Origin of the sequence: Mucilaginibacter sp. (assembly GCF_025359345.1) — a bacterium.
Classification (GTDB): Bacteria; Bacteroidota; Bacteroidia; order Sphingobacteriales; family Sphingobacteriaceae; genus Mucilaginibacter.
On the sequence record NZ_JANYGQ010000036.1, the window covers coordinates 1 to 230,686 of the forward strand.

Consider the following 230,686-nt stretch of genomic DNA (forward strand, 5'->3'; position numbering starts at 1 on the left):
GCAGTAGCAGGGCACGATAAAGATGCCGGCAAGGTAGATTCGCTGAATAAAGAAGGCGGCGACCTTAAGGTGAAAGGATTTTTAGACGTTAAAGAATTTATACAAAGCCTTACCACGCCACGCGCTATTATGATGCTGGTACCAGCCGGCAAACCGGTTGATAGTGTAATTGCAGAACTTTCTCCCCTTTTGGATAAGGGCGATATTTTAATAGATGGCGGTAACTCGCACTTTACAGATACCAACCGCCGTGTTGAAGAATTAGAGGCTAATGGCCTGCACTTTTTCGGAATGGGCGTTTCTGGAGGTGAAGAAGGCGCACGCCGCGGCCCAAGCATGATGCCGGGTGGCGATAAAGATGCCTACACGGTTATGAAGCCGATCTTTGAAGCTATTGCTGCTAAGGTTGATGGCGTGCCTTGTGTAACCTATATAGGCCCCGGTGCATCTGGCCACTTTGTGAAGATGGTGCATAATGGTATCGAGTACGGTATTATGCAATTAATTGCCGAGACCTACGAGATAATGAAGAAAGGCCTGAAGCTGGACAATGCCACCATGGGCGAAGTATTTTCTAAATGGAACGATGGGCGCTTAAAGTCTTTCCTGCTTGATATCACCAAGGATATTTTCAAATATAAAGCACCAGGCAGCGACCATTTGTTATTGGATGATATAAAGGACGAAGCCAAGGCAAAAGGCACCGGTAAATGGACATCGCAAGTGGCTATGGATTTGCAGGCGCCAATCCCAACTGTTGATACTGCTGTTGCCATGCGCGATTTATCAAAATATAAGGCTTTGCGCGTACAGGCCAGCGAGCTTTACAGCAAGGACGAGATTGTACTGGATGTAAATAAAGACGAGTTTTTAACTGCTTTGGAGCAGGCTTTTTATTTTAACATGATAATCAGCTACGCACAGGGCATGCACTTACTGTCATTAGCATCTGCGGAATATAAATACGATTTGCATTTAGGCGATATTGCCAAAATATGGCGCGGCGGCTGTATTATCCGTTCAGAGTTTTTGAACGATATTTTCAACGCCTATCAAAAGGATGCAAAATTGGCGCACCTTTTATTAGATGGCAGTGTTGAGGAACTGGTTAAGGCAGCCGTACCGGGTGCCCGTAAAGTGCTTTCGGCAACCATTGCGGCAGGTATTGCAGCACCGGCCTATGCATCGTCATTAAGTTATTTCGATGCTTTCCGCAGCGCAAGAATGCCATCAAACTTAACCCAGGCACAACGCGATTATTTTGGCGCGCATACCTACGAGCTTGTTGGCAAAGAGGGCGTGTTCCATACACAATGGACTGCAAATAGCGAAGGTTAATTATCATATTTTTTAGCTGATAATATCATTACAATGAGCACAACAAAATCAGAACCTACTATATTCATCATTTTTGGTGGTACCGGCGATTTGAACTCCCGGAAGATAGCCCCAGCGCTTTATAACTTATTTTTGGATGGCTGGCTACCCCACCAATTTTCGATAATCGGTACAGGCCGTACCAAGCTTACCGATGAGCAGTTCAGGGATAACCTGCATAACGATATCGACCAGTTTTCGCGCAGCGGAAAAACCGATGATAAGAAATGGGCCGAGTTTTCGGCCAATATTTATTACCAGGTATCTGACGCGACTGATGCTGAAACTTATAAAGAGTTCGGCAAACGTATTGACAAGCACAATGCCGAATGGAAAACCCAGGCGAACGTAATTTTCTATTTAGCGGTAGCGCCAAACTTCTTCCCAATCATCGCTTCAAACATATCGAAAGCCAAGCTGGCCGAAGATAAAAACAGGGTACGCATCATTATCGAAAAACCTTTCGGGCATGATTTGGAAACGGCAAAAGAGCTGAACCAATTGCTTTCAGGTATTTTTGACGAGTGCCAGATTTACCGCATTGACCATTACCTTGGCAAGGAAACGGTACAAAATATTATGGCTTTCCGTTTTGCCAACAGTATCCTGGAGCCGCTATGGAACCGTAATTATATTGAGCATGTGCAAATATCGGTTACCGAGCAATTGGGTGTTGAAGAGCGCGGCGATTACTACGACGGGGCCGGTGCGATGCGCGATATGATACAGAACCACCTGTTGCAATTACTTTGCCACGTGGCCATGGAACCGCCGGTAAGCTTTAATGCTGATGAGGTACGTGACCGCAAGGTTGACGTTTTGAAGGCTATGCGCCGCTTCACTCCGGATGATGTTCGTTTATCGGCCGTAAGGGGCCAATATGGCAGCGGCTGGATGAAGGGAAAGGAAGTGCCCGGATATCGCGAGGAGCCCAAAGTAGACCCGCAATCGAACACAGAAACATTTGCAGCCATTAAGTTTTTTGTAGATAACTGGCGCTGGCACGGTGTTCCGTTTTACCTGCGTACCGGCAAGCGGATGCACCAGTCGTCATCTGTAATTACCATCCAGTTTAAGGATGTTCCGCATTTAATATTCCCCGCCGAATCAAGCGAAAGCTGGCAGCAAAACAGGCTGATTATTAGTATTCAGCCCGAAATGAGCATCCGTTTACAGGTGCAGGCTAAACGCCCGGGACTTGACATGGTATTAAATACGGTAGATATGGTATTCGACTATAAGGGCACATACGCTGCACAGGCACCTGAGGCTTACGAAACACTGATACTGGATACCATGCTGGGCGACCAAACCCTGTTTATGCGTGGCGACCAGGTTGAAGCTGCGTGGGAGTTAGTAATGCCTATTTTAAGCACCTGGCAAAATAAGAAGAGTTTAAATTTCCCTAATTATTCCGCCGACTCATGGGGGCCAGAATCTGCAGAGGCTTTGATAGCCCGCGATGGATTTAACTGGTTTACATTGCCGGTGAATGGGAAGAAGTAGTGGTTAGTGATTGGAGGTTAGAGATTAGTTAAAGCGAGCAAACGGCGAAAGTATTGCAACTAATCTCTGATCTCCAACCTCTGATCTCCAACACCAACTAACCTCTAGTCTCCAGTCTCTAATCTCTAACCACCATGAGTTTAAATATTTATAACACAGCCGACGAAGTACTTACCGCATTAGCTGAGTATTTTGTAATAATTGGAAGCGAGGCCATTGGTAAAAATGGTAAATTCTCCGTAGCGTTATCGGGTGGGAGTTCACCCAAGAAGCTCTACGAACTGCTCGCAACTTCGTATCACGACCAGCTGGATTGGGAGAAAGTTTTCTTCTTTTTTGGCGATGAGCGCAATGTTCCACAGGACAGTCCCGACAGCAATTACCTGATGGCTAAAAAAGCCCTGTTTATTCCGCTGTTTATAGACCCGCACCAGATTTTCGCGGTTGATACCGCCCTTGAGCCTAAAGAAGCGGCCAAAAAATACCAGGAAGAGGTAGAGCAATTTTTTGACGAAACCGAACTCAGCTTTGATTTAATCCTGCTGGGTCTTGGTGATAATTCACACACAGCATCGTTATTCCCGCACACGCCGGTATTGCATGATCGTGTACCGGGCGTTAGCGAAGTGTTTTTGCCCGACCAGCAAGTTTATCGCATTACCATGAACGCCCCGTTAATCAACGAGGCCCAGAACATCGCCTTTTTAGTGTATGGCGAAGGAAAAGCGATAGCCGTGCATCACGTGTTAGAGGATGAGGAGGATATTGAAGAGTACCCCGCACAGCTTATTGAGCCTATTGTAGGGCAAATTCAATGGTTTTTGGATGAAGCGGCAGCTTCGATGCTGGAAGCGAAGTAAAAACACTTATTGTCATTGCGAGGAACGAAGCAATCGCATACTGTACAGGGCGAATGGCTCGGTGTAAAACCTGCAAAGCGGGACTGCAGAGTTCGCGGTTGCCACGCTGCGCTAGCAATGACAAGTTTTATTTGGTCGGTAGGACCTGCCCCATCAGCCACGCCACCAAATCATTCGCAGCCTTATCATTTTCGAACGACTTAGGTAACCGGCCATTAGTATATTCATCATACAACCATGGGTCGCCAACGGCGATAACAGTTCCTTTCCCATATTTTGCAGTGGCTATTATTACAGCGCCGCTGCTATTTTTTAATAACGGCTTAGCCTGGCCGCTTAGTTCTATAGAGCAGGCGTCTTTCATAAATACCTTACCGGCGGTTTTAAAAACCGGGTTGCCTGTGGTTACTATTGCACCATCTTCAAAATGGCTGTCATCAATTACATGGTTTTGTAAATCATCGTTAAAATGCATCCCGAATTTTGCGGCAAGGTTGTTGAAATGAGGCAATTCAACGTTCGCGCTGTCATTTGCCATCATTAACAGCACGCCGCCGCTTTTAACCCATGCAGCAATCGCTTTAATGTCTTTTGGTTCGATATAATTCGGATTGGGGCTCTCCTTTTTGGTATCCGGATCAACAATAATATAAATGGCTGTGCCTTTTAAGTTTTCAGTAGTCGGCGCGCTGTCCAACGTATCTAAAGCCGCGCCGGCTTTTTTAAAGGCGTCGGCAAAAATAGAAAAGCCGGAGTTAGCCTTCTCCGTCCACAAGTAATGGTAGCGCTCAACTTTGCCTGCCGGAGTTTTGTGTATCTCATGATTAAAGTAGTAATCAAGTGTCACTTTTTGTGCGTTTGCATTCACGTAAACAGAAGTGAGCAACATGGCAGCCATTAAAACTCTCAGTTTTTTCATTTTGCGGCAAATTGTGTGTATCGTTTCATCGCTTCTGCAAAATAATAATCGGCATAGCTGATAGCAACATCAACCTCGCTTTTTTGAGGAAAATGACCCACGCTGTGCTTTAAAATAAACCCACCATTGGTACCGGGCGTAGCCTTATATTCTGACGATGACAATGTTTTTATAATAGCTTGGGCTGTATTGAAATATTTAACCCCATCACTTTTGTCGGTATACCGGCAAAGCTCTAACAACGCCGATGCCATTATTGCCCCGGCGGATGCATCGCGCAAAGCGTTGGGAATATTAGGTGCGTTAAAATCCCAGTAAGGAATTTTATCAGCCGGCAGGTTAGGGTTGCTGAGGATGAATTCGGCTATATGTTTAGCCTGCTCCAGGTATTTTTTGTCTTTTGTTTCGCGGTACATTACGGTGAAGCCATAAAGCCCCCAAACCTGCCCCCGTGCCCATGCCGACTCGTCAGCGAAGCCCTGCGCAGTTTTTTTTTGCTGAACAGCACCCGTTTCGGGATTGTAATTTATCACGTGATAGGAGCTATAATCGGCCCTATAGTGGTTTTTTATAGTAGTGTTGGCATGAGTTACGGCAATTTTGTAAAAACTCGAGTCGCCGGTTTCTCTCGTGGCCCAAAACAGCAATTCAAGGTTCATCATGTTATCTATTATCACCAAAAAATCTGACGGCTTTGATTCCCATGATTTGATGCACCCAACTGTAGGATTAAACCTTGTGGATAGTGATTTAGCGCTGTTTATTAATATTTGGCGATATTCCGGGTTCGGGTTTAGCCTGTTGGCATTACCAAAACTGGTGTACATCATAAAGCCAAGGTCGTGCGTGTGGGTATTATATTGCTCTTTGGCAAGGCTATCCATTGATCGTTGTCCTTCGGTCAACAGTGCAGCATCATGGTTTTGCTCATATAGATTTAATAACATACCGGCATAAAAGCCACTACACCACCAGCCGGAATTACTTGTTTCGAGTTTATTGTTAACCGGATTAAAATTCTTTGGGAAACGCCCGGCCGTAAGCTGGCTTGTTAGAAACTTATATTGGCTGTCGGCATCAGTTATGTTTTGTTTGATAATATTAAGCAGCTCGGCCTGCGGCTTTAAATACGAAACGGCCTGGGCGAAACAAGCTTGACTAAAACCGGCAAGGCGTATTAATGCAGCAATAAACAGAACCCTGGTTTTCATAGACAGTTTTAGATTATTACAGAATAGTTAGTAAAGGTATGGCCTTTTTTATTTGGAAAAAGATTGAAATAAAAAGGATAATGGAACGCCATTATCCTTTTTAGCTTATCGCTTTATTTAACCTCAAATGTAAAATACTGGCTTGCGGCATCGCCATTGGCAGTTAACCCCTGTACAACCCCAACATATTTACCAGCCTGGTCTGATGTATAAAACGACACCTTGTCCTGGTTATTTACGTTCGGTCCCCAATATAACAGGTTCCTGAAATCGGGGATACGGCTTGTTACCTGGGCCTCGGTTTCGTAAACAGGCGAGTAAAATTGCCTGCGCAATTGTAATCCTTCGTAATCAATTACCACGGCCTTAGGGTCAAGCTCTACGCCCCCTAAGTCGCCTTTGTAGGTTGTAAAGCTAAAAACACCTTCCTGTTCGCTCGGGCCGTAAAAAAACCTTTCACGAATCACATCCAGCTTTCTCACTTTTAACGGATCGACAGAGAATATTTTATTTACATCAAAAACGGGCACACCGTCCAATATCACCAGCGGGTCGCCATCAAGAAAGCCCCGGTCATTAAGCACTTTGATATGAAACTTTCCTTTCGACCTTACAATATTATCTTCCGACACGTATTCACGTAAATCCTCTTCCATAGTAGTAAAGCGGGTAAAATCGTCGAGCTTATAGCTTTTGTAGGGCTTGCCGAAAAATGCAGTGCTGTCTGCTCCGGGATCAAATGTCTTTTTGATGTTGTTGGCCGAATAAATATTCAATATTTGAATACCCTGGCTGTGCGTCTGTAATGCAGTTTGCATGCCGTTAACAAATTCAAATTTTGGCAGGGCTGTTTTTGAATATTGTTCCGAGAAGGGGCTGGCTATATCTATCCGGTAAGTGCTGTCGACGGTTTCATTTGTTTGTGCAACTAACTCGCCGGGGCCATAAAAATCTTTCGTGTTAAACATTACATGTCCTGATGAGTCACTTTGCGCAGCATATACCTGCACGCGCTTGCCCGGAACGCCCATATACGCAAAGATGCCATTGGCTGATGTGTTGGTTAATGTGTTTACCAGTTTGGCGGTAACAATATGCCCCTTATACTCAGGTAAAAAGCTAAATGAAGGCGTTTTGTTTTCAAGCACCTGGTTCCATTGAAAGCGGCGCCAGCCCTGGGTAAGCATCAGGTTGTCTAGCGCTTCATCGGTTTCGGCGGTGGCATTTGCAAAATAGTAATCGGGCGATTCGATATTACCTTTCAGATCCGAACCCAGCCACAGGTAATCAAAAATATTGCTGTGGTCAACCTCCTGCAACGAATCAACGCGGTACACAGCCATTGACATGTTTGCCAGTACCGGCTTATTTGCCATGTCTTTTGCCGCCAGGCTGATATTAACTTTTTTGCGCAACGCATATTGTTGCTGATCGGCACTTGCTGCAATTGACAGTTTTTGGCCAGGCCGTTTAAAATAAAGCCGTTCGCAAACAGGCTGCTTCGAGTTGTTAAAAATGGTGATGCTTGATATGCCATCGCCAAGCGAGTTTTTATTTATAGTAAAATGGGCAACACCAGCGCTTACCGATAGCCCTTCGGCAGCCTTAATCATTTGGCGGGTATGGGCAAACAGGAAAATATTGCCGTCGGGTCCTTTTACCTCCACATCAAGCTGAGGGCCTTTGTCAGTAAGTTTCATTACATAGCCCTGGGCGTTTATTTCAGGTAATTCTTTGGTTAGTGCTGCGCCGTTGGACTTCGCTATGGCCTTATAGGTATTTCCGGCAACGGGGGTAAAAGAAAAGTTGCCCATCCCAAACTTTAGCGATTGAAACCGGGCTACCGTATCATTGTGTTGATCTATTACCGCGCCCCTTGCAGCAGCGCCCTTGCCATTTTTGTCGACGGCTTTAAAGGCAACTTTGCTTTGCTGGCCGCTAACTAAATTACCACCCTCCGGGAAAAATTGCATATCAAAGGCCGCAGCAGTTTCCTTTGCAGGGCTGCCATCGGGCGATCGCAGCGGGTTTACAAGGGTAATCACTTTTTCGAAATAATAATCAGGGCTGAAATTTTTCATCCAGCTGGTGTAGGCTCTGAATTTGTATTTGCCATTAGCAATTGACACGGGTACATATAGCGAGCCGTCGCCGATGCCATTTTTTATGGAAATTTTAGCCTGCGTTACCGGGCTTTGGTTATTATCCAAAATCTCAACGTAAACTACTTTGCTTAAGTTTAATGGCTTATGGTCGTTACCATCCACACAAAAAACCTTAAACCACACTATCTCGCCCGGCAAGTATGTGTTCTTATCTGTATGAACAAATACCTTCTCCTGTAAAGCGCTTTGCTTGTACAAGTTGAAGCTGTTTTGCACTTCCTGTATAACCTGGGCTTTGCCGCTTAAAAAAGGAAGTAACAGAGCCGGCGTCAGCAGCATTACCTTAATGGATAGTTTAATATTTCTCATGATCAGTGCTATTTATATTGAGCTAAATTCTTTTTATTCAGTTAATTATTTCCAAAAATCCGGTTGTTGTTTGCTTCCCCTCAAAGTACAATCGATACAATATATGTCGGACGCCGTAAATCCTATCGGATTAGGGCCCGCACTACTAAATATTGCGTTTACAGGTATTTCTGCTCCAGCCAAAATTCTTTGAAGCACGGTGTTTGAATGACTATGAGGGTCGTTATAGAATGTTGAATCTATCTGGCAATCATATGGATATTTTGGTAAATAGGTATTTGGCAACTGCTCGCTCGCTATAAATATCCGTTTTTTTGCCACTGTGCCAGCACTGATAAATCCCACTACAATGTCGGTGGCATCGTGCGTGTTGTGTATATTGCCCGCTAATGTTGTAGGTTCAGCATCAAAAATACTTCCCAGTTGTTCGGTATTCTTTTTTAGGGTTTCCCAAAACTTGTACGCATCGGCTGTAAGCGCATACTCGCGCAGCAGAATGCTATACTTTAACTCAATTTTTTCGGACGTTGATTCAATTGCAGTAATTGGAGCCTGGAACAAAAAATCCTGTTTTAACTTGGCTGAAGAGCCTAAAATAATGCTTGTAGAAGCATTGCTTGCAAAACAATAATAAACCAACTGCTCCTGGCTGCGTGGCACTACTGCGGTCCCGTTTGATACATATGACGAATTAAACATTGAGTGAAACCGCCATGTTTCCACATAGTCGAAGCGGTAATAGTGTGTAGCGTTTTTGGGGTCGTGCGTGTTCGCATAAAGCTGGATGCCCTTCCCCGTAACGCTGAAGCCAATGCTGTCAATAGGGGGTGCTGCTTTCGCTTGTTCGTAGTCTGAAAGATATTCGTTTCCATCACCTGGCGTATTTATCCTTAGCCGGAATTTCCGGGTACTGTCAAGGGTTATGCCCGCAAGTTTATAAATGCCGGGCGCTGCCTCAAATAAGCCGAATTTATCCCCGTTATCGCACTCAACCTGTATGGTGCCTTCTACCGGATTTAACGTTGTGCTGGCGTTAAGATTAACGGTTCGGCTTAATTTAATTGTGGTGGTATCATTCGTATTAATTGTGCCTTCCACAATAAGGTAACTCCGTGGCGAATTGATCACCTTAGGGTTATAAGGTTTTTTGCACCCTATAGATAATGTTAAAATAAATAACCAAATTCTCCAGTTTTTCATAGTTTCTCTTATTTCCAAAAATTGGGTTGTTTGTTCGTCCCATGTTGTAATCTACAGTCAACACACTCTGGGTAGGATGCCGTAAACCCTAAACGTTCGTGGGTTTGCCTGTCATATATACCTTCAATTGGTATCTCGGTAGCCGAGGGCGATTTTTTATAATTCAGATATGCGTCCACCTGGTTAAATAGCAGGCCCGATACCGGGTCGATGTATTTATAAAAATAGCCATGTGCCGGGCAGCCCGTGGGTGCCGAAGGGACATCAATCCAGTTCGGCAAATTATGTTCATCAATAAAAAACCGTTTTGTGGTATAAGTGCCTACGCTTACATAGCCTATTACAGGTTCATCGGTATTGCTTGTTGAGTGTATATTGCCATTTATTTGTGACGGCTGTGCATCAAAAATACTGCCCAGCTGCTGGGTGTTTTTTTGCAGGTTCTGCCAAAAATCATAGGCATCTTTTGACAGGCCATATTGCCTTACCAGTATGCTTACTTTGCTTCGAATTTTATCGGAATGTCGGGATATAAATGTTATTGGCATATCACTTATAACATCCAGCGATAGTTTTGCCGACGAGGCCAGAACAATAGTTGTTGCCAGTTCTGTACGCCAGCAGGTGTATATATCATCATTAATTAAATCGCGGTATAATACGGTATCGCCGTTCGATTTAAAAAGCGATTGGTACCTGGAGGTATAAATCCATGTTTCATCATATTCCCAGCGGTAATACCGTGTAGCATTTTTAGGGTCGTGTGTATTTACATTAACGCTTACGCCGTCGCTTTGAATATGGTATGCCAGGCTGTCGACCACCGGGGTATTTAAAACTGCCTCAAAACCCGAAAGGTATTCTTTGCCGTTTGTTGTTCTTATTCTTAAGCGATATTTGTGCGCTGTACCCAGGTTTAGCCCCGGGAAAATATAAACGCCATTGGGCTTTTCAACCAAAGGATAATTGCTGTTATCGTCGCCCTCAACTGTCAATACTGCTTTTAATTCGGGGTTTATATTGGTTGCACCTGATAGTTTTACGGTACGATTAAGTTTAATAATGGTTGAATCGGAGCCGCTATTAATCATACCCTCAACAACAAGGTAACTATTGGGCGCGGCAATAACATCCGGGTAGTATGGCTTTTTACAGCCAACCATTACCATCAATGCCAATATGCAAAACGCCCGGTTCTTCATCCTGTTATTAATATGATTGCCAAAAATCCGGCTTTTTATTACTACCAGTTAACGTACAGTCAACACACGACGGCGGCGCACCCGTATACCCTAATATTGGGGAACCAGGGAGCTTAACTGCGTCGATTGGTATTTGCAGTTCGCCGGTTGCTTTGTAAAAATTAATATATTGGTCAACCTGGTTAAATGGCCCCTGCCCGTCTTTATCAAAAAAACGATATAAAAACGGTTTTGCCACGCAGCCGTCGCCAAGCGGATCAAGCCAGGGGGGCAGTGTTGATTCATCTATATAAATTCTTTTAGTTGCATAGTTTCCCGCGCTGATATAGCCAATTACCGGCTCATTCGAGTCCGTTAACGAATGGATATTGCCATTTATCTGTGAGGGTTGTGCATCAAAAATACTACCCAGTTGCTCTGTGTTCTTTTTAAGGTTTAGCCAAAAATCGTAAGCCTCTTTGGTAAGCGCGTATTGCCTCACCAATATGCTATACCGGTGCCTTAGCTTGTCATCGTGGCGCGATATAAAAGTTATCGGGAAATCGCTGATTACATCCTGCGCCAGTTTTGCCGACGAACCCAGCGTTATCGTACTTGATGCATTGTTTCTCCAGCAAACATATATCCCGTCGTTCACGCGGTCGCGTTGTAACACCGTATCACCATTTGATTTATAGTTCGATTCAAAGTCTGATTCATGAACCCATGTTTCGTTATATTCCCACCTGTAATACCTTAGGTTATTGGAGCTGTGGGTGTTTAAATTAATGTCGATACCATCACTTTTAACTTTATATGTTACGCTGTCAATGGCCGGGCTGTTTATTACCGGTATAAAATCCGATGCATATTCTTTATTATCAGCGGTTTTTATTTTGAGCCGGTATTTATGGTTAACATCGAGATTTAAACCCGGGAAAAAGTAAATACCCTTACCGGTAGTGGCTAAGGGGCGGCTGCTATTATCATCGCCCTCAACACTTACTATGGCGTCTAATTCAGGGTTGACGCTGGTTGAGGCGGAAAGTTTTACTGTATGGTTTAGTTTAATTATAGTCGAGTCGGCCCCGCTGTTAATTACACCTTCAACCACAAGGTAAGTACCCGGCGCCGATATTGCAGGCGGATCATACGGTTTCTTACAAGCAGTTATAGTTACAGCAAGTGCAAAAAACAATATCATATAACCAGTTCTGTGCCTCATCATCAAAACCTGATATTATAATTAATAAACGGAATAGGCGCAGCAAATATCGATAGCTTATAGCCGCTTATTACACCGCTTTGCTCACTGAAGAAGGTAGAGTAGGCATTTTGCCGCCCGGTAATATTGTACACACCAATAGTCCACGAGTTGTGTGTCAGCTGGTGTACCCTATGATTGCCTTCTATAATAATTGAAAAGTCGGACCTGAAATAATCAGGTATCCGGTATGCATTTCTATCTGAGTAAAATACGCGCTCAGAGCCTGCATATTCGTATTTGGCAATAGGCAATGTTATTGGCCGCCCTGTACTGTACGAAATATCAAACGATACACTGTAACGGTGTGTAAAGCGGTAGTTACCATTAAAATTAACCGAGTGTGGTTTGTCGTAATTTGCCGGGTAATACCTGCCACTGTTTATAAACTCGCCCGCATAAGGATCGTTTTGGCGTAAATATGTACGCGAGTAGGTGTAGCTCATCCAGCCGTTTAACTTCCCTGCGGTTTTTTTGAGCAAAAACTCGGCGCCATAAGCTTTGCCCTCTGTGTTTATTACGTCCTGCTCAATATGGTGGTTTAGCAGCAGTACCGCGCCACTTTTATAGTCGAGGTAATTCCTGAGCCTTTTGTAATAAACCTCAACCGACATTTCGATGGTATTGGCCTGGGCGTTTTTGAAAATACCTAACGATACCTGGTCGCCGTTCTCTGGCTTAATATTAGGATCGCTGAGTTTGTAAACATCTGTTGGGGATATTGACGTTGAGTTCGACAGCAGGTGTATATATTGATGTAATGTGTTATAGCCAGCCTTTATCGATAAATTGTCGCCAAGCAAATAGCGTGCGGATAGCCTGATATCGGGGCCCAGGTATGTTTTTATAAATTTACCACTTCCATAGGTGGTGCTATCCAGTACGTTGTTTGGCTCCCTCGGTAAATTTGGGGCGTAATTATTAACTGTTTGCGGGCCAAGGTAGCTGTAAGCGTTAAACCTTACCCCTGCGCTAATGGTTAAATTATCGGTAACATCAAATTTGTCACCCAGGTAAACGGCACTTTCCAGTGCTTTTTCCGATGGGATGATGTCTGGTGCAATTAATGATTTATCACTATTTGGTTCAAAGGTTCCCGGGTTAATCTTATATAGAATCGAACTCAGGCCGAAGTTAAGCGTGTGCTTATTGCTTAAATAGTAGGTAAAGTCGGTTTTAAAATTCGATTGCATCACCTTAAAACCAAGGTTGTACGCGTTTACCGGGTTGGCACTGCTCGATACGTTGTACTTGTAATTGTCAACGCCTGCCGAAATTAAACTGTATAGTTTATTATTATAATTATGCTTCCATTTAACATTCAGGTTTTTATTACTGTATGAGTAGCTCGTATCGCTATTTAGTTTAAACTTATCCTGGCTAAGGTAGCCGCTAAGGTACAGGTTGTTTTTTTCGTTTATCTGGTGACTTATACCCAAATTAAAATCGTAAAAAGACGCCTGGCTATGTTTGTACGATTCGGGCAGCAACTTCAATAACCAATCGGAATAAGTGGTGCGGCCGCCAAATATAAACGAGGTTTTATCACTTCCCAACGGGCCCTCAACGTTCAGCCTGCTTGTCAGCAAGCCTATCCCTGCCGAACCGGTAAATTTCTTTTTGTTGCCTTCGCGGTTGGTAATATCCAAAACGGATGATAAACGCCCGCCAAATTTTTCAGGAATACTGCTTTTGTAAAGCTCTATATCCTTTACAATGTCGGGGTTAAAGGCTGCGAAAAACCCAAAAAAGTGCGCCGGGTTATAAATGGTATTGCCATCAAGCAAAATCAGGTTTTCATCCGCCGCACCACCGCGTACGTTAAAGCCGGTTGTAGCTTCGCCTACCGACGTAACCCCAGGGAGGGTCAAAACAACTTTTAGAACATCGGCCTCGCCAAATGCCGTCGGAATTTGTTTAATGTTTTTGATATCCAGCTTTGCTACGCCAAGGTCGGTACTCCTTACGTTGGCCACTTTCTCTGCCGAAATTTTAACCTCCTTAAGGCTGTTAATTTGTTCCTGCATTTCAATGTTCAGCTTGCCATCGGTATACAGTATTATCTGGCGGCGGGTGTCGCGCATGCCCAGGCCCCGTACCAGCAAAGTTTGCCGGCCGCGCGGTAAAGTAATTGAGAAGAAACCAAATTGGTCGGAAGCCGCGCCGGTTTTAGTATTTGCCACGTAAATGGTGGCGCCCGTAACGGCCTCGCCCGATTTAATGTCACGTATATATCCACTCAATATGGCCTTCCCCGGCTTTATGGTATTGGTTTTTACCCCAATTTCGTAAAGTTTGTTTTCCGTTGTAGCATCGGGCACCTTTTTTTCAGCTTCTTGTGTATAGTCTGCAACGGGCGCCTGGCTAACCGGTGTATTTGTACGTACCTGCGAATAGCCCAGCGCTAGCTCCGTGCGTATTTGCCGGCCTTTGGTAATAAACACCTGCTGCTGCTGGTTAATGGCATACACAAATGCTGTTTTCTTAAAGGCGAGGTCTAAAACAGCATTCAGCGGTTGCTGCGTTACCTGCAGGGTAACCCTTAAACTATCAAACTGAGCAGGGTCATAATAAAAATGATAGCTGCTTTTTGATTCAAGCTCGTTTACAAGTTGTGATATGGTGGCTTGCTGAAAGTTCACAGTAAACAGCTTTGTGCTATTTTGCTGGGCCGAAACAGCTTGTAAAAAAACCAGGAAGCAAAAACTTGCGAGGTATATTTTTCTCATGTTAGTTTGATAAGTGGTCGTAATAGGTTGCAACTTTAACCAGGGATTCTTCGGGGTTGGCGCGGAAATCCAAATCATTTGCACTGATGAATTTTCGTATTTCCTTCTTTCTGTCTTTAAAAATATCGAGAACCGCCCCCTTGCTGCCTGCGCTATGGTAAACGTTATTTTTCTTGATATAAAAATCCTTCGAGAAGCTGAAATAATTCTCCACCCCGTTTGTATTACTGGTGGTAGTTTGCATGGTTTTTGAATATTTTCCCAGTACTTCAGATTTACCGTTGTAAAGCTGCCTGTAATAGCCTGATTTTACGTCGCCGCCAGTAGCCAGTGTATCTGCATTTAAGTTGATAAAATGCCCGCCCAAAAAGTCAAAGCTTTTTACCCGTTCTTTAATCGCTATAAACTTTGATACCCTGCTCGGGTACAACACTACCAAATCGTCGTTATTAATATCGTACAACATTGACATGTTATTGTACAAAGTGCCGTCATAGTAAACCGAGCCTTTGGTAAAGCCATTTATATCCATGTAATAGGCGTTGCCTTTAATATGCGGATCGTAAAAATAATATTCGGGCCCTGTGTAAATCGGTGCTTGTATGCCTATGCTGGTGTTGTATAGTGTTACGGCGTTATTCAGGGCATTTTGCTGCGAACTGCTGTCGCCTGGTGCAGTTTGTGCCCGTGCATTTCGCGCGAAAAAAGCGCAAAGCAACAGCACTGCTGAGAACAGGTAAATAGGTTTATTCATGAATTTGGGTTAGTTGGCGCTAAAGGTTAAAAATGGAATTTACGCCAGTTTGTGCTAAAAAACAAGCATTTACGGCGTTTTTTTGAAAAAAACTGTATTTTTAGTTTAAATCCTTACCTTAGTGTACTCAAAACAATATAACTGCTACAATATTGTTACAAATCCTCAACTCAATTTATCGACACGATATGTAATATTGGAGGAATATTTAACCCCTCCCCTATATGAAATCATTGAAAGTTTTAACGATTGTTTTACTAGCTACGTTTAGCTTCAGCGCAGTAAATGCCCAGGTTACTCATCATAAAAAAGCCCGCCATAAAATGCATCACAAAAGGCATCATCACGGCAAAAGGCATGCACATCGCCCTGTCCCCAAAAGGTAAAGGCACAAAAAAGGCCCGGTAATATCTTACCGGGCCTTTTGCTTTTTGTATGTGGTTATTAGAGCTTGCGTTTCACCTCAACATTTTCATACGCTTCAACTATATCGCCAACTTCAATATTATTAAAGTTCTGGATGTTTAAGCCGCACTCATAGCCGGTGGCAACTTCTTTAACATCGTCTTTAAAGCGTTTCAATGATGCCAGCTCGCCGGTGTAAATTACCACACCCTCGCGGATTATCCGTATTTTGCTGTTACGGGTAATCTTACCATCAAGCACCATACAGCCGGCAATGGTACCAACTTTGCTGATTTTAAAGGTTTCGCGTATTTCAACATTCGCAACAATCTTCTCTTCGAAGGTTGGTGCAAGCATGCCTTCCATAGCGGCTTTTATCTCATTTATCGCATCGTAGATGATCGAGTAAAGCCTGATATCAATCTGCTCGGCCTCGGCGAGTTTACGTGCACTTCCTGAAGGACGCACCTGGAAGCCGATGATTATTGCATCAGAAGCTGATGCTAACAATACGTCTGATTCCGAAATCTGCCCTACGGCTTTCGATATGATATTTACCTGTATCTGTTCGGTTGATAGTTTCAGTAACGAATCTGATAAAGCTTCGATTGAACCATCCACGTCGCCCTTAACAATAATGTTAAGCTCCTTAAAGTTACCAACTGCCAAACGGCGGCCAATTTCATCAAGCGTGATATGTTTCTGCGTACGTAAACCTTGTTCGCGCTGTAATTGTAAGCGTTTGTTGGCAATTTCGCGGGCCTCAACTTCGCTTTCCAGCACGTTAAACTTATCGCCCGCAGTTGGTGCACCCTGCATACCCAGCACCTGTACCGGTGTCGACGGGCCGGCAGATTCAACACGCTGGCCACGCTCGTTGGTCAATGCCTTAACACGACCGCTGTAACAGCCTGCCAGTATCGGGTCGCCTACTTTTAAGCGACCGGCCTGTACTAATATGGTGGTAACAATACCACGGCCTTTATCAAGGGCTGCTTCTATAACGGTACCAACGGCACGTTTATTAGGATTGGCTTTCAATTCGAGCAATTCTGCTTCCAGTAAAACCTTCTCCAGCAATAAGTCGACATTTAAGCCGGTTTTGGCTGATATTTCCTGCGACTGGTATTTACCGCCCCACTCTTCAACCAAAATATTCATGGCTGATAGCTGCTCACGTACCTTGTCGGCATTTGCGCCTGGTTTATCAATTTTATTGAATGCGAAGATGATTGGTGCGCCGGCAGCCTGTGCGTGGTTTATAGCCTCGCGGGTTTGCGGCATCACGCTGTCATCAGCAGCAATTACTATAATTACAATATCGGTTACCTGGGCACCCCTGGCACGCATAGCGGTAAACGCTTCGTGGCCCGGCGTATCGAGGAAGGTTATTTTTCCTTTATCATCAGGTAAGGTAACTTCATAAGCGCCAATGTGCTGGGTAATACCCCCGGCTTCGCCGCCTATAACGTTGGTTTTGCGTATAAAATCGAGCAACGATGTTTTACCGTGGTCAACGTGACCCATTATGGTTACAATTGGTGCACGCGGAACCAAATCTTCCGGATCATCCGGCTGATCAAGACTGCTTTCTTCGTCCTGTGGTTTTACAAACTCAATCTGGTAACCAAATTCATCGGCAACAATGCTCAATGTTTCGGCATCAAGCCTTTGGTTAATGGATACGAACATACCAAGGCTCATACAGGTAGATATAATCTGCGTTACAGATACATCCATCATACTTGCCAGTTCGTTCGCCGTTACAAACTCGGTTACTTTTAAAACCTTCGATTGTAACTCGTTTTCCATTGCCAGCTCTTCGGCAGTTGCTGCTACATCATCACGCTTTTGACGGCGGAACTTGGCACGTTGCGCAAACTTGCCCGATTTACCGGCGCCACTAAGGCGGGCCAGTGTAGCCTTAATCTGGTCTTGTATATCTTTTTCTGAAGGTTCTTCCTTCGGTCCGCTGCTTTGAGGAGCGGTATTCCTGTTGCCTCTGAAATCGGGACGATTGCCGCCACCGCCCTGCTGGTTATTACCGGCACCAGGATTAGGGCCTGTGCCCCTGTTCCTGAAATCGGGTCGGTTGCCACCATGCGCCTGTTGCGACCCCGGAGGGTTTGGCGCAAAGTTTTGCGGATTTTGGCCACCACCACCCTGGTTGTTACCCGGGCCCTGGTTGTCTTTACGTTTACGCTTGCGCTTATGGTCGGCTGCGCTATTGGTGTTTGACGACGAAGCAACCGGGTTACGCTTTGGCGCATTAACCGGCAACTGTATCTTCCCAATAATATTCGGGCCACTCAAACGCTCGGCTTTTGCACGAATTACTTCGGGCTCCTGTGGCTCATCAACAGCAGGTGCCTCTGGCTCAACAGCCGCGGCAACCGGCGGTGCAGGCGCAGCAGGTACTACTTCTTTTTTAACTTCTTCAACCTTAGGGGCTTCAACAACCACTTCCTTCGGTGCTTCTTTTATAGGCTCGGGAGTGGGTGCAGGTGCCACCACTTCTGGTTTTACTGCTACCGGCTCTTCCTTTACAACAGGCTTTTCGGCCGGTGGCTGAGGTTTTGCGTTCAGATTATTCAGGTCAATTTTGCCTACCACGGTTACACCAGGCAATACCGCGTTGTGCTCCTCGGCCTTTACAGGCGCAGGTACTTCAACGGGTTTTGGAGGTTCAACAGGTTTTGGCTTTTCAACCGGCGGCGGGCTATAGTGGTTGCCAATTCCTTTAATAAGGATTTCCTCGTTCTCGAAATCTCTCGAACGGCGGTGTTCAACCGGCTTTTCGGGAAAAGCTGCAGGTTCTTCCTTCCTTATCTTTCCTATGCTTATCTGCTTAGCTTCCTCCTTAATAATTTTATCTACAGCAAATTCTTTCAAAAGCGCGCTGTACATATCGCCATCAAGCAAGGTAGTAGGGTGTTTTTGTACCTTATACCCTTTTGTTGCCAAAAAGTCAACAATAGTACCTGTACCGATATTCAGCTCTTTTGCTGCTGTAAATAATTTTATGGATTTGTCTTCTGACATTTATTATATTCTTTCTCTGCTATTTTGGTGCAAAAATACGATTTTAATTTTGGTTATTACGTTTATTCGAACTCAGCTTGCAGAATTGATAATACTTCTTTTACAGTTTCTTCTTCTAAATCGGTACGTTTTACCAATTCGCCCACTGTTAAAGCCAGTACCGACTTTGCCGTATCTAAACCAATACGTTTAAATTCGTCGATAATCCAGCTCTCAATTTCGTCCGAAAATTCTTCAATGTCCACATCTTCGTCGGTTTCATCCGCTTCACGGTAAACATCAATTTCGTAACCTGTTAGTTTACCAGCCAACTTAATGTTGTGCCCGCCACGACCGATTGCTAACGAAACCTGGTCGGGTTTTAGGTAAACGGCAGCGGTTTTTTTCTCATCATCCAACTTAATCGAAGTGATTTTAGCCGGAGATAAAGCACGCTGTATATAAAGCTGCAGGTTATTGGTATAGTTTATTACGTCGATATTTTCGTTTTTCAACTCACGAACGATACCATGTATACGCGATCCTTTCATACCTACGCAGGCACCAACCGGATCGATACGGTCATCATACGATTCAACAGCTACCTTAGCACGTTCGCCCGGCTCGCGTACAATTTTTTTAATGGTGATTAAGCCATCAAAAATTTCAGGTACTTCCTGCTCAAATAAACGCTGTAAAAATTCAGGCGCTGTACGCGATATGATGATCTTAGGATTGCTGTTCAGCATATCTACCTTATCAACCACCGCTTTTACGCTGTCGCCCTTTTTAAAGTAATCAGCAGGTATTTGTTCCGATTTTGGCAGCAATAGTTCGTTGCCCTCGTCATCAAGTACCAAAGTTTCTTTTTTCCAAACCTGGTAAACTTCGCCGGTAACAATTTCGCCAACGCGGTCTTTATATTTTTTAAATATTTCGTCTTTCTCCAGTTCCAGGATCTTAGATACCAGCGTTTGGCGGGCAGCTAATATAGCGCGGCGGCCAAAGCTCTCTAAGGTGATTTGCTCAATATGCTCATCGCCAACTTCCAGCGTTGGGTCTAACAACTTCGCCTCGGCCAGTTCAATTTCCAGGTCATCATCCTCACTAAAGCCATCTTCCATAACCTTACGCGTCCGCCAGATTTCCAAGTCACCGTTGTCTGTATTGACAATTACGTCGCAATTTTCGTCGGTGCCATATTTTTTCCTGATCATGCTCCTGAAAACGTCTTCCAGCACGCTCATCATTGTTGGGCGATCGATGTTTTTGAAGTCCTTGAATTCCTGAAAAGAATCAATTAAATTAATATTGCTCATTGTCTACTTGAATGATATTAAAACTTTTGTTTCTGTTATTGTATTTATTGGGATAATGCTCTCAACAGTTTCGGCCTTTTTCCCTTTGTTTTTTATTGTTTCTTCAATTACTACGGCATCTTCTGTAATGCCTGATAGTTTACCTTCCCGCTTAGTGCCATCCGCCATTTTGATAGCTAAGTTACGGCCTATATTTTTAGTATACTGCCTGGTTAACGTAAGCGGCGTATCAATACCCGGCGATGAAACCTCGAGGTTATAAGCAGATTCAATCACGTTTTCCTCTTCCAAATGGAAGCCAACATGCCTGCTTATGGCCACACACTCATCAATGCCTATGCCGTTATCACCATCAACCAAAATCATCAACTTACCGTTGCTGTGGAATTTTACATCCACTAAAAACAGGTTTGGCTTATCGGCAATCTTTTCTTCAACCAGTTCTTTTACTCTTTTCTCGATATTCATTATCCCTCAAAAATAATTGATTGATAAAATAAAAGAGGGGACAATCGCCCCCTCTTTTTTAATTCAACTGCAAATGTAGTAATTTTTATTTAATTTTTCAAGTGTAATTTGGTTTTAAGGGTTGTAAATGTTGTAGTTGTTGTAAATGCTGCAGGCGGAACCTGGTTGGTTCTACTTTTACAACCCTTACAACCTAGTCAACTTTCACAACCAAATCAATATGTTCCACATTTCCCAGCCTCTTTCGTCCTTGTATGTAATCCCACATGTTCTCGCCTTTAAACCGGTAGTACCTCATAAAGTAAGCGTGGCCTTTTACAAAGGGTGTGTCGGGCGTAAATACTACGGCGCTATCTTTTACCATGTAAGCACCAGGCTGAACAGGCTGATAGTTTTTTAAATCGGAATCGGCCGGCATTTTGTAGACAGGCAACAGCGTTTGCCAAACTTCGCGCACCGAATCGCGGTTTATTTCGTTTACGATGGCATTGTCGAGCCCGGTAAATTTAACCGACTGCTTATTATTTATCAGGCTGATTTGCACCGAAGGCGCTTTTGGTTTTTGGTTACAGGCGAAGCAAAGTAGTATTAAAAGCCAGGCGGATTTTTTCATGGTTAAATATCATCAATAATTTTCTGAACCGGAATTTTTAGAATTGAAGAATTTATCGAATGCTTAGCGTTTTCAAACGCTAAGAGAAAATGGTTAATTCTAAAACATGAAACATGTTGATAATCAGAATGTTTCATAGCGTTCCGGGTGTTCCGCGTGTAAAAATGGAACGCTTTGCGGTTTATTCTTCCCCGTACGGCAAACATGTATTGCTATAGTTGCGCAGGAAGGATCACTCCGAACGAAGGCTTTTCACCGGGTTTGCCATGGCTGCTTTTATTGCCTGGAAGCTTATAGTTGTAAGCGCAATAATTATGGCAACAAGTCCGCCGGCGGCAATTAACCACCAACTGATGCTGATGCGGTAAGCATAAGCTTGCAGCCATTGATGCATGTAAAACCATGCAATGGGGGTAGCAATGGTAAAGGCAATTGCAATGAGTATGATAAATTCTTTCGAAAACAGATAAACAATGCTGCCTGCAGATGCGCCAAGTACTTTGCGGATACCGACTTCTTTTATTCGCTGCACAGCCATGAATGAGGCTAAACCATACAACCCAAGGCAGCTAAGAAATATAGCGATCGCAGCGAAAATTTTATACAATGCCGATAGCTGATTTTCCTGTTTGTAAAAACTTGCAATTTTTTCATCCAGAAACTTGTATTCATAAACAAAATCAGGAAATGTTTTATCGAATATTTGTTTAACAGCCTGCATTGTAGCAGAAATGTTTTTAGTTGCCAATTTTATCCCGGCCTGGTTGTACATGGTGTTGTTTGTGGAAATAAGCAATGGCGCCAGATTATTGCGAAAAGACCTGTCGTTAAAATCCTTCACCACACCAACAACCGGGCATTTTATCAGGTCGTTCCATATACTTATTTCTTTATTCAATATATCTTCCGGTTTTTTAAGCCCCAAACTTTTCACAAGTGATTCGTTCACCAAAAACTCCCTGGTGTATCCGGATGGTTGCAAATTTCTACCGGCTACCAATTGTAATTTATAAGCCGGTACGTAACCCTCGTCGGCGAATTTGGTAATGGCTTTAAAATCTGTTTCTTTTGTGGCGTGGTTAAATTTTAATGCGCTCCACGTGTCATTAGCATCTTCAACCGGAGTGTTCGAACTATAGCTTACTGCCTGCACGCCGTTTACCGATAATAACTGGTTCTTTAAATATTCCAGCCTTGCAATGCGAAGACTATCTACCCTGAACGGAACATTTACAATTGCATCTTTATCAAAGCCCAGGGGTTGATCCATAAAATAATCCATCTGCTTTACAATGATGAGTGTACCGATGATGAGCGCTTGTGCAATTATGAATTGAAAAACAACCAACCCTCTTCGTAATGAAATTCCCTTGGCGGGGCTGGTTACGAGTTTACTTTTTAAGGCATTAACAGGGTTAAAACGCGATAAAACAATGGCTGGATAAAACCCAGCAAGAGCTGTCACCCCAATTGTCACTGTTAATAGAAATAAAATAATTGCGGGATTATTCAATATGTCGAATGAAAGTGAAAGTTCTAATAATTTACCTACATAAGGTAATGCCAAAACGGTAATAACTGCCGCAAGTACTACCGCGCCTGTAACTATCAAAAATGCTTCAACAATGAATTGAATTTGCAGTTGAGATTTATTACTCCCCAAAACTTTCCTCACACCAACCTCTTTAGCGCGATTAACAGCTTGTGCCGTAGAGAGGTTAACAAAGTTTACACAGGCAATTAACAGGATGAATGCCGCGATCAGCCATAATACATTGAGCAGTTGGTGACTGATTGTTTTATTGCTGTAATTACCGGCCCCTGCATCATAATGTACCGCATTTAGTGATTGGATGATATGACTATTGTTATTGCCGGGAGATTGCGCCTTGCGTGAGTACGCTCTCAATTGCTGATTAAAATTATCGGCAGTAACATTGGGCGGCAACAAAATATAGCAACCAAAGTCGGGTATAGTTTGAGCCCAATCCGCAGATTTTGTGAGGAAATCCCCGGTAAAGCCTGTTCCGTAGGCCACAACAAGTTTTAGCTGAAAATCTGTATTTGAAGGCATGGTGGCAAGGATGCCCGAAACTTTCAATACGTCGGTACCGTGCTCGAATATGAACCCGCCTGCTTGCAGTTTAATCGTTTTGCCCATCGCTGTTTTCCAGTCGCCGAAATATTTTTCTGCTATCTCTTTTGTAAGGAATACATTGTTAGGGTCCTTTAACGAGGCGTACGAACCTGTAAGCAGGGGGAAATCAAATATTTTAAAAAATGAAGGCCCTGTATAGAATACCCCGCGCGGCTCTTTAAATACTTTTGCGGCGGTTCCATTCTCGTCGGGTATCAGCAACTGATCATCGTGGCTTGCAAAAATCGGGGCTGCTTCTGTTTGGGGGAAAGCCGTTTTCAATCCTAAGGGCATCGGAAAAGGGAGGTCTTTCCCATAAGAGATACTTCCTGATTCAGCGTGGTGATATTCGGTTAAAACACGATAGATCCGGTCTTTCTTTGCGTGGAAATTATCAAAGCTGGTTTGATATTGTATAATAATAAAGATCACCATGCAAACGGCAATACCAACGGCCAGGCCGGTAACATTAATAGCGGCATAGCTTTTATTGCGCGTTAGGTTGCGCCTTGCTATTTTGAAATAATTTTTAAACATATAGTTGCGGGTTAATTTCTTCAGAGACCACATCGGGGTGGCTTCATGGTTCGAAATTACTGCAGTAAAACCTGGCCGGCTGCCCAACTTATAAGATGGCTGCTCTTTTTCCAGGTTGTTTTTATAATCGAGCGGGCTTTTCCCGGTTATTTGTTTAAAAATGCGGTTAAAGCTGCTTTGAGAGTTGAAACCCGATTCATACCCAATGCCCAGCAGGGTAATATGATCATTAGCCGGATCCTGCATTTTACGGATCGCCTCTTGTACGCGATATTCATTAATGAAATCGTTGAAGCTTTTTTTGAGCACCGTATTCAATATCCGCGACAACTCATGCGTATGCAGCCCGAGTTGCTCAGCAAGCGAACCCAGGCTTAATTCAGGCTCCTGGTAATAGCGCTTTTCTTTTACAGCCCTCTTCAGCCAGGCGCCTTTTTGTTTTAGCTCCGCCGGAAGCAATGGTTTCAAAATGGATGACGTATCTGCCGGCGCGCCGATTTCCGGCCTTAAAAACGCCCTCGCCGCCATCCAGGTGAGCATTGATACCAAAAGCAGATACAGGGGGTAGTATGCTTGTGCACTTAATTGGTAGTGGTAAAAAAAATAGTCGGCTGCTGTAAAATGTATCCATAGTAACCATAACAAGGCAAAGGCTTTTAGTAAGTTGCGTAGCCAGCGCAATTCGTGCCGGTACCGGTCGCTGCCGTTGTTAAATTTTAGCTGCTGGTAAAAGCGTTCTATCAGCCGGTGTGATAAATAAAGGTAAACTATCACCGAAACAAACGCCAGTAAATGCAATACCGGGTTCAGTTGCCCAAAGTCCGGGGTATCATAAGTAGCTGCACCGGTTTTTATACTATCCCCAACCTCCAATGCCTGGGCACCCAATTCCAGCAGCAGGGGACTAAAATGCAACAGATCCTTTGCCTGGAATTTATATTCCGGCCGGGTTATTTTAAGCACATAAAAATAGAGCAGGGGGCCCAGTGCCAGCGAAAATTGCAGCGGCAGCCGGCTCCAGTTCGGAAAGTAGGCCGACAGCCCAATGTCGATGCCCAATATCCTGGCTATCCACAAAACGGCCGTAACCATTGCCAGGGCTAAAAACCGGTTCGCGGCCCGGTTTGGCTTTTTGGTGAACCCTAAAAAAACAGCAATAGTGAGCCCGATAAAGATCATTCCGAAGAAAGCCAGGTCGTAGGTGTTGATATGGAGCGTGTACGTGTTCAATCGAAATAGTTAAGCGCAATCGTTGTTCCAAACTTATAACTAATTGATAGTTAAAAAAGTATGTAAAATGAAATATGTGCGCTGTAACGAAAGCGGGCGTTAGGGCGTGCGGTTTTGGGTTAAAAGCATTCGATCCTGAAGGACTGCAAAGCGTTCCAGCGTTCCATTTTTTCACGCGGAACACCCGGAACGCTGTGAAACATGCTCATTATCAGGTTGTTTAATTTTTGCAAATTGGTAAGTAGTTGATAATGGAACGGTAAAATGTAAGAGATGTGGGGTACGAAACAGAGCTGGCACATTTAACCACAAAGACACGGAGAAAAACACACAAAGGCCACTGAGCCTTTACAATTCATTTTCTTACCGCCTGCTATTCAATCTCTGTGCTCTCTGTGTATCCTCTGTATCTCTGTGGTTAAATTTCACTTAATACAAATCCCCACCTACTGACAAAACACTGTCAGCACTTTAACCAAATCAACCATGTAAATTTGTGATAATCACTACAATCATGCAAACCAACCCACTATTCCTGCAAGCATTGTCTCTCCCCGCCGGTTCAAGCGAAGCCACCAAACTTTAACTTATTTTAACCATAATCCACTTGCCGTTCTGCGTTTGCTTTCTTTAATTTATAAACTTAATGTCAGCAGTACTACCATCAAACCAGGTTTGCGGGCTATGGCTCGCCATCCTGTTTATTTTCTGTTTACCTGCGGGGCTTTCAGCACAAAATCTTTTCCTCGAAAAAGTAGAGGCCTGTAATACTTCAAACTATTGTATGGACTGCGGAGACCCAAAAGCGACTTGCGACCAGGTTATCCTGGATAATATCTGCGGACAAATAGTCCGTAAATACTTATTGGGGAATTCCAAAGGATCAATAACCTTCCAGGTTGTGGTCGACCCTACCGGTTTTGGTTGCGTATTGAGCCATACCGACATCGCAAACCTCCCGATCACCGCCGATTTGATCAGGTACCTGAATGGTTTTTTGTGGAAACCGGCTAAAGTAAATGGCAAAGCCGTAAGCGCATCTGTGAATGTGATTTTCCGTATTGCCGATGGCAAATTGTCAAGCCAGATCCAACGGATGGACCTGGCCGAATTAAAGCCCCCCGGCGATCCCGTCATCTATAATAAACAAACTACTTATAGCAACCCATCGCTAAAAACCTATGATTTCGCCGTTTGGACCAAATATAACTCTCCTCTTCCCGATAATATAAGCCGGTCGTGCACCATGGATAAGTCTGATATTTTGTGGTATGCCACCGCCGGCGGGCTAACCCGGTTCGACGGGGAGTTTTTCAATCCTGTTAATGAATATAACTCGCCGTTTACTGCCGACCAGGCTATAGGGAGTATAAACACCGATAAAGACAATAAGACATGGGTGTATGTTGATCATAACATCTACCAGGTTACCGCCGGCAGGTTCCGGGTGTACGACTTCAATAAGTATTTTACCTCGGCGGTTACCCATATCTTAAACAGCAGTAACGGAAAGCTCCTTTTTACTACAAACGAGGGCCTTGTGGCAGTCAGAAACGATAAAGTGGTGGTGTTTAATAAAAAGTCCTTACCACAGCTGCCGTCAAACGATATCAGCTATGCTTATGTTGATAGTCGCAAAAATTTATGGATAGGTACCGCTAAAGGCACTATCATGATTGATAAAAATTTCTTTGTTACCACATTTAATAAATCAAATACCCCATTAAAAAACATGAGCATCTCGGATGCGGTAGAGGATGAAAAAGGTAACCTCTACTTCTCGCTGGTTGATTACAATAAAGTTGTGGACGACGACGATAAGGAAGGCCTGGCAGTATTGAAAACGGACGGCAAATGGCTCCACTATAACGATAAAAATTCAGGAATGCCCTCAAACCGCGTCAATGATATTTTGTACGACAAGTTTGAACACGTTTTATGGTTAGGTACCGATCAGTCGGGTATTGTAAGGTTCAATTTGAAAGATGGCTGGGAAAACTATCACAATGGTAACTCCGCTGCACCCGGTCATACAATTTATCAATTAGTTCAGGACTCAAAAGGCGCTATTTATGCAACCACCGCCAACGGCCTGTTAAGGCTCAGGAAGAAACAAAAACCCTGATCGGCTTTTAACTTACCGCCCCATGCGCAGGCGGGTACCTCAACCGCTAACACTCGTTACCAAAATAGAGTGGAAAATGGTGCACCTGTAACTTCAAGGCTTACGCCCTTCAATAAACCTAATGCATCTTCAAGGCTTCTTTTTCTACAACCCCCTGCCGGTTCAAGCGTCCTGAAAGATTATCGACCAGGTGATATTTTTATTTGTCTCTTTTAACTGAAGATCGCCTGAAATCAGTAGATTTAAGATTATGAAAAATATTTTTGCAACGGTAATTCTGGCTCTTTTTGGCTTGCCAATTTTCGCCCAGGATAAAATAACAAGCGAGCTTAAAGTTTTGTACGAGGGCAAGCAGTACGACAATATAATTGGGCATTATACATCGAACCCTAAAGATTACGCAGCAAAATCTTTGTATTATATCGGGCTTGCTTATTACATGAAGGAAGATGATAATAATTGCCTGAAGTTTATGAATCTTTCCTTAGATAAGGATCCGAAGGAACCAGACCCATATTATATTAAAGCCTCAACTTTAAATTATATGCATAAATATCCGGAGGCTATTACAAATTTTAAATCGGCAATTAATTTAAAGGCAGACGATGCAGAATTTTATAGCGGACTTGGTGACTCATATTATAGCTCAGAAAAATTAGACTCGGCACTACTGGCATATAAAAAGGCTACCGAACTTATTCATTGCCCCGACCGGCCCTATTCCATGCTGGCCCAGATTTATTCCGATCAAAACAAAAATGATAAGGCTTTAGAAGCTTTTTACATCGCGAAGCAAAAAATAAATAAACAGGGCAATTCTTATATAAATGCATTGTTTAATATTGGGCTCCTAGAAGTACAAAACGGGAATTATGATAAAGCGGAGCCTGCTTTTCTCGAACTTATAGCATTAAGTCCGGGCGATTATCATTCATATGCCAAACTAATTCAAATTTACTATCACCAAAAAGACTATGCAAAGGCAAAACCATATAAGGACAAATTATACGACGCTCACAAAAACGGCCTTCTCAAAGGCAATCTGAGTGATATGTTTTGCTTCGACCAATTCAAATGGCATGATAAGTTAATTATGGCTTTTGAACGGTTTCAGGAAAGTGCAAAGGGTGTTTACAATAAGCACTTATTTTATGTGATGGGCCCGGGCGATAAGGTAGAGTATAGCATCCAAACGGAATTTTCGCCAATATCTGTTGAACAAGGTGGTTCAAAATATTTATTATGCCGGCAAAAAGGAGCCACTCACTCTACTTACAACATTGGCTTTAACGATGATTTTAAATACGATGATTTAAAGAAAAGTGTAATAGATATCCTTGACGAAAAAGTTACGCCGGGAGCAAGTTCGAGGGCAAATTAGAATAATTTATTGCTTCCGCTGCTGTTGGTGAGAGCCTCAATCAAGAAACTGTAATACCAACTGCTCCCATTCCTTTTCCAAAGACACGTTCGGGCGGGTTTGCCTTGCTTTGTTATACCAGTAGTCGGCATTCCAAATGTCGCCTTCTTTACGGTGCAGGTAGGCATGTACCAATGCCGAAGCCTGGTCTGTAAGCTGATCTACCTCCGCATGTGCTTTATGCCAGTCGCCTTTGCCATCATACAAAAGGCTTTTTAATTGAACGGAGAGTCCGGTACCCGGCTGGTCTGACTTTAAGGACGCTTTAAAATCTGCTAGCGTTTTCATAGCGTGTTATTTTTTTCGAAAATAAGGATTATAAGACATTTCGTGCCCGTTAGTCATAGGCTACCTGCCTGGTGCATTTGTAGACGAAGGCCCGCTGTTCGTAGACTGTGTCTGCAGACGACTATGCCCGTAGTCTTTGAAAACGGTGTCTCAAATCCAAACTTTTATAGACGCGAGCGATTATAAAATCTACGGACCGGTTTACGTTCATTTTGCAGCAGACAGCAACTCAAAAGATCGCTTTGGGTTAACAAGTTTGATCCGGCCGTCTGCCGAAACATCCGCTCCATTTTTGATAAGCGCGATCACTTCGGCCGGCTTGAGCGATGGCTTAACAGTGATTAGCTTCGCCGCTAAATTTGCGATATACGGCGTTGCCATCGACGTGCCCGACAATAAAATCTTTGTACCTCCGGGGGCAAGGCTTTCAACCAGGTAACCATTTGCGTGTATAGCAACCTTGTTCCCTGTAGCAGTAAAATCAGTTTCGAGGCCGGCGCTGTTTACCGACCCTACGCCTATCATATTGGGGATGTCGAGTGCTGCGGGATATCTCAGGTCGATATTGGAATTGGAGTTTTTGTTACCGTTTGATGCAACGAACAGGATACCGGGGGCCGAACTAAACGCATCATAAAGCGCATTTTTACGCATGGTCCATAACTTTACTGCCATGGTTTTCTGATCCTCCTCGGGCATTTTTGGATTGTATTTGGCTATATCGCTTTGATAATCGCTTACAAAATAACCCCAGCTCATGGTCACCACCCGCACGTTTGCGGCTTTCCAATATTGTACCAGGTCCTTCAGGTTTTTGGCCACTTTTTTTTCTGTTTCAACAGAAGGCGAGCCCCCATCCGGAGTAAATCCAACATCTTCGGTAAACCTAACGGTAAGCAAACGCGCATAAGGGTTGCCGCGCATGGCAATACCCGCTACGTGCGTCCCGTGGATGTAGTCGCCCACAAAATTTATCAGGCCATAAATCGAGTCGCGTTGTACCACATTTGCTTTTGCGAGGGCGTCTTTATAATAGCGGTAGTCAGCACTTTCCACACCTGCTTCGTCCTCGCCGTTACCTTTTAGCAACCGCACGGCACTTGGGTATAGTTTTTGTTTTTCTGCTGATAAGGGCATTAGCAGGTGCGTATCTTTATTTTCTTTACCGTCGTAAGCCACGCCATGAAGATCATCCACATAGCCATTACGGTCGTTATCCAATCCGTCAATTTTTTCTTTTGGGTTAGTGTATAACCTGTCTTTAAAAAGAGAAATGTCGGTGCCTAAATCAAATACCGATATTACAACGGGTTTATAGGGTTTTCCGGGTAACAGCTGCAAATCGCGCGCGGGCCATATGTTTACCTGGTTGCGTGCGTTTACATGCGTTACGCTGTCCATTACAGCGGTAACCACCGCACTCACTTTATCAAAATCATGCATTTCATAAAAAAGGAACAACACATAATCTATGTTTCTTATAGAAAGCGGCCCGTTGGCTATAGGTGGGTTCAGGTCGCTAGCGGCAATTTTAACGTATTCCGCAGCGGTCATGTTAGCGTATTGCTGCCTGATGCGCTGCAACGACGACGCGGCTGTAACATACGGTATGGTATTTACCGCACTTGTAAAAATGGTTCTGAAATTGGCTATGTAGGAAGGTGACGCCGGGTCGCCCGCTGCTATCAACGATCTTTTTACCAGGGCGCTGGTGGCTTTGGCTGCGGGTTTAACCTCCAGCATTCTTAAACTATCATAATACGTCAATGCCTTTTGCCGGTCGCCATCGTAAAAAGCCAAATCCCCTAATATCCTGTAATACGATTTTAAAACAGCAGTATCACGTATATCAAATTTAGCAATATCGGTAGCCAGGTCATTCCTCAGTTGTGAGGCAAACGTTTTGATCTGCTGCTCATTGGCAAGCAGTACGTTAAGACTGTCTTTAACAGCATAGTTATGTACAGGTAATTGGGCGCCTGAACTAACAATTTGCTTTTGAGCAAACGAATTTGTTGCAAAGAAAAATAACAACGACAGGAAAGTGCCAAACATTTTCGCTACGAATACCGGTTTCATATTAGTAATTTAGTTTTCTAAGATACAAAAATGACCGATCTTTCTCCTGCCGGTTCGTGCTGTGTATACGGACCACTATACCCGTAGTGTTTGACTACAATATCTCAATCCAAACTTTGAAGATGCGGGCGATTATAAAACGATATTATGATCAAAATCGCTACCAATCTCCCGCTCAAGCCGTCGAACAGCGCGTGCTATAACTCATTCATTCCTCAACCCCTTCACCGGATTCGCCGCAGCCGATCTCAACGTCCGGAAACTGATAGTTGCCAGTGCTATTAACATGGCTCCTGCACCTGCCGCTATAAATACCCATAAACTCAGGTTGGTATGATAAGCAAAGCTCTGCAGCCACTTATGTATAAAGATCCATGCGATAGGCGACGATATCAGCAACGAAATAGCTATCAGCACAACCACCTCTTTATTCAGCATCGTTAATATATTGGTAACGCTGGCGCCCAGCACTTTCCTGATGCTGATCTCTTTGGTTCTTCGCTCGGTGGTGAACATCGCCAGGCCGAACAAGCCCATACACGAAATAAAGATGGTGATAAGCGTTGCCGTCCGGATAAGCCATGCTGTTTGCCGCTCACTTTCGTAAAGCTTTGCAACCGAGTCGCCCAGGAAAGCGTAATCAAAGGGTTCACCGGGGTAAAGTTTCTTCCACTCCTTCGCGATGAGGTTTACCAACGCCGGTATATCGCCCTTTTGGTATTCGGCAGGAGTTAGTTTTAAAGCAATGGTCTTTTGTACGTCCGGATTATTGGATATTGAACATGGCAAAATTTGATGATAAAACGAGTCTTCGTAAAAATCGGCTACCACGCCCACTATGGGATAAGCTTTATCCCGTGCGGTATTCGCTAAAAGCCGGCCAATGGCCTGTTGCGGATCACTAAAGCCCATTGCCTTTGCCGCGGTTACGTTAATAAGGTACTCCGTTACACTGTCGGAATGAAACAAATTACGGCCGGCCACTATTTTTATTTGGTAAAAAGGCACAAAATCGGCATTGCCCGAATAGCCTATAGACTCCAAAGATTGCTTGTTAGTACCCTGTAACTGTATTGCATCCATCAGGTGGCCAATGTTTAACGGCGGGGTAACCTCTGTTAACACCTTTTGAATGCCGGGCAATCGCTTTATGTTTTCGGCGAGCAACTTTATTTTGCCTGGCTGCTCGCGAAACAGGGTTCTTAAAGTAATGATATTACCCGTTTCAAAGCCGAGGTCAATGTTTTGCATGTAGCTAACCTGCCGGTCAACCACTATAGTGCCGATAATAAAAACAAGGGATATGGTAAACTGGAAAACGATGAGGCTTTTACGCAGGTAGCCTTTATTGCCCGCCCGGCTACTTGTTTCGCCCTTCAGGCTGGCCACTGGCTTAAATGCCGATAACACCCTCGCGGGGTAAAAGCCTGCAACCAGGGTGGTGAAAATTGCGGCGCAGGCCAAAAATAGCCAGGTGGTATAATCTGTAAAGTGGAATTTAACGCCTGCCGGGATATAGCCGGCGAACAAATTCAACACAGGCTGCGTGGCAATTACGGCTATAGCCACCGCCAATAAGGCCAGGATAAATGTCTCGGTTAAAAATTGGATGAGAACACCGCCGCGCCCGCTGCCCAACACCTTAAGGATGCCAATATCTTTAGTGCGTTGTATGGATTGCGCCGTTGATAAATTGATGAAATTAACAGCTGCGATAAATAATATAAACAGCGCCACCGCCGAAAGAATATACAGCACCCTCAAATCGGCTTTGTTCCCACGTCCGCCATATTCTTTGTGAAAATGAATGCCGGTAAATGGTTGTAGCCGGCCGTGCGTTCTCGGATTAGGGAGGGTATTGATATACTTTTTTATAAATGCCGGAAACTGGGCATCTATTTGTGAGGGGTTCGCGCCTGCGGGCAACTTTACAAGCATTTGACTATCGCCATCAATCATGTGCGGGTTATCCAATGAGATCCGGTGTCGTAAAAAATTGGTTTTAATGGTGCTGTAGGAAATAAACTCAGAAAAATTAAAATCCGAATTTTTATTCCAGTCCTGAAGGATGCCGGTCACTGTTACCGTAAGCGAATCATCGTAAGTGATCGTTCTCCCTATCATCTCGTTGGGCGGCAGGTTGCCGAAATAGGTTTGCGCACGGCTTTGGGTAAGCACTACGGTCATTGGGTTATTCAACGATGTTTTCTTGCTGCCGCTTAACCAGGAATATGGCAATATGTCGAAATAATCAGGCTGGGCAATTACCGCCGTTGCCTTATCGAATTCCTTAACCGCTTTGTCGCCCGCTTTTATCGTTACCTTTGGCAAATAGGGGTGAAAAGCTGCCACCGTTTCCAGCCCGGAAATATCATTGCGCATCGCATCGGGCATCGTGCCCGGCACCGAGTTCCAATGCATAAGGGTGGCGTTAGGCCCCCAGTTAGAGCTTAGATCGACACAATAAATGCGTTCCTTGTCCGGATGAAAAGCATCAAAGCTGAACTCAAAGCTGGCTACCAGGTAAATAACAAGGCAGCCGCAAATACCCAGCGCCAACCCCATTACATTAATGGCCGAATAAGTTTTGTGGCGTGCAATGTGGCGCCAGGCGTTTCTTAAATAATTTTTAAACATATAACTGCGGTTTAATTTCTTAGCAGTCCACTTTGGGGCGATTTGCTGGTTCGAAATTACGTTCGCAAGCCGGGGCCTATGTGTCAAATTATAAAATGGCAGTTCTTTTTTATATTCCGCAGGGGTTTTGTCCGTTAACTCTTTAAATGCGCGGTGAAATGTGCGTTGAGAGTTGAAGCCCGAATCATAAGCGATACCGAGCAGGGTGATGTGATCATAAGCCGGGTCCTGCATTTTCCGCACTACGTCGGCAACACGGTACTCATTAATAAAATCGTTAAAGCTTTTTTTGAGGATCGTATTAATGATGCGGGATAATTCGTGAGTGGTAAGGCCAAGCTTTTCGGCAAGTGACACTAAACTCAACTCCGGGTCTTCATAATAGCAATTTGTTTTGACGACTTTTTTCAGCCAGGTACCTTTTTGCCTTAATTCAGCTGGCAACTGCGGCTTTAAAAATGAAGAGGCTGCGGCCGGCACACCGGCCTCCTGCCTTAAAAAAGCTGCGGCCCCAATCCAAATGGTGATCACTGCTAACAGCACATACAAAGGATAATAAGCATGGATGCTTAACTGGTTATGATAATAAAAATAATCTGCAGCTGTAACAGGTATCCACAATAGCCATAACAAAGCAAAACCTTTCAGTACGTTATGCAGCCATCGTAGTTCGTGCCGGTACCGGTCGCCACCGTTAAATTTAAGCTGATTATAAAAACGCCCTACCAGCCTATGCGACAGGTAAAGGTAGATACTTACTGAAATAAACGCCGCCAAGTGTAGTACCGGGCTTATTTGCCGAAAGGTTAACGTGTCGTAAGTAGCTGCCCCTGTCTTTACACTCTCGCTAACTTCCCATACGTGGACACCCAATTCCAGCAGTAACGGACTAAAATGCAGTATATCCTTATACCTGAATTTATATTCCGACCGGGTTAATTTAAGCACATAAAAATAGAGCAGCGGGCCAAGTGCCATCGAAAATTGCAGCGGCAGCCAACTCCAATTAGTGATGTAAGCTGACAGCCCGGTGTCGATGCCCAATATCCGGGTAATCCATAAAACAATGGTCGCCAGTGCCAAGGCTAAAAAACGGTTTGCTGCCTGTTTTATCCTTTTGGTGAGCCATAAAAGCAGGATAAAAGGGATCGCGGTAAAGATCGCCGCAAACAGTGCAAGGTCGTAGATATTGATATGGAGGGTGTACGTATTCAATTGAAATATTTTACGGCAATAGCTATTCCAAACTTATAACATATTGATATATAAAAAATTGCATTGCTGAAAATATTTGCGTTGTAGCGGAAGCGGGCAATGGGGCGTACGGTTTTGGATTAAATGGTAAGTAACAGGCTTTATTCATTCCTCAACCCCTTGTTCTTCTGGCGAGGAGGGAATTCAAAGCCTCTCAATGCAGAGACTCGCCCCACCCCCAGAATATCATTTCACTCCAGCTATCCCAGCTTTCACTCCATTTTATTGGGCAGACTGTTGCGCGCACGATATCTTTAGATAATAAAATCTGAACGATAATCATATGAAACTTAAAATCCTTGCTTTTTCAATTTTCAGCATTGCTTGCCTCACTGCAAATGCACAAATAAATCAGCGTTTTGATAATAGTAATTACAAAGCCATTTACTTTAAGGAAGCCTGCGACCTGATTGCTAAAAATCCGGATATCGTTTTGCTCGACGTGCGGTCGCCGGGTGAATATGCGGACACCAGCAAATATCCCAGCTCCAATATAGGCAGGTTCAAAGGGGCCATCAATATCTCTATTGACTCCATCGACAATCACGCGAAAGAACTGGAGACTTATAAAGATAAAACGATATTGGTCTATTGTTCGCACAGTCAGCGTAGCCGCGTAGTGAGTAAAGCGCTTGCCGATAACGGATTCACCAAAGTTTACAGCGTAAATGGCGGCATGACCGAAGTTGACAGGGCGCCGGATGTTGATTTCCCTTGCAAAGCATCATTATTTACCACCGCTATGCCCTATAAATTAATGGGGCCGAAAGATGCTTTCGCATTTGTAAGGGATAAAAATAATGTCGTGATCGATGTAAGGTCTGTGGCGGCATTTAATGGTACAGATAGCGCGGAATACGCCAATATAGGCCGCATCAAAGGCGCTATTAATGTACCTTTAAATACTTTTGATAAGGAAATATCAAATCTTGAAAAATATAAACAACACCCTGTTTTAGTATACGATCTTAATACCGACGCTGCGATGAAAGCCGCCTCGAAATTAATTAAAGCGGGGTTCCTGAACGTATCTGTACTTTTCGAAGGATATAATTCTTTTTTGACTAACACGGCGTCGACATCAGATTTGCGAAAGGACTTAACTATTGGCGCCCCGGCCTATAAAATAATCGGCGTAAGGGAGACCGTCGACCTGGTGAACAAAACACCCGGCTTAATAGTAGCAGACATCCGGCCGGCAATGGAGTTTAAAAATATGTCATCTAATAATTATTCCAATCTTGGGCACATTAAAAATGCCGTTAATTTTACTGAGGCCGGCCTGGAAACTTACCTTAAAGATAAACCCAAATCGACCCCTATTCTCCTTTACGGAGCCTTTACCGCGAGTATGAAAATGCGGGGTATGACAGGGGTTGATGTGAGCTCACTTTGTAAAAAACTAACAGATGAAGGCTACAGTCATGTTTACCTGCTGTACAATGGCCTGTATTCGGTGGTGTGGGCATCTGGCAATGTTGAAAGCTGCCGCGACGCAAAAACCATTTTAACCGACCATCAAAATCTTTACTAATTATATCATGATGAGCGGGTCGACGTTTTTAGTGCTTATTTTGATAGGCTTTGTCGCGGGTTTTCTTGGCGGCATGGTCGGCCTTGGCGGGGGCATTATCCTGATACCGGCCCTGGTGCTGTTTCTGTCTATGGATCAGCGTATGGCGCAGGGAACTACTGTCGCCATTATGCTGCCGCCTATCGGTTTTTTCGCCGCCTTTAATTATTGCAAGGCCGGTTATGTAAACATAAAATATGCTTTGATTATCGCAATCGTATTTATGTTGGGTGGCTACGTGGGTTCAAAGCTGGCGTTAAACCTGCCGGTGCCCGTATTAAAAAAAATGTTTGCGGTTCTGTTGGTAGTTATAGCTGCTAAAATGATCTTTACCGAATAAATGCCCCAATGACAAAAACTGCGCCATTATTTAAATTGAATTATGCATATTCCTTTTGAAACGGCCGTGGTGCTGAGCAATATTTTCATCTTCTCGAGTATTGGTATCTACCTGTATTACCGTTCCGAAATTCTGTTCAGCGGGTTTAACATTAATAGCTTTAACCGGCGCAGATTGGCGCTGTGCCTTGTATTCCTGTGCTTTTACATGGCTATTATGTCGTTTTATCCGTGTTATAACGGGTTCAATACGTTTGGGCAATTTTGTATGGTTTCCTTCTTTCATTTATTACGGTCGGCTTTTTTTGTTTTCCTGCCCGTATTGGTCATATCCTGGATACAACGATGGCTCGAAAACACAGGCATAACGCTCTTTAAGCGGAATTTGATTATCGTATCCTGTATATTTTTTTTCCTCACTTCAACCAATATATGGATGGCTATGCTTGTAGACCCCAGCCACCGCATCAACACCATTACTTATACCTTCCTGATGTCGCTGCTGTTTAGCGGCATTGTTTCGGCGCTATACCTTAACATCACTTATGCCAATCTCGCCGAAAAACGACTGCGTTTTGAAAGGGAGCTGGAAATATCAAAATTGAACGAACTAAAAACGAAAGCCGAACTGGATGCCCTGCAAGCCAAAGTAAACCCGCATTTTTTATACAACACGCTTAATTCTATTGCCGAATTATCTTTGCACCAGGGCGCAAAAGCAAGGCAAATGACAATTGCTCTTGCTGAATTGTTCCGGTATAGCCTGAACAAAAAGAACGAAACTATGATAGCTTTGGAGGATGAAGTTGAAATGGTTGAAAATTACCTGATGATAGAAAAGATCCGGTTTGAAGATAAACTGGAAATATCGATTGAGATGGATAACGCTGTAAAGCAGGTACAGGTTCCTAAGTTTATCCTGCAGCCGCTGGTTGAGAATGCGGTGAAACATGGATTGAAAGAGCCAGATAAAAAAGGCATCATCAAAATAACAATTACGGGCGCGGCGAATCATATTGACCTGGTAATATTTGACAATGGCGCACCTTTTCCGGAAGATATACAAATTGGTTATGGCTTAAAAAGCGTGATGGATAAGCTGAGCCTGTTTTATCCTGATAAACATACCATCTATTTTGAGAACGAACCGGTAAAACAAGTTACCATTGCTATTACTAACACTGTAAAAAATGCGCAACCCGTTTAAAGCCGTTATTGTTGACGATGAACCGCCGGCGAGGCGACTGCTGACAGAGCTTTTAAGCGAGCACAGGCAAACGATCCATATTTCGGGCGAAGCTGACAACGGAAGCGCCGCGATTACGTTGATAAATGAGGCGCAGCCTGATGTCGTCTTCCTGGACATTCAATTACCCGATATGCTCGGCTTCGATGTACTGAAGCAATTAAACTATCAGCCTTTTGTTATTTTCACTACCGCTTATGATGAATATGCCATTAAAGCATTTGACGCACTCTCGGTAGATTACCTGCTTAAACCCTTAAAGGAAGACCGGATAGCGCGATCGATTAATAAATTACAGCATTTTGCAGGCGGTAACGGCGCTAATCCGGTTTGGAATAATATCGAATCGCTGTTTAATGGGTTCAGGCCCCAAAAGGACATCAAAACGCTTTCGATAAAAAAAGGCACCAAATTCACCCTGGTTCAATTGTCAGATATCGTTTATTTTGAAGCCTACGATAAATACACCTACGTGCACACCCAGAACGGGCAAAAGCTTTTTTGCGATCACATGCTGGCTGTGCTGGAAGAAAAGCTGTCCGTCGATTTTATGCGTGTGCAGAAATCTTACATCGTTAACAAGCAAAAAGTAGTTGAAATACATAAATACTCCAACAACCGTTACACCCTGGTTTTAAACAACCAGGATTTTACCCGCATTGTTACCGGTCCATCGTATTTCGGAATTGTTAAAGAAGCGTTTGCGGTTTAAATTACGGTACAGCTTAACCATCCGCCGCCGGCTCGAACATCCGCCGGTTTAAGTGTGTTTGAACCGGCGGAAAAACAAAGGAAATTACGCTGGGATTTGCAAATAACAGCAGAAAAAAAGTAAATTTAAGGGGCCGGTCTTACTCCCCGGACCATCAAAAAATGAAGACTTTTTACGGGATATTTTTTATCCTGGCACTATTAAGCTGTAATAATAAACCTACATCCGCTGTAAAAATGGATGCGCCTAAAAAGGTTGATAAAAGACCGCCCCCTGCCGAAAAGGCAATCGTAAAATATACAGATAAACAACTTGAGGCATTTTTAGACAGTGTAGGGCATCTGCAGCAACAGCCACTTGCTGATAGGGTTGCTTTTGGGGTCGATTCGACGTTTAATAATTTCACCAAACCTATGAACAGGGTGGTGCCGGCCGCGGAATTTGATCAGCTTAAAAAGGCTATTAAAGCGCGGATGATAGCCCCCAAGTTAGCACGGGCTATCTTCGGCGAATTTAGCGGCGACAGCACCTGTAATGCTAACGGATTGCTCGACAGTGTAAAAAAAGGATATGTTCATTTATCGTATTTCCCGTTTGATAAATTAAGGCAATTTGCAGTACGAGTTAGTGACGCTGAACACTGTAATGGGTCCGACTTGTATTTTTTTAGGGATAACAAAATTATAGCCAAACAGGACGGCTATAACAGATACTTTGATGATGATATTAAATATTATCCCGCAGGCGATGGTAATACGATAGTGTACCGAATGATTGAATTTAACCGTGGCAGTGGCATCTGGTGGAACCAATACTTTTTTTATAAATATGACGGCGACCAGCTGATGCCCGTTTTAACTATTCCTGAAAACATCAACCTGCTGCAGCCATCGCCATGGGGCCTTCGGGAGCTATGGTTTGAAACGAAAATTAAACGGACAACACCGCTTACCATCAAAATGGTTTACCATCAAACATTACCTGATACACATGAACCGGGCGATTTCGATTCCGTGTCTAATAGTCACAGGCCAATGATTGTAAACGATTCAACTATTGTAAAATATAGTTGGAATGAACAAACCAAAACTTTGCAGCCCAGCTTTACCGGGACGAAAGTTAACCAGGCGCAAATACTTTCCTATTACCTTAATGATAACGAGTTGCTGACTATAAATGCCTTTTACAGTAAATATCAAAAAATGATGCTCAATAAAAAAAAGCGGCCTTATTTATTGAACTACCTTAATACGGTGAAAAACTATAGCCACTGATGGGCTTCACTCATTTCTCAACCCCTTCACCGGGTTAGCGATAGCCGCCCTTATGGATTGAAAACTAATGGTAACAAACGCGATGACTATGGCGGTTAGCCCTGCTACGGCTACTATCCACCAGGATACATCTATGCGGTAGGCAAAGCCCTGCAGCCATTTGCTCATGGCCCACCAGGCAACCGGCGACGCAATCAGGATGGAAATGAATACCAATTTTATAAAATTCATCGATAACATACTTACAATCCCCGATACGCTGGCACCCAACACTTTGCGGATGCCTATTTCCTTATTACGCTGTTCGGCAGCATATGCGGCCAAACCAAACAATCCCAGGCAGGCAATCAAAATCGCCAGCGTGCTAAAGGCTATAAAAAGCGTGCCGATGCGCTGTTCTGAGCGGTAAGTGGCATCAAAATCCTGGTCCATAAATGAGTAGTTAAAGGGCTGGTTGGGCGCCATACTTTTCCACTTGCTCGCTACCTGGGTCATCAGGGCAGGCAAATTGGCAGTATTCATTTTAATGCTTATCGCGCCCCTGTCCTCGGCGTCGTATAATACTGCGGGACCAATTTCATCGTGCAACGAGCTGAAATTAAAGTCTTTCATTACCCCTATTATGTGATAAGGCTGTACGCCGTAACTGTCCCTGAAAACGATTTTACCCAACGGATTTTTCACATTAAGGCGTTTCACAAAGGCCTCGTTAACAATAACGGCGGCTGTATCAGTTGCCATCTGGTTGGAAAAATTACGCCCGGCCACCAACTTAATGCCCATCGTGCCGATATAGTCCTCGTCTACCGGCCAAAATTGGGTCAGTATATCATCTTTCATATCAATAGGCAGCTTAGGGAATAAAGCGGTTGCAATCCTGTCTTGTCCGGTAGGAAGGTACCCGCTCATGGTGGTGCTGGTCACTCCCGGAAATTGTTTTAATTCCTGTTTCAGGAGTTTGGCGTTTTTGCCTAAATTATTTACGTTATTGATGACCAAAACCTGGTTGCGGTTAAAGCCCAGGCTCTTGCTATGAATGTAATTTAATTGGTTATAAATAACCAGTGTGCCGATGATGAGAAAGATGGAAATGGCGAACTGGAAAACCACCAAAAAACTGCGCAGAAAGCCCCCCTTAAAGCCAGCCGAGATTTTGCCCTTTAACACATCAATAGGCTGAAAGGCAGACAGGAAAAATGCCGGGTACGACCCTGCCAGGAAACTTATCACCAAAACAAGGCCAAGCAATGATGGCACTAACCAAACCATGGATTGAACGGTGAAGGATAGCTGCTTATCGGCCACGTGGTTAAATAATGGCAATAACAACCACACTAAAACAAGCGCTATTATCGTAGCGATTGAAGTAACCAGGAACGACTCCGTTAAAAACTGGGCAACCAGGTATTTACGGGCCGAGCCTAATACTTTGCGCACCCCAACTTCTTTTGCCCGGTTTGATGACCGCGCGGTGGACAGGTTCATGAAATTAACACAGGCAATCAGCAAAATAAATATAGCGATCACTGAAAATATATAAACGTATTGGATATTGCCGCTTTTACTCAGCTCATACTGGCTGCCCGGACGCAGGTGAATATCAAGCAATGGCGTTAAAACTACGCGGAAATAATTATCGCCGGTGCTCCATAATTTCGGCGAATAGGAGTTTGCTACCTCTATTTTGGTTATAGCGGCCTGGAGCGCCTTTACGTTGGTACCGGGCTTTAGCATAAGATAAGTGTGGAGTCCGCCAAAGCCCCACGAGTTCACCTTGCTTTCGGGCAGTGAGGAAAAGGAAACGAATACATTATAGTTAAAATGCGATTGGGCAGGAATATCTTTCAATACGCCGGTAACCTTGTAAAAGCCGGTGTCATTTAGTGTCAGCACCTGGCCTATAACGTCCGTTTTATTGAAGTATTTTTTTGCTGCGCTTTCAGTAAGTACAACGCTGTGGGGCTCGGTCAAAGCACTTGAAGGGCTACCCTTAATCATTGGCAGTGTAAAAACATCAAAAATATTCGGTTCGGCAAAAATTATATTGTTCTCCTGGATGTCATTAATGCCTTTTTTGATGAAATATTTACGGGGAGAAATGAAAAGCGATTCGGTCGGCAGCATCCGGGCGTATTTCGCTATGCCCTGTAAGCTCTTGATATTGGCCATCAATGGCGCTTCAGATGCCGCGTACGAGCCCTCGTTGCCATTAAACTTTACCTGTTCGGTAATGCGGTATATGTTGCCGGCGTTAACATTATAACGGTCGTAACTCAATTCATCAACCACATAAAATACAATGAGCAGGCAGGTGGCCAATCCCACCGATAAACCCAGAATATTAATGGCAGTAAAGCCTTTGTTTTTCTTAAGGCTGCGCCAGGCGGTTTTGAAGTAATTTTTAAACATAAAATTGCGTTTTAATTTTTCGTGTGACCACTTCGGAGTGGTTTTATGATACGAAATTACCGTCGCAATCCTAACGTCGCTGCCCAAATCATAAGATGGGCAATCTTTTTTAAGTCCATTTTTATATTCCATCGGGCTCTTCCCGGTAATGTGCTTGAAGATGCGGGTAAACGTGCTTTGAGAATTAAAACCCGAATCCAATGCAATGCCCAGCAGGGTAATATGATTAAAAGCCGGGTCCTGCATTTTTTTGATCACATCTGCAACGCGAAATTCATTAATGAAATCATTAAAACTTTTTTTGAGCGCTGTATTGATGATCCGTGATATTTCATGGCTGGTAAGGCCAAGCTTTTCAGCAAGTGAAATCAGGCTTAATTCCGGGTCCTCGTAATAGCAGTTTTCTTTAACAACTTTCTTCAGCCAGCTACCTTTTTGCTTCAATTCTGCCGGGGGTAATGGCTTAAACAATGGTGGCATGGCGGGCGGCGCCCCAGCCTCTATCCTTGAATGGGCTACGGCCGCCATCCAAATGCTCATCACTGCTAAAAGCAAGCACAAGGGGTAATAAGCATATAAACCTAAGTGATGATGATAATAAAAATAGCCCATGGCAGTATAAGGTATCCACGATAGCCATAACAGCCCGAAACCAGCCAGTAAGCGCCGCAGCCACCGCAGTTCGTACCGGTACCTGTCATTCATATTATTAAACTTCAACCGTTGGTAAAAGCTTTCTATCAGCCTGAAAGAATAATACAGGTAAGTGGCGACCGAAATAAACGCCAATAGCAGTAAAACAGGGTTTATTTCCCGAAAAGCCAACGTGTCGTATGTTGCCGCCCCCGTCCTTATACTCTCCTTAACCTGCAATGCCAGCGCGCCCTGCTCCAGCAGCAAGGGACTGAAATGCAGCAAGTCCTTCCAACGGAGTTTACGTTCCGGGCGGGTGGTTTTAAGTACATAAAAATAGATGAGCGGCCCAAGCGCCAGCGAAAATTGCAGCGGCAGCCGGCCCCAATGGGGAAAGACGGTGCCCAGCCCAATGTTAATACCGAGCATCCAAACCATCCATAAAACGATGATTATAAGCGCCAGGCTCAGAAACCGGTTTGCGGCACGGTTAGCCCTTTTGGTAAACCACAGCAGCAAGGCAAAATTTAGCCCGATAAATACCGTTCCCAGGAATGCCAGGTCGTAAGGGGTGATATGGAAAGTATATGGGTTCAACTAAAAGAATTGTGTCAATCGTTGTTCCAAAATTGTAACTTGTTGATATATAGTTCACTATGCGATGCCTGAAATCGGCAATGTAACAAAACCGAACATCAGGTCGTCCGGTTTTGGGCTGGAATGTGTTAATAGGGATTAGTTATGATGCCGGAGCTGCATTGCAAAAATGCAGGAGGGCCTGAACTTCCCTCCTGGCTTACTTATAAGGCATTTGCTAATTGCTAATCTCCAGCTTCTGATCTACTCCGACCGCAAACTCTTCACTGGGTTTGCCAGTGCGGCTTTTATGGCCTTATAGCCTACAGTGGCCCAGCCTATCAATAACGAGGTTGTAATAGCCGCCACAAAAACCCATACGCCCGGCGAAATACGATAGGCAAAGGTTTGCAGCCACCCATTCATCAGGTACCAGGCGGCGGGTGCGCCAATCGCGAATGCCACTGCAATTAGCGCAATAAATTCTTTCGAAAACAGGTATACAATGCTGCCGATTGATGCACCTAAAACTTTTCGTATACCCACTTCCCTGGTGCGCTGTACCGCCATAAACGAAACCAGGCCGTACAAGCCAAGGCACGAAATAAAAATGGCGATAAGGGCAAATACTTTGTAGATGAGCTCCAGCTGGTTTTCCTGCTTATAAAATTTGGCAATGCTGTCATCAACAAAAAAGCCGGTGTAGGCATACTCAGGATAACTTTTCTCCCAAAGCTTTTGTACCGATGCCACCGTTTTGGTTAGCTTTTGGCCTTCAATTCTTACCGCTATTTGCTGTTCCAATTGTTTAAAGGGGTACATCACCAGCGGTTTAATTTCCTCGCGCATCGAGTTGGTTTTAAAATCTGCAACCACGCCAACTATAGGCATGTTTGCGTAACTATCAAAGGTGATGGTTTTGCCCAAAGCATCGTCCGCACGTTTAAAGCCAAGTTTGCGTACAAAGGTTTCATTAACCACCATCTGGCGGGCGGTATCGCTGGGCTCGTAGCCTTTGCCCGCAATAAACCGGAGGCCGAAGGTTTTAAAGTAATCGGCATCGGCTACTTTCATGAAAATATCGAAGCCTGGATCTTTTACTGAATGATTGAAATAAAAGTTGGATGAATTGTTATGAGCTGACGACGGCACATCAGACGAAAAGCTGGCAGCTTTTACACCCGGCAATGTAAGTACCTGTTGTTTAAAGCTGTTTAGGCGCAATAGGCCCACGCTATCATTTGGACAGGGTATGGCCAGTACGGCTTCTTTATTAAAGCCAAGGTCGGCGTTGTTTACAAAATCCATTTGTTTAACGGCTATAGCCGTTCCAATAATCAGCAACTGCGAAATGGCAAACTGGGTAATTACCAGCACACGCCTGAGCGATATGCCGCCGGCAGCGGTGGAATTGATTTTATTCTTCAATGCCTGTATAGGTTTAAACCCTGCTACAATGAGTGCCGGGTACACCCCTGAAAGCAACACTACTGCACCTATCACGCAAGCCAGGCAAAGCAACACGCCGGCATTGAACAAGCCAATACTATCAGGCACGCTGGCGACGCTTTTGAGTAATGGCAAAGCCAGTTGAGCCAAACCAGCCGCAAGCCCGGCCGAAAACAGAACGATAATGGCTGTTTCGCACATTACCAGGCCTATCAATTGCCCGCGACTGCTGCCCAGTACCTTGCGGATGCCTACCTCTTTAGACCGGCCCACGGATTGCGCCGTTGAAAGGTTGATGAAATTGATGGACGCCATAATGATAATCAGTACAGCGATAAGCGACAGGGTGCGCAGGGTCGCCCTGCTGGTGATATGATCGCCCAGCGTATCGCCAAAACTGGTATCAAAATGAATCTCGGGTAAAGGTTGTGCTATCGCATATCTTTTTTTGGCAGCGCGTTTACTATTATCAAATTGTTTATCAGAAAAGCTACGCATTTGCCTGTTGATGGTGCTTTGCAATACCTTTTCAGGAAATTTGATATATACCTGGCAGTCGCTGCTGGTTTCGTCCCAGGTGTACGAATATCTGTAGCTTTTCGCATTTTTTTTCCAGGTGATGTATGAAATCAATACCTTTAAGGGCATGTCGGTATTTGCGGGTACGTCCTGTATCACACCTGCCACCTTTAATGTCAGGAGGTTGTCCATCCGGAGTGATTTTCCCATGGCGGCTTGCCAGTCGCCAAAATATTTAACAGCACTGCTTTTATCTATCACCACCATATTGGGGTTCTTTAAGGCCGATGGGCCGCCCGCGAGCCAGGTTGCCGAAAAAATATCAAAAAGCTGGGGTTCGGCAAACATGATGCCGGCGTTTTCCACAAATTTTTTGTCGCCCGCCGGGTTACCGTTTGCTGCCGCTGCTACAATCTGGCTGCCATAAATGGCATTAATGCCTGTAACCGTGGCCTCCGGGAAATAAAGACGAAACGCGTCGACAGCCGGTACTGATATTCCGGCACTGTACCTGATGTTCCCTTCCCTGTCTTTTTTTGTAACAATGCGGTAGGTGCTTTTATAGCCCGGCTGATAGGTATCAAAGCTCAGCTCATACTGAACTACTACAAATATAAGCAGGCAGGCTGCAATGCCTACAGCCAGCCCGGCCATATTAATGGCTGCATAGCTTTGGTGGCGAACGATATTGCGCCAGGCAATTTTTAAATAATTTCTGAACATATAACTGCGGTTTAATTTCGTACCCGTCCAATTCGGAGCGGTTTGCTGATACGAAATTACCGGCGCAATTCCTGAAAAATGTTCCATGTTATAAGATGGGATTCCTTTTTTCCGTTCGGCTTTATATTCAGCCGGGCTTTTCCCGGTCATTTGTTTAAAAATGCGATGAAAAGTAGTCCTTGAATTAAATCCCGATTCATACGCAATACCAAGCAGGGTGATATGGTCGTAAGCCGGGTCCTGCATTTTTCGGATTACATCCGCAACGCGGTATTCGTGAATGAAATCATTGAAGCTTTTTTTGAGCGCTGTATTGATGATTCGCGACAGTTCATGGGTAGTCAGCTCAAGCTTTGCGGCCAGCGAGTTTAAACTTAGTTCCGGGTCCTGGTAATAGTAGTTGGCTTTAACCACTTTCTTCAGCCAACTACCCCTTTCCTTCATTTCCGCCGGAGGCGGTGGCTTTGAAAACGGTGGGGTTCCGGCCAGCACGCCGGCCTCCTGTCTTAAAAAAGCAATGGCTCCCATCCAAATGGTCATTACCGCTAAAAGGAAACATAAAGGATAGTAAGCATGTATACTTAACTGGCGATGGTAATAAAAATAATCCACCGCCGTAAAAGGTATCCATAATAACCACAAAAGGCTAAAACCTGTCAGTGAGCGATGCAGCCACCGCAATTGGTACCGGTACCGGTCACTCACATTATTAAATTTCAGCCGCCGGTAAAAGCGTTCTATCAGCCTGAAAGACCAATACAAGTAGACGATGACCGAAATAAACGCTAACGCCTGCAATACCGGGATCAGCTGATGAGAGGTTAACGTATCAAAAGTAGCCGCACCGGTCCTTATACTCTCCTTAATCTCCAATACCAGGACACCCTGTTGCAACAACAAGGGGCTGAAATGCAGCAGATCCTTCCAACGGAAATTATATTCCGGCCGGGTTATTTTAAGCACATAAAAATAGAGTAGCGGGCCAAGTGCAAGCGAAAATTGCAGCGGCAGCCAGCTCCAGCGCGGAAAGTAGGTAGTCAGCCCGATGTCGACACCCAATATCCAGGTCATCCACAAAACAATAACGCCCAGCGCCAGGCTAAGAAAGCGGTTCGCCGGCCGGTTGATTCTTTTGGTGAACCACAATTGCAGGGCAAAAGTCAGCCCTATAGATATCATTCCCAGGAAGACCGGGTCATAAAGGTTAATATGGAGTGTATATGGATTCAAGTAATACAAGGGCGTCAAATGGCGTTCCAAATTTGTAAAGAATTGACAGGTAGAAAATTACAATAATTTCCGGACGTTATTGTAATAAAAGCGGACGACAGGGTGTGCGGTTGTGAGTCGCCTACCTTTATTGTACCGCTTTGGCGGGTATACAAAAATGCGCTCCGTATGTCACTACGGAACGCACTACATAGCTTTTCAAGCAGACCCCGGGCGCATGTTATTTTGCCTCAGGTGTTTTCAGTCACCACAGCTTACTCACTTCTCAAACTCTTGACAGGATTGGCCAACGCCGCCCTGACAGCTTTATAACCCACTGTCAGCCAAGCAATAATAACAGAAGAAATAATTGCCAAAATAAATATGCCGGGCCCGATGGTGATCCGGTAGGTAAAGTCCAGCAACCACTCATGCATAAAATAATAGCCAACCGGCCCTGCTATCGCGAATGCTATGACGATCAGGATTGTAAATTCTTTGGAGAACAAGTAAACGATATTTCCTGCAGACGCCCCCAGGGTTTTACGTATCCCCACTTCTTTAATGCGCTGTACCGCCATAAATGATACCAGGCCATACAAGCCGAGGCAGGAAATGAATATAGCTATGCCTGCGAATATTTTGTAAAGCGAGGATAATTCGTCTTCGGATTTATAAAAATCAGCGATCGTCTTGTCCAGGAATTGATATTCATATACGCCGTTCGGGAAAGTTTTGTTCCACAGGCTTTCAATACCCGCAAGCGTTTGGTGCACGTTCTGCGGTTGAATTTTGATATTGAACTTTGAGTAATTAGCTTTCAACGGGCCCATTAATACCGGCGGAATAGGATTTTTCAGTGAGCCCGGGTTAAAATCTTTCACCACGCCGGTTATTTGGGCATTAAGCTTTGGAGCCCCCCATAGCATAATGTATTTGCCAATGGCCTGTTTTGGGTCGGTAATTCCCAGCTTATGTATCAATGTTTCATTAACCACGTAACCTGAAATGGTATCTGTGTTCCGGTAGGGCCCGCCGGCCACAAACCGGATATCATATAACTTAAAATATTCGGCGTCGGCCCATTTTAGGCTTGCGTTAAAGTCGACCACCTTGGGCGCATTATTGAATTTAAAGTCGCTGAACCAACCGCTATTTTCAGCCGGGCCATAAAGACTGATGCTTACATCTTTAACCCCGGGCTGTTGTAGCAACTGGTTTTTCATGGCATTTAGCTTTGTCGCGCTTACGCTGTCCTTTGGAAATGGCACGGTAATTACCGCATCTTTATTAAATCCAAGCGACTTATTTTTAAAGTAATTCATCTGGTAAATTAATACAAATGTGCCAATCACCAGGAATTGCGCTATAGAAAATTGTATTACCACCAGTACGCTGCGCAACGATATTCCGCTGGAACGCCCGGCTTTGATCTTATTTTTCAATGCCTCGATGGGGTTAAACCCCGATAGTACCAAAGCAGGATAAAACCCGGCTAAAAACGTAACACCGACAATTACCGCTGCCAGGAACAAGATTACTATCGGATTCAAAAGGAAACTCCCGCTTAACCGTATTTCCAGCAAATCATTCAGCATCGGCAGGGTTATCAGCGAAATTACCGACGCGAGTACAACCGCAAAAAAGGTGATGATGAGCGTTTCGCTGATGAATTGCAGCACCAATTGGGAACGGTTGCTGCCCAGCACTTTGCGGATACCTACCTCTTTCGAGCGGTTTACAGCCTGTGCAGTAGCGAGGTTGATAAAATTAACGCATGCTATGATCAGCAAAAACAAGCCGATTGTACTGATAACCCTAATGAGTTGCTTGCTGAATGGATGCCCCCCATAAACATTGATAAGCGTATTATAATGCATATCTGTCAATGCCTGTAGTTGTAAGGAGTTCGTTTTATTGTACGGCGGCGGAATGCGTTTCTTTGCAAACGACACCAAGTCTGCGTTGAATTGTTTTTCTTTCATTCCCACCGGTAAAATAACATAAGTATGTCTATCGCTGAAGGTGCTTATCCAATCCTGTGAATTGCCGCCAAGGTCACCGTCCTTGCTAATGAGCGTGATCCATGACAATACCAATTTGATCGGAAAATCGGTATTGACGGGCGTGTTTTCAATAATACCGGTAACTTTGAAATTACGCGTATTTTCGTATCTTATTGTTTTACCCATCGCCGTATGCCAGTCGCCGAAGAATTTATCAGCTTCGTTGCGGGAAAGCACCACTGCGTTTGGCCCGGCTAAGGCCGTTTTCTTATCTCCGGCAAGCCATTTAAAATTGAATATTTTGAAAAATTCCGGATCGGCATAATAAGCCGAATCTTCCTTAAATTTCTTTATTGCACCTCCTTTACCTGCATCTTCTATCGAGTAATGAGAACCATCGTTCAGCATAATGGAAGCCACATTGGTTAACTGCGGAAATTCGGCCCTCAACCCATCTGCAAGGGGTATTTGTGTTCCGCTGCCCGGCTTTACGCCATCGGGACCGTTAAAAACATTCACCACACGGTATATACGGTCTTTATTAGCATGGAAATTGTCAAAGCTCGTTTCATACTGAACTACCAGGAATATCAACAGGCAGGCAGCGATCCCGATAGTGAGGCCTGTAACGTTGATAGCGGCATAGCTTTTATTGCGCGTTAAGTTGCGCCAGGCGGTTTTAAAGTAATTTTTAAACATAAAGTTGCGGTTTAATTTCTCGTTCGACCACATCGGAGTGGTTTCATGGTTCGAAATTACGGTCGCAAACCGGCTATTACTGCCCAAGTTATAAGTCGGGTAACCTTTGTTCGGGGCGTTTTTATATTCCAGCGGTGTTTTCCCGGTCACCTGTTTGAAAATGCGCGTAAACGTGCTTTGGGAATTAAAACCCGATTCGAGGGCAATACCAAGGAGCGTGATATGATCATAAGCCGGGTCTTGCATTTTCTGAACAACGTCCGCAACGCGATATTCATTAATGAAATCATTGAAGCTTTTTTTGAGGACGGTGTTGATGATCCGGGATAATTCATGGGTAGTCAGGTCAAGCTTTTCGGCAAGCGAAACCAAACTCAGTTCAGGGTCTTCGTAATAGCAATTTGCCCTGACGGTTCTTTTGAGCCAAATACCTTTTTGCTTTAACTCTGCCGGTAGCGGCTGCTTTAAAAACGGCCGCGCTTCAACCGGCATACCAGCCTCCTGTCTAAAAAAAGCCACGGCCGCCATCCAGATGCCGGTTACCGCCAAAAGGAGATATAAAGGATAATAAGCATGTACACTTAATTGATAATGATAATAAAAATAGTCTGCAGTTGTAAAGGGTATCCACAAAAGCCATAACAGGCCGAAAACCGTAAGCAAATTACGTAGCCACCGCAACTCGTACCGATACCGGTCGAGCACATCGTTAAATTTCAGCCGCTGATAAAAGCGTTCTATCAGCTTAAAAGAGAAATAGAGGTAAATGATGACGGACAAAAATGCCAACAGCTGCAAAACCGGGTTCAGTTGATGAAAGGTTAACGTATCATAAGTAGTCGCGCCTGTCCGTATACCCTCCTTAATCTCCAACGCAAAAACGCCTTGTTCCACCAGCAGCGGACTGAAATTCAGCATATCCTTCCAACGAAATTTATATTGCGGCCGGGTAATTTTAAGTACATAAAAATAGAGCAGCGGGCCCAGCGCCAGCGAAAATTGCAGCGGCAACCGGCTCCAATGAGCAATGTAAGCCGACAGCCCGATGTCGATGCCTAATATCCTTGCCAGCCACAGCACTATGGATGCCAGCGCAAGGCCAAGAAACCGGTTTGCGGCCTTGTTCGGTCTGCTGCTGAACCATAACAGCAACGTAAAAGTAAGCCCGATAAATATCGTTCCGAAGAACAGTGGGTCGTACCGGTTGATATGTAATGTGTATGGATTCAATATTGTTAAGAGCCTCAATTGCTGTTCCAGATTTGTAACGAACTGGCAGATAGAAAATTACGATTTTTTTTGAATTTTTACTGTAATAAAAGCGGACGGACGCGTGTGCGGTTGTGGATAACTTGCCTTTACCGTAGGTTCAAGCACCCTAAGCACGAATATAAAATGCGTTCCGTATCTCACCCCGGAACGCACCACATAGTGTTTCAGCTAAATCTCAGATCGCATGTTGATGTACCTAAGTTCTTTTTGGCAGGCTGCCCCTGATGCCTCAACTGCCAACTGCTACTCCGAACGCAAACTTTTGACAGGATTTGCCACCGCCGCTTTTATCGCCTGGAAACTAATGGTGACCAGGGTAATGACTATAGCCGCTACACCCGATACGATGAATACCCCAACACCAATACTTACGCGGTAGGGGTACTTTTGGAGCCAACTGTGCAGGTAATAGAACGCCACCGGCGAGGCAATGACGCAGCTGATGACCACCAGCACCACAAAATCGCGCGACAGCAGCAGCCAGACCTGCGCTATGGATGCGCCCATTACTTTGCGTATGCCGATCTCCTTGGTACGCTGTTCGGCAACGTAAGCGGCCAGCCCGAACAGCCCCAGGCAGGATATAAATATAGCCAGCCCGGCGAACACGCCCGCAAGTTTGCCCACAAGCATCTCCAGGTTAAACTTATGCTCATACTCCTCGTTCACAAACTTGTACTGGTAGGGGTAAGCCGGGTTGTATTTTCCAAATATCTTCCCGATCTTGTCTATCGCGGTATGCGTGCCGGCGTTTTTCGCAAGCCGGTACGTCACCACAAACCCGAATGGGTTATGCCCGAAAACGGCAGGTTCTACTGGCTTATAAGGCGACTCCATCAGCGCATCTTTTACCACGCCGATGATCCTTAGCGGTTTTTGGTTGATGTTTGTGGTTATTAGTTGATTAACAGGGTCTTTCAATCCAATGCGCCTAACCGTCGCTTCATTCACAATCACATTCAGCGTGTCGCTTTTCCAGTCGCCCGTAAAATTGTGCCCGGCAGCAAAAGTCATCCCTAAAGTCTTAAAATAGTCGCCCGACACCCATATCGCGCCGATGTTCACACTTTCGTCGCCCGCATTTTTGCCCGGCCATTTGTCCAGCGAAAAATGACTGTACACGCCTGTCGCCGGCGAGGTTGATGAGGCCACGCTCTCCACCACTCCCGAAGATAGCAGGTCGTTTTTCAGCGCTTCATAATGTTGCGAAAGGTCGCTGTTCATGTCGGTCATTATCAGCCTGTCGGCGCTGTAACCTGTCGGCCGGTCCTTCACATACTGTATCTGCTGGTAAACAATCACGGTGCTGATGATTAAAGCAATGGAGCAGGTAAACTGCACCACCACCAGCACCTTCCTTGGCACCGATGCCCACCGGCCCGTCTGTATGCTACCCTTCAGCACTTTAACCGGGTTGAACGCCGACAGGTAAAACGCCGGTCGGCTCCCGGCTGCCAAACCGGTAAACAGCACAAACACAATCATGATACCCCAGAAACCGATATTGCCATATGGAACATGGACATCAGAACCCGTGAGCGTATTGAATGCCGGCAAAGCCAGCTGAACCAGCAGCAAACACAACAGGAAGGATATAAAAGTGACCAGCACCGACTCCAGCAAAAACTGGTAAACCAAATCGATACGCGCCGAGCCGATGGCTTTGCGTACCCCAACTTCCCTTGCCCGCTTCTCCGACCTCGCTGTAGAAAGGTTCATGAAATTGATACAGGCGATGGCCAGTACCAGCATACCGATAATACTGAACAAACGCACATATTCTACAAAGCCGCCGGCGGGTTTGCCATTTTTAAAATCGTTATATAAATGCCAGTTTGTTAACGGATGCATAAACACTTCGGGTTTTGACGAACGCATCTCCGGGCTTCTTTTATTAACGATATCCCTTATCCTGGGAGCAATCTGCCCGTAAGTGACGCCCGGCTTAAGCGACACGTAGGCAGAAAATGAATTGTAAGTCCACTTGGTGCGTCCGTCTTTTATCCAGCCCTGGGTTGCTTCGGAGTACGCAAAAGGCACAATGTATTTGAATTGCTGCGTGGCATTAGCAGGGATATCGCGGATAACGCCTGTTACCGTCATGTTCTGCGAATTATCAAACCGGATTGATTTTCCCATCGGGTTAGCATCGCCAAACAGCGCTTTGCCGGTCGATTCGGTTATAACTATCGAATACATATCCTTCAGGGCCGAGTTGGCGTTGCCCTTTATAAAAGGGTATTGAAATATTTTAAAGAATTCCGGCCCTGCAGCACCTCCACCCAGGTATAGCTTTTTATCGCCCACCAAAAGGCCGTGGTTCATGAAGCCTATATAATCAGCTTCAGCAACGTACTGTATGCCGGGGATTTCTTTTTTTAAAACGTCGGTTAGTGGTAAAGCTATGGATGTTTGGGTAGTTGTGCCGTTATGCTGCGAGGTCAGGTTCATCTCAACCTGGTATACTTGCTTATAGCCTGGCAGAAAACGATCGTATGAATATTGGTTAATCACCCATAAACCGATCAGGAGTGCCACAGCCATGCCGGTTGCCAGGCCGGTGATGTTCAGCATGCTGTAAACTTTGTTATGCAGCGTATTGCGCCAGGCGATTTTTAAATAGTTTCTAAACATATAATTGCGATTTAATTTCTCAAAAGACCACCCGGGGGCGGCTTCGTTGTACGAAATTATCGCGGCAGAACGGGAATAAGGTCTCAAAGTGTAAGATGGGCGCTCTTTTTCCAGCCTGCTCTTATATTCCGCCGGGCTTTTCCCGGTCATCTGCCGGAAAGTGCGGTTAAAGGTAGATTTGGAATTGAAGCCGGCATCCATAGCGATGCCGATTAGCGTGATCCGGTCATAAGCAGGGTCCTGCATTTTCCGGGTCACCTCCCTGATGCGGTACTCATTTATAAAATCATTAAAGTTTTTTCCAAGGGCAGTATTAATGATCCGGGACAATTCATTGGGGTTCAGGTTCAGCGCTTCTGCCAGGGAACGTAAGCTTAATTCCGCATCCTGGTAAAACAGGTTGGCTTCCATGATTTTCTTCAACCAAATGCCTTTTTGCTTCAGTTCAGCCGGGGCCAATAGCTTTGACACCAGACGCGCTGGGGCCGGCATGCTAACGTCAGGCTTTAAAAAGGCTGCGGCCGCTATCCGTATCATCATTATAGCTAAAATCAGGTACAAGGCATAATAATCGTGTATGCCCGACTGATGATAATAAAAATAATTCACGGCAGTAAAAGGGATCCATAATAGCCATAGAAGCCCGAACCCTATCAATAAATCACGCAGCCACCGCAATTCGTACCGATACCGGTCGCTCACATCGTTAAATTTCAGCCGCCGGTAAAAGCGTTCTATCAGCTTAAAAGAGTAATACAGGTAGATTATGACTGAAAAAAATGCCAGCACCTGCAATACCGGGCTCACATAATGAAAGGTTAGTGTATCATAAGTAGCTGCACCCGTCTTTATGCTCTCCTTAATCTCCAATACCAGGGCGCCTTGCTCCACCAGCAGCGGGCTAAAATGAAGCAGGTCTTTCCACCTGAATTTATACTGCGGCCAGGTAAGTTTAAGCACATAATAATAGATGAGGGGGCCAAGCGCCAGCGAAAATTGCAGCGGAAGCCGGCTCCAATGTGGAAAGGCGGTCGTCAATCGTAGGTCGATACCCAATATCCACGCCACCCACAAAACTATAGTGGCTAACGCCAGGCTAAGGAACCGGTTAGCAGTTTGGTTGATTTTTTTGGTGAACCATAATTGCATAATAAAAGTCACGCCGATGAATATCGTTCCCAGGAGTGCAAGGTCGTATGGGGTGATATGGAAAGTATATGTATTCAATCAGTTTTATCGGTTCAATCGCTGTTCCAATTTGTCAACTAGTTGATTTATAGTTAAATATTACTTCAGCAACAAGGAGTGCTGTAACAAAACCGGACATCAGTCCGTTCGGTTTTGAATGGAAATGTATGTTGATTTTGAGATTAGTTGTGATGCTAAGCCGGATTGCAACAGTGCAGGAAGGCCAAAACTTCCTTCCTGACTTATTTGTAAATGCGCCGGTTTAAGCGTCCCCCTTAAACCGACGATGAGCATTTTACTAACCTCCAGTCTCTAATCTCCAATCACTCGGAACGCAGGCTCCTCACCGGATTCGTCAACGCAGCTTTTATAGCCTGGAAGCTTACGGTGGCAAAGGCTATCACGATAGCAGCTAATCCTGATAATAGAAACATCCACAAGCTAATATTAACCCGGTAAGCAAAATCCTGCAGCCAGTTGTACATTAAATAAAAAGCAATTGGCGATGCGATAAGCAACGCAATAATTACCAGCACTAAAAAATCTTTGCTCAACATGGATACTATGTTGGTAACACTGGCGCCCAAAACTTTACGGATGCCTATTTCTTTAACACGCTGCTGTGCGGTAAATGTCGCCAGGCCAAACAATCCCATACACGAAATAAATATTGCGATAAGCATTGCGGTATTCATTAGCTGCGCAGTTTTCTGCTCTTTATCATAAAAGCCGGCAATAGTTTGGTCTAAAAAAGCATATTCAAATTTTTCGTTAGGATATACCTTTTTCCACGCTTTTTCTACCTGCGTTATTGTTGCTTTAAAACCGTCGACGCCTTTGCCCGTGGCTAATTTTATGCTGACGGTCCGTTCCCGGCCTTTTAGCGTACCCATAAAAAATGGGGTTATAACTTCGTGTAACGATTTTGAATAGAAATCTTTTACAACACCAACTACCTGCCTTTTTGAATCCGACATTCCCATTTCAACCGTTTTGCCAATAGCATCCTGCGGTTTGCTGAACCCAAGCGCCTTGGCACATGTTTCATTTAGCAAGTACTCTTTTAAGGTATCAGAGTACGAAAGGTTACGCCCCGCTATAATTTTCAAACCAAATAGGGGTACGTAATTTTCGTCGCAAAAATCAAACGATGCGTCTATTTTATTCCCGCCCGCACCTTTGTATTCAATAAAGGTTCCCGAATGCCGTTGCGCTGCCGGTGTTGCATGGTGCCGGCTTACCATTTTTACATTTGATAATTCCCTTACCTTGTTACAAAAAACATCAAGCTGATCTTTAGCGTCATTCCAATTGGCGTGTACGGTAATGATAGCATCTTTATTAAACCCAAGGTCTTTATTTAAAACAAAACGTATCTGGTCCCCAACAACCAATGCGCCGATAATAAATACCAGCGACACGGTAAACTGGAACACGATCAATGTTTTCCGGAGGTAGCTTTTACGACTGCTCGGCGATGTGCCGTCCCCCTTTAAACTTAACGCCGGCAGGTACGACGATAACACCATTCCCGGATAAAAACCGGCAAGCAACGCTGTTATTATAAGTATGGCACCCAAAAACAAAAGCACTGGCGCACTAAATAAATTTAAGGCCACGCCCTGGGGTATAAAGGTGTGGAAGGCTGAAATGATGGGGCTAACGGCCGCCACCGCGATGACCAAAGCTATGGCAGTAACTATAAATGTTTCCACTAAAAACTGGATAGTTAAATTGCTTTTACTGCTGCCCAGTACTTTACGCACGCCAACCTCTTTTGCCCTGCGCAGCGACTGGGCGGTTGATAAATTGATAAAATTAATAGCTGCTATGAGTAATATAAAAACAGCGATAGCCATTAAGCCGTAAAGCGTGGGTAAATGCGCCTGTCGCGAATACGAATCCGGGTAATGGTTATTGAAGTGGATGTCGGACAAAGGTTGCAGCAACATTTGTACTTTTGACCCTGCCTCCACCCTGATATGTGCTTTAACAAATTGCTGAAACTGTTTCTCAACCTGGGCCTGCGTTACCCCTTTCGCCAATTTTACATACCCTTGCGAGTCAGAATCCCACATGCGCCAGCTTTGCAAATCGATATCGTTTTTCAGAAAACTATGCTGAACGGTTGCAAATGATATAAAGTCCTTAAAGCAAAAGTCGGTATGCTTATCCCAGTCTTCCACAACGCCGGACACCGTAAGCCGCAACGAATCATTGTAAATAACTTCTTTGCCGACAACCTCCTGCAATGGTGTTGTACCAAAATATTTGTGCACTTCCTGTTGTGATAGCACTACTTTAAAGGGCTCACTTAAAGCTGTAGAGGGGTCGCCCCGCAGCCACTTGTATTGGAATATTTTGAAATATTGTGGTTCCGCTACAATAACCGGCGAGGTTTCTTCACCCTCTTTTGGCGCGAAAAACTTTTTAGCGGCACCATTGATGCCAGGTACAGTAACCTTTGCAAAATAATTGTAAAACCCGGTTGCATCTTCAAAGCCGCTCAACTCCTTTCGTGCGGTCATGGGTAACGCCATTATACCACTACTCCCCTCAGACTTATTTCCCTGGGGATCCTGCATCAACGTTACGAGCCGGTATATCCTGTCCTTATCAGGGTGAAAAGTATCGTAACTTAATTCAAAACTGGTTATCAAATAAATAATCAAACAGGCGCATACGCCGAGTGATAATCCAAGCACATTGATGGAGGTATATACCTTATTGCGGCTGATGCTGCGCCACGCGATTTTTAAATAATTTCTAAACATATAGTTGCGGTTTAATTTCGTGTCCGCCCATTTCGGAGCGGTTTGACGGTACGAAATTACCGCGGCCCGGCTGCGATGAAGCCCCAAACTATAAGATGGGGCTTCTTTTTTCAACTCGGCTTTATAGTCCACCGGGTTTTTCCCGGTCAATTGTTTAAAAATACGGTTATATGAAGTTTTTGAATTAAATCCCGAATCATATGCCAGACCCAGCAAGGTGAGGTGGTCATTAGCAGGGTCCTGCATTCTCCGGATCAATTCGGCAACGCGATATTCATTAATGAAATCATTAAAACTCTTTTTGAGCGCAGTATTGATTATACGGGATAATTCATGGGTAGTCAGCTCAAGCCTTTCGGCCAGCAAGCTTAGGCTTAGTTCCGGGTCCTGGTAATACCGGTTAGCTTCGACAGCTTTTTTCAGCCAAATACCTTTTTGCTTCAATTCAGCCGGCGTCTCCGGCTTTAAAGCCGGAGACGGATTAGGCGGCGCGCTAATTTCCGGCTTTAAAAATGCTGTTACCGCCATCCAGATAGCCATTACTGCTAAAAAAAGATACAGGGGATAATATACATGGCGCCCTAATTGGTAATAGTAATCCGCAGCCGTAAAGGGGATCCATAACAACCATATCGCACCAAAACCGGTAAGTAAATTATACAGCCATCGCAATTCGTGCCGGTACCTGTCGCTCACAGCGTTAAATTTCTGCCGCCGGTAAAAGTGGTCTATCAGCCTAAAAGAGTAATACAAATAGATAATGACTGAAAAAAATGCCAATAGCTGCAATACGGGGTTTACATAATGAAAGGTGAAAGTATCGTAAGTAGCTGCACCCGTTTTTATACTCTCCTTAATCTCCAGTGCCAGAACGCCTTGCTCCACCAGCAGCGGGCTAAAATGAAGCAGATCCTTCCATCTGAATTTATATTGCGGCCGGGTAATTTTAAGTACATAAAAATAGATCAGGGGGCCAAGGGCCAGCGAAAGTTGCAGCGGCAGCCAGCTCCAGTGAGGATAGTAGGCATCAAGCTTGATGTCAATACCTGATATCCAGGCCACCTGCAAAACGACGCTTGTCAGGGCAAGGGCAAGAAGCCGGTTCGCTGTCTGATTGATTCTTTTTGTGAACCATAACTGCAGGGTAAAAGTCAAGCCAATAAATATCGTTCCCAGGAGGGCCAGGTCGTAAGGGGTGATATGGAAAGTATATGGGTTCAATTTGAATAAGTGCCTCAATTGATGTTCCAAATTTACAACTAATTGATATGTAGTATATTATGAGTTGATTGAAATATTTATTGTAATAAAAGCGGACGACGGGCGTGCGGTTGTGGAGTGCGGATGATATTGTCTTTGTCAAGGAACTTAACCGGAATACAAAAAAGCGTCCCGTATCTAACCCCGGAACGCATCACATAGCGTTTCAACTAAATCTAAGATCTCATGTTATCAATTTAAAATTAACGCAAACAGTTGCGTCCCCAGGAAAACCAGGTCATACGTGGCAATATGGAAAGCATACGCATTTAAGTAGTTTTACTTCGTCAATCGTCATTGCAAATTGTTAACAACTTGCCATATAGCAAGTTGTGTTTTCACTTATCCGGATTATTGTAACGATACTGAACATCAGGCCGTTCGGTTTTGAGTTGAAGTTCACGCGTCTTGGCAGCAAAACATCTTATCGACTTTTTCATTTCAGTCTTTTGTTGAATATCCGGAAATGACCTTTAACCTGCGTTAAGTTAAAAGTCAACCCTACTATGAATTATTTGTTGCCAGCCATAGTTAATGACATTATTGTAAATGACTTGTTTTTAAAAATGATGTTGCTTGATAGAAACGCCGGCGTTTTATATTGCTCAAAGGCGCTATTTGGCAATAAAACATAGCTTACCTTGTATTTTGAAAATAATTTTTCAGCCGATGATGGTGCTGAGGCCGCCAGGTAGGAAAGCATCTCATTCCTGTCATTTTCCCTTTGTTCATAACTAACATACGGATTCGAAAAATAGATCTCAACAGAAACCATTTTTATCCCGGTGGCCATAACCGGAAAAAGTGATTGATCATGCTTGCAAAGCACCACACGGTCAAGCGGTATGTTTTTGACGATGAAATCGTACACCTCAATTTTATCTGTTTCTTTTTCTTTAGCCAGCGCCTGTTGCCTTGGTACTGCAAAATCAGCCCTGTTGCTATAAATAGGGTAGTAAATGATTGTATATAACAAAACGAATATTACGAACAGGTTGGATGAAAGTACCACCGGAATTTTCCGGAAGCGTCTCTTAGCGGTGTAGCCTTCTATCCAACGCATTGCCAAGTCGACTAAATAAACGAAACCAAATGCGAAGAAAACCGACTGTACCCCTTTAAGGTAAAAGAAATAATGCAGCGCCGGGATCGTATCAGGCAGGGTAATATGCAATATACGGTTGGCCGCAGGTAAAATGGCCTCGTATACGTACATGAAAGCTGTGGTGTAAAGCCAATACAGGATTATTTTTCTAATTAACGGGTTGTCATATTTCTTGTAGAAAGTCACAAACCCAATTGCGGCTATCACGAATGAAAAAGTCAGGTTTAATTTCAATAATTCTATCGAATTAGCCCTGGCGAAAATCCCGGGAGCGCATTGCAGAATTATCCGGTTCACGAAGTGCAGGTGGTACTTTATTAATACAAAATATAGGAACGGAAAACTAAATACCAGGAACGGAATTAACGTAAAAAGGCCTTGCAGGAGATAGGTCTTTATCGACGAATATTCTTTTGCTTTTATGGCAGCGATAACTTTCTGCCCTTGCAACAAAATCAGCATTAAAATAATAATTATGGTTGGGGCTGCGTGCCCAAGAAAGCCTATACCTAAAAATATTCCAAGAATAATAAACCATCTTATGTTTTGCGTTGAAAACGCCTGGTAACACAAAAAAATATTGAAATAAAATATAAACTGTACGTAACAATTAGCCAGCGGCAACGGAGAATAAGTTGCGCCGCCCCAGCCGGGCATATTACCCGTAGCTAAAAAAAGGAAGGACAACAACGCAGCTAAGGCAATCTTATAGTCAAATAACTTTCTTGCCATTATGAAAAAGAAAATAGGCCCTAAAAGGTTTAAAAATGCGCCAGCCCTTGCTACTACAACATTTATTGGGAGTTCGGTAATTTTAACTATCGCCGCTTCGGATAAGTACAGCAAAGGATTGTACCACATGTCTTCTCCAATATAATTAGGGTCGCTGCCGTAGTGTCCATTTAACGTGTTACGGATATAACCGATATCCCGGTCAAAGTCGGGTTCAAAAGCCCAATGCAAGCCATGAACCGCTTTATAACATTGCAGAAATGCGAATAGCAGCATTATAATAAAGGCCGCTAAGTATTTGATATTTTGTGATTTCATTGTTAATGATTTCCTGGATTCAACTTAGAAAGTTATCTATCGCTTTGATTCCTGGCAGGCTGCCTGGCCTCGCGCGCGTCGTTTTCTTTTTCTGTTAAGAGTGGTGATTGTTGGCGGGAAAATGGCCGATCGTTATGAATCGAACAAATACCCATTCAAACCTTGTGTTTTACAAAGTTTGCAATGGCGGTTGCCGGAATTAATGAATTGCAGGTTTTTAATTACGCTTAATATCTCAATTCTCTGAATTGCCAGGTTCAATTATTCCACATACACTGTGTGCACAATAATTTTGAATGAGGAAATACAGATAAATCGAAATGTAAACTGTTATTGATACAAGCGTTATTTACACGACAATAAAATAACAGGCCGCCGATTGACAGCAGTGCTTGATCAAATTAGAAGAGAATGATTGGAGATGTAGATTGGTTGACTAAAAACAAATGGAGGCCCCGTTGCGCCTGGCCACCTGATAGAATTACCTATAATGGTAGGTATTGGGGCAAACTGCGCAGGTGCGGGTTCAAGTATGGCGAGATGAACTATTGAAAATTGAAATTCAGGAGATCCGCTAAAATTTTCGTTAACTACATAGGTGCCGTGATGGTAGCAGCAACTACAGTCATCGCCGCACTTTTCATCGTCTTTATCAGAATCGCCTTTATGGGCATCATCTTCTGCCGTTTCATGGCTTTGTACAATAATACCTAATTTAGAAAATACAAATTCAGTAGTGCAATGTAGCAAACAACTATAGGTACCTGTTGTCAACAACAAGTAAAAAGCCGTCAAACTAAATACACACAGTCTTCTCATTAATATGCCTGAAAAAGATTTTTAAATTTTATTATGCCCGTAAAAAATGCCTCGCAGGTTCACGTCTTAAAGGTATTATTTATATCCTAAATTTCACATAATAAATGCAATCTCTTGTTTTAAAAGCTCACATTTTCATGCCCCCCATCTGGTCGTTACCGTTTTTAAAGATAGCTTCACTATTTAAAAGATAAGCCCCGTTTGTTACCACAATATCGCCTGCATTTAAACCTGAAATGACGGTGATATAATTTTGGTTCCCTTTGCCTTGTTTGATCATCTTTGGCGAGTAGCTTCCGTCTGTGTTTTTTACCCATACTTTATCGCCGGTCCCATCTGATAGTACGGATGTGACAGGAATAGCCAAAGACCGCTGAGCGCCGGAGGCTAATGAAATATAAGCAAGCATTCCAGGCTTGATCAACCCTTGTGTGTTTGGTATGCTGATACGGATCAAATCTACTTTTGAGGCATCAGACAATTCAGGGTTGATAAATTCAACTTTCCCTTTTATTACCCGGCCGCCAAGGTCAGGGAACGAGACACTTACCTGGTCATTTTCTTTATACGTTCCCGCTTCATTCGCATAAAGCTGCGCTTGCACCCATAAACTGGTTAATGCCTGGGTTTTCAGGATAGCCATGCCTTCTGTTATATAATCGCCCTCATGAACAGCTATTTCACTCACTGTCCCGTTTACCGGGCTTTGAATATTTATGGTTGCAGAAACTTTTCCGGTAGAAGCCAGGCTCCTGATTTGAGCCTTGGTAATACCCCATAGTTTGAGTTTATTTTCGGCTGCGCCTATTACTTGCTTGTAATCAACATCCGGATTATTCAATACTTTTTGTTGCTGCACCGCCAGCAGGTATTCTTTCTCTGCTTCCTGCAAATCTTCGCTGTAAATGGAATAAACAGGTTGGCCAATTGTTATTTTTTCACCCACGGCCCTAACAAAAAGCTGTTGTATCCGTCCTGAAATTCTGGCACTTAGCTGTTCAGCCAGGTTTTCGTTTGTGCTAACCGTTCCTGTCAAGGTTTTTTCATTTCCGATATTTTCTTCCCGCACCGTGTCCGTTTCAATACCGGCCAGCCGGATTTGCGATGCCGTCAGCATGATTTTATCGCCTGAGGTACCGGCATTAGTACCCGTTATCTCTACTTTGATCAATTTCATACCGCAAATTGGGCAATTACCGTCATGGTCTTCATGTACCTGTGGATGCATCGAACAGGTGTAATAGGCTTTGCTTTGTGCCTTTGTTACCGATTGGGGTTTTTGTTTGCAGGCGGTAAACAACGCCGCTAATACTAAAACAAACAGTATACACTTCCCTGTTATCATAAACTTCAAAATCCTTGTGTGCTTATTTTTCATTTTCCCGGGTTTTAATAAAACTTTCACTATCCGTTAAATATTGGGCATTTTCTGCCAGGCTATCAGTCACGGCTAAACCTTTGGTAATTTGTATCTCATTCCCGTTTATTATTCCTGTACTCACCTGGCGGGCTTTAAATAACTGACCATTTTTAAGCCACACTATTTTTGTTTCCCCTAAATCTAATAATGCCGCCCTTGGTATCCATAAGGCATTTATTTCTCCTGTTTGTATCGTCGCCTTAACCAGGGCATTCACTTTTAGGGTATGATCCATATTGTCTATATAAACCCGGATGCTGGTGCTTTTGTCGCCACTCTGCAAAAACGGTTCAATAAAATCGACTTTCCCGTTGATTGTTTTACCCGGCATATCTGGTGAGCTGATTTTTACCGGCTGGTTTAGTTTTAAACCGGCAACCGCAGAACGGTCAATTTTGAGAATGGCCCATAAATGGTGGGGATTAACTACATTAAATACAGCTTGTCCTTTTTCTATATACATACCCTCCTTAATTAATAAAGGAAGATTATCGGTGAAATTTTGGTCGGGCCTGACAGCTGTACTGCCGGGCATCTGGCTATGCGCCACATCATGAACATGGCCATCATAGGGGCTGTAAACCGGTAAACTATTGAATGGCTTGCCGGTTTTTACAACCTTGTCCACTTGCTTGGCCGACATGCCCAACAGCAACAATTTTTGCCTTGCTGCATTAACCAGGCTTGTTTCCTGGGCTGAGTTTCTGTTGAGATAAATGAGGTCCTGTTGTGCAGTAACCATATCGGGGCTATAAACGTCAAAAATACGTTCCCCCCTGTGTATCTCCTGGAACGCATATTTAATGTACAATTTTTCAATTCGTCCTGAAAAGCGGGCCGCAATATTATTAAAAGTACGCGTATCAAAATCAAGGTATCCCTCCGCAGGAATGGTTGTCTGCACGGCCTTTTGTTTTGGCACAATGGCGTTTACCGTTGATATAACTGAGGAATTGACTGGTTGTAAAACTGTACTTAAACCAATATTTGCATCCGCTGGGCTGCCCGGTTTTGTAACTCCCCCCTTCTTTGTATGGTCGGAACAAGCAGCGAACAGCATTCCGCTTAACCAAAAGGCGAATAGTATTGTTTTAGTATTGTTCATTTTCCTTTTCATAAGCTGCCTGTAATAATAAAAGTTCCTGTAAACGGTCAAAGGCCGCCATCCTTGCCATTTGCAGGTCTTTAATGGCATTCAATACCGATGGCAGATCACCTGTATTCTGATCATAAGCCTGCAGCGAAGTTTTATAACTATTTTGTAAAGCAGGAATAATGTTTTGCTGATAGTTGTTGATCTGCCTGGTTTTGCTGTTCATACCTGTTCTCAGGCCGGTCAGCTGGCCTGCTGCCTGGTTCAGTATGTCGAGCCTCTTTTGCTGTAACTCTTGCACTTCATATTGGATGCCTTTAAGATTGGCTTTATATTCCTTAGAGGCCCAGGGAACAATTGGTATCGTAACTGAGGCCATAAGGACGTATTGATTAGCCATCCCCCCGTAACTAAACATATGCGCTGCCTGGATACCAAAATCCGGTTTTCGCTTGCTGTATTCTATTTGGGAATTTAATTGCTGTAGTTCAATACTTCGGCTTACCCCTTTAATATCACTTCGGGTGGCTACAAGTGTCACAGTATCGGTGATACTGTTTTCGTAATTTTTTACATCAATAATGGTATCCACCGTAAAGGCCGTTTGCTTATCATTGTTCATCAGGGTATTCAGCATAATATTATTTTGACTGACCTCGTTTTTCAGTTGCTCATCTGTATTATCCAGTTCAAACAGTTCGGCTTTGGCCTTATAAATATTACTTAACTTTTCTTTGCCATAGGTTAAGCGGATATTGGCATCTTTAAGCATGTACTCCAGTAGCCCCCGTGTATTTCCAAGCAGGGCCAGCTTCTTTTCCAGTATCACCCGTTCGTAATAGTATTGTTTAGCCTGGGCGATGAGCTGGTTTTTCAGATAACCTTTATCGGCTGCCGTCACTTTCGACATGCCTTTCATGTAATCTTCCTTTGCCCGGAGTTTTGCCGGGTTCGTGAACATTTGCTCCGCCTGGATCATAAACGACCCTCCATTCGGATTAACCCGGTAAGGGGTCTGGTACTGCCCCGCGCTGATCTTTGGCGCGTCCAGGCTTTTTGCCCCGGCGGCATAAGCATCCTGTGCACTGATCTTCGCATCGTAAGCCTGCAATGCCGGATTATTCGCAACGCGGTGTAAAACACTGTCTAACGACAAATGCTGCGCTTTTACCGACAGGCCGGCAAAACAGGCAAGCGTTATGGCTATAATTTGATATTTCGTTTTCATGGTTATTGCTCCTTTACATCCAATACTTCAAGCTTGCCATACTTCTTTAGTTCATATTCCTTCACCATTAAAAAAATCAGTGGGGTAACCAGTAAAATATGGGTGGAAGATGTTAATACCCCGCCAATCATCGGCAATACAATTGGCTGCATCACGTCGCTGCCCGTACCGGTGGACCATAGGATGGGTACCAGCCCGAACAAGGCTACGCAAACCGTCATTAGTTTTGGCCTTAGTCTTTTTACAGCACCGTTCATTACATATTCATGCAGGTCAGCACGGGTAATGTTCTCTCTGGAGTTGCCTTTAAGGGCTACTAATTGCTGCATCGCATCGTTCAGGTATATCACCATTACTATTCCTGTTTCTACAGCAATGCCAAACAGGGCTATAAACCCAACCGCAACTGCTACAGATAAATGCACGCCAAAAAAATACACCATGTACGCGCCGCCTATCAATGCAAATGGAATACTGATGAGGCTGAAAAATGCCTCGCGGACAGACCGGAACGCGAAATACAAACAGGCGAAAATGATGACCAATACAATTGGCAAAACCAGTTTCAGGGTATGCTCGGCGCGGATCAGGTTCTCATATTGGCCGCTCCATTCAATAAAATAGCCTTTGGGCAAAGTTTTAACCATGTTGTTTAACCGTTTCTGCGCCTCGTCAACAGTACTGCCCAAATCCCGGTCGCGTACATTGAACAATACCGTGCCCCGCAATAAGGCATTTTCTGATTGTATCATAGCCGGGCCATCACTGATTTGGATATCCGCAACCGATGATAATGGAATTGGCCCGTTATTACTTGTTTGTACCAGTGTGCGTTTTATAGCGTCCAGGTTGTTGCGGTAATCCTGTGCAAGGCGCAGATTCACACTAAATCTCCTGCGCCCTTCAATGGTTGGGGTGAGGTTCATCCCACCGAGTGCACTTTCAACAACCTCGTTCACATCATCCACACTCAGGCCGTAACGGCCAATGGCATCCTTGTTCACTTTAATATCCAAATACTTTCCACCGGTGATCGGGTCAACGTAGATGTCTTTTACACCCGCAATGCCCTGCAGCGCCTTTTTCATTTGGGTGGATAATGCAGCAATGGTGTCCAGGTTTTGCCCGTAAACCTTTAAACCTACATCGGTACGGATACCTGTCGAAAGCATATTGATACGATTGATGATAGGCTGTGTCCAGCCGTTAACTACGCCGGGTATTTGTAGTTTGGCGTTTAACTCATTAATAATATCTTCCTTTTTAATGCCTTTTCGCCATTCGTCTTTGGGCTTTAACAAAATGATTGTTTCCACCATGTTGATTGGCGAATTATCGGTAGCGGTATTTGCTCGTCCTGCTTTACCCAATACGTTTTTTACTTCGGGCAGGCTTTTAATTATCCTGTCCTGTACCTGTAATATCTGCTTGGCTTCTGAATTGGAAACATCGGGCAGGGTAACCGGCATAAACAAGATTGTTCCTTCATCTAAAGGCGGCATAAACTCCGTACCCAGGCTTAGTAATAACGGTACACTGGTTACTAAAGCAAGTATGTTAATACCTATAGTGGTTTTCCGCCAGGTCATGCACCAGTTTAATACCGGGTGATATACCTTTTGCAGTACCCGGTTCAGGGGGTTATGGTTGTCAGTTCGCAATTTACCTTTCAGAAAAAAGGAAATGAGCACCGGCGCCAGCGTTACCGCAAGGATAGCGTCAATAGCGAGGATGAAAGATTTTGTCCAGGCTAACGGGCCAAACAATTTACCTTCCTGGCCTTCCAGTAAAAATACGGGCAGGAATGAAGCAACAATAATGAGAGTGGAGAAAAAAACGCCACGCCCTACCTGCTTGCAGGAGGCTTCTATAATTTTGATTCTTTCTGCTGTGGTCATGATTTTTCTTTTTCTTGCGCAATAGCCAGGTTGCGGTGTGAGTTTTCGACCATTACGATGCCGTTATCCACAATAACGCCAATGGCCAGGGCGATACCGGTTAATGACATGATGTTGGAACTGATGCCAAAGGCATTAAGCAAAATGAAACTGGTAGCTATAGTGATGGGTATTTGTATGATGATACTCAATGCGCTTCGCAAACTGAATAGAAACAGGATAACAATAATTGAAACGGTTATCATCTCCTCGATGAGGGTATGCTTAACCGAACCAATGGCATTTTCTATCAGCTCACTCCGGTCGTATGCTATCTTGAATTTAACTCCGGGTGGGAAACCTTTCTCTATGTCGGCCATTTTATCTTTTACCGCATGGATCACCCTATCGGCATTTTCTCCGTAGCGCATAACAACAATGCCACCAACGGCTTCCCCTTCGCCGTTCTGGTCAAATATGCCCAGGCGCAGGTCGCCACCCATTTGAACGGTCGCGATATCTTTTATCATTACCGGAATGGTGTTGATAACGCCGACAGGGATATTCTCCACGTCCTGCAAATTTTTGATATAGCCCAGGCCCCGAACAATGTAACCGGTACCGTTCATTTCAAACTTGCGGCCCCCTACATCGTTATTATTGCTTTTTACAGCCTTAAGCACCTGCGATAAGGGTATGTTATAATAGTTGAGTTTATGCGGATCGATGCTGATCTGGTACTGTTTTTCAAAACCGCCGAATGAAGCTACTTCGCTAACCCCCGGTACTGTTTGCAAACCTAATTTCACATACCAGTCCTGTAAAGCTCGTTGTTCGCCCAGGTCAAGGCCTTTGGCATCCAGCGTATACCATAAAATATGCCCTACGCCGGTACCATCAGGCCCTAATGTTGGAGTAATGCCTTCGGGCAGTAAACGCTGCGCATAGTTCAGCCTTTCCAATACACGGCTTCGCGCCCAATAAACATCGGCTTTATCATCAAATACGATATAAACAAAGCTCATTCCGAACATAGAGGTGGCCCGGATGGACTTTACTTTTGGGATACCCTGAAGGTTGCTCACCAATGGGTAGGTAACCTGGTCCTCCATAATCTGGGGGCTGCGGCCCTGCCATTCGGTGAAAACGATCACCTGGTTCTCCGACAAGTCGGGAATGGCATCAATGGAGTTTTGCTTAACCGAATAGGCACCCCATGCAAAAAGAATCGTTGCGATCAGCAATACGATATACCTGTTTTTCAGCGACAGGGAAATAAGTTGATTAATCATTTTAAAGGTTTTATTCGACCCCACTTTAAGCGGGGCCGAAATGAATTACATCTTTATTTTCCTGCCGGTTTCTTTTTGGCATCGGTCTTTTTAACAAGCGTCATACCACACTTTGGGCATTTCCCGGGTTTGTTGCTGATTACTTCAGGATGCATGGTACAGGTGTACTGAACCCTTGCCGGTTTAACCTTTTTTGTCTTAGTGGTGTCTGCTAACGCGATTGTTGAATGAGCAGCAAAAACGCTTGTAGCAGCGAATAGGATGGCAACTGCCATCGGCATTATTTTTTTCATCTATTTAAAATTGAAAATCGATAATAACACGGGCAAGCCCAATGCGTGAATAATGAATTAAGATGGATTACAAGGGATAATATAGCCTGATACAGAAAGTAAGGCTAGTGGAGAATACAGGTCAGATCCTGTAAGTGCAGTTTAAAGTATAGATAGGTATCGTTGGATTCCCCGGCGGGGCGTTCGCCTGGTAATTGGTGTGAAGTGTTTGTTCTGTTGGAGAATTAACGGCGATGCCGTAAGCCGGAGTCGGTAACAGTGCCGGTGTAGACTGGGCTAAAACAGTAGTTTTCGCCATAACGTGCCCGTCCCTTATCTTGAAACTCTTGCTTTCATGCTTGCAGCAATTGCCCTTATCGGTATGATCTGCCGAAGCAAGGGTCAGCGTCACCGAAGCGAGTTTACCGCAGCAATAAAAACGGTTTACCCCTATACCCGCAATGGATAAAAGGTAAACTGCCGTTAATAAGATGAGCGCGGTGTGTTTCATGCGTCTAAATTACTGATTTTATATTCAAATGTCCCGCATTTGTCCATACGGGGCATAAAAACAGGTCACATTTTCATGGTGTCTTTCATCATCATGCCCTTTTTCATGGACATTTTCATCAACTTACCATCCATCATTATGCATTGACCCTCTTTCAGCATCATGGTTTTACCGTCCTTCATTTTGACGGTACCATCTGTCATCACCATCGTTCCGTTGGTCATGGTCATTGTTTTGGTCATAGGCATTTTTTTACCGTGTCTCACGGTCATCATTTTGCCGTTCATCATCATTGCTGAGTGATTCATTTTGTGCATAGACATGTGCGATATCTTATGCATTGATGTGTCGGCCATTTTGGTTTGTGCCATTGCGCTACAACTTAGTGCAACTGCAGTTAAGGCGATCAGAATTTTTTTCATGTTTTTAACTTTTTGGTAGATATTATTTAGAGCACACTAATCGAGCCACGTTTCGGTATATTGAGAAACTAAATCAGATTAAGTTTTAACTTTCAGCATACTGGCATTAATTGCAACAACCACGGTGCTAACCGTCATTAATGCCGCCCCCACGGCCGGGCTTAATACGATGCCCTGGTTAAAAAGGACTCCCGCTGCCAATGGTAATGCAATCACGTTATAACCCGTTGCCCAAACCAGGTTCTGGATCATTTTTCGATAGGTGGCTTTACCAAATAATATTAAGCTTACAATATCCTTGGGATTGCTGTTCACTAAAACAATACCGGCGGTTGCTGCAGCAATATCACTGCCTGAGCCAACCGCAATGCCAATATCAGCTTGTGCCAGCGCCGGTGCATCATTCACACCGTCGCCGGTCATGGCTACAAATTCGCCCTTTTTCTGTAATGCCTTTATCTCCTTTAATTTTTGATCTGGTAATACTTCTGCGATATAACTATCCATCCCCAAAGTTTTACTTACGCTTGCCGCTACTTTATTGTTATCGCCGGTAAGCAAAATAGATTTGATGTTTTCCTCCTTTAAAGTTTTAATAGCTTCTGTCGATTCGGGACGTATTTTATCAGACAACGCAATATATCCGGCCAGTTTTTTATCAATTATTACAAAAACAACCGTTTCTGTGTCATCGGCGGTAAAGTCATCAGGAATGGTGATCTTGTTTTCTTTTAAATAGCCCGGACTAACAACCAATACTTTTTTACCTTCTACCGTTGCTTCTACACCTTTACCTGTTATGGCATTAAAATTTTCGGTTGCCGGTATTTTGATAGCTGAGTCTTTTACTTTTTGCAGGATACCTGTCGCAATTGGATGTTCTGATTTTTGCTCCAGCGCCGATGCCAAACGAATAATTTCATTTTCCTTTAAGTCCTTTTGGAGTGAAACTATTTTTGAAACCTCAAATTTTCCCACCGTTAATGTACCCGTCTTATCAAATACAATCGTGGTGATTTTTCTGGAATTTTCAAATGCATTCCTTTTTTTGATCAGTAATCCATTTTTTGCAGACAGGGCGGTTGATTTGGCAACAACTAATGGCACTGCCAGCCCCAATGCATGCGGACAGCAAATCACAATAACGGTTACCATTCTTTCCATCGCAAAGGACAAGGGATGCCCGGTTAAAAACCAAAAGAGGAAAGTTGAAATACCAGTCACCAGGGCTATAATGGTTAACCATTTTGCTGCCGTATCCGCCAGTAACTGCGTTTGTGATTTTGATTTTTGCGCGTCATCCACCAATTTGACCACCTGCGAGAGGTAAGACTCTTTTGCAGGATGAGATACGGTAACCTTAAAGGAGCCATTGCCATTGATGGACCCAGCAATTACTTTATCTCCTTTAATCTTATGCACCGGTTTTGATTCACCGGTTAGCATAGATTCATTGAGATAACTTTCGCCCTCCAGTATAATTCCGTCGGCGGCTACCTTTTCACCTGGTTTCACCAGGATAATATCATTCGTTTTTAAAGTCTGCGTTTTTACATCATGCACCATATCCGGCATCACCATGTGGGCGTCGGCAGGCATCAGCTTTACTAATAACTCCAGTTCGTTCGATGCCCCCATTACCGAACGCATTTCTATCCAATGCCCCAGCAGCATAATTAATATCAGCGTAGCCAGTTCCCAAAAGAAATCCATCCCTTTCAACCCGAAAACGATAGCCACGCTGTAGCTGTAAGCTACTGTTATGGCAAATCCTATCAGGAACATCATACCCGGATTTTTAGCCCTTACCTCGCTTGCCAGCCCGGTTAAAAATGGCCAACCACCATAAATAAATACCACCGAAGACAGGGCAAACAAAATGTAGGATGAACCTGTAAATTGCCAGTTAACGCCCATAAAATGCTGTATCATGGTCGACAACATCATGATAGGAATAGTGAGCGCCAGCACCACGTAAAACCGCTTTTTAAAATCAGCTATCATCATGGCATGATGATCATGCTCTGACATACCCTGATGTGGATCGTTGCCGTGGTGCATCTTACTGTGATCCATGCCGCCAGGCATTTTGTTCATTTCCATCATTCTGCTTTTTTAATAGGTCAATGTCAATCCTCCACCCAGGCCCATATCACTATCATAATGACTGGATACCGAAAAATACTTCGTAACAATATACCTGAAACCCGCAGTGTATTCTTTGTCGGTATTGCCCATTACCGTAAACCTTAGCCGGCTGGTGAGCGGTATATCCTCCCGGCCCAGTTGAAACCTTAATTTACCATTGCCATCAATCCTTGCATCGGCAACAAACAGCATGGGCAGGGTGTAAGCCAGGCCGACTACCGCGGTATGGCGGTTGTTTTTATTGCTCACCTGGCCAAACAGGTTCTTTTCCTGCCCTGTGGCTTTCTTATAGTGATAATCAAACCCGGCATAACCATACAGCCATTGCATCTGGCCAAAATAACGGCCAATCATGGTTTCACTTTCATAGCCTTTGGTGTCTTTAATCCCCAGGTGCCACATGGTCCATAATTTCCAGCGTGTATTTGCAAAGCTTAAATTGCCATCGCTGCCATTGCTTTCCAGGCCAACTTTAGCCATCGGGTAAAAACGCCGGTCATCAGCATAAACCTTTTTAATAGCGTCTGCCGGGTCGGGTAGTTCGGGGTTTGGTGGGGAGTTTTCGTAACTAAAAATGCGGCCCATTCCGCTCATCATGTGGTATAAAATATGGCAATGGAAAAACCAGTCGCCGCTTTCGGTAGCTGCAAATTCTATGGTGTCGGTTTCCATCGGCATTATATCCAATGTGTTTTTCAAAGGAGAATAGTCGCCCTGTCCGTTCAGTACCCTGAAATAGTGCCCGTGCAGGTGCATGGGGTGCCGCATCATGGTATTGTTATACAGGATAATTCGCACATTTTCACCCTTCTTGATCAATATTTTATCCGATTCGGAAACGGTTTTATTGTTGATGGTCCAAACATAACGGTTCATGTTCCCGGTAAGGTTAAAATGCAGCAGTTTAACCGGTCCGGCAGGTAGGGTTGTAGGCTTTACCGCCTTTAACATGCCATAGTTTAAAGTAACCATGCCGCCAGTGCTTCCCATATCCATGCCCGGCATATCCGCCATTTTTTTATCCGGTGCGACTGTGTCCTTTTTCGTTGCATCATCGCTCATTTCCGGGTACATCACTGTATTCATGTCCATCACCTGGTTGGTCATCACCATGCCATCCATCTTTTTCATGTTGCCGTCTGCACCCATCATGCCGTTCATCATTTGCATACCTTCAAAGTATTTTAAATGCGGCAGGAGCTTGGCCTTAATTTGCGTCCCGCTGCCCAGCCATAACGAAGTTGATTTGGTACGGTCTTCAGCGGTAGCCAAAAACTCAAAGCTGCCATCGTGGGGTATGGTAACTACCACATCATAGGTTTCGGCGGTGGCGATAATCAACCGGTCAACAGGCACAGGCTGTACATCTTCTCCATCGTTGGCCACTACGGTAATTTTGCCGCCGGCATAATTAAGCCAGAAGTAAGTTGATGAGCCACCATTCACGATTCGCAACCTCACCTTGTCGCCTTTTTTAAATTGCGGCGCATGGTTAACCGCCTTACCATTGCTAAAAAAGCGGTCGTAGTACACATCGCTTACATCCATCGCCACCATTCTTTTCCACTCGTTGGTCAGCTTGGTTTTAAAATGACCTTCGGCTATCGCTTCCGCGTAATTTTGCGTGCTGCCTTTACGTATTGCGTACCAATCGGTTTGGTTATGCAGCGAACGTTCTACCTCGTCGGGGTTCTCATCTGTCCAGTCGCTTAGCAGCAGGGTGTATTCTTTTTGCGCGGCATCGTGTTTTGGATGAATAACAAATGCGCCATACATGCCGCTTTGCTGCTGTGTCATGGTATGCGAGTGGTACCAGTAAGTACCATGCTGCACCAGCGGAAACTTGTAGAAATGTGTTTCGCCAGGCCCGATCGGGGCAGTAGTGAGGTATGAAACACCATCGTAGCGGTTGGGCAATATCAGCCCATGCCAGTGGATGGAGGTTTCCATCATCATTTCGTTATGTACATAAATCTCGGCAGTATCGCCTTCGGTAAATTCAAGCGCCGGAGCAGGTATGCTCCCATTTATTACCATGGCAGGCCTCGCTTTGCCGGTATAGTTTACTGTAGAATCGCCGATATACAGGTGATAAATTTCGCGATTACCAATTTTGGTGTAAAAGGGTTTGCGCGGTTCTTTACTATCCATCTTCATATCCATCATATGCTGGGCATTAGCAGAAACAGACAGCAAGAAGATAACGGGTAACAGCAGGTATCTTTTCATATCAAAATAAGCTGCCGGACCAATGCCGGCAGCGCTTAAATAATTTATTTCGTTGCCGGGCTCAGCGTTTCAGTAACCTTGCCACAGGTTAGCATTTGTTTGCCGTAGTAAGGATTCTTAATCTCGCTGGTCTCGCTCAACCAGGTAGCTTTTTTCATTGGGCAATACTGCTCATAAATTACCGCGGTATTCATTTTTAAACCCTTTACCAATTCGTAGAGATTTTTTGAGAGACTGGTAAAATACTCCCGCTGATGATCAAGCGCGCTGCTCTCGCGTATATGCCTGCCGTCGAATTGCAATTTGGTTGAGTAACTCATCCAAAGATTATGCTGGTCGGCAGTAAACTTATCCATTGGCACTGCGGTAATGGCTGCAAGTAAAGCTTTGGCACTGGCTTGCGCCAGGTTATTATTATCGGCTGTAAGTGCATTTTTAACCCCGTAATAGGCGGTTACCACATTATTAACCGCAGTACTAGTTGTAACAGCCTGCGCCTTTATTTGTGTCGACGATGTTAAAACAATTAAGGCTATAATTAACGATTTTATATTTTTCATGATTTTGTTTAATGTTCAGCAATCTGTTGGTTTAAGTATTAAACCAGCTGCTTACAACCGTATTTAAGCGGTCGCAAATCGTGTTTTTAACAGAAAGTATTATTTAATAATTAAAGCTACTATAATTTAGACAATAGAATGTCGTGGCCGTAAATACAGCAAAGCTTAAATCAGATTTGAAGGGAACGTAATTGGATGGACAAGGACTTGCCCGATTTGCCGGGAGGTGCTTTGGTGTCGGCCCAGCAATAATTAGTTAACTGCAGTTTGGTCGTAAAAAGCCCTTCTGGTACAACAAATGCAATTAATACCGGCGTGGGCGAAAACTGGTAGTCGAAGCCCGGTTTAAGATTTTCTTTAACCACATATGCGCCGTGCTGTTTGCAACAGTCACAGCCTGAGCCATTGGTACAATGTTTTTTAGACTGATGGTCGTGGTTATGCGCCATAGCCATGGCCGGTTTTTTAACCATGCTTTCGGCAGCGCAGTGCACAATACAAACAAACATCCCTGTTGTAAGTAACAGGTAAAATGCTGCCATACTGAAAACCGCTGCCTTTTTCATTAATAACAAAGTTATAGTTTATACAGAGAAATGTTTTATACAATTATGGTTTAATGTTATAAAATTACGCAAAGGCGATATAAACCCAGGGATAATGGTTTTGTCGCCATTTGACAGAACGCTCGATAAAGCTTCAGTTTGCCGAATTATTTATTGAACAGGGGCACAGGTTAAGTTACCGGGTCTCAATTACCAGCACCGTCTCCTTCTTTGTATCAAGGGATAAATCACCTATTTTAATAGATCCACGCAAAACTGTATATCCGGCAAGCGTTTTATATTGCCTTGTTGAAGGATCAAATTGTTTTACCAATGCACCTTTGTCTTTAAACGCAAACGATACCGGCGATACGATCTTTTCGCCAGTATTATTAAGCAGGTACACAAAGTATTTATTGCCGCATTGTACACCGTGGCTTTCAATCCGGTCGGTAGTTACTGCAAATTGCTCAAAGCTTCCGTTTCCTGCTTTTAACATTTCGTCGCTTATCTGGCGTACGCCGTTAAAATAGGGCGTCATTTTCCGGGTGTCAAACAACTCCCACCACCAGGTCATGGGAAGCAATGGCGTAGGGCTGAAAAGGCCGTACCAAAGTCCGCGCTTGTAATCATAGTCTTCATCTTTGCCATATTTCGGGTCGTCGTCCTCCCACCTGAAGCCAAACTCGCCTACCACGTATGGCTTGCCAAAAGTTTGGATATAATCGGGGTATATAGCCGGGATTTTTTCGGTGTGTTTGTAAATATGTTTCTGGTTAAAATCGATATAAGCAACGGAGTTCATACCCATAATATCCCGGTGCGATACGCTGGTGGTAACCATATGACGATTAGGGTCGATATCTTTCAAATACCGGCTCATCTCATCGTGCCATTGGGTAATTGCTGCGTGTGGAATTAAGATACTGTCGGCCCCGTTGAAAGCGGCATTGTCAACCTCGTTAAAAAATTCAAATGCAGCAATGCTGGTGCTGTATCCCCAGCGGGCCACCACATAACGCAGCTTGTTTTTGTATTTATCGCGGGCGCCGCGCAGGGTGAAAAACTCAGTGGGCGTTTTTGCCGGGCCGCCGTTTACCACATTGTAGGGGCTGTTTTTCCAGCCGCCGCCCTCCATCAGGTGGCCGTGCCAGTCCATCGTTAGCATAAAATACAGGTGCAGCGAATCTGTAAGGTTTACCAGTTCATCCATGCGTTTGATGGCACCCGGGTTAAAGTATTCGGTTGTATTGCCGTATCGTTTCGTTGAATTTACCTTTTGCCATTCCAGCGGCATGTTCCAATAGCACATCCAGGTGCGGAAAAAGTTAGCGCCGTTTTTCGCTAGCGTTGGCAGCAAATAATCATAAGTCCATTTTGGGTTTTCGAACGCGCGCGACTCCCAGCCAACGTTTTCACCAATGCCCCTAAAAAGTTGCCCGTTATCAAATTTGAAAGTCCATAAGGAGTTTTTGTGTAAGAAACCCGGCTTTAAAGAGGCAACGGCAATAAAGCCACCGGATGCAGATTCAACCGCGCCCGTTTTGTTTTGAACCCTGAAGTGATAAACATATTTTCCGGCTTCCTGCGGCGCAAACCGGGCTCTCCAAACCGAGGCAGTTGTATCGCCACCTTCAAAGTAACAGGGCAACGCAACGGGTTTGCCCGATGGCGAGATAAGCAACATATCAAGTGTTATATCCTTCTGGTTATATGGATTGCTATACAGCGCAGTGGGCTTTATTTCCCATTCTGCTTTTTCATATTGCTTTACGGTTTTATTTAATAGCCCGTACCCGTTTATTTTCGGCTGCGCTATGCCGGCAAAATCAGCTAATATCAACAGAAAAAAGCCTGGGATAATTTTAAGTGCTTTCATTAGTGCCCTAAAATTATGAATAAAAAAGTTCGTGCGCACCACCGGCAATAAATTGTAACAATAGTGTACAAGCCAGGCCCTCAGCTGGCCTTATTTACAAGTCATCTTTGCTTTCGCCAACCCTCACGTAAGTAAAGTCGTACGAAGTTGTCCAGGTTTTGCCGTTATCGGCCGAGGTTTCGTTAAACTGCTTTACGGTGCCGTCGCTTTGGTTGTAGAAAATAAATCGGCCTATCAGTTTTTGGTTTTGCGGGCCGGTGGTTTCAAAGGTGAAACGCATGGCGCCGTCCTTATATTCGCCATTTACAAACTCCTGTACGCCGCCGCCGGCCCACGATTGTTTCCATTTGCCGGTAACCGGGTCGATAAAATTGATGCTTTTGCCATTGTTGGCTGCGTTACTCGATGTCCAGTTCTCCAAAATGGCACAGCCCCCGGCAATTCGCTGTATTACGCTATGCCCTGCCACAATCTTCGTCCCGGTTACGTATACCTTCCATTCCCCAACCCAAAAATCAAACTCACGGGCCTGTTTGTTAACCATACAAGGATCGGCATTGTTAAAAACGGCAGTACGTAATTCTTTGAAACGTGGAGTGCTCCTTATTCTATCGAAGTCCTTTAAATTATCCAGTTCGGTAAACTGCACGTAGCCATTAGCCCGGGCGCTATCAATGCTTGCATAGGCAAGCTCTGGTTTATTTTGCAATGCGTTTAGCCGCGCCATACGCGAGTAAATGGAAGCTTTAAGCGGCGGTCCTGCCTTTAATGTCAACGCTTTATGATAACCCATTAGAGCCGTTTCGTAGTCGCCTGTATTGTAATACGAAAAGGCCATCCTGTTCCACCAAATGGCATTTTTCGAGGTGTCATTCACCAGGTTTTTATAGGCGATCCTGGCGTGCGCATAGTCCCCGGCTAAAAACAGGGAATCAGCGGTTTTAACCTGTGGCGATTGAGCAATGGCCGTTAAGATAATGCCGGGCGTAAAAATTGCCAGTACAAAAATGGTAAGTGCTTTAAACATAAGGACGGGTTTAAATAAATATTGTTCAAGCGTAATATTACCGGATTTGCCGGCGCTTTTACGTGCTAAAAATGACTTTTTTTGTCTTGCTTAAGCGATAACTTTCAGGGGAACATCCATAAACTTTTTTGAACAACCTGCAAAACGAACTGACATCGGCATAGCCTGTGTCAAAACAAACTTCGGATATGGGTATTTGAGTGTTAATCAACAAACGGGCTGCAACCGATATTCGCTTGTTTATTAAATACTGGTAAGGGGTTTGCCCGAAGTATAGTTTAAAATTGCGTAACAGGTAGGCGCTGTTTAAACAGGATATTTGGCCCAATTTTTCAAGCGTCACATCGTCAACGTAGCACGATTCGATATAGTCCTTTGCATAGTGTAGGCGTTTGTGTAATTCTTTTTGGGTTGATAGTTTAACCGCTTTAACTTTTTTTACTTCATTTAAAATATGCTGCTGCGAAAACATAAGATTCTGAAGCAATTGGTAATAGCTTTCTGAAATCTCGCCCCTGTTTTCCCCAAAGTTTTTAGCCAGGGCCCTTAACCCGGCTATGTTATTCCTCAAATCGCCGCTATGGCGATAAAGCGTCTCAACAAATTCGCACGACCCGCCGCCGATGAAACCCGGGTCATCAATCAGTTTCGTATCTGCATAAAGGCTGCTTTTAACCTGGTTAACAAAAGCGCCGGTAAAGTTTACGGTAAAAGATTCTACTGTTTTTTTAGCGGCTATAAAGCTCGAATAATATTGCCCTTCATTACAAATAAAATAGGCGTCATCAGTAACCGCATAATACCTGTCGCTAATTTTATACGTCTCAGTGCCGCCAAAGGCGCATTTTATCGAAAGGCAGCCCCAATGCTCTGTGTATGAAACGTCAGATGAGTGGGCATTTATTATGACATTTGATCGCCTGAAAGTTTCGTTATATGCATCAATATCAAAACCCGGGGTATCAAAACGGGGGAACTTATCAATCAAAGCAAAATTATTTGCTACTGGCATAAATAGGACAATTAAAAAGGTGTTATCAAATATAATATTTATGTAGTTGTTAGGATGTGCTTAACCTGCCCTGAAAATTCTTATATTAATAGGAAAACATTTGTTTTTCTAAAATAGATTGTATAGCTTCACATATCTCTTAGCCAATGAACAACGACACCCGGAAAATCATTATTTTCGATGATGATGAGGACATCCTTTCTATTTGCAGTTTTATTTTAGAAGAACAGGGATGGGCAGTGAATGCCTACGCTGATTGCAATAATATTGTCGAAAAGGTATCGGCAATTATGCCGGATGTAATCCTTATGGACAACTGGATCCCTGACGACGGGGGCATTATCGCCACGCAAAAACTTAAGCAAAACGAAACGCTTAAAAACATCCCCATTATTTATTTTTCGGCTAACAGCGATATTGAACTGCTGGCGAATCATGCCGGTGCAGAAACCTACCTTGCCAAGCCATTCGACCTGGAAGAGCTGGAGCGGGTTATTAACTCGGTGTTAGTATAAAGTTTAAAATATCCATATAAGAAAAAAAGCTTCCCTGTTTATGCAAGGAAGCTTTTTTGTTGCTATTGAGGGCCACCGCCGGGAAGGCCACCCGGACCGCCGCCGTCACCGCGGTTACCACCGCCGCCACCATCTCGTCTAAACCCGCGCGAAGACGGGTCGCCCATTGGCGATTTGCCGGCGAATTTTTGTAGCCGTAACGTAAATGTTGCCAGGAAATAACGCGACAGCCTGTTAACCTGTGTTTGGGTAATTGAACTTGCCGTAGTTGTTGACGAAAACCCGGTGTTTTGATTAAATAAATCGAACGCCGAAACGCGGATGGTACCGCGATGATCTTTCATAAACCTGCGCTCAAGGTAAATGTTTAACACGTTGGGGTTGGCAATGGCCACGTTCGACGTATATCCATAGTTGGAAATATGCGAAAAGTCATAGCTAAATGTCCAGTCGCCAAAATAGTTTTTGCCGTTAATGCCAGATGACCATGCGCGGATATTTGATACGCCTTCAGTAAGTGAGTTGGATATCGAATTTTGTGTTCTGTTTATGCTGTAGTTGGTGAACACCTGGGCATCAATATGGTTGGTAATATCAACGCGGAAAGATAAACCCGGTGTAACCTGCAGGTTTTTGGCAATGTTTTTCTGCGTGTCAAAAACGCCGCTGGTGTCAACACTGGTTAAGTAGCCTATATTGTTGGCATAAGTAAGCGTTCCGTTAAGGTTTAACGAAAACTTACGATTGTCCCATGGCTTTGAATAAGTAGCCCGGCCCTGGATGCTATAGAATCCGCTGGCGTTGGTATATGTTGTTAAAATAGTGTTCTGAAACCTTGGGTCGCGGGCGTAAACCCGCGGGAATGTTATACTGTTGGTAACCACAGCGTTTTGCGTGGTTTGCAAATTTGCCGACACAAAGAATACGTCGCCTGTAGCAAAGCTGAAATTGTTATACCTGATCTGGAAGTTATTGGTAAACTGCGGTTTTAGGTTAGGATTACCCTCGGTTGGATATAGGGCATTTGAAAAATCAACAACCGGCTGCAGTTGCGTAAAACTTGGCTGACTGCTCGATCCGTTGTAAAGTACCGTAAATGCTTTGCTGCGCGAAAAATTGTAAACAAAACGGGCTGACGGGATTACGTTAAATGTCGACACGTGGGTTGACAAGCCGGTTTGCGGCGAATAGCCATCCAAAACTGATGGCAGCACACCTATGCCCAATACGTAGTTATATTTCTTTTCGCTAAAGCGGAAGTTTAAGCCAACGCGGTTGGTTGTAAAGTTGTAATTGTAACGTGTACTTAGGGCGCTGTCGTTCCTGAAAGCGACGTTTGCCTGGTCGAACAAAGTATCTGTTTCCTTATCGTTATTGGTGTTTGAGCGGCTAAACGTGTAGTTTAATTCCAGGTACGAACGCTTGCCCAGTGGTTCGAGGTACGAGAAACCTACGTTATAGCTTGTTGTGCGACTGGTAACATTAATAACCTGGTTTGCCGGAGCAGTTGGCGCACCGGTAGTGAAGTTATACAGTGGATTTTGGAACGAATAATTATGCCCTGAATTGATGCTTGCGGTAATACTTAAATTACGCCTGCCTTTAATACGGCGATTGTATAAGGCAGTAAGTCCAAAGGTGGGCGCCTGCGAGTCGCCGGTAGTTGTTGATGTGTAAGCCGAGCTTACCGAACCATTCCGCACAAAATTAACGTTTTCAGCATCATTGGTGTTGGTGCCCGCGTATGTAAAATTAGGCGTTACCTTTAAATAGTTAACCGTATCCGGCTTGTATTCCATGTTCCAGTTAAACCGGTGGTTTATATTCTGGTCTTTTTCGTTGCTGCTTTGGTTTTGGGTTGATGGGTTTGTTGGCGATGTATTTTGCTGTAAAATATTGTTGATGGTGTTAGTAGTGTTATCAGCAAAGCTATAGCTGCCATATACTGAAAGGTGCTTCCCCCACTGATCGCGAAAGTTTAAACCTATCAAGTGCGCATTGGTAATACCGTTGGCACTGGTAATAAGGCTGCCGTTGGCATTCCCGCCGCCACGGCCAGCATTACCCCGTCCGCCGCCGCCGCCAAATCCACCGCCGCCACCACCACCGGTGCTGCCGAACGAAAACGTGTTAACGTTGGTATTGTTAATGCTTCCTAATACGGCGATTTGTTGGTCGCCATTAAACCTGAAAGCATTTAAGGATGTTAAAAAGCGGTTTTGATTGGTTACCCCCTGATCTTTAGGTAACAAATCGCGGCCATCGCCGGCTGTGGCCTGGCCAAAATATCCGTAGTTCTTGTCTTTACGTACGGTTATGTTCATTATTTTATCAGGGTCGCCGGTTTTAACTCCTGTAAGGTTAGCCTGGTCACCATAATCATCAATCATCTGGATGTTGTCGACCACATCGGCAGGCAGGTTTTTCAATGCACTCTGCACATCGCCGCCCATAAAGTCCTTGCCGTTAATCCTCACTTTAGTAACCTGTTTGCCCTGTGTGCTTACGTTGCCATTTATGTCAACATCAACACCGGGCAGCTTTTTTACCAGGTCTTCAACAGGTGCATTTTCGCGCACTTTATAGGCGCTGGCCTGGTATTGAACAGTATCCTCCTTTAACGTTACGGGTATAACGCCAACTATGGTTACCTCGTTCAGCATTTTCGACTCCGATTTTAACACAATCGTACCCAGATCTGCAGCGGTAGGGGTGTTATCTAAAGTGTAACGCCTTTTAAATAGCTTGTATCCAATATAACTTACCGTAACCGTTATTTTGGTACCCTTTATATTCTGGAAAACGAATTTTCCGTTTACATCAGCAATTGATATGGTGCTGTCGCCTTTGTCTGACACTAACTTCACGCTGGCCGATGGCACCGATAGTTTGGTGGTGTCAACCACGATACCATGTACTTCGCGGCCCGTTTGCGCGTATGAGGACGTTAGGGTAAAAAGAGCAATTGCAACGGCAAGTATTATCGATTTCATTTTGTTTTTGATGTACTGCAGGGGTTAATACTATTTAATAATATGCTTAATGACACAAATCGAATGCAAATGTTCAACAAAAACCGTTAAATATTTAATAATCATATCATTGTTACATATAAACAGAAAAAGCCCCCTGGTTAAAGGAGGCTTTAATATTTAGAAAGAATATAAATTAAATACTATTGTGTTAGCTATTAGTTAGATAAGTGAAGCGCTGCTGCTACCTCGTTGAAGTTCCTGATGTTTAGGTTTGGATTGGTAGCATTTAACGTTGTTATAGCTGTTCCGGGGATAACCACCACCCTGAAGTCGATACCGCTTGATTGGGTAAAGTTTGCTTTCAGGTCGATATAACCGACACCATAATCGTTAAAGGTAATAGAGTGACCTGCCTCAGAGTATGGTAAAGCATACCAGCCTGAACTTGACCCTGTATTACGCAGGTAAACCAACACGGTTCCCTGGTCAACAATAGCCTGGGTAATTGCAGGGATGGTAAATTTGGTAAGGCCGGCAACTACAACGCCTTTGTTTACCAACAGGAAGTTTTGAACGTTGGCATTTCCCGGGTCACCTTTATCGCCTTTTGGTCCTTGCGGGCCAGTTGCGCCTGTAGCTCCTGTGGCACCAGTTGCTCCTTTAGCGCCCGTTGCACCTGTGGCGCCAGTTGCACCAGTTGCACCGGCAGCACCGGTATCACCTTTAGGGCCTTGTGCACCAGTTGCTCCAGTTTGGCCGGTAGCGCCAGTTGCACCTATCGGCCCTTGAGGACCAATTGGGCCTTGTGCACCCGTGGCACCAGTAGCGCCTGTTGCACCAGTCGCCCCGGTGGCGCCTTGAGCACCTTGAGCGCCATCCTTACCGTTTGCTCCTGTTGCGCCAGTTGCTCCCTGGGCACCAGTTGCGCCGGTATCTCCTTTAGGGCCTTGCGGTCCAACCGGTCCGCCGGCTGGGCCAGCGGGGCCTTGTGGTCCAGCAGCACCTGTTGCACCTGTAGCGCCTTGTGCGCCGGTTGCTCCTGCAGCGCCAGTTGCACCAGCCGGTCCTGCCGTTTTATCCTTTTTACAAGCGGTAACGCTTAAAAGGAATATGAATGCAATGGGTAGTAAAAGTCTAAGTGGTTTCATAATTTCGGGTAATTTTTTTTGTTTATCGGTGCTTTTTACGGCGTGGGTTTCAAATAAGTTACATTAATTGCTTGGTAAAAGAAAAGTTATTCACAAGTCTATTAATTATCCACAATTAATGCTCCTGCTTTCCCCCAACAATTGTTTATAAGTAATGCAATGCAGGGGTAACAATATGGCACGATTTTCGTTTAAAGAACACTAAACATTAACCTATGGCTAACATTAATGCAAACCTGCACTCAAAAGTGCACAAGTGGATCGACGCGATCGGGTTCCGGCTTAACGGCTCGCAAACCAATAAAAACAACATTACCACTAATCATTATTTTTTTGAAACGTTCAATTTTTTTGAGCGGTCTAAAAATAACGATATGAAAAATTCAAAGTTTTTATGTTTCGACGCTTATGGCGAGAAAATAAACGTTAGATCACTGCTCGACCTGCAGACGGCATTTTTCGAGAATATCAGTCAGCTGTGATTTAGAGATTAGGTTGATGTTAGCCATGCTCTACAATTAATAAAAATATATACTGTATTTATTTGTATACGAAATAAAAGAGTCCCGTACTGTAAAACAGACGGGACTCTTTTATTGCTGAAAAATCCAGTGTATCAGCTGATTAGTATGCAATTAATAATTTTCCAAATCGTTTTTAACTATATCATCTGCTATTCCACGGCCTGCTGCTGGTATATTTACTATCGGCCTGGTTGGGTTTAATGTTTCCTTTATCCTTGCCTGCAAATCAACATAATGAGCGGTTGTAATTGCATCGCCGCCTTTTGGCAGTTTTGCCTGTATCATTTTCAATTCGGCACGCACCATCGGGCGAATATCCGACAGGGTCATGTTAATGGGTGTTAAGCCAAAATTTGCCATGGCACTTGCCGGAAAGCCGGGTATACCCCTGAAATCGTCGTTCAACAGGCTTTTTAGATCTTCGATGTATGCCCTTTGCAGGTTACGTTTAAACGCGTCAGGGCGGCCGGCTGTAAAAATGCCATCGCGCAGATCATTAAATAAATCAGCTACCGAATAAGCCTTGCTCCCGTTCCTGGTTTCGTTATCATACATGCGTGATATCCGTGATTGCGACAGCACGTTTGCAAGCGTATTGGTTTGCACACTTTTAATCCGGTTTAGCATTACACCGTTATCAAATTTTGATAGCTCCTGGCTTTCAATCAACCACATTGGCGTCGTAAATACTTCTTTGTTAAAAAAAGTTACGGCATCATGCTGTAAGCCTTTGGCAACAAAGTCGTAAACAGGTCCTTTCTGGTCGTACGTTTTAAAGTTCTCGTTCATACCACCAATGTTTGTTGCAACGTGACCCATATAGCGGCTAAACTGGTTTAAAACCTCGCCGTATAAACTTTGCAGATCATCGTAGTCTTCGCCAGGCTGATAGGTCCACTTCTCAATGTTCGGTAAAATGCGTTTTAGGTTGGCAATGCCATAAGTGCTTGCTTTCATGGCGTTATCGCCTAAGTCTTCATTTTGCAGGCGAGGGTCGATGCTTGTTCCCTGGCGGCCGTAATAATAAAGCGGGTTGCCTGCTTTTTCTTTTGTCCAAACGTCAAGCATTTCTTTTTCCTGTTTAATGCTCTTTTTGCCAGGGAACCATGTATAGCCCCACTTTATTGCCCAAAGGTCGTACTCACCTATTTGCGGGTACAAATGCGTTACCCCATCGCCTGGCTGGGCAATGTAGTTAAACCGCGCATAATCCATAATTGACGGGGCCGTGCCATGCTTGTCTGTAAATGCTTTCGAACGAAGCGAATCAACGGGGTAGGCGTAGCTTGAGCCAAAGTTGTGTGGCAGGCCCAGCGTGTGCCCTATTTCGTGCGATGAAACAAAACGTATCAGTTCACCCATCTGCTCGTCGGTAAATTTTGCCTTGCGTGCTTCAGGGTTTACTGCGGCAGTTTGTACAAAATACCAATCGCGCAGCAATTGCATAACGTTATGGTACCAGCCTACGTGGCTTTCCAGTATTTCGCCGGTACGCGGGTCAGATATATGCGGACCATAAGCATTCTCAACATTAGATGCGAAATATCTGATTACGCTGTAACGGGCATCTTCTGTACTAAATTCGGGGTCTTCTTTTGCTGTCGGCGCTGTTTTACCGACAATGGCATTTTTAAAACCAGCGGCCTCAAATGCTTTTTGCCAGTCGTTTATTCCCTGTATCAGATACGGAACCCATTTTTTTGGTGTTGCAGGATCAATGTAATACACAATTTGCTTCTTTGGCTCAACCAGTTCCCCGCGGGCATAGGCCGCTTCGTCCTTTGGCTCCAGTTTCCAGCGATGTATGTACGCCGTTACTTCCGATTTTTGGGCATCAGTTCCGTAATCCGTTTGGCTTTGTCCAAAATAACCAACCCTTGGGTCCCGCAAACGTGCCTTTGTCGGTGTTTTTGGCAATAATAACATCGATGTATTTAATTCAAATGTTATCGCTGCGTTGGTATTATCGGTTGGAGATTCGGCGGAGCGATAGGTTTTTAAAGTACGTGCCTCGATATTTATCGGGAAGCTTTTTATAGAATCGATGTATGATCGCGAATTGTCAATAGCCGATACCTTATACGCCTTTTTCAATTCGTCAGAGATCCCTATGGCAGCTATATCGCCGTTATAAAAGTCTGTTACGTCAATTACAACACCGGTTGTGTCTTTATTATAGGCTTTTATGTCAAACGAAGCAAGTACCACATCGAGGTTGGAATTTTTTACGGACTGGTACATATCAGTTGTGCTGTCGGCCCGTATAGAATAGCTTGGCACACGTATATAAACCTGTTTATCATGGCGTTCCCATTTCCAAACCTGGTCGTTCGCTTCTTCGCCGCCATATTGCTGATTGGATACCTTAATATTAGCGGGAGTTTTTGCAAAGCGGGTAACAACCAGCATTTCGCGGTTCAATAATGAATCGGGGATTTCATAATAATATTTACCGTCAACTTTATAAGTGTTAAAAAGCCCGTTATCAACTTTGGTTTTTGACGGGATAAGGTCGCCGAATTTTTTGATGCCCTCTTTTTTACCAGGGCCAATTGTAGCAGTAGCAGTCGAGCCGGCGGCTGTGGAAGTTGTTTTAACGGTTACAGTTTGTGCGGCAGCTTCCTTCTTGGTTTTGCACGAACCTGCTATTACGGCAATGGTAATAGCAGTTAAGCATAACCACGCGTTTTTACGTAATGGTTTAATCATATAGTCAATTATTAAATAAGTCAGTTAAAGTGTAAACTTATGCAAAATACAAACCATTTGGGAATAGCAACATTTTTGTTACAAATATGGGTTTAAAATCACCCCATACGGGGGATGCTTAAATGTCAAAAGCTGATTTGATGAAAGATTATATACGGCGCTTTAAGGTTAAAACAACCTCGTCTTTCTTTTTGTCGTGGTAAACCTCCAAAAGCAAGCTGCGGTCATTTTGCGATTTAAAAAGGTTGTCAATTTGTTCAAGGGTCATGTTTTTAACTGGCTTTAAGTTTATCGCCAGTATTTCGTCATCCTTTTCAAGCCCTATTTCATCAGCGGGCGAGCCCGGTTCAACCCTGCTGATAACAATGCGGTTTAAATCTTCGCCGGCACCATAGTACTCCAGGCCGCTCATATCGTGTTCAAAAGGGCGGGTAAAATCAGGCCCCTGCTTTAAATATACAGCGCTGTCGGGGTAGTCAATTATAACGCTAAACCGCTTAAGAATACCTATACCCAGGTTTCCGTCGCGTTTTACTGCCAGGCCCTTATATTGGTCGCCCTGCGGAAAGGAGGTAATCACATTGGGTATTTTAAACTTCCCTATGTCGAGCTCTTTTACGCGGCCTAAAAAGCCACTTACTGGCCCGGTAAGCCCCAGACCCAGGTTGGCTGCGATAAATTTTGATGGAAGGCCATGTTTTACAATAGCGTTTTCAAGCGATAGTGCATGGCCGGCGCCCAGGTCGAGCACTAGTTTTGCATCCACCTTGCTGCCATCGGTATAGGTAACCTTTGTATGTATATAAGGCTTCCGGTCTTGAACAGTCATTGGTATTTTTGTCCCCTTTTTATACAGCCGGATATCTTTTGCTTTAGAAACAGAAAGGGTGCTGTCAGAAAATTCAATCTTAACAGCCAGGTTATTAAAAAACTCGTAGCCCAGCAACCCGTGAATAGGTATACCCGCATAGTTGGAGAGGCCAAAATGGTCGGTCTTTAATATAGCCGCCGCAACATCATAACTTTTCAGGCCGCGAATTTGTATGTCTAAGGCAGATGTAACATAGGCTTCGTAAGCCTCGCCGTCGCCAATGCCATTTATTTTTAAGGTACGTTTGTTAACTATGTTTATCGAGTCGACCAATTTGGGGTCGGTTATCAGCATCAGACCGACGCCGGTGTCTAAAATAAAATTAAAAGGGCCCTTATTATTAATGTTAACCTGGATGACGATCATGTCCCTTATCATTTTAAAAGGAACGGTAACATGTTTTCTGTTATCTTTCAAGTCGAAATATTGGGCATTTGCAATTGAATGCCAACAGCAAAGCGACAACAGCAGCACAGTAAAATACAACGCGGCTCTAATTTGGATGGCGCGTTTTATGGTATGGAATAGCCTAATCAACAAACGTTTATATTTGGTTATCAAACGTACAAATTAATCATATAAAATTAACATCAATGCAGCGGAATGTATTTAAAATAATAACGCTTGGTTTCTGCCTTTTAATGTGTTTTGGCTATAGCTGTGCTGATAAAATACGTAAACGACCAATAAAAAGGCAGTTTGCGCATACCCCGGGAACAAGCGGCCATTTTACCGGCTTTGCATTGTACGACCTGGACAATAAGAAGATGGTGTATGAGCTTAACAGCGATAAATATTTTAACCCGGCATCAAACACCAAGCTGTTTACCTTTTATACCTGTTTGAAGATGCTGGGTGATTCGGTTCCCGCACTCAAATATATTACCAAAGGCGACTCGCTGATTTTTTGGGGTACAGGCGACCCTTCATTTTTGCATAGCGATTTAAAGGGGGTAAAGGGGTTTGATTTTTTAAAGAACAGCGGCAAAAAACTATTCTTTTCGCCCGGTAATTATACCGGTCAGTTTTTTGGACCGGGCTGGGCCTGGGATGATTATAACGACTATTACCAAGCCGAAATAAACGAGCTGCCGGTTGAAGATAATGTGGCCCTTATTTATGCCGATAAAAACGATTCGCTGCAAATAAAACCGGCTTACCTGAAGCGGTATTTAAAATGCGATACACTTTATCGCCCCGCAAAATTCACGGTAAAACGCGACCTTTTAAGCAACACATTTGTGTATCCTTTTATGGCTTTGCCCAAAAACTTTAAGCAGGAAATCCCCTGGAAAGTAAGTGCCGAACTTACTGTGGAACTATTACAGGACACGCTTAAGCAACCCGTTACTGTGGTACATATGCCCATCCCCGCAAATGTAAAAACTATTTACGATGCCAATGCCGATTCAGTTTACAGGCGCATGCTGCAGCCAAGCGACAATTTTATTGCCGAGCAGTTGCTGCTGGTTTGCTCGTCGGCAAAATTCCAGGCACTTAATACCGATTCAGTAATTAATTATTCGAAAGCGACTTTTTTAGATGATTTGCCCGATGCGCCGCAATGGGTTGACGGCTCGGGTTTGTCGCGTTATAACCTGTTTACGCCACGCAGTATTGTGGCCCTTTTATGTAAGATCCTTGAAGAGAAGAAAAACGACGACCTTGTGCATAGTCTCTTCCCTGCAGGTGGCTCAACAGGCAGCATCCGTAAGATTTACAAAACCGAAAACGGGCAACCTTTTGTTTGGGCCAAAACCGGCTCATTTTCCAATAATTATAACCAAAGCGGTTACCTCGTTACTAAAAAAGGGAAGAGGTTGGCATTTGCGTTCATGAACAACAATTTCACCCGCACTGTTACCGAAATAAGGGACGAAATAGTAAGGATAATTACATTTATACACGATGAGTATTAGTTCATAGTTGATGGTTCATAGTTCATAGCAGCTGCGCCTGGTAATTTGAAAGGTAAGGGCCTCTGTCGCTTTTCCGGCCATGAACTATGAACCATCAACTATGAACCCTCCTTCTTCTCCGGTTTCAACGTCCCTTTAAGCTGGGGGTTTTGGGCCGGCAGAGTGGCTACTTCTTTTAGTACCTCAGTTTGTTGCACACTTACGGCGTAGTCTGCGGGTTCAATATGGCTGCCAATGGCTTCGGCATAAACCTGGGTAAACTCGGCGCCTATATACAAAATTGCCGCGGTGTAATATATCCAGACAAGGATAATCAAAATGGATCCTGCAGCCCCGTAAGCAGAACTTTTTGCGTAATACTGTATATATAAGGTGATAAGCGATTGCCCTACCATAAACAGGATTGCTGTAAAAAAAGCCCCCGAACGCACATCCCTCCACTTGATTTTTACGTCGGGTAAAAATTTGAATATTATACCAAACAGCACCGAAATAATTATTAGCGTAATACCAAGATTAACCAGGTTTAAAAGCACTGTGGTTAATGCCGGTAAAAAATGAGTGATCCATTGGCTTACCGCGTTCATTACAACACTTATCACCAACGACACCAGCATTAAGAACCCGAGACTGATAATCAGTGAAAAAGAAATAAACCGGTTTTGAATAAGTTTAAGCCAACCCTTTTTGGGTTTTGCCTTAACCCGCCATATGATGTTTAGCGAATCCTGTATCTCGATAAAAATACTGCTGGCGCCAACAAGTAAGGTTATTATTCCGATAGTTACTGCCGTATTTGATTTGCCGGACAGCTGTAGTTTTGCTAATACATCCTGTATTTGCAGCGCCGCGTCCTTGCCAACGTAATGTGCGATTTGCGGGTACAATTTGTTTGATGCGGCATCCTGCCCCCAAACCACGCCCGCTATCGAAATAATAAGGATTAGCAGCGGGGCTATTGAAAAAATGGTATAGTAGGCTAATGACGCGCTTAATTTAAGGCCGTTATCACTGATAAACCCCATAAAGGTAGCCGCCAGTATTTTCCAGAGCTCTTTTACATACGCTATGCTGAAAACTTTCATGCCTGCTTTAAATGCCATTGTGAATTAAATTCTGTTCCTGTTTATTAACTATTATATACTGAATATTTAATAGCCAAAAATGTTTGCCCCGAAATTTTAAATCGTCATTATTAAATTGTTGCGAAGGGGATATCAAGCAGCGGATATTTTGCCCATCCGATAAAATCATAGTGCCACCATTCCGTGGCAATCACCTTAAACCCGTGGGCCTGCATAACGCCCTTTAGCAACTCGCGGTTGGCTATTTGCAGCGGGGTTAAATCGGTGTAATTAGCTGCAGCTTTGCGGCTAAAGCTATCAAAACCAGTTGGCATATCTAACTCTTTTCCCGTTTTTAAGTCGATCACGCTAAGGTCGATAGCGCAGCCCCGGTTGTGTTTTGAACCTTTACGCGGGTCGGCGACAAAATTGGTATCCGCGGCTATCTCATAAAATTTTTCGGTTATTGAGTAGGGGCGGTAACCATCGTATATTTTAAGACCGAGGCCTTTTGCTTTCAATTCGTCCTGCACATCCTTTAACGCCAATACTACCGGCAGCCTGGCAAAAGCCCGTGCCTGCGGGTACATGCGATGGTGGGTAAAGTTATTGGTGGTTGCGTACCGTATATCAAGCGCAATGCCCGGGATATATTTTTTTATTTCAACCAGCCGGGTTTCCGGATTCCGTTTAATATCGGCCGCGTATTTGGTTGGGCCCATTACTTTCGAGCTGTCGATATATTTATAATGCTGACCGAATGCGCTGCTCATGATTAATGTGAAAATTGCGGACAAAATAATATTTTTCATATCTAGCGGTGTGAAACAATCAGCAAGTCGAGGTCTTTGCAGGGAATTGAAAAACGCTCGCCGATATGTTTGTTGGTAAGCTGGCCTTTGTATATATAAACCGCATCGCGCATACCCGATTTTGCCCATATTAAATCTTTTAAACTGCCATGCTCACCTATATCAAGCAGTATGGGTGCGAAAATATTGGTAAGGGCATAAGTAGCAGTGCGTGCAACCCGCGACGCGATGTTTGGCACGCAATAATGTATAACATCATGCTTGCGAAAAACCGGGTGGGTGTGGTTGGTTACCTCTGATGTTTCAAAACAACCGCCCTGGTCAATACTTACATCAATAATCACCGAGTTTGGTTTCATGCGGCTAACTGTAGCTTCCGATACAATGCATGGGCTGCGGCCGTCTTCGGCGCGCATGGCGCCTATGGCAACATCGCAAGTGGTAACAGCTTTTTGTAAAACAATTGGTTGTACAACTGATGTGAATACTCGCGTACCAATATTGTTTTGCAAGCGGCGCAATTTGTAAATGGACGGGTCGAAAACTTTCACCTCAGCACCGAGCGCAATAGCCGTTCGCGCAGCATATTCGCCAACCGTTCCGGCACCTAATATCACAATCTCTGTTGGTGGAACACCGGTGATGCCGCCGAGCATTAATCCCTTGCCATCAAAAACATTGCTCAGGTATTCGCCGGCAATTAGTATAGATGTGGCACCAACAATTTCGCTCATTGCCCGCACCACGCTTAACGAGCCGCCCTCGTCGCGCAGGTGCTCAAAACAAAGCGCCGTTATTTTTTTGTTGATTAACGCATTTACAGTTTCAGCTTTAAGGGTTGACATTTGCAAGGCTGATATAAGCGTTTGGCCGGGCTTCATCAATTCGATTTCGGCCAGTGTTGGCGGGGCAATTTTTATAATGAGGTCGGCTTCGTATACTTTTTTAGTATCGTAAACAATATGGGTGCCTTGCTCACTGTAGTCCTTATCCGAAAAATTGGCGGCCTGTCCGGCATTGCTTTCCAGCATTACCTCGTGACCATTATTTATCAGCAAAGCCACAGATAATGGAGTAAGCGGGATCCTGTTTTCCTGGAAAGAAACCTCTTTTGGTATACCTATATAAAGTTTGTTTTTTTTGTTTTTAACCTCCAGCATCGATTCCTGGGGTTGCATCAACGCTTGTTTGGCAAGGTCCGAAAATCCACTATATTTCCCTAAGCTCATTGTGTATTATTTTCTGGCTGATGAAGTTAAGCAAAAATCGCTTTAAGTGTAAATTAAATTTGCTCAATAGTTACCTGCCGCGAATTGTCGGCCTGTACATTTATGGTAACCCGGTTATAATGCACCGGCAATAGATCGGGTATTTTTTCGGGCCACTCAATAAAACAGTACGCATCCGAGTAAAAATACTCCTCATAGCCCATATCCAGCGCCTCAGTTTGATTTTTAAGGCGATAGAAATCAAAATGGTAAATTTTATTTTTCGTGCCGATGTATTCGTTCACAATTGAGAATGTGGGACTGGTAACCGCTTCGGTAGTTCCTAAACATTCACATAGCGATTTAATCAGCGTGGTTTTGCCAGCACCCATATCGCCATAAAAAAGAAAAATACGGGAGTTGGTTGCAAATGAAATTATTTCGGATGCAATGGCGGGGAGTTGAGCAGGGGAAGTGGCGGTTAGATGCATAAAATATTACTAACTTTTCATCTGAACCACGACATGTGATCCAGATAAAAAGCAATGGCAAATAGATGCCAAATTTAATAAATTTTACTTAGGCCCGTACACGGCAATCGGTATCAGCATCTCCTCTAACGAAATACCCCCATGCTGGAATGTCTCGTTATAAAAGTTAACAAAGTGATTGTAATTGTTTGGGTAAACGAAGTAGCTGTCTTCCTTGGCAAATACAAAGCTGCTGCTTACATGTAGTTTGGGTAGCATGGCATCGTGCGGATTACGCACATGGAATACTTCTTTTGGGTTAAAATTTAAATTTTTACCCTGTTTGTAACGCAGGTTAGTATTGGTATTCCTGTCGCCGACAATTTTACTGGGGTTACGTACCCTTATGGTGCCATGGTCGGTTGTGATAACTACCCGTACTTGTTTCGACGCCAAAAACTTCAGTAAATCAAATAACGGTGAATGCTCAAACCACGACAGCGTTAATGAGCGGTAGGCGGCATCGTCGCTGGCCAGCTCGCGTATCATTTGCATATCGGTACGGGCGTGGCTCAGCATATCAACAAAGTTGTAAACGACCACATTTAGCTCGTTTTGCATCAGGTTGCTTACCGATTCGTTAAGCGCACGACCCTCGTCAATATTTAATATTTTATGATAGGAGTGTTTTACGTCCCTTCGCAGAACGCGTTTTATCTGGTCGGTAATGAAATCGCCCTCATACAGGTTTTTGCCACCCTCATCCTCGTCGTTCTGCCACATTTCCGGATAACGTTTTTCCATATCCAAAGGCATCAAACCCGAGAATATAGAGTTACGTGCGTATTGGGTAGCTGTTGGTAAAATGCTGTAATAGGCATCTTCCTCTTCCAGCCTGAAGTATTCGGTTAAAATTGGGTTGATGATTTTAAACTGGTCGTACCGTAAATTATCAATCAGGATAAAAAACACCGGGCCTTTTCCATCCAGCAAAGGGAAAACCTTCTTTTTAAATAATTGCGATGAATTGGTTGGGGCATTTTCCGGCTCTTTAAGCCAGCGCACATAATTACGTTCAACAAACTTACAGAACTGTACATTCGCCTCAGCTTTTTGCAGGGTCAGTATTTCATGCATACCGGCGTCCTCCAGTTTCTCGAGGCTAAGCTCCCAGAATATTAATTTTTTGTATACATCAATCCACTCCTGGTAGCTCAGGTTTTCGTTGAGCGTCATGCCGAGGTTGCGGAAATCCTGCTGATAGGCCATGGTGGTTTTTTCGGTAACCAGGCGCTTGTTTTCAGTAAGTTTTTTTATGGTTAGCTGTATTTGTTTCGGGTTTACCGGCTTAATAAGGTAATCGTCTATTTTTGAGCCTATGGCATCCTCCATCAAATACTCTTCCTCGTTTTTGGTAATCAAAACAATAGGTACATCGTTATTGATGTTTTTTATCTGCGACAGCGTTTCCAGCCCCGTTAACCCAGGCATATTTTCATCCAAAAAAACCAAATCGAAATGGTTATTTTTGAAAGCCTCAACAGCATCGTTGCCATTGGTTACCGTTGTAAGTTTGTAGCCTTTTTCGGTTAAAAACAATACATGGGGTTTTAAAAGGTCAATTTCGTCATCGGCCCATAATATGGTGGTATCCTGCATGGTATGTATATTTTGACCGGGATTAAAAGATTTTACTGATTTAATGGGATTAAGTCAGCTAATCATTGCCCAATCGGTGTAATATTTCAATCGGTGAAATCCCCTTGTATTCGGCGAAATCAGAACTTTAATAACCGCAAAGCACGGGTTTTGTTATTAATTATTAAAGGTATTAACATAAATTAACAAATAGACGACACTGCTATTACCTTTATTTAACATTTTTGCACAGCTTATATCCAAATTGAATAAAAAGAAAATAATCAACGACCCGGTTTACGGTTTTATCAGCATTCCAACGGAACTGATATTCGATCTTATTGAACACCCCTATTTTCAGCGGCTGCGCTATATTAAGCAGGTGGGGATGACGCATTTGGTTTATCCCGGCGCGCTGCATACCCGTTTTCATCATGCCTTGGGGGCAATGCATTTAATGAGTATGGCCATTGAAACATTGCGCAATAAGGGCCATGCCATCAGCGATGAAGAAGAGGAAGCGGTTACTATAGCCATATTATTGCATGATATTGGCCACGGCCCGTTTTCGCACGCGCTGGAAGAAAGCATAGTTGAACAAATTTCGCACGAGGATATTTCAACTCTGATTATGCAAAGGCTTAACCGCCAGTTTAACGGTCAGCTAAGCATGGCTATCGAAATATTTGAGGATAAATACCCGCGACGCTTTTTGCATCAGCTGGTATCGAGCCAGCTGGATATGGACAGGATGGATTACCTTAACCGGGACAGTTTTTTTACCGGCGTGTCCGAAGGCGTTATCAGTTCCGACCGTATCATTAAGATGCTCAACGTTGTTGACGATGCGATTGTGGTCGAAGAAAAGGGCATTTATTCAATCGAAAAGTTCCTCATCGCACGTCGCCTTATGTACTGGCAGGTTTACCTGCATAAAACAGTGATTGCCGCCGAGCAGTTGCTGGTAAAAATATTAAAACGCAGCCGCGAACTGGCTCTGCAGGGGGAAGAGGTTTTTACAACACCGGCATTGAGCATGTTTTTAAAGAAACCGGTAAGCCGTGAGGCATTTATGCGCGAAGATCATTACCTGGAAACTTTCGCCAGTCTTGACGATACTGATATTATGGCAGCTGTAAAAATATGGGCTACGCACAAAGATTTTGTATTGTCGAAATTGTGTACCGACCTTGTTCAGCGCGATTTATATAAGGTTGATATCACCAACGAACCGCCTCACGCGGCATTTGTAAGCAGCTTGATACAAAAAGCTATTAAAAAATACAATATCAGCGAGCACGAAGCATCATACTTCGTTTTTACGGATTCCATCCGCAATAAAGCGTACCGCTCCGACGATGGAAATATCTGCATCCTGATGAAGGACGGCTCGATAAAAGATATTACCCAAGCCAGCGATAATTCCAACCTCGAAGCGCTGGCAAAAACGGTGAAGAAGTATATTGTTTGCTATAAAAAAGAATTGGTGAACGGTTGATTAGGTTAGACTAAGTTGATTAGTTGTAGCTGAAAACCCATCACAATGAGGGTTTTCAGCCAAATTGAACACCCGCATAATCAACCAAATCAACTACTTGCTTGCTTGAATATTAACACATAAATTTGCCGGATGCAATTTACCGCACAGCAACTAGCTTTAATGCTTAATGGAACAGTTGAAGGTGATTCCTCAGTGCAGGTAAATCAACTGGGGAAAATAGAAGAGGCCCAGGCAGGCTCACTCTCATTTTTGGCTAATCCCAAATACGAGCAATACCTTTATACCACCGGAGCCTCAATTGTTATTGTAAATAACGACCAGGCGCTTGCCGAGCCGGTTAATACTACACTTATCCGTGTGGAGAACGCTTACATGGCTATATCCATGCTGCTTGATGTATATAACAAGCTGAAGCTCGATAAATCAGGCATTGAACAACCCAGCTTTATCCACCCATCGGCAAAGCTCGGCGAGAATGTTTATGTAGGGGCATTTGCCTATATAGGGCCAAACGTAACTATAGGTAACAATTGCAAAATATACCCGCAAACTTATATTGCAGATGATGTGGTACTGGCAGATAATGTTACCTTGTTTGCAGGTGTAAAAGTTTATTTTGATTGCAAAATAGGGAACAATGTCATCATCCATTCCGGTACCATTATCGGCGCCGATGGTTTTGGCTTTGCGCCGGTTGGCGACGGCACCTACAGCAAAATACCGCAGATAGGGAATGTAGTTATCGAAGATGATGTTGAAATAGGCTCAAACACCACTATCGACAGGGCAACAATGGGCTCCACCATTATCCGCAAAGGGGTAAAGCTCGATAACCTGATACAGGTGGCCCACAATGTGGAAATCATGAGCAACACGGTAGTGGCGGCACAAACCGGTATTTCAGGCAGTACCAAGGTTGGCGAAAATTGCATTATCGGCGGGCAGGTTGGCATTGTTGGTCATATCAGCATTGCAAAAGGCACGCAGGTACAGGCGCAATCGGGGATAAGCCGCACGCTGGCCGAAGAAAATAAAAAATGGATGGGCTCACCGGCGCAGCCATACGCCAATCACATGCGATCGCAAATTGTAATAAATCGCCTGCCTGAGTTGGAAAAGAAAGTTAACGAGCTTGAAAAAATAATAGCAGAACTTAGGAAAAGTCACTAGGTCATTGAATCATTGTTCATAGGCTGTTTAATAGTAATATGCCAGGGCTAATGACCGAATGACTTAATGACCGAATGACAAATATAAGATGAACGTAAAACAAAAAACTATTAAAGCACCGGTTTCGGTTTCGGGTACCGGTTTACATACCGGGCAAAGTGTTACGCTTACTTTTAACCCTGCCCCCGAAAATCACGGCTATAAGTTCAGGCGGGTTGATTTGGAAGGGTCGCCGATAATTGATGCCGATTGCGACAACGTTACTGATACTTCGCGCGGTACTACTATTACGCAAAATGGTGCCAGCGTTAGCACTATCGAGCACGTACTTGCCGCATTGGTTGGGCTTGAGGTAGATAACGTGCTGATAGATATGGATGCCCAGGAAACCCCGATAATGGATGGCAGCTCGATTCAGTTTGTTGATGCCATCAAAGATATGGGGCTTGTTGAACAGGAAGCCGACCGTGAATATTACCACATTCCCTATAACATACATTACTCAGAACCCGATCGTAAGGTTGAAATGGTGGCCATGCCTTTGGATGATGATTACCGCTTTACCTGCATGGTCGACTATAACTCGCAGGTACTGGGTAGCCAGCATGCCAGTATATCAACCATTGCTGAATTTAACAAAGAAATTGCATCATGCCGCACTTTCTGCTTTTTACATGAGCTGGAAATGCTGTTACAGCACAACCTGATAAAAGGAGGTGACCTAAACAATGCCATTGTAGTGGTTGACAAGGAAGTTGATGAAGAGGAATTGGCACACCTGGCAAGGGTATTTAATCGTAAAGACATAAAGGTTGCCCCGCAGGGTATATTGAATAATATTGAGCTTCGTCACCAAAACGAGCCGGCAAGGCACAAGTTGCTGGATATGATTGGCGATTTGGCGCTGGTTGGGGTTCCGCTGCGCGGGCATATTATGGCGGCAAGGCCGGGACATGCCGCAAACGTGGCGTTTGCTAAAAAGATAAAGTCGTTAATTAAAAAGGAACGCAGCCGCAAGCATATAAAAATTTACGACCCGAACGCTAAACCGGTGTATGATACCGTTGATATCATGAAAATATTGCCGCACAGGCAGCCGATGTTAATGATAGACAAGATACTTGATTTAACAAAGAGCCACGTGGTGGGGTTGAAAAATGTAACCATGAACGAGGATATATTCCGCGGGCATTTTCCGGGTACGCCGCTGTTCCCCGGGGTGTTACAGATTGAGGCGATGGCACAAACGGGTGGTATATTGGTGCTGAATACTGTGCCCGACCCGGAAAATTATATTACCTTGTTCCTGAAAATAGAAAATGCACGGTTTAAATCGCCGGTAGTACCCGGTGATACAATTATATTTCATTGCAATTTAATAGCACCGATAAGGCGCGGAATTGCACAAATGAAGGGAATAGGCATGGTTGGCGAGCGTGTGGTTGTTGAGGCCGAATTAATGGCGCAAATAGTTAAAAAAACAAAAACTGAAGAAGCATGATTCAGCCTTTAGCATACATACATCCACAGGCTAAAATAGCCGATAATGTGGTAATTGAGCCATTTGTTACCATACACAAGGATGTTGAAATTGGCGAAGGCACATGGGTGGGTTCAAACAGTACCATTATGGATGGTGCCCGGATAGGAAAAAACTGCCGGATTTTTCCGGGTGCTGTTATCTCCGCACCGCCGCAGGATTTAAAATATAAAGGTGAACAAAGTACCGTTTCGGTAGGCGATAATACGGTTATCCGCGAATGCGTAACCCTTAACCGCGGAACAGCGCTCGATAAAAACACTACTACCATCGGCAGTAACTGCCTGTTAATGGCTTACGTGCACGTAGCGCACGACTGTGTGATTGGCGATAATGTTATTATTGCAAACTCGGTACAACTGGCTGGTCATATAAACGTATACGATTATGCATTCATAGGCGGTACATCTGCCGTACACCAATTTGTTGAGATTGGTGCACACAGCATGATATCCGGCGGTTCGCTGGTACGTAAAGACGTCCCGCCCTACACCAAGGCTGGTCGCGAACCATTATCTTATATCGGTATAAATTCAGTAGGCCTGCGCCGCCGCGGTTTTTCGGCGGCAACCATCAACGAGATACAGGAAATTTATCGTATCATTTTCCTTAAAAAGTATAACATGACCAAAGCCCTTGATATCATCGAGGCCGAATTTAACCCAACTATTGAGCGCGACGAGATCATTAACTTTGTGCAAAACTCACAACGGGGCATAATGAAGGGGTTTGGGAATTCTTAAGAAGTTCATAGTTGACGGTTCATAGTTCATGGTGGCTTCGCTCATCTTTAACTTACCGCCAATAAGCTATCAGCCAAATCGCTTCCGGCTATGAACCATGAAATATGAACTATGAACTCAATCTCCATCTCCCTCCAAAACATTGGCCGCCGCTTTAACCGCGACTGGATTTTCCGGGGGGTTGACTATACGTTTACCGGCACTAATTCGTATGCTATTCTGGGGCCCAACGGCTCGGGTAAGTCGACTTTGCTGCAGGTTTTAAATGGCAGTTTGGCGCCGTCTGTTGGGAAGCTTAAATACACTTATAACGATGCTGAAGTTGAGGCAGGTGAGGTTTACCAACACCTAAGCCTCGCTGCGCCATATCTTGAACTGATCGAGGAATTTACCCTTAACGAGGTAATCGATTTCCACTTTAAATTTAAAGGCTATAAAGCAGGGATTGACAAAAATGGGGTGATTGAGTTGCTGGGTATGCAAAGCAGCAGAAACAAAATGATACGCTATTTTTCTTCAGGCATGAAGCAGCGGCTTAAACTGGCGCTCGCATTTTGTTCGAATACCCCCATGCTGATGCTTGATGAGCCAACTTCTAACCTGGATAGCCAAGGGGTCGATTGGTATTTAAGTCTTGTTCAAAAATTTGCAGCTGATAGGTTAACCATCGTCTGCTCAAACCAGCAGCATGAGTATGGATTTTGTAAAGAACAGTTGAACATATCGGATTACAAGAAAGAGGCTAAAGGCTAAAGGTTCAAGACGTCAAACCAAACAAAAAAGACTTGCAAAACTTTTAAATTTTGCAAGTCTTTTTTATATCCGGTAAACCTATTACCTCAAAAAGCTATAGATATGCTTCTCTCAATCTTATCAGCCGTATCCAGTGCATAAATTTCATTACCGGGTAAACCGGGTCGAACTCAAACCACCTGGCGGCAAAGTTGGCGTTGTTGGGGCGCTTGTGGTGGTTGTTCTGGAACAATTCGCCAAGCATAAAGAAATCAAACGGGGTTGAATTTTTTGATTTGTCGCCATTGTCAAAGTTAGCGTAACCATATTTGTGGCCACACCAGTTAACAATAGCGCCATGAATAGGCCCCATCATAAAATGGATTGGCAATAGTAAAAACATCCACCAATGAGTAGCGAAAAAAACATAAAATGTCACATATAACAAGCCGAATACAATGCGGGATAAAATAGTTGAACCCCAGTAATCCAGCAATCTCCACTCAGGATAGTTACCTTTAAATTGTGCTTCCGGTTCTTTTAACCGTTTTTCGTAAAGCTTATAACTCTGTGCGGTGCGCCACATCATCTGGAAAACGTCGCGGAAAAAATATGGCGAATGCGGATCTTTTTCAGTGTCGCTGAATGCATGATGTTCGCGGTGCATAATAGCATAGGCACGCGGGTTTAAAAACGACGATCCCTGGCAAATGAAGGTTAACAGGTGAAAAATCCGTTCGTTAATTTTATGAGTGCTAAACATTTTATGAGATGCATAACGGTGCAGGAAAAATGTTTGAAAAAATAATGAGAGGAACCAATGGGCCAGGAAAAATATTAGAATAACCACAAGTATATAATATAATTGGTAATAAATTGTTTTTGTAACCAGCTGCAAAGATACGATTAATATAATTTGACATACATTATATTAGCGTGACCTTCGTCATTAATTACGTAGAAATTGCCCGGATGGATTTCGGCCAGGCGCGGAGGTCGCTGATCTGCAGTTTTTTGAAAGCGTAAAGTTGAGTAAACAGAATCGTTTTTCTACAGGTCTTATGCCTGCCCCTGGTGGTATTTATAATGCAATTGTTTCAGGGTCTCCTCAGATGCCTCATCGGTTGAAATGCCATAGCCTGATACAAATATTCCCTTTACACCTGCGGGAGATGCCAGCGCATAAACCGTTGCTTCGTCGCCAGGATCCGACGCGCCTTCGTAGCGGTATAAATCAACTATTTCAAATTCATCGGCAGGGTATTGCTGTTCGCCTGCTACAAAATGGGTTTCCTTTAAATTTAAATCGAGTGAGAAGCCTTGTTTTTTAAGCTCGTCGATAGCTTCGGTAACGGTGGCGTAATGGAATTTTTGTTTCATAGCGGTAAGTTTTGATGCGATGTAAAATTAAGCATAAATTTTTACCGCTGCTTATTATTGTCAACCAAGTGTTTCGCATATCAGCGTATCTAAACTTCTCACGTCAACAAAATCATCCCCGTTCAGGGCTCCGGCATTTACATGTGAATCCGTACAAATAAGTTTTTTAATGACACCGCAGTTTTTTAATTTTTGCAACCCATCGTTTACAAATAAGCCGTGGGTTGTTATTACAAAAATATCGGATGCTCCGGCGTCTTTGTAAGTTTTAGCCGCATTGATTATGCTGCCGCCCGAGCGTATCATGTCATCATAAATTATTACTGTTTTACCGGCTACATCTGCATTTATCGCGCTTACTTCAGTCTGGTCGCCTTTTAAGCGGCGTTTTAAGATAAACGCCGCATTTACACCCAGTTCATTGGCTAATGATTCAACCCATTTGGCCCTGCCGGCATCGGTACTGGCCATCACAAAATTATCGCCACCATATTCAATAGCGGCTTGTATAACAATGCTTTTGCAATAAATATGAACGGGATAAAGTCCGTTTTCAAAGTAGTAAGGAATACCTTCTGAATGAATATCGAAAAGGTAAACGCGGTTGCCCCTGTTGCTGCGCGGTATGGCCGACAACAGCATAGCCCGGGCCTTCGCTGTAACAATTTCGCCCGGTAAAACGGCCCTTTCCATTGTGGAGTAGCCGAAATATGGAATAACGAGTGACAATGAACCCGCGCCGTAGCTAACCAATGATGATGCCAGGTCGAACAGCTCAAGCGTCGACTCATCGTTCACAGTTCCTCCGATAATCACCACATCCCGGTTGTCAACATTGGTAAGGATACGCTGGTAGCGTTCGCCATCAGTAAAATTATCCGTCTCGAGTAGGCCTTGCTCAAACTGCCCGCAGGCCATAACTTTTTCCGCAAGGTATTTATATTGCTTTATGTTGAAGAGTATCTTTTTCATACAGAATGTTACCTGTTTAAATTGGCCTTCACCTCTTCAAACGTTAATTGTTTTACTATTTCGCCATTTTCAAAAACTGTATGCAGTTCATCCGCAAAGCTTTCATTGCCGGCTTCTGTAACTGTCCTAAAATCACCGTTAATTTTAACCAGCTTTAACCGGCCGCTTTTGCTCTTTTTAAAACTGGCGGTAATATCGCCATTTGCGTTCATTTCGGTTGGGATTTTTGATACATTTACCTCTATGCCGTTTATTACGGCGCTGCTGCATTTTAACGCGAAACGCTGCGTATCCCTGTCGACTTTTTGTAATAGCGCCCCGCCCATCCCCAGTACCAGGTTTTCGGCGCTGATGCTGGCTTGTTTAAGTGCGGCGTAAATTATTTTTATGGATTCATAATTTACACCATCGCCTTGTATTACCCTTAATTGGGGCGGCAAGACTTTATAACCTTTTGAGTTTACTGTATAACCGAATTTATTAAAAAGTATTTCGAATATTTCCAGGAGCGTCATCACCGGGTCGCCGCTATCCGGGCGGATAACAAGTGTGCCGTCCCTTTTTAGTATCTCTTCTTTAAGGTCTTCACCCCAATACTCTTCACACGCCCTGAAGATATTGTAACTGTCGCTCACGCAGGCTATAATGCCGGTTGGGAAAGTCTTTAATACATGTTTAAATACTTCCAACTCACCCTCCTTACCCAATAGGGTGCAAATGCTATGTTCAGTGGCGGGTATACTCAGGCCGTATACTTTTTGCGCATCATAATAATTGATTGCCATTGTCGATCCTGCCAAATTATCGCTGCCGTTAAAATTTAACAAGTGTGCTGCACCGCCAAGCTTGGCGCTTTCAACACTGCTAACCCCTCGAAAACCGAAATCGTTAAGCACAAAATCGATCCCGGCTTCGGCGCCATCGGTGGCGGTTTCTGTATAATAGCCGGTAACTATTTTTTTTACCTGGTTGCTTAATGTTGATACGGTGCACGGGTACCAAACCTGCATCAGCAGGGTTTCTAAGAAATTAGTAAGCCAATAGCATTCCGGATCGGTGTTTTCTATGGTCATTAACACGTTGCCAACGGGCACCCGGGTGCCTTCAGCTACTGCCTTAATTTTAACCGGCAGCCTGCCCTTGTACTTATCCAAAATGTATTGGAATTTACTTTTATCAAAAACATCGCTGCGACCAAAAACCTGTAATAAGAAACCTTCAGCCTCATCGAGGTCGGCTTGGGTAAAAGCTTCACCGGCCAGGTATTCTTTCAAAAAATATTGCAGGCCAAAAAATACGGTTTCGTCAAACATACCGCCCCGGCTTTCAAGGTAGCTGTATATTCCCGTGGTGCCGGGGTAGTATAGTTTATGATGTGCATATTTATAAGCATCGGCCAGCAGGACCAAATTTTCGCGTTTCATAATTTTATTCAAGTGCCCAACTATTTTTAAAGGGATCGATATTTCGTTTAAAAAGTAACACCGACAGTCCTTCCTTCGAAGTGTATCCAAATACAACAGCATCGACGGCTACTTTGATATTTTGAGAAACAGGCATATGCACAAAGGTATTAAATGGCAGTGATTTCACACTTATTGGAAATGCACAATAAGCGCCATCATATCCAATAAGATACTATATTAGCATCTCCGAATCAAAACACCCTTAATGCCTTTAAAACAAAAACTGCCTGTAAGCTACCTGCTATTCACCATTAACGGCAGGCTTTCTAGGAGCGCCTACTGGCTGGCATCGATATTTTACTGGTGCACATTTTATGTATTTGTACAACCTGCTGCAGTTTACTATCGGGCCGGGGGCAACATTTGTTTTATATCCACTGCTATTCTGGATAGTCATCGCCACTTCAATTAAACGCCTGCACGATTCGGGGCGCTCCGGGTATTGGCTGTTGGCTGTGCTGGTGCCGGTATTCGGGCCTTTGCTGCTCATTTGCCTGCTCGGTTTTAAAAAAGGTAGTTATACCAATAACTTTTATGGCACTGTGCCTGGAACGGCGGCGGATTACCTGAAAAACGACGATGGCAAGGAAATCCCGCATTTAAAAACAGATGAGCGGATTATTGACGATGTAACCAAGCTTAACCCGGTTTTAGTTTCAAAAGTACACAGGCCGCAAAGCGTTGAGGAGGTTTGCGAAATAGTTAAAACCACCCCTGGCCCTATATCTGTGGGCGGCGGGCGTTTCAGCATGGGCGGGCAAACTGCAAGTCCTCAAAGCACGCACATCGATATGCGGAAAATGAACCGGGTGCTTGAGTTTGACAAAACCGCGAAAACCATAACTGTACAAACCGGTATCCGCTGGTGTGATATTCAACAATATGTTGACGAACAAAACCTGAGCGTTAAAACCATGCAAACCTACGCCAACTTTACCGTTGGCGGTGCGTTAAGTGTAAATGCGCACGGGCGTTATATGGGTTTAGGCCCGGTTATTTTATCTGTGTTATGGATTGATGTGGTTTTAGCGGATGGCACTTTAGTACATGCAAGCCCTACTGAAAATAAAGAAATATTTTATGGTGCCATTGGCGGCTACAACGGCATCGGCATTATTGTGCAGGCCGGGCTGCAATTGGCAGACAATTTGGCCGTTAAACGCGAGCACGAAAAAATGACCGTAAGCGACTACAAGGATTACTTCTTTATCAACATCCGCCAAAACCCCAAAGCGGTTTTTCACAATGGAGATATTTATCCGCCCAAATATAAACGGCTGCGCTCGGTAACGTGGGTCGAGACAAATGAAAAGCCTACGGTTAAAACCCGGTTAATGCCGTTAAAGGAGTCGTACCCGCTGGAGCGTTATTTTCTATGGTCGTTTACCGAAACACCGCTTGGTAAATGGCGGCGTGAGTTTTTGATTGACCCGTTATTGTTTCGAAGCAAAAGGATACACTGGCGAAATTATGAGGCCGGTTATGATGTTGCAGAACTGGAGCCGCGCTCGCGTACCGACAGTACGTATGTGCTATTGGAATACTTTGTGCCGGTTAATAATTTTGAGGAATTTGAAAAAGCAATGGCCGAAATATTTATCCGGCATAATGTAAACGTGCTCAATGTTTCTATCAGGCATGCCAAAGCCGACCCGGGATCGTACTTAGCCTGGGCGCGGGAAGAGGTCTTTGCTTTCGTAGTTTATTATAAACAAAGAACAGACGCGGCCTCGAAAGGAGCGGTTGCCGTTTGGACGCGCGAGTTGGCCGATGCGGTAACTGCTGTAAATGGTGCGTACTATTTGCCTTACCAGGTACATCCAACTACCGAACAGTTTCATAAAGCGTACCCCAACGCGCATAAACTCTTTGAATTAAAAGCAAAGCTGGACCCGGATTATAAATTCCGGAATATACTTTGGGATACCTATTACAAACCATTAAAACCAACCAACAATGAGTAATGCATCAGCATTTAAAGCGGTTTTTAACAACACCAGGTGGAGCGACGATTTTTACCGCTTTTTGCAGGTGGTTTTTCACTTATACCCTGAAGATAAATTTCACCAGCTAATAAAAGAGGAAACAGCGGCTCATGCAACAGATGAAGAAATTTACACATCGGTGCAAAAAAAACTACCGGGTATAAAACCGTTTTTTTCGGAACTTACTTATGCTTTGCCGGCGCTAAAAAAGCAAAAAAAGGAAATCGCGGGGCAGACGCTTTTGCTTTTGGGCGATAAAAAAGAAATAAACGGGTATGTAGAGATCGGTTCTACCGGGCGGTATATTAGCAAACTGCGCAAATTGATAAAGGTAACTGAGCCTGTTTATTTATTGAATGATATCGCGCCGACTAATTCACCGGCCGATATTATGGAACGCGGGCAGTTGGCAAAACTAGGTACATTTATCCATTTGGATTACAGTCCCATTAACGAACAAATTGCGAACAGCAGCATTGATGTGGTTACCTGCAATATTGGACTGCACCATTGCCCCGTTGCTAAGCTTGACGGCTTTGTAAAATCAATTCACCGCATACTGCGGCCTGGTGGCTCATTTATCATCCGCGACCACGATGTAAAAACGCCGGAGATGGCCACATTTGTATCGTTGGTACATACTGTATTTAATGCCGGCTTAAACGAAACGCTTGAGTTCGAGAAAAAGGATTTTAAAAACTTTAAACCTGCCGACGAGTGGGCGGCAATTATAACCAAAGCAGGGTTTAAAGATACTGGTGCGCGGATATTGCAGGATAACGATCCCTCAGACAATACATTAATGCTTTTTATCAAAATATGAGGCGGTTGCGAATTTTAACCTGTGTTGCACTGGCACTGGCTTTTATAACTTTTGTTATAAAAAACCGGCAGCCGGCAACTATTGTGCCCGGTAGGAGCCTGCTGGTTGATAAAGCCTGGCTTAAAACCAACCTGCACCCTTTAACCCCACAAAAGAATGTACGCCCGCCCGACCAAACGTTTTTAACCTACCCTGAATGGTTCCTGGTATTTAGCCCGGCCGAGCAGGCCGATTATTTTAAAACGCATACCACCACCACGTTCCCTTATATGAAACATATAGACCAGATGTGGAAGGGCTATGACGTGGTTTACGACCAGCTAAAGGGCAACTATAAATTTAACACCGGATACCATGTAATGATATTGATTATTGCCGGCAGCACCACGGTTGAATACAGCATAAAATCGTTATATGAAACGGTGGTTGGGCGCGTTACTGACCCGCCGGGCGGCCAGTCAGTGACCGATGAGGACCGGTTTAATGCCGGTTATATGAGCAGCTATGTTAAGTTTATTGAAGATACACCATGGTACGAATATGATTTTAACAGCCAGCTAAAATCGTTATGGACGAACACATCGTTTTTTGGTCCGCATTTTTTTCGGAAGATGGAACGCAAATATTATCTCACTACCGAGTTGATGGTTAAAAGCGGCTATGGTTGGTTGATAGGTTTAGGAACAAAATCGGCGTATGAAACAGCTTTGCTCAACACATCCGTAATAACCGATAAACTGCCTGCTGATCTCGCGAACTTTCCGGAAATTAAAAACATTAAGAAACTGCCGGATGGAACTATTTTGATGGACTTGCCCCGGTATGCCCGATTTAGCCCTGCAGTAAATAAACTGGCCCAAAGCGGCATCAGCTTCAAAGAAATTGCGGGTAATAATAATGCCATAATGCTTACTGTGCTAACAACTGCACAATTGGCAAACACAGCCGATTTTAAGATATTGTTTACGCAGCCGATACAAACCAAAAAGGGCCTAAGCCGCATTGCCCTGGTTACAACCGTGGGAGGGCTAAGCGGCACGGTGCTTTCGCTCTATAAAAGCAAGGTAAAAATTGAACACATTTATGATTATTGAATTATTGAAGGATCAGCAAGATATTCTTATACGTTGTATTTTCATTGCCAAAAACAAATGAAAATATAACGGGTTTAAAATTAAGCACAACCAATTTATTATGAGCATTAACCGCGGCGCAGTGATAGCGGCCATAGCAGTTATGGTAACGGCCGGCTGCACCTTCAATAAGCCCGATCCCTCAAAAGCAGATAACATAGTTACCGATGCCAAACAGCAGGTTAAGCTGCCGCCGCCGTACCAAACAAAATCAACCCGGAAATTTTGCGAGGTTATTGGCTGGCCAAAAGGTAAAACGCCCGTTGCGCCGGCGGGATTTAAGGTGAATTTATTTGCAGATGGGCTGAATAACCCGCGTAATATTTTGGTTGGAGCCAATGGCGACATTTTTGTGTCTGAAGCCAATACCGAAATATCAGGGATTAAACGCGTCGGTGCTAACATTATCGGTGCAAGCGCAGCGCAAAACTTTAACAAAAGCGCTAATCGAATTACTTTGCTGCGCGATACCAATGGCGATGGAACCGCAGACGTTAAAAGCACCTTTTTGGGCGGACTAAACCAACCATACGGCATGCTGATTTTAAACAATTGGTTTTACGTAGCCAATACCGATGCGCTGTGGCGATATCCTTACAAAGCAGGTGAAACCCGAATAACCGGTTCCGGCCAAAAGCTACTGGATTTACCTGCGGGAGGGTATAATAATCACTGGACACGTAATTTAAGGGCAAGTAAAGATGGCAGCAAAGTATACATTTCGGTAGGCTCGGGCACCAACGATGCTGAACATGGCATGGAGATAGAGGCCCGCCGTGCAGACATTTTAGAAGTTGACCCGGAAGGCAAACACGAACGTATTTATGCCAGCGGCCTGCGCAATCCAGCCGGAATAGATTTTGTACCTCAAACCCAAGTTTTGTTTACAACTGTAAACGAGCGGGATGATTTAGGCGATAACCTGGTACCCGATTATCTGACCAGCGTGAAACAAGGCGGCTTTTATGGCTGGCCTTACGCTTACTTCGGTCAGCATGAGGACCCCGATCATGCAGGCGAAAATCCGGAGATGGTAAAAAAATCTATTGTACCTGATTTGGCGCTGGGCTCCCACACAGCATCGTTGGGTTTGGCCTTTTACACCGGTAACAAATTCCCGGCAAAATACCGGGGCTGTGCGTTTATTGGCCAGCATGGCTCGTGGAACAGCTCGAAAATAGTGGGCTATAAGGTGGTTTTTGCGCCGTTTAGCAATGGTAAGCCGACCGGCGCCATCGAAGACTTTTTAACAGGCTTTATTGCGGACCAGGCCAAAGGAAAAGTATACGGTCGTCCGGTAGGGATAGCCGTGTTGCCGGATGGCTCTGTATTAGTTGCTGATGATACCAGTAATAAAATTTGGCGGGTAGCGATGAAGTAAGGGCGAATTGCATTCCGGCCTTGCCATCCGACAACGGATGAGTTTGACACAAGCAAGCCTGTAAAGCGTTCCATTTTTACACGCGGAACACCCGGAACGCTGTGAAACACGCTGATTATCAGTGTTTCTATTTTGCGAGTGGCCAAAAGGTTTAAGTGGCGCTGGTAAATTACTAAGACATTAGCCTTATTTCGAACGCTCGCTACTTTAAGAATTTTAACGTCAAATAATAAAATGAAAAACATCGGCGTTCGAAGTTTCAATATTCATTATTTGATTTTTTCCTCGGGTTGCCACGGCATGGAATGCTATTCGTCCCTACAAATCACCTCATCTCAGCAGCTTATCAAAATCTCGCAGCATACACTCACCCTGTTTTATAATAAATACTCTATTTTTGTTTTCCTGATTACCCCCAATGACTCGACTCCTGTTTTGCCTTTTTTTTGCTTCTATTTTGGTACATACTGCAAGTGCCCAGCATTTAGCTGATTCGGGCAAAGTGGATACATTAATAATTACCGGGCCGGTAACAATTCATGGCTATCTGTCGCCGATATTCCTGCCAAATGTACCTGCATCGGTAAGCTATATCGGCAAAGCACAATTAGGCCTGCAGCCTGATAATTCATTTGTTTCGGTATTAAATACAGTGCCGGGTGTCCGTGCCGAAGAACGCTCGCCGGGCAGCTACCGTTTGTCTATCAGGGGTAGCCTGCTCCGGTCGCCGTTTGGTATACGCGACGTAAAGATCTATTACGATGAGATACCACTTACCGATGCAGGCGGCAATACCTACCTGAATGCGCTCGACTTTAACAGCATCAATCACATCGAGATATTAAAAGGTCCGGACGGCAGTTTATTTGGCGCAAACTCGGGCGGGGTGGTTTTGCTGAACCCGGTTAATTTGTACGATCACAACAATCATGTTTCTGTTGGGCTAAACGGCGGTTCGTATGGTTTGCTACATGAAAATGCTGCCATCCAAAATGTAAGCGGCAATTACCAGCTTAATTTAAACCAGGGCTACGAAACATACCACGGTTACAGGCAGCATAGTGACATGCAGCGGCATTTTATACAAATGGGAAACCGTTGGAAATATAATGATAACGACCAGTTGCGTGTGCTTGGCTTTTATTCCGATTTAAATTATCAAACGCCCGGCGGCTTAACGCTGGCACAATACCAGGCCAACCCACAATCGGCCAGGCTGGCTACAAAGTTTACGCCCAGTGCAATCGACCAAAATATCGGCATCACTACAAAAGTACTGCTGGGCGGCGTGGTTAACGAATTGCACATTAGCCACCAGTTGCGCAATGTGTTGTCGGTTTACGGCACTTATGTTGATTTTTCGAACCCATTTATTACCAATTATGAGCAGCGTTACGAACGAACTTACGGCATGCGTACCTATTTTGAATTGAGCAGCGAACCTTTGTCAAACTACTCGTGGAACCTGGATTTGGGACTTGAATGGCAACAAACCAACTCCGACGATAACAACTACGGCAACCGCAAAGGGGTAAGAGACACAGCACAAACGCTGGATAAGATAAACACCAACCAACATTTCTTCTTCACCCGTTATGCACTTGATTTGTATAACCGTTTCCATATTGAAGCCGCACTCAGCTTAAACTTTTACGATTACAAATTCAGGAATGTATACCCCAATAACGAAGCTGCGTTTACCAACCGCCATTTTACACCTCAGCTGATGCCGAGGGTAGCTCTTTCTTATAATTTGACGAAGGATTTTATCTGGCGGGCATCTGTAAGCCGGGGTTATTCGACACCAACCACTGCCGAGATACGACCGACGGATAACATCATTAACACCAACCTGCAGGCCGAACATGGATGGAACTATGAAACAGGTTTCCGTATCCGCAATACAGACGAGACGATAGCACTGGATGTTTCTGCTTTTTACTATGTGTTGAAAAATGCAATTGTGGTGCGGAACAATGCTAATGAAACCACCTATTACATTAATTCCGGTGGTACGCACCAGCCGGGTGTCGAGTTGTATTTCTCTGATTGGCTGGTACGCCGCAATAGCACCAGCTTTTTACGAGGGCTGCAGTTTAACGAATCGGTAACACTTGATAAATTTACTTTTACGGGCAATAACGATAGTAACAAGCTTACCGGAGTGCCGCCGCAGGTTGTTATCTCAAGCTTGCAATTCAGGTTCCCGCAAAATACTTATTTGTTTTTGGAGCATAACTTTACCGGCCGTATCCCGCTTAAAGATGATAACACTGTTTTTGCATCGCAATATAATTTGCTGGAAGCCAAAGCCGGCTGGGCCATTAAGCTAAACCGCAAAACCAAGCTGGACATATACGCCGGCGCGGGTAATTTATTGAACCAAAAATATAGCCTGGGGAATGATTTAAATGCGGTGGGAAGCCGGTTTTATAACCCTGCGCCGCCACGCAATTTTTACATTGGTTTTAACGCAGGGTTTTAAAACGGTTCATAACAAAGGCAACCTCACATGCCCATGCTACAATATGTTGTTAGGGAGTAACAGCCTCTGAAACGTTACCACCACGCCCTTTAGTATCAAAAGCTCGGAACTTTATTACATTTCCATCGTTTGTAACAGCATCGTTATACGGTTTGCTTTTTTCATCGGGGTCTTTGCCATTGGTGGTATACCTGATAATTAAGCCCGGAAATTGCACATTCGCTGCATCCTTTCCATCCTGTAACACAACCCCCGGCTTGGGAACTCGGTAATTATAGCCGCCGTTAAAATAGCTCAACCTGGGCAACTCGCGTTTGCCCAGCACATTTAAAAAGCTCGACCAGGCAATATTGTACAGCGAATCGCTTTTTGCGGTGTTTTTCTCGGTTGCCCAATCAGGGTCTTTAGCCCAAGCCCGCTCGGCAAAGCCTAACAGGCGGGGCAGCAGCATATATTCCAAACGTTCGGTGCTTTTTATGTTCTCGCCCCAAACGGCACTCTGGATACCGAGGATATTACTTTTGCCATATTCGGTAAGGCGTTGTTTGCCAATAAAGATATTACGGTTGAGCGGCAGGCCATCCCTGTCGACCTTTGCGTTTTTAAAATAATCGAACGGAATAAACGAGAAAGGTTTGTCTATATCAGAAAACGCACCCCAATAATAGCCCGGCTCATCGAATGATTTGTAGTGCGCCATGTCGAAATACAAATTGGTAACTGGCGTCAATACGGTTTTGTAACCGGCATTGGCCAGCTTATAGGCCAAATCCTCGTTGCCGCCACCAAGTGTATTGTTCCATACTTCGGCCTGCAGGTGCTCGGGCATAAAATCGGGATTAGGAACATAAAAAGGCTGCCCGTCCAGCGCGGTTTTGCGCAGCGCCATTTCTTCCCATCCTGAGAGATAAAGCCCTTTTGCTTTTATCAGCTGGTTAACACGGCCATAAAAGTAATACCATAAATCGGCGGTGCTTTTTATTTCGGGGTGGGTAGCTTTAAGCGCCAGGTAAGCCGGCGATTTTTCCCAAACATGGGCAGGCACTTCATCACCACCCCAGTTAATGGTTTTTAAGGGGACGCCGGCATCTTTGTACATGCTCACAATATCGCCGATAACCGTCTCCACAAAATTATAGGTTGATGGCAGCGATACATCAATTACGTTATCTGTCCAGTATTGCGCAGTGCTATATTCCGATTTGTCACCCGGGTCGTACAGTAAATATTTTTCGGCTTCGGCTTTTTTGCCTTCGGCCATTAGTCGGTCGTACCGTGCATTCATCGATTTGATGGCTGCGCGGGCGTGACCTGGGGCCTCAATTTCGGGCATCACCATAATATGCAGCTTATCGGCATATTTTAATATCTCAATAAAATCGGCGCGGGTATAAAAACCGGTGCCTGTTTTGTTATCCAGCTCGCCGCCCGAGCCATGCGATGCAGGCAGAAAATGCTTGCTATCCAGCGAATGCCCACGACGGCCGCCAACTTCGGTCAATTCGGGCAATGATGGTATTTCCAACCGCCAGCCCTCATCTTCGGTAAGGTGCATGTGGAACACGTTTATTTTATAAAGCGCCAGCACATCCAGCACCCGGAAGATTTCTTTTTTGGGTTGGAAGTTGCGGCCGACATCCAGCATAAACGCGCGGTAGCCAAAGCGGGGCTCGTCTTTTACTTCTACGCAAGGAATTTGGATTGCTCTTTGTATATGAACCCAGGCGGATGGGGGCACTAAAGAGAAAAAAGATTGAATCCCGTAAAACATGCCGGCTGGAGTGGATGCAATGATAGTGACACCATTTTTTACAATCAGTTCGTACCCTTCCGGACCAATATTTGCGTCATATTTAAAAATTATCTCTCCATCACCGGGCATGGAGGGGTGACCGGGGTACAGGGGTTTGGTAATGGACAATAGTTTATCCATCTGTTTGCTACAGTAATTGACCTCATTATCAAAATTGATTCCAGTTGCTCGGGAGGAAGCGTCAAGTCCTATAACCCACTTTGCATTATCTGTAAGTGTTAAAAAACCTCCCGTCTCCTTATAGCTCACAGGTGTCGGAAAAATCTTTGTCAGCTGCTGCTCCGGAATATCAGTGATAATTTTATTCTGATCATAAACTATTGCCGGTGTAATTAAGCCAGGATAGGTGGGTTTAAAAGGCTTAATAGTAAATGCGCCGGTATTATAACCTTTATCGGGCTGGCTATCCCAAACCACATAAAAACCTTCGGGGCCATCGGTTATGGTAACTACAGGGTCTTCGTCGATAAACTCTATCCGTACAGACTTGCCAGGTTTTAAGTCGGTAAATGTTGCGGTTGGTGTAAGACTGAATAAGTCGCCGTTTACAAATTTAATGGTGGCATTGCCCGTAACGGTTTGTTCGGCAATTAAACGCGCGGAATTAAAATACATTTTCCAGCCGGTAGCAGGGAATGTCGCCTTACCATTGTTGGTGATGGTAATTGCGTTTAGTGCCTGCCCCTTTTTGGGGCTATCGTTTTGCAGCGCCTCCCAGGTAATACTGAGGTCGCGGGTATTAAACTTTGGCTCGTCAACAGGCTTGGCGGCTACACTTAAGCAAAAGGCTGCCATTACAGCCACAAGAAAATATCGCATACAAATAAAATTAGGTTGGATTGAGGTAGTAAATATAAGCGATTTATGAAAAATCCGATACTTTTTAAAATATTTTAAGAAGTGTAAAATCAACAGGTAAATTGCTGAGACTTAGCCGCTATAACCGACAACCTGCCCTGAAACACCGATAAACCCCCTGTTTTGATGTATAAATGGGTAAAAAACAGGGATAAACAGGCAAAAAAGGGTTCGACGGGTAAAAAAGCTTGTATGTCTACATTGGTGCGCCTGTGGTCTAATAAGTTTTACGGTGTGAAAAAATCGCTGTTCCTTTGGTCATTGAAAACAACGAACAAACAAAAAATTTAACCGCTAAAACATACAGTCATGAAAACTACAATACTAACCATCGCCCTTTTAACAGCCACTATATTAGGTTTCAACCAATCAGCAAAAGCAGCAACCGGTAAAACCGAAGGAGCCGCAACCACTACTTTAACCAACGTAAGCAATATCAGCGAAATCGAAATTCGCGGTAATGTTGAGCTTTACGTATCAGCCGGTACTGCCGACCAGGTAAAAGTTTACAACAACTACTACTCAAACAATGCATTGGTTCAGGATGACAAAGGCGTGTTGCGCATTGCATCATACAGCACACAAAAATTAACCGTTTGGGTTACTGCTAACCAATTGGCAAAATTAAGCGTATATGATAACGCAACTGTAAAATCATTCGGAAAATTATCTGCCATCAACCTTGACGTCGAACTTTACAACAATGCATCGGCTCAATTAAATATGGATACATTCTCTGCTAACGTTAAAGTTAACGACAATGCAAAAGCTAACTTAACCGGCGATGTTAATGAAGGCAGCCTGAAAGCAAACATCACAGCTAACTTAACTACTAAAGATTTAAAAGTTTCGCACCTGGCTAAAACAGCTGAGGTAAAAAGCGAAGACGTTGAGTTGGCTTTATTATAATAGAACCCATCATATAAAAGGAAAACCCATTGCGAATGTTTGCAATGGGTTTTCCTGTTTTTGGCCCATTACAGCTAATTGCACCATCGGTGCAAAATGTCGGTAGAAAAACGGATAAAAAGGGTTTAGCGTGCCGTAGGTACGCAACATTCGCCAGGTGACGTACCTACGGCACGCTATAATTTGCATTTTGTTTTTCTACCGACCTTGAACCCCGCTGGTTTTTTTTTACTGCACGGCTCTTTTTACAGCTCTAATTTCAACACAATAAAAAATAAAAACCCTTACCTCCTGTTACATTAACCTGTCGTTAAATATCTCCCTTCCATCCAAAAATTTCCATATTGTTTAGTTATTTTGCAGTACCGAATCCATAGTGGGATTTGTGTCAATCTTTAATTGCCGTCACAATTGATATTTATGAGCCTATCCGCCAAAAAAATCATCTTCAAAACGCTGAAAATAACCGGCATTACTATCGGTTCGCTGCTTATACTTTTATTTGCGTTACCCTGGCTGTTCCCGCAAACGGTAAGCAATAAAATAAAGCAATTTGCAAACGGCAGCATTAACGGCAAGCTGGATTTTTCCAAAACAAGCCTTTCATTTTTCAAGCATTTCCCCAATCTTACACTTACTTTATACGACCTTGACCTGCACGGCAGCGCACCCTTTGATAAAGACACACTTGTCGCCGCCAAAGAGGTTTCATTCGGGATTGATTTGACTACACTATTTGAAAAAAAGCTGACGATTAACAAAGTATTTTTGAGCGATGCTTTTATTAATATTCAGTCGGACACTGCCGGCCATGTGAACTACAACGTTTATAAAGGCAAAGGTAATAACGCAGCCCCAACGGATACCGGCAGCGCGTCATTAGGCATTAACCAGATTTTAATTGAAAACAGCCGGCTGGTTTATAATGATCGCTCGCTGCCCATGAAGTTTGTGGCGCGAGGCATAACCTATTCCGGCAAGGGTGATTTGAGCAAAGACGTATTCGATTTGTACACCCACACCGAAATGAAGTCGGTTGATTTTTATTATTTTGACGTGCCGTATGTAATCAACAAAACGCTGAATGCCGATTTGGTAACCGAGATAAACACCAAATCGCTTGCGTTCTTTTTCCAGAAAAACGACCTGTTGTTGAATAAGCTGCCTGTTAATTTTATAGGCAAGTTTGCGTTTTTAAAGACTGGCTACAGTATGGATTTTGCCATAAACTCGCAGGACAGCCGGCTGGAGGATATAGTAAGCGCGCTGCCTCCAGAATATTTAAAACGTCTGGATAATACTGAAGTAAAAGGCACCGGCAATATTAAACTAAAGTTGGCCGGTCTTTACAACGCAGCAGACAGTACGCTGCCCAGTTTAAGCCTGAGCATTAAGATACGCAACGGGTATATCAACAATAAAAAAGCCCCGGCGCCTATCAGCAACCTGTACATGGATTTTGACACCCAACTACCCGGGCTTGACCCTGATAGTTTACAGGTTAATTTGGATTCGTTGCACCTTAACATGGGTAAAGATTATTTAAACTCGGTGCTCCACATAAAAGGCGCGTCAAAACCACTTATTTACGCCAAGCTGAATACCGAGCTCGACCTTGAAAAATGGAACAAGGCATTCGGCATAAAAGCGGTTGATTTAAAAGGCCGGTTTGCTTTAAACATGCTGGCGCAGGGCAGGTATACCACCGGCATAAAGCGCACGGGTGGTATACATAAAAGGGTTGATACGGTTATTACCAGCGTTCCAAAATTCAGTGTAAAATCAAACTTTAGCAACGGGTATATTAAATATTCCACCGTACCCGAGGCGGTTAAAAATATCAGCTTTAATATGACTGCCGATTGCCCGGACAACAATTATGAGCACACCAGTTTCGCTATAAGTAATTTAAATGCCAATGTGCTGGACAATTTTATAAAAGGCCATTTTAAAATGACGGCGGCACCCGGCTTCCCAATGGACGCAGCATTGCAGGCTAAATTTAATATGGCAGATATCCGGAAGGTTTACCCTATCGATAGTCTCGGTGTTTCGCTGGCAGGTAACCTGGCGGCCAATTTGGAAACTAAAGGACAGTACCTGCCCGCTAAAAAAGTATTCCCGGTCACTAAAATTAATATCAACCTGCAAAACGGGCAGATAAAAACCAAATATTACCCGCACCCAATTGAAAACATACAGGTAAACACCAACGTTGCCAACAGCACAGGCACGCTGGCCGGCATGAAGGTGCTCATCAAACCGGTATCGTTTATGTTTGAAGGCAAACCTTTTACATTTAGTGCCGATTTAAAAAACTTTGATAACATTAATTATAAAATAAACTCATCAGGAACACTTGATGTGGGCAAAATTTACCAGGTGTTTGCAGTTAAAGATTATAATGTACACGGGCTGATAAAAACCAAACTGTCGTTAAACGGCCGGCAGAGCGATGCCGCTGCAGGTAATTACGCAAAGCTTCATAATTCCGGTTCCATGGATGTGAAAAACGTGGCGGTAACATCAGCGCTGTTCCCCAAACCATTCTTAATTAATAACGGCCTGTTTAGCTTTAAGGACGACAAGATGATGTTCGATGCTTTTAAAGCCACATATGGTAAATCAATCATCACGCTAAACGGTTCGTTATCGAATGTTATTGAATATGCTACCAAGCCGGGCTCGGTACTTAAGGGAACCCTAAACTTCGGCAGCCCCGGTATTATTGCCGACGACTTTATGGCCTTTGCCAGCACTTCGCCCACCCAAAGCGGGCATCCCGGCGCGGCAACATCTGGCGTAATTATGGTGCCTAAAACGCTGGATTTGACCTTTACTGCCGATGTAAAAAGCGTTAAATACAACGGCCTCGATATTAAAGATGCCAAAGGACAAATGGCCATTACCAATGGCAACATTGTATTAACGCAAACGGGTTTTACCATTATTGATGCCCCGGTAACTATGGATGCGACTTACAGTAGCCAGAGCGAAAAGAAAGCCACGTTCGACTACCATATCAGTGCCAAACAATTCGATATACAAAAGGCATACAAGCAGATTAAATTATTCCGCGATATGGCCACTTCGGCCAAAAGCGCGCAGGGTATGGTGTCGCTCGATTATAAGTTAAGCGGGAGGTTAAACAGCAATATGCAACCAGTTTATCCATCGTTAAAGGGCGGCGGCGTGTTATCAGCCGAAAAAGTGGCTTTCCACGGCTTCAAACTTTTTGGTTCAGTTGCCAAAGAAACCGACCATAAAATAGACAGCGGCGACGCCAAAAAAGTGAATATCGAAACCACCATCGCCAACAATATCATCACCATAAAACAAACTAAAATGCGTATGGCCGGCTTCCGGTTAAAGTTTTCGGGCCAGGTTAGTTTTGATAATGTGCTGAACCTGCAGTTCAGGCTGGGCCTGCCGCCATTTGGTATTTTCGGTATCCCGATGACGATAACCGGCACACAGGCTAACCCTAAAATACGGTTAGGTAAGGCCAAAAAAGATGATGAAATTAAGGAGACAGAGGATAACGGGGAGTAAGCAGCTTTACTTCAAAACACAGCCGGATATTAGGTACATAAAAGTATTATAGTTAACTTAGTATTATAGTTGTATAATAAGTTAAATAGCATGTCGGCGGATAAAATAACTATACTTTATGTAGATGACGAGGAAAACAATTTGTTTTCTTTCAAGGCAACTTTCAGGATTAAATACAATGTTCTTACCGCACTCAGCGGCGATGGTGCCTTAGCAATATTGGAGAAAACTTTAGTGCATATAATTGTCACCGACCAGCGGATGCCGGGAATGACGGGCGTTGAATTTTTAGAAAAGGTATTGGAAAAATACCCCGACCCGATGCGGATTCTTTTAACGGGCTATGCAGATATGGATGCAGTGGTAGATGCGGTTAACAAAGGAAAAATTTTTCATTACCTGGCAAAGCCATGGGATGAAGAAGAACTGGATTTAACTATACAATCGGCCTACGCAAAATACCTGGAAAGAGTAGAGTTAAAAGAGACCAATGCAAAGCTCGAAGTATCAAATGACCAGTTAGAGTTTTTACTCCGGCAAAAACTTCTTTCCTGACAGAGCCGTTTTTTCATCAGCCAATCCCATGGTTTTTAATAGCGACAACAGTTTTTCAATGGTAAAGGGTTTCTCAATAATGCTCCCTACTATCCTTTTATTAAATTCTGTATGTATATCAGCCGGGGCCCTTGTTGACGATAAGATAGATAATATAATAACGGTGTAGCAATCCTGTATTTGCGGACTTAATTTTTCAAACGCCTCAATAAATTGAAAGCCGTTCATTAGCGGCATCTGTATATCAAGCAAAATGATAGTAGGATTAGGTTTCACGCCCTGCACTTTGATTGTGTCAAGTGCATTGTTGGCATTTTGAAAACATATGATATCCGGATTTTTAAAAGCGCGCTCAATAACCTTTTGGATCACAAAGCAATCAAGCTCGCTGTCATCAATAATAATAAATGAAAATTCTTTATCCATCAGATAGAGGGAATTATTATTTTGAATGTTGTTCCCTTGTGCAGAACAGAGTTAACTTCAATATTACCGCCTAACTTTAGTATTGCACTTTTAACATTGTACAAGCCAAAGCCAGATCCGGCCTCCTGGAAATTTGCGCGGTAAAACAAGTCAAATATTTCCCCGATATGGTTTCCCAAAATGCCAATACCTGTGTCTTTTACATAAATTATTGCCTGGTTTTTATGCACCTCGATACTTACTTCCACAGATTTATTAGTGCTTTTTTTATCCTGGTATTTAAACGCGTTTGATAATAAATTATTAAGAATAAGTCGCAGCGGTACCTCATCGCTCCTGAAAACTTCTCTCTGGTCGACGGTTGTGGTAAACGCAATTTTATTTGATTTTGAAATCACCATATACATGGCTTTCAAATCATCTATAATTTTATTAAAATCAACGTTGGTTATTTTTAATTCACCCCTTTGTAAACTATAATAATCGTGCATACTTAAAATGTAAGTATCGAGCTTTGTCAACGATTTTCCCATCAAAAACAACATCTCCTTTATCTCCTCAATATCGTCAATCTCGCCCGCCAGGTTGATGGCGCCCAACATACCCGAAAGCGGGCCCCTGATGTCGTGACTAACGCTATAGGCAAACTTGGTTAATTCGGCATACGCTTTTTGCAGCTCCTCATTTTTAACCATTAGCATTGAGTTGGCCGTATAAAATTTATTGGCCTCATCTATCGATGAAAGGATGTCGGCCTCGGCCCATGGTTTTTTAACGTACCTGAATATATTGCCCCTGTTTATAGCTTCAATTATTGATTCAACATCGGTGTAAGCCGTGAGCAGGATACGTACGGGAAGGGGGTGACTGATCCGGATCTCCTCAAAAAAATCGACCCCGGTTTTACCGGGCATGCGTTGATCGCAAAAAATAATTTTAATATCAGGATTATTTTCCAGGTAATTTATTGCCTGTGGAATGTTTACCGCTGTCAGAACATGATAGTCCACCCTAAATGATGCTTTAAAGCCTATAAGGTTCCCCGGCTCGTCATCTACATACAAAATTTTTATTTTTTCATCCACTGTGTTACAGTTTAGGTGATTTACAGGTAAACTAATATAGTTAAATTTACAATCAAATATAGGGGTTATACAGGGACAAAAAAATGATAAGGCCCGTATAAATAAATGATTTCTGTCAGTATTCGTCTGGTTATCAGGTTTATATCTTGGTTAATGGTATTAACTGATGTGATGTGAAAATAGCATATGCTTTAACGTGCCATTAATATTTAATGATTTATGGGTATTTGTAAAACAAACGCAGCTCCTTCGCCCGGTACACTGTCAACACCTATTGTTCCATTATGTTTTTTAATTGTATTATATGCAATTGACATCCCTAAACCAGTACCCTCTCCCACGTCTTTAGTAGTAAAAAACGGGTCAAATACTCTTTTCTGAGTCTTGTCATCCATGCCCATTCCATTGTCTTTTATGGTGATAAATACATTTTTTTCGTCATGATTGGTTAAAATGGTTATTTCGCCGCCTTCATTTTCGCCATATTTTTTATGTACCGCATAAACCGCGTTCGAAATTATATTTAAAAACACCTGGTTCATCTTGCCGGCATAGCATTCTACCTTTGGCAAATCACCATAGTGTTTAATTACCTTTATTTTATTCAGCATGTTATTCGCAATAATCATGGTTGACTCCAGCCCTTCATTAATATCGGCTTTTTTCAAGTCGTCCTCATCCAGCCGCGAAAATATTTTCAGCCCTTTAACAATTTCGGCAGTACGGGTGGCCCCTTCGTTTATTCCCTTTACCAAATGTTTTATTTCGTGGGTTAGGTAGTCAAAGTCCAGTTCTTCCTTATATTCTTTTATCTGTTTTTGTTTATCAGCCGGCGAGGAATCAGATATCCCCACATTTTCAATAACCGTAAGTGCCTCCAGCATTATTTCAATATCCCGGTTTAATGGTTTTATGTTCGAGGTAACAAAATTTATTGGGTTATTAATTTCGTGTGCTATGCCGGCAGTTAACTGGCCCAGCGAAGCCATTTTTTCCGCCTCCACCAGCTGGCTTTGGGCCTGTTTTAAATCTTCAAGGGTTTGGTTCAGTTCCTGGTTCGATTCACTTAACGCTGTTGTACGTTCACTTACCTTTAATTCCAATATCACATTTTGTTCCCTTATTATGCGTTCATTTTCCGTGGCGATACTTAACGCTTCTGCCTGCGATTCGGCCTTTTCACGTTTTAAAATGTTTATCCTGTCGGCCAAACCAAAGGACAGCAAGGCCATTTCGATTACCGAGGCGCCCTGCATAGAGTAGCTTGTAAATGTATTATACGGTAAAACCCCATTGTCTTTCAGGGCAAATATGATGGCCCCGATGAGTAAAACTGACCACGAGAAGAAAACAAACTTCGCCGGCCGGTATCCCTTTCGCATCACAATGGCAGAAACGATCAGGATGCTAAAAGCAAACAAAGTGGTCGATAGCTGCATAAGCTGAAAGCCAACTTGCACCATGCCGGCAAGTGTAAGCAATAGCGCTGTGGATAACAGGACGATAACTATAATAAGGACCACGTCAAATTTCCTGGCCCGTTGCCGTGTTGAAAGAAACGATCTGGTAAACAGGGTAGCAGCTATTGCACCGAGGCAAGCAAAAAGTATTACGCTTTTTAGTTCAAACGCGGGGAAGTTCCCCCACAAGTATTGGAAGGTAAACCCTTTAATTCCAATCTGGGTAAGGCCAACAGACGCAACGTAAGTAACATAGTACAGGTAGCTTTTATCTTTAACCGTGAAAAAGATAAAAAGGTTATACAGAAACATAATTAATACCGCGCCTAAAAAGATACCCGACAACTGGTTTTCTTTACTTAGGAATTGCCATAAATCGGTTTTTTGGTTTATCGATATTGGCAAGATTAATTGCTCAGAGCTTTTAATCCGCAGATAGTAGGTTTTGCTAGTATAATAAGGGACATTAAGGTCGAAAATATAATCAGGGTGCTGGTATTTGCGGGTATCAAAATTCCTGATCTCACCCATTAAAATCCCCCGGTAATTATTTTGTGCGTCCGGCGCAAAAAACTCCACTTCATCAAGTATCGGGTAAGCTACATCTAAAAGGAGGTCGGCGTTTTTAGTTTGATTGGTAACCGTAAAGCGTAACCAGGTACTAACTGTGGAAAATCCAAGATTGGGGACATCTTTATCATATTGTTTGAACCCAGCGGACCGGATTACATCTGCAAAGGTAAGCTCCTGTTTGCTTTGCAATACCGAAATTTGCCTGCCAATCAAAATCCTCCCGTCCGAATCACGGATGATTACGTCAGCACTCGCCCGGGTATTAACCAACAGGAAAGAAAGACAAATTAATAACCTAAAAAGATGCTTAGCCATATGAATTTACCTATTTAATGCATGTTGCCACGACAAGGTTGATAGCGCAGGCGAAATAGTTCCCATCGTCAGCTTTTTGCAAAGCACCGTAAAAAGCCCTGCCTTCCTGTTCTGCTATATAGCTTTTTTCGGCTGCCTCATTTATCATTTGCTCTATCCTGAAAAGTTCGTTCGCCGTTTTCAAACTATCGGTAATAAAAGGATGTATTTCAAATTTGATGTTCCTGAAATTATTTTGCTGCAAATAGCTGACGAGTTTTGCGGCCGCAAAACCGTTGTTTATTTTGACATCGGTATAATAGGCATTCACTTTCTTTTGTGCCTCCACAAACTCAGTGTAAAAAGACAGGCTGCTCCAGTCGGTTTCAATAATAACTAAAGGGCAGTCCTTTTTTAGTATCCGGCTGATTTCACTTATAACTTGCTCCGGATTATTCAGATGCTGTATCACCCGTTCGGTCCTTATCCCCGAAATTGTTTCATCTTCAAAAGGTAAAGGATAGGCCTCTGATAATATAAAATCAACATTGCTGACTTCTTTTGATTGTTCTTTTGCCTGTTTAAGCATCACTGGGTCGTGGTCGATGCCGATTACTTTAACATCCTTGCCGGTTATTTTCGCCAGTTCAATAACATCATTCCCTGCCCCGCACCCAAGGTCGATAATGGTTCCGCTATTTATCTTTTCAAAAAAAGTATAAGAATGCTCTTTTAAGTTTAGCAACAGCCGTCTTGAATTTTGCAGATAGTTGATATCGTAGTGTTTGTTTGCCATGGTATGATCAAGTAAAGGTATTAAAAACTGATGCTTTCCTCGTGGATTTCTGATTCTAAAAACGCGCTGTCTGCTGCTTCTATAGTATGGGATAAATCCCACCTGTTAAGATGAGGGATACCGAGTTCAAAATCTATTGTTATCTCTTTTTTCTTTAATTCATGTATCCTTAAGCTATCGGGATTGGCCCGCATTTGCATTATTGCAAGCCTATCCTCCTCAGCGGCCAGGCTTAAATCCGAAACATCTTTTAAAATCATGGCTGTTGCAATAAGGTCGAGTTTAGGATAATAAAAGGTTCCGTTGTTACCGATGCTATCTACCAGCACCATTCCGCAATTTACAACAGGTTTTACAGTATATGGTGCACATAATGCAAAAAGTGATTGTAAACCTATTTGTGATGAAATTGCTATAAGTGTCCGTATAAGCAATGGCGTCCCTATTCCATACCCGGCAAGTTCCTGCGAATTCCATAGCCCGCAAATCTCGCCGGTACCTTGTTTCGAAAAATCCCAAACAAGTTTAAATATCCCGGGATCCATTGTGCCTGTTGCCTGCTCTATCGGTAATGGTTCAGACCCGCCGGCAACATGTACCCTTGCACCTCCATATAAAGTTTTCCCGTCTTTCGATTCTACAATTATTACAAAAACTGCGGGGTTTTTTGCCCATCCGTTTTTTGAGGAAGTAACCTTGGTAACCCCAATACTGGTTAAAACAGCGGTGTGCCCTTCAATAAATAACTCACAGGTTTCCGGTTCGTCAATTGCCCTAAAGGCGCGGAGCCTTAGATCAGGCCTGTTTTTTTTTAAATCGTCTTCCATTTATCGGCTTTTTTCCAAAATCACTACCGCCCTCTCAAAATCAATAAATAAACCGGTGGAGCAGGGTAACTCCAGGGCTTAAATCAACAGTAGCTCTCTGTTAATCAAACTGTTCCCGCCAAAAGCAAAAAACCGTTTTAATCAACCATTAATCAGTTTAAATTTTCAATAAGCCTTTTTACGTAATTTGCCGCCAAATAGATATACTTATTTCACTTTTTTTACGGCAGGAATAAGTAACTGTAAGCAAGTATTGGCAAAATGTAACCGGTGACTATTTAATTCGGCGTATTGAAATATATGGACGAAGTTGCAGGTGTACCGCAAATTAAATCCCCCGTTTAGGGTTAGTGTGTTTATAACCAAATGCTTTAAATTTAAACTATTGATTTAAAGGGTATTGGAAAGGCGAATTCTTCAGCCAAACAACCTGTTATGAGTGATGTATACCGTAATAAGCCGGTTGTTAAAACCAACACGTTTTGGGATGTTATCCTGCTCATTCTCCGTGTTTGGTTTGGGTACGTGATGATGAAGAACGGGAAGGCTTTTTTTGAGTTGTTTGCATCAACCGGAGATCAAAAATTTCTTGAGAGCCTGTTTGTTGGTAACGACATGCGTTTCCCGCTGCCGTTAATAATAGCCTTCGAAGCAAAGGGGGCTGAGTTTTTTGGCGGATTATTCGTTTTCTTAGGCTTGTTTACCCGCTTTGGCGCCGCCTTGGTTGCCCTTACGATACTGATCATAACACTAACTGCCAGCATAGAAAGAAACAGTGCTTCCGACGGTACACTTGCTGTGTCGTTTTGTTTGTTTGCTATTGTATTTATGTATTGGGGTGGTGGCAGATACGCGATGGACTCGTTGTTCAAGGCTGCCTAATTACCATCGGTACGGCAAACATACGCCAAAAATTTTTATCCCGATCCTTGTTTTACCTATAAATGTAATACCAATGTAAATAATATCTATTTAATCTATCTGTTTTGTAGATATTAAAATTGTTTCTATATTTGCCAATGTAATGACAGACCATTGCAGCACAGGGGGCCGGTTGCCGGGGAAATATCTTTCAATTGCAATTGAAATGGTTACCCGGAGATGGTTCGAATCCATCCCTTGTAACCACTCTTCATAATTTAGGTTTATAATTGGTTAGAATGAGCTCCCGCCCTCCGGGGGCTCTTCTTTTTTTAATTAAGCATCCCGCTATTACTATAAATATCAACACCTACGTATTCGGGGATATCACGGCTGTATTTTTTGCGGTAGTCCTGCGGGGTTAGGCCGGTTATTTTTTTAAAAACTTCGCGGAAGGTTTTAATATCATTGTAGCCGGCATCATACATCAAAATATTAATATTCTGTGCGCCTTTTTCGAGGGCTTTTTTGGCAGCCTCTATTTTTACACGTTGCAGGTATTCAAATGGGGTATTTTGGGTCGCCTTTTTAAATCTTCGGATAAAATTGCGTTTACTCATGTTGGTATGATCGGCAATTTCATCAATGTTAAGCTGTTGCTGGTGGTTTTGTTCGATGTAATGCTGAGCCTTCAATATATCAGCATCGTTATGCTGGTGCTGGCCCTTAAATACCGCAAAGTGCGATTGGCTCGTCCTGTCCATATCCAGGCTGAACATCTTGCTGGCCCAAACACCGATATCGCGCCCTAAAAATTTATCCAGCAGGTACAATACCAGGTTTAACGACGAAAACGCGCCGCCGCTGGTATAAATACCCCTGTCGTCTGTTATCACCATGTCCGACAGGAAATTCACTTCAGGATAGCGGCTGGTAATATCATCCTTATCAAACCAGTGCGATGTGCATGAGCGGCCATTAAGCAAACCAGCCTCCGCTAAAAAGTAGCTGCCCGAGCACAAACTGGCTACTTCAGCCCCCTTTTTGTTCATGCTGCTTACCCAATCGATAAGTTTTTGATGTTTTTGCGGGGTGGTACCCCTGTCGCCATAAAATGCCGGAACGATGATAAGGCCCGGTTGCGCTACACTCTTAAAATCGCTGTACCCGATATAAGGCTCCGGATTGCGCATGAAATTATTTTCCGGGGTTTCGCCTACCAGGTTAACCTTAAAAGGCAACGCCTTGCCTGTTTCCTTAAACAGGCGGTTGGTATGGATAAACATATCCATGGCTCCCGACACTGTCGACAGCACGGCATCTTCATGAATTAAAATCGCAACTTCTTTCATAGGTTATTGTGGTATAATTCAAATATAACGATTTATTTGGCACAAAAGCAACCGTTCGGGGTGAATTTTGCAAGGCAATTTTGATTTTAGTATCAAGTCGAAAGTCTTAAGCCCTAAGTTGAATTTTGGTCTTTTCTGACTTTTGATTCAAGACTTTCGGCTTAGGACTATTGACTTACTACCATCTCAATCATACCAGCGCATTTTTAGCGTACTCGCGGCATTTAATAACCTCCTTAACAGCGTCTGAGCCGGCAGGGATGTTATATTCCAACTCGATAGTAGCCGGGAATTTATATTTTTTCTTTTTCATCAGCGCCAGCACTTCTTTTATCGGTGTATCGCCTTCACCCCATGGCGCGTTCGGGCCGTTTTTAAATTTGCGGTCTTTTATGTGCATGCTCACAATCCTGTCGCTGTTTTTAAGGATAAAGTCTACCGGGCTGCTGCTGGTGCCGGCTACATAGTGACCGATATCAAGGTTAATGGCATTGTAGTCCGATTGACGCAGTGCCGTGTCCCATAACGTTGGAGTAGCCTGTGTATGGGCATGATAGCCGACATATATTTTATGCTCGGTGGCTTTGTCGCCCAGGCGCTGGGTTAATTCATCATCTTCGGGCAATTCTACAGTAACATGGGTACAGCCAAGGGCGCCGGCTGCGTTAAATGCGTAGTTAATTTCGGCATCTGTGTTTTTTGAGCCAAGCGCGTTGGGTTTCCAGGCGTATATCTTAATGCCTGCATCGTTGTACATTTTGCGTATCTCTGCAAACTTATCCATTGGTGCATTCATGCGCCAGTCGGCCATTTTAGCGGCAAAATCAGTACTACCACTTGTATACTTTGGAGCGCCGGCATACGCTTCGGCCGCATCGCCCATTAGCTCAATGGCGTTAATATTGCAATCTTTACAGTACTGCAACAACTGCTCAACACTGCCCGGCATACTGCGGAAAGAATAGGTAATAACGCCTATTTGCACGCCGTTTATCAGTGAATTTGGCTTGTCCGCAAAAAATGAGTTGGCGAACGATGTTTTTGAGGCGAGGGCCATCCCTGCCGCCGCGAGCATACCGGTGCCGATAAACCGGCGCCGCGAAAAGTTTTCTGTTTTCATAACGGGTTATAATAGTTAATGAATTATTGGTTTGGTTTTAATTGGTAATCAAATTTAGTTTATTTATTACCAAAGCCCAAGGTGGTTTGGTAACGATTTTATTAGATGTTGACGATATATCAGCGGCAAGCGTGACAGAATTACTAAATTTAAAATAAACTTTCATTATATTTTGAAAGTTCGATAATATATATACCTTTGTGTATGGAATTAACAGAGGCAAGGCAAAAATTTATAGAGGCATGGGGCAAGTTGGGTTCTGAATGGGGCATCAACCGCACTATGGCCCAGGTACATGCCCTGCTACTGATTAGCCCGGAGGCTTTGACTACCGAGGAGATTATGGAATCGCTCAGTATATCGCGGGGCAATGCCAACATGACCGTGCGCGACCTGATAAACTGGGGCCTGGTTGAAAAACAGCACAAGCCCGGCGAGCGTAAAGAATACTTTTTTGCCGATAAAGACGTGTGGAACATTGCCCGACAGGTGGCCAAAGAACGCCGCAAACGCGAGCTTGACCCGGTAATTAAAATTTTGGACGAACTTTCGAAAGTACAAGGAGATGCAAAAGACCCCGCTTTTAAAACCTTTAATAAATCGGTTACCGATATAAATAAACTGGCCAAAAACGTCGACAAAACCCTTGAAACCATGATTAAGGCGGATGAAAACTGGTTTTGGGGTTCAGTTTTAAAAATCTTTAAGTAGATTTTTTTTATGCTGATATATTTCAAAAATTACTGAAAATTCAATATAACACACCTTAAGCTGTACACAATGACGAATGTTTTTACCTCTAAACGAATAGGCTTTATCGCGCCCAATATATTTGCCATGGCCGCCATGGGCTTAATCAAATATTTTCAAATGGAAAGCGGGGTGTTCATATTTTCTGAGTTTATCATCATCCCTGTGGTGATGGGGATAATAAGCGCCTGGTTTTGGCGGGATTTGGAGCTTAAGGGCCTATGGGTATCCCGTTATTCAATTTACAACACTGTAATAGTCATAGGTTGTAGCTACTTTTTCGTAAAAGAAGGCTCCATCTGCCTGATTATTGTTTCCCCGCTTATTTTCAGTTTTTTGTTGCTTGGAGCCTTTTTGGGCGCCAGTATGTTCAAGCGTAACAATCAAAAACTAAACGTAAGCATTATTGCGGCGTTACTATTTATTTTTGTCGCCGACTCGCTATCAACTCACCATTACGAAAATATGGTATCTGATACCATCACCGTAAATGCCCCGCCCGATAAGGTTTGGAAAAACGTAGTAGCTTTTAAAAGGATTAAGCAACCAAATAAATACTGGTTGTTCCGCATTGGGATGCCGAGCCCTGTGGAGTCGACCGTTACGGGATATTATGAGGGTGCCGGCCGCAAATGCATTTTTAGCAACGGTTACATTTTTGATGAAAGAATAGCGACCTACCAGCCAGGCGTTAATCTTACGTTTGATGTTACCCACCAGCCCCGGGACCCGGAGATAATGAACCACATAGACATTTTACGCGGCCAGTTTTTATTGAAGGACAATCACGACGGCACCACCACGCTTACCGGCAACAGTTGGTACAGGTTATACGTTTTCCCGGTTTGGTATTACGATATTTGGGCCGAAAGTATTACCCGTAACGTGCATTTAAGAGTAATGGAGCATATTAAGGAGCTAAGTGAAGCGGGAGCCGATAGTTTTGAGTCGAAAGTTATAAGTCGGAAGTATTAGGTATGGTTGTAGTTTGATTCCGGACTTCAGACTTTCGACTCAGAACTTAAAATCATGTTTAGCTTTTTTGTAAAATATTTCGGTTTTTTAAAGGCCGTGCCGTTTGCGGCGCGCCTGTTTGACACGCAACTGCGATTGTGGGAGCTACTTACCTTTTCGCCTGTACTCAAATGTATTGATGATATTGAGGCTGAAGTATTAAAATGGCCGGGCATTTATAAAAGCATACACAAATACGGCGGGCTGCAATTTAATTTTAACGGGCGGGAGTTGGGCCACATCCACAGTAACGGCCTGCTTGATATGCGGTTTAGCCGCACAACGAAAGAACAATTATTGAACGAAGGCCGGGCCACAGAACACCATATTTTTAAAAAATCAGGATGGATTAGCTTTTATATCCGCGATTATAGCGACGCTCTTTATGCCCTTGAATTGCTTGAAAGAGCGTTTTTACAAAACAGTGGCAGGGGCTAGCCTTATAAACGCATAGAATTTGTATATTTGCAGCCGGAGAGAACCAGGCCTCCGCGTTATTTAAATTCCCTTATGGTGTAATGGTAGCACTTCTGATTCTGGTTCAGCCTGTCGAGGTTCGAGTCCTTGTAAGGGAACACTAAATCTTCAAAGCCATCCCGGGTAAGGATGGCTTTATTAGTTTTGGCACATTCAACAGGGTAACCAAAATCTCCCGTATCTTTACCCAATCAAATGACCCGTCAAATCAGCATTACCGAATTCCTGCAGTTACGCACGCCTGTTACTTTAATTGACGTGCGTACACCTGCCGAATTTGAAAAGGGCCATATACCCGGCGCTTTTAATGCGCCGTTGTTTACCAACGAGGAACGGGTTAAAGTTGGCACAACCTACAAACAAGTTGGGCGTGAAGAAGCCATTTTACTTGGATTTGATTTAACCGGTTCTAAGTGGTCGGGGTTTATAAAAATGGCGCTTGAAATTGCCCCGGATAAAAAAATAGCCGTGCATTGCTGGCGCGGCGGTATGCGCAGCGGTGCGATGGCCTGGGCGCTTGATTTGTACGGCTTCGAGGTATTAGTTATCAAAGGCGGTTACAAAAGCTACCGGCGCTGGTCGCACCAGCAATTCGACAGGCAATATCCGCTTTGTGTACTGGGCGGAATGACCGGCTCGGGGAAAACCAAAATATTGCATAAGCTTAGCCTTGCCGGAGAACAGGTGATCGACCTGGAAGATTTAGCCCAACACCAGGGATCATCCTATGGTACAATGAATAAGCTGGTGCAGCCAACCCAGGAACAATTTGAAAATAACTTTGCTTTTCAGCTAAAAGATATGGACGCAGCCCGTCGTATTTGGGTGGAGGATGAGAGCATCACCATCGGCAAATGTGCCGTGCCGCCATCCTTTTGGCGCCAAATGCGTAATGCGCTTTTGATTGATTTAAAGATCGGTGTTGAACAGCGTACCGCGATGCTGGTTGATGAATACGGGCAACTCGACAAAGATTTCTTAATTGAATGTACCCAGCGCATCCACAAACGCCTCGGCCCCGAGCAAACCAAACATGCCATCGCCGCGATAAATGAAAACCGGATGGCCGATTTTATCCGCCTGGTATTGGTATATTATGATAAAACTTACAGGGCCGGCCTGCTTAAGCGCGAGGTGGAACAGGTGTTTCCGCTGGAACTTGAAAGTACGGATGCCGACAACAATTCAAAGATATTATTGAAATTTATACGCCAGGTTAATCAACCGGGAGTCATTCAAAATTAATGGAGACAATTAAACTCACCCAATATTCGCATGGCGCGGGCTGCGGCTGCAAGATCAGTCCCGCCATACTTGACAAGATTCTGCATAGCCCAGTAGCTGCAATCCCGGATGCCCGACTTTTGGTTGGTAACGATAAACGTGATGATGCGGCAGTATTGGATTTAGGCAACGGTACCGCGCTAATATCAACCACCGATTTTTTTATGCCTATTGTGGATGACGCCTACGATTTCGGCCGTATTGCATCTGCAAATGCGATAAGTGACGTATATGCAATGGGTGGCAAACCGGTGCTGGCTATTGCCATATTAGGCTGGCCGATAGATAAACTGCCGCCCGAGGTTGCGCAAAAAGTTTTGGAAGGCTCGCGCGCCGTTTGTGCCGAAGCCGGTATAACCCTCGCCGGCGGGCACAGCATTGATTGCCCCGAACCTGTTTTTGGGCTCGCAGTAAATGGCATGGTGAATATCCCCAACCTAAAACAAAACTCAACGGCAACTGCCGGTTGCAGGTTATACCTTACCAAAGCTTTGGGCGTAGGGATATTATCAACGGCTCAAAAGCGAGGGGTGCTTAAACCCGAAGATGCCGCCATAGCTTTACAAAGCATGGTCACTCTGAACAAACTGGGCGAGCTTTTCGGTAGCATGGATTTTGTAAAAGCCATGACCGACGTTACAGGCTTTGGTCTGTTGGGCCATCTAAGCGAAATGTGCGAAGGCAGCGGTTTGTCGGCTGAAATAGAGTTTGACAAAGTGCCGGTAATTGCTTCGTTGCCGGGGTACCTTGCCCAAAAGTGCTTTCCCGGTGGCACACAACGCAACTGGAACAGCTATGGCGATAAAATCGGCACCCTAACCGACGAGCAGCGCTACATCCTTGCCGATCCGCAAACCAGCGGCGGTTTGTTGGTTGCTGTTGCAGAAGAAAACTGCGCTGATTTTGAAACCACACTAAAAGAAAAGGGTTTTGCGTTTAAACCTTTCGGCAGGTTAAAACCACAGAATGGCGGCCCGTTGATAACAGTTGTTTAGCCATTATAAATATCATTTAAAAAAATTTCCATGAGGTCGTCAAAGATATATACCCTGATTTTGCTTACAGTATTTGCATGCTTTGCGGCTTTAAAAACGCACGCGCAAATTTCCAATCCCGTTGCCCCTTCGCTTACTGCACCAAATCCATGGACTGATAGCCAATTACTGGAACCATCCGTTTTAGCAGCTCAAATAAAAACCGGCGGAACAAACCTGCCCCTGATATTAAATATCGGTGCGGTAGAAGATATTAAAGGAGCAACCCATATCGGCGCGGTAAACGATGCTAAAAACCTGGAAAAATTAAAGAGCACAGTGGCTACCCTGCCTAAAAGTACAGCCATAATAATCTATTGCGGTTGCTGCCCTTTTGCTAAATGCCCTAATATCCGGCCCGCGTTTTCTGAACTAATAAAAGCCGGGTTTACTAACGTGAAGCTGCTTAATTTATCAACCAATTTGAAAACGAATTGGGTTGCTAAGGGATATCCGTTAGCGGGAAATAATTAGAGAGGCTAAATTCAGCGCAACGGCGCAGCCCTCTTGAGTGCCTCAAAAGAAATAAACAATTACGAAAAATCATCAAAATCAACGGTCCCACCAACCTGAAATATACTTCTTCACCTCAGCTGGCACACCTGGCTCGGGCACAAAAAGGTCAATATTCTTTTCTTTCGCGTATTTCAGCAATCGTTCAATCGGCTCGTCCCAAGCGTGGGGTGCAAGGTTAAACGTTCCCCAGTGTATGGGCATCATTAGTTTGCCTTTTAGCGCAAGGTGGGCGTTCGAGGCATTATCAGGCCCCATATGTATATCCGGCCAGTACTGGCCGTAGGCGCCAATCTCCAGCATGGTTAAATCAAAAGGTCCAAAGGACTCACCGATATCTTTAAAAATAGGGAACCAACCCGAATCGGCCCCGAAAAATATATTATGCGTGTGCCCTTTTATCACAAATGACGACCAAAGGGTTTCGTTGCGGCCTATAATACCGCGACCACTAAAATGACGTGCCGGGGTTGCCGTAATATTGCAATCGTCGCCAAGCATGGTGCTGTCGCCCCAATCCAGTTCGGTTATAAAGTTTTTTTCGATTCCCCAGCTTACCAAATGCTGCCCAACCTTGAGGGATGTGATAAAAGGGACATGTTTGTCGGCGAAATACTTAATGGTGTTTTTATCCAGGTGGTCGTAATGGTCGTGCGAGACAATGATGGCATCCAGCGGGGGTAAATCTTCAAGTGCAATTGGCGGTTCAAAAAAACGTTTTGGCCCGAAGAACGAACTGAATGATACCCTTTCGCTCCAAACCGGGTCAGTAAGTATGCGTTTGCCATCAATTTCTATCAGCAGGCTCGAGTGCCCAATCAGCGTAATCCTTAAACCTGAAGCAGGAGGGGTATCAAATACCGACACATCAGTTTTAAACGGACCTAATTGTTTTTTGGGAGTATTTTCGGCTTTGTTATTATAATATTCTTTAAGTATCGGGATCATTTTACCAAACCCAGCCTCATCGGTAGGTATGGGGTTTAAAAATTTCTTTCCCTTTTTACGCGCCCCGGTTAAACTCATAAATAACTATCAAATTACAGCCCTAATATACAACGGGCTTTTTATTAAACCGGGTTGACGCCGAATTGTTACATTAATCTCCTGGAAACACCAATAGTGGCATTTGGCTGACTATTTCTTAAAAAAAGCAACAGCTTGTTCGCAAAAGTCAAGCAGCTCAGCAGGCAACTCTGGCTCGGCATAGGGTTGTGTTGCACCAAACACATGGTCGCCGCCTTTTATCACCAAAAATTCGGCATTCGCGTTGGCGGCTTTCAATTCTTCTGCATGTGCCAACACGACAGACGTATCTTCATTGCCATGGGCGATGAGCCAGGGTTGTTTTATTTGGGCCGCGTGCGCCAATATATCCAATCGACCAGGGTTGCGCTCCAGGTCATCAAGCAGACTAACTTTTAATGGCATTTGTTGCCCGGTGCGTTTGTTGGCAATATACGTTATGCCGGTTAGCCGCCATTGTTCCTCAATTGCTTTAGCCCATAGATTCCGGAACCCGGAAATGGATGCCATGGTAACAAGTTTTTTAACCCGGCGGTCTTCGGCTGCTTTAATAATGCTCAGGCCGCCACCCATGCTGTGGCCCATTAAATAAACGCCACTTGCAGCCGGAATGCCCGAGCCGCCGCACGCAAAATCGATAACAGCTTTTAAATCCTCCAGTTCGATGGTAAATGTATTGTCGGCAAAAGCTATCAGGTCGGCAAAATCTTCCGGCTTATCAGCTGTGGTGCCGTTGTGCGAAAAGTTGAATTTTAAAAACCGGAAGCCCTGTTCGGCAAAGTAATTGGCTACCAGGTTATGCGCGCCCCAATCTTTAAACCCTTTGAAGCCATGGGCAAAAATTACCAGCGGTGCGTTCTTGTTTGATGTGCGGTAGGTTAAATCCATCAGCATGCCACGGCCCTTGGCGCCGGGTATGTTGAAGTTTTGTTTTTTAAGCATGATACATCAAATATAGAACAAACATTTACTGATAATCAACCATCCCTGTCATTTCTATAGTGAGAAAACCTATCCGTCTTGCCTCTCCCGCGTTTAAGTTTTCTCCTCGTTCCTCGTCGAAATGACATTTGGGAACAGTTCGGACCTCCAAGAAACCATATAAGTGACGGCCGCAAAGTGACAACCCCCAAATCCAAAGCTATGATGGGTCTAATGCAAACGGCTCCCATTTATCATTTGTCGACTTTCTATCAGCCCCAATACCCAAGGGCATCTCATATAAATCGTTAATTGATGCATCTATTTCTGTAGCTTGCTTAAGAGAAATGATTTTTAGATTCGAGTCATCATGGTCTGCTTGTCCGCATAGAAATTGCCAGTAACCATCCTCTGCTTCATGAGTTGCAAATAGGATAGGCCTTGTTTTGGTCATTACATGGTCACAAACAAAGCAAGCGGTATTCTCCGATTCCGTAAACTTAAATTCATTTGCAGGCGTTTCTTTTTTTTTAAAAAAACTCAACATTTTTTTATAATTATTTAAATGTGTTAAAGTAATAAATATTGCTAGAAAAAATCGTTTAAATCTTCTCCTTTCGGGTATACCACCACGCCCATAAAATCAATAACGGCTGCAAAACCACCAGCCTTACCCACGCAATTAATGGCGTTACATGCAAGTCGCCCAACTGAAACGGCGCACGAATAACCATATCAATATGTACCGGCAAAAAGGCAATCAGCATTAGTATTATGCCCCACGCGGCTAAAACCCTGGTCTGTTTGAAAATTAGCAGCAAGCCAAATAATATTTCAAAAACACCCGCCAATAAGTTCATAAGTTTTGGCAACGGAATATATGGCGGAATGATGCGTATGTACGATTCCGGCGCCCGGAAATGGTTGGCACCGGCCAAAACGTAGCCAATTACCAAAATGACGAGCATCACTTTTTTTAATTTTGTCATAATTCAGGTACGTATTTATAGGTAAAATCGATTTAATTGTTTAACAAACACTATTTATTTATAAACATTCTAAATACAACTGTATGACAAAGTGTTGACACTGCATCGTATTAAAGCTGTTACTTTTGTTGGGTTCAAATTTAAAATAGCTTTGAAGTATCTAAAGGTAATCGCTTTTACGCATAAACAGATTGAGTTGAAGGAGTTGGGACGATTGGTGATTTGCCAGGAGAACTTAACAGATAAACTGCAAAGAGTAAAATCGCAATTCGGTATTTCCGAAATTTTTTACCTGGCCACGTGTAACCGCGTTGAGTTTGTGATGCTTACCCAGCAGGTGGTCGACAAAGCTTTCGCCAAACAATTTATGGATGCCATTGATATGGGCCTATGCCCGATATCAACCGGTACTTTTTTAGATGCGGCATCTATTTATGAAGACCGCGAAGCGCTTGAACATTTGCTGCGCACCTCCTGCTCGCTCGAAAGCCTTATAGTTGGCGAAAAAGAAATTTTAGCCCAACTGCGCAAAGCCTACGAAAACTGCAAAGAAGCAGGCCTTACCGGCGACGGGTTGCGCATGTTTATGAACTGTATTGTTAAAACAGCGAAAGAAGTTTATACCCATACCAATATTTCGAAGAACCCTATTTCTGTCGTCTCGCTGGCCTATCGCAAGTTGAAGGACATGAAGCTTTGCACCAACGCCCGCGTGCTGATTATTGGCGCCGGCGAAACCAACCGCAACATTTCGAAGTACCTGCAAAAGCATAAGTTTACCAACTTTGCAGTTTTTAACCGAACTGTTGCCAATGCCACCCAGCTGGCTGCCGATTTAAGCGGCGAAGCTTTTAACCTGGAAGCATTAAAAACGTACGACAAAGGCTTCGATGCCATCATAACCTGCACCTCGTCAACCGAACCCATCATCACTCCCGAGATTTATAAAGGCCTGTTAAACGGCGACACCGACCGTAAAACCATAGTCGACCTTGCCGTGCCTAACGATACCCACCCGGATGTGCTGCTGCAATTCCCGGTAAACTTTATCGAGGTGCACTCGCTAAATGAAGTGGCTAAAAAGAACCTGCAGGAACGTTACGAAGAACTTACCCATGCGGAAGCCATTATCGACGAAAATATAAACGGCTTTTTGCTGGAGCTTAAGCAGCGCCGTATTGAGCTGGCGATGCGCCAGGTTCCCGAAAAAATAAAGGAAATCCGCAACACCGCAATCAACTCCGTTTTTGCCGAAGAAGTGCAGGGCATGGACCAGGCCAGCCGGGAGATACTGGAAAAGGTGATCAACTATATGGAGAAAAAATATATCAGCGTGCCTATGATAATGGCGAAGGATATACTGATCAATAATAACTAGCTGGGCGTTGCCTGCGGCCAGGCTGTACGTTCATACGCCTTCAAGGCCTTAGGCTCAGGGCCGGTATCCACTTCCATCCTTAACGCATTTTTGTCTAAACCTGGATTCATCTGATTAAAGGATTGATGGATGGTTGGTGCAGAATGATATCTCAAATCGAAGCGATAGGCATCCCCAAATCAAGCAAATTACAGTTCAGACAAATAACCTCTCCCCGTCATCCTCATGCAATTTGAATTAATTCGTTAAATTGGTGTGCTTTAACATCCCGCAAAAAGTTAAATTTGCAATGCAAACACTATAGCCCTTTGGACAGAAAACTTATTATAGGAACCCGCGGCAGTGACCTGGCGCTTTGGCAGGCAAACTTTGTGAAAGACAGCCTGGCCGCGCTTAATATTGATGTTGAACTTAAAATCATCAAAACACAGGGCGACCGCATCCTTCACCTTAGCCTTGATAAGCTGGAAGGTAAAGGTTTTTTTACCAAAGAACTTGAAGAAGAATTATTGGCAGGTACTATTGATCTTGCGGTTCACTCGCACAAGGACCTGCCTACCGAAAACCCTCCGGGACTCATTATCGCAGCAGTTTCAGAACGGGAAGACCCCGCTGAACTACTGCTGATACTGAAAGATTGTGTTGATGTGCACCAAAAACTGTCGGTTAAATACGGTGGTATTGTAGGCACCTCGTCAAACCGCCGCAAGGCGCAATTGCTGGCCTATCGCCCTGATTTAGATATTATTGATCTGCGTGGCAACGTGCCTACCCGTGTAAACAAACTGCGCGAAGAAAATTATGATGCCATCATGCTGGCAAAAGCAGGTGTGAGCCGGCTTGGCCTGGACTTGAGCGATTTTTATGTAGAAGAGCTAACGCCAACGGAACTTATTCCTGCACCGGCACAAGGTGCACTGGCTATACAAGTCCGCGAAAGCGACAAAGAAATATTTGAAGCCCTGCAGCCGTTAAACCATCCCGATGTTGCGGAGGAACTGGCCGTTGAGCGTACCGTGTTGAAACTGTTTGGCGGCGGCTGCCATTTACCCCTGGGCTGCTACTGCCGTAAAGAAGATGGCGTGTACCAGGTGTTTACCTCGAAGGCAGATGATAGCGAGGAATTCCCCGACAGGTTATTTTTAGAAGCCCCTACAACTGAAGGGCTGGCTCAAAAAGTAGCATTGTTCTTCAGTGCCGACCGTAAGTTCCCGATGAAGGTTTTTATATCGCGCGAGCTTTCTGAAAACAGCTATTTCCGCAAAGCGCTGGAGAAACACGATATCGAGGTTGAGGCGCGTTCACTTATCCGCACAGTGGCCGTAATTACCAAACTCGACAGCTATATTTTGAAAAATGCCGACTGGATATTTTTCAGCAGCAAAAACGCAGTGGAATATTTTTTCCAGCTAGACCCGGTATTACCTAAAAAAGTAAAATTTGGCGTAATGGGCAGCGGCTCGGAAGATATGCTGCGGCGCAAAGGTTTTTTTGTTGACTATACTGGTGATGGTATTGACCCTGCCGATGTTGCAGCCGAATTTGCTGAACTGGCCAACGGCAAAACTGTGGTGTTCCCTTCTGCCGAGAACTCAATGCGAAGCATACAGCAGGCCTTATCGCCCGATACAAAAATCATCGACCTTACAGTTTACGAAACCATATTGGAAGACAATGTGCAGCGCAGCGGCGCTGAGATAATGGTATTTACCAGCCCATCAAACGTTGAGGCATACTTTGTAGATAACCTGCTGGACCCTGATCAAAAGATTATTGCCATTGGCGTTTCCACCGGCAAGAAACTGGACGAAATGGGCGTAAAATATACCCTGCCGTACTCACCCGATGAAACCGGGCTTGCCGAAGCGGTGTTCGGGACTATTTGTTTAAGTCACAGGTGCTGACAAGAAAGTCCATAGGCAATAGTCCATAGATTTTAAACTCCAATACTTAACCATGGACTATCGACTATGGTCTATGGACTATAAACTATTTATACGTAATCATCAGCTTTGGCCTTCTTGACGTATCCGGATAATAGCTGGAGCAAAAAATGCGGCTGGTGTAAATTACTTCGTTACGGAGCGATAATTTGAACCCATAATTATTTCCGCTGCTTACCATTGCACTAACCATGTCTTTTACGTCGACATCCAGGTTTCCGAAAGGCTGAAATGTGTTGGGTATAGTTACCTGGTTTGCTGAAAGGGCGCCAGGCTGGTTAAACCAGGTTACAGTTGCTGTGTTCCACGTTTCGGCAACCTGTTGAATAACAATGCTATTGTCAGTACCATAGTTTGCATGCACTAAATCGCCATTCAGCGGAATAGTATCGGCATATAAAATAAGGCGTGCAGATACTATGCTGCCGGTGGCAGGTATTTTACTGATATCGAATTTCAACAGGTTTCGCACGGTTATCGGCAACCCGCCGATAGTCCAGGCACACAAAGGCTCCTCGGGCGATACGTGGTTACTTGCATCGGCCCCGTTATATATGCCCACATTGGTTTCATAAGGGTTATTTAAAGGTGCTAATACAATAGTTTTCTTGATTCCGGGTGCCGGATCGTTGACGTGTGTACAGGCTGTAACAGCCAGGCACAACAGGGCGATGCAAAGTGCAATGGTGTTTTTTCTCACGTTATTTTAATAAAGGTGTAGTAAAAATAATAACATTTAATATTTTAAACGCCTTATTAATAGCATTTTGAATGATATTTCTGCAAAACATCATTTATAAGACATAAAATTTCTTTAAACCTATAACATCGCCCATAATTGTCGCAGTTTCCCTAACTTTGGGATTCCCAAAAGGCAGGGTGGAGATTGCCCGTCCAAAAATGTTGAAATAAGAAATGTTACAACGACCAAGAAGAAACCGCAAAAGCGAAGCGATACGCCAAATGGTACAGGAAACGCACATCAGCGCGGCTAACCTTATATTTCCACTATTTATAGTTGATGGTACTTTTCAAAAAACCGAAGTGGCATCAATGCCCGGTATTTACCGGTATTCGATTGATAATTTGCTGCGGGAAATAGAAAGCTGCTTAAAGCTGGGGTTAACATCGTTCGACCTGTTCCCGAATATTGAAGAATCATTAAAAGATAAATACGCCACCGAAAGCCACCGCGAGGAAAGCCTGTACCTGCGCGCTATCCGCGAAGTAAAAAGGAATTTCCCGGAAGCTTGTGTGATAACTGATGTTGCCATGGACCCCTATAGCAGCGATGGTCATGATGGCATTGTGGAGAATGGCGAGATATTGAACGACGAAACGTTGGAAATACTTGGCAAAATGGCGCTTGCCCACGCCCAATGCGGGGCGGATATTATAGCACCAAGCGACATGATGGATGGCCGTGTGGGCTATATCCGCAAGGTATTGGACGACAATAAGTTCACAAACGTATCTATCATGTCGTATTCGGCAAAGTACGCCAGCGCTTTTTACGGGCCTTTCAGGGATGCCTTGAATTCGGCGCCAAAATTCGGCGATAAAAAAACCTACCAGATGAACCCCGCCAACCAGCGCGAGGCATTAATTGAGGCCACTTTAGATGAACAGGAAGGCGCCGACTTCTTAATGGTAAAACCTGCCCTTGCGTACCTCGACGTAATAAAATTATTAAAGGACAATACTGAATTGCCGGTTGCGGCGTATAATGTGAGTGGTGAATACGCCATGATAAAGGCCGCCGTGCAAAAAGGCTGGCTGAATGAGCAACGAGCCATAACCGAGGTGCTTATGGGCATACGGCGGGCAGGCGCTAGTGCGATATTAACGTATCATGCTAAAGAGGTGCTGGAAAATAAATGGATTTAGAGGAGGTGAAAGCTTAAAGGCGAAAGCCGAAAGCTTTTCGGATAAACGTATAATAAAGAAGCTTTAAGCCTTTTGCTTTCAGCTTTCAGCTAAAAAAACATGTTTGATTCAATAAAAAAGAAGTTTACATCAGAAGGGAATGAGCCGGCGGCTACTACAGGCAAACCTGATATCTGCCGGGATAAATCGGCGGAACTGTTTGCAAAGGCGAAGACCTTTTTTCCGGGTGGGGTTAACTCGCCGGTAAGGGCGTTTAAATCAGTGCATGGCACGCCGCTTTTTATTAAAAAGGGCGATGGCTGCCATTTATGGGATGCCGACGACAACCAGTTTATTGATTTTTGCTGCTCATGGGGGCCGCTTATCCTTGGGCACAACAATGCAAAAGTTCGCGAAAAGGTAATTGAGGTAATGCAAAACGGCATGTCGTTTGGCGCACCTACCGCCCTGGAAAATGAACTGGCTGAGCTGATTGTAAAAAACAACAAATTTATTGAAAAGCTGCGTTTTGTAAGTTCAGGTACTGAAGCGGTGATGTCGGCCATAAGGCTTGCCCGCGGCTATACCAAACGCGACAAAATATTAAAATTCGAGGGGTGCTACCATGGCCACTCCGATTCGCTGCTCGTTAAAGCAGGCTCGGGCTTGGTAACCTTTGGCGAAACATCATCTGCAGGTGTACCCAAATCATTTGCTGATGAAACCGTTGTTGTTGCATTGAACGATAAGGAAGCCCTTAAAAAAGCTTTCGACGAATTTAAAGATCAAATAGCAGCAGTAATCATTGAGCCGGTACCGGCAAATAATGGATTGTTGCTGCAGGAAAAAGAATACCTGCAATTCCTGCGCGAGATATGTACGCAAAACGGCACCCTATTGATATTTGACGAGGTGATTTCGGGTTTCCGCCTTGGCTTTGAAGGCGCTGCCGGGCATTACCAAATTAAACCGGATATACTTACTTACGGCAAAATAATTGGCGGCGGCATGCCTGTAGGCTGTTATGGATCATCAGCTGAGATTATGGGACATATTTCGCCGGATGGCGGTGTTTACCAGGCTGGTACATTATCCGGAAACCCGGTTGCAATGGGTGCGGGCATTGCCCAGTTAAGCGAGCTGCTGCGTATGGGCTTTTACCGCGACCTCAACAAAAAAACCGAAGAATTTACCGAGGCCATACAGCGTTTTGCTACCGCTCGTAATTATAAATTCAAGGTATTTACCATCGGCTCAATTTTCTGGTTCGCGTTTACCGATAAAGAAGCTATTCGCTCGGCCGATGATATTGACGCAGCCAGTATGGAGAAATTTAAAAAGCTGCACCGCGAACTGCTAAACCGTGGAGTTTATTTGGGTCCAAGCGGTTACGAGGTTGGTTTTATATCATCAGCGCACAGCAAAATTGATTTAGAGAAAGCAAAACGTGCTATATTTGATAGTTTGGAAGTTGTATTCAGAAGTACAGCCCCCTAATCCCCTAAAGGGAGAACCGGAGGGTAAAGTTTATATTCAATAAAATAAAGTCCTCCCCGCTGGCTAGCGGGGAGTCAGAGGGGCATGAGAAGAACATTCGTAATATTTTATGCATTGATCACTTACGCACTAGCGGAGTTGATTTGGTGGGGCTACCTGCTGGCAAAGCATATGCCAAGCGATATCGGTATGATAATGGGCGAGGGCTCGGTTTTTATATTCGTGTTTTTTGTGGGGGCGTATTCGCTGCATAAGTCAATTAACAAGGAACGCAAGCTGCAGGAGCAGAAGAAAAACTTCCTGCTATCCGTAACACACGAATTGAAATCACCACTGGCATCTATCAAGATTCTTTTGCAAACCATCCAAAAACGTGACCTGTCGAAAGAACAAACACTGAATTTTATCGGCAAGGCACTGATGGATATAGAGCGGCTGGATGATATGGTGGAAAATATGCTGCTGGCATCAAAAATTGATAACCGCAGTTATTCGTTTCCTAAGGATAAATTCAATCTTTCGGTTTTGGTGGATAGTATTGTTAACCGCTTGCAGATAACCAAATGCGAGGGCACGCAACAAATTATTGATGCCGAAATAGAACCGAAAATTGAAATAACCGGCGATAAATTTGCGCTTACGTCAGTTGTTACCAACCTGGTTGAGAATGCTATAAAATATTCAGGCCCCTGTGAAACGGTGGGCGTAAAGCTGTTTTCGAAAGAAGGAAAAGTATTTTTAGAGGTAGCCGATCATGGGATAGGTATATCCGACCATGAAAAAAATCGTATTTTCGATAAATTCTACCGCGTGGGCAGCGAAGATACCCGTAACACAAAAGGAACAGGTTTAGGTCTGTACATTGTAAAAGAAGTGCTTGACAAACACCGGGCGAGCATAAAAGTGAAGGATAACCGACCGGCAGGTAGTATATTTGAAGTGGTTTTTGAATAACCGATACTAAGTAGTGTCAAATCAATTTGTAAATGAATCATATCATGCAAACTAAAAAAAGAATTTTATTAGCCGAAGACGAAGACCATTTGCTCGAGGCTATTAAGCTTAACCTTGAGCTTGAAGGGTATAAGGTATCAACGGCCCACAATGGTAAAAAGGCATTACAAATATTTAAAGAAGAGCGCTTTAACCTGGTAATACTTGACGTTATGATGCCCGAGATTGACGGCTTTGTGGTTGCCGAAACCATTCGCCTTGAAAACTCGGAAGTGCCTATCATGTTCCTTACCGCAAAAAACACCAACGAGGATAAAATTGCCGGCCTTAAAAAAGGTGCCGATGATTATCTTACCAAACCGTTTAACCTTGAAGAATTGATTTTAAGGGTTAACAACCTGGTAAAACGCGGCTTAAAAGGCGAAGAACTTAAAGAGTTTAACAGCTACAAAATTGGCGAAAAAACTATTCACTTTAACTCATTTGAATTAGTGAACGAGGATGGTTCTATTACCCCTTTAACCAAAAAGGAAACCATGCTGCTGAAGTTGCTGATTGAGCGCCGTAATGATGCAGTATCGCGCGAGCAGATATTGGAAACAGTTTGGAATTACGACGTTTACCCTTCAACCCGCACCATCGATAACTTTATCCTTACCTTCCGCAAGTATTTTGAACCAGATCCTAAAAATCCGGTTTATTTCCATTCAATCCGTGGAGTAGGTTATAAGTTTACCGATACGCATCATTAATGTTTACAAACCGGACACGCTTATTTATCGGCACACTGTGTTTTTTGTCGCTGATGTTGCTGGCCTACCGGCACATGTATGAGTTTGCGTGGTTTGCCATGTTACTGATTGTGCTGCTGGCCTGGGATTACATACGGCAGGGAACATTGATTGTGGCTGCGAAGTACTTTCACCATAAAGAATACGACAAAGCAGAACGAACCCTGCTGGAGATTTTTAACCCCCGCTGGCTCAGCAGAAAGCGCCGCGGCTACTACGAGTTTTTAATGGGTGGCGTTTGCCTGCAAAAGCAGGATTTTGAGGATGCCGAAAAACATTACGAAGTAGCGGCACAATACCCGCTTCGGTCTGTGAATGACCACGTGGCAGCACTGGTGCATGTAGCCAACATTAGCATAAGGCAGGGTAATTTTGAAAAGGCGGGCGCTTATATACAACTCACTGAAAAACACACAGAAGATATAAATGCCAAAATGAAGGATGTGATTGAGCGCCTTCGGCAGGAATTGAAGAAAAACAATAAATAGAACCAGGAATCAAGAGTTAAGAATCAAGATAAAAAGAGCCTTGCTGTTGATACAAAATAAGATAACTACATTAAACAGAGCAAGTTTAAATAGCCGGAACCAGGAAAAGTTAAATCTTGATTCTTGACTCTCTTCCAAATTATGAGAGATTCGTTATTTATAAAAGCAGCATTTTCTGAAAACACTGAACGCCCGCCGGTATGGATGATGCGCCAGGCTGGTCGTTTTATGAAGGAGTATTGGGACATTAAAAACAAATATTCGTTTTTAGAGATGTGCAAAACGCCCGAAATTGCCGCCGACGTTACCATGTTGCCGGTTAATTTGCTGGGGATTGACGCAGCCATCTTATTTTCGGACATATTGGTTACCGGCGAAGCCATGGGCGGCGATTTAAGCTTTGCCCAAAACGTTGGTCCAAAGTTTGCAAACCCTGTACGCACCAAAGCGGATGTAGATAACCTGCAAACCGATGTGGGCGACAGGTTACAGTACGTAGCCGACGCTATTAAAGTGATACAGCAACGACTTAACGGCAGCATCCCATTGATAGGTTTTGCCGGGGCTCCGTTCACGGTGATGAGCTACCTGGTAGAAGGCGGCTCGTCGAAAGATTTTAAGCTGACTAAGTTAATGCTCCACAACGAGCCTGAACTAGCCCATCAACTATTGGCAAAAATTGCGACAGTAACAGCAGATTATTTAAATCTGCAGATTGCAGCCGGAGTAAATGCCGTACAGATATTCGACAGCTGGGCGCAGGCATTGGCCTGGGATGATTATAAAGAGTTTTCGCACCGTTATATCTGCGAGATTATAAGTAAGCTAAATCGTAAGGACATCCCGGTAATATCGTTTTGCAAAGGCAGTTCAGTTTTTGCTCCATTGATGGCCGAAGCAAAACCGGATGTGATCTCCATCGACTGGAATGTTGATTTGCTCGACATTAAAAAACGTTTACCCGAAGGCATAGCGGTACAAGGCAATCTTGATCCGCATATTTTATATGCCGATAAAAAAGTAATTAAAGACCGTATTCATAAACTGTTCGACCGGATGAAGGGTGAAAAAGGGTTTATTTTTAACCTTGGCCACGGCATTATGCCCGATATCCCGTTTGATAATGTGAAGTATGCGGTGGAATTGATAAAAGAATATAGCTAAGCCCCCCAGCCCCCTAAAGGGGGAGCGAATAGCAGGTGGGGTAAAATAGCTGCAACTCAAAAATTCCCCCTTTAGGGGGTTAGGGGGCTCGACGTTATGTATCCATACATTCTTTCCATACATATCATTTTTGTAGTCTGCTGGATGGCGGGGCTATTTTATATGGTGCGCCTGTTTATTTACCATACCGAGGCGCAGGAAAAGCCCGAGCCTGATCGCACCATCCTGTCAAAACAGTTTGAAATAATGGAGCGCAAGCTGTGGTACATTATCACGGTACCATCAATGTTTATTGTTTTGGCTGCGGGTATAACCATGCTATACCTCGCGCCAGTCTGGCTGCAGCAGCCATGGATGCATATAAAACTGGGCTTTGTTGTGGGTTTAATAATATATCACTACATCTGCCAGAATAAAATGAAAGAGATGGCGGCCGGGACTTATAAATGGACATCAACCCAGCTCCGTTTATGGAACGAAGTGGCTACGCTGTTCCTGTTTGCAATAGTGTTTTTAGCTGTACTAAAGGATGCTGTGAACTGGATCTATGGCCTTGTTGGCCTTGTTGGCCTGGCGGTGGTACTAATGTTTGCTGTTAAACTGTACAAACATTCGCGCACAAAAAAAGGATGATAATTCTGTGGCAGGGAATCATCATCCTTTAGAATAAAAGCATCGAAATCGTTGACACTATACCGCCTCCGGTACTTTAACCGTCACCTCGGGTTCAAAAACAATTTTAGATTTTATCGAATTTGATACCAGGCACGCTGCTTCCGCCTTTTGAAGTACGCGTATTGCCCTGTCCCTCACGTCTTCGTTAATGATGGTAAGCCTTGGTTTTAAGGTTACTTCGGTCATCAGGTATTTCCCTTCAACCATCTCCAGTTTACCGAGGGCAGTGGAAGTGAAGCTTTCAAACTCAAGTTTTGAATTTTCTGCAATCGCCAAAAATGTAGTCATCAGGCAACTGTTTACTGCCGCGGTAAATAAATGCTCGGGCGACCATACTTTTTCTATCCCATTTGCAAATTGCGGCGGTGTTGCCACATCCAGTTTATCTGTAAGTTCGGGTGAGCTAAGTGTGCCCAGGCGGGTGCCTGTCCATGCTAACTCAACCTCGTATATGTGTTCTGTGTTCATATTATTAGTTATAAATGTTAATATTTTACTGTTAATGCGTCAGGCAGTTGACGCTTATCGCTATTTTAAATTTTACATCCCTGCGCACCGCAGCAGGCTGTGTTTGAAAGGGCCATAAAAACAAACAAGCCGCTAATTGCGCCAAGACCCCAATCATGGGCTTGTATTGCCCAAAAAACCATAAATAAACCTAATGCCAGGCGCAAAACGCGGGCAAAGTGCCAGTTTGTAAAAAGCCGTTGTTTTATCGTATTCATTTTACGTAGGTGGTTAAATTGTGCCAGCTGCCGCCATTGTAAACATGCTTATACCCGTTTGACAGCAATATTGCTTTTGCTGAAAGGCTCCGCATGCCCGAGGCGCAACAGGTTACAATCACATCTTCTTTTTTTAATTTGCCCGTTTTGTCGTGCAACATATTCAAGGGAATATTTATCGAGCCCCTGAGGTGCCCGCCGGCAAATTCACCGGGGCTTCGCACGTCGACAACCTTGGCGCCGGCGGCTAATATTTCGCCGATATTAACACCGTTGCCAATCTTAAAAAACTGCTTTATTTTTTCTACCAGGCCCATATTTAGTTGTTTAAAAATTTATCAATGTTTACCCAGGTGCCGCCATCATAACAACCAATATTGTGTTGTTTTAACAGCTGGCTGGCCTTTAGGCTCCGCACGCCCGAGGCGCAACAAAATATAATGTACTTCATTTCCTTAAATTCATTAAGGTGATTGCTCAAATCAGGCAGCGGAATGTTTACACTTTTTGCCACGTGCCCGGCGCTGAATTCTGCCGGCGTTCTTACATCTACTATTACCGTTCCGGGTAATGTTATTAATTGCGAAATGATGTCCATTTTGTCCTTTTTGAATATTTGATAATACAAAGGTGGGTACAACAAAATGGATGTTTGGTAACATTTGTTGCATAAGGAATTTTAATATAAAATAACCAGCGCATTTATAATAGCGGCTGCTATTTTAGCTCTAAAAAACGGTCAAAAAACCACATGTTGTTTTTCATGATGGTTGATTAAGCCGGGTACGTTACATAAGGGTTGTAATTGTGTCTATATCACTTTGTTTCCTTCACGGCAATCAATACGCTTGCCCTTCCATCTCTTACATCAGGATTCACCCCAACCGTCATCAAAAATTTCCCTGAGTAATTAGCCTCGGCAATGGTTGATCTTCTGCCCGGGAAAACATTCAGCTCGCTAAGTGTATACATTTTATCCGGGTTTAATCCTTTAAGTTTTATAGCGCTTGAGCCAGCATGGTATCTTGTGCTTACCAGGTAGTTAAACATTATCGCCGACGTTTTTGCAGGGTTTACATACATGATGGATGCCACATCATTTTCGCGCGGGTTTTGCAGGCGGTATTGGTCGCCGTGCCATATCTCATCGCTGAATTGTTTGTAGGTGGCAACTGCGTTCTGGCAAAATGCCAGCTCATCAGGTTTTAGCTTGCCTATCACAATGTCGAAGCCCAGCTTGCCCATCATTGCCACATCAACCCTGAATTTGATCGGCTGCTTGCCCCAGTCGGTAACGTGGTTTGAGCTGGTTAGGGCCGGGTAGAAATAGGAATTTTCCCATTGGATGAATATCCTTTCTACAGGCTCTGTATCATCACTTGGCCAGTATTCGGTAAAGTATTTTAGTGCGCCATAATCAACCCGGCCACCGCCGCCTGAGCATAACATCAGCGGCACTTTAGGATATTTGGCCCGCACACGGTCGAGTACTTTATATAAGGCGAAAACGTAGTCGGTATAAAAATTCGATTGATTTTTCTCATATGCCGAGTATGCGTTAAAAATAATGGAGTTACAATCCCACTTAATATAAGCCAACTCCGGGTTTTTGGTAAATAAGTCATCTACCACACCAAATACAAAATCCTGCACTTTTGGGTTGGTCAAATCGAGCACCAGTTGATTGCGCATGTAAAGTTCGGGGCGCTGTGGTTGTTTTATTACCCAATCCGGATGCTTTTCGTACAATTCGCTTTTGGGGTTAACCATTTCCGGCTCAATCCATATCCCGAATTTCACGTCGTTGGCTTTGGCTTCCTTTACAAGGTAGGCAATATCATTAGGCAGTTTGGCTTTGTTTACCTGCCAGTCGCCCAGGCCGGCATGATCGCCATTGCGGGGGTATTTGTTACCAAACCAGCCATCATCAAGTAAGAACATATCAACGCCCAGTTTTTTAGTGTCCTTTAAAAGCCCGGCCAGTTTTGGTTCGTTAAAATCAAAATAGGTCGATTCCCAGTTATTCAGCAGCGTTAACCGCGGCCCGTTGCCGTCAACAATCTTATAATTACGTGCCCAGCTTTGCAGGTTGCGACTGGCTTCGCCCTTGCCTTTGCTGCTAAGGGTATAAACAAACTTTGGAGTGGTAAACTCAACGCCGGGTTTTAATACATAGTCGGCAGCAAAGTTATTTATACCAGCTATCAACCGCAGGTTATTCGCCGGGTCGACTTCAAAATCAATCCGGAAGTTACCGCTCCATTCAAGGTTGCCATACATTACTTCGCCTTCATCCTCGCCGGCGGGCTTGTTTAATGATACCATGAATACGGGCGGTTCAAACAAATCTGCGCGGGTACCAAGTTTCGAGTCGATGGTTTTTATGCCATGGTTAAGGGCCTCTTCTTCGGGCTGCATTTCCTGCGCCCAGTCGCCGTGATAATGCTTAAGCCAATATCCGCCGGCTTTTATGCAAAGATTGGCCGAAGCGTACTTATTAAGCACCACGTCCTTTTTTTCGTGATGGGTGATAACGCTCCATTGCTCGGTTACATCTTCGTTATAATAGGTCTGGTAATTAAGTGTAACCTCAAAATCATAAACCGAATCTTTCAGCTTAATGCTCAGCAGGCTTACATCGTCATTAATTTTAGTTACAGTATGATTAACGTATTTCAGATCTAACGATTTATTACCGTCAGCATGAGTTACTGCTATGGCCGGCTCCAGCAGGTTGCGCGTGCCGGAAGAAGTGTAGGCGTTATTATAGCTGCCTATGGTACCGCTAAAGTTGTACATTTTGGCAATAGCGCCGTATTCGTTTTTATCGGTAAGCTTGCTGCCAAAATAAACCATGTTCAGTAGCTTATCCGGGGTTACCTGTAAAACAAGGGCATTGTCTTTTGTTTCAATGGGGATAACTACATCCTGTGCTTTTGCACTAATAACAGTAGCCAGGCAAAAAAATGCACTAGCGAGCAGCGTGTTTAAGTATGATTTATTCATAATTGGTTTATTATAACGGATGATATTAATCTGGAAAATCAAATCGTCGCGCGTCTATTTTTTCGGCTAAAGCCCTTGTCAACTTATTTTACGGTCCGTCACTTAAAAGTGACGGCAATGATCGTTGCTGCTACCTATATTAATTGCCGACGTTAGCTTCAGCGACAGCAGGATGGCTTCATCCCAAAGGCGCTATGCTCACACATCTGCCCATCGATTTTTTTGTCTTGATTCTTGATTCTTGACTCTTGGTTCCTGGCTCTTCTCTCAATAAATCACCCCGTCCTTCATCACCATCTTCACCTGTTTCACTGCTTTTATATCTTCGGCAGGGTTACCATCAACGGCAATAATATCCGCAATATAGGTGGATTTTATATTCCCGAGGGCATTTAATTGAAAAACTGTCGCATTTACACTTGTAGCCGATTTTAGCACGTCAATTGGCTTCATCCCATAGTCAACCATCAGCAACATTTCGCGGGCATTATCGCCATGGGCAAACACGCCGACATCGCCACCCATGCAAATAATTACGCCGGCCTGCATTGCCTCTTTAAATATCTCGCGCTTATGGGTAACGCTTTCAGGTTCGGGGTCGGTTCCTTTTTTCCAGCCTGCATAGGTAAATATGGCTTCGGTTGCTGCAAGCGTGGGGCACAGGGCTATGCCTTTTTCCTTCATTAGCTTAAATAATAGCGGTGTGCCGCCATCGCCATGCTCAATTGTTGTTACGCCCGCGGCAATGGAACGTCGCATACCTTCTTCCGTTCCCGAATGCACGGCCACTATCCGGCCGCTGCTTTTGGCAACCTCAACTGCTATTTTCAATTCGGCTTCGGTAAAAGTGGGCTGGCTGGTGCCGTTTTCGCCCCAGCGATAATCGGCATAAAGTTTTACCACATCGGCCCCATGGCCAATCTGCGACCGCACTACCCGGGTGATACCATCAATACCGTCTGCTTCCTCGCCGCCTGTAATTACACTGGCTTCGGCAACGTTGCTTTTAGGCCCATAGCTGCCGGTAGCTACAATGGCTCGGGTAGCAACCAACATACGCGGACCTGGAATAACACCCTTTTTGATAGCATCCCTTAAGCCTACATCATCATAAGCTGCTCCTTCGGTGCCTAAATCGCGTACGGTTGTAAAGCCGGCCATCAGCGTAGCTTTTGCGTGGTTAACGGCGCGTGCTGTACGTTCGGCCCGGCTTTCGTTGAGGACCTGGTTGTTCCACGAGGTTTGATTATAGGGGTGCAGGAATAAATGCGAATGCCCTTCAATCATGCCCGGCATTACTGTTTGGCCCTTTAGTTCGATAATTTTTACTGATGAAGGCACTGTTATGCCGTTGGGCTCGCCGGCGGCCTCAATGCGGCTGCCTTTTATTAAAACCCACCAGCCTGCATGCATTTGTTGCCCGTCAAAAACGCGGTCGGGCTTTAGCAGGATGTAGTTGTCAAATGTTTTTTGCTGCGCGATGATGGACGTTATTAGCGATAAGATTAAGGTGAAGGTTAGGTATGCAGTTTTCATAATTGTATTTGTAGATGTAAAGCAAGTTATTAAATTTATTTTTAATCCCGTGCAACCATTTCGCAACCCTTTTCATCTTACCTTTAAATGATGTTTTTGGAGCCAAAATATACTATTGACGAACTGGTAAAAAGATGTAAGGCAAATGAGCGTAAAGCCCAGGAAATGCTCTACAAACAATTTGCTTCGAAAATGCTTGGGGTTTGTTTACGCTACGCAACCGATCGTATGGAAGCCGAGGATATGCTGCAAAATGGGTTTATTAAAGTTTTTAACAAGATAGAAGACTACCGTGGAGAAGGCTCGTTTGAAGGATGGATACGGCGGATAATGGTACACAGTTCGATAGAGTACTACCGCAAATATCATAAAATGGTGCAGCTGGTTGATATTGAGGATGCTGCCGGGCATACATCGGTTGATGCACAGGCCACGTCAACGCTGGCCGCTAATGAGTTGATGGCTTTGATACAGCAACTGGCGCCGGGTTACCGCATCGTATTTAACTTATACGCCATTGAAGGCTACTCGCACCGCGAAATAGCTGAAATAACCGGGATAAGCGAGGGGGCATCAAAATCGCAACTATCAAGGGCGCGGTCGGTATTAAAAGAACAAATAGTAAAAATGGAAGGTAAACGATATGGATATGCAGGATAAAGAATTTGATACGCTGTTTCGCTCGAAGCTTGAAAACTTTGAGGCCGCACCTACCAGCCAGGTATGGGACGGTATTGTTGAGGGCCTGCATGGCAAACGCCGTTATGCTGTATTGTTGCCATGGTTAAGTATAGCCGCAAGCGTACTTGTTTTGGTAGCTTCAGGGGTATTGTTTATCCCGCAGAAAACAGCCGTTAAGCCTTCTGCTAGCCACGAAATTGCTAAAACACAGGTAACGCCGCAGGTTATTAAACCAAGCCCGGCAATACCCCAACAACAAGGTATAGCGCAAACACCTGCAGTTGCACCTGCACCGGTTAACCGAATGGCACAGGTAAAACCTGTAAAAACAAGCACGGAAACTGCGGTTACAAGCACTGCGCCTGAAACTGTGCCGGCAAATGTAAATGCAGCGCAACCGCATGAACAACAAATAATAGCAGCAGTACAACCAAAAGAAGTAATTTCGCCCGAAGCGCCAGACTGGCAAACGCAAACTGCGCCGCAAACGGTAGATATGCCCGTGGCCGCTACCATTAAACCGGTAATAGCCGCAGCGATGCCAAATATTGTAGATAAACTAAGTATTGCATCGGCAAGGCCAAAACATAAAGCACATGGCATTGGCGGCTTTCTGAACACGGTAATTGCTGCCGTAGACAAAAGAAAAGATAAAATAATTGAGTTTACCGATTCGAATGATGACGATGGATCGAACGTTACGGCGGTTAACCTGGGGATACTAAAATTTAAAAAGGATAAAGCAGAAGTGAGTAGTTTGGCTAAGTGAGTGGCTGATAAAGTTGGTATAGTGTACATATTACCGCTTTTAAACCAATCAACTTATTCCAACTCAGTCAACAAATCAACTAAAATTAACAACAGACAAAATGAAACGCATAATAATTACTACAATATTAAGTATAGCAATCTTCGGTGCTTTTGCACAAACTAAAAAGGACAGCAGCATGGCTGTGCCCGATTCTGTAAAAAGAAAAAGCGTTAACATCTCGCTAAGTGTTGGCGACGACGACTCCCACCGGTGGAAAGATACCACTACTTATAACGACAGGTCGTACCCCCGGTTCTCATTCGGTATTACGTTCTCGAGGTTTGATTTGGGGCTGGCTACTTTAATTGATAATGGCAGCTTTACCCTATCGCCTAAAAACGACTTTTTGCGCTACCGCTCGTGGAAAACAAGCAACGTAGGTTTCGACCTGGTGCAGATGGGCGTAAGGTTTAACCCCAACTTTAAGATATACTTGTCTGGAGGGTTCGACTGGACGCTGATCCGCCTGCGTGAAGATATCACCATACTGCCCAACCAGCCGGTGCTGACTTATCGCCGCGATAATATCGACTACAGCAAAAACCGGTTTTCATCAACTTACCTGCGAATCCCGCTATCGTTTGATTTCCGCACCAATGAGAATAACGAAGGCAAACGCGCGCATATCGTGTTCGGTCCGGATGGTGGCCTGCTGCTGGGTGGCCGGGTGAAGCAAATAAGCAAGGAAAACGGTAAGCAAAAGATAGATGACGACTATCATTTCACAAAATTCCGTTATGGTGGCTTTGTACGCTTTGGCTATGGCGATATGGGCATCTTTGCCAAATACTACTTCAACGATATGTTTGAAAACAGCCCGGATCAAAAAGGGTTAAAGAATTTATCCTTTGGATTTACTTTAGGGTTTTAAAGGATTGTTGAAACGTTGTAAAGTTGAAAGGTTAAAAACACCAACATTACAACCTTTCAATTTTACAACGTTTCAACTTTACAACATTCCAACAAATCACAAATTCACCCTATCCCCATGGGACTTCGGCTCCGATATTACTAAAAAATGCAAATCAGCATCGCTATTGTTTAATATGCGGTGCTTTGTGTTTGGGGCTATGTGGATCGATTCATTTGCCTGTACAGTTTTGGTTTCCCCTTCAACTTCGAATGTCGCCGTCCCGGATAAAATAAAAAATACCTGCTGGGCATTGTGGTGGTAATGCAGCTGCTCGCCGGTGCCGGGTGGCATGCGTTCCTGTATAACGCTTAGCGTGTTTGATTTTAACAGGTGCCAGCCGTCGCACTGGTTGCCCCAGGTATAATGTTCGGCATTTTGGGTGGATGTAATCATGGCACAAATTTAAATTTTCCCGGCCGGATTCAGCTTAACGGCGCTATACAGGCAGTACAATTTGATACAAGTTTGAACAAACGGCGCAATAAGGCCAAAAAACCATTTGTTTTTGTAATTTAACCCTTAAGCGTTAGCTAATTAAATTACATTTGAGGTTCAAACCAATGCTTCGCGCCTTTTAGTTATTGATGAAACCGTTTTGGCTTAAGTTGTTTTTACCTGTAATTGGTATACTGGTGGCTATGCAAAGCTACGCACAGGTATGTACAGGCAGCCTTGGCGACCCGGTTATTAACCAGGATTTCGGCTCGGGCACCAACCCCGGCGCGCCGTTATCAACCAGCGTAACCAACTATAACTATTATAACGCCGATTGCCCAAACGATGGCAGTTATACCATTGCCACCAGCACCAATGCCTGTTTTGGCCGCAGCTGGCACACCGTATCAAGCGATCATACCGGCAACCCCAACGGGTACATGATGATTGTTAATGCCTCAAACGACCCCGGGCTTTTTTACACGCAAACTGCCGAAGCCGGGCAATTATGCCCTAATACTACTTATTACTTCTCTGCATTTATAGGTAATCTGATTCTTTCTTCGGCCTGCGGCGGCGCAGCCACAAAACCAAACATCACCTTTTCTATTGAAACCCCGGAGGGTCTAAAACTGAACCAGCCCTATAATACCGGGGATATCGACACCTCGCCCGAATTTACATGGAAGGAATACGGCACCTATTTTACTACCCCGGCCAATGTAACCACAGTTGTGGTAAAAATGATAAACAATGCCCCCGGCGGCTGCGGTAACGATTTGGCGTTGGATGATATCACCTTTCGCGCTTGCGGACCGCTTATCCAATCGGGATTTGGGGCATCTACAGGGCAAGGCACGCAGGAGTTATGTGAGGGCGGCAGTGCCAAATATTCGCTGAAAGCTGACGTAACCGGCCCAAGTCCCGTATTGCAATGGCAGGCAAATTACAACGGACAAGGCTGGGGAGATATCCAGGGTAAAAACACCAACACCCTTGACCTTGATTTTCAGAATGCTGTAAAAGGCATTTACCAGTACCGCATCGGTGTTGCCAATGGATCGGACATTGCCTCGGTTGGGTGCCGGGTTTATTCAACGCCGTTGACGGTCACGGTTAACCCGCTGCCGGTCGTCGCGGCCATACCGCCTAAAACCTTTTGCGAGGGCTACCCCCTTACGCTCGAGGCTACCGGCGGGGCAACTTACTTATGGACGGGGCCGGGCATGCAGCCTACTACGCAAAATCCATTGGTAATAAACAGCGCTACACCGGCAAACCAGGGCACTTACACGGTTGTTGCCACGTCCGACAAAGGCTGCCCCGCAGCGCCCGTGCAGGTGCAGGTTAAAGTTGTGCCCAAAGTTGTGGCAAGCGTAAGCGGCCCCGTCCCCATTTGCGCAGGCGATAAAACACAGCTAACAGCATCGGGCGGCTTATATTACAAATGGACGCCATCAACAGGGCTCGACCATGACGATATCCCCAACCCCATTGCCAGTCCGTTAGAAACCACTACATACGCTGTAAACGTTAGCAACGATGGCTGTAACGACGATACCAAATCAATAACCGTAACCGTAAGGCAGCTTCCCACGGCCGATGGCGGCGGTGATAAAAAGATATTCGAGGGACAATCGGTAAAACTGAATGGTACCGTAGGGGGCGATGAAATTAGCAGCTTTGCATGGTCGCCTGCAACAGCGCTTGATAACCCATCGTCAGTTACGCCAACGGCCAACCCGACGGATGATATTACCTACACTCTTACCGTAACATCGCAAAATTGCGGCATAGCAACCAGCAAGGTTTTTGTCCGGGTTTATAAAAAAGTGACCGTACCCAATGCCTTTTCGCCCAATAATGATGGTATCAATGACCTTTGGAATATCGAGGCGCTGGTAACCTACCCTGATTGTTCGTTGCAGGTTTTTGACCGGTATGGCAGAAACGTATTTAAAAGCACCGGCTACTCAAAAGCCTGGGACGGCACCTATGGCGGATCGCAGCTGCCCGAAGGGGTTTATTATTATATCATCGACTTAAAAAATAATACGCCGAAGCTTACGGGGTGGGTGTTGATTGTGAGGTAGAAAGCTGCTTCCTGGAACGGCTGGAACGTTTGTTATGGGGGATAACAGGAGTTACAAGTGTTACAGGGAAATATCAAGCCCAAAAACCGCGTCATTGACAAGTTTGAGTGTTTTTGTATTACTGTATCACCAACTGAGTCACCATAGCGATACAGACGATACAGCATTTTCTCCATTTTGTCATTGCGAGCGCAGCGCGGCAACCGCACGCCATGCTTATCGAAATGAAAGGTTCTGCACCTTGCAGTTCGCCCTGCACAGTTCGCGATTGCTTCGTTCCTCGCAATGACAAGGCGGTGAGTTTGGAACGGCTGGAACGTTTGTTATAGGGGATAACAGGAGTTACAAGTGTTACAAGGAAAATATCAAGCCCAAAACCCGCAATGACGTGATGGTGAGTTTGGAACGGCTGGAACGTTTGGTATAGGGGATAACAGATGTTACAAGTGTACAGTGACCTATCGCAAATTTCCGGCCTGACACCCTTTGATTATTGCAGCTAATCAGGCCAATCTTTAAATCCTATAAATCATGGTTCAGACAAATGTTTACTGTAACACCTGGAACGGATGTAAAGGGGTATAACGTACGTTACAGATGTAACAAACCGTCGCCTTTTTGTCTTTCAGCTTTCAGCTTTTACCTTTCACCTCATCCTTTTACCTTTCACCTCAAAGTACTATCTTTGTATTGAGGTAAAAATTGGATAAAGTTAAAGTTTTAGAAAGGTATCTCCCGCCCGATGCTGCCCCGCTCATCGGCCGATGGATCGACTACTTTAAATGCGAATTTAAAATTTCGCGCAACCGCAACACAAAATTTGGCGACTACCGGCCCCCGCATTCGGGCAAAGGGCACCGCATTTCCGTTAATTTCGATTTAAATCCCTATGCTTTCCTGGTAACTACCGTGCACGAGTTTGCGCACCTTCATACCTGGAACGAACATAAGCACAAAGCCAAACCGCACGGCACCGAGTGGAAAATGAACTTTAAGCGGATGATGCAGCCATTTTTTGAGAAAGAGGTTTTTCCGGCGGATGTTAAACATGCCATAACAAGCTATTTGAATAACCCTGCCGCATCCAGCTGCACCGACCTTAATTTGTACCGGTCGTTGCGTAAGTACGATGCGCCAAAGGAGTCGGAAGCTGTTGCAACGGTTGAGAAGATCCCCTTAAAAGCAATGTTTAAGCTGAAGGACGGCCGTATATTCAGGAAAGAGGAAAAGCTGAGGAAGCGCTATAAATGCACCGAGATAAGCTCGAAACGGGTATACCTTTTCAGCCCGGTTGCCGAGGTTGAGCTGATTGCAGATTAATTGACCTGGGGATGCGTTTTACCGCAGGCCTGCGACCTGCGCTGGTGAATTTCGCTCCGTTGGAGCTTGGAAAACACCGAGCCCCAAAGGGGCGGCACCCGTCAGCACAGGTCGCAGGCCTGTGCTAATAGACGTTTCAATTTATGATGGACAATTTAGTATTGATTGATAAAACCGTAGCCTTTGTAAAACAGACGCTGAAAGATGCTGAGGGCGGGCACGATTGGTGGCACATACACCGCGTATGGAACAATGCCCGGCTAATTGCCCAAACCGAACAAGCCGATGCGCTAACCGTTGAGCTTGCCGCTTTACTGCATGATATTGCCGACAGCAAGTTTCATAATGGTGATGAAGAGATAGGCCCTCAAACAGCCGGCAGTTTTTTAAGCAGCATTAATGTTGATGCGGAAACCATTCGCCATGTGCAGCAGATCATCAGGCATATTTCGTTTAAATCAGGCTTCGATAAAAAGGAATTTCAATCCATTGAGCTGGATATTGTGCAGGATGCCGATCGCCTTGACGCCATTGGAGCAATAGGTATAGCCCGCGCTTTCAGCTATGGAGGTTTTAAAGGCCGTGAACTCTACAACCCCGAAGTGGCGCCAAATCTGAACATGACCAAGGCCGAATACAAGGCCTCGACAGCGCCCACCATTAACCACTTTTACGAAAAACTGCTATTGCTTAAGGATAAAATGAACACCGAAACAAGCAAACAACTGGCACAGCAACGGCATGATTTTATGCTGGCCTACCTGGAGCAGTTTTATTCGGAGTGTTGATCGCTTATCTTATTTCTTAATCCAGGGATAACATGATGCAAATTTAGCTGTTGCATCTTGCCAATTGATAATTTATTTATTTAAATTTAGACATGTCTAAATTTTTTATTAGATTTGTATAAAATTTACAATGTTGCATCAGCCCTTATGAAGAAATACCTACTATACCTATTAATTATTGCCGGGATAAACAGCGCATTTGCGCAGGATACAGTAAAAAAGGAACGCTTTAGCTTCCACTTTCAGCAGACCATAATCACACAATATAAACCCGGTTTCAGCGCCAACTATACAGGGCTTAACAGTTTAGCAACAAAAGAAGAAACGCAAAGTTCCATTACCTCTACCTTTTTTGGGGCTGCCAGGTTATGGAAAGGCGCCGAAGCCTACTTTAATCCTGAAATTTCGGGCGGGGCAGGCTTGAGCAAAACTTTAGGCATAGCAGGTTTTCCGAATGGCGAAACATTCCGGGTAGGAGCTGCCGAACCTAAAATTTATATCGCCCGGCTATATTTTAAGCAGAACTTTGAATGGGGAGCTGAAAAGGATACTATACAAAGCGATGCCAATGTTTTGGCAGGCTTAAAAAGCAAACGGTATTTTTCGATAGCAGCCGGCAAGTTTGGCATGGCCGATTTTTTTGATGATAACCAGTTTAGTCACGACCCGCGCTCACAGTTTATGAACTGGGCCTTGATGGATAACGGCGCCTGGGATTATCCCGCCAATACCCGCGGCTACACCATGGGTGTGGTTACGGAGCTCGGTCAGCCTACCTGGACACTGCGCTTTGCGCTCACCATGGTAGTTACACAAGCCAACTCATCGATATGGGACGGCAAAGTGGGTAAAGCAAATACGCAAACCCTGGAGTACGAAAAGCGGTATACTTTAAACGGTCAGAAAGGTACGCTGCGTGTGCTGGGCTTCAGGAACAACGGAAAATTCGGCAATTATAACTTAAGTATCGCCCAAAACCCAACCGCGCCAAATGTAGATACCACGCAGGCTTACGGCAGGCATAAATACGGCTTCGGCATAAGCGCCGACCAATATTTAAGTAAGGATTTTGGGGTATTTGCCAAAGCCAGCTATAACGACGGCCATACGCAAACCTGGTTTTTTACCGAGATTGACCGCTCTATATCCTTCGGGGGGGTGCTAAAAGGTACCTCATGGAAACGGGCCGATGATGAAATTGGATTGGCCTTTGTTGGCAATGGCTTATCGGCCCCGCATAAAAATTACCTGGCGGCAGGTGGCTACGGCTTTTTAATTGGCGATGGCAAGCTGAACTACGCGCCCGAAATGATTGCCGAACTGTATTACAAGGTTAATGCTTATCAGCACAAATTATTTTTAACACCCGATTACCAGTTTATTTTAAACCCGGCTTATAATAAAGACAGGGGGCCGGTAAATGTGTTTTCGATACGGGCGCATGTGGAGTTTTAACCGGGATTTTTTTGATTTCGCTGATTTCGTTGATTCCGCATGTGGTATTGTGCTTTGGGCAGGATATCCTTCTTGTATCAAAATATAGTATATTTGTTAATAACAATAAACTAACAAGTAATGGAAGCCGTAGGGAAACTTACTAATGTACAGTTGGAATTGCTGAAGTTATTCCAATATAATTTGCCTGAAAAGCAGTTGGTTGAAATTAAAAATATCCTGGCAAAATACTTCGCTAAAAGTGCAACCGACGAAATGGATAAATTGTGGGATGAAAATGGCTGGACCAACGAAACGATGGAAGAATGGGCCAAAGAACATTTAAGAAAGAAATAACTCCATGCTAGTTGTATTGGACACGAACGTTCTGTTAGTTTCCATAGCCCCAAAGTCAGTTTACCGAAAGATTTTCGACGCCCTGGTGGACGGCGAATTCACGTTGGTGCTTAGTAATGACATCTTATCAGAATATACTGAAATAATTGAGCGTAAAGCAAATGCATCCGTTTCAAACAACATAGCCGAAATGTTGCTGAGCCTTGATAACCTGAACAAGGTTGAGGTCTTCTTTGAATGGAAGTTAATTGACAAAGACCCTGATGACAACAAGTATGTCGATGCAGCTATAGCTGGTGCCGCAGATTTTATTGTGAGCAATGACCAGCATTTCAAAATCTTAAAATCGATAGATTTTCCGAAGGTAAATGTTATTGCTATCGACGAGTTCCTCGAAATTATCTTGAAAAAGTAACCTAAACTTCGAAAATCTAACCCCCTCATTAATCCTTTCTCTCTTTTTTCAATCAAATGTAAAAATTGCGTTGGTTTATAACCATTCTAAACAAAATGCGTTTATTAGTATGATGAAGAAATTTTTGCTGCCCATATTGCTGATTGTTGTTGCGTCGACCGCTTTTACCTATGTACATAGTACGGTAACCCGTGCTGCCATAGCTTTTAAAACCAAAAATATGGGCATCGGCGTTGATGGCACCATTAGTGGTTTACAGGCCGATATTCACTTTAACGCGGCCAATCTGGCTGCCAGCAGCATAGAAGCCTCGGTTGATGTAAATACATTAAATACGGATAACTCCAGTCGCGATGAGCATTTGCACGGCGAAGATTTTTTCGACGTAACGAATTATCCAAAAATCTTCCTGAAATCGGTATCAATAAGTCACCGAAGCGGCAACAACTATACCGGCCGGTTCAATTTGACTATAAAAGCCAAAACCAAACAGGTTGATATTCCATTCACGCTTACCCAGGCCAACGGCACATCAACCTTTAAGGGCAGCTTCAAAATAAACCGCCTTGATTACGGCATAGGCACCAGCAGCCTGGTACTGGCCGATGAGGTGAGTATTAATATTGATGCGGCGGCTAAGGATTAAATTTAGTCTTGAGTCGAAAGTCTTGAGTCCTAAGTCGAAAAGGCGATTATTGAATTAGGACTTCCGACTAAAGACTATTGACTTGACTCTTCAGTTCTTATGATACGGTTTCCTCCAAACAATTATGCGCCATACCAGCTCAGCACTTGATAGTGCCACAATTGCAAAAACTGCCGCCCACACAGCATGCTCTTCTGAAGAAAACGCACCAAACAAGGCGACAAAATAAACGGTAAAGGGCAGCAAAATCATGAGGTATAAGCCTGGGATGCCTAACGGGATTTTGAACGGACGATGTCTATCCGGCTCTGCTCTGCGTAGTCTTATTAGCGACACATATTCGAGCGAAAGGCCGGCGCCGTATACGGTTACGTCTATAATCAGTAAATCGCCAAATTTCCATAGCGTCATCAAGCTTACAATAACAGAACAGACGATTATTGACACGTAGGGCGTTTGAAAACGGCGATGCTGGCGGTTAAGTCCCTTATGCAGCAAATCATCATCAGCCATTACCTTTGGCACCCGCGAAACGGAAAGCAACACGGCGGCGTATATCCCCAGGCTGCTGGCCATGCCTGCAAAAGCAATCAGGCCGCCAAGCCATTTACCGCTGATAATTTCGGCTACTGCAGGGAAGCCTTTATCTTCTAAAACTGCAGCACTTATGCCGGTTTGCTGGGTAACTAAAATCACCATAACATATAACACTATAACCAGCACGAAAGCAGTAAAAACGGATACCAGGTACGATTTTACCGGTTTATCAACCTCTTCGGCATAGGTGGTTACGTTGTCCCAGCCCAGGCAGTTCCACATTACCACATACAGCCCCATGCCCAGGGAAGGAAAGGGAACACCTGTTAACGATGGCGACTGGATATGTATGCCGCCTGTATGGTGCACAAAAAACAGCGTAAACATGATGATGAAAGGCGCAAACACTATTGCCCCTAAAAATAGAGCAGTCCTTCCCACAGGAACAATACCTAATATATTAAGCCCTGCCGATGCCCAAACGACGCATAAACACAGCGGGATACGGTATTCGGCCAATGCCGGGAAAAAGTAGGAAGCATACAGCACAAACAGCCCCGGGTAAATTGCAAGGTCGACAAATGTGTAAAGCCAGGTCCACCAGCCTTCAAAAAACCCCCAGCGGGTGCCAAGCGCATATTTTACCCATTTGTAGTAGCCGCCGGTTACAGGCATCATGCTGTTCAGCTCGAGCACGGTTAAAATTGCGGGCACATCCCAAAATAGCGGGGTTACAATAAGCAGTAGTAATGCACCGTGCTCGCCAACGTGCGTTAACAAAGGTTCGAGTCCGTATGGCCCGCCGGATACGGTAAAAAAGATAACAGCGACAAGCTGTATAATCCTTATTTTTTTTAGTGGCAAAGCGGCTGACATCGGCAATAAAAATATTATTTATTAGCCATGAAATCTAATACCAACTTTAAAATTTCCTTAAAAAAACATTAACTCAACGTATCATAAATTTTACAATTAATTCACGCTATGTGTGGCGTATTAAATCAAAATTAAGTATGCGTTACATTTTTTCCGCGCCTTAAAAAGCCGCAACCTATTGTTTAGTTTTAATAAAATTGAAAGCTATTGCTATGCGGAAAAAGATATTATTTATCACCGGCTCTATCAATCAAACCACGCAGATGCACCAGATATCGCGGCACCTGCAACAGTACGATTGCTGGTTCAGCCAGATGTTTCCCAACTCCAATTTTTTAAAGACCATTATAAAACATACGCGGCTTGCCGATGGAACAGTGTTAACGGGCCAGTTTAGGGAAAACTCCGAAAACTACCTGTCATCGCAGGGTTTGCAGGTTGATTACGGCGCGCAATTAAACAAGTACGACCTGGTAGTTTATTGCTCTGACATGGTGGTTGACCCTAAGTTTAAGGATACCAAAACGATTTGGGTGCAGGAGGGGATGATTGATAAACGCACCATATTAACCGGGATTGTAAAGGCGCTGGGTATTGCCCCTTATTTTACAGGCGACACCTCATTAAATGGTTCGACCAACCAATGCGACATTTACTGTGCCGCATCCGAAGGATATAAAAATCATTTTATTAAATACGGTACAGCCGCCGGGAAACTAATAGTAACAGGGATACCGAATTACGATAATCATATGGAGCATGTAAAAAACGATTTCCCGTTTCACGATTACGTGATGGTGGCGACGTCGGACATGCGAGAAACCTATCGTTTTGAAAACCGTGTGGCGTTTATAAAAAAGGCGGTTAAAATAGCTGCCGGCCGGCCTATGCTTTTTAAACTGCACCCTAATGAAAAGTTCAACAGGGCCGAAGCCGAGATCCGCAAGTATGCACCCGCCGGAACATTGGTATTTAACAGCGGCAACACTAGCCACATGATAGCCAATTGCTTCGAACTGGTAACGCAGTATTCAACAGTGGTTTATACGGGCATTTCGCTGGGTAAAAAAGTGCATTCGTATTTTGATGTGGATGAGCTGAAGCGCCTGTCGCCCGTGCAAAACGGCGGGACGTCGGCAATAAACATCGCCCAGGTTTGCAGGGCTTTTATAGAGTTTGAGGGGAAGAAAGAGGATTTCGTTCCGGCGTTTATACCGCTGCCCGTGGCCATGCCGGATTACGAGTGTGAATACGCATAACAGCATTGCAGAGGGTATGGGGTTAAAAATAGTGATCGTTGTACAGGCCCGGATGTCGTCGAACCGTTTACCGGGGAAGGTTATGCTCCCGGTTTTAGGGAAAAGCCTGCTCTACCGGATGATTGAACGGCTGAAACAGGTACGCCATGAGGTGCAGTTGGTAGTTGCTACATCGCATAAGGGGGATGATGATATCATAGAATACGAATCCTTAAAAATGGGGGTGCCCTGCTTCAGGGGCGACCTTAATAATTTGCTCGACCGGCACTACCAGGCAGCAAAAGCATTCGAAGCTGATATCGTGCTTAAAATACCTTCTGATTGCCCGCTTATCGACCCTCAAATTGTTGACAACGTGCTTGATGTTTTTATGGCCGATGGCGGTAAATACGACTATGTAAGCAACCTGCACCCGGCTACTTACCCGGACGGGAACGATGTGGAGGTGATGACTATAGATTGTTTAAAAAGGGCGTGGCAGGTAGCTGTAAAACCTTTGGAACTGGAGCATACCACGCCTTATATATGGGAAAACGCCGGCAGGTTCAGGATAGGTAATGTGAGCTGGGAAACAGGGCTCGATTATTCCATGTCGCACCGGTTTACCATTGATTACGAAGCCGATTATCAATTTATAAAAAGGGTATTTGAAGAGCTTTATGAAGCAAACCCGGAATTTACCTGTACCGACATTATAAACCTGCTTGAGGCAAAGCCCGGGATATACAACATTAATGCACAATACGCCGGCGTAAACTGGTACCGCCATCATTTGGATGAGCTAAAAACCATTACCGCTGAGCAGACAAAAATACCTGCAGTATAAACCAATAATAATGCACCAAACACAAATAAACCGGCTTGAAGCAACAGCTTTAAACGTACGCGAACATATTATAAAAATGTCGACCGATGGGGGCTGCTTTGTAGGCGCCTCACTTTCGGCGGCCGATTTGATAGTTTACCTGTATTCGGAGTTTTTAAATGTAAACGCAGGAAACTTAAACGATCCAAACCGCGATTACCTATTCCTGTCAAAGGGCCATGACGTACCAGCACTCTACGGCACATTTGTCGAGCTTGGCTTGCTGGAAAAAGAGCGCCTTCAAAATCATTTAAGCCTTAACGATAATATTTACTGGCACCCCAATACAAAAATACCGGGCATCGAATTTCATTCCGGCTCGCTGGGTCATTTGCCATCGGTGGCTATCGGTGTGGCTATGGATATAAAAATACGTGGCGGCAGCAACAGGGTGGTTTGTATTATGGGCGATGGCGAACTGAACGAAGGTACCTGCTGGGAGGCAGCCTTGGTGGCCAATGCTTATAAGCTTGACAATTTGATTTTTGTAATCGACCGCAACCATTTCCAGGCCAATATGGCAACGGAGGATTTGATCCCGCTGGAGCCGCTGCACGATAAATTTACGGCATTTGGCGCCGCAGTAAAACGCATAAACGGCCACGACTTTGAGGCCCTGCATGAGGCATTTTCGGCATACCCATTCGAAGCCGGCAAGGTTAACGTGGTAATAGCTGACACGGTTAGGGGTAAAGGTCTGCCCAGCATTGAGCGCCGCGCCGACAGGTGGTTCTGCAATTTTAACGCCGAAGAAGTTGACGGCCTGCTGAAAGAACTGCACGGCGAGCACACCACACAATTAACATCAGAAACTTTAGTAGTGAGGTAACCATGACTTACGAAGAATTATTAACCGAAACCGCCCTGAACGACGATCGCTTTATAGTGATGACGGCCGAAAACAGGGCTTTAGTGCGCAATATACCAGCCAAATTAGGAAACAGGTTTATCGACACCGGCATAACGGAACAAACCATGATCGGCGCGGCTGCCGGTCTTGCGCTGCGCGGTCGTATACCGGTAGTGCATGCGCTCGCATCCTTTTTATCTATGCGGGCATTTGAGTTTATCCGTACGGATGCAGGCATCCCCAAACTTCCGGTTAAGTTGAGCAGCTTTATTCCCGGTTTTTTATCCGACGGCAACGGCCCGACGCACCAGGCGCTGGAAGACATCGCCCTGATGTGCGGCATCCCAAATATGACGGTTTTTGCGCCGGCAGACGAGGATGACCTGGTAAAAATGCTGCCGCAGGTATGGAAGCACCCCAATCCTTCATACGTACGCATCAACACCCGGAAAACCGATTACGTGCACGCCCCTTTTGAGTGGGGAAAAGCAGAGGTTGTTTCTATTGGTGAAGATGTAACCATATTAACTTACGGGCTGCTGTTTGAACAGGCATTGATAGCCGCCGAAGTTTTAAAAAGCGAAGGGTTGAGCGTAGGTCTTATAAACATGCGCAGCCTTAAGCCGGTTGATGAACGTGCTATACTGGAGGCCACGCGCGAAAGCCGCCTCACCATAACGCTTGAAGACCATTTTCAAACAGGCGGCCTTTACAGTATAGTCGCTACGGTGCTGCTTAAGCATGGACTGACCGCTAATGTGTTGCCAATTGCATTAAATGAACGATGGTTTAAGCCATCGCTGTTGCCAAATGTGCTGCAGCACGAAGGTTTCACCGGTAAGCAAATTGCCGAAAGAATATTGGGTTACAAAACTTTTTTCACTCAGCCTAAAATGGCCATTCCCGAATTTTCAGAATAAAAAACCAATTTATGCCAAACACTGTAAAATTTAACAACAATTACCCCGAAATAACTATTTCAAACGGTCTTTATGAACGCGCCTTAAAGGTGCAGAAACCGGTTACCCAAACCCTGGCAAAAGGCCCGGGCCAGTTTACTAATGGTGTTGCACCCAAGTACATTAAACGCGGACAAGGTTCGCATGTGTGGGATGTTGATGGTAACGAGTATATCGACTTCAATTCGGCCATCGGCCCTATATCATTGGGTTACGCTTATCCTGCTGTCGACGAGGCCATCAAAAGTCAATTGGCGGATGGTATCACCTTTTCGCTGATGCACCCGCTGGAAGTTGAACTTTCAGAATTGATACAGGAAGTTATACCAAATGCCGAGGCTGTAAAAATATCGAAGACCGGGGCTGATGTATGTTCGGCGGCCATTCGCGTTGCCCGCGCCTTTACTGGTCGCGACAAAATATTTTGTTGCGGCTACCATGGTTGGCACGATTGGTATATCGGTATTACCAGCCGTAATGCCGGTATTCCTGAGGCTATCCAAAACATGACGTATACCTTCGAGTATAACGACATTGAAGCCATAAAAGCAGCACTGGATGAAACCGTTGCGGCGTTGATATTGGAGCCGTTTATTTTCGAAGCGCCTAAACCGGGCTTTTTGAAAGAACTGGCCGAAGTGTGTAAAGCAAACGGAACGCTGTTAATTTTTGATGAAATGTGGACCGGTTTCCGCATTGCCATAGGCGGCGCCCAGGAATATTTTGATGTAAAGCCCGACCTTGCTGTTTACTCCAAAGCTTGCGCCAACGGCATGCCCATAGCCCTGCTTACTGGCCGCGCCGATGTAATGGAGTTGTTCAACTCGGAGGTGTTCAGCTACACCACCTTCGGCGGTGAAGCCTTGTCGCTGGCTGCCTGCATCGCTACCATAAATGAGCTCCGCGATAAAAATGTACCCCAATATCTTGACGAAAAAGGCGCGCTGCTAAAAGACGGCTATAACAGTCTCGCCATTGGAATGGGCATGGATATCTACACGCGCTGTATAGGTTACAACTGCCGTTCAATGGTAACATTTACCCCCGAAGCAGGCAATGCCCTTGAGGTAAAAACCCTGATGCAGCAGGAGATGATAAAGCGCGGTGTGCTATGGGCCGGCTTCCACAATATGTCTTACAGCCATAGCGATGAGGACATTTCCTATACGCTTGCGGCGTATCGCGATGTGATGCCGATTATGAAAGAGGCCATACAAAGCGGCAATGTTAAGCAATATCTAAAAGGTAACGTGCTGGAGGCCGTATTCCGTAAGGTGAGCAATTACAATATCAAACCTAAAACAGTTTAAACATCGTCAACCCCTAAGTGACTAATGACTGATATTTTTTCTTTAAAAAATAAAACTGCAATTGTAACAGGCGCGCTGGGCCTGCTTGGTAAAAAACACTGCGAGGCCCTGGCTTTTGCCGGTGCGAACGTTGTAGTAGCCGACTTGGACGAGAACGGGGCTGAGGCATTTGCCGAAACGCTTGGCGAACAGCATGGCGGCCTGGGTATTGATGTTACCAACGAGCGCTCATTAAAAATAGCCCGAGATAAGATTTTAACCCGTTATGGGTCGATAGATATATTGGTGAACAACGCCGCGATAAACGACATGTTCGAGAATCCGGGCCTTGCAAAAGATCTCTCGGCATTTGAAAACTACCCGCTGGATGCGTTTAAAAAATCGCTCGACGTGAATATCACCGGCGTTTTTTTAGCCTCGCAGGTATTTGGTGCCGTTATGGCCGACCAAAACAGCGGCAGCATTATCAACATAGCTTCTACCTATGGCATAGTTGGCCCCGACCAATCTATCTACCGCAACGAATGCGGCGAACAAACCTTTTATAAGTCGCCGGTTTACCCGGTTACCAAGGGCGCCGTAATAAACTTTACCCGCTACCTGGCCGCTTACTGGGGTAACAAAGGCGTGCGGGTAAACACGCTTTCGCCGGGCGGGGTGGAGAATGCACAAAACGAATTTTTTATACAAAGCTACTCGGCCAAAACTTTACTGGGCCGCATGGCAACAGCAACTGATTACCAGGGTGCGTTGGTTTTTTTAGCCAGCGAGGCATCGGCCTACATGACCGGCGCAAACCTGGTAGTTGATGGCGGATGGACCGCTATTTAAATAGAACCCTTAAATATTGATTGATATATGTTAAACGAAAAACTTTCACGCATTAAATTACTCCTCACAGATTGTGACGGCGTATTAACCGATGGCGGCGTATACTATGGCGAAGCCGGCGAAGAGTTCAAGAAATTCGATATCCGTGACGGGATGGGTGTTGAACGGCTGCGCAATTTTGCAGGTGTAACAACCGGCATTATTACCGGCGAACTTTCTCCCTCATTGATTAAACGTGCCGAAAAACTAAAAATAACTGAATTGCACTTAGGGGTAAAGGACAAACCTGCGGCATTTAAAGAAATTTTAACCCGCCTGGACCTGCAACCCGAAGAAGTGGCCTACATAGGCGATGACACCAATGATTTAGAGGTAATGAAGCTTGCCGGCGTTACCGCCTGCCCGGCCGATGCCATATCCTTTATAAAAGAAGTTGCCGGCATAATATGTGAGGCAAAAGGCGGACAGGGATGTTTCAGGGAATTTGCTGAGATGATCATCGCTTCGCATCAAACTTCAACAAAAGCAGTTTCTTCAGCCAACAGCGTTATCGAATTAAATACCGGTAAGAAAATTGGCAAAGGCGAACCCTGCTATATCATTGCCGAGATCGGTATCAATCACAATGGTTCGCTAGAAATTGCCAAACAGCTGATTGATGAAGCGGTTGCCGCCAAAGCCAGCGCTGTGAAATTCCAGAAAAGGACCCCGGAGATTTGCGTGCCAAAGGACCAATGGGACATAATGCGTGACACCCCCTGGGGCCGGATTACCTACATCGATTACAAACGTAAAACAGAATTTGGCATTGCCGAGTATGCAACTATCGACCAATACTGTAAAAAGCAGGGCATCGATTGGTTTGTATCAACCTGGGATGTTGAGGCGGTTGATTTTATGGAGCGTTTTGATACCCCTTTGTATAAGCTGGCCTCAGCCTCGTTAACCGATTTTCCGCTGATAAACCGGATACTGCTGACCGGAAAGCCATTAATGCTTTCAACCGGGATGTCGACCAATAAAGAAATTGAAGATGCCGTAAACCTGGTAAGGGCATTTGATGAAAATTACCCTTTGCTGGTGGCTCATTCAACATCGGCATACCCATGCAAACCGGAAGAGCTGAACTTAAAAATGATACAGACGCTTGGTGATAAATACCCGGGTCTGCCGATAGGCTATTCGGGTCACGAAACCGGGCTGGCTACCACCGTAGCTGCGGTATCATTAGGTGCAACATTCGTGGAGCGCCATTTTACCCTCGACAGGGCCATGTGGGGCTCGGACCATGCCGCATCCGTAGAGCCGCAAGGCTTTCAGCGCCTGGTACGCGATATTCATGATGTGGAAACCGCCACCGGGGATGGTATAAAAAAGGTTTATGACTCTGAGCTTGGGCCGATGAAGCGTTTGCGGGTTAACATTGGGGAGGAGTATAGGGATAAATCGATGGCGTAATATCTTACTATTCGCCAGCCAAAACCGCGCGTCATTGCGAGGAACGAAGCAACCTCTACGCAAGCAAATCAATGAAGGAAAAGCTTTGTGTTGACCTATAAGCCGCATTTAGGTCGCCACAATTATTAGGTTCATGAATGTCCTATGTAGAGGTTGCTTCGTTCCTCGCAATGACGAATTGGTGAGTGCTCTGTGCATTATTGTATGTATCGGCAATAGAAAATGACATTAATTCAAACAACAACCACAATCCTCATCTGCTGGGTTATTTTAATCATAGCATGGGAACGTATATCGCCCTACCGAAAAGGCTTGCCCTTTTTTAGGGAGGGTTTTTGGGTGGATTTGGTTTGGTACACGCTTATCCAAAGCTATGTGCTTAAAATTTTGATATTTGATTTTATCATTGCACCACTGCAGCACAGTATTGCCTGGCAGGGCTTTGCGTTTTTTAAGAGCTGGAGTATTGCCGAACAGGTGCTTTTTTTCCTGGTAACGCACGACCTTTATATCTACCTCTTCCACCGCCTGCAGCATGCCAGCAAACTGCTTTGGCGCACACACGAAGCGCACCATTCAGGTAAAGAGGTTGATTTTTTAGCGGGATCTCGTTCGCATGCGGTTGAGATTATTATTAATCAAACTATTGAATTTGCCCCAATTGTTATCCTGGGTGCCCACCCGGAAGTCATCCCTATAAAAGCACTGCTCGATGCCATGTTCGGCATGTTTATCCATGCAAATATTAACGTTAAGCTGGGCAGGCTGAAATATATTTTTAACTCGCCGGAGCTGCATTTGTGGCACCATGCCAATTACCGGGAGGTTTTCCATGCTAACTTCTCAACCAAGTTTGCTATTTGGGATTATCTTTTTGGTACCGTTTACGACCCGGGGTTTAAACCCGGTAACCAGCCCCAAAACTGGGGACTCTATTACGACTATCCGAAAGATTATTTTTTACAGCACGCTTTTTCAGTAAAACGTTTTGACGAAAAGGGCCTGCTAAAATATAAATGGTTTCGGCGCTATTACAAATCAAGGCCAGCCATTATCATCATAATAATGAAACTTTTGCGGCTGAATAAAAACGCCATTGTTGTCAGGATGCACAAACGTAGCCCGGAGCCTGTGTTGATTGAAAATAATGAACGCGAAAATTTAATATCGAATAACAAGTAAATATAAACCTGGTGGCCTGGATCTACTTACTACTAGCTGCGCTTTGCGAAACGGCCTGGACATTTTGCCTTAAGCTGATGAAATTTAGCGACCTGAAAGCGTTACGGCTTGCCAATGTGTACCGGTGGCACGGTGGCGGCTCCGTGATTAGTCCTTTTGTTGGCTATCTTGTTTTTGGTCTGGCCAATATCTACCTGTTTTCCATGGCGATAAAGCAAATCTCAACAGCTACTGCATTCGCCGTGTGGACAGCCGTTACCCTTTTATTGATTAAAATTGCCGAAACCACATTTTTTAATCAGCGAACTTCGTGGATCGAAGTGTTTTTTTTGATGCTGATAATGGTGGGAATAATCGGGTTGAAAACTTGTGCAATGCAGGTTAAGTAAGTAGTTGGGGGTTTCGCAGGCACTCCTTTTTTGTCATTCTGAACGTAGTGAAGAATCTTATTCTAGCGATTTTTGCGCTTGAAGGTATGCGCATCACTTTTTTAGCGTATACGTATCAATTGTATAAGATTCTTCACTACGTTCAGAATGACAAGCTTTTTAATCTTTTGAACACCCTTGTTTAAAAAGACAGCCCTACTTGTCGGTTGTTTCGTCGCTGGATTCTGACGATTCGTGCCTGCTGTAATTCCAGTTCACTTTGTCGCCTGATTTTTTTACAAATATCTTTAGTAGCTGCTGGTGAAGCTCTTCGGGCTGCAGTAAACCGTCGACAGTTAGTCTCTTATTGCTTAACGACATCTCGAAGTCGTTTCTATCTTTTATTATCCCCTTTTTTATAAGGATGTCGGCGGCTTCTTTCATCCTTCCGTCGGGCTTAAGCGGTGGGATGGGTGGCATTGGGGCCATAGCTGCCATTGGCGGCATTGCGGGCATCGGGGTCATTGATTGCATCGATGCCATTGCCATAGGCTTCATCGGAGCCATTGGTGGCATTGGATTCATTGATATTGCTGCAACTGGTGCCATAGCGGGCATCGGGGTCATTGCCATCATTGGGGCGACAGGCGGCACAGGTTGGGTTATATCGGCGTATTCATCAAGCAGTTCATCAATTTTTTCCCGGTTTTGGCTCACCGGCTTTTGCTCGCCGTTAACATAAAACGATTCCACCATTTTGCGGTTCATAAAAACCTGGTATAGCGTACCGTCCTTTTTAAAAAGATAGGTTGCTTTTGCTTTGCCATTTTTGCTTTGATGCAGCATCATAACAGTGCCATCGCCAACTTCAGCCGGCTTGTATATTTTAACTTTACCGTTCGATGTATCTGCTGCAGCTACCGGTGTCTGGTTACTTTCGGTTTGCTTTGTTTGTTCGTTTTGCTTTAAAAGCGCATCAATTTGCGGTGTGTATTTACCCAACTGGCTGCCTGGTACTGTCTTACCATTTACCTTAAGGTCACTGATTTTTGAACCTGTTTTGTTGAACTTATAAGTGGTTTTATTGTCGGTTTTAAAAACATAGCCAACCTTAGGGTCAACCGTAACGGTATGTTCTTTGGTTTGCTGATGCTTTGCTATCGATACCTTTACCGGGGTGTTTTTATTTTCTTTATTGGCCGAAAATGCAACTGTGCAAAATCCGGCAGCCACCAAACAAATGGTGAGTAGCGTTTTTTCCATGATATTTAATGATTGATTATGATTGTTTACCATGCGTTTAACACGGTTTAATAAATTGCTTTTGTTGTTGGCCAGCGCCATGCTTAAGCCTGGTGCCTGGTATTCCTGGCAGCTTAGCAGCGCCTGTATGTAGCCGTATTTGCTGCTTGTTTGTTCAAGGGCAATGTCGTCGCAGCAGTTTTCGCGTTCGGCTTTTATTAGTTGTGATATCCACAGCACCGCGGGGTTAAAGAAGAATACTATTTCCATAAAACTTTGCAGCAGGTTCACCAGGTAGTCGCGGCGGCGTATGTGCGCCAGTTCGTGTACCAGTATGGCCTCTACCTCATCGGTCGATAGTGCATTTATAAATCCTACAGGTATCAATATAAGTGGCTTAAAATGGCCTATCACCATCGGTACCTTTGCAATGCCCGATTCCACAATGCCGATAACCTGTTTTATTTTGAGATGAGCGGATAGTTGGGCCAGCCTGTCGTTCCAATATTTATCCAGCGCTTTTATTTTGGTGGTTTTAAGCTGGTAAACTTCGTAAACGCCGGCTGCAAGCTTAATGCTTTTGGCACAGATAATTAAAAACCATATTAATACAATTGTATTGCTGTGCTCATTTAGATAATCCACCAGGATACTGCCGACGCTCTGTTTCGCCTCGTAGGCAGGAGAAGCAGGGCTTTGCGACTGTATAACTGCCGCATTGGCTGGTACTGCATTGCCGGTATTTACAATAACCGCGTGCTTGGCTTCTGGCGACTGCAGCTGCCCTAGAAAGGTAACCACGGTGCCACAGGCAAATAACAACATGGCTGCAATAAGCAGGTTATACCTAACTGCCGCACTTTGTTTTTTGGTAAAAATAACAACCAGGCCTCCCACAAAAGCAAGCAATACGCCCTGCCATAACGAATGCATTAATGTATTGCCCAAAGCTTTAATAAGCTGGCTGCTTAATAAGCTGCCTGTTGCTGAAAGTTCCATACTGTTGGTTTATTATCGGGTTATTATTCTTTATCTAATTTATTAAGCAGATCTTTTATAGCCTTTATATCTTCTTTCGAAGGCGTATTATTGCCCAGTATCTGCATTACCAGGCTGCTTGACGAACCTTTGTACATGGTATCTACAAACTTGTTCAGCAGGTGATTTTTTGTTTTTTGTTCTTCCTCAACTACAATGTACACGTGCTTCATCTGGCTCTCGTCGCGTTTTAATATTTCCTTATCAACCATAATTTGCATCAGCTTTAGGGTTGAGGTGTAGTTAACATCCCTTTGCTCGTTCAGCTTGTCGTTTACAAAACGAACTGTAGACGGACCGTGCTCCCAAAGCACCTGCAGTATCTCCAGTTCTGATTTTGTAGGGTCGAATTTGCGGCTGTTTTTTTCCTGTTCTGAATTCATAACACAAGCGTAGGAATAATTTCGTACGAAACAAGCGATACCTTTATTTTTTTGAAAATATTTTAGCAAAAGGTGATTTTGGCATATTTGGTTCCCGCCCTTTGTTGGGGGCAAAGGCGGAACGGTAGCGTAAAGTACTGACACCAATTTGTCAGTACTTTACGCATTTTTTGCGTCTCAGAAAAGATTAAAAGTGCGTTATTATTGCAGAAACAAGCTTTTTAGTCACCCAAGGTGACTTTTTACTGTTCCACCCTGTTCCTTATGTTTCAGTGTGAACAGGAACGTTTTTTATTGCCCTTGCGCCTTTGTTAGTCTTGTGCCCAACAAGTGGAGGGACATCCTAATGTACAAAAAGCAGGCGCACTGTTCTGCAGCATCCTGCAAAACACCAACAACGGCGGCGAAAAACTATCCTATTATCAACCCCCAAACTATCCCGTCAAATATTTAATTTAGCAGCGAAAACGAACTGAAGGGAATTATTATAAAATGCCAGACATTATACAGCTTTTACCAGATTCCGTTGCCAACCAGATAGCCGCAGGCGAAGTGGTGCAAAGGCCGGCATCTGCCGTAAAAGAGCTTATAGAGAATTCGATAGATGCAGGGGCCGATAAAATACAGCTGATTGTTAAGGATGCAGGCAAATCGTTGATCCAGGTGATTGATAACGGCGCCGGTATGAGCGTTACCGATGCGCGCATGTGTTTTGAGCGCCACGCCACCTCGAAAATACGCAAGGCTGAAGATCTTTTTGCCATCCGCACCATGGGTTTCAGGGGCGAAGCTATGGCATCGATAGCCGCCATTGCACAGGTTGAGTTGAAAACCCGCCGCCATGAGGATGAGCTGGGAACGTGCATCACCATCGAGGGTTCGGAAGTTTTGAGCCAGGAAGCCTGTTCGGCCAATACGGGCACATCTATATCCATTAAAAATTTATTTTACAACACCCCGGCGCGCCGCAATTTTTTGAAGAGCAATTCGGTGGAGATGCGTTATATCATCGACGAGCTGCAGCGGGTAGCATTAGCGCACCCGGAAATATTTTTTACCCTGCACCATAACGGACAGGAAGTTTACCACTTGCCGGGCACAACCTTAAAGCAGCGTATTATCCACCTGTTTGGTAATAATTATAACGAGCGGCTGGTGCCGGTTGAAGAAGATACCAGCGTAATTAACCTGCGCGGTTTTGTTGGCAAGCCCGAATATGCGAAACGTACCCGCGGCGAGCAGTTCTTTTTTGTAAACAACCGTTTTATAAAGGATGCTTATTTAAACCACGCGGTGCTGATGGCCTTTAAAGAGCTGCTGCCCGAAGATACCTTCCCGCTGTATGTGCTGTTTATCGATATCGACCCAAGTAAAATTGACATCAACGTTCATCCTACAAAAACGGAGATAAAATACCAGGATGAGCAAACTATTTATGCTATTATCCGGTCGGCTGTAAAACGCTCATTGGGCAGGTATAACATAACGCCGAGTCTTGATTTCGACCAGGAAAACAGCATTGAACATTTGGTAACGCCGATACCTATAGAAGAGATTGTGCCGCCAACCATCAGCTTTAACCCTAACTATAACCCTTTTAATAACGAGCGGCAGATAGAACGCGAAGCCCCTGTGTACAGGAGCAACAGCGATTACCGCAGCTCGCCGATACCATCAAACTGGGATACACTGTACGAAATCACCAAAAAGGATGTTAATATACAACAGCAGGTTTACGAGGAGAAAAGCATAGCTGTTGATGAACAGGAACTGAACAAGCCAAGTGAGCGCCAGCTGTTCCAGTTGCAAAACAGGTTTATTTTGTCGCAGATAAAATCGGGCTTTATGCTGATCAATCAGCAGGCGGCGCACGAACGGATTTTGTACGAGCGTTTTTTGCAGCAACTGCAAAATCACTCGGGCGTAAGCCAGCAAAGCTTGTTCCCGGAGTCGGTTACGTTAAATAGCAGCGATTTTGAGTTGTTAAAAGAACTTTTACCCGATATTCGTGCACTGGGTTTTGACATCCGGGAGTTTGGTAAAAACACCGTAGTGGTTGAGGGCGTGCCGGCAGATTTGAATAATGCCTCGGAACACGAAATATTGGAGCAACTGCTGGAGGGCTTTAAAAATAACCAGAGTATTTTAAAACTTGACAAACGCGACAACCTGGCCCGAAGCTTAGCGCGCAATGCTGCAACGAAAGCCGGCGTTAAGATGTCATTAGAAGAAATGAATGAACTGATTGACCAGCTGTTTGCCTGCCAGATGCCAAATGTTGCGCTAAATGGTAAGCTGGTAATTACTACATTTACACTGAACGAACTTTTAGAACGATTTGAAAAATAACCCTGCGGGGAATAATAAAAATTTATGAGCGTATACAGGCAATCACCATTCGCCAATTTAACACCGGTTGTAAAAAACCTGCTGATAATCAATATTATATTTTTTCTTGCTTATTGGCTGATTGACCATTTATCGCCCACGGGGCCTGTCACCCAGCTATTCGGCGAATTTTATTTTGACGCATTGCGCTTTAGGCCGTGGCAATTTATCACTTACATGTTTATGCATGGCGGGTTTGAGCATATCTTGTTTAATATGTTCGCCCTGTTTTCATTCGGGCCCATTTTGGAGTATTCAATCGGCCCCAAAAAGTTTCTGAACTTTTACTTCATTTGCGGCATCGGTGCCGGCGTGCTACAAATGTTTGTACAGGCCATTGAGGTGCATAACATAGTCGGAACGTTTACTATCCCGCTCGCTGATAAGCAACTACTTAGTCAGCAACTATTTCCCAGTTCTCTGAATATTTCGCAAGAAGCGGCGGCCCAGCTATATGGCGTTTACCAGGCACCGCTCGTTGGCGCTTCCGGGGCGATATTTGGCATATTGGTTGCCTTTGGCATGCTTTATCCCAATATGGAATTGATGATGCTTTTTATCCCGTTCCCGATAAAGGCTAAATACCTGGTGTCGTTTTATGTATTACTGGAAATTTATTTAGGTTTTAAACAGAGCACAGGCGATTCGGTTGCCCACTTTGCACACATTGGAGGAGCTATATTTGGCTTTCTATTGATAAAAGCATGGAATTTACGACGAATACAATAGCCCAACTGTTTACAAATTGTAAAATCGGAAAAGTCCAACAACTTTTTCTTAAAATATTAGTTATCAGCTAATAAGTACTTACAGCTATGAATACCCTTTGGCAAAATATACAATACAAATTGTTGCGATCCGACAGTAAGATACCTGTGCTTATTGGCATAAACGTTATTGTTTATTTGCTGATAAACGTTACTGCTGTTTTAGAAACACTCATCTTCCGTAGCGACAACATTTCTTTCTTCAGCAATAAATACCTGTTGCTTACCGCAAATTTGCACCAACTACCCGTTCGCTTCTGGACGCCCGTCACCTATATGTTTATGCATGCCGGCCCCCTGCATATTCTTTTCAATATGCTGATGCTGTATTGGTTCGGGCAGATTTTTGAGGATTTTTTGGGGAAAAAGCGTACGCTTGGCCTGTATTTTTTAGGCGGATTCACAGGTGCTGCGCTTTATATCCTGTGCTATAATACACTTCCTTATTTTACGCACGAAAATGCGGCTGCCACCAGCACGCTTGTCGGTGCTTCGGCCAGTGTTATGGCCGTAATTGTGGCTACGGCTACGCAATTGCCCAATTATGAAATATCGATAATATTTATCGGCCCTGTTAAATTAAAATGGCTGGTGCTGTTTTTCCTGGTACTTGATTTTCTCGGCACAGTTGGCCCCAACGCCGGTGGCGAAATCGCCCACCTTGGCGGTGCTTTAATTGGCTTTATATACATTAAACAGCTGCAAAAAGGCAACGACTGGATCGCAGGCATTACTAATATTTTTAAAGCGAAGCCTAAATTAAAGGTAGTTTCAAAAAATTCTTCCGGAAAATCAACCGGGAAGCCGCGACAAGAAGAAATAGACCTTATCTTAGACAAGATTTCCCAGTCGGGCTACGACAGCCTGAGCAAGCAGGAAAAAGAGATATTATTTCGCGCAAGCAGTAATGAAGGCTAAAAAAAAGCTATCCTTTATCGATAAGATTATCCTTTGGCTAAACGGCCTCCTTTGTTTTGCGTTACTGCTCAGCTACCTCGCCCCGGTTGTAGATCCTAAAACTTTCTGGCTCATTGCTTTTTTCGGCCTGGCTTACCCGCTGTTGCTGGTAGGTAATATTGTGTTCGTGGTTTTTTGGGCCATTCGCCGCAGCCGGTATGTTTTTGTGTCTATTATTTGCATAGCAACTGGCTATAATGTATTGGCAAATAATCTTCAATTGCGCCTCAGCGATTCCTTTTCAACCGGCCCCAATTCGTCAGTTGTACACATGATGACCTATAACGTGCACAATTTTAAGCGCTATGGCTCAGGCAACGATATCTCAACCAAGCGCGATATTTTGGAGATGATTAATGAAAATCAGCCCGATGTTATCGGTTTCCAGGAGTTTTATACGCGCAACGTTGGGCAATATGACATGCGCGACTCGATATTAAAAATAATGAATACCACCTGGTATTATTTTGAACCGGTGATGGCCAACAGCCAGGAGGCCCTAGGACTGGCTATATTTTCGAAATTTCCGATAGTCGCACATGGGAATATCCCTTTTGCCAGCAAAATGAGCGAAAACTCATGCGTTTATATCGACGTTAAAAAAGGCGACAAGATATTCAGGGTGTACAGCCTGCACCTGCAATCCATAAGGTTTGACCCGGAAGATTATAAATACCTCAATAGCATAGCCAACAAGGGTAAAACCGAAGGTTCATCGGCCCGGCGCCTGGGCAGCAAATTAAAGCTTGCTTTCATCAAACGCAGCGACCAGGTTGTTAAAATAAAGGAACACGCCGCAAAGTGCCCTTATCCGTACATCATCTCCGGCGATTTTAACGACACCCCGGCATCATACGCCGTAAATCAAATGGCCAAAGGCTTAAAAAATGCCTTCCGCGAATCAGGCTCCGGCTTTGGACGAACCTATAATGGCGATTTCCCGAACTATCAGATTGATTATATTATGACAAGTCCACAGTTTGATGTACATAATTACTTGATCATCCAGAAAAAATTGTCGGATCATTATCCTGTAAAGGCTGATTTGGTGCTGAAATAGCTGTATCGTTTTTTTTTCCTGGAACTCCCGCTATTGATTTTTTAGTCTGTTGTTTTATGAATTGCTATTATTTTTAGTAAATTCGTGTCCGGTTAATTATTCCGGAAAAATTCAACAACAAATTGGCTAAATCAAAAATTGCATATTTCTGCCAGAGCTGTGGCTACGAAGCGGCGAAATGGTTGGGCAAATGCCCTTCATGTGCGCAATGGAACACTTTTGCCGAAGAAATTATCGAGAAGGCAAATACCTCGGTGCCCAATTGGAAAAGCAACTCAACCACCCAGCAACGCGCCAATAAACCGGTACAGGTGGCCGATATTACCTTTAACGAAGAAGATCGCCTGTTAACTCCCGACAATGAATTTAACCGCGTTTTAGGCGGCGGCATTGTGGCAGGCTCATTGGTGCTGATTGGTGGCGAGCCCGGCATCGGCAAATCAACCCTGATGCTGCAGCTGGCATTAAACATGCCCAATTTGAAGGTATTGTATGTATCAGGAGAGGAAAGCGAAAGGCAGATAAAGATGCGGGCGGAACGGTTGACGGAAGTCGGGGATCAGAAGTCAGAAGTCAGAAATCAAAAGGCAGAGAGTGGAAAGGGGTGCTTTATTCTTACAGAAACATCAACCCAAAATATTTTTAAGCAGATAGAGGAGTTGGAGCCTGATCTGGTGGTAATTGATTCGATACAGACCTTGCATTCGGCGCATATCGAGTCGACGCCCGGGAGTGTATCGCAGGTGCGGGAGTGTACTGCTGAGATGCTGCGCTTTGCCAAAGAAAGCTCGACCCCTGTGTTTTTGATAGGTCACATAACCAAAGACGGTATGATAGCCGGCCCCAAAATACTGGAACATATGGTTGATACGGTACTTCAATTTGAAGGCGATCGTCACCACGTATACCGTATATTGCGAACCGTTAAAAACAGGTTTGGGTCATCGTCGGAACTGGGGATTTATGAAATGCTGGGAGAGGGGTTGCGCGAAGTATCCAATCCGTCCGAAATATTGCTGTCGCAGCGGGATGAACCGTTAAGCGGCATTACTATTTCGGCCACCCTGGAAGGCATGAGGCCCATGCTGATTGAAACGCAGGCATTGGTAAGCGATTCGCCTTACGGCACACCGCAGCGTACCGCTACAGGGTTTGATACCAAACGCATGAGCATGCTGCTTGCCGTGTTGGAAAAACGCTGTGGCTTTAAGCTGGGTGCCAAGGATGTATTTTTAAATATAACAGGTGGCATTCGCGTTGAAGACCCGGCGATTGATTTAGGCCTCGCTGCGGCCATCATATCCTCGCACGAGGACATGCCTATTTCATCAAAAACCTGCTTCGCCGGTGAGATTGGCCTCTCGGGTGAAATCCGCGCAGTAAACCGCGTGGAGCAGCGCATCGCCGAAGCACAAAAGCTGGGATTCGAGCAGATATTTATCTCCAAATACAACATCCCGCAGGGTGGAAATGATAAAAAGAAAATGGACCTGTCGCGTTATAAAATTGATGTAAAGGTGGTTAGTAATATTGAGGAGGTTTTTGGGCTGTTGTTTGGGTGATGAAAGCAGTGAATATCCCGCACTTTCTTGGCTCTTGATTCTTGGCTCTTGAATCTAAAAACGCTTAATTACTTGGCGCCCTGGCCTTATCCCCGTCGGAGATTTCTTTGATCAGGCTGCCCCAATTGAAAGGGTTTAGCAGCGGGTTGGTAATGGAGTGCGAGTTAACTACATTGTTATGAAAATCCTGGAAGCCATTCATTTCTGAACCATCGCGCGGCAGGGTACGCTGCAAGCTAAGGATTGAAGAACGACTAAGGTTTTTTTGCGCAATAGCCAAATCGTCATCGGCAATTTTCATGGATATAAAATCTTTCCTGAACTCCTCAGTAGTAGCCCATGGGAACACTTTAAATACCGGCAGGTTAATGATTTGCGGCTTAAGCGCAACCTGTATGGTATAGCTTTTCGAGGTTACATTGGATGGGATAACTACCGTTTCGGATGCATAGCCCACGCACGAAAACCGGATGGTGTCGCGCTCGTGTGCCGGGAACGAGAAATACCCTTTGTAGTTAGCAACATAGACCTGGCTTTGGTTAGTTGTGTTAACTATACTTACATAAGGCACAATTACGCTGGTGCTGTCGGCATTATGCACAATACCGGTAAACTGTACTATAGGCCTTTCCTGCTGCTGCGCAAAGGCTGCCGCTGTTATAAACAGAAAGAATAAAAGGCCAATTAGTTTTTTCATTTTAGGGGTATACTGTTTATCTCTTTTACAGAATTTCAGAATAAAAGTTTCAAACGTTCAACAAAAATAATTTATGCTGCAAATAGTGTGGCAATTTAACAAAACTTAACACTACCTCAAGTTTTCGGGCAACACCGCGTTAGGGTCATCAATGTCTGTAAGGTTTATAGCCTCAACAGCAGTAATTTCAGGCACGGCCTTTTTTATTGCCTCCTCAATGCCAGCCTTAAGTGTCATGATGCTCATCGGGCACGACTCGCACGAGCCAAGCAATTTGAGCTTAACCACATTATCCGGTGTAATCTCCTCAACCGAGACATTCCCCCCATCTGTAAGCAAATACGGACGAATCGTGTCCAACGCTGCTTCCACCTGTTCTAATAAACTCATTTGTACTTATTTATAAAGTAAAGTTATTAAATATTTTTAATTTATACACATATGCCGACCTGTAACCGCAACGCTGGTGCATTTTATGTGCCCCTTCGGCCAGCACTTGTAGAAAGTGGCGTACCTACGGCACGCTAAATACTATTGTTTTATTTTCTACCATGCTTTAGCCCCTATGGGGCTATCCTCTGGCTCAACGCCGATATTGCCAGGCTGGATTCAGTCGCCTAAATCTGCTCCGCATTTGCCTTTTCAAAGGCTTTTGCGTTGCTGATGGCAACCTGTTGCGCAACACTTTTGGCCATATCGATGAATGCTTTGGCCATTATGCTGTCGTCATCCAAGACAATTGGCTTGCCGGCATCACCACTTTCACTTATGCCTTTTACCAATGGTATTTCGCCTAAAAACGGAACCTCCAGTTGTGCTGCAAGTTTTCGCCCCCCGCCTTGTCCGAAGATGTAATATTTATTTTCGGGTAGTTCGGCTGGGGTAAAGTAGGCCATGTTTTCAACTATGCCTAATATCGGCACATTAATGGCCGGCATCATGAACATGCCTATACCTTTTTTTGCATCGGCAAGGGCCACATTTTGCGGTGTAGTAACTATTACCGCCCCGGTTACCGGGAAGGTTTGCGTTACTGTAATGTGTATATCGCCGGTGCCGGGTGGCAGGTCAATTACCAGGTAATCAAGGTCGCCCCAGTCGGCATCGTTAAATAATTGTTTAACCGCCGTTGATACCATTGGTCCGCGCCACGGTACAGGCTGGCTCGGGTCGGTGAAAAAACCTATCGAGAGCAGTTTAATGCCATACTTCTCTATCGGCTGTATGCGGGTTTTGCCGTCAACTTCCCTCGCCATTGGCCGCGAACCCTCCAGGCCGAACATTATTGGTATTGACGGGCCATAAATATCTGCATCTATCAACCCCACCTTTGCGCCGGTTTTTGCCAGCCCGAGTGCCAAATTAACAGCAACGGTTGACTTACCAACACCGCCCTTGCCCGATGCTACCGCTATAATGTTTTTAACCCCCGGCACGCCGGTGTTTTTTTGCGATGTAACGCGCGATGTCATGTTGATGTGCACCTCGGCTTCTTTGCTTACAAAATAAAGTATAGCGTTCCGGCATGCGTTTTCAATCATCGCCTTTAGCGGGCATGCGGGCGTTGTTAATATTACCGAAAAGCTAACGCGGTTGCCTTCAATAACAATATCCTGTATCATGTTCAGGGTTACCAGGTCTTTTTTTAAGTCCGGTTCCTCAACATTGCCAAGGGCTTCTAAAACTTGTTCGCGGGTTATGGCCATAATTATTAGCAAACTTACTCAATGCAAGCCGCATTAGTGTCATTTGAATGATAGTTTAGTTTGAATCCGAAAGTAGGAGAGTCCGGAGTCCAAAAGACGAAGCTGATGGGGAAACAAATTGATTTTAAAGGAATCCCATAATCTTAGCTTATGATTGTTGGTTCCAATATCTTTTCTGCAATGGCACCGCTTTCAACCGATACCTGGTAAACCTTGCTTTTGGCATCGCCGGCAAGTACTTTGGCTATCGCTGTTCCTTCAAAATAGAGGCCTGCGTTTTCATCAAGGCCGTAACCGGGTTTTATATCGCCCTTTAAAACCATATCCTGGTAGGTAGTTGCGCGTGTAGGCGACGAATGGTAATGCGGGCTTACACTGCCTGTTAAAAATCCCAGGCTTTTAACGCTGCTTAAAGCTTTGGGCCGCGAGTCGGAAAGGCCCTCATGAAACCAGCAGATAGCCCCGGCGCTTGAGCCTGTGAGGACGATACCCTTCTCCCAGGCTGTGTTTAATATTTTATCGATGCCATGTGCCTGCCAGAGGGCAATCATATCAAGGGTGTTGCCACCCGGTACTAAAATGGCATCAGCAGCCAGCAGCGATTCTTCGAAGGATATTTTTTGCGTGGCCGATTCGATGAATACCTTTTGCACGTATGGCTCGGTAGGAAACTTTTTAAGGTTATCGAGCATGTAATTGATATATCCCTGGTTATCGCCGGATGCCGTTGGCAATACGCAAATCTTCGGTTTTTCCTTGCCGGTTAACCCAATCAGGTACTTAATCCATGGCGGACCGTAAGCGCCACCCGTAACCAATATCTTTTTTAATGGCTTTGGGTTTGATGAGGCGGCTGCCAAAATATTACTGGAAAACGATAGCCCGGCCAATGCGATGGCGGATTGAGTGATGAATTTTCTGCGTATCATGTTTTAAAGATAGTCCGAAAGCCGGAAAAGTCCGGAAAGTGAGTAAAGAAAATGCGTGCTTTTTGATATATTTGATAAATCGATCGTGATTTGAAGGCAACCCTAATGCCTCGCAGTTCAAACTTTTAATTAAACTCTTTTTACAGATGAAAAAATTAACACTTTTAACCGTGGGCCTGCTTTTTGGCCTTTGCGCATTAGGGCAACAGGTAACAACAGACATTTTTACTGCAACCGCTCCCTCCGGGGCGGCCAAACTTACCGGGCAGGCCTTACAGGATTACGTTCATAGTAACTACAAAAAGACACTTGTGCCATCAAACCAGGAGGATACCTATCTTGCCGACGGAGTGATCGTTTGCTTTTGGGGCTTGCCCGCAGGCACTGTAAAATCGAAGCCTTTGGAAGAAATGCAAACCCGGATGGTTGAGGTACTGCAAAAAAACAATACCGTTAACTACGCCCGCATTGAAACCATAAACAATACCCGGTTTTTAATTTATGAGTTTGAAAGCGATGGCGAGGCTTATATCAGGTATCGCTCTGACCCTAATTCAAAAGAGCAAACCCTTAATGGCATCATTCAATTCAAGGCAACCGACAAGGATAAGGCCCGCCGGGATTTAAAAGGGCTTTTGGCGGGCATGCATTTTAAAGAGCAATAAAATGTTGATGGCTACCGCTGCTTTCAGATAGCACGATGAGCTTTGGCTAAAGCCAACGGCAAATGATTTCGTTGCCGTCGCTTTTAAGCGACGGAGCATAAATAACGAAAAGTGGCTTTAGCCAAAAAATAAGGAAGCGACGATTTGAAGCACACCTGGCTAAGCATTGATCGTTGAAATCAACCCCAATGGGTGCAAATCAGATTGTCGCTCAATCACGAAACGTTCCGATGGAACGTAAAACCTCTTCGTGAATTTTCTACCGGCGAAATGCTCCTATGGAGCACACTGCAGCTTCGTCCTTTAGGGACGTTTGGTCGGTAGAAAAAAATTAATGAATTGATAGTGTTCCGTTAGGAACACATGGTGATATGCGACAATTTGATTTACGCCCACCCCAGTCGGTGAAATCACTTTAATATAGTATATTTACAAAAAGCAAATTGCCATATTGGCACATAAATTTGGTTTTGTAACAACGGTATGCGGTTTGCTATCTAATTTGTAAATATACATCCCGGCAACAGGCCGGGCTAAAATCCTAAAGAAAAAACATATGAAAAACTTACTAATAGTATTGGGCATTATCATTGTGATTGTGCTCGTTGGCTCATGCAGTTATAATGGCATTGTTAAAAAAGATGTGGTTGTGAAGGCAAAATGGTCGAATGTACAATCTGACTACCAGCGCCGCAGCGATTTGATCCCCAACCTGGTTGCTACCGTAAAAGGTGCCGCTAACTTTGAAAAAAGCACATTGGTTGATGTTACCAACGCCCGCGCCAAGGCAACATCGATACAGGTTGACGCCAGCAAGCTGGATGCCGAACAGATACAAAAATTCCAGGCAGCACAGGGTGGACTGAGCCAGGCACTCGGCCGCTTACTTGTAGCATCTGAAAATTATCCGGAACTGAAATCGAATGCAAACTTCATGGGCCTGCAATCGCAATTGGAAGGTACCGAAAACCGCATCAATGTTTCACGCCGCGATTTCAATGATGCAGTGCAGGACTATAATGGCAGCGTGCGATCATTTCCTGCTGTTATTTTTGCCAAAATTTTTGGATTTAGCGAAAAATCAGGCTTTGCAGCAGATGCCGATTCACAAAAGGCGCCTAAAGTAGCATTCTAATTAGTGAATTAGTGAAGGACTGAATTAGTGATTAGTGAATGGTTTTTCTTCAATCACTAATTCACTAACTCGCTAATTCACACTTAAAAAACTAATGCATTCTTAAAAATAGTACCCACATGGCCGTATTTAACGACGAGGAGCAGCAACGTATCCGCAGCGCAATTGAAAGTGCCGAGAAGAATACCTCTGGGCAAATTAGGGTTTGTATTGAAAAAACCTGTGGTGAGGATGTGCTTGATCGTTCCGCCAAATATTTTCACCAGCTAGACATGCACAAAACCCGGCTGCGCAATGGCGTGCTGATATACGTAGCCACTGTTGATCGTAAATTTGCCATTATCGGCGATGCCGGGATAAATAAAGTAGTGCCAGACAACTTTTGGGATGACACCAAAGAACAGATGTTGAGCCAGTTTAAATACGGCAACCTGGTTGAAGGGATTGTTACCGGGCTTACGATAGCCGGCGATAAACTGAAGCAATACTTTCCGCACCAAAGCGATGGCAGCAATGAAATATCAGACGATGTAGCCTTTATGGATGGCGAATAAACATAACCCCATGTTAAAAAAACTCATTTTATTTTCATCCTTGTTGCTGATCGGCTTTATAGCCTTTGCACAACAACTCCCGCCAAAGTCGAACACGCTGGTTACCGATTATACCGGCACCCTTCGCGACGAGGAAAAGGGCTTGCTTGAACGCAAGCTTGTTACGTTTGCTGATTCAACCTCGACGCAAATTGCGGTGGTAATTATCAAGTCAGTTGGCGATTATGATATTAACGACTATGGCCAAAAACTGGGCCGCGCCTGGGGCATTGGCGAAAAAGGCAAAAATAACGGCATCCTGGTTTTGGTAGCCCTTATTGACCATAAAGTTGCAATACAAACAGGCTTTGGCGCTGAGGGTGCAGTAACCGACCTTGCCACACACGAGATTATTACCAATGATATCGTCCCCCGGTTTAAGCAGCAGGATTATTATGGCGGCCTTGATGCAGGTACCACAAAGTTGATGCAGTACATGAAAGGGGAGTACAAGGCAAGCAAAAAAGCTAAAAACAACGATGGCGGCGGCTTCCCAATTGGGCTTGTTGTAGTTATTGTGATTGTAATACTTGTTATAGTTTTCAGTAAACGAGGCGGAGGCGGTGGCCATATTATTGGCAGTCGTGGCGGTGCAAGTCCGTTCTGGTGGTTTTTGGGCGGCGCCCTGCTTGGACGCGGCAGCGGCGGCTGGGGCGGTTTTAGCGATGGCGGCGGCGGTTTTGGCGGTGGCTCGTCGGGCGGCGACAGCGGCGGTGGTTTCGGCGGCTTTGGTGGCGGCGACTTCGGCGGCGGCGGTTCGAGCGGTAGCTGGTAAAATCAGTTGGCAGTTGCGAGTTGGCAGTAGGCAGTAAAAAGGTTGTAGAGATGCAATATTTTGCATCTGCCAGTTTAAGGTTTACAACGAATATATTGAAAGGCGGGAAGGTGCTATGTACAAGGAAAGCTTTATAGATAACGAGATCCGCAAACTTGCGCTTATTTTCGCCCGGCTGATGGGGCTAAAGGCCGATGGAAAAGCTGATGAATTTGTACAGCTTGCAGATAGCACGCTTTTAAACGAATACAATATCAACTGGGACGAATTGCCAGGTATGCCTTTAAATGATTTTGAGGCGCTGCTGCAAAATAGCAATTACAACGCCGATAAGCTTGATGTGCTGGCACAAATTTTATACCTGCGCGCTGAACCCTTTGATGCCAGCGATAAAACGTTAGTCTGCCTCCAAAAAGTGCTGCTTATTTTTGACATGCTCGAGAAAAAATACCACGGACAATCGCTGGGTAACATTAACAAAAGAAATTTTATCAATCAATATCTGCATAACAATTCATGAAGGACCTTAGGTGGAAGAAATTATCCTCCCATTATCTACACAAAGGCCCCTGGGCCACCCTCCGCAGCGATCGTTGCGAAATGCCTGACGGGCGAATAGTTGAAGACTACTACGTTTTAGAGTACCCCAACTGGGTAAACGCGGTCGCGATTACCGACGACAACAAGATTTTAATGGTACAGCAATACCGCCACGCTGCGGAGATTGTATCCATAGAGTTGCCTGGCGGGGTTATAGAGACAGGCGAAAGCCCCGAAGCCGGCCTAAAGCGCGAACTGCTGGAAGAAACCGGTTACCAGTTTGACGATTTCGAGCTGCTGTGTGTTACCTACGCCAACCCGTCTACTGCAAATAACTATACATCGTGCTACCTGGCTCGGGGCGGCAGGAAAGTGCAGGACCAATCGCTGGATGAGCACGAAGAATTGATCGTTGAAACCTTTACTATCGATGAAGTAAAACAGCTGCTGGCCGAAAACAAAATAGCCCAGGCACTGCATTGTACCGGGCTCTTTTATGCCCTCGAAAAATTAAAAAAATAACTAAAAGGTGAAAGGCAAAAGTTAACTCAAAACCTTTCGCCTTTCAGCTTTCACCTCCTCCTCTACGGCTTTCTCACCACCGTTAACTTCCTGATGCAATTATTGTCCTGGTCGGCCACATAAATATTGCCTGACGCATCAACGGCTATTCCCTGCGGATTGCTGAACAGGGCTGTTGCGCCATCGCCGTTTGTAAAGCCTGTTACGTTTAATGTTCCGGCTAAAATATACAATACGTTTGCGGTAGTGCATTCAATTATGCGCCCGCCTTCATCTGCTATGTAAATATTACCCTGGCTATCCAGCGCTAATGCCGATGGGAAGTTGAGCAGCGTTGTTTGTGTCGGTCCACCGGCTATGGTAGTTACCACACCGGCTGAGGTGATTTTACGGATGGCAGAGTTGCCCTGGTCGGCTACATAAACATTGCCGGCTGCATCAACCGCCACGCCGTTGGGGGTATCAAACGCGGCAGCGGTTCCTGTTGCGTTTACATAGCCAGCGGTTTTAACCCCGGCAAGTGTAGTTACCACACCGGCGCTGGTGATTTTGCGGATAGCGTTATTGCCGCGGTCGGCAACGTAAATATTGCCCGAGGCATCAATAGCCAGGCCGGCAGGGTTGTTAAACTGGCTGGCTGTGCCGGTGGCATTTACGAAGCCCGCGGTACCACTGCCTGCAAAAGTGCTCACCACACCCCCTGCTGTTATTTTACGGATTACGTTATTGCCAAAATCGGCCACATAAATATTACCCGCGCCATCGGCAACTAAACCCTGCGGCCCGTAAAACTCTGCATCAGCAGCAGCGCCTTCGGTATAGCCGAGGGTGCCCGTGCCGGCGAATGCACTGACTGTGCCGCCAGGATTTACAAAACGGATGCGGTTATTAAATGAATCAGCCACATAAATGTTGCCTGCGGCATCCACGGCAACACCGCCCGGATTGTTGAATTGTGCTGCAGTACCCAACCCGTTATTATATCCAGCAGTGCCGCTACCGGCGAGTGTCGAAACCGTAGTAACCAGCCCGCTAAGCGCCGAGGCCGTAGTAAATTGTACCGCCGCGCCGTATGCCGTCCCGCTGCTGTTGCTGGCGTAGGCCCTTGCGTAGTAAGTTGTGGCCGCAGTCAGTCCGGTTAGTGCGCAGGAAACCTGGGCGGGCAGTGCTGATAGGTTATTCAAATCGGCAGCTACTTTGGTATCGGCCGTAGTTGGCGTTTTGTTGGTGGCGCTATAGCAAACACCTGCAGTAGTCACAACGCTGGTACCAGCATCTGTTATGCTGCCGCCGCTCTGCGCAGTCGTCGACGTTAAGTTGATAATTAATGCGTCGGTAGTAATGGTGGGTAATGTTGTAGTAGGCGTTGTGGTTGTGGTGCTGCTTTTTTTACAGCTGTTAAATAGCAACGCTATCGAGATGAACAAGGCAGGCAAAAGCACTTTGCCGAAATAGGGGGTTTTCATGCAAATAAGATTAAAAGGGTGTAAATGTTTAATTCATGCAGCTTACGCTATGGTATTCGTTATTTAACTGCAAGTATATTAATTGTATTATGGATGTGTAAAAATTTAACAAATATTAACAAGGGGGAGGGGTAAAAGCGCCGAAGATTGATTGGGCGGCGGTTGTTACCTAAAAATGTTATCATTACAGATTATTAACATTAAACCTCATGAAACTTGTTTTTACCATATGCTTGCTGTTTTTTGGCATTACCGTATTTGCCCAAAATGTAGAAACTCACATGGTTGAGCCGGTTGGCGTTTATAAAGAGATAAATATGGCTAACGATACAAGAGTTTGCCAGCTTTTAGCCGACAGCACGTATGCCGGCAGGGGTAAACTTACTGACAGTGTTGTGCAAAATGCTAGTAGTTATACACCACCCGTACTGTATTTTTTGTCGAACACGTTATTCAGCATGAAGAAATATGAAGATGCTGAATACTGGTTTTACATAGCGCAGCTCCGGGCGCGCTATGATGTTAACCGCTGCGCAGACAAAACTGCCAATGCGGCGAATTACAACCAAACTTTTGGCCCGCAAATTAACACCTATGCAATAAAGGTGGAAAATATAGATACACTAACGCAGATTATTAAACGGGTGGTTGAATTTGTAAAAGGAAACGACGAGCATTACGACCAGCGCTGGATAAACCTTTCTGGTTTGGCGGCCATGTCGGCTGGCCTTGACGGAAAGACTAAAGGCGAACAATTGAGCAAAGAACCAAAAGATTGGCCGGCCATTAAAGCCGCCACTATAAAGGACTATTATGACGGTTTTCTTGAGTTCCTGACGTCGCGTAAAAAATAGCCACCAGTATCAAATAGGGACTTCTTAGATAGCGATGCGTTTTAAACCCATCGCGATAAATAATTTAAAACTTCGCCTCTCTCCTCACCACCTGCGGCTCCAAATAGAGTTCGTGTGTAAAAAGTTGCTTCACCTTTTCTGCTACTTCATGGCGGTTAACGGTTTGGGCATTGCGGCGGCAGTTGCGGTAGTGCTCGCGCGAAATTTTTTCGGCCAGCTCCCCAAGGGTTTTCACCTGCATTTCTTTGCCGAATTTATTTGCTAATATCAGGCCTGTTACTGCGAGCAGGGCACCAATTCCGCCAAAAAGCAGCGAAAAATATAAGCCAACCAGCGATACGCCCAGTATCAGCGAAAGTGTAAAAACTATAGCGGGTTTTGGGGCCAGTAGTTTCATTTTAAAGCCCAGCTCATTTTCAATTTCGGCAATTACCTGTAAGCGGGTATCACGAGGGAAAATGTCGCTAAGTTTGGTTTGTGGCTTAATAAACTCTTTATTCACATCAACAGATACGTTGATGGCGTTGCGCAGCATGTAAAATGCATGCTGGGTGGTACAGTAATTATCAGACTGCCTGTCCTTTAGCTTTTTAACCACGGCATCAGACAGGTTGCCTAAAGTTTTAACATGGTCCAGGTCTGCCTGTTCAAACCTGATATCGAACGAACGTTGGATCTTCAACAGCACATCATCAATATCCGCAGGGTCAACATTATGTAAATTGATGACCTGGTTGTCGTTTTTAGAGTTAATTTTCAAAACAAATTCACTAAGTGAAACCATAGCTTACCGGTGCCTGGTATGGCGCCGGTAAACTTTAATCCTGATAGCTAAAATAAGCTGCTATCTGCTTAAGTACATTGATTTTTCTTTATAAAGCGACCTGAAATACGGGTCCTGCAAGTTTGGTATAAAACGGATAGCCTCGCCGGTCGATTTCATTTCGGGGCCAAGCTCCTTATTTACTTCCGGGAATTTATCGAAGCTGAACACGGGCTCTTTTATTGCATAGCCCCATAGCTTCCGCTCAATAGTAAAGTCTTTTAATTTAGCCACGCCCAGCATTACCTTGGCGGCAATGTTGATGTAAGGCACGTCGTATGCCTTAGCGATAAACGGCACTGTACGTGATGCCCGCGGGTTAGCCTCTATCACATACACCATGTCGTTTTTTACGGCAAACTGTATATTCAGCAAGCCGATTACGTTTAGTGCTTTTGCAATTTTAACGGTATATTCTTCTATCTGGCTGATCACGTTGTCCGACAAATCAAACGGCGGCAACACGGCAAATGAATCGCCCGAGTGGATGCCGGCAGGCTCAATGTGTTCCATTATGCCCACAATATGCACCTCGTCACCATCGCTAATCGAATCTGATTCGGCTTCGGCGGCACGGTCAAGGAAGTGGTCAATCAGCACGCGGTTGCCGGGCAGATTTTTCAGTAGCCCAACTACGGCTTTTTCCAAATCCTCGTCGTTAATCACAATGCTCATGCCCTGTCCGCCTAACACGTAGCTTGGGCGAACCAGCACCGGGTAACCCACATGATGTGCAACTTCAATTGCCTCTTCAGCGCTTTCGGCAACACCATATTTAGGGTAAGGGATATCCAGTTCCTTCAACAAATCGCTAAAGCGGCCACGGTCTTCCGCAATATCCATATCATTGAACGACGTGCCGATAATTTTGATGCCATGTTCGTGCATTTTTTCGGCCATTTTTAAGGCTGTTTGCCCGCCAAGCTGAACAATTACCCCATCAGGTTTTTCAAGTTCTATGATCTCGCGCACATGCTCCCAGTAAACCGGCTCAAAGTAAAGCTTATCGGCCATGTTAAAGTCGGTCGATACGGTTTCAGGGTTACAGTTAACCATGATGGCTTCAAAGCCCGATTCTTTTGCGGCCAGCAAGCCGTGTACGCAGCTGTAATCGAACTCAATACCCTGGCCAATACGGTTCGGTCCTGAGCCCAGTACAATTATCTTTTTCTTGTCAGATACGATGGATTCGTTTTCGCCCTCGTAGGTTGAGTAGTAGTAAGGTGTTTTCGCGGGGAACTCAGCGGCGCAGGTATCCACCATTTTGTACACGCGGTGCATGCCCAACGCTTTGCGGCGCTGGTAAACGTCCTCTTCGGTTACGTTGCCAAGTATGTAAGCAATCTGTGTATCCGAAAATCCCTTTTGTTTCAGCGTGAACAGGAACTCTTCAGGAATATTATTTAAAGAGTAGCGGCGCAACTCGTTTTCCATGTTTACCACATCGGCAATCTGGTTTAAAAACCAGCGGTCTATTTTGGTAACTTTACGTACCGACTCGATTGGTACACCTAAGCTCAACGCATCGTAAATATGGAACAGTCTATCCCAGCTCGGGAACTCAAGGCTGTGCATTATCTCTTCCAGGTTACGGCTTTGGCGACCGTCGGCACCAAGACCGGCGCGGCCAATTTCCAAACTCTGGCAGGCTTTCTGCAGGGCTTCGATAAAGCTGCGGCCAATGCCCATAACTTCACCTACCGATTTCATCTGCAGGCCAAGCTGGCGGTTAGCACCTTTAAACTTATCAAAGTTCCAGCGCGGTATTTTAACGATCACGTAGTCCAAAGTCGGCTCAAAATAGGCCGAAGTTGTTTTAGTGATCTGGTTTTCTATTTCGTCAAGGTTATAACCAATGGCCAGCTTTGCAGCAATTTTGGCGATAGGGTAACCGGTTGCTTTTGATGCCAGGGCCGACGAGCGGGAAACCCTTGGGTTAATCTCGATAGCAATGATTGCTTCGTCAGCCGGATTTACCGAGAACTGAACGTTACAGCCGCCGGCAAAGTTGCCGATGGCACGCATCATTTTGATGGCCTGGTTACGCATCGATTGGTAGCAGCGATCGCTCAACGTCATGGCCGGGGCCACGGTGATCGAGTCGCCGGTGTGGATACCCATCGGGTCGAAGTTCTCTATCGAACAGATGATGATTACGTTATCGTTGTTATCGCGCAGCAACTCCAGCTCATATTCTTTCCAGCCTATTACAGCTTGCTCCACCAACACTTCGTGGGTTGGTGATGCCTGCAGGCCTTTGCTTAGCGCGGCGTCAAAATCTTCTTTTTTATGTACAAAACCTGCGCCTTTACCACCCAATGTATAGCTTGGGCGTATTACCAGCGGAAAACCAATTTCCTGCGCAGCCTCTTTACCTTCAAGGAATGAGTTGGCAATTTTTGAGGTGGCCACCCCAACGCCTATATCCACCATCAGCTGGCGGAAGGCTTCACGATTTTCGGTTTTCTCGATCGCAGCTAAATCAACCCCTATTATTTTAACCCCGTATTTTTCCCAGATACCGCGCTCGGCAACTTCGATACAAAGGTTCAGCGCCGTTTGGCCGCCCATGGTAGGCAGCACCGCGTCAATTTGTTGTTCCTTTAGTATTTTCTCGATGCTATCGCTGGTTAAGGGTAGCAGGTACACGTGGTCGGCAATAACCTTATCCGTCATGATAGTAGCAGGGTTGCTGTTAATGATGGAAACGGATATACCTTCTTCTTTAAGGGAGAGGGCCGCTTGTGAACCGGCATAGTCAAACTCGCAGGCCTGGCCTATAATAATAGGTCCGGAGCCAATAATCAGTACGGATTTTATGGAGGTGTCTTTGGGCATGTTCTTTTTTTATTCAAGAAAGCCGTTGCGAAATGCCAACTTAAAACATCCGGGATTGGTGGCGCACATTTCGCAATGTCGGGATCTTCTTGTCGGGGTGCAAAGATACAGTTTGTAAGGGATTTACTAATAATTTTTTTGAATTAGTGTTGAGGGGTTGATTCGGTTGATTAAGAGAGGGGTTGATTGGGTTATTTGGGCTGTTAAAATCGGCTGAAAGGCCGTTGTTTTTTAGGCCGTTGGTGGGGATATGATTTTTTTTTGGCAATAGTTTCGCCGTGCATTAACTGCCCACTCTGGCTGTAAAATTTGTGGTCCTGGTGGCTATCGGGATAAATAAAATGGCCTGCTTTACACGCCCAGGCGTTCCATTTTTTCACGCGGAACACCCGGAACGCTGTGAAACATGTTCATTATAAGGTATTTGCTTTTTTAGCAAATCCAGAAATCGTTCCGATTTTACATTAAATTGATATTTTTTGGCTTGATGCTACAATTTTTGCGTGCCATAAAATGATAAATTAGGTTGATGTAAAAATAAAATGCCTGTAATTAGAAACTTCAGGCATAGTCGTCTGTAGATGCGATCTATGGGCAGTGTTAATTACGCCAATTACCCCCACCACCCATAAGCATTATATCCCTCACTCAACCGCATCCCCACCTGTTGGTATAATTGATTACCGATGACATTATCCTTACCAGTTTCGAGCGTAAACCCGCAGGCGCCGGTTTGGCGGCAAAGTTCTTTGGCACGTTCAATAAGTGCTTTGCTGAAACCCTGGCCACGGTATTCTTCGCTGACAAAAAGGTCGTTCAGCAGCCATAGTCTTTTCATCCGGGTTGATGAAAATAAGGGGTATAGCTGCATAAACCCGGCAATAGTGTCACCCTCAACCGCCACGAATATTTCGGATTCGTGGCGGACAAGGCGATCATTTAAAAATTGAGCTGCTGCGCCAATATCGGGCGGCTTGCCATAAAAAACGCGGTAACTGTTAAACAGCAAGGCCAGGTATGGCACATCGTCAGGGGTGGCTTGTCTTACCTCCATTGTTTTACGCGGTGTTTGTCCATACTAACATGAGTTCTGTATAAGAATTAACAAATGTCTGCTTCACCTCACCTAAAATCCTCTCCAACGACGAGGACTTTAACTTCAACTCCCGACCCCAAACTGCCTTTTTAGGACCCTCTTGTTTGGAGCCGGATTGGGTGACGCGACCGATGCGCAATGACCGGGTGCACAGGCGAGTTCTCATCTACGGTATAACTGTATTTTTCGGCTTGCTTAGCAAATTAATAAAAAGCTTATAGGCGCCCGGTACACCTGCGGGTAGCTGCCTGAAAAAGGCCAGTGAGGTATAAATAAACCGGCCCTCGCCATAGTTGCCTGTTATTACGGCGCCTTTGTTCGGTGCTTCGCCGGGGTCGTTCATTTCCATGACCGATTTGTATTGCGGGTCGATATCGCCTACAAAATAAAGGCCGCGCTCCTGTACCCAGCCGTTAAAGTCTTCGTCGGTTACTTTGTTGGGGTAATTGAGAATGGGGTTTTGTTTATCGAGTATGGTGATTTTTGCATTTTCATCCGTCACCCGTTGGTTTACCGGCTTAAACGGGTAAGGGCCAATTTGTTTGGTGACCAGGCCGTTGTTGTTATTGTATTGCACCACCAGGTTGCCGCCATTTTTAACATATTCCAGCAGTTTGGGTTGCTCAACAGCGAGGCGATCGTTAACATTATAGGCACGCACGCCGGTAACAATGGCATCGTAGCCGGAGAGGTCGCCGTTCATAACTTCTTTCTCGGTAAGCGGGTGCACATCATAACCTACCTGGCGCAGTGCCTCAGGAACTAAATCGCCTGCACCCTCAATGTAGCCTATTTTTTTACCGGCAATTTTTAAGTCGATGTTGATTAACCTGGTCTGCGCCGGCGGGAACAGTGTGATGTTCGGGATATGGTCATACTTAATGTGCTGCACACCCAATGCCGGGCCGCCGTTTATCAAAACTTCCAGCATGGTGTTTTTCGACTGCCGGTCGTTTGGCGTTACTGTGAATGCTACTGTCCATTCTTCGCCTTTATTTTTATCTGTAAAAGTGTATTTATCAGGACTCACCTGCCAGCCCGGCATCGGTTTTATGCTGACATTGCCGCTGCTTTTAGTGTATGCCTTTAATTTTACCTGGATGGATTGCGGGCTGCTGCTGTTAAAAATATAATCCTGGCTGACTACATTGGCGGTTACCTGCGGCGCAATTTCAATAGGCTGATAAATTTCGCCATTAACAGGGCTAACATATTTGTAATACAGGCGGCGTTCAAAATGGATCGGCTTGCCCTCAATTATAAATTCTAAATTAACAGTGGGCAAATCCGGGTTTTCGGGATTCCCGACGAATAGCTGGCCGGGGATATTATATGCGCCAATACTATGCGGTGTTTCGAGCCAAAAGGGCTGGGTAATTTTATCTGCGGAGGCTTTGCCGTCGAAAGTCTGCAGCTGGTTAGCCGGTATAACCTGGCTGTTATAGCTTTTTTCTGTTTGATTTATGCTGATGGTATTTAGCTTAACTTTATTGTTATACCTGTCGAGCACTTGCGAGCGAATGAGAATACTGTCATGTAGCCCATAGGATGGTTCTGCCGCATAGCTCTCAAACCACAAACCCGCGCAAGCAGCTATCAAATTATTAAGTTCCTTGGTTTTTTGCGTGCGCCAGTAAACGTCAGACACTTTTTCAACCTTAGCCAGAAGCTTTACCAATGCGGGCACACTTTCCTCCGGTTTGTCGGCGTCAAAACTCTTGCGGATAATAGCTATACCGGCATCAATATTTTCGCCATCCTTAACGCGTTTCCAGGTGGTGTTTACGCCGTCCATCAATTCGTTTTGCGGGGCATCGCCCAAAATAGTCTTAAAATATTCAAATGATTCGCCACGCTGCCTTGCCGAGCCAAAGCCCTGTGTTTTATGGTTCGAGCGGCTTTCTGCAGCCAGTTCACCATAGCCTTTACCAAGCGTTGGGTTGTATACGCCTACATCAATTTTAAACTGATCGGGTGCGGTAGTATTAACCGTGCCGAAGCTAAAAGTATTCCACAATAAACGTTTTGCTTGCCATGGTTGCACGTATTGTAATTGCTCGGGAAAGCGTTTCGGGTCGGCAGCAGCGGCAAAGGCCTCCTGCGCCAGTATGGCCGATGAAGTATGATGCCCGTGACCGCCCTCGCCGGTGGTAGGGAACCGGCATATAATCACATCAGGCCTGAACTTGCGGATCACCCAAACTACATCGCTTAAAACTTTTTCCTTGTCCCAAATCTTCAATGTTTCGTCCGGCCCTTTTGAAAACCCGAAATCGTTGGCGCGGGTAAAAAACTGCTCGGCACCGTCAACGCGACGGGCTGCCAATAGTTCCTGCGTGCGTATTAAACCTAACAGTTCACTTTGTTCGTTACCCAAAAGGTTTTGTCCGCCATCGCCGCGCGTCATTGATAAATAGCCGGTGCGATAATGTTTTTCCTGCGCCAGGTAGGCGAGCAGGCGGGTGTTTTCATCATCGGGGTGAGCGGCGACGTACAGCACACTGCCCAGCACATCCAGCTTTTTAAAGTTTTGCTGTATGGTGGCAATATCCGTTGGCGGGTTAGTTTGGGCAAAGGTAATGTGCGCTGTAAATAACAGTGCAGCAATAAGTTTGATGCGGTTCATGCAAACAAATATATTAAAATGTGCGGATGTGCGGATTTTGGATGTGCGAATGAGAAAAAGATGATTTTTGTATGGCGTTTGCTGAGGCTTTTGCATAGCAATATCTTTTAAATTCCATTACGCCTTTTCCACGCAGGCCTGCGACCTGCGCTGGTAAGTCGCGCCCCTTTGGGGCTTTTGAGATTATTCTTCAATTTAAACACCAGGTCTTTAAAAGTAATTGTTTCATCGTTTAAAATCACCCAACCCCAAAGGGGCGGAATTCGTCAGCGCAGGTCGCAGGCCTGCGAGAAACGTGATTTCCCTGACGGCGGAGTTCCGGCAACAGATTTTAATCCAGTATTATTTTTTAGTTTTACCGTTCAGTTATAGCCTCCGGTTAACCAGCAATGAAAAACTATTTAAAAATTATAAATATTGATGAGTACTCCATTACGCCAAAGTACCTGCAGCTAAGCAACTCGATTTTGCGGGGGATTGAGGAGGGGAAAATTGAGCGCGATGATATTTTACCGTCTATTAATGATTTGAGCATTGCGCTGGAGGTATCCCGTGCCACTATTGAGCGGGCATACAAGGAACTGCGGAAATATGACGTTATTAAATCTGTTGCGGGCAAGGGGTATTTCATCAGCAATACGGCGTTTAACCAGCCGGTTAAAGTGCTGCTGCTATTCAACAAGCTGAGCAGTCATAAAAAGATCATATACGATGCTTTTGCCGAAACGTTGGGCAGCAACGCCGCTATAGACTTTTATATTTACAACAACGATTTTAACGTTTTTAAAAAGGTTCTGCCGGCCAATATCGACCATTATTCAAAACTGGTTATTATTCCCCACTTTATCGAGAACGAGGAAAATGCGTTTGCCATAATCAATAACCTGCCAAAGGAAAAGCTGGTGCTGATGGACAAACTGCCGGAAAGCATAACCGGGACTTTTGCTGCTGTTTTTGAAAAATTTGAAGAGGATATTTATTTTGCGCTGGAGCAGCTTTTGGAAAAGCTGAGCAAATACAGCACGCTAAAAATTATCTTCCCCGGCAATAGTTATTATCCGCAGGAAATACTCACCGGCTTTTTGAAATTTTGCGGGCAGTATGCTTTTGAATATGATATTATCCACCACCTAAAAAATGAAACCCTGCAACCCGGCACGGTGTATATTAATTTAATGGAGGATGATTTGGTAGAGTTGGTAGAAAAAATAGTAAGTGATAACTTAAAAATCGGGGAAGATATTGGCGTAATCAGTTATAACGAAACCCCGTTGAAAAAAATTATAGTAAACGGCATTACCACCATATCAACCGATTTTAAGCTGATGGGCCAAAATGCCGCCGAACTGGTGCTGAATAATAGTAAAGAGCATGTGGCTATACCGTTTAGGGTTACGGTGAGGAATTCGTTGTAAGTTATTAGTTAACTTTTCAACACCAACTCCGCCACTTCTTCGCCTACCAGGCTGCCCATAGCCACGCCCATGCCGTTGCACCTTACTGCGCAAAAAACATTCGGTTCTACCTGTTTTACGATGGGGCTGATGTCGTCGCCAAAGCCCATGATGCCGCTCCACCAATAGTCAACCTCAAATGGCTGGCCGGGAAGTATAATTTCTTTCAGATAGGTAATCAACTGGTCTTTCACTTTATCGGTATGGCCAAATTCCCAGGTTTCTTCGGCAGCATAGTCGAGGTTGCGGCCTCCGCCAAACAGCACGCGGTTATCAATGTTCCTGAAATAGTAATAGCCCTCATTAAAATGATAGGTGCCCTTTAGTTTTAGTCCGTCGATTGGTTTAGTCACCAGTACCTGCCCGCGTCCCGGGATGACTTTCAGTTTCGGAAACAGCTGATTGGCGAATGCGTTGGTAGCCAGTATTACGTTACCGGTTTTAAAATTACCCTGCGATGTTGTCAGTGATACATGCCCGCCCTCGTGCTCCACCTTATGGATTTCGCAGTCGTTTAAAACCATTATGCCAAGGCTGTATATCTTATTTAACAGGGTGCGCATCATTTTACCTGTGTGCAGCTGGCCTTCATATTGAGTGTATATTATTTGACGGATGCCGTTAAACCCAAAATCTGCTATTTTAGCATTGGCGACTGAATAAATGTCAGATTTGCCGATTGCTTGCTGCAATAAAGTGTTAAAATACGTTAATTGATCTAATGCCTCGGTTGCTGCCGGCAGTTCGTTATCCATAAACAATTCATGCCCGCCGTTTTGCTGGAAATCTATATTGTCATCGCCGAGGTTTTGCCTGAGCCGTTGCAACCCACGCCATTTATAGTCAACCATGCGCAGCACTTCGGCTTCGGATGACTTTTTCAAGTAGGATATTTGCTCGGAAATGGTGCCGAAACAGGCAAATCCCGCGTTTTTTGTACTGGCGCCGGTGGGTAAAAACCCCCGCTCCAAAACCAGCACATTTAATGCCGGCGCCTGCTTTTTTAAATGCAGCGCGGCACTGAGGCCCACCAGTCCGCTGCCTATGATAATTACGTCGGCATTATCAATAAACGCCGTGCGTTCCCAGTACGAAAATGTGTTGCCTTTCAATTTATGGTGTTTTTTACGGAATGCTTTTTGATTAGTCTAAAGTCGTTAGTCCTAAGTCTAAAGTCAAAAATATACAAAAAAATACTTCTTTGACTCGGGACTTAGGACTGGAGACTTAAGACTTAAAAAAATGAATCACATAGCAATGTATATAGGCTACAATTCAGCCTGGTTTTTAATGATAGTTATAGCAATAGTAAGCTTTATTGTTCAATGGCGCTTTAAAAGCAAGTTTAACCAATATGCGGAGATGCCATTATTGTCGGGCCTTTCAGGACAGGAAGTTGCAGAGCGGATGCTGCGCGATAACGGCATTTACGATGTGGAGGTAATTTCTGTTGAGGGCGAACTTACCGACCATTATAATCCCGAAAACAAAACCGTTAACCTTAGCCCGGATGTTTATAACGGCCGGAGCGTGGCATCGGCAGCCGTAGCAGCACACGAGTGCGGGCACGCGGTGCAGCATGCAAAAGCGTATAGCTGGTTAAGTTTACGTTCGGCCATAGTGCCAGTAATTAATGTGGCATCGACCCTAACCCAGTGGACGTTATTTATTGGCGTACTACTGCTGTTTTTTATCCATAGCCCATATGTATTGGCTATTGGTGTTGCCGCGCTGGCACTGGTAACCACGTTCAGTTTTATCACGCTGCCTGTTGAGTTCGACGCAAGCCGTCGTGCGCTTGCCTGGTTAAACAATAATTACACGGTTATGCAAACCCGCGAGGAGCACGAGCAGGCCAAAGATGCCTTGTGGTGGGCCGCCATGACCTACGTGGTTGCTGCATTGAGTGCCCTGGCTACTTTGCTGTATTATGCAAGCTTATTGTTTAACAGGAGGGACTAGGGCCCCCCAGCCCCCTGAAGGGGGAGTTCTTGATTAGCGTGGGCGGGGGACGGCCCGCACTTTTTTCATTGTTCAAACATTCTGCTATCTTTATTGTCTACCATTTACCAATTTAACCATAATGAAAAAGGCAATATTTTTATTTGTGCTGGCGGGCATTTTTACGATGTGCTTACCACAAACTGCCGTATCGGCTGATAAATCAAGGTTGCCCGGGGTTATTGTTCAGCAAACCGTGCAAACGCAACACAAGGTTTATAAGAAGCGTCGCCGGGTAAGAAGGCATACGGTAACCGGAAAATCTGCCCGGAGGCAGATGCAACTTAGGCAGGGGCAAAAACACCAGGCCGAGGAGCAAAAAGTTAAGAAAGCGCAGCAGGAGTTGAAAAAAGACACCACCAAATCAAACTAAAGCAATTGAAACATTATGGGGTTGTATTTGTCGTATACTGTGGTCTCCGGCTATTGCCAGGGATTAAGGAAACAATAAATAATATCTACCCCTATGAAAAAGTTTGTTAAAGTATTTTTAATTGCTTGCGCGGTATGTTTTGCCGCACCGAGTTTATATGCGCAGGTGAGTGTAAGCCTCACCGTGCGCACGGCGCCACCGGCATTGCCGGTTTATGAGCAGCCCGAATGCCCTGCCGACGGTTATATATGGCAGCCGGGTTATTGGGCTTATGACGATGATGCCGATGGTTACTACTGGGTACCTGGTGTATGGGTTGCGCCGCCAAACCCCGGCGTGTATTGGACGCCCGCTTATTGGGGTTATACAGGAGGCTTCTACGGATTTCACGTTGGTTATTGGGGCCCCCATGTTGGGTTCTACGGTGGCATTAACTATGGTTACGGCTATGGTGGCTATGGCTACGGCGGTGGCAGGTGGGAAGGTAACCAATTCCGCTACAATACTGCAGTGGTAAACGTAAACCGCACTATAATCCACAATACTTATATCGACCGTACGGTGATAGTTAATAATAATGATCGCCGGAGCTTTAACGGTGGCCGTGGTGGCGTAAATGCCAGGCCAAGGCCACAGGACCGGGTTGCTATGCGGGATCGCCACATACAGCCAACGCCCAGCCAGATTTCACATCAGCAGGCCGCCCGCAGCGACAGGTCATCGTTCGCCAAAGTAAACCATGGAAGACCAGAAGTAGCGGCACTAAGCCGCCCGGGGGCCGACAGAAAAGATGCAAGGCCAGCTGTTGCAAGACCAGCTAACAGCGCACGTGCTGATAAACCAAACGCGGCACGGCCAACGCGTACCCAACGGACTGAGCCTGCTCAAAGGGCAGCACGCCCCGCAGCAGCAGAACGTGCCAGGCCGCAACAAAAAACGGAACCAAGGCAACGTGCCGTGCAACCGCAACGGGCGCCACAACAACGTGTAGAGCCGCAACGTGCACCTGCGCAACGGGCTCCTGTTCAACGGGCAGCACCACCGCAACGTGCGCCGGTACAACGGGCAGCACCACCCCAACGTGCGCCGGTACAACGGGCAGCACCGTCACAACGTGCGCCGGTACAACGGGCAGCGCCGCCACAACGTGCACCTGCGCAACATGCGCCGCAAGCAAGGCCAGAACATCACCGGTAAAAATTCCCCCGGCGCGGGATCTTTTCGGCAGGAACCTGCGCAAAATATAAAAACAAAAACCCCGGCCTGAGAGATGGCCGGGGTTTCTTTTTATCTTATATGCTGAGTGAAATTAATTCATCCTGTAGGGGGCAATCAAATAAAATTCGGGAATTTGTACATTAAACAATTGATTATCCATCAGGCGGGCCATGTGGTATTCGCCTTTCATGCTGCCCATATCTGTTTTAAGGTTGCAGCCTGATACGTATTCGTGAGCCATGCCTGGTTCAATAACCGGCTGCTGGCCAACCACGCCTTCGCCTTCAACTTCGCGCTTGGCGCCGTTTGAATCAAAAATATACCAATGCCTGCCCAGCAGTCTAACCGCGTAATTGCCCATGTTTTCAATCTTTACCTTGTAGGCAAACATAAAATGGTCATTCGCCGGGTTCGAATACTCGGGTTGGTAAATTGTATCTACCGATACCTTAACGCCGTCTGTAATAACTGTTACCATGTTAACAAAATCTCCTTCGCTTCAAATATATATTATCCAGTCAAATATCAAGCCATTTTTGAAAAAAAATGTTAGCGTACTTTGACTGAGCGTATTGTACGCGAGTACACCGGGAGAATTTTACTTTTTATTCTTATAGGCAGCTAATCCGCTTTCCAAATATTTTAAATAAAGATCTACATGATATTCAGCCGGAGATGGAGTTATTAATTTTCCATCTTTATCATTCATTAAGTTACCGTCGCTGTCAAGAATCACATATAAAGGCTGCGAATTGGAATTAAACCGCGATGCTTCCAGGTCACTCCACTTACCACCCAAATTCGTTATTTTTTTGCCGCTATATTCTGATGTAAATTGCTCTTTGGTCTCTAACGCTGCTTTGTCATCAACTACAAGCTGAAGCAATATAAAGTCATTCCGCAAATGATTAAACACCTGGGGGTTGGTCCACACATCACTTTCCATTTTACGACAATTAACACAGTTAAAGCCGGTAAAATCTATCAATATGGGTTTATGTAACTCTTTCGAGACCTGCAATGCCTGGTCGTAATCAAACCACGCGTCCAGCCCCCGGGTTTTAATACGGTCGTAATTGCCCGCGTATTTTTTAACTTTTATCGATGATTGCTTCGTATCGGTTGCGGTTGCAGTGTTCGCCGGTATTTGCGACAGGTCAAAGTCCTGCGTTGCTATTGGGGGTAAAAATGCGCTGATGGATTTTAAGGGAGCACCCCAAAGGCCCGGAATCATATAAATAACAAACGCAAAAACACCAATTGAAATAAACGTGCGCGGTACTGATAAATACGGCAGGTCGCTGTCATGCGAAAATTTAATCTTGCCTATAAGGTAAAGCCCCATCAATAATCCTATCGCTATCCATATTGATAAAAATATCTCGCGGTCGAACCAGTTCCAATGATATGCCAGGTCGACATTTGATAAAAACTTTAATGCGAACGCAAGCTCTAAAAACCCTAAAACTACTTTTACACTATTCAACCACCCACCTGATTTAGGCAGGCTTTTTAAAGCCGATGGAAACAAAGCGAAAATTGTAAACGGCAACGCCAGCGCTAATGAAAAACCGAGCATACCAACCGCCGGCCCTAAACGGTCACCTTTCGAGGCGGCATCAACAAGTAAAGTGCCAATTACCGGGCCTGTGCACGAAAATGAAACTACTACTAAAGTAGACGCCATAAAGAAAATCCCGGCAAGGCCACCCTTATCTGAATTTGCATCCAGTTTATTGGCCAATGAACTGGGTAAGGTAATCTCAAAGGCGCCCAAAAACGAAATGCCGAAAACGACCAACAGTAAAAAGAAAAATATATTAAATATGCCGTTGGTTGCCAGGGCGTTAAGCGCGTCCGAGCCGAAAAGGACCGAAATAAGCATTCCAAGCGAAACATAAATAACTATGATGGACAACCCGTACAGTAACGACTGTAAAACGCCTTTAGCCCTTGAGCCGCTTTTTTTGGTAAAAAAGCTAACCGTTAACGGTAACAAAGGGTAAATACAAGGCAATAATATAGCGGTAAAGCCACCCAGCAGACCTTTAATAAAAATTTCCCAAAGTGTTTTAGGTTTTTCGGCCGGGACGGCATTAACAACGGCCTGCTTATTTTTTAAGGCTTTTAAACTATCCGCCTTTTTTAATTCAGCCTGTTTCTTTTTAAAAGCTTTTAAACTATCTGCCGCCGTAGGTATATCCGTAAACTGTACATCGGCAGTCGATACCGTGTCGGCTTTTTTATTTTGAAATGCTTTTGCCGGATTGGTACTTGTAACTACAAACGCAGCTATGGCGAAAAAAAGGATTAAATACCGTTTTAAAGAGTACCTGTTAACCGTACGGTTCATTGTTATATGTAATTAGTTGCTTATGGGTATGTTAAATTCCACTTCTTCGGGTGGGTTGCATTTGTGGTCGTTGCAAGCTATGTAGCCAAGCGTGCCTTTAACCGCCGGCGACTTTGCTGTGCCTAACTTTATTTTTTGCTGAAACACAACGGCAGTTTCAAAATAACCTATGTTCATGCTAAAAGCCTGTTCATATCTTGAAAGCGGCTTTGGCTCAACAATTTTACCGACCGGTGTGTAATCTTTCGATTTTGAAAACGTGAACGAGCTTTTGGCGGGGCCACCCTGTTCGGTTTGCGAATAGATGTGCCAGCCTTTTTGTATAGTAGCTTTCAAAAAAACCACAGCGTCTTTATCCCCTGTTTTTTTTGAGGCGTACGACCATTTTACCGGGTTGTCTATTTGCGCCCAGGCGCTGCTGCCGAAAGCCAGCAACACTGCGAACACCAGGAGGAACTTCTTCATACTTAATTTTATTTGCCTAATGGAATAGTGAAATCGATGTCTTCGGGAGGAAGGCATTTCTGGTCGTTACAGGTCATGTACTCCAACTGGCCCTTAACGGCTGTGGCGTTGGCCGATTTTAGTTTGATTTTTTGCTGAAACACTACCGATTTTTCAAAATAGGTAACGTCCATTTTAAAAGTAGTTTCGTACTTTTTTATCGGGGCGGGCTGTGTGGGTTGGCCAACGGTTACATAATCTTTTGATTTTGTAAAGGTAAACGAGGTTTTTATTGGTCCGCCATCCTTAACGTCGAGGCCATAGATATGCCATTTATCATCAATGGTTGCTTTAATAAATACAACAGCCTCGGTGGCATTGATTTTTTTAGCCGCGTACGACCATTTTACATGCGATTCGATTTGCGCCTTGGCGCCAAAACTTAAAACAAGGGCAGCAGCTGCCAACAATATTCTTTTCATTTATTTAGTTTTATCAGTTACTCAAATTTAATTTAACGCTAATGTAGCGCTGATTACTGTTTTCATTATGAAGTTGAATGTAAAGAAATGTTAAATTTACCAACCGGGTTAATTTACAAATTCAATTTCCTTCAGGCTAAACTCCAATTCTTCATGGTTATTATTTTCAACAACCAATATACCGTTGTCTTTTACACTTTTGATAGTTCCGGCAAACTGTCCTTCTTTCGACTTATATTCTTTCTGTTCGTTTAACCAGTATAGTCGGGTTAAATAGGTTTCCCTTACAAATAAAATTTTGCCGGCCTTTAAATTCAAATAGTAAGCCTCAATGTGGTGGCAAATGTCGGATAATAAAGTTTTTAAATCATAATCCTGTTGTAAGATTTGCTTTACAGATGTTGCATTTGGCAGGTAATCCGGAAAGGTTTGCTGGTTTATATTAAGGCCTATGCCAACAATGGCGTTTTTTATTTGTCCGCCCTGTATCATATTTTCAATTAGCATGCCGCCTAGTTTACGGTTGCCATAGTAAATATCATTGGGCCATTTAATCTTTAAACCGTCGCCAAGCAAAGGATGCAAAGCATCGAAAACGCCTAAACTAACGGCTCTCACAAGGTCGAATTGTTGGGTAACGGGCAAAAATGAAGGTTTTAATAACAGGCTGAAAGTTAAATTTTTACCGGGTTCGGCATGCCAGCCGTTCTGCTGCTGGCCCCGGCCGGCCGTTTGGTTTTCTGCCATAATGACTGTTCCCTCAATCACTGGCTTGGAATTTGACGCTAATTGTTTAAGGAAATTGTTTGTTGAGTCAACTTCTTTAATTGTTACAAAATTTTGTCCAACAAATAATCCCGAAAATATGTTATTTTGCAAGGTATAATATTATTAAATACTAAATCGTTCAAAACTAATTCTTTTTGATGGTAAAAAACAAAGCGTTAAATGAATCTGCCTATATTTCAGAATTGGCAATTCATGGGATCCAGGAAAAAAAGGGAAATGATATTATCAGGTTAGACCTCCGTAATATATTCAGTTCGGTGGCAGATTATTTTGTAATATGCCACGCGGATTCGACCACACAGGTTAAAGCTATAGCCAATAGCATTGAGGATGAGATATACAAGGCTACACAACAGGACCCTTACCGAAAAGAAGGGCTTGAATATGGAGAATGGATACTGCTGGATTATATTGACGTAGTTGTGCACGTCTTCAGAACCGATAAGCGCGAGTTTTATGGCATGGAAGACCTTTGGGGCGATGCCGAGATAAAAATGTATAAAAGCGCATAAGCGCACGCAACAATTGTGTTTGCCAGCGCGTCATCATCATACCGTGCGAATTATAAAATAAAGATTGTAAGTTTGAGTTTGTAAATTAAATTAGATAACAAGTTGGAAAATCCAAAACCGATAAGGAAAATACCGAATAAAAAAATTACGCCAAAACCGCCGAAACCCAATATTATGTGGTTTTACGCTATTATAGTTGTAGTGCTGCTGGTTGTTGCCACACTTTTAAATACTACCACAACAAATGCCATAACTTTTCAAAAATTTGCCGAAATGCTCAAAAAGCATGATGTGCAACGAGTTGTAGCGTTCCGCAACGGCGATTTGTTTGTAGCCGAAGTTTATTTGACAAAGGAAGCCCAAAGTAAAGGCGAATATTCTGATGCGAAAAAGGACAGCCGTGCGTTCAGTATGAATAATGCTGACGGGCCGCAATACACATTTTCTGACGCTACTTACGAGGGCATAAAGCAATCGATACTTAACGCCGAAAAGGACTTTGGCTATACCGAAGATCAGCGGATTCCGGTTAGTGTTGAGGCCGGCCATGAGAGCCTGCTTTCGAACTGGTTTGTGCAATGCATTATAATGGCAGTGTTACTGGTTGCAGTATGGTTGTTTATTATGCGCCGCATGAGCGGTGGCGCAGGCGGCGGCCCGGGTGGCCAGATTTTTAACATAGGCAAATCAAAAGCTACCCTGTTTGATAAAGAGGCCCAGGTATCGGTTACGTTTAATGACGTTGCCGGTTTGGAAGAAGCCAAGCAGGAAGTAATGGAAATTGTTGATTTCCTTAAAAACCCTAAAAAATACACCAATTTGGGTGGTAAAATACCTAAGGGCGCCTTATTAATAGGTTCGCCGGGTACTGGTAAAACGTTGCTGGCAAAAGCCGTTGCAGGCGAGGCACAGGTGCCTTTCTTCTCACTTTCAGGTTCTGATTTTGTGGAGATGTTTGTAGGGGTGGGCGCATCGCGTGTTCGCGACTTGTTCCGCCAGGCAAAAGACAAAGCACCGTGTATTATATTTATTGACGAGATTGACGCCATTGGCCGCGCCCGTGGTAAAAACAATATTGTTGGCGGTAACGACGAGCGCGAAAATACATTGAACCAGTTGCTGGTTGAAATGGATGGTTTCGGTACCGACTCGGGTATCATTATACTTGCCGCTACCAACCGTCCCGATGTGTTAGACTCTGCTTTATTGCGCCCGGGCCGTTTCGACCGCCAGGTATCAATAGATAAACCGGATTTAATTGGCCGCGAACAGATATTTAAGGTACACTTAAAGCCGGTTAAACTTGCTGAAGGTGTTGATGCCAAAAAATTATCAGCACAAACACCGGGTTTTGCCGGCGCCGAAATTGCCAACGTATGTAACGAGGCTGCACTGATTGCCGCACGTAAAAATAAAGAGGCAGTTGAAATGCAGGATTTCCAGGATGCTATTGACCGTGTGATTGGTGGTTTGGAGAAAAAGAACAAAATCATATCGCCCGAGGAGAAACGCATTGTTGCTTACCACGAAGCCGGGCACGCAATTGCAGGCTGGTTTTTAGAGCATGCTGACCCATTGGTTAAGGTATCCATTGTTCCGCGTGGTGTTGCTGCGTTAGGTTATGCACAATATCTTCCGAAAGAACAGTTTTTATACACTACCGAACAATTGATTGATGGCATGTGTATGACGTTGGGTGGCCGTGTTGCTGAGGATATTACCTTCGGGAAAATATCAACCGGCGCACAAAACGATTTGGAGCGTATTACGAAACTTGCTTACGCCATGGTTACCATTTATGGTATGAATGCAAAAGTGGGGAACGTATCATTTAATGATACCCAGGGCGAGTACCAGTTTAACAAGCCATATTCTGAAAAAACTTCGGAGCTGATTGACGTAGAAGTGCGTAACCAGATAGCTGAGGTTTACGAAATGACCAAAAAGCTTTTGCTTGATAAACGCGATGGGCTGATAAAACTGGCGGATAAGCTGCTGGAAAAGGAAATTCTTTTCCAATCAGACCTTGAAGAAATATTAGGCAAGCGTCCGTTTGATAACCGTACCACTTATGATGAATTTGTGAACGGCCCGGAGGCCAACCAGGAACCTGCTGCATCGGCACTGGTACCTGAAGGTGTTGCCGACCATTCGGGAACCTTTAACAGGAACCCTGAGGAGAAGGACATAAACGCTTAAGAATAAATTTTAAGTCGGGAGTCTTAAGTCTTGAGTCGAAAGTCAATTTCAGCTTAGGACTTAAGACTTTTTAATTTTGACTCTAGACTTTCGACTGAGTACTCAGGACAAAAAAATGAGAGATATAACAACATCTAAGGAAAAGCTGTTAAAAAAGATCCGTAAGGCGCTTTTGGAGAAAAGGGATAATCCATACCCTAACCTTGAGGACCTACCGCATTACCCGGCGACAGACGAACCTCTTGATGTGTTATTTGCCGAGCAGTTTACGGCAATATCGGGCCAGTTTTTATTTTGCGAGGACGAGGTGCAATTTATAGATAACTTATTGCAACTTGCCGAAGAGCGAAAATGGCATAAAATATATTGCTGGGAACCGGCGCTGCAGGAAGTACTTGCCCGTTACGAATACCCTTATTACGAAACCGATAGAGACTTTGACCAGGCCGACGTTGGCTTTACCCTTTGCGAGGCATTGGTAGCCCGCAATGGCAGTATTTTACTTTCGAACGGCAACATGGCCGGTCGCCGGTTAAGCATCTATCCACCTGTGCATATTGTACTGGCATACACATCGCAAATGGTGCTCGATATAAAAGATGGGTTGAAGCTGCTGAAAGCCAGATACGAAAACAATTTACCATCAATGATAAGCAATGTAACCGGCCCCAGCCGTACTGCCGACATTGAAAAAACGCTGGTATTAGGCGCTCACGGGCCTAAAGAGTTGTTTGTTTTTTTGCTGGAAGGATAAAGTTTAAGCCGATTTGTCATTGCGAGGTACGAAGCAACCGCACGCATGCACAGCCGCCAAGTATCGCTGACTACCCGTCAACCTGCTGTATAAAGTTCGCGGTTGCCGCGCTCGTTCCTCGCTCGCAATGACAATTTTTTTTAGCTTCTCAGTTCAATTTCAAATCTTCCAATTTGCTTTCTTCCAAAACTAGCCGCTCACTAATTTTACCCGCACCATATTCCCATTTTATCAGCCTGATGCTCCCATCGGCTACCTCTATCCCCGTTATATCGCCATCATTAAAGCAACAGCAGCCACTGTTAAAATAAGTATCCAAATATCCTTTAAAATCGGCCGGCCGGTCAGTCTTTAAATGCAGGGCTTCAATTTTCGCTTGTAACACAGCTTCCTTTTTGACATCATTATCTCTTTTCGCAATCCCTAATTTCTCGTATAATGCCTCTAATTGGGTTAACGATCTGAATACAGGCTGGTGCGTATGCCCGGTTATCAGTAACAGGTTTTTTCGCTTCGAGCTCCATTCGTACATTATTTGGTTATGGTCGGTCTTTAACTGGTCGTTGTTTGCGGGTGTGTTAGGGTTTATGTGTAAATATGCCTGGAACGGCCCCCATATGTCAGACACAAACCATTTGCTGAACCAATTACCGTCACTTTGCAAATCACCCTGGTGGCCGTGGGTCATATATATTTCCAAAGGGCTGCCATTAACGGTTGTTGTGAGCATAGCCCCTTCATAAATTTTAACTTGCTGGTGGTATACACTTTGCAGGCTAACCGGTGCCAGCGGATCATTTGCCCAGTACAAATCGTGGTTGCCAAATATTTTCACGAAGGCGTTACGTTGAATAAACTTTTGCTCGGCCTCGAAGGTGGATTTATTGTGCCGTTTTATGGTAACAAATAGGTTCTCCCATAAATCTTCACTATCGCCCAGGTTAATGTAGCAGAAATTGTTTGTGTAATAATAATCCAACGCGGCCAGGTAGTTTTTCGCGGCGTTCGCAAAAACATCGGCTCCGTCTCGTGCCCCTTTGTGCTGATCGGAAAGGATGATAAATTTATCTTTTGCAGCGTCGAACTGTAATGCAAGGCCTGCCTTGTCTTTGCCCGCACTAATTTCCGCGTACAGCTCGCTCAAGGCCTTGTCAACCCGGTCCCTATCAGGCCGGGACGAAAGCTTGTTTGCCAGTTTCACCACTGGCCCGGTAAAAATGTTTTGTAAAAATTTACGCATCAGTGCTTTAACAGGGCTTATGGGCTTTTGTTTAATCTTTAGTTTACTCTTACCGCGGGGTTCAAGCATTACAAAGAACGCAGTATTACAGGTTGCACGGTACTAATTTTTTTTGAATTTTTCAACCCGTTAAATAACGGTATTTGCTGCGTTAAAACACGGTAAAAAAACAGTTATTAAACGGGGGTTGTTTAATAGTTAAAACCCTATATTGGAGCCATATTTACTAACCCTTTAATCAATTTAAACATGTCAGCAGTAATCGACAAACCAACCGCAAAGAACTTGATCGCGGCCTATCAAACTCAAAATTCAGGCACAGGCGGCCCGGCCCTAAAAACACCCGAAGGTGTATTTCTGAACGGTTTTTTTATACCCCGCCGCGTTTTGGACGCCATTCTTAGCGATAGAGACACCATTGGTGTAAGCGTGCATTTTGCCAAGCATCCTGATTTCCCGACTTCTACTGATAATATTTTTACCCTGGTGCTTGCCGGCGCCGAAATAAACCCGGATTACCCTGAGGTGAACGGAGCCGCACCGTACGTAGCCCGGTACGAGACCTGGGATCAATTAAGCCCATGCCCGCCATTTTGCACAGACCTTTGTTGATAGCAGATTATGAGTTTTGATAGCATATACATTGTATATCTGATAATATTATTGATAATTACTATAGTTGGTTTTACGCGGTATAAAAGCTTGAACAAAGGCTTTCGTGTGTTGACGATATTGATTTTATGTACCTTAATTAGCGAAAGTATAAAAAAGGTATATGGCAAAGTATATCACAATAATATGCCGGTTGCACACATTTGGGGTGTTGCAGAATTCGCGCTGTATTCAGCAACTTTTTATTATTTGCTAAACAATTCGAAAATCAAAAAGGCAATAGTTGTTGCTGTAGCATTAATGACTGCATTGGAAATATGGAATGTGTTTTTTTTTGAAAACCTGCTTCAATTTCCTTCGCTTATACTAAACATTTCGCAGATTGTGTATGTGCTTTATTCTCTGCTATTGTTTCGGCAAATGCTGTTGTTTCCGGCTGAGCAAAGCCTGTTTAAGCAAAGCTTATTCTGGTTTAACCTGAATATGTTATTTTATGGTACTACCATGTTTTTGAATTTTGCGTTAACCAGCTATTTTATTCAAAATAAATTGGATATGACGGCGCTTTATTATTTCAGTATTGTTGTCAATTTCATTTTTTATATTTTAATTGGTATATCAATTTTAATAGACAATAAAAAGGCAAACATGATGAGTATCAGTAATGGCAAATAATGCCCCAAATTCCAGTGAGCTGTATTTTATCTTTTTTTCGGCAACAGCTTTTTTTGTTTTCCTGGCGGGGTTTATTATATACTTTATAATATTATACCAAAAGAAGCAAACACAAAACAAAGTTGAACGGGAAATTTTGGAGGCCAATTTTAAACAGGAGTTTTTAAAGGCCCGGCTAGAGATACAGGAGGAGACGTTTACCTATGTAGGGCGCGAGCTTCATGATAACATAAACCAGGTGCTTTCGTTTGTGAAGCTTAATCTGGCGATGATTAAGGTTGAAGAATCGGCCCAGCAAACAAAAATTAATGAAAACCGCGATTTAGTAGCGCAGGTAATTACCGATCTGCGCGATTTATCAAAGAGCCTTAGTTTTGAACACATAACAAAGCTGGGGCTTGTAAAAACTATTGAAAACGAGGTTGAAAAACTAAATAAAAGCGGCCTTATTGACGCAGAACTATTTATAACAGGTGATATTTATCCGATGGGGGAGCAGCGTGAGCTGGTATTGTTTCGCATTTTCCAGGAAGCAGTTAATAATACCATTAAACATTCGGGTGCAAATCAGCTAAAAATTAGTTTGCAGTATATTCCTGAAATGTTTAATTTAACAATCGAAGACGATGGCGTTGGTTTTTCGGCTAACTCCCTCGACCACAGCCGTGGTTCAGGTTTGATGAATATTGAAAACAGGGCTACCGTAATTGGTGCGGTGGCAAGCATAAGCAGTTCGCGCGGGGATGGCTGTTCAGTTAATGTTAACCTAAACCCTTTACTACAAATAAAATATATAGATGGAAAATATCCAAATCGCCTTAGTTGATGATCACCGCCTTTTCAGAAGCGGAATAGCATCGTTAATAGGCAATTTTAAGGGATTTAATATACTTTTTGAAGCAAGCAACGGGGAGGAAATGGTACGCAAAATTTCGTCCAAACTAAAGCCGGATGTTGTGCTGCTTGATATACATATGCCCGTAATGGATGGCGCCGCTACTGCGCTTTGGCTAAAAGAAAACTACCCAGAAATAAGAATTATAGTTTTATCGATGCTGGAAGACCCTGAAAAGGTGCTTACCATGCTAAAACTTGGCGCTAAAGGGTATTTGCTGAAAGATTCGGAGCCGCATGAGTTTGAGCTGGCCCTGCAAAAGGTATCATCGGGCGAGGTTTACTACCCCGAATTTGTTACCCGCCTGTTAATAAACTCATTTAATGAGCATATTGACCAGGTTACTTTGCAGATACGCGAACTCGAGTTTATAAAGCTTGCCGCCTCAGAACTTACCTACAAAGAAATAGCTACGCAAATGTGCATCAGCATACGCACCGTTGACGGCTATCGCGACCAATTATTTGAAAAATTGAATGTTAAAAGCCGCATCGGCCTGGTGCTGTATGCCATAAAAAACAAATTGATAGACGTATGGTTTGCTAATATTTTTAGTAAATTTGCCTCTATGGCACATGAGGGCAACGATGAGTTTTTTAAAGGACGCGGCGCACAGGTAAATACGCACAACAAGTTTTTAAAGAGCAAATATGTTTTAGAACATATTGAAGGCCTTGATGAGCCACTGCTGGAAAATACTGCCACGCAACTGTTTGAAGAGTCGCCCAAAAAAATCGTAAGCGAATCAAACAGCCCGGATTTAAGCCACATGTACTCCATAAACCCTTACCAGGGATGTGAGCATGGCTGTATTTACTGTTATGCACGCAACACGCATGAATACTACGGCTTTAGCGCCGGGCTTGATTTTGAGCGCAAAATAATTGTTAAGCGTAACGCCCCCGAATTGCTGGAGCAATACTTCAACAAAAAAAACTACCAGCCGGTATGCATTATGCTGTCGGGCAATACTGATTGTTACCAGCCGATTGAACGGCGGTTGAAAATTACCCGTTCATTGCTTGAGCTTTTTTTGAAGTACAAAAACCCGGTGAGCATCATCACCAAAAACAACGTGATTCTGCGGGACCTGGACATACTTACCGAACTGGCGGCCATGCGGCTGGTGCATGTTAATGTATCCATCACCTCGTTAAACGAGCAGTTACGTCAAAAGCTGGAACCTCGCACTGTTACCGCTACCGGGCGGTTGGCGGTTATCCAAAAACTTTCCGAAAAAGGTATCCCTTGCCGGGTGATGGCGGCGCCTATAATCCCCGGCTTGAACAGCAATGAAGTACCGGCTATTATTAAAGCGGCTGCCGACAGGGGGGCTGTTTCCGCCGGGTTTACAATAGTAAGGCTGAATGGCAGTATCAGTGAAATTTTTACCGACTGGATAAATAAGGCGTTTCCCGACAGGGCGGAAAAGGTATTGAATATGATAAAGTCGTGTCATGACGGAAACCTAAACGACAGCAACTTTGGCCGCCGGATGAGCGGCGAAGGGAAAATTGCCGAATCGATACACCAGATGTTCAGGATGGCATGCACCCGCTTTTTGGCCGATAGGGACATGCCGGAATTTGATTATAGTTTATTTGTGCCGAAAAATGGAAAACAGACGAGTATGTTTTAGTGAGTGGTTGATTAGGTGAGTGGTTAATGGAGAAGATGACTTTTCTTTTCGATTAACCAATCAATCCCAACGCCAATCCCTATACCAACGGTATAGCAAAGCAAGTCGCTCCACAAAAAGGTTTCGCCTAATACCAGGCCGCCGATAGCCGTATGCCTGATGCTGTTTATCCATGGCGCCTGGTAAAGCTGGCTGAATTCGATACCGTAGCTAAAAAAAAGGCTTGCAATAACAGCCAATTTTGTTGCTTGGCTGATGAAGATAAATCTTACAATAAAATAAACCATCAGTGCCCATAAAATATCGCCGACAAATAACGGCACCCCATTTATGTGGCGGGATAACAGGCCTGCTATAATGGTAGCGGTTGTGAAGGCGAAGTAGGTTGTACGTGTTTTATGCATAGCACTGTGTTAAACGTGCCAAGTTTTGTAAACTTCACGCGTTTTCATCTAAATTTCAAAATAAAGCCTTATTTTCGGAATAAAACTGACAAAAATGAACGTTAACGATATAATTGCCCACCTGCCCAATTTAGATAACAGCGAACGCTCGAAACTACAGGCTGCATTGTTTGATTTGCAAACCGATTTGGACCTGAAAGACGTAATCCGCGAAAACCTTGACGATATAAAAAGCGGTCGCGTAAGTTCGCACCAGGCAGTAATGAACGAGATCAACGCATCGCGGTAGTTCCAAGTCCGGAGTCTTAAGTCAAATTTGGTATTTTTTGACTTAGAACTCCGGATTTACGACTCAAGACTACTCGTCAATACATGACTGACACAACACTGGTTTATATCTCCCCGTTTTTCCGCATCCAGGCTACTACCGCTTTTATTTCGCCATAGCTAAAATCATCGCCCAGCACTTCTTTTATTGGCGATAGTTTTTCGGCGCCATAGCTTAAAACGACATCTTTAATGGCGGGCATTTTTGCGGGCTTTACTATTTCGGTCACGTCCATGTCGCCTTTATAAATATAAAAGCTCAAGTGTCCTTCAATAGTCGTTGGCGACAACCCGCGTGCTGCTGCAACCTCCGGGATAGATTTCCCGGTACGAAATAGCGTAAAGCTTTCCTTTGCGGTGTCAGATGATCGTATGGCTGCTCTTTCTTTGGCCGGTTTGCGCTCCCGCTTAGCCGACTTTTGTTTTATTTTCGATACCAGCCCATTTTTTTCGGCGTAGGTTTTAAGCGGGAGTAAAAACTCGCGGCCATACCGCGCCAGTTTCACATCGCCAAAGCCGGATATCAGCCTTAATTCGTCAAGCGTTTGTGGGAAGTAGGTTGCCATTTCCTGCAGGCTGGCATCTGATAGGATAATATAAGGCGGAACATTTTCAAGCCGGGCGATATCGGCGCGCAGGCTTCGCAACTCGGCGAACAACGACGCCTCAAATGGTAAAGCCGCAGCAGGCTGGCGCTCTTCGGTAACTTCGGTTTCAACCAGTTCAACTTTTTCCAGTCCTTTCAATACCGCTTCGCTTTTTTCGGTAAGCTTTAATATGGGGTACACATCTTCGGTTACCTGTAAATAGCCCTGCCCTGTTAATTCACGCAGGTAGCGTTGCCATTCGGGCTTGCTGATATCGGCGCCTATGCCATAGGTTTTAAGTTGTTTGTGCTCTTCCCATATTTTTTCACTTTTCGATCCACGTAAAAAATCGATCACATAGGTGCTGCCAAAACGCTCCTTAAGCCGCGATACAGCGGATAAGGCTTTTTGTGCGATAAGGGTAGCGTCGAAGCGTTTGAAATCCGTCAGGCAAAAATCGCAGGAGCCACAGTTTGGCGGGAAATCCTCATCAAAATATTTCAGTAAAAACTGGCGGCGACAGGCATGCAACTGGCAATACTTTACCATGTCGTCCAGCTTTTTTAGCATGATGCGGCTTTGCTCGGGGTTGTCCTCTACCATGGCAAACTGTTTCAGCTTTATGGCGTCGCCGGGCGAGTAAAGCAACAGTGCGTTTGATGGCAGCCCATCGCGACCCGCACGGCCTGTTTCCTGGTAATAACCCTCAATGTTTTTTGGCAGATCAACATGCACCACGTAGCGCACGTTTGATTTATTAATACCCATGCCGAAAGCTATGGTAGCCACAATAATGCGCACTTCATCGCGCAAAAAAGCTTCCTGGGTGCGGGCCTTAAGGGCGTTATCCAAACCGGCATGGTATGGTTCGGCTAAAAAGCCTTCTTCCTTAAGGTCGGCAGCCAGGCTCTCGGTTGATTTTCGCGATAGACAATAAATAATACCCGAATCCTCTTTTCGCTCCTCTAAAAAATCAAGCAGCTGGTTAAAGCTGTCTCTTTTAGGGGTTACTTTATAGGTAATATTCTCCCGGTTAAATGATGATACAAAAACAGCCGGGTTGCGCAGATTTAGCTTTTCGAGGATATCTTTTTTGGTAAGTTTATCGGCAGTGGCGGTAAGGGCGATAACCGGCACGTTTGGAAACTCGAGCTTAAAACCGGAAAGCATCAGGTACTCGGGCCTGAAATCGTGTCCCCAGTGCGAAATGCAATGCGCTTCGTCGATGGCTATTAATGAAACCGGTAGTGTTTTTAAGAAATCTATCAGCTTGCTGTCCTTACCAAACAAACGCTCGGGCGCCAGGTACAGCAGTTTGATTTGGTTGTTTTTCAGGCGGGTGCTGATGTCGATATGTTCCTGGGTCGACTGGCTCGAATTGATGAATGCAGCCGGTATGCCGTTAACGTTGAGGGCGTCCACCTGGTCCTTCATCAAGGCAATCAATGGCGAGATCACGATGGTTAAACCATCAAGCAAAACGGCGGGCAGTTGGTAACATAATGATTTACCGCCACCAGTAGGCATTAGCGTAAGCACATCCTTTTTATCCAGGATATGCTGGATGATCTCCTCCTGCCGGTGCCTGAACGCACTGTAGCCAAAATATTTTTGCAGCGCCTGTATGGGTGTCATTTGCGTGTCCGTTTGCATCGGCCCGAATTTAATAAAAAACAGTTTTAAAATGCTAAAAATTTTAGGAAAATAATTCATTGTGCACAGGCCTGCGACCTGTGCTGGTGGATTTCGCCCCTTTGGGGCTCCCCGGGGGGCTCTTTAAATTCCAGAATTTCGGAAACAATGATTATGAATAACATAGGTGCAAAGTATAGTACCCAGCCCCAAGGGGGCGGCTTTCGTCAGCGCAGGTCGCAGGCATGCGCTAAAGCAATAGTATCAGCCTTTAAATTCATTTTCACGCAAAATAATTTTATATTAGCCTTTACTTAACTGACATCCATGATAAAAAAGCTACTCCTGTCACTCCTGTTTTCAGGCGTTTTCTGCGCTGTTTTTGGCCAGGCCATCCAATCACCCGAGAAATTTTTAGGTTATAAGCTGGGCGAACACTTTACGCCGCATTATAAAATTGTTGAATATTTTAAATATGTGGCCCAGGCATCAAAAAATGTAAAGCTGGTGCAATACGGCTCGACAAACGAGGGCCGCCCGTTGCTGGCTATGTTTATCGCGTCTGACGAGAATATTGGGAAGCTGGAAGAAATACGCCAGAATAACTTACGCCTGGCGGGACTGGAAACAGTAGCAGGTGGCAGCACACCCGGCACCCCGGCAAATAAAGCTGCGGCTACTTCGGCGGCGGGGTCAACCAGCGCACCGGTGATTTGCTGGCTAAGTTATAATGTGCACGGTAATGAGCCCGCATCATCAGAAGCTGCTATGTGGACTTTGTTTGACATGGTTGATGCTTCTAATGCGCGTACCCAACCGTGGTTAAAAAATACGGTGGTGGTTATCGACCCATGTTTAAACCCCGACGGTCGCGACCGTTACGTGAATTTTTATAACTCGGTAGCCGGGCAAAAGCCGGATGCCAACCCATTTGCCCGCGAGCATGCCGAACCATGGCCGGGTGGCAGGATAAACCATTACTATTTCGACCTTAACCGCGACTGGGCATGGCAAACACAAAAGGAAACCCAGGCCCGCGTGGCGCTGTTTAGCCAGTGGCTGCCCGAAGTGCATGTTGACTACCACGAGCAAGGTTACAACGCCCCCTACTATTTCGCCCCTGCGGCAGAACCTTTCCACAAAGTGATTACCCCGTGGCAGCGCGAAATGCAGACCACCATTGGTAAAAACAACGCCAAATATTTCGACCAGAATGGCTGGCTGTATTTTACCAAGCAGGAATTTGATTTGCTGTACCCATCATACGGTGATACTTACCCGATCTATAACGGCTCTATCGGCATGACCTACGAGCAGGGCGGGATCAGCGCCGGCCTGGCAGTGCTTACCCGCACCGGCGATACGCTGACATTGGTCGACCGTGTGGCGCATCACCATTCAACCAGTTTAAGTACGGTTGAGGTTACTTCGGCGTATGCAGAAAAGCTGCTGACAGAGTTCAAAAAGTTTTATGATAATAGTCGCGCTAACCCGCCGGGGGAGTACAAAACCTATGTGGTAAAAAATGATAACGTTGACAAGGTAAACGCCCTGACCGCCATGCTCGACAGGAATGGCATTCAATACGGCTTCGGTTTAAAAAACAGTGTGAACGGGTATAACTATTCGAACGGTAAAAACGAGCAATATGAGGTTGGCCCTAATGATTTGGTGATCAACGCCTACCAGTCGAAATCGGTATTGTTGAATGTGCTGCTTGAGCCTAAGACTTTTGTGACTGACTCGAACACCTATGATATTACGGCCTGGAGTTTACCTTATGTTTATGGACTTACTGCCTATGGCGTAAAGGAATCGTTAAAACCGGCAACAGCAACCATTAGCGCGGCCAAGCCGCAGGTGCTGGTAAATGTACATGCTTATGCCTATGTAAGCAGCTGGTATTCGGTTAATGATGTACGGTTTTTGGCGGCACTGATAAAAAATAACATCAAGGTGCGCTACTCCGAAAAACCGTTTGAGGCAGGCGGCAAAAAGTTTAACGCGGGCTCGCTGCTGATCACCCGTGCAGGGAATGACAAGGCCGACTTTGACCAAACGGTTGCACGCATAGCCACCCAGCTGAACCAGGATTTAACCCCGCTGGCATCGGGCTTTGTGGAGAAGGGTTATGATCTGGGGTCGGATGTTATCCGTTATATCCGCCAGCCAAAGGTGATGCTTGCCGCCGGCGATGATGTAAACTCGGAAGCGATGGGCGAGGTGTGGCACTTTTTTGAACAGCAGATCGGTTACCCCATTACGCTGGTGCGTTACAAAGATTTGAGCAGGGCCCGCCTTTCTGATTTTGATGTGGCCATTTTTCCTGATGGTAATTATGACGATTTTCCGTCAGACAAGCTGATAGGCTGGGTGCGCGACGGCGGCAAGCTGATTGCCATACAAAACGCGGCGGCACAACTGGTTGATAAAAAGGGTTTCCTGCTAAAAAGAAAAGAAGATAAAAAAGACGATAAGACAGATGCAAAAGCAAAGGACCCAACCCTGCTTTCGTATAACGACCGCGACCGCGATGCCCTGCGCTCGAGTGTGCCCGGTGCTATTTATAAAATAAACCTTGATAATACCCATCCGCTTGGTTTTGGTCTGCCAAAGAGTTATTACTCGATAAAGCTGAGCGACGATATTTACGACTTTTTAGGCAGCGAAGACGGCTGGAATGTTGGCACCGTTAAAAAGGACGGGCTGGTATCGGGCTTTGTCGGCCAAAAAAGTAAAGAGAAAATTAAAGACGGTTTGCTGCTTGGTGTGCAGTCGATGGGGCGTGGCAGCGTAATATACATGGCTGATGACCCGGTTTTCCGCAGCTTTTGGGAGAATGGGAAGTTACTGTTGAGTAATGCGGTGTTTATGGTGGGGCAGTAGGTAGTAGCAGGAATAAGTAGCAGTAGCAGGTAAAAAGTAGTACCAACTATAAATGAAAAAGGCTGTTTTTACAAACCATTTGTTTTTTAACCTTTTAACCGGGTTTATAATTTTATTATTGGGTTATAACGGTTTTGTATTCGTAAGGGCCGTCAGCATTTATGGAATGGTTCCAATTTTTATAGAAATTGTTTTGTTAGTGTTGATTTTAACGAAAAGCCAATATGTGAAAACAGGAATAATAATATGGGCAAGTGTTTTTTTTATAGTTGGCTACGGGTCTGGATTGGCAGCCCAGTTAATGGATGCTTTTAATGATAATTTTGCGACGTTAAAGATAGGGTCGCTTATAGAAAATAGTATTGGCTTGGCTGTTGGCATGTTAATAATAGGTTACACCAGAAGTACCGTTGTTTTAGTTTACCCTGCTGCCAGCGAGCAGCCGTTGTGAGGGGGAGTTGAAAAGGAATATTTGGTAACAAAGGCATCGTTAAGGAGGTAATAAACATCATTCTATGAAGAGCATAGATTCGATAAGGATCAATGGAAATGACGACGAAATACTTTCCGTTTCATTGCAAGACATTTTAGAGAATATCAAGGATGGGCAAACGTTGAAGTGGTCTCTTTTATGGATTTATGCCGTCGGAGATTTAGGAACGAATAAAAACATGCTTGATTTCGAAGAAGAGGTCAATAGTGCGAATAACGGCATCTTTTTTACCTGGGAAGAGTTGAAATCTTTATCATCTAAATTTGAACAAGTTCTGGAGATGGTATTAATAGGGGTAAAAGATATTAAAGACTTGAAGAGATATGAAAGCGACGAACTAATGTATTCCATATGCCAATATACTATTGAACTGATAGACTCTTCTTATTGGGAAATACATTCTTTAGATATTAGTTCTCTTGAGCAAATAAAAGATAACTTGCCCGGAGTTGAATATATTGAAGAATAAAAAAGCCGTTAATATTATTATAATCCTGGTCGTAAATACTTTACTGGCTGGATTGATGACATACGCCTGCGTGATAACAAGTTCCCAATTGGGATGGGCTGATACAGGTGACCATACTTTCCAGACATGGATGCTTTATTGCGGCTTTATAATTTTACATTTAACTGCGAATTTATTGCTAATCACAAGGACTGGAAAAAACAAACCGCTTTTCGTTGCTGCTGTTTCCGTATTTATCATAGCTCTGTATGCTTTAATATGGGTGTGTTTCAAGGCGGAGGTTTTTGGATATTATGATGGGTAGTGTTTGGTTAGTCAGAGGTTTCCTAAAAAAGCGTAATGAGGAGTGGGTAGCTCCCCTATGATATAATCTTTGAGAGCAATAAATGATAAATTAGGTTGTGGTAAATATAAAAAAAATGCCTGTAGTTAGAAACTACAGGCATAGTCGTCCGTAGATGCAATCTACGGACAGCGGGGACACCTTATTTTTCTGTGTCTGGCAACATCGGATTCGGCGTAGGTGCAGGTCTTGATTTTGGTACCATCACGCCTACAGGCTCCAATCAGTTTATAAACTCTGATTTTTCCGGAGGTGGAACTGCTTATCACGGAGGCGTATCGACACCTATTTTGGGAATAGGTTATTCGAAAGGTGGAAGTAGTGGTAGCGGTTCGGTTGGAAATGCACTTGACCCAGCGAGTTTTGGTACAAATCCGCGAGGATATACGACAAGTCAACCCACAATAGCTCCGAGAGGTAAAATCAGTGTGGGGGCAATGTTTAGTTCAAGTCATACATGGGTGTATTAATCTAAATTTTATATGATAGACTATAATTGGAAGGTATCAAAAGGCGAGGCGATAAAGATTTTAATAATATCATGTATAATTATTATTTTTATAATTTGGCAGATGCACAGAGAAGTGACGCCAGCCCAGCTCGTTCTAACAGCAGCAACAAAAAACCAATTTCATGGCAAAGTTGAATCTGTTTTTCGAGACGAACGTGATCATAACATGTTAAAAGTAAAGCTAACAACCGGGTATGTGTACTCGCTTTATCCAGAATGGGAATCAATGGTAGAGTTAGGAGATTCTCTATCAAAACTAAAAAATACTGTAGTGGTCGAGGTGTTTAAACAAAATGGAAAAAAAGTAATTTTAGATTATAAGGAGCTAGTAAAAGACTTCAAAAAGTAAGATAATACATTCTGGCACGAATGCAGCGCAGAGGCCTAAAGAGGTGGCGTACCCGCTGTCCGTAGATTGCATCTACGGACAATTATGCCTGTAGTTTCTAACTACAGTATATCAAACAAACACTCTACATCAATAATCTGGTCGAGGCCTGCATAGTTGGACGCACTGGAATAAATATAGTCTTCGGCACGATAAACCAAGCCGGCCACAACCGGATTTTGATGAATATAGTCTATCCGTTGTTGTATAAATTCGCGTGATATTAATTCAATGGGATGATTGTCATGTTCCCATAATTGATACGTGTTGTTGCGCGCATGCCGCGACGCATAGTACTTGAATTGATGAAGCATCCATTCGCGGCGACTTTCAACGCCGCTGTTTTCAATATCATCAAGTATCTTCTTTGATGTATGTTTTTTACAGTCCCTTATAAAACCACTTACGGTAAATCCTTCGTCCACCGATACAATTAAATGTATATGGTTCGACATGATGACGTAAGCATGCAAATGCAGCCCTTTGCTTTGCTGACAGTGTTTTAGCGATTCAATCACAATGTCGCGGTAGGATTGACGGGTAAAAATGTCGATCCAGCCGACCACCGTAAAAGTTAGATAATACATTGCCTGCTGATCGCCGATGATATAACCTTTGCGCGCCATAAATGATAAATTAGGTTGATGTAAATATAAAAATAAAATGCCTGTAGTTAGAAACTACAGGCATAGGCGTCCGTAGATGCAATCTACGGACAGCGGGTGCTTTTAATGATAATTTTGCGACGTTAAAGATGAGTTCGCTTATAGAAAATGGTATTGGCCTGGCTGTTGGCATTTTAATAATAAGTTATACCAGGAGTACCGTTGTTTTAATTTACCCTGCTGCCAGTCAGTAGTCGTCATGAGGGGGAGTTGAAAAGACCTGTAATGACGAATGGGTTGCTTCGAAGGTTTATTTCTTCTTAGAACTTAGAGGTTACCCCGCTCAATTGCCGCGGTGGCTGTTATGTTTTTCGCGTGTTGTTTGTTTTTTATAGGCGCTCAAGAGGGCTGCGCCGTTTGTCTTGATACAAAGTAACCAAAAATCAAGTCAGCAGAAAGGCTTCTTTGCGCACAGGGCCTTTCACGCACAAAGCGGAAAAAACTGCGGGCTGGAATGTTTTTGCCGGGCTACCCTATCGCTTTGCTAACTTGTAATGCAAAAACTTCCTATGCCCTGGCCGGCGCTTTGGGCCTGCAGTTTTTTCCGCTTTTGCCCGAAGCTTATCTGCTGACGGGAAATCCATAAAGTGTGCGTAAACTTGTGAAATTTTGGCAATTGATAAATACGTCGTTTTTCGCTTCACTCAGAATAACAAGAGCGGTGGGAATGTGCGATTCCCTCCCTTGGGAGGGCGGAGGGAGGGGTTTCTGCGCCAGGCTTTTACGCTGTTGCATGGCGGCGAACACACCCCTGCCACAACACTGTCCAACGCGCCCCCTCTCAAGAGGGGAATAAAAAAAATCTTCCAAACACCAATGATCAGGTAACCCCATAATATGAAAAAAGCAATACTTTTTGGTGCGAGCGGATTTATCGGGTCCTGCCTGTTGGCTGATCTGCTGGAGAATAAGGATTACGAACTTGTAAGCGTTGTAGTCAGGAAGACATTGGGGTTCAGTCACCCGAAATTGAGGGAGCTGATTGGTGATTACAGCAGTTTGCATTTGTTGGAGGGGAAGATAGATGCGGATGAAGTTTTTATTACGCTCGGAACTACCCGGGCAAAGACGCCCGATAAAGCTCAATATTACCAGGTGGATCATGACTACCCGGTGGGGGCGGCTAAAATGGCGCGGGAGGCGGGTGTAAAATCGGTGTTGGTGGTTACGGCGGTTGGCGCTAACGCAAATTCCGGTATTTTTTATACCAGGACCAAAGGGGAGATAGAGCGGGACATTATTGCACTGAATTTTGAGTACACCTGCATTTTTCGTCCGTCGATGATTATGGGTGAGCGGAAGGAAAACCGGAGATTTGAAAAAACATTGATCAAAGTTTGGGTTTTTATTAACCCGCTTTTAACAGGGAAATCGCTAAGCAAATACCGTGGCATAACCGGCCAGCACGTTGCCACAGCAATGATGAATGCTGCGAAAAATCAGAAGGAAAAAGTGAAAATATTTCACTGGCAGAAAATGATGGAGATGTGATTATGGGCTTGTTTTGGGGAATAGTGCCGGAGTTTCGGGAGATTTTAATGTAGTTCAAGGTATATCAATAGGGCAAAAATAAATTAACTAACTAACAAAGGTCAGGATGAGTACTTTATTTGTATTGATTGGAATCGCTTTAACGGCATTCGGAATATGGCTTACGATAAGGCAAGTAAAGATCTTTGCCCAAGGGAAACAGGATAGGCTTGGGTTTAGTATTCAATTGTTGGGTGGAGGTATCATGTCACTTATATTAGGGATAGTGATGATTATACAAAATCTATAGCCTCAAAATAGGTAGGTGCTAACCTGTTACTCATATATAATCTACGGATAACGGGCTATCTGGATGTTGTTAGGAACAATGGCTACCTATCGGCGGGCCACAAGCGGGGACGCGATAAGTTACTGTTTTAAGAAAATGCATTTGTTGATTTCCTCAAATCCGCAGCTTCCTTTCCGGAATTCCTTTCTAATAATGTCACTAAATCGCCCAATTTATGAAGGGCATGCTCAATTTTATGGCTCCATAAAAGACCGCAGTTGATCCTGATATAATGATGGAAGTTTTTCGACGTCGAAAATACATGGCCCGGACAAAATGCAATCCGTTGTTGTATAGCCAACTGCTGAAGCTCAAGGGCATCGATTCCGCCTGGAAGCTCGATCCATAAACTATATCCGCCCGTAGGAACAGAAATCCTTGTTGCTGCGGGAAAGAACTCGCTGATGGAATTGCGGTATTTTAGAATTTGAGTTTGCGCCGCAATACGTAATTTCCTTAAATGCTGGTTATAATTTCCACTTTCCAGGTAACGTGCGATCGAATCCTGCAGAATGGCGTTTGTGGAAATATTGGCTGCAAATTTTAATTGTTCAATTTCTGTATGGTATCTTCCAGCAGAAACATATCCTATACGATAACCGGGGGCCAGCGATTTTGAAAAGGAAGAACAATAAAGTACATTCTTATGTTCATCGTACGCCTTGGCAGGCATCGGCCTGACAGCACCGAAGAAGATCTCGCCAAGGGCATCATCTTCGATCAGCGGAATGTTCCGCTCGCCAAGCATCCTGACCAACCTGATTTTACCATCTTCAGGCATCGAACATCCTAACGGGTTATTACAAGCCGGTGAAAAAACACATGCCGCTATTGTGTAGGTGTCTAACGCCTTCTCCAGGTCGTCAAGATTCAGGCCGTTAACCGGGTCGACCCCGATACCAACGGCTTTCAGGTTCTTGGTCTCCAGGCATTGCAAAATGCCTGCGTAGGTGGGGCATTCCACGGCGATTATATCTCCTGGTTTAGCAACCAAATCGAGGCAAAGATTGATCGCTTCCATGCAGCCATTAGTGACCAGTATCTCGTTCTGTGACAAGCTATGTTGCCATTCAAACGTATGTAGCGAAATCTGTTTCAAGAGCCGGGGGTGTCCTTCCAGAAACGGATATTGAAAGTTGCTGCCTGCATGTTCGCGGACCGAAGACTGCATTGCTTTATTTATCTGGGTTACAGGCAGGAAGTCACTTGCCGGAGCGAGAGAAGAAAAATTAAGCAACCCGTATTTTCGGGGATTTTTAACCATCTCTGTTGCCATGGTATTAATCTCCACGGACGAGGGGATAGGTATAAATGTCTGTTCTTTGATTGCCGGCAAGCGGTTACCTGCTTTGGAATTGACATAATACCCGGAGCCCGGCTTCGAAAAAACAAGCCCCCTGGCTTCCAAAATGGAATAAGCTTGTACCGCAGTGCTCAAGCTCACTTTGAGCTCTCTGCAAACGGTGCGAACAGAAGGTATTTTATCCCCGGGCTTCAGTTGAAGTTGTAAAATCAGATCTTCAATCTTGCCGACGATCTGTTCGTATCTGAATTTCTTATCCATATTAACCTAATCTGTCTCAAATATAAGCTCATTCCTGAAAGTATCGGTATTGGCAAAAACCATAAACTGTTATGGTTTTTTAGTTGAAGACCGTATCGGGTTTCTTATTGACTTTACGCTGAACTTTGCCGAAGAAAATATGGGCGACGGGTCTTTACCCAATTAGAATTATTTAAGTAAACAAAAATGGAAACAAAGATATCACCGGGAGCGGGCTTCCGTAACGCCAAACTTTTTACT

The 230,686-nt window shown here is 44.4% G+C and carries 185 protein-coding genes and 1 tRNA gene (1 of these 186 cut by a window edge); 92 read left to right on the plus strand and 94 right to left on the minus strand.

The window, feature by feature from the left end:
- The 3 genes from gndA to pgl form a co-directional block, all read left to right on the plus strand.
- A partial coding sequence (gndA, locus tag Q0R52_RS25595) for an NADP-dependent phosphogluconate dehydrogenase (RefSeq protein WP_295800491.1) occupies positions 1-1,338 on the plus strand: 1,338 nt, incomplete at its 5' end.
- A gap of 33 nt (positions 1,339-1,371) precedes the next feature.
- Positions 1,372-2,883, plus strand: a complete 1,512-nt coding sequence (zwf, locus tag Q0R52_RS25600) for a glucose-6-phosphate dehydrogenase (RefSeq protein ID WP_295800493.1) — start codon at positions 1,372-1,374, stop codon at positions 2,881-2,883.
- A gap of 134 nt (positions 2,884-3,017) precedes the next feature.
- Complete coding sequence (gene pgl, locus Q0R52_RS25605; RefSeq protein WP_295800494.1) at positions 3,018-3,743, plus strand: 6-phosphogluconolactonase; 726 nt, start codon at positions 3,018-3,020, stop codon at positions 3,741-3,743.
- 127 nt (positions 3,744-3,870) lie between these two features.
- On the opposite strand, the gene Q0R52_RS25610 is transcribed toward pgl, so the two are convergent.
- The 13 genes from Q0R52_RS25610 to Q0R52_RS25670 form a co-directional block, all read right to left on the minus strand.
- Positions 3,871-4,662 (minus strand): DUF4350 domain-containing protein, encoded by a 792-nt coding sequence (locus tag Q0R52_RS25610; RefSeq protein WP_295800496.1) that lies wholly within the window; start codon positions 4,660-4,662, stop codon positions 3,871-3,873.
- Positions 4,659-5,873: a glycoside hydrolase family 88 protein gene (locus Q0R52_RS25615; RefSeq protein WP_295800498.1), complete on the minus strand. Its 1,215-nt coding sequence runs from the start codon at positions 5,871-5,873 to the stop codon at positions 4,659-4,661. The genes Q0R52_RS25610 and Q0R52_RS25615 overlap by 4 nt, the downstream gene beginning before the upstream one ends.
- 113 nt (positions 5,874-5,986) lie before the next feature.
- A complete protein-coding gene (locus Q0R52_RS25620) occupies positions 5,987-8,347 on the minus strand; it encodes an MG2 domain-containing protein (RefSeq protein ID WP_295800499.1) in 2,361 nt (786 codons plus the stop codon).
- A gap of 45 nt (positions 8,348-8,392) precedes the next feature.
- A complete protein-coding gene (locus Q0R52_RS25625; RefSeq protein WP_295800502.1) occupies positions 8,393-9,547 on the minus strand; it encodes a DUF4249 domain-containing protein in 1,155 nt (384 codons plus the stop codon).
- An 8-nt stretch (positions 9,548-9,555) separates the two neighbouring features.
- Positions 9,556-10,749, minus strand: a complete 1,194-nt coding sequence (locus tag Q0R52_RS25630; protein ID WP_295800505.1) for a DUF4249 domain-containing protein — start codon at positions 10,747-10,749, stop codon at positions 9,556-9,558.
- Between the two features lie 7 nt (positions 10,750-10,756).
- Positions 10,757-11,956 (minus strand): DUF4249 domain-containing protein, encoded by a 1,200-nt coding sequence (locus Q0R52_RS25635; protein WP_295800508.1) that lies wholly within the window; start codon positions 11,954-11,956, stop codon positions 10,757-10,759.
- Positions 11,956-14,721 (minus strand): TonB-dependent receptor, encoded by a 2,766-nt coding sequence (locus tag Q0R52_RS25640; RefSeq protein WP_295800511.1) that lies wholly within the window; start codon positions 14,719-14,721, stop codon positions 11,956-11,958. The genes Q0R52_RS25635 and Q0R52_RS25640 overlap by 1 nt, the downstream gene beginning before the upstream one ends.
- Position 14,722: 1 nt before the next feature.
- Positions 14,723-15,475 carry a hypothetical protein gene (locus tag Q0R52_RS25645; protein ID WP_295800514.1) on the minus strand — a complete coding sequence of 251 codons (753 nt, stop codon included), beginning with the start codon at positions 15,473-15,475 and terminating at the stop codon, positions 14,723-14,725.
- 444 nt (positions 15,476-15,919) lie between these two features.
- Positions 15,920-18,922 carry a translation initiation factor IF-2 gene (gene infB / locus Q0R52_RS25650; RefSeq protein ID WP_295800517.1) on the minus strand — a complete coding sequence of 1,001 codons (3,003 nt, stop codon included), beginning with the start codon at positions 18,920-18,922 and terminating at the stop codon, positions 15,920-15,922.
- A 62-nt stretch (positions 18,923-18,984) separates the two neighbouring features.
- Complete coding sequence (gene nusA / locus Q0R52_RS25655) at positions 18,985-20,220, minus strand: transcription termination factor NusA (RefSeq protein WP_252792931.1); 1,236 nt, start codon at positions 20,218-20,220, stop codon at positions 18,985-18,987.
- Between the two features lie 3 nt (positions 20,221-20,223).
- Complete coding sequence (gene rimP / locus Q0R52_RS25660) at positions 20,224-20,688, minus strand: ribosome assembly cofactor RimP (RefSeq protein ID WP_295800521.1); 465 nt, start codon at positions 20,686-20,688, stop codon at positions 20,224-20,226.
- A gap of 193 nt (positions 20,689-20,881) precedes the next feature.
- Positions 20,882-21,301 (minus strand): hypothetical protein, encoded by a 420-nt coding sequence (locus Q0R52_RS25665; RefSeq protein WP_295800524.1) that lies wholly within the window; start codon positions 21,299-21,301, stop codon positions 20,882-20,884.
- 232 nt (positions 21,302-21,533) lie between these two features.
- Entirely contained in the window at positions 21,534-25,205 is a 3,672-nt protein-coding gene (locus tag Q0R52_RS25670) for an ABC transporter permease (protein WP_295800527.1), read from the minus strand.
- A gap of 646 nt (positions 25,206-25,851) precedes the next feature.
- Here Q0R52_RS25670 and Q0R52_RS25675 point away from each other — a divergent pair.
- Together Q0R52_RS25675 and Q0R52_RS25680 are read left to right on the plus strand one after the other, a co-directional pair.
- On the plus strand, positions 25,852-27,330 hold the full coding sequence (locus tag Q0R52_RS25675) for a two-component regulator propeller domain-containing protein (RefSeq protein WP_295800530.1): 1,479 nt from the start codon (positions 25,852-25,854) through the stop codon (positions 27,328-27,330).
- Between the two features lie 250 nt (positions 27,331-27,580).
- Complete coding sequence (locus tag Q0R52_RS25680) at positions 27,581-28,711, plus strand: tetratricopeptide repeat protein (protein WP_295800532.1); 1,131 nt, start codon at positions 27,581-27,583, stop codon at positions 28,709-28,711.
- A gap of 36 nt (positions 28,712-28,747) precedes the next feature.
- Here the strand turns inward: Q0R52_RS25680 and Q0R52_RS25685 are convergent, their stop codons facing one another.
- The 3 genes from Q0R52_RS25685 to Q0R52_RS25695 form a co-directional block, all read right to left on the minus strand.
- Positions 28,748-29,038, minus strand: coding sequence for a hypothetical protein (locus Q0R52_RS25685; RefSeq protein WP_295800535.1), 291 nt, complete (start codon positions 29,036-29,038; stop codon positions 28,748-28,750).
- Between the two features lie 207 nt (positions 29,039-29,245).
- Positions 29,246-31,117 (minus strand): S8 family serine peptidase, encoded by a 1,872-nt coding sequence (locus Q0R52_RS25690; RefSeq protein WP_295800537.1) that lies wholly within the window; start codon positions 31,115-31,117, stop codon positions 29,246-29,248.
- Between the two features lie 204 nt (positions 31,118-31,321).
- Positions 31,322-34,969, minus strand: coding sequence for an ABC transporter permease (locus Q0R52_RS25695; protein WP_295800540.1), 3,648 nt, complete (start codon positions 34,967-34,969; stop codon positions 31,322-31,324).
- A 322-nt stretch (positions 34,970-35,291) separates the two neighbouring features.
- Between Q0R52_RS25695 and Q0R52_RS25700 the strand changes: the two genes are divergently transcribed.
- The 5 genes from Q0R52_RS25700 (at position 35,292) to Q0R52_RS25720 (ending at position 40,152) form a co-directional block, all read left to right on the plus strand.
- Positions 35,292-36,542: a rhodanese-like domain-containing protein gene (locus Q0R52_RS25700; protein ID WP_295800542.1), complete on the plus strand. Its 1,251-nt coding sequence runs from the start codon at positions 35,292-35,294 to the stop codon at positions 36,540-36,542.
- A 7-nt stretch (positions 36,543-36,549) separates the two neighbouring features.
- The gene (locus tag Q0R52_RS25705; RefSeq protein ID WP_295800546.1) at positions 36,550-36,921 is read left to right on the plus strand and encodes a sulfite exporter TauE/SafE family protein; all 372 of its coding nucleotides are present in this window, start codon (positions 36,550-36,552) and stop codon (positions 36,919-36,921) included.
- 42 nt (positions 36,922-36,963) lie between these two features.
- Positions 36,964-38,127: a histidine kinase gene (locus Q0R52_RS25710; RefSeq protein WP_295800548.1), complete on the plus strand. Its 1,164-nt coding sequence runs from the start codon at positions 36,964-36,966 to the stop codon at positions 38,125-38,127.
- Positions 38,111-38,878, plus strand: a complete 768-nt coding sequence (locus Q0R52_RS25715; RefSeq protein WP_295800551.1) for a LytTR family DNA-binding domain-containing protein — start codon at positions 38,111-38,113, stop codon at positions 38,876-38,878. The genes Q0R52_RS25710 and Q0R52_RS25715 overlap by 17 nt, the downstream gene beginning before the upstream one ends.
- A 161-nt stretch (positions 38,879-39,039) precedes the next feature.
- Positions 39,040-40,152 (plus strand): hypothetical protein, encoded by a 1,113-nt coding sequence (locus Q0R52_RS25720; RefSeq protein WP_295800553.1) that lies wholly within the window; start codon positions 39,040-39,042, stop codon positions 40,150-40,152.
- A gap of 6 nt (positions 40,153-40,158) precedes the next feature.
- Here the strand turns inward: Q0R52_RS25720 and Q0R52_RS25725 are convergent, their stop codons facing one another.
- The 22 genes from Q0R52_RS25725 to Q0R52_RS25830 all read right to left on the minus strand — a co-directional run bounded on the left by Q0R52_RS25725 (position 40,159) and on the right by Q0R52_RS25830 (position 79,992).
- Entirely contained in the window at positions 40,159-43,791 is a 3,633-nt protein-coding gene (locus Q0R52_RS25725) for an ABC transporter permease (protein ID WP_295800556.1), read from the minus strand.
- A gap of 243 nt (positions 43,792-44,034) precedes the next feature.
- Complete coding sequence (locus Q0R52_RS25730; RefSeq protein WP_295800558.1) at positions 44,035-47,691, minus strand: ABC transporter permease; 3,657 nt, start codon at positions 47,689-47,691, stop codon at positions 44,035-44,037.
- Positions 47,692-47,945: 254 nt separating this feature from the next.
- Positions 47,946-51,605: an ABC transporter permease gene (locus tag Q0R52_RS25735; RefSeq protein ID WP_295800561.1), complete on the minus strand. Its 3,660-nt coding sequence runs from the start codon at positions 51,603-51,605 to the stop codon at positions 47,946-47,948.
- A gap of 285 nt (positions 51,606-51,890) precedes the next feature.
- Complete coding sequence (locus Q0R52_RS25740; RefSeq protein ID WP_295800565.1) at positions 51,891-55,508, minus strand: ABC transporter permease; 3,618 nt, start codon at positions 55,506-55,508, stop codon at positions 51,891-51,893.
- A 284-nt stretch (positions 55,509-55,792) separates the two neighbouring features.
- Positions 55,793-59,464: an ABC transporter permease gene (locus Q0R52_RS25745; protein ID WP_295800567.1), complete on the minus strand. Its 3,672-nt coding sequence runs from the start codon at positions 59,462-59,464 to the stop codon at positions 55,793-55,795.
- A gap of 550 nt (positions 59,465-60,014) precedes the next feature.
- Positions 60,015-61,658: a hypothetical protein gene (locus Q0R52_RS25750; RefSeq protein ID WP_295800570.1), complete on the minus strand. Its 1,644-nt coding sequence runs from the start codon at positions 61,656-61,658 to the stop codon at positions 60,015-60,017.
- A 396-nt stretch (positions 61,659-62,054) separates the two neighbouring features.
- Positions 62,055-62,477, minus strand: coding sequence for a hypothetical protein (locus tag Q0R52_RS25755; RefSeq protein ID WP_295800573.1), 423 nt, complete (start codon positions 62,475-62,477; stop codon positions 62,055-62,057).
- 127 nt (positions 62,478-62,604) lie between these two features.
- A complete protein-coding gene (locus Q0R52_RS25760; protein WP_295800576.1) occupies positions 62,605-63,855 on the minus strand; it encodes an efflux RND transporter periplasmic adaptor subunit in 1,251 nt (416 codons plus the stop codon).
- Complete coding sequence (locus tag Q0R52_RS25765) at positions 63,845-65,014, minus strand: efflux RND transporter periplasmic adaptor subunit (RefSeq protein ID WP_295800578.1); 1,170 nt, start codon at positions 65,012-65,014, stop codon at positions 63,845-63,847. The genes Q0R52_RS25760 and Q0R52_RS25765 overlap by 11 nt, the downstream gene beginning before the upstream one ends.
- A complete protein-coding gene (locus Q0R52_RS25770) occupies positions 64,989-66,218 on the minus strand; it encodes a TolC family protein (RefSeq protein WP_295800581.1) in 1,230 nt (409 codons plus the stop codon). Before Q0R52_RS25770 ends, Q0R52_RS25765 begins: the two co-directional genes overlap by 26 nt.
- A 2-nt stretch (positions 66,219-66,220) precedes the next feature.
- The gene (locus tag Q0R52_RS25775) at positions 66,221-68,116 is read right to left on the minus strand and encodes an efflux RND transporter permease subunit (protein ID WP_295800583.1); all 1,896 of its coding nucleotides are present in this window, start codon (positions 68,114-68,116) and stop codon (positions 66,221-66,223) included.
- Entirely contained in the window at positions 68,113-69,387 is a 1,275-nt protein-coding gene (locus Q0R52_RS25780) for an efflux RND transporter permease subunit (protein WP_295800588.1), read from the minus strand. The genes Q0R52_RS25775 and Q0R52_RS25780 overlap by 4 nt, the downstream gene beginning before the upstream one ends.
- Positions 69,388-69,440: 53 nt before the next feature.
- Complete coding sequence (locus Q0R52_RS25785; RefSeq protein WP_252792953.1) at positions 69,441-69,680, minus strand: heavy metal-binding domain-containing protein; 240 nt, start codon at positions 69,678-69,680, stop codon at positions 69,441-69,443.
- Between the two features lie 121 nt (positions 69,681-69,801).
- Positions 69,802-70,170 carry a hypothetical protein gene (locus Q0R52_RS25790; protein WP_295800596.1) on the minus strand — a complete coding sequence of 123 codons (369 nt, stop codon included), beginning with the start codon at positions 70,168-70,170 and terminating at the stop codon, positions 69,802-69,804.
- Positions 70,171-70,235: 65 nt separating this feature from the next.
- Positions 70,236-70,526 carry a DUF6799 domain-containing protein gene (locus tag Q0R52_RS25795; RefSeq protein WP_295800598.1) on the minus strand — a complete coding sequence of 97 codons (291 nt, stop codon included), beginning with the start codon at positions 70,524-70,526 and terminating at the stop codon, positions 70,236-70,238.
- A 144-nt stretch (positions 70,527-70,670) separates the two neighbouring features.
- Positions 70,671-72,698, minus strand: coding sequence for a copper-translocating P-type ATPase (locus Q0R52_RS25800; RefSeq protein ID WP_295800600.1), 2,028 nt, complete (start codon positions 72,696-72,698; stop codon positions 70,671-70,673).
- A gap of 9 nt (positions 72,699-72,707) precedes the next feature.
- Positions 72,708-74,969 (minus strand): multicopper oxidase domain-containing protein, encoded by a 2,262-nt coding sequence (locus Q0R52_RS25805; protein ID WP_295800604.1) that lies wholly within the window; start codon positions 74,967-74,969, stop codon positions 72,708-72,710.
- A gap of 44 nt (positions 74,970-75,013) precedes the next feature.
- On the minus strand, positions 75,014-75,529 hold the full coding sequence (locus tag Q0R52_RS25810) for a DUF3347 domain-containing protein (protein ID WP_295800606.1): 516 nt from the start codon (positions 75,527-75,529) through the stop codon (positions 75,014-75,016).
- A gap of 170 nt (positions 75,530-75,699) precedes the next feature.
- Positions 75,700-76,095 (minus strand): hypothetical protein, encoded by a 396-nt coding sequence (locus tag Q0R52_RS25815; protein WP_295800613.1) that lies wholly within the window; start codon positions 76,093-76,095, stop codon positions 75,700-75,702.
- A 175-nt stretch (positions 76,096-76,270) separates the two neighbouring features.
- A complete protein-coding gene (locus tag Q0R52_RS25820; protein ID WP_295800615.1) occupies positions 76,271-77,953 on the minus strand; it encodes a DUF5060 domain-containing protein in 1,683 nt (560 codons plus the stop codon).
- Between the two features lie 94 nt (positions 77,954-78,047).
- Complete coding sequence (locus Q0R52_RS25825; RefSeq protein WP_295800617.1) at positions 78,048-78,980, minus strand: hypothetical protein; 933 nt, start codon at positions 78,978-78,980, stop codon at positions 78,048-78,050.
- 58 nt (positions 78,981-79,038) lie between these two features.
- Positions 79,039-79,992 carry an AraC family transcriptional regulator gene (locus Q0R52_RS25830; protein WP_295800620.1) on the minus strand — a complete coding sequence of 318 codons (954 nt, stop codon included), beginning with the start codon at positions 79,990-79,992 and terminating at the stop codon, positions 79,039-79,041.
- 146 nt (positions 79,993-80,138) lie between these two features.
- On the opposite strand from Q0R52_RS25830, the gene Q0R52_RS25835 reads away from it, so the two are divergent.
- Positions 80,139-80,507: a response regulator gene (locus tag Q0R52_RS25835; protein ID WP_295800622.1), complete on the plus strand. Its 369-nt coding sequence runs from the start codon at positions 80,139-80,141 to the stop codon at positions 80,505-80,507.
- Between the two features lie 62 nt (positions 80,508-80,569).
- On the opposite strand, the gene Q0R52_RS25840 is transcribed toward Q0R52_RS25835, so the two are convergent.
- Positions 80,570-83,500, minus strand: coding sequence for an outer membrane beta-barrel protein (locus tag Q0R52_RS25840; RefSeq protein ID WP_295800625.1), 2,931 nt, complete (start codon positions 83,498-83,500; stop codon positions 80,570-80,572).
- A gap of 197 nt (positions 83,501-83,697) precedes the next feature.
- Positions 83,698-84,630, minus strand: coding sequence for a hypothetical protein (locus Q0R52_RS25845; protein ID WP_295800628.1), 933 nt, complete (start codon positions 84,628-84,630; stop codon positions 83,698-83,700).
- Between the two features lie 215 nt (positions 84,631-84,845).
- On the opposite strand from Q0R52_RS25845, the gene Q0R52_RS25850 reads away from it, so the two are divergent.
- Positions 84,846-85,112 (plus strand): hypothetical protein, encoded by a 267-nt coding sequence (locus tag Q0R52_RS25850; RefSeq protein ID WP_252792967.1) that lies wholly within the window; start codon positions 84,846-84,848, stop codon positions 85,110-85,112.
- Positions 85,113-85,265: 153 nt separating this feature from the next.
- Here Q0R52_RS25850 and Q0R52_RS25855 read toward each other — a convergent pair whose 3' ends face one another.
- Both Q0R52_RS25855 and Q0R52_RS25860 read right to left on the minus strand, forming a co-directional pair.
- Positions 85,266-87,863, minus strand: a complete 2,598-nt coding sequence (locus Q0R52_RS25855) for a zinc-dependent metalloprotease (RefSeq protein WP_295800631.1) — start codon at positions 87,861-87,863, stop codon at positions 85,266-85,268.
- A 148-nt stretch (positions 87,864-88,011) separates the two neighbouring features.
- Positions 88,012-89,271, minus strand: a complete 1,260-nt coding sequence (locus Q0R52_RS25860) for an aspartyl protease family protein (protein WP_295800633.1) — start codon at positions 89,269-89,271, stop codon at positions 88,012-88,014.
- Between the two features lie 56 nt (positions 89,272-89,327).
- Here Q0R52_RS25860 and Q0R52_RS25865 point away from each other — a divergent pair, with 56 nt between their 5' ends.
- The gene (locus Q0R52_RS25865; RefSeq protein WP_295800636.1) at positions 89,328-90,653 is read left to right on the plus strand and encodes a D-alanyl-D-alanine carboxypeptidase; all 1,326 of its coding nucleotides are present in this window, start codon (positions 89,328-89,330) and stop codon (positions 90,651-90,653) included.
- A gap of 98 nt (positions 90,654-90,751) precedes the next feature.
- Here the strand turns inward: Q0R52_RS25865 and Q0R52_RS25870 are convergent, their stop codons facing one another.
- The 5 genes from Q0R52_RS25870 to Q0R52_RS25890 form a co-directional block, all read right to left on the minus strand.
- On the minus strand, positions 90,752-91,756 hold the full coding sequence (locus tag Q0R52_RS25870; protein ID WP_295800638.1) for a YihY/virulence factor BrkB family protein: 1,005 nt from the start codon (positions 91,754-91,756) through the stop codon (positions 90,752-90,754).
- A gap of 92 nt (positions 91,757-91,848) precedes the next feature.
- Positions 91,849-92,490: a M15 family metallopeptidase gene (locus Q0R52_RS25875; RefSeq protein ID WP_295800641.1), complete on the minus strand. Its 642-nt coding sequence runs from the start codon at positions 92,488-92,490 to the stop codon at positions 91,849-91,851.
- 41 nt (positions 92,491-92,531) lie between these two features.
- Positions 92,532-93,758 (minus strand): alanine dehydrogenase, encoded by a 1,227-nt coding sequence (locus Q0R52_RS25880; RefSeq protein ID WP_295800644.1) that lies wholly within the window; start codon positions 93,756-93,758, stop codon positions 92,532-92,534.
- Between the two features lie 53 nt (positions 93,759-93,811).
- Positions 93,812-94,228, minus strand: coding sequence for a tRNA (adenosine(37)-N6)-threonylcarbamoyltransferase complex ATPase subunit type 1 TsaE (gene tsaE, locus Q0R52_RS25885; protein ID WP_295800646.1), 417 nt, complete (start codon positions 94,226-94,228; stop codon positions 93,812-93,814).
- Positions 94,229-94,312: 84 nt separating this feature from the next.
- Entirely contained in the window at positions 94,313-95,866 is a 1,554-nt protein-coding gene (locus Q0R52_RS25890) for a PglZ domain-containing protein (RefSeq protein ID WP_295800650.1), read from the minus strand.
- 244 nt (positions 95,867-96,110) lie between these two features.
- On the opposite strand from Q0R52_RS25890, the gene Q0R52_RS25895 reads away from it, so the two are divergent.
- From Q0R52_RS25895 to Q0R52_RS25915, 5 genes are all read left to right on the plus strand, one after another.
- Entirely contained in the window at positions 96,111-97,343 is a 1,233-nt protein-coding gene (locus Q0R52_RS25895) for an HD domain-containing protein (RefSeq protein ID WP_295800653.1), read from the plus strand.
- Positions 97,344-97,475: 132 nt separating this feature from the next.
- Positions 97,476-98,516, plus strand: a complete 1,041-nt coding sequence (gene lpxD / locus Q0R52_RS25900; RefSeq protein WP_295800656.1) for a UDP-3-O-(3-hydroxymyristoyl)glucosamine N-acyltransferase — start codon at positions 97,476-97,478, stop codon at positions 98,514-98,516.
- Between the two features lie 88 nt (positions 98,517-98,604).
- On the plus strand, positions 98,605-100,017 hold the full coding sequence (locus Q0R52_RS25905; protein ID WP_252793360.1) for a bifunctional UDP-3-O-[3-hydroxymyristoyl] N-acetylglucosamine deacetylase/3-hydroxyacyl-ACP dehydratase: 1,413 nt from the start codon (positions 98,605-98,607) through the stop codon (positions 100,015-100,017).
- Positions 100,014-100,799 carry an acyl-ACP--UDP-N-acetylglucosamine O-acyltransferase gene (lpxA, locus tag Q0R52_RS25910; protein ID WP_295800660.1) on the plus strand — a complete coding sequence of 262 codons (786 nt, stop codon included), beginning with the start codon at positions 100,014-100,016 and terminating at the stop codon, positions 100,797-100,799. The genes Q0R52_RS25905 and lpxA overlap by 4 nt, the downstream gene beginning before the upstream one ends.
- Positions 100,800-100,910: 111 nt before the next feature.
- Entirely contained in the window at positions 100,911-101,552 is a 642-nt protein-coding gene (locus Q0R52_RS25915; protein ID WP_366520949.1) for an ATP-binding cassette domain-containing protein, read from the plus strand.
- A 94-nt stretch (positions 101,553-101,646) separates the two neighbouring features.
- On the opposite strand, the gene Q0R52_RS25920 is transcribed toward Q0R52_RS25915, so the two are convergent.
- The 4 genes from Q0R52_RS25920 to Q0R52_RS25935 form a co-directional block, all read right to left on the minus strand.
- Positions 101,647-102,381: an acyl-CoA desaturase gene (locus Q0R52_RS25920; protein ID WP_295800662.1), complete on the minus strand. Its 735-nt coding sequence runs from the start codon at positions 102,379-102,381 to the stop codon at positions 101,647-101,649.
- A gap of 209 nt (positions 102,382-102,590) precedes the next feature.
- Positions 102,591-102,911 carry a phosphoribosylpyrophosphate synthetase gene (locus Q0R52_RS25925; RefSeq protein WP_295800665.1) on the minus strand — a complete coding sequence of 107 codons (321 nt, stop codon included), beginning with the start codon at positions 102,909-102,911 and terminating at the stop codon, positions 102,591-102,593.
- Positions 102,912-102,971: 60 nt separating this feature from the next.
- On the minus strand, positions 102,972-103,883 hold the full coding sequence (prs, locus tag Q0R52_RS25930; protein ID WP_295800668.1) for a ribose-phosphate diphosphokinase: 912 nt from the start codon (positions 103,881-103,883) through the stop codon (positions 102,972-102,974).
- 8 nt (positions 103,884-103,891) lie between these two features.
- A complete protein-coding gene (locus Q0R52_RS25935) occupies positions 103,892-105,307 on the minus strand; it encodes a nicotinate phosphoribosyltransferase (protein ID WP_295800670.1) in 1,416 nt (471 codons plus the stop codon).
- Between the two features lie 356 nt (positions 105,308-105,663).
- On the opposite strand from Q0R52_RS25935, the gene Q0R52_RS25940 reads away from it, so the two are divergent.
- The 5 genes from Q0R52_RS25940 to Q0R52_RS25960 all read left to right on the plus strand — a co-directional run bounded on the left by Q0R52_RS25940 (position 105,664) and on the right by Q0R52_RS25960 (position 113,156).
- On the plus strand, positions 105,664-107,313 hold the full coding sequence (locus Q0R52_RS25940) for an FAD-binding protein (protein WP_295800673.1): 1,650 nt from the start codon (positions 105,664-105,666) through the stop codon (positions 107,311-107,313).
- Positions 107,306-108,157, plus strand: a complete 852-nt coding sequence (locus Q0R52_RS25945; RefSeq protein WP_295800676.1) for a class I SAM-dependent methyltransferase — start codon at positions 107,306-107,308, stop codon at positions 108,155-108,157. The genes Q0R52_RS25940 and Q0R52_RS25945 overlap by 8 nt, the downstream gene beginning before the upstream one ends.
- On the plus strand, positions 108,154-109,251 hold the full coding sequence (locus tag Q0R52_RS25950) for a hypothetical protein (RefSeq protein WP_295800681.1): 1,098 nt from the start codon (positions 108,154-108,156) through the stop codon (positions 109,249-109,251). The genes Q0R52_RS25945 and Q0R52_RS25950 overlap by 4 nt, the downstream gene beginning before the upstream one ends.
- Positions 109,252-109,351: 100 nt before the next feature.
- The gene (locus Q0R52_RS25955; protein WP_295800683.1) at positions 109,352-110,671 is read left to right on the plus strand and encodes a sorbosone dehydrogenase family protein; all 1,320 of its coding nucleotides are present in this window, start codon (positions 109,352-109,354) and stop codon (positions 110,669-110,671) included.
- 418 nt (positions 110,672-111,089) lie between these two features.
- Entirely contained in the window at positions 111,090-113,156 is a 2,067-nt protein-coding gene (locus tag Q0R52_RS25960; protein WP_295800685.1) for a TonB-dependent receptor, read from the plus strand.
- A 49-nt stretch (positions 113,157-113,205) separates the two neighbouring features.
- Here Q0R52_RS25960 and Q0R52_RS25965 read toward each other — a convergent pair whose 3' ends face one another.
- Positions 113,206-115,788, minus strand: coding sequence for a family 20 glycosylhydrolase (locus tag Q0R52_RS25965; protein WP_295800688.1), 2,583 nt, complete (start codon positions 115,786-115,788; stop codon positions 113,206-113,208).
- A 348-nt stretch (positions 115,789-116,136) separates the two neighbouring features.
- Here Q0R52_RS25965 and Q0R52_RS25970 point away from each other — a divergent pair, with 348 nt between their 5' ends.
- The 3 genes from Q0R52_RS25970 (at position 116,137) to Q0R52_RS25980 (ending at position 120,843) form a co-directional block, all read left to right on the plus strand.
- Positions 116,137-116,736, plus strand: coding sequence for a DUF2807 domain-containing protein (locus tag Q0R52_RS25970; RefSeq protein ID WP_295800691.1), 600 nt, complete (start codon positions 116,137-116,139; stop codon positions 116,734-116,736).
- A 420-nt stretch (positions 116,737-117,156) separates the two neighbouring features.
- Complete coding sequence (locus Q0R52_RS25975) at positions 117,157-120,288, plus strand: AsmA-like C-terminal region-containing protein (RefSeq protein WP_295800692.1); 3,132 nt, start codon at positions 117,157-117,159, stop codon at positions 120,286-120,288.
- A gap of 90 nt (positions 120,289-120,378) precedes the next feature.
- Entirely contained in the window at positions 120,379-120,843 is a 465-nt protein-coding gene (locus Q0R52_RS25980) for a response regulator (RefSeq protein ID WP_295800695.1), read from the plus strand.
- Here the strand turns inward: Q0R52_RS25980 and Q0R52_RS25985 are convergent.
- The 5 genes from Q0R52_RS25985 to Q0R52_RS26005 all read right to left on the minus strand — a co-directional run bounded on the left by Q0R52_RS25985 (position 120,817) and on the right by Q0R52_RS26005 (position 126,304).
- Positions 120,817-121,269 carry a response regulator gene (locus Q0R52_RS25985; protein WP_295800698.1) on the minus strand — a complete coding sequence of 151 codons (453 nt, stop codon included), beginning with the start codon at positions 121,267-121,269 and terminating at the stop codon, positions 120,817-120,819. The genes Q0R52_RS25980 and Q0R52_RS25985 overlap by 27 nt on opposite strands.
- Positions 121,269-122,354, minus strand: coding sequence for a hybrid sensor histidine kinase/response regulator (locus Q0R52_RS25990; RefSeq protein WP_295800701.1), 1,086 nt, complete (start codon positions 122,352-122,354; stop codon positions 121,269-121,271). Before Q0R52_RS25990 ends, Q0R52_RS25985 begins: the two co-directional genes overlap by 1 nt.
- A 209-nt stretch (positions 122,355-122,563) precedes the next feature.
- On the minus strand, positions 122,564-124,702 hold the full coding sequence (locus Q0R52_RS25995) for a 7TM diverse intracellular signaling domain-containing protein (protein WP_295800704.1): 2,139 nt from the start codon (positions 124,700-124,702) through the stop codon (positions 122,564-122,566).
- A gap of 10 nt (positions 124,703-124,712) precedes the next feature.
- The gene (locus Q0R52_RS26000) at positions 124,713-125,477 is read right to left on the minus strand and encodes a methyltransferase domain-containing protein (RefSeq protein ID WP_295800707.1); all 765 of its coding nucleotides are present in this window, start codon (positions 125,475-125,477) and stop codon (positions 124,713-124,715) included.
- A gap of 20 nt (positions 125,478-125,497) precedes the next feature.
- Positions 125,498-126,304 carry a hypothetical protein gene (locus Q0R52_RS26005; protein WP_295800709.1) on the minus strand — a complete coding sequence of 269 codons (807 nt, stop codon included), beginning with the start codon at positions 126,302-126,304 and terminating at the stop codon, positions 125,498-125,500.
- 435 nt (positions 126,305-126,739) lie between these two features.
- On the opposite strand from Q0R52_RS26005, the gene Q0R52_RS26010 reads away from it, so the two are divergent.
- Positions 126,740-127,186: a DoxX family protein gene (locus Q0R52_RS26010; protein ID WP_295800712.1), complete on the plus strand. Its 447-nt coding sequence runs from the start codon at positions 126,740-126,742 to the stop codon at positions 127,184-127,186.
- 311 nt (positions 127,187-127,497) lie between these two features.
- Here the strand turns inward: Q0R52_RS26010 and Q0R52_RS26015 are convergent, their stop codons facing one another.
- Both Q0R52_RS26015 and Q0R52_RS26020 read right to left on the minus strand, forming a co-directional pair.
- Positions 127,498-128,517 carry a helix-turn-helix domain-containing protein gene (locus Q0R52_RS26015; protein WP_295800715.1) on the minus strand — a complete coding sequence of 340 codons (1,020 nt, stop codon included), beginning with the start codon at positions 128,515-128,517 and terminating at the stop codon, positions 127,498-127,500.
- A 190-nt stretch (positions 128,518-128,707) separates the two neighbouring features.
- Positions 128,708-129,637, minus strand: a complete 930-nt coding sequence (locus Q0R52_RS26020) for a sugar phosphate isomerase/epimerase (RefSeq protein ID WP_295800719.1) — start codon at positions 129,635-129,637, stop codon at positions 128,708-128,710.
- 204 nt (positions 129,638-129,841) lie between these two features.
- Between Q0R52_RS26020 and Q0R52_RS26025 the strand changes: the two genes are divergently transcribed.
- The 7 genes from Q0R52_RS26025 (at position 129,842) to Q0R52_RS26055 (ending at position 134,670) form a co-directional block, all read left to right on the plus strand.
- On the plus strand, positions 129,842-130,348 hold the full coding sequence (locus Q0R52_RS26025; protein WP_295800720.1) for a MarR family transcriptional regulator: 507 nt from the start codon (positions 129,842-129,844) through the stop codon (positions 130,346-130,348).
- Positions 130,349-130,417: 69 nt separating this feature from the next.
- Positions 130,418-131,362 carry an SRPBCC family protein gene (locus tag Q0R52_RS26030; RefSeq protein ID WP_295800723.1) on the plus strand — a complete coding sequence of 315 codons (945 nt, stop codon included), beginning with the start codon at positions 130,418-130,420 and terminating at the stop codon, positions 131,360-131,362.
- A 54-nt stretch (positions 131,363-131,416) separates the two neighbouring features.
- On the plus strand, positions 131,417-131,839 hold the full coding sequence (locus tag Q0R52_RS26035; protein WP_295800726.1) for a luciferase family protein: 423 nt from the start codon (positions 131,417-131,419) through the stop codon (positions 131,837-131,839).
- A 66-nt stretch (positions 131,840-131,905) separates the two neighbouring features.
- Positions 131,906-131,976 (plus strand) — tRNA-Gln (locus tag Q0R52_RS26040).
- Positions 131,977-132,073: 97 nt separating this feature from the next.
- Entirely contained in the window at positions 132,074-133,123 is a 1,050-nt protein-coding gene (gene mnmH / locus Q0R52_RS26045) for a tRNA 2-selenouridine(34) synthase MnmH (RefSeq protein ID WP_295800729.1), read from the plus strand.
- Positions 133,123-134,157, plus strand: coding sequence for a selenide, water dikinase SelD (selD, locus tag Q0R52_RS26050; RefSeq protein WP_295800733.1), 1,035 nt, complete (start codon positions 133,123-133,125; stop codon positions 134,155-134,157). Before mnmH ends, selD begins: the two co-directional genes overlap by 1 nt.
- A 30-nt stretch (positions 134,158-134,187) precedes the next feature.
- Positions 134,188-134,670 carry a rhodanese-like domain-containing protein gene (locus tag Q0R52_RS26055; protein WP_295800735.1) on the plus strand — a complete coding sequence of 161 codons (483 nt, stop codon included), beginning with the start codon at positions 134,188-134,190 and terminating at the stop codon, positions 134,668-134,670.
- A gap of 78 nt (positions 134,671-134,748) precedes the next feature.
- On the opposite strand, the gene Q0R52_RS26060 is transcribed toward Q0R52_RS26055, so the two are convergent.
- From Q0R52_RS26060 to Q0R52_RS26075, 4 genes are all read right to left on the minus strand, one after another.
- Complete coding sequence (locus tag Q0R52_RS26060) at positions 134,749-135,735, minus strand: MBL fold metallo-hydrolase (protein ID WP_295800738.1); 987 nt, start codon at positions 135,733-135,735, stop codon at positions 134,749-134,751.
- 111 nt (positions 135,736-135,846) lie between these two features.
- Positions 135,847-136,677: an alpha/beta fold hydrolase gene (locus Q0R52_RS26065; protein ID WP_295800741.1), complete on the minus strand. Its 831-nt coding sequence runs from the start codon at positions 136,675-136,677 to the stop codon at positions 135,847-135,849.
- Positions 136,678-136,876: 199 nt separating this feature from the next.
- Complete coding sequence (locus Q0R52_RS26070) at positions 136,877-137,203, minus strand: DUF2185 domain-containing protein (protein ID WP_295800744.1); 327 nt, start codon at positions 137,201-137,203, stop codon at positions 136,877-136,879.
- A 55-nt stretch (positions 137,204-137,258) separates the two neighbouring features.
- On the minus strand, positions 137,259-137,645 hold the full coding sequence (locus Q0R52_RS26075) for a MauE/DoxX family redox-associated membrane protein (RefSeq protein ID WP_295800747.1): 387 nt from the start codon (positions 137,643-137,645) through the stop codon (positions 137,259-137,261).
- A 151-nt stretch (positions 137,646-137,796) separates the two neighbouring features.
- On the opposite strand from Q0R52_RS26075, the gene hemA reads away from it, so the two are divergent.
- Positions 137,797-139,023: a glutamyl-tRNA reductase gene (gene hemA / locus Q0R52_RS26080; RefSeq protein ID WP_295800751.1), complete on the plus strand. Its 1,227-nt coding sequence runs from the start codon at positions 137,797-137,799 to the stop codon at positions 139,021-139,023.
- 308 nt (positions 139,024-139,331) lie between these two features.
- Positions 139,332-140,927 (plus strand): hydroxymethylbilane synthase, encoded by a 1,596-nt coding sequence (gene hemC / locus Q0R52_RS26085; RefSeq protein WP_295800754.1) that lies wholly within the window; start codon positions 139,332-139,334, stop codon positions 140,925-140,927.
- 85 nt (positions 140,928-141,012) lie between these two features.
- On the opposite strand, the gene Q0R52_RS26090 is transcribed toward hemC, so the two are convergent.
- A complete protein-coding gene (locus Q0R52_RS26090) occupies positions 141,013-141,666 on the minus strand; it encodes a DNRLRE domain-containing protein (RefSeq protein ID WP_295800757.1) in 654 nt (217 codons plus the stop codon).
- 215 nt (positions 141,667-141,881) lie between these two features.
- On the opposite strand from Q0R52_RS26090, the gene hemB reads away from it, so the two are divergent.
- From hemB to Q0R52_RS26125, 7 genes are all read left to right on the plus strand, one after another.
- Positions 141,882-142,853 (plus strand): porphobilinogen synthase, encoded by a 972-nt coding sequence (gene hemB, locus Q0R52_RS26095; RefSeq protein WP_295800760.1) that lies wholly within the window; start codon positions 141,882-141,884, stop codon positions 142,851-142,853.
- Positions 142,854-142,952: 99 nt separating this feature from the next.
- Positions 142,953-144,329, plus strand: a complete 1,377-nt coding sequence (hemL, locus tag Q0R52_RS26100) for a glutamate-1-semialdehyde 2,1-aminomutase (RefSeq protein WP_295800763.1) — start codon at positions 142,953-142,955, stop codon at positions 144,327-144,329.
- 84 nt (positions 144,330-144,413) lie between these two features.
- Positions 144,414-145,283 (plus strand): HAMP domain-containing sensor histidine kinase, encoded by an 870-nt coding sequence (locus Q0R52_RS26105; protein ID WP_295800766.1) that lies wholly within the window; start codon positions 144,414-144,416, stop codon positions 145,281-145,283.
- A 44-nt stretch (positions 145,284-145,327) separates the two neighbouring features.
- Complete coding sequence (locus Q0R52_RS26110) at positions 145,328-146,035, plus strand: response regulator transcription factor (protein ID WP_252791828.1); 708 nt, start codon at positions 145,328-145,330, stop codon at positions 146,033-146,035.
- Positions 146,035-146,562, plus strand: a complete 528-nt coding sequence (locus Q0R52_RS26115; RefSeq protein WP_295800769.1) for a hypothetical protein — start codon at positions 146,035-146,037, stop codon at positions 146,560-146,562. The genes Q0R52_RS26110 and Q0R52_RS26115 overlap by 1 nt, the downstream gene beginning before the upstream one ends.
- Before the next feature lie 141 nt (positions 146,563-146,703).
- Positions 146,704-147,726, plus strand: a complete 1,023-nt coding sequence (hemE, locus tag Q0R52_RS26120) for a uroporphyrinogen decarboxylase (protein WP_295800772.1) — start codon at positions 146,704-146,706, stop codon at positions 147,724-147,726.
- A 96-nt stretch (positions 147,727-147,822) separates the two neighbouring features.
- Entirely contained in the window at positions 147,823-148,359 is a 537-nt protein-coding gene (locus Q0R52_RS26125; RefSeq protein ID WP_295800775.1) for a CopD family protein, read from the plus strand.
- Positions 148,360-148,416: 57 nt separating this feature from the next.
- On the opposite strand, the gene Q0R52_RS26130 is transcribed toward Q0R52_RS26125, so the two are convergent.
- The 6 genes from Q0R52_RS26130 to Q0R52_RS26155 all read right to left on the minus strand — a co-directional run bounded on the left by Q0R52_RS26130 (position 148,417) and on the right by Q0R52_RS26155 (position 153,668).
- A complete protein-coding gene (locus Q0R52_RS26130; protein ID WP_295800778.1) occupies positions 148,417-148,869 on the minus strand; it encodes an OsmC family protein in 453 nt (150 codons plus the stop codon).
- A 65-nt stretch (positions 148,870-148,934) separates the two neighbouring features.
- Complete coding sequence (locus tag Q0R52_RS26135; protein WP_295800781.1) at positions 148,935-149,126, minus strand: hypothetical protein; 192 nt, start codon at positions 149,124-149,126, stop codon at positions 148,935-148,937.
- Positions 149,123-149,443, minus strand: a complete 321-nt coding sequence (locus tag Q0R52_RS26140) for a rhodanese-like domain-containing protein (RefSeq protein WP_295800784.1) — start codon at positions 149,441-149,443, stop codon at positions 149,123-149,125. The genes Q0R52_RS26135 and Q0R52_RS26140 overlap by 4 nt, the downstream gene beginning before the upstream one ends.
- 2 nt (positions 149,444-149,445) lie before the next feature.
- Positions 149,446-149,724 (minus strand): rhodanese-like domain-containing protein, encoded by a 279-nt coding sequence (locus Q0R52_RS26145; RefSeq protein ID WP_295800787.1) that lies wholly within the window; start codon positions 149,722-149,724, stop codon positions 149,446-149,448.
- Between the two features lie 218 nt (positions 149,725-149,942).
- Entirely contained in the window at positions 149,943-152,132 is a 2,190-nt protein-coding gene (locus Q0R52_RS26150) for an alpha-galactosidase (protein WP_295800788.1), read from the minus strand.
- A 267-nt stretch (positions 152,133-152,399) separates the two neighbouring features.
- Positions 152,400-153,668: an amidohydrolase family protein gene (locus Q0R52_RS26155; RefSeq protein WP_295800791.1), complete on the minus strand. Its 1,269-nt coding sequence runs from the start codon at positions 153,666-153,668 to the stop codon at positions 152,400-152,402.
- A gap of 90 nt (positions 153,669-153,758) precedes the next feature.
- Between Q0R52_RS26155 and Q0R52_RS26160 the strand changes: the two genes are divergently transcribed.
- The 3 genes from Q0R52_RS26160 (at position 153,759) to Q0R52_RS26170 (ending at position 156,031) form a co-directional block, all read left to right on the plus strand.
- The gene (locus Q0R52_RS26160; protein WP_252791893.1) at positions 153,759-154,328 is read left to right on the plus strand and encodes a sigma-70 family RNA polymerase sigma factor; all 570 of its coding nucleotides are present in this window, start codon (positions 153,759-153,761) and stop codon (positions 154,326-154,328) included.
- A complete protein-coding gene (locus Q0R52_RS26165) occupies positions 154,318-155,118 on the plus strand; it encodes a hypothetical protein (RefSeq protein WP_295800795.1) in 801 nt (266 codons plus the stop codon). Before Q0R52_RS26160 ends, Q0R52_RS26165 begins: the two co-directional genes overlap by 11 nt.
- A gap of 100 nt (positions 155,119-155,218) precedes the next feature.
- Positions 155,219-156,031: an outer membrane beta-barrel protein gene (locus tag Q0R52_RS26170; RefSeq protein WP_295800797.1), complete on the plus strand. Its 813-nt coding sequence runs from the start codon at positions 155,219-155,221 to the stop codon at positions 156,029-156,031.
- A 96-nt stretch (positions 156,032-156,127) separates the two neighbouring features.
- Here the strand turns inward: Q0R52_RS26170 and Q0R52_RS26175 are convergent, their stop codons facing one another.
- Positions 156,128-156,466 (minus strand): cupin domain-containing protein, encoded by a 339-nt coding sequence (locus tag Q0R52_RS26175; RefSeq protein WP_295800800.1) that lies wholly within the window; start codon positions 156,464-156,466, stop codon positions 156,128-156,130.
- 191 nt (positions 156,467-156,657) lie between these two features.
- Here Q0R52_RS26175 and Q0R52_RS26180 point away from each other — a divergent pair, with 191 nt between their 5' ends.
- From Q0R52_RS26180 to Q0R52_RS26210, 7 genes are all read left to right on the plus strand, one after another.
- Positions 156,658-158,601, plus strand: a complete 1,944-nt coding sequence (locus Q0R52_RS26180; RefSeq protein WP_295800801.1) for a gliding motility-associated C-terminal domain-containing protein — start codon at positions 156,658-156,660, stop codon at positions 158,599-158,601.
- A gap of 702 nt (positions 158,602-159,303) precedes the next feature.
- Positions 159,304-159,921 (plus strand): SprT-like domain-containing protein, encoded by a 618-nt coding sequence (locus tag Q0R52_RS26185; protein WP_252791842.1) that lies wholly within the window; start codon positions 159,304-159,306, stop codon positions 159,919-159,921.
- Positions 159,922-160,067: 146 nt separating this feature from the next.
- Entirely contained in the window at positions 160,068-160,709 is a 642-nt protein-coding gene (locus Q0R52_RS26190) for an HD domain-containing protein (protein ID WP_295801437.1), read from the plus strand.
- A 147-nt stretch (positions 160,710-160,856) separates the two neighbouring features.
- Entirely contained in the window at positions 160,857-162,164 is a 1,308-nt protein-coding gene (locus tag Q0R52_RS26195) for a carbohydrate porin (RefSeq protein WP_295800808.1), read from the plus strand.
- 120 nt (positions 162,165-162,284) lie between these two features.
- Positions 162,285-162,500 carry a hypothetical protein gene (locus Q0R52_RS26200; protein WP_295800811.1) on the plus strand — a complete coding sequence of 72 codons (216 nt, stop codon included), beginning with the start codon at positions 162,285-162,287 and terminating at the stop codon, positions 162,498-162,500.
- Positions 162,501-162,504: 4 nt separating this feature from the next.
- Positions 162,505-162,915 carry a putative toxin-antitoxin system toxin component, PIN family gene (locus Q0R52_RS26205; protein ID WP_295800812.1) on the plus strand — a complete coding sequence of 137 codons (411 nt, stop codon included), beginning with the start codon at positions 162,505-162,507 and terminating at the stop codon, positions 162,913-162,915.
- A gap of 109 nt (positions 162,916-163,024) precedes the next feature.
- Positions 163,025-163,561, plus strand: coding sequence for a YceI family protein (locus Q0R52_RS26210; RefSeq protein WP_295800815.1), 537 nt, complete (start codon positions 163,025-163,027; stop codon positions 163,559-163,561).
- 90 nt (positions 163,562-163,651) lie between these two features.
- Here the strand turns inward: Q0R52_RS26210 and Q0R52_RS26215 are convergent, their stop codons facing one another.
- Positions 163,652-164,974, minus strand: coding sequence for an APC family permease (locus tag Q0R52_RS26215; RefSeq protein WP_295800818.1), 1,323 nt, complete (start codon positions 164,972-164,974; stop codon positions 163,652-163,654).
- A gap of 212 nt (positions 164,975-165,186) precedes the next feature.
- Between Q0R52_RS26215 and Q0R52_RS26220 the strand changes: the two genes are divergently transcribed.
- The 9 genes from Q0R52_RS26220 (at position 165,187) to Q0R52_RS26260 (ending at position 174,077) form a co-directional block, all read left to right on the plus strand.
- A complete protein-coding gene (locus Q0R52_RS26220) occupies positions 165,187-166,233 on the plus strand; it encodes a hypothetical protein (RefSeq protein ID WP_295800821.1) in 1,047 nt (348 codons plus the stop codon).
- A 16-nt stretch (positions 166,234-166,249) separates the two neighbouring features.
- A complete protein-coding gene (locus Q0R52_RS26225; RefSeq protein WP_295800823.1) occupies positions 166,250-167,059 on the plus strand; it encodes a glycosyltransferase family protein in 810 nt (269 codons plus the stop codon).
- Between the two features lie 10 nt (positions 167,060-167,069).
- Positions 167,070-167,927: a thiamine pyrophosphate-dependent enzyme gene (locus Q0R52_RS26230; protein WP_295800826.1), complete on the plus strand. Its 858-nt coding sequence runs from the start codon at positions 167,070-167,072 to the stop codon at positions 167,925-167,927.
- Positions 167,928-167,929: 2 nt separating this feature from the next.
- A complete protein-coding gene (locus Q0R52_RS26235) occupies positions 167,930-168,868 on the plus strand; it encodes a transketolase C-terminal domain-containing protein (RefSeq protein ID WP_295800828.1) in 939 nt (312 codons plus the stop codon).
- 11 nt (positions 168,869-168,879) lie between these two features.
- Positions 168,880-170,217, plus strand: coding sequence for an aminotransferase class III-fold pyridoxal phosphate-dependent enzyme (locus tag Q0R52_RS26240; protein ID WP_295800831.1), 1,338 nt, complete (start codon positions 168,880-168,882; stop codon positions 170,215-170,217).
- A gap of 24 nt (positions 170,218-170,241) precedes the next feature.
- Positions 170,242-171,048, plus strand: coding sequence for an SDR family oxidoreductase (locus Q0R52_RS26245; protein WP_295800834.1), 807 nt, complete (start codon positions 170,242-170,244; stop codon positions 171,046-171,048).
- Between the two features lie 27 nt (positions 171,049-171,075).
- Positions 171,076-172,506 (plus strand): N-acetylneuraminate synthase family protein, encoded by a 1,431-nt coding sequence (locus Q0R52_RS26250; protein ID WP_295800837.1) that lies wholly within the window; start codon positions 171,076-171,078, stop codon positions 172,504-172,506.
- 222 nt (positions 172,507-172,728) lie between these two features.
- Positions 172,729-173,688: a sterol desaturase family protein gene (locus tag Q0R52_RS26255; protein ID WP_295800840.1), complete on the plus strand. Its 960-nt coding sequence runs from the start codon at positions 172,729-172,731 to the stop codon at positions 173,686-173,688.
- 11 nt (positions 173,689-173,699) lie between these two features.
- Positions 173,700-174,077, plus strand: coding sequence for an SMR family transporter (locus Q0R52_RS26260; protein ID WP_295800842.1), 378 nt, complete (start codon positions 173,700-173,702; stop codon positions 174,075-174,077).
- 195 nt (positions 174,078-174,272) lie between these two features.
- Here the strand turns inward: Q0R52_RS26260 and Q0R52_RS26265 are convergent, their stop codons facing one another.
- A complete protein-coding gene (locus tag Q0R52_RS26265; protein WP_295800845.1) occupies positions 174,273-176,297 on the minus strand; it encodes a M56 family metallopeptidase in 2,025 nt (674 codons plus the stop codon).
- Between the two features lie 23 nt (positions 176,298-176,320).
- The gene (locus tag Q0R52_RS26270; RefSeq protein WP_252791856.1) at positions 176,321-176,719 is read right to left on the minus strand and encodes a BlaI/MecI/CopY family transcriptional regulator; all 399 of its coding nucleotides are present in this window, start codon (positions 176,717-176,719) and stop codon (positions 176,321-176,323) included.
- Positions 176,720-177,211: 492 nt separating this feature from the next.
- Between Q0R52_RS26270 and mutL the strand changes: the two genes are divergently transcribed.
- The 5 genes from mutL to radA all read left to right on the plus strand — a co-directional run bounded on the left by mutL (position 177,212) and on the right by radA (position 183,453).
- A complete protein-coding gene (gene mutL, locus Q0R52_RS26275) occupies positions 177,212-179,068 on the plus strand; it encodes a DNA mismatch repair endonuclease MutL (RefSeq protein ID WP_295800849.1) in 1,857 nt (618 codons plus the stop codon).
- A gap of 24 nt (positions 179,069-179,092) precedes the next feature.
- Positions 179,093-179,836: a rhomboid family intramembrane serine protease gene (locus tag Q0R52_RS26280; RefSeq protein ID WP_295800851.1), complete on the plus strand. Its 744-nt coding sequence runs from the start codon at positions 179,093-179,095 to the stop codon at positions 179,834-179,836.
- Positions 179,837-179,922: 86 nt separating this feature from the next.
- Complete coding sequence (locus Q0R52_RS26285; RefSeq protein WP_295800854.1) at positions 179,923-180,792, plus strand: rhomboid family intramembrane serine protease; 870 nt, start codon at positions 179,923-179,925, stop codon at positions 180,790-180,792.
- Positions 180,782-181,891, plus strand: coding sequence for an endonuclease/exonuclease/phosphatase family protein (locus Q0R52_RS26290; RefSeq protein WP_295800857.1), 1,110 nt, complete (start codon positions 180,782-180,784; stop codon positions 181,889-181,891). The genes Q0R52_RS26285 and Q0R52_RS26290 overlap by 11 nt, the downstream gene beginning before the upstream one ends.
- Positions 181,892-182,013: 122 nt before the next feature.
- On the plus strand, positions 182,014-183,453 hold the full coding sequence (radA, locus tag Q0R52_RS26295) for a DNA repair protein RadA (RefSeq protein ID WP_295800861.1): 1,440 nt from the start codon (positions 182,014-182,016) through the stop codon (positions 183,451-183,453).
- 64 nt (positions 183,454-183,517) lie between these two features.
- Here the strand turns inward: radA and Q0R52_RS26300 are convergent, their stop codons facing one another.
- The 4 genes from Q0R52_RS26300 to Q0R52_RS26315 form a co-directional block, all read right to left on the minus strand.
- Entirely contained in the window at positions 183,518-184,150 is a 633-nt protein-coding gene (locus Q0R52_RS26300) for a hypothetical protein (protein WP_295800865.1), read from the minus strand.
- 111 nt (positions 184,151-184,261) lie between these two features.
- Positions 184,262-184,540, minus strand: a complete 279-nt coding sequence (locus Q0R52_RS26305) for a NifU family protein (RefSeq protein ID WP_252791863.1) — start codon at positions 184,538-184,540, stop codon at positions 184,262-184,264.
- Between the two features lie 227 nt (positions 184,541-184,767).
- Positions 184,768-185,856 carry an Mrp/NBP35 family ATP-binding protein gene (locus Q0R52_RS26310; protein WP_295800868.1) on the minus strand — a complete coding sequence of 363 codons (1,089 nt, stop codon included), beginning with the start codon at positions 185,854-185,856 and terminating at the stop codon, positions 184,768-184,770.
- Between the two features lie 143 nt (positions 185,857-185,999).
- Entirely contained in the window at positions 186,000-186,785 is a 786-nt protein-coding gene (locus tag Q0R52_RS26315; RefSeq protein ID WP_295800870.1) for a peptidase E, read from the minus strand.
- Between the two features lie 146 nt (positions 186,786-186,931).
- On the opposite strand from Q0R52_RS26315, the gene Q0R52_RS26320 reads away from it, so the two are divergent.
- From Q0R52_RS26320 to Q0R52_RS26345, 6 genes are all read left to right on the plus strand, one after another.
- On the plus strand, positions 186,932-187,450 hold the full coding sequence (locus Q0R52_RS26320; RefSeq protein WP_295800873.1) for a hypothetical protein: 519 nt from the start codon (positions 186,932-186,934) through the stop codon (positions 187,448-187,450).
- Positions 187,451-188,006: 556 nt separating this feature from the next.
- Positions 188,007-188,585 carry a LemA family protein gene (locus tag Q0R52_RS26325; protein WP_252791867.1) on the plus strand — a complete coding sequence of 193 codons (579 nt, stop codon included), beginning with the start codon at positions 188,007-188,009 and terminating at the stop codon, positions 188,583-188,585.
- 119 nt (positions 188,586-188,704) lie between these two features.
- Positions 188,705-189,139 carry a TPM domain-containing protein gene (locus tag Q0R52_RS26330; RefSeq protein ID WP_295800875.1) on the plus strand — a complete coding sequence of 145 codons (435 nt, stop codon included), beginning with the start codon at positions 188,705-188,707 and terminating at the stop codon, positions 189,137-189,139.
- Positions 189,140-189,149: 10 nt separating this feature from the next.
- Complete coding sequence (locus Q0R52_RS26335; RefSeq protein ID WP_295800879.1) at positions 189,150-189,953, plus strand: TPM domain-containing protein; 804 nt, start codon at positions 189,150-189,152, stop codon at positions 189,951-189,953.
- 115 nt (positions 189,954-190,068) lie between these two features.
- Positions 190,069-190,473, plus strand: a complete 405-nt coding sequence (locus tag Q0R52_RS26340; RefSeq protein WP_295800881.1) for a hypothetical protein — start codon at positions 190,069-190,071, stop codon at positions 190,471-190,473.
- Positions 190,470-191,015, plus strand: coding sequence for an NUDIX hydrolase (locus tag Q0R52_RS26345; protein WP_295800885.1), 546 nt, complete (start codon positions 190,470-190,472; stop codon positions 191,013-191,015). Before Q0R52_RS26340 ends, Q0R52_RS26345 begins: the two co-directional genes overlap by 4 nt.
- 62 nt (positions 191,016-191,077) lie before the next feature.
- Here the strand turns inward: Q0R52_RS26345 and Q0R52_RS26350 are convergent, their stop codons facing one another.
- Positions 191,078-192,481 (minus strand): NHL repeat-containing protein, encoded by a 1,404-nt coding sequence (locus Q0R52_RS26350; RefSeq protein WP_295800888.1) that lies wholly within the window; start codon positions 192,479-192,481, stop codon positions 191,078-191,080.
- 209 nt (positions 192,482-192,690) lie between these two features.
- Between Q0R52_RS26350 and Q0R52_RS26355 the strand changes: the two genes are divergently transcribed.
- Positions 192,691-193,335 (plus strand): hypothetical protein, encoded by a 645-nt coding sequence (locus Q0R52_RS26355; RefSeq protein WP_295800893.1) that lies wholly within the window; start codon positions 192,691-192,693, stop codon positions 193,333-193,335.
- Positions 193,336-193,399: 64 nt separating this feature from the next.
- Here Q0R52_RS26355 and Q0R52_RS26360 read toward each other — a convergent pair whose 3' ends face one another.
- From Q0R52_RS26360 to Q0R52_RS26375, 4 genes are all read right to left on the minus strand, one after another.
- Complete coding sequence (locus Q0R52_RS26360) at positions 193,400-194,095, minus strand: hypothetical protein (protein WP_295800896.1); 696 nt, start codon at positions 194,093-194,095, stop codon at positions 193,400-193,402.
- A gap of 84 nt (positions 194,096-194,179) precedes the next feature.
- Entirely contained in the window at positions 194,180-196,996 is a 2,817-nt protein-coding gene (carB, locus tag Q0R52_RS26365) for a carbamoyl-phosphate synthase large subunit (protein WP_295800898.1), read from the minus strand.
- Between the two features lie 613 nt (positions 196,997-197,609).
- On the minus strand, positions 197,610-198,050 hold the full coding sequence (locus tag Q0R52_RS26370; RefSeq protein ID WP_295800900.1) for a GNAT family N-acetyltransferase: 441 nt from the start codon (positions 198,048-198,050) through the stop codon (positions 197,610-197,612).
- A gap of 208 nt (positions 198,051-198,258) precedes the next feature.
- Positions 198,259-200,718, minus strand: coding sequence for a PIG-L family deacetylase (locus tag Q0R52_RS26375; protein WP_295800903.1), 2,460 nt, complete (start codon positions 200,716-200,718; stop codon positions 198,259-198,261).
- 389 nt (positions 200,719-201,107) lie between these two features.
- Between Q0R52_RS26375 and Q0R52_RS26380 the strand changes: the two genes are divergently transcribed.
- A complete protein-coding gene (locus Q0R52_RS26380; RefSeq protein WP_295800906.1) occupies positions 201,108-202,133 on the plus strand; it encodes a GntR family transcriptional regulator in 1,026 nt (341 codons plus the stop codon).
- 8 nt (positions 202,134-202,141) lie between these two features.
- Here Q0R52_RS26380 and Q0R52_RS26385 read toward each other — a convergent pair whose 3' ends face one another.
- Positions 202,142-203,284 carry an FAD-dependent oxidoreductase gene (locus Q0R52_RS26385; RefSeq protein WP_295800909.1) on the minus strand — a complete coding sequence of 381 codons (1,143 nt, stop codon included), beginning with the start codon at positions 203,282-203,284 and terminating at the stop codon, positions 202,142-202,144.
- Between the two features lie 130 nt (positions 203,285-203,414).
- Between Q0R52_RS26385 and Q0R52_RS26390 the strand changes: the two genes are divergently transcribed.
- The 3 genes from Q0R52_RS26390 (at position 203,415) to Q0R52_RS26400 (ending at position 205,743) form a co-directional block, all read left to right on the plus strand.
- A complete protein-coding gene (locus tag Q0R52_RS26390; protein WP_295800912.1) occupies positions 203,415-204,134 on the plus strand; it encodes a zinc metallopeptidase in 720 nt (239 codons plus the stop codon).
- 121 nt (positions 204,135-204,255) lie between these two features.
- Positions 204,256-204,546, plus strand: a complete 291-nt coding sequence (locus Q0R52_RS26395) for a hypothetical protein (protein WP_295800915.1) — start codon at positions 204,256-204,258, stop codon at positions 204,544-204,546.
- Positions 204,547-204,639: 93 nt separating this feature from the next.
- Positions 204,640-205,743: a hypothetical protein gene (locus Q0R52_RS26400; protein WP_295800919.1), complete on the plus strand. Its 1,104-nt coding sequence runs from the start codon at positions 204,640-204,642 to the stop codon at positions 205,741-205,743.
- A gap of 112 nt (positions 205,744-205,855) precedes the next feature.
- Here Q0R52_RS26400 and apaG read toward each other — a convergent pair whose 3' ends face one another.
- From apaG to Q0R52_RS26425, 5 genes are all read right to left on the minus strand, one after another.
- Positions 205,856-206,242 (minus strand): Co2+/Mg2+ efflux protein ApaG, encoded by a 387-nt coding sequence (apaG, locus tag Q0R52_RS26405; RefSeq protein WP_252791885.1) that lies wholly within the window; start codon positions 206,240-206,242, stop codon positions 205,856-205,858.
- Between the two features lie 120 nt (positions 206,243-206,362).
- Entirely contained in the window at positions 206,363-208,117 is a 1,755-nt protein-coding gene (locus Q0R52_RS26410; protein ID WP_295800923.1) for a cytochrome c biogenesis protein CcdA, read from the minus strand.
- 12 nt (positions 208,118-208,129) lie between these two features.
- A complete protein-coding gene (locus Q0R52_RS26415) occupies positions 208,130-208,582 on the minus strand; it encodes a protein-disulfide reductase DsbD domain-containing protein (RefSeq protein WP_295800924.1) in 453 nt (150 codons plus the stop codon).
- 8 nt (positions 208,583-208,590) lie between these two features.
- Positions 208,591-209,043 (minus strand): protein-disulfide reductase DsbD N-terminal domain-containing protein, encoded by a 453-nt coding sequence (locus Q0R52_RS26420; protein WP_252791888.1) that lies wholly within the window; start codon positions 209,041-209,043, stop codon positions 208,591-208,593.
- 108 nt (positions 209,044-209,151) lie between these two features.
- Positions 209,152-209,922 carry a biotin--[acetyl-CoA-carboxylase] ligase gene (locus tag Q0R52_RS26425; protein WP_295800927.1) on the minus strand — a complete coding sequence of 257 codons (771 nt, stop codon included), beginning with the start codon at positions 209,920-209,922 and terminating at the stop codon, positions 209,152-209,154.
- 47 nt (positions 209,923-209,969) lie between these two features.
- Between Q0R52_RS26425 and rsfS the strand changes: the two genes are divergently transcribed.
- The 3 genes from rsfS (at position 209,970) to Q0R52_RS26440 (ending at position 213,297) form a co-directional block, all read left to right on the plus strand.
- On the plus strand, positions 209,970-210,344 hold the full coding sequence (gene rsfS, locus Q0R52_RS26430) for a ribosome silencing factor (protein ID WP_252791890.1): 375 nt from the start codon (positions 209,970-209,972) through the stop codon (positions 210,342-210,344).
- 174 nt (positions 210,345-210,518) lie between these two features.
- Positions 210,519-212,543: an ATP-dependent zinc metalloprotease FtsH gene (ftsH, locus tag Q0R52_RS26435; RefSeq protein WP_295801439.1), complete on the plus strand. Its 2,025-nt coding sequence runs from the start codon at positions 210,519-210,521 to the stop codon at positions 212,541-212,543.
- A 115-nt stretch (positions 212,544-212,658) separates the two neighbouring features.
- Positions 212,659-213,297 (plus strand): LUD domain-containing protein, encoded by a 639-nt coding sequence (locus tag Q0R52_RS26440; protein WP_252791892.1) that lies wholly within the window; start codon positions 212,659-212,661, stop codon positions 213,295-213,297.
- A gap of 148 nt (positions 213,298-213,445) precedes the next feature.
- Here the strand turns inward: Q0R52_RS26440 and Q0R52_RS26445 are convergent, their stop codons facing one another.
- On the minus strand, positions 213,446-214,606 hold the full coding sequence (locus Q0R52_RS26445; protein WP_295800931.1) for a metallophosphoesterase: 1,161 nt from the start codon (positions 214,604-214,606) through the stop codon (positions 213,446-213,448).
- Positions 214,607-214,786: 180 nt separating this feature from the next.
- Here Q0R52_RS26445 and Q0R52_RS26450 point away from each other — a divergent pair, with 180 nt between their 5' ends.
- The 4 genes from Q0R52_RS26450 to Q0R52_RS29410 all read left to right on the plus strand — a co-directional run bounded on the left by Q0R52_RS26450 (position 214,787) and on the right by Q0R52_RS29410 (position 218,358).
- Positions 214,787-215,149 carry a hypothetical protein gene (locus tag Q0R52_RS26450; RefSeq protein ID WP_295800935.1) on the plus strand — a complete coding sequence of 121 codons (363 nt, stop codon included), beginning with the start codon at positions 214,787-214,789 and terminating at the stop codon, positions 215,147-215,149.
- A 186-nt stretch (positions 215,150-215,335) separates the two neighbouring features.
- Complete coding sequence (locus tag Q0R52_RS26455) at positions 215,336-215,824, plus strand: hypothetical protein (protein ID WP_295800939.1); 489 nt, start codon at positions 215,336-215,338, stop codon at positions 215,822-215,824.
- On the plus strand, positions 215,814-216,650 hold the full coding sequence (locus tag Q0R52_RS26460; protein WP_295800943.1) for an ATP-binding protein: 837 nt from the start codon (positions 215,814-215,816) through the stop codon (positions 216,648-216,650). Before Q0R52_RS26455 ends, Q0R52_RS26460 begins: the two co-directional genes overlap by 11 nt.
- On the plus strand, positions 216,622-218,358 hold the full coding sequence (locus Q0R52_RS29410; RefSeq protein ID WP_366520954.1) for a PA0069 family radical SAM protein: 1,737 nt from the start codon (positions 216,622-216,624) through the stop codon (positions 218,356-218,358). Before Q0R52_RS26460 ends, Q0R52_RS29410 begins: the two co-directional genes overlap by 29 nt.
- Positions 218,359-218,381: 23 nt before the next feature.
- Here the strand turns inward: Q0R52_RS29410 and Q0R52_RS26475 are convergent, their stop codons facing one another.
- On the minus strand, positions 218,382-218,762 hold the full coding sequence (locus tag Q0R52_RS26475; RefSeq protein WP_295800946.1) for a DUF2809 domain-containing protein: 381 nt from the start codon (positions 218,760-218,762) through the stop codon (positions 218,382-218,384).
- A gap of 94 nt (positions 218,763-218,856) precedes the next feature.
- On the opposite strand from Q0R52_RS26475, the gene Q0R52_RS26480 reads away from it, so the two are divergent.
- Positions 218,857-219,051, plus strand: a complete 195-nt coding sequence (locus Q0R52_RS26480; RefSeq protein WP_295800948.1) for a hypothetical protein — start codon at positions 218,857-218,859, stop codon at positions 219,049-219,051.
- Positions 219,052-219,154: 103 nt separating this feature from the next.
- Here Q0R52_RS26480 and recQ read toward each other — a convergent pair whose 3' ends face one another.
- Positions 219,155-221,329, minus strand: coding sequence for a DNA helicase RecQ (recQ, locus tag Q0R52_RS26485; RefSeq protein WP_295800951.1), 2,175 nt, complete (start codon positions 221,327-221,329; stop codon positions 219,155-219,157).
- Positions 221,330-221,635: 306 nt separating this feature from the next.
- Between recQ and Q0R52_RS26490 the strand changes: the two genes are divergently transcribed.
- From Q0R52_RS26490 to Q0R52_RS26505, 4 genes are all read left to right on the plus strand, one after another.
- Positions 221,636-224,194: a M14 metallopeptidase family protein gene (locus Q0R52_RS26490; RefSeq protein WP_295800954.1), complete on the plus strand. Its 2,559-nt coding sequence runs from the start codon at positions 221,636-221,638 to the stop codon at positions 224,192-224,194.
- Between the two features lie 79 nt (positions 224,195-224,273).
- A complete protein-coding gene (locus tag Q0R52_RS26495; RefSeq protein WP_295800955.1) occupies positions 224,274-224,645 on the plus strand; it encodes a hypothetical protein in 372 nt (123 codons plus the stop codon).
- A 64-nt stretch (positions 224,646-224,709) separates the two neighbouring features.
- A complete protein-coding gene (locus tag Q0R52_RS26500) occupies positions 224,710-225,156 on the plus strand; it encodes a hypothetical protein (RefSeq protein WP_295800957.1) in 447 nt (148 codons plus the stop codon).
- Between the two features lie 825 nt (positions 225,157-225,981).
- Positions 225,982-226,359 carry a hypothetical protein gene (locus tag Q0R52_RS26505; protein ID WP_295800960.1) on the plus strand — a complete coding sequence of 126 codons (378 nt, stop codon included), beginning with the start codon at positions 225,982-225,984 and terminating at the stop codon, positions 226,357-226,359.
- 101 nt (positions 226,360-226,460) lie between these two features.
- On the opposite strand, the gene Q0R52_RS26510 is transcribed toward Q0R52_RS26505, so the two are convergent.
- Positions 226,461-227,024 (minus strand): transposase, encoded by a 564-nt coding sequence (locus Q0R52_RS26510; RefSeq protein ID WP_295800964.1) that lies wholly within the window; start codon positions 227,022-227,024, stop codon positions 226,461-226,463.
- An 876-nt stretch (positions 227,025-227,900) separates the two neighbouring features.
- Between Q0R52_RS26510 and Q0R52_RS26515 the strand changes: the two genes are divergently transcribed.
- Positions 227,901-228,554: an NAD(P)H-binding protein gene (locus tag Q0R52_RS26515; RefSeq protein ID WP_295800967.1), complete on the plus strand. Its 654-nt coding sequence runs from the start codon at positions 227,901-227,903 to the stop codon at positions 228,552-228,554.
- 416 nt (positions 228,555-228,970) lie between these two features.
- Here the strand turns inward: Q0R52_RS26515 and Q0R52_RS26520 are convergent, their stop codons facing one another.
- Positions 228,971-230,446 (minus strand): PLP-dependent aminotransferase family protein, encoded by a 1,476-nt coding sequence (locus Q0R52_RS26520; RefSeq protein ID WP_295800970.1) that lies wholly within the window; start codon positions 230,444-230,446, stop codon positions 228,971-228,973.
- A gap of 186 nt (positions 230,447-230,632) precedes the next feature.
- Between Q0R52_RS26520 and Q0R52_RS26525 the strand changes: the two genes are divergently transcribed.
- Positions 230,633-230,686: the 5' portion of an alkene reductase gene (locus tag Q0R52_RS26525; protein WP_295800975.1), read on the plus strand. It continues 1,092 nt past the right edge of the window; the window shows 54 of its 1,146 coding nt (coding positions 1-54); the start codon lies at positions 230,633-230,635; its stop codon lies beyond the right edge, outside the window.

Coding starts and splice junctions, on each gene's coding strand:
- zwf (WP_295800493.1), top strand. CDS start 1,372: ATGAGCACAACAAAATCAGAACCTACTATATTCATCATTTTTGGTGGT.
- pgl (WP_295800494.1), top strand. CDS start 3,018: ATGAGTTTAAATATTTATAACACAGCCGACGAAGTACTTACCGCATTA.
- Q0R52_RS25610 (WP_295800496.1), bottom strand. CDS start 4,662: ATGAAAAAACTGAGAGTTTTAATGGCTGCCATGTTGCTCACTTCTGTT.
- Q0R52_RS25615 (WP_295800498.1), bottom strand. CDS start 5,873: ATGAAAACCAGGGTTCTGTTTATTGCTGCATTAATACGCCTTGCCGGT.
- Q0R52_RS25620 (WP_295800499.1), bottom strand. CDS start 8,347: ATGAGAAATATTAAACTATCCATTAAGGTAATGCTGCTGACGCCGGCT.
- Q0R52_RS25625 (WP_295800502.1), bottom strand. CDS start 9,547: ATGAAAAACTGGAGAATTTGGTTATTTATTTTAACATTATCTATAGGG.
- Q0R52_RS25630 (WP_295800505.1), bottom strand. CDS start 10,749: ATGAAGAACCGGGCGTTTTGCATATTGGCATTGATGGTAATGGTTGGC.
- Q0R52_RS25635 (WP_295800508.1), bottom strand. CDS start 11,956: ATGATGAGGCACAGAACTGGTTATATGATATTGTTTTTTGCACTTGCT.
- Q0R52_RS25640 (WP_295800511.1), bottom strand. CDS start 14,721: ATGAGAAAAATATACCTCGCAAGTTTTTGCTTCCTGGTTTTTTTACAA.
- Q0R52_RS25645 (WP_295800514.1), bottom strand. CDS start 15,475: ATGAATAAACCTATTTACCTGTTCTCAGCAGTGCTGTTGCTTTGCGCT.
- infB (WP_295800517.1), bottom strand. CDS start 18,922: ATGTCAGAAGACAAATCCATAAAATTATTTACAGCAGCAAAAGAGCTG.
- nusA (WP_252792931.1), bottom strand. CDS start 20,220: ATGAGCAATATTAATTTAATTGATTCTTTTCAGGAATTCAAGGACTTC.
- rimP (WP_295800521.1), bottom strand. CDS start 20,688: ATGAATATCGAGAAAAGAGTAAAAGAACTGGTTGAAGAAAAGATTGCC.
- Q0R52_RS25665 (WP_295800524.1), bottom strand. CDS start 21,301: ATGAAAAAATCCGCCTGGCTTTTAATACTACTTTGCTTCGCCTGTAAC.
- Q0R52_RS25675 (WP_295800530.1), top strand. CDS start 25,852: ATGTCAGCAGTACTACCATCAAACCAGGTTTGCGGGCTATGGCTCGCC.
- Q0R52_RS25680 (WP_295800532.1), top strand. CDS start 27,581: ATGAAAAATATTTTTGCAACGGTAATTCTGGCTCTTTTTGGCTTGCCA.
- Q0R52_RS25685 (WP_295800535.1), bottom strand. CDS start 29,038: ATGAAAACGCTAGCAGATTTTAAAGCGTCCTTAAAGTCAGACCAGCCG.
- Q0R52_RS25690 (WP_295800537.1), bottom strand. CDS start 31,117: ATGAAACCGGTATTCGTAGCGAAAATGTTTGGCACTTTCCTGTCGTTG.
- Q0R52_RS25700 (WP_295800542.1), top strand. CDS start 35,292: ATGAAACTTAAAATCCTTGCTTTTTCAATTTTCAGCATTGCTTGCCTC.
- Q0R52_RS25705 (WP_295800546.1), top strand. CDS start 36,550: ATGATGAGCGGGTCGACGTTTTTAGTGCTTATTTTGATAGGCTTTGTC.
- Q0R52_RS25710 (WP_295800548.1), top strand. CDS start 36,964: ATGCATATTCCTTTTGAAACGGCCGTGGTGCTGAGCAATATTTTCATC.
- Q0R52_RS25715 (WP_295800551.1), top strand. CDS start 38,111: ATGCGCAACCCGTTTAAAGCCGTTATTGTTGACGATGAACCGCCGGCG.
- Q0R52_RS25720 (WP_295800553.1), top strand. CDS start 39,040: ATGAAGACTTTTTACGGGATATTTTTTATCCTGGCACTATTAAGCTGT.
- Q0R52_RS25750 (WP_295800570.1), bottom strand. CDS start 61,658: ATGAAATCACAAAATATCAAATACTTAGCGGCCTTTATTATAATGCTG.
- Q0R52_RS25755 (WP_295800573.1), bottom strand. CDS start 62,477: ATGAGAAGACTGTGTGTATTTAGTTTGACGGCTTTTTACTTGTTGTTG.
- Q0R52_RS25760 (WP_295800576.1), bottom strand. CDS start 63,855: ATGAAAAATAAGCACACAAGGATTTTGAAGTTTATGATAACAGGGAAG.
- Q0R52_RS25765 (WP_295800578.1), bottom strand. CDS start 65,014: ATGAAAAGGAAAATGAACAATACTAAAACAATACTATTCGCCTTTTGG.
- Q0R52_RS25770 (WP_295800581.1), bottom strand. CDS start 66,218: ATGAAAACGAAATATCAAATTATAGCCATAACGCTTGCCTGTTTTGCC.
- Q0R52_RS25775 (WP_295800583.1), bottom strand. CDS start 68,116: ATGACCACAGCAGAAAGAATCAAAATTATAGAAGCCTCCTGCAAGCAG.
- Q0R52_RS25780 (WP_295800588.1), bottom strand. CDS start 69,387: ATGATTAATCAACTTATTTCCCTGTCGCTGAAAAACAGGTATATCGTA.
- Q0R52_RS25785 (WP_252792953.1), bottom strand. CDS start 69,680: ATGAAAAAAATAATGCCGATGGCAGTTGCCATCCTATTCGCTGCTACA.
- Q0R52_RS25790 (WP_295800596.1), bottom strand. CDS start 70,170: ATGAAACACACCGCGCTCATCTTATTAACGGCAGTTTACCTTTTATCC.
- Q0R52_RS25795 (WP_295800598.1), bottom strand. CDS start 70,526: ATGGCCGACACATCAATGCATAAGATATCGCACATGTCTATGCACAAA.
- Q0R52_RS25800 (WP_295800600.1), bottom strand. CDS start 72,698: ATGATGGAAATGAACAAAATGCCTGGCGGCATGGATCACAGTAAGATG.
- Q0R52_RS25805 (WP_295800604.1), bottom strand. CDS start 74,969: ATGAAAAGATACCTGCTGTTACCCGTTATCTTCTTGCTGTCTGTTTCT.
- Q0R52_RS25810 (WP_295800606.1), bottom strand. CDS start 75,529: ATGAAAAATATAAAATCGTTAATTATAGCCTTAATTGTTTTAACATCG.
- Q0R52_RS25815 (WP_295800613.1), bottom strand. CDS start 76,095: ATGAAAAAGGCAGCGGTTTTCAGTATGGCAGCATTTTACCTGTTACTT.
- Q0R52_RS25820 (WP_295800615.1), bottom strand. CDS start 77,953: ATGAAAGCACTTAAAATTATCCCAGGCTTTTTTCTGTTGATATTAGCT.
- Q0R52_RS25825 (WP_295800617.1), bottom strand. CDS start 78,980: ATGTTTAAAGCACTTACCATTTTTGTACTGGCAATTTTTACGCCCGGC.
- Q0R52_RS25830 (WP_295800620.1), bottom strand. CDS start 79,992: ATGCCAGTAGCAAATAATTTTGCTTTGATTGATAAGTTCCCCCGTTTT.
- Q0R52_RS25835 (WP_295800622.1), top strand. CDS start 80,139: ATGAACAACGACACCCGGAAAATCATTATTTTCGATGATGATGAGGAC.
- Q0R52_RS25840 (WP_295800625.1), bottom strand. CDS start 83,500: ATGAAATCGATAATACTTGCCGTTGCAATTGCTCTTTTTACCCTAACG.
- Q0R52_RS25845 (WP_295800628.1), bottom strand. CDS start 84,630: ATGAAACCACTTAGACTTTTACTACCCATTGCATTCATATTCCTTTTA.
- Q0R52_RS25850 (WP_252792967.1), top strand. CDS start 84,846: ATGGCTAACATTAATGCAAACCTGCACTCAAAAGTGCACAAGTGGATC.
- Q0R52_RS25855 (WP_295800631.1), bottom strand. CDS start 87,863: ATGATTAAACCATTACGTAAAAACGCGTGGTTATGCTTAACTGCTATT.
- Q0R52_RS25865 (WP_295800636.1), top strand. CDS start 89,328: ATGCAGCGGAATGTATTTAAAATAATAACGCTTGGTTTCTGCCTTTTA.
- Q0R52_RS25870 (WP_295800638.1), bottom strand. CDS start 91,756: ATGGCATTTAAAGCAGGCATGAAAGTTTTCAGCATAGCGTATGTAAAA.
- Q0R52_RS25875 (WP_295800641.1), bottom strand. CDS start 92,490: ATGAGCAGCGCATTCGGTCAGCATTATAAATATATCGACAGCTCGAAA.
- Q0R52_RS25880 (WP_295800644.1), bottom strand. CDS start 93,758: ATGAGCTTAGGGAAATATAGTGGATTTTCGGACCTTGCCAAACAAGCG.
- tsaE (WP_295800646.1), bottom strand. CDS start 94,228: ATGCATCTAACCGCCACTTCCCCTGCTCAACTCCCCGCCATTGCATCC.
- Q0R52_RS25890 (WP_295800650.1), bottom strand. CDS start 95,866: ATGCAGGATACCACCATATTATGGGCCGATGACGAAATTGACCTTTTA.
- lpxD (WP_295800656.1), top strand. CDS start 97,476: ATGCAATTTACCGCACAGCAACTAGCTTTAATGCTTAATGGAACAGTT.
- Q0R52_RS25905 (WP_252793360.1), top strand. CDS start 98,605: ATGAACGTAAAACAAAAAACTATTAAAGCACCGGTTTCGGTTTCGGGT.
- lpxA (WP_295800660.1), top strand. CDS start 100,014: ATGATTCAGCCTTTAGCATACATACATCCACAGGCTAAAATAGCCGAT.
- Q0R52_RS25915 (WP_366520949.1), top strand. CDS start 100,911: ATGAACTCAATCTCCATCTCCCTCCAAAACATTGGCCGCCGCTTTAAC.
- Q0R52_RS25925 (WP_295800665.1), bottom strand. CDS start 102,911: ATGAAACAAAAATTCCATTACGCCACCGTTACCGAAGCTATCGACGAG.
- prs (WP_295800668.1), bottom strand. CDS start 103,883: ATGAAAAAGATACTCTTCAACATAAAGCAATATAAATACCTTGCGGAA.
- Q0R52_RS25935 (WP_295800670.1), bottom strand. CDS start 105,307: ATGAAACGCGAAAATTTGGTCCTGCTGGCCGATGCTTATAAATATGCA.
- Q0R52_RS25940 (WP_295800673.1), top strand. CDS start 105,664: ATGTATTTGTACAACCTGCTGCAGTTTACTATCGGGCCGGGGGCAACA.
- Q0R52_RS25945 (WP_295800676.1), top strand. CDS start 107,306: ATGAGTAATGCATCAGCATTTAAAGCGGTTTTTAACAACACCAGGTGG.
- Q0R52_RS25950 (WP_295800681.1), top strand. CDS start 108,154: ATGAGGCGGTTGCGAATTTTAACCTGTGTTGCACTGGCACTGGCTTTT.
- Q0R52_RS25955 (WP_295800683.1), top strand. CDS start 109,352: ATGAGCATTAACCGCGGCGCAGTGATAGCGGCCATAGCAGTTATGGTA.
- Q0R52_RS25960 (WP_295800685.1), top strand. CDS start 111,090: ATGACTCGACTCCTGTTTTGCCTTTTTTTTGCTTCTATTTTGGTACAT.
- Q0R52_RS25965 (WP_295800688.1), bottom strand. CDS start 115,788: ATGCGATATTTTCTTGTGGCTGTAATGGCAGCCTTTTGCTTAAGTGTA.
- Q0R52_RS25970 (WP_295800691.1), top strand. CDS start 116,137: ATGAAAACTACAATACTAACCATCGCCCTTTTAACAGCCACTATATTA.
- Q0R52_RS25975 (WP_295800692.1), top strand. CDS start 117,157: ATGAGCCTATCCGCCAAAAAAATCATCTTCAAAACGCTGAAAATAACC.
- Q0R52_RS25980 (WP_295800695.1), top strand. CDS start 120,379: ATGTCGGCGGATAAAATAACTATACTTTATGTAGATGACGAGGAAAAC.
- Q0R52_RS25985 (WP_295800698.1), bottom strand. CDS start 121,269: ATGGATAAAGAATTTTCATTTATTATTATTGATGACAGCGAGCTTGAT.
- Q0R52_RS25995 (WP_295800704.1), bottom strand. CDS start 124,702: ATGGCTAAGCATCTTTTTAGGTTATTAATTTGTCTTTCTTTCCTGTTG.
- Q0R52_RS26000 (WP_295800707.1), bottom strand. CDS start 125,477: ATGGCAAACAAACACTACGATATCAACTATCTGCAAAATTCAAGACGG.
- Q0R52_RS26005 (WP_295800709.1), bottom strand. CDS start 126,304: ATGGAAGACGATTTAAAAAAAAACAGGCCTGATCTAAGGCTCCGCGCC.
- Q0R52_RS26010 (WP_295800712.1), top strand. CDS start 126,740: ATGAGTGATGTATACCGTAATAAGCCGGTTGTTAAAACCAACACGTTT.
- Q0R52_RS26015 (WP_295800715.1), bottom strand. CDS start 128,517: ATGAAAGAAGTTGCGATTTTAATTCATGAAGATGCCGTGCTGTCGACA.
- Q0R52_RS26020 (WP_295800719.1), bottom strand. CDS start 129,637: ATGAAAACAGAAAACTTTTCGCGGCGCCGGTTTATCGGCACCGGTATG.
- Q0R52_RS26025 (WP_295800720.1), top strand. CDS start 129,842: ATGGAATTAACAGAGGCAAGGCAAAAATTTATAGAGGCATGGGGCAAG.
- Q0R52_RS26030 (WP_295800723.1), top strand. CDS start 130,418: ATGACGAATGTTTTTACCTCTAAACGAATAGGCTTTATCGCGCCCAAT.
- Q0R52_RS26035 (WP_295800726.1), top strand. CDS start 131,417: ATGTTTAGCTTTTTTGTAAAATATTTCGGTTTTTTAAAGGCCGTGCCG.
- mnmH (WP_295800729.1), top strand. CDS start 132,074: ATGACCCGTCAAATCAGCATTACCGAATTCCTGCAGTTACGCACGCCT.
- selD (WP_295800733.1), top strand. CDS start 133,123: ATGGAGACAATTAAACTCACCCAATATTCGCATGGCGCGGGCTGCGGC.
- Q0R52_RS26055 (WP_295800735.1), top strand. CDS start 134,188: ATGAGGTCGTCAAAGATATATACCCTGATTTTGCTTACAGTATTTGCA.
- Q0R52_RS26060 (WP_295800738.1), bottom strand. CDS start 135,735: ATGAGTTTAACCGGGGCGCGTAAAAAGGGAAAGAAATTTTTAAACCCC.
- Q0R52_RS26065 (WP_295800741.1), bottom strand. CDS start 136,677: ATGCTTAAAAAACAAAACTTCAACATACCCGGCGCCAAGGGCCGTGGC.
- Q0R52_RS26070 (WP_295800744.1), bottom strand. CDS start 137,203: ATGTTGAGTTTTTTTAAAAAAAAAGAAACGCCTGCAAATGAATTTAAG.
- Q0R52_RS26075 (WP_295800747.1), bottom strand. CDS start 137,645: ATGACAAAATTAAAAAAAGTGATGCTCGTCATTTTGGTAATTGGCTAC.
- hemB (WP_295800760.1), top strand. CDS start 141,882: ATGTTACAACGACCAAGAAGAAACCGCAAAAGCGAAGCGATACGCCAA.
- hemL (WP_295800763.1), top strand. CDS start 142,953: ATGTTTGATTCAATAAAAAAGAAGTTTACATCAGAAGGGAATGAGCCG.
- Q0R52_RS26105 (WP_295800766.1), top strand. CDS start 144,414: ATGAGAAGAACATTCGTAATATTTTATGCATTGATCACTTACGCACTA.
- Q0R52_RS26110 (WP_252791828.1), top strand. CDS start 145,328: ATGCAAACTAAAAAAAGAATTTTATTAGCCGAAGACGAAGACCATTTG.
- Q0R52_RS26115 (WP_295800769.1), top strand. CDS start 146,035: ATGTTTACAAACCGGACACGCTTATTTATCGGCACACTGTGTTTTTTG.
- hemE (WP_295800772.1), top strand. CDS start 146,704: ATGAGAGATTCGTTATTTATAAAAGCAGCATTTTCTGAAAACACTGAA.
- Q0R52_RS26125 (WP_295800775.1), top strand. CDS start 147,823: ATGTATCCATACATTCTTTCCATACATATCATTTTTGTAGTCTGCTGG.
- Q0R52_RS26130 (WP_295800778.1), bottom strand. CDS start 148,869: ATGAACACAGAACACATATACGAGGTTGAGTTAGCATGGACAGGCACC.
- Q0R52_RS26135 (WP_295800781.1), bottom strand. CDS start 149,126: ATGAATACGATAAAACAACGGCTTTTTACAAACTGGCACTTTGCCCGC.
- Q0R52_RS26140 (WP_295800784.1), bottom strand. CDS start 149,443: ATGGGCCTGGTAGAAAAAATAAAGCAGTTTTTTAAGATTGGCAACGGT.
- Q0R52_RS26145 (WP_295800787.1), bottom strand. CDS start 149,724: ATGGACATCATTTCGCAATTAATAACATTACCCGGAACGGTAATAGTA.
- Q0R52_RS26150 (WP_295800788.1), bottom strand. CDS start 152,132: ATGAATAAATCATACTTAAACACGCTGCTCGCTAGTGCATTTTTTTGC.
- Q0R52_RS26155 (WP_295800791.1), bottom strand. CDS start 153,668: ATGAAAACTGCATACCTAACCTTCACCTTAATCTTATCGCTAATAACG.
- Q0R52_RS26160 (WP_252791893.1), top strand. CDS start 153,759: ATGTTTTTGGAGCCAAAATATACTATTGACGAACTGGTAAAAAGATGT.
- Q0R52_RS26165 (WP_295800795.1), top strand. CDS start 154,318: ATGCAGGATAAAGAATTTGATACGCTGTTTCGCTCGAAGCTTGAAAAC.
- Q0R52_RS26170 (WP_295800797.1), top strand. CDS start 155,219: ATGAAACGCATAATAATTACTACAATATTAAGTATAGCAATCTTCGGT.
- Q0R52_RS26175 (WP_295800800.1), bottom strand. CDS start 156,466: ATGATTACATCCACCCAAAATGCCGAACATTATACCTGGGGCAACCAG.
- Q0R52_RS26180 (WP_295800801.1), top strand. CDS start 156,658: ATGAAACCGTTTTGGCTTAAGTTGTTTTTACCTGTAATTGGTATACTG.
- Q0R52_RS26190 (WP_295801437.1), top strand. CDS start 160,068: ATGGACAATTTAGTATTGATTGATAAAACCGTAGCCTTTGTAAAACAG.
- Q0R52_RS26195 (WP_295800808.1), top strand. CDS start 160,857: ATGAAGAAATACCTACTATACCTATTAATTATTGCCGGGATAAACAGC.
- Q0R52_RS26200 (WP_295800811.1), top strand. CDS start 162,285: ATGGAAGCCGTAGGGAAACTTACTAATGTACAGTTGGAATTGCTGAAG.
- Q0R52_RS26205 (WP_295800812.1), top strand. CDS start 162,505: ATGCTAGTTGTATTGGACACGAACGTTCTGTTAGTTTCCATAGCCCCA.
- Q0R52_RS26210 (WP_295800815.1), top strand. CDS start 163,025: ATGATGAAGAAATTTTTGCTGCCCATATTGCTGATTGTTGTTGCGTCG.
- Q0R52_RS26215 (WP_295800818.1), bottom strand. CDS start 164,974: ATGTCAGCCGCTTTGCCACTAAAAAAAATAAGGATTATACAGCTTGTC.
- Q0R52_RS26220 (WP_295800821.1), top strand. CDS start 165,187: ATGCGGAAAAAGATATTATTTATCACCGGCTCTATCAATCAAACCACG.
- Q0R52_RS26225 (WP_295800823.1), top strand. CDS start 166,250: ATGGGGTTAAAAATAGTGATCGTTGTACAGGCCCGGATGTCGTCGAAC.
- Q0R52_RS26230 (WP_295800826.1), top strand. CDS start 167,070: ATGCACCAAACACAAATAAACCGGCTTGAAGCAACAGCTTTAAACGTA.
- Q0R52_RS26235 (WP_295800828.1), top strand. CDS start 167,930: ATGACTTACGAAGAATTATTAACCGAAACCGCCCTGAACGACGATCGC.
- Q0R52_RS26240 (WP_295800831.1), top strand. CDS start 168,880: ATGCCAAACACTGTAAAATTTAACAACAATTACCCCGAAATAACTATT.
- Q0R52_RS26245 (WP_295800834.1), top strand. CDS start 170,242: ATGACTGATATTTTTTCTTTAAAAAATAAAACTGCAATTGTAACAGGC.
- Q0R52_RS26250 (WP_295800837.1), top strand. CDS start 171,076: ATGTTAAACGAAAAACTTTCACGCATTAAATTACTCCTCACAGATTGT.
- Q0R52_RS26255 (WP_295800840.1), top strand. CDS start 172,729: ATGACATTAATTCAAACAACAACCACAATCCTCATCTGCTGGGTTATT.
- Q0R52_RS26265 (WP_295800845.1), bottom strand. CDS start 176,297: ATGGAACTTTCAGCAACAGGCAGCTTATTAAGCAGCCAGCTTATTAAA.
- Q0R52_RS26270 (WP_252791856.1), bottom strand. CDS start 176,719: ATGAATTCAGAACAGGAAAAAAACAGCCGCAAATTCGACCCTACAAAA.
- mutL (WP_295800849.1), top strand. CDS start 177,212: ATGCCAGACATTATACAGCTTTTACCAGATTCCGTTGCCAACCAGATA.
- Q0R52_RS26280 (WP_295800851.1), top strand. CDS start 179,093: ATGAGCGTATACAGGCAATCACCATTCGCCAATTTAACACCGGTTGTA.
- Q0R52_RS26285 (WP_295800854.1), top strand. CDS start 179,923: ATGAATACCCTTTGGCAAAATATACAATACAAATTGTTGCGATCCGAC.
- Q0R52_RS26290 (WP_295800857.1), top strand. CDS start 180,782: ATGAAGGCTAAAAAAAAGCTATCCTTTATCGATAAGATTATCCTTTGG.
- Q0R52_RS26300 (WP_295800865.1), bottom strand. CDS start 184,150: ATGAAAAAACTAATTGGCCTTTTATTCTTTCTGTTTATAACAGCGGCA.
- Q0R52_RS26305 (WP_252791863.1), bottom strand. CDS start 184,540: ATGAGTTTATTAGAACAGGTGGAAGCAGCGTTGGACACGATTCGTCCG.
- Q0R52_RS26310 (WP_295800868.1), bottom strand. CDS start 185,856: ATGGCCATAACCCGCGAACAAGTTTTAGAAGCCCTTGGCAATGTTGAG.
- Q0R52_RS26315 (WP_295800870.1), bottom strand. CDS start 186,785: ATGATACGCAGAAAATTCATCACTCAATCCGCCATCGCATTGGCCGGG.
- Q0R52_RS26320 (WP_295800873.1), top strand. CDS start 186,932: ATGAAAAAATTAACACTTTTAACCGTGGGCCTGCTTTTTGGCCTTTGC.
- Q0R52_RS26325 (WP_252791867.1), top strand. CDS start 188,007: ATGAAAAACTTACTAATAGTATTGGGCATTATCATTGTGATTGTGCTC.
- Q0R52_RS26330 (WP_295800875.1), top strand. CDS start 188,705: ATGGCCGTATTTAACGACGAGGAGCAGCAACGTATCCGCAGCGCAATT.
- Q0R52_RS26335 (WP_295800879.1), top strand. CDS start 189,150: ATGTTAAAAAAACTCATTTTATTTTCATCCTTGTTGCTGATCGGCTTT.
- Q0R52_RS26340 (WP_295800881.1), top strand. CDS start 190,069: ATGTACAAGGAAAGCTTTATAGATAACGAGATCCGCAAACTTGCGCTT.
- Q0R52_RS26345 (WP_295800885.1), top strand. CDS start 190,470: ATGAAGGACCTTAGGTGGAAGAAATTATCCTCCCATTATCTACACAAA.
- Q0R52_RS26350 (WP_295800888.1), bottom strand. CDS start 192,481: ATGAAAACCCCCTATTTCGGCAAAGTGCTTTTGCCTGCCTTGTTCATC.
- Q0R52_RS26355 (WP_295800893.1), top strand. CDS start 192,691: ATGAAACTTGTTTTTACCATATGCTTGCTGTTTTTTGGCATTACCGTA.
- carB (WP_295800898.1), bottom strand. CDS start 196,996: ATGCCCAAAGACACCTCCATAAAATCCGTACTGATTATTGGCTCCGGA.
- Q0R52_RS26370 (WP_295800900.1), bottom strand. CDS start 198,050: ATGGAGGTAAGACAAGCCACCCCTGACGATGTGCCATACCTGGCCTTG.
- Q0R52_RS26375 (WP_295800903.1), bottom strand. CDS start 200,718: ATGAACCGCATCAAACTTATTGCTGCACTGTTATTTACAGCGCACATT.
- Q0R52_RS26380 (WP_295800906.1), top strand. CDS start 201,108: ATGAAAAACTATTTAAAAATTATAAATATTGATGAGTACTCCATTACG.
- Q0R52_RS26390 (WP_295800912.1), top strand. CDS start 203,415: ATGAATCACATAGCAATGTATATAGGCTACAATTCAGCCTGGTTTTTA.
- Q0R52_RS26395 (WP_295800915.1), top strand. CDS start 204,256: ATGAAAAAGGCAATATTTTTATTTGTGCTGGCGGGCATTTTTACGATG.
- Q0R52_RS26400 (WP_295800919.1), top strand. CDS start 204,640: ATGAAAAAGTTTGTTAAAGTATTTTTAATTGCTTGCGCGGTATGTTTT.
- apaG (WP_252791885.1), bottom strand. CDS start 206,242: ATGGTAACAGTTATTACAGACGGCGTTAAGGTATCGGTAGATACAATT.
- Q0R52_RS26410 (WP_295800923.1), bottom strand. CDS start 208,117: ATGAACCGTACGGTTAACAGGTACTCTTTAAAACGGTATTTAATCCTT.
- Q0R52_RS26415 (WP_295800924.1), bottom strand. CDS start 208,582: ATGAAGAAGTTCCTCCTGGTGTTCGCAGTGTTGCTGGCTTTCGGCAGC.
- Q0R52_RS26420 (WP_252791888.1), bottom strand. CDS start 209,043: ATGAAAAGAATATTGTTGGCAGCTGCTGCCCTTGTTTTAAGTTTTGGC.
- rsfS (WP_252791890.1), top strand. CDS start 209,970: ATGGTAAAAAACAAAGCGTTAAATGAATCTGCCTATATTTCAGAATTG.
- ftsH (WP_295801439.1), top strand. CDS start 210,519: ATGTGGTTTTACGCTATTATAGTTGTAGTGCTGCTGGTTGTTGCCACA.
- Q0R52_RS26440 (WP_252791892.1), top strand. CDS start 212,659: ATGAGAGATATAACAACATCTAAGGAAAAGCTGTTAAAAAAGATCCGT.
- Q0R52_RS26445 (WP_295800931.1), bottom strand. CDS start 214,606: ATGCTTGAACCCCGCGGTAAGAGTAAACTAAAGATTAAACAAAAGCCC.
- Q0R52_RS26450 (WP_295800935.1), top strand. CDS start 214,787: ATGTCAGCAGTAATCGACAAACCAACCGCAAAGAACTTGATCGCGGCC.
- Q0R52_RS26455 (WP_295800939.1), top strand. CDS start 215,336: ATGCCGGTTGCACACATTTGGGGTGTTGCAGAATTCGCGCTGTATTCA.
- Q0R52_RS26460 (WP_295800943.1), top strand. CDS start 215,814: ATGGCAAATAATGCCCCAAATTCCAGTGAGCTGTATTTTATCTTTTTT.
- Q0R52_RS29410 (WP_366520954.1), top strand. CDS start 216,622: ATGGAAAATATCCAAATCGCCTTAGTTGATGATCACCGCCTTTTCAGA.
- Q0R52_RS26475 (WP_295800946.1), bottom strand. CDS start 218,762: ATGCATAAAACACGTACAACCTACTTCGCCTTCACAACCGCTACCATT.
- Q0R52_RS26480 (WP_295800948.1), top strand. CDS start 218,857: ATGAACGTTAACGATATAATTGCCCACCTGCCCAATTTAGATAACAGC.
- recQ (WP_295800951.1), bottom strand. CDS start 221,329: ATGCAAACGGACACGCAAATGACACCCATACAGGCGCTGCAAAAATAT.
- Q0R52_RS26490 (WP_295800954.1), top strand. CDS start 221,636: ATGATAAAAAAGCTACTCCTGTCACTCCTGTTTTCAGGCGTTTTCTGC.
- Q0R52_RS26500 (WP_295800957.1), top strand. CDS start 224,710: ATGAAGAGCATAGATTCGATAAGGATCAATGGAAATGACGACGAAATA.
- Q0R52_RS26505 (WP_295800960.1), top strand. CDS start 225,982: ATGATAGACTATAATTGGAAGGTATCAAAAGGCGAGGCGATAAAGATT.
- Q0R52_RS26510 (WP_295800964.1), bottom strand. CDS start 227,024: ATGGCGCGCAAAGGTTATATCATCGGCGATCAGCAGGCAATGTATTAT.
- Q0R52_RS26515 (WP_295800967.1), top strand. CDS start 227,901: ATGAAAAAAGCAATACTTTTTGGTGCGAGCGGATTTATCGGGTCCTGC.
- Q0R52_RS26520 (WP_295800970.1), bottom strand. CDS start 230,446: ATGGATAAGAAATTCAGATACGAACAGATCGTCGGCAAGATTGAAGAT.